The organism is Actinoplanes sp. L3-i22 (genome assembly GCF_019704555.1).
In the GTDB taxonomy this organism is placed as follows: domain Bacteria; phylum Actinomycetota; class Actinomycetes; order Mycobacteriales; family Micromonosporaceae; genus Actinoplanes.
On sequence record NZ_AP024745.1, the window covers coordinates 8,110,477 to 8,338,329 of the forward strand.

At 71.5% G+C, this 227,853-nt stretch carries 211 protein-coding genes and 1 pseudogene (2 of these 212 cut by a window edge); 98 read left to right on the top strand and 114 right to left on the bottom strand.

Features of this window, described 5'->3' with window-relative positions; genetic code table 11:
* From mmsA to L3i22_RS36485, 4 genes are all read right to left on the bottom strand, one after another.
* On the bottom strand, window positions 1–1,202 hold the 5' portion of the coding sequence (gene mmsA / locus L3i22_RS36470; protein WP_221322021.1) for a multiple monosaccharide ABC transporter ATP-binding protein. 334 nt of this gene lie to the left of the window's left edge; 1,202 of the gene's 1,536 nt are visible here — the first part of the coding sequence; the start codon lies at window positions 1,200–1,202; the stop codon falls past the left edge of the window.
* Window positions 1,203–1,271: 69 nt separating this feature from the next.
* On the bottom strand, window positions 1,272–2,396 hold the full coding sequence (gene chvE / locus L3i22_RS36475; protein WP_255657433.1) for a multiple monosaccharide ABC transporter substrate-binding protein: 1,125 nt from the start codon (window positions 2,394–2,396) through the stop codon (window positions 1,272–1,274).
* A gap of 27 nt (window positions 2,397–2,423) precedes the next feature.
* Complete coding sequence (gene araA / locus L3i22_RS36480; RefSeq protein WP_221322022.1) at window positions 2,424–3,911, bottom strand: L-arabinose isomerase; 1,488 nt, start codon at window positions 3,909–3,911, stop codon at window positions 2,424–2,426.
* A 355-nt stretch (window positions 3,912–4,266) separates the two neighbouring features.
* Window positions 4,267–5,250 (bottom strand): LacI family DNA-binding transcriptional regulator, encoded by a 984-nt coding sequence (locus tag L3i22_RS36485; RefSeq protein ID WP_221330333.1) that lies wholly within the window; start codon window positions 5,248–5,250, stop codon window positions 4,267–4,269.
* A gap of 172 nt (window positions 5,251–5,422) precedes the next feature.
* Between L3i22_RS36485 and L3i22_RS36490 the strand changes: the two genes are divergently transcribed.
* The gene (locus tag L3i22_RS36490; protein WP_221322023.1) at window positions 5,423–6,844 is read left to right on the top strand and encodes a DUF2252 domain-containing protein; all 1,422 of its coding nucleotides are present in this window, start codon (window positions 5,423–5,425) and stop codon (window positions 6,842–6,844) included.
* Between the two features lie 54 nt (window positions 6,845–6,898).
* On the top strand, window positions 6,899–7,321 hold the full coding sequence (locus tag L3i22_RS36495) for a PPOX class F420-dependent oxidoreductase (protein ID WP_221322024.1): 423 nt from the start codon (window positions 6,899–6,901) through the stop codon (window positions 7,319–7,321).
* On the opposite strand, the gene mptB is transcribed toward L3i22_RS36495, so the two are convergent.
* Window positions 7,216–8,763 carry a polyprenol phosphomannose-dependent alpha 1,6 mannosyltransferase MptB gene (gene mptB, locus L3i22_RS36500; RefSeq protein ID WP_255657434.1) on the bottom strand — a complete coding sequence of 516 codons (1,548 nt, stop codon included), beginning with the start codon at window positions 8,761–8,763 and terminating at the stop codon, window positions 7,216–7,218. The two genes, L3i22_RS36495 and mptB, sit on opposite strands and share 106 nt — an antisense overlap.
* A gap of 242 nt (window positions 8,764–9,005) precedes the next feature.
* Entirely contained in the window at window positions 9,006–10,160 is a 1,155-nt protein-coding gene (locus L3i22_RS36505; protein WP_221322026.1) for a glycosyltransferase family 1 protein, read from the bottom strand.
* Between the two features lie 330 nt (window positions 10,161–10,490).
* Here L3i22_RS36505 and L3i22_RS36510 point away from each other — a divergent pair, with 330 nt between their 5' ends.
* The 4 genes from L3i22_RS36510 to L3i22_RS36525 all read left to right on the top strand — a co-directional run bounded on the left by L3i22_RS36510 (window position 10,491) and on the right by L3i22_RS36525 (window position 18,694).
* Window positions 10,491–11,006, top strand: a complete 516-nt coding sequence (locus tag L3i22_RS36510; protein ID WP_221322027.1) for a hypothetical protein — start codon at window positions 10,491–10,493, stop codon at window positions 11,004–11,006.
* Complete coding sequence (locus L3i22_RS36515) at window positions 10,993–11,406, top strand: DUF6292 family protein (RefSeq protein WP_221322028.1); 414 nt, start codon at window positions 10,993–10,995, stop codon at window positions 11,404–11,406. The genes L3i22_RS36510 and L3i22_RS36515 overlap by 14 nt, the downstream gene beginning before the upstream one ends.
* Window positions 11,407–11,576: 170 nt before the next feature.
* Window positions 11,577–12,014, top strand: coding sequence for a hypothetical protein (locus L3i22_RS36520; RefSeq protein WP_255657435.1), 438 nt, complete (start codon window positions 11,577–11,579; stop codon window positions 12,012–12,014).
* Between the two features lie 902 nt (window positions 12,015–12,916).
* Window positions 12,917–18,694, top strand: a complete 5,778-nt coding sequence (locus tag L3i22_RS36525; protein ID WP_221322029.1) for a hypothetical protein — start codon at window positions 12,917–12,919, stop codon at window positions 18,692–18,694.
* Here the strand turns inward: L3i22_RS36525 and L3i22_RS36530 are convergent.
* The 7 genes and pseudogenes from L3i22_RS36530 to L3i22_RS36560 form a co-directional block, all read right to left on the bottom strand.
* Window positions 18,678–19,703 (bottom strand): GGDEF domain-containing protein, encoded by a 1,026-nt coding sequence (locus tag L3i22_RS36530; protein ID WP_221322030.1) that lies wholly within the window; start codon window positions 19,701–19,703, stop codon window positions 18,678–18,680. The two genes, L3i22_RS36525 and L3i22_RS36530, sit on opposite strands and share 17 nt — an antisense overlap.
* Window positions 19,704–19,758: 55 nt before the next feature.
* Window positions 19,759–20,619: a DMT family transporter gene (locus L3i22_RS36535; RefSeq protein ID WP_221322031.1), complete on the bottom strand. Its 861-nt coding sequence runs from the start codon at window positions 20,617–20,619 to the stop codon at window positions 19,759–19,761.
* A 4-nt stretch (window positions 20,620–20,623) separates the two neighbouring features.
* Window positions 20,624–21,808 (bottom strand): ABC transporter permease, encoded by a 1,185-nt coding sequence (locus tag L3i22_RS36540; RefSeq protein WP_221322032.1) that lies wholly within the window; start codon window positions 21,806–21,808, stop codon window positions 20,624–20,626.
* Window positions 21,808–22,479: pseudogene (locus L3i22_RS36545) on the bottom strand (ABC transporter ATP-binding protein); the annotation flags it as partial. The gene L3i22_RS36540 and the pseudogene L3i22_RS36545, both read right to left, overlap by 1 nt.
* Window positions 22,476–23,795, bottom strand: coding sequence for an efflux RND transporter periplasmic adaptor subunit (locus L3i22_RS36550; RefSeq protein WP_221322034.1), 1,320 nt, complete (start codon window positions 23,793–23,795; stop codon window positions 22,476–22,478). The gene L3i22_RS36550 and the pseudogene L3i22_RS36545, both read right to left, overlap by 4 nt.
* A gap of 78 nt (window positions 23,796–23,873) precedes the next feature.
* Window positions 23,874–24,620: a L,D-transpeptidase family protein gene (locus L3i22_RS36555; RefSeq protein WP_370644269.1), complete on the bottom strand. Its 747-nt coding sequence runs from the start codon at window positions 24,618–24,620 to the stop codon at window positions 23,874–23,876.
* Between the two features lie 175 nt (window positions 24,621–24,795).
* Complete coding sequence (locus L3i22_RS36560) at window positions 24,796–25,602, bottom strand: CAP domain-containing protein (protein ID WP_221322035.1); 807 nt, start codon at window positions 25,600–25,602, stop codon at window positions 24,796–24,798.
* 301 nt (window positions 25,603–25,903) lie between these two features.
* Here L3i22_RS36560 and L3i22_RS36565 point away from each other — a divergent pair, with 301 nt between their 5' ends.
* From L3i22_RS36565 to L3i22_RS36600, 8 genes are all read left to right on the top strand, one after another.
* Window positions 25,904–27,244, top strand: a complete 1,341-nt coding sequence (locus L3i22_RS36565) for an acyltransferase (protein ID WP_221322036.1) — start codon at window positions 25,904–25,906, stop codon at window positions 27,242–27,244.
* Window positions 27,245–27,385: 141 nt separating this feature from the next.
* The gene (locus L3i22_RS36570; RefSeq protein WP_221322037.1) at window positions 27,386–27,859 is read left to right on the top strand and encodes a chemotaxis protein CheW; all 474 of its coding nucleotides are present in this window, start codon (window positions 27,386–27,388) and stop codon (window positions 27,857–27,859) included.
* Window positions 27,856–29,235: a protein-glutamate O-methyltransferase CheR gene (locus tag L3i22_RS36575; protein ID WP_221322038.1), complete on the top strand. Its 1,380-nt coding sequence runs from the start codon at window positions 27,856–27,858 to the stop codon at window positions 29,233–29,235. The genes L3i22_RS36570 and L3i22_RS36575 overlap by 4 nt, the downstream gene beginning before the upstream one ends.
* Complete coding sequence (locus L3i22_RS36580; protein WP_221322039.1) at window positions 29,232–29,765, top strand: chemotaxis protein CheW; 534 nt, start codon at window positions 29,232–29,234, stop codon at window positions 29,763–29,765. The genes L3i22_RS36575 and L3i22_RS36580 overlap by 4 nt, the downstream gene beginning before the upstream one ends.
* Complete coding sequence (locus tag L3i22_RS36585) at window positions 29,765–31,228, top strand: methyl-accepting chemotaxis protein (RefSeq protein WP_255657437.1); 1,464 nt, start codon at window positions 29,765–29,767, stop codon at window positions 31,226–31,228. Before L3i22_RS36580 ends, L3i22_RS36585 begins: the two co-directional genes overlap by 1 nt.
* Window position 31,229: 1 nt before the next feature.
* A complete protein-coding gene (locus L3i22_RS36590) occupies window positions 31,230–33,302 on the top strand; it encodes a response regulator (RefSeq protein ID WP_221322041.1) in 2,073 nt (690 codons plus the stop codon).
* Complete coding sequence (cheB, locus tag L3i22_RS36595) at window positions 33,299–34,366, top strand: chemotaxis-specific protein-glutamate methyltransferase CheB (RefSeq protein ID WP_221322042.1); 1,068 nt, start codon at window positions 33,299–33,301, stop codon at window positions 34,364–34,366. The genes L3i22_RS36590 and cheB overlap by 4 nt, the downstream gene beginning before the upstream one ends.
* Entirely contained in the window at window positions 34,363–36,360 is a 1,998-nt protein-coding gene (locus L3i22_RS36600; RefSeq protein WP_221322043.1) for a response regulator, read from the top strand. The genes cheB and L3i22_RS36600 overlap by 4 nt, the downstream gene beginning before the upstream one ends.
* A 9-nt stretch (window positions 36,361–36,369) precedes the next feature.
* Here L3i22_RS36600 and L3i22_RS36605 read toward each other — a convergent pair whose 3' ends face one another.
* From L3i22_RS36605 to L3i22_RS36615, 3 genes are read right to left on the bottom strand one after another with little or no spacing between them, the layout of a single operon-like run.
* Window positions 36,370–38,676 carry an N-acetylmuramoyl-L-alanine amidase gene (locus tag L3i22_RS36605; protein ID WP_221322044.1) on the bottom strand — a complete coding sequence of 769 codons (2,307 nt, stop codon included), beginning with the start codon at window positions 38,674–38,676 and terminating at the stop codon, window positions 36,370–36,372.
* A gap of 58 nt (window positions 38,677–38,734) precedes the next feature.
* Window positions 38,735–41,242, bottom strand: a complete 2,508-nt coding sequence (locus L3i22_RS36610) for an FtsX-like permease family protein (protein WP_221322045.1) — start codon at window positions 41,240–41,242, stop codon at window positions 38,735–38,737.
* Window positions 41,239–42,006, bottom strand: a complete 768-nt coding sequence (locus L3i22_RS36615) for an ABC transporter ATP-binding protein (RefSeq protein ID WP_221322046.1) — start codon at window positions 42,004–42,006, stop codon at window positions 41,239–41,241. Before L3i22_RS36615 ends, L3i22_RS36610 begins: the two co-directional genes overlap by 4 nt.
* Window positions 42,007–42,156: 150 nt before the next feature.
* On the opposite strand from L3i22_RS36615, the gene L3i22_RS36620 reads away from it, so the two are divergent.
* Window positions 42,157–43,293 (top strand): sensor histidine kinase, encoded by a 1,137-nt coding sequence (locus tag L3i22_RS36620; RefSeq protein ID WP_221322047.1) that lies wholly within the window; start codon window positions 42,157–42,159, stop codon window positions 43,291–43,293.
* Window positions 43,294–43,323: 30 nt separating this feature from the next.
* Window positions 43,324–43,962, top strand: a complete 639-nt coding sequence (locus L3i22_RS36625; RefSeq protein WP_221322048.1) for a response regulator transcription factor — start codon at window positions 43,324–43,326, stop codon at window positions 43,960–43,962.
* A gap of 529 nt (window positions 43,963–44,491) precedes the next feature.
* Here L3i22_RS36625 and L3i22_RS36630 read toward each other — a convergent pair.
* Window positions 44,492–45,379, bottom strand: a complete 888-nt coding sequence (locus L3i22_RS36630) for a DMT family transporter (RefSeq protein ID WP_221322049.1) — start codon at window positions 45,377–45,379, stop codon at window positions 44,492–44,494.
* A 71-nt stretch (window positions 45,380–45,450) separates the two neighbouring features.
* Between L3i22_RS36630 and L3i22_RS36635 the strand changes: the two genes are divergently transcribed.
* A complete protein-coding gene (locus tag L3i22_RS36635) occupies window positions 45,451–46,377 on the top strand; it encodes a LysR family transcriptional regulator (RefSeq protein ID WP_221322050.1) in 927 nt (308 codons plus the stop codon).
* Between the two features lie 32 nt (window positions 46,378–46,409).
* Here L3i22_RS36635 and L3i22_RS36640 read toward each other — a convergent pair whose 3' ends face one another.
* The gene (locus L3i22_RS36640; RefSeq protein ID WP_221322051.1) at window positions 46,410–46,934 is read right to left on the bottom strand and encodes a GNAT family N-acetyltransferase; all 525 of its coding nucleotides are present in this window, start codon (window positions 46,932–46,934) and stop codon (window positions 46,410–46,412) included.
* Here L3i22_RS36640 and L3i22_RS36645 point away from each other — a divergent pair.
* The 6 genes from L3i22_RS36645 to L3i22_RS36670 all read left to right on the top strand — a co-directional run bounded on the left by L3i22_RS36645 (window position 46,907) and on the right by L3i22_RS36670 (window position 52,122).
* Window positions 46,907–48,031, top strand: coding sequence for a hypothetical protein (locus L3i22_RS36645; RefSeq protein ID WP_221322052.1), 1,125 nt, complete (start codon window positions 46,907–46,909; stop codon window positions 48,029–48,031). The genes L3i22_RS36640 and L3i22_RS36645 overlap by 28 nt on opposite strands.
* Complete coding sequence (locus L3i22_RS36650) at window positions 48,028–48,390, top strand: hypothetical protein (protein ID WP_221322053.1); 363 nt, start codon at window positions 48,028–48,030, stop codon at window positions 48,388–48,390. Before L3i22_RS36645 ends, L3i22_RS36650 begins: the two co-directional genes overlap by 4 nt.
* A complete protein-coding gene (locus L3i22_RS36655; protein ID WP_221322054.1) occupies window positions 48,384–48,608 on the top strand; it encodes a hypothetical protein in 225 nt (74 codons plus the stop codon). The genes L3i22_RS36650 and L3i22_RS36655 overlap by 7 nt, the downstream gene beginning before the upstream one ends.
* The gene (locus tag L3i22_RS36660; protein WP_221322055.1) at window positions 48,574–49,281 is read left to right on the top strand and encodes a hypothetical protein; all 708 of its coding nucleotides are present in this window, start codon (window positions 48,574–48,576) and stop codon (window positions 49,279–49,281) included. Before L3i22_RS36655 ends, L3i22_RS36660 begins: the two co-directional genes overlap by 35 nt.
* Window positions 49,282–49,400: 119 nt before the next feature.
* Entirely contained in the window at window positions 49,401–51,398 is a 1,998-nt protein-coding gene (locus L3i22_RS36665; RefSeq protein ID WP_221322056.1) for a hypothetical protein, read from the top strand.
* Entirely contained in the window at window positions 51,391–52,122 is a 732-nt protein-coding gene (locus L3i22_RS36670; RefSeq protein ID WP_221322057.1) for a hypothetical protein, read from the top strand. Before L3i22_RS36665 ends, L3i22_RS36670 begins: the two co-directional genes overlap by 8 nt.
* Here the strand turns inward: L3i22_RS36670 and L3i22_RS36675 are convergent.
* Complete coding sequence (locus L3i22_RS36675) at window positions 52,119–52,715, bottom strand: DUF305 domain-containing protein (RefSeq protein ID WP_255657438.1); 597 nt, start codon at window positions 52,713–52,715, stop codon at window positions 52,119–52,121. The two genes, L3i22_RS36670 and L3i22_RS36675, sit on opposite strands and share 4 nt — an antisense overlap.
* Window positions 52,716–52,717: 2 nt before the next feature.
* Window positions 52,718–53,470, bottom strand: a complete 753-nt coding sequence (locus tag L3i22_RS36680) for a lytic polysaccharide monooxygenase (RefSeq protein WP_221322058.1) — start codon at window positions 53,468–53,470, stop codon at window positions 52,718–52,720.
* Between the two features lie 188 nt (window positions 53,471–53,658).
* On the opposite strand from L3i22_RS36680, the gene L3i22_RS53950 reads away from it, so the two are divergent.
* Window positions 53,659–53,802, top strand: a complete 144-nt coding sequence (locus L3i22_RS53950) for an aldo/keto reductase (RefSeq protein WP_255657439.1) — start codon at window positions 53,659–53,661, stop codon at window positions 53,800–53,802.
* A gap of 12 nt (window positions 53,803–53,814) precedes the next feature.
* Here L3i22_RS53950 and L3i22_RS36690 read toward each other — a convergent pair whose 3' ends face one another.
* Together L3i22_RS36690 and L3i22_RS36695 are read right to left on the bottom strand one after the other, a co-directional pair.
* Window positions 53,815–54,453, bottom strand: coding sequence for an SMI1/KNR4 family protein (locus L3i22_RS36690; protein ID WP_221322059.1), 639 nt, complete (start codon window positions 54,451–54,453; stop codon window positions 53,815–53,817).
* Between the two features lie 16 nt (window positions 54,454–54,469).
* A complete protein-coding gene (locus L3i22_RS36695; RefSeq protein ID WP_221322060.1) occupies window positions 54,470–55,915 on the bottom strand; it encodes an XRE family transcriptional regulator in 1,446 nt (481 codons plus the stop codon).
* Window positions 55,916–56,042: 127 nt separating this feature from the next.
* On the opposite strand from L3i22_RS36695, the gene aceA reads away from it, so the two are divergent.
* Window positions 56,043–57,326 (top strand): isocitrate lyase, encoded by a 1,284-nt coding sequence (gene aceA / locus L3i22_RS36700; protein WP_221322061.1) that lies wholly within the window; start codon window positions 56,043–56,045, stop codon window positions 57,324–57,326.
* A gap of 29 nt (window positions 57,327–57,355) precedes the next feature.
* Window positions 57,356–58,978: a malate synthase A gene (gene aceB, locus L3i22_RS36705; protein WP_221322062.1), complete on the top strand. Its 1,623-nt coding sequence runs from the start codon at window positions 57,356–57,358 to the stop codon at window positions 58,976–58,978.
* A 200-nt stretch (window positions 58,979–59,178) separates the two neighbouring features.
* Here aceB and L3i22_RS36710 read toward each other — a convergent pair whose 3' ends face one another.
* On the bottom strand, window positions 59,179–59,886 hold the full coding sequence (locus L3i22_RS36710; protein WP_370644270.1) for a VOC family protein: 708 nt from the start codon (window positions 59,884–59,886) through the stop codon (window positions 59,179–59,181).
* A 157-nt stretch (window positions 59,887–60,043) separates the two neighbouring features.
* Between L3i22_RS36710 and L3i22_RS36715 the strand changes: the two genes are divergently transcribed.
* Entirely contained in the window at window positions 60,044–61,426 is a 1,383-nt protein-coding gene (locus L3i22_RS36715) for a sulfatase-like hydrolase/transferase (protein ID WP_221322063.1), read from the top strand.
* On the opposite strand, the gene L3i22_RS36720 is transcribed toward L3i22_RS36715, so the two are convergent.
* The 3 genes from L3i22_RS36720 to L3i22_RS36730 form a co-directional block, all read right to left on the bottom strand.
* The gene (locus tag L3i22_RS36720) at window positions 61,423–61,803 is read right to left on the bottom strand and encodes a RidA family protein (protein WP_221322064.1); all 381 of its coding nucleotides are present in this window, start codon (window positions 61,801–61,803) and stop codon (window positions 61,423–61,425) included. The two genes, L3i22_RS36715 and L3i22_RS36720, sit on opposite strands and share 4 nt — an antisense overlap.
* Window positions 61,746–62,474 (bottom strand): phosphatase PAP2 family protein, encoded by a 729-nt coding sequence (locus L3i22_RS36725; RefSeq protein WP_255657440.1) that lies wholly within the window; start codon window positions 62,472–62,474, stop codon window positions 61,746–61,748. The genes L3i22_RS36720 and L3i22_RS36725 overlap by 58 nt, the downstream gene beginning before the upstream one ends.
* An 88-nt stretch (window positions 62,475–62,562) precedes the next feature.
* Window positions 62,563–63,195: an FMN-dependent NADH-azoreductase gene (locus tag L3i22_RS36730; protein WP_221322065.1), complete on the bottom strand. Its 633-nt coding sequence runs from the start codon at window positions 63,193–63,195 to the stop codon at window positions 62,563–62,565.
* A gap of 142 nt (window positions 63,196–63,337) precedes the next feature.
* Here L3i22_RS36730 and L3i22_RS36735 point away from each other — a divergent pair, with 142 nt between their 5' ends.
* Window positions 63,338–63,835 (top strand): MarR family winged helix-turn-helix transcriptional regulator, encoded by a 498-nt coding sequence (locus L3i22_RS36735; RefSeq protein ID WP_221322066.1) that lies wholly within the window; start codon window positions 63,338–63,340, stop codon window positions 63,833–63,835.
* Here L3i22_RS36735 and L3i22_RS36740 read toward each other — a convergent pair.
* Window positions 63,832–65,535: a methyl-accepting chemotaxis protein gene (locus L3i22_RS36740; RefSeq protein ID WP_221322067.1), complete on the bottom strand. Its 1,704-nt coding sequence runs from the start codon at window positions 65,533–65,535 to the stop codon at window positions 63,832–63,834. The genes L3i22_RS36735 and L3i22_RS36740 overlap by 4 nt on opposite strands.
* 40 nt (window positions 65,536–65,575) lie before the next feature.
* Between L3i22_RS36740 and L3i22_RS36745 the strand changes: the two genes are divergently transcribed.
* The 3 genes from L3i22_RS36745 to L3i22_RS36755 are packed head-to-tail and all read left to right on the top strand — an operon-like array spanning window position 65,576 to window position 71,692.
* Window positions 65,576–67,189, top strand: a complete 1,614-nt coding sequence (locus tag L3i22_RS36745) for an isovaleryl-CoA dehydrogenase (protein ID WP_221322068.1) — start codon at window positions 65,576–65,578, stop codon at window positions 67,187–67,189.
* Window positions 67,190–67,219: 30 nt separating this feature from the next.
* Window positions 67,220–69,448 carry a bifunctional diguanylate cyclase/phosphodiesterase gene (locus L3i22_RS36750; RefSeq protein ID WP_255657441.1) on the top strand — a complete coding sequence of 743 codons (2,229 nt, stop codon included), beginning with the start codon at window positions 67,220–67,222 and terminating at the stop codon, window positions 69,446–69,448.
* A 36-nt stretch (window positions 69,449–69,484) separates the two neighbouring features.
* A complete protein-coding gene (locus tag L3i22_RS36755; RefSeq protein ID WP_221322069.1) occupies window positions 69,485–71,692 on the top strand; it encodes an ATP-dependent endonuclease in 2,208 nt (735 codons plus the stop codon).
* 10 nt (window positions 71,693–71,702) lie between these two features.
* Here L3i22_RS36755 and L3i22_RS36760 read toward each other — a convergent pair whose 3' ends face one another.
* The gene (locus L3i22_RS36760; protein ID WP_221322070.1) at window positions 71,703–73,148 is read right to left on the bottom strand and encodes a 26S protease regulatory subunit; all 1,446 of its coding nucleotides are present in this window, start codon (window positions 73,146–73,148) and stop codon (window positions 71,703–71,705) included.
* A 201-nt stretch (window positions 73,149–73,349) separates the two neighbouring features.
* On the opposite strand from L3i22_RS36760, the gene L3i22_RS36765 reads away from it, so the two are divergent.
* Together L3i22_RS36765 and L3i22_RS36770 are read left to right on the top strand one after the other, a co-directional pair.
* The gene (locus L3i22_RS36765; RefSeq protein ID WP_255657442.1) at window positions 73,350–74,840 is read left to right on the top strand and encodes a M20/M25/M40 family metallo-hydrolase; all 1,491 of its coding nucleotides are present in this window, start codon (window positions 73,350–73,352) and stop codon (window positions 74,838–74,840) included.
* A 105-nt stretch (window positions 74,841–74,945) separates the two neighbouring features.
* Window positions 74,946–75,761 carry a class I SAM-dependent methyltransferase gene (locus L3i22_RS36770; RefSeq protein WP_221322072.1) on the top strand — a complete coding sequence of 272 codons (816 nt, stop codon included), beginning with the start codon at window positions 74,946–74,948 and terminating at the stop codon, window positions 75,759–75,761.
* Here the strand turns inward: L3i22_RS36770 and L3i22_RS36775 are convergent.
* Both L3i22_RS36775 and L3i22_RS36780 read right to left on the bottom strand, forming a co-directional pair.
* Window positions 75,733–76,290 carry a hypothetical protein gene (locus L3i22_RS36775; protein WP_221322073.1) on the bottom strand — a complete coding sequence of 186 codons (558 nt, stop codon included), beginning with the start codon at window positions 76,288–76,290 and terminating at the stop codon, window positions 75,733–75,735. The genes L3i22_RS36770 and L3i22_RS36775 overlap by 29 nt on opposite strands.
* A gap of 98 nt (window positions 76,291–76,388) precedes the next feature.
* On the bottom strand, window positions 76,389–77,315 hold the full coding sequence (locus L3i22_RS36780) for a hypothetical protein (RefSeq protein ID WP_221322074.1): 927 nt from the start codon (window positions 77,313–77,315) through the stop codon (window positions 76,389–76,391).
* Window positions 77,316–77,368: 53 nt separating this feature from the next.
* Here L3i22_RS36780 and L3i22_RS36785 point away from each other — a divergent pair, with 53 nt between their 5' ends.
* Entirely contained in the window at window positions 77,369–77,770 is a 402-nt protein-coding gene (locus L3i22_RS36785; RefSeq protein ID WP_221322075.1) for an SRPBCC family protein, read from the top strand.
* A 3-nt stretch (window positions 77,771–77,773) separates the two neighbouring features.
* Here the strand turns inward: L3i22_RS36785 and L3i22_RS36790 are convergent, their stop codons facing one another.
* Both L3i22_RS36790 and L3i22_RS36795 read right to left on the bottom strand, forming a co-directional pair.
* A complete protein-coding gene (locus tag L3i22_RS36790; RefSeq protein WP_221322076.1) occupies window positions 77,774–78,307 on the bottom strand; it encodes a GNAT family N-acetyltransferase in 534 nt (177 codons plus the stop codon).
* Window positions 78,308–78,334: 27 nt separating this feature from the next.
* Complete coding sequence (locus tag L3i22_RS36795) at window positions 78,335–79,267, bottom strand: hypothetical protein (RefSeq protein ID WP_221322077.1); 933 nt, start codon at window positions 79,265–79,267, stop codon at window positions 78,335–78,337.
* A 261-nt stretch (window positions 79,268–79,528) separates the two neighbouring features.
* Here L3i22_RS36795 and L3i22_RS36800 point away from each other — a divergent pair, with 261 nt between their 5' ends.
* From L3i22_RS36800 to L3i22_RS36840, 9 genes are all read left to right on the top strand, one after another.
* Window positions 79,529–80,656 (top strand): ABC transporter substrate-binding protein, encoded by a 1,128-nt coding sequence (locus L3i22_RS36800; RefSeq protein ID WP_255657443.1) that lies wholly within the window; start codon window positions 79,529–79,531, stop codon window positions 80,654–80,656.
* A complete protein-coding gene (locus tag L3i22_RS36805; RefSeq protein ID WP_221322078.1) occupies window positions 80,649–81,551 on the top strand; it encodes an ABC transporter permease subunit in 903 nt (300 codons plus the stop codon). Before L3i22_RS36800 ends, L3i22_RS36805 begins: the two co-directional genes overlap by 8 nt.
* Window positions 81,539–82,330, top strand: a complete 792-nt coding sequence (locus tag L3i22_RS36810) for an ABC transporter permease (protein ID WP_255657445.1) — start codon at window positions 81,539–81,541, stop codon at window positions 82,328–82,330. Before L3i22_RS36805 ends, L3i22_RS36810 begins: the two co-directional genes overlap by 13 nt.
* Window positions 82,327–83,343 carry an ABC transporter ATP-binding protein gene (locus tag L3i22_RS36815; RefSeq protein WP_221322079.1) on the top strand — a complete coding sequence of 339 codons (1,017 nt, stop codon included), beginning with the start codon at window positions 82,327–82,329 and terminating at the stop codon, window positions 83,341–83,343. The genes L3i22_RS36810 and L3i22_RS36815 overlap by 4 nt, the downstream gene beginning before the upstream one ends.
* A 48-nt stretch (window positions 83,344–83,391) precedes the next feature.
* On the top strand, window positions 83,392–83,838 hold the full coding sequence (locus L3i22_RS36820; RefSeq protein WP_221322080.1) for a hypothetical protein: 447 nt from the start codon (window positions 83,392–83,394) through the stop codon (window positions 83,836–83,838).
* A gap of 97 nt (window positions 83,839–83,935) precedes the next feature.
* Window positions 83,936–85,384: a cellulase family glycosylhydrolase gene (locus tag L3i22_RS36825; RefSeq protein ID WP_221322081.1), complete on the top strand. Its 1,449-nt coding sequence runs from the start codon at window positions 83,936–83,938 to the stop codon at window positions 85,382–85,384.
* A 321-nt stretch (window positions 85,385–85,705) separates the two neighbouring features.
* The gene (locus tag L3i22_RS36830; RefSeq protein ID WP_221322082.1) at window positions 85,706–86,068 is read left to right on the top strand and encodes a helix-turn-helix transcriptional regulator; all 363 of its coding nucleotides are present in this window, start codon (window positions 85,706–85,708) and stop codon (window positions 86,066–86,068) included.
* Window positions 86,061–86,702 (top strand): SRPBCC family protein, encoded by a 642-nt coding sequence (locus L3i22_RS36835; RefSeq protein WP_221322083.1) that lies wholly within the window; start codon window positions 86,061–86,063, stop codon window positions 86,700–86,702. Before L3i22_RS36830 ends, L3i22_RS36835 begins: the two co-directional genes overlap by 8 nt.
* Window positions 86,703–86,939: 237 nt before the next feature.
* Window positions 86,940–87,287, top strand: a complete 348-nt coding sequence (locus L3i22_RS36840) for an MmcQ/YjbR family DNA-binding protein (protein ID WP_221322084.1) — start codon at window positions 86,940–86,942, stop codon at window positions 87,285–87,287.
* Between the two features lie 623 nt (window positions 87,288–87,910).
* On the opposite strand, the gene L3i22_RS36845 is transcribed toward L3i22_RS36840, so the two are convergent.
* Window positions 87,911–88,504, bottom strand: coding sequence for a TetR/AcrR family transcriptional regulator (locus L3i22_RS36845; protein WP_221322085.1), 594 nt, complete (start codon window positions 88,502–88,504; stop codon window positions 87,911–87,913).
* Window positions 88,505–88,588: 84 nt separating this feature from the next.
* Here L3i22_RS36845 and L3i22_RS36850 point away from each other — a divergent pair, with 84 nt between their 5' ends.
* Entirely contained in the window at window positions 88,589–89,716 is a 1,128-nt protein-coding gene (locus tag L3i22_RS36850; RefSeq protein ID WP_221322086.1) for an MBL fold metallo-hydrolase, read from the top strand.
* 199 nt (window positions 89,717–89,915) lie between these two features.
* On the opposite strand, the gene L3i22_RS36855 is transcribed toward L3i22_RS36850, so the two are convergent.
* On the bottom strand, window positions 89,916–90,956 hold the full coding sequence (locus tag L3i22_RS36855; RefSeq protein ID WP_370644271.1) for an ABC transporter substrate-binding protein: 1,041 nt from the start codon (window positions 90,954–90,956) through the stop codon (window positions 89,916–89,918).
* A 110-nt stretch (window positions 90,957–91,066) separates the two neighbouring features.
* Here L3i22_RS36855 and L3i22_RS36860 point away from each other — a divergent pair, with 110 nt between their 5' ends.
* From L3i22_RS36860 to L3i22_RS36875, 4 genes are read left to right on the top strand one after another with little or no spacing between them, the layout of a single operon-like run.
* Entirely contained in the window at window positions 91,067–92,080 is a 1,014-nt protein-coding gene (locus tag L3i22_RS36860) for a FecCD family ABC transporter permease (protein ID WP_370644558.1), read from the top strand.
* A complete protein-coding gene (locus L3i22_RS36865; protein ID WP_255657446.1) occupies window positions 92,080–93,069 on the top strand; it encodes an iron chelate uptake ABC transporter family permease subunit in 990 nt (329 codons plus the stop codon). The genes L3i22_RS36860 and L3i22_RS36865 overlap by 1 nt, the downstream gene beginning before the upstream one ends.
* Before the next feature lie 28 nt (window positions 93,070–93,097).
* Window positions 93,098–93,916 (top strand): ABC transporter ATP-binding protein, encoded by an 819-nt coding sequence (locus L3i22_RS36870; protein WP_221322089.1) that lies wholly within the window; start codon window positions 93,098–93,100, stop codon window positions 93,914–93,916.
* Between the two features lie 47 nt (window positions 93,917–93,963).
* Window positions 93,964–95,562 (top strand): methyl-accepting chemotaxis protein, encoded by a 1,599-nt coding sequence (locus tag L3i22_RS36875; RefSeq protein WP_221322090.1) that lies wholly within the window; start codon window positions 93,964–93,966, stop codon window positions 95,560–95,562.
* Window positions 95,563–95,713: 151 nt separating this feature from the next.
* Here L3i22_RS36875 and L3i22_RS36880 read toward each other — a convergent pair whose 3' ends face one another.
* The 5 genes from L3i22_RS36880 to L3i22_RS36900 all read right to left on the bottom strand — a co-directional run bounded on the left by L3i22_RS36880 (window position 95,714) and on the right by L3i22_RS36900 (window position 102,073).
* Window positions 95,714–96,775 (bottom strand): Ldh family oxidoreductase, encoded by a 1,062-nt coding sequence (locus tag L3i22_RS36880; protein ID WP_221322091.1) that lies wholly within the window; start codon window positions 96,773–96,775, stop codon window positions 95,714–95,716.
* An 11-nt stretch (window positions 96,776–96,786) separates the two neighbouring features.
* Window positions 96,787–98,466: a thiamine pyrophosphate-dependent enzyme gene (locus L3i22_RS36885; RefSeq protein ID WP_221322092.1), complete on the bottom strand. Its 1,680-nt coding sequence runs from the start codon at window positions 98,464–98,466 to the stop codon at window positions 96,787–96,789.
* A gap of 1 nt (window position 98,467) precedes the next feature.
* Complete coding sequence (locus tag L3i22_RS36890) at window positions 98,468–99,343, bottom strand: amidohydrolase (RefSeq protein ID WP_221322093.1); 876 nt, start codon at window positions 99,341–99,343, stop codon at window positions 98,468–98,470.
* Window positions 99,344–99,437: 94 nt separating this feature from the next.
* Window positions 99,438–100,631 carry an L-2-hydroxyglutarate oxidase gene (gene lhgO / locus L3i22_RS36895; RefSeq protein WP_221322094.1) on the bottom strand — a complete coding sequence of 398 codons (1,194 nt, stop codon included), beginning with the start codon at window positions 100,629–100,631 and terminating at the stop codon, window positions 99,438–99,440.
* Window positions 100,632–100,663: 32 nt separating this feature from the next.
* Complete coding sequence (locus L3i22_RS36900) at window positions 100,664–102,073, bottom strand: aldehyde dehydrogenase (RefSeq protein ID WP_255657447.1); 1,410 nt, start codon at window positions 102,071–102,073, stop codon at window positions 100,664–100,666.
* Window positions 102,074–102,221: 148 nt separating this feature from the next.
* Between L3i22_RS36900 and L3i22_RS36905 the strand changes: the two genes are divergently transcribed.
* Window positions 102,222–102,500, top strand: coding sequence for a putative quinol monooxygenase (locus tag L3i22_RS36905; protein WP_221322095.1), 279 nt, complete (start codon window positions 102,222–102,224; stop codon window positions 102,498–102,500).
* 40 nt (window positions 102,501–102,540) lie between these two features.
* On the opposite strand, the gene L3i22_RS36910 is transcribed toward L3i22_RS36905, so the two are convergent.
* From L3i22_RS36910 to L3i22_RS36965, 12 genes are all read right to left on the bottom strand, one after another.
* Complete coding sequence (locus L3i22_RS36910; RefSeq protein WP_221322096.1) at window positions 102,541–103,506, bottom strand: hypothetical protein; 966 nt, start codon at window positions 103,504–103,506, stop codon at window positions 102,541–102,543.
* Complete coding sequence (locus L3i22_RS36915; protein ID WP_221322097.1) at window positions 103,499–103,957, bottom strand: heme-binding protein; 459 nt, start codon at window positions 103,955–103,957, stop codon at window positions 103,499–103,501. The genes L3i22_RS36910 and L3i22_RS36915 overlap by 8 nt, the downstream gene beginning before the upstream one ends.
* Entirely contained in the window at window positions 103,954–104,724 is a 771-nt protein-coding gene (locus tag L3i22_RS36920; RefSeq protein ID WP_221322098.1) for an alpha/beta fold hydrolase, read from the bottom strand. The genes L3i22_RS36915 and L3i22_RS36920 overlap by 4 nt, the downstream gene beginning before the upstream one ends.
* Window positions 104,724–105,095 carry a VOC family protein gene (locus L3i22_RS36925; RefSeq protein WP_221322099.1) on the bottom strand — a complete coding sequence of 124 codons (372 nt, stop codon included), beginning with the start codon at window positions 105,093–105,095 and terminating at the stop codon, window positions 104,724–104,726. The genes L3i22_RS36920 and L3i22_RS36925 overlap by 1 nt, the downstream gene beginning before the upstream one ends.
* Window positions 105,095–105,865: a fumarylacetoacetate hydrolase family protein gene (locus L3i22_RS36930; protein ID WP_370644272.1), complete on the bottom strand. Its 771-nt coding sequence runs from the start codon at window positions 105,863–105,865 to the stop codon at window positions 105,095–105,097. Before L3i22_RS36930 ends, L3i22_RS36925 begins: the two co-directional genes overlap by 1 nt.
* Before the next feature lie 2 nt (window positions 105,866–105,867).
* Complete coding sequence (locus tag L3i22_RS36935; protein WP_221322101.1) at window positions 105,868–107,292, bottom strand: NAD-dependent succinate-semialdehyde dehydrogenase; 1,425 nt, start codon at window positions 107,290–107,292, stop codon at window positions 105,868–105,870.
* The gene (locus tag L3i22_RS36940; RefSeq protein ID WP_221322102.1) at window positions 107,289–108,185 is read right to left on the bottom strand and encodes a VOC family protein; all 897 of its coding nucleotides are present in this window, start codon (window positions 108,183–108,185) and stop codon (window positions 107,289–107,291) included. Before L3i22_RS36940 ends, L3i22_RS36935 begins: the two co-directional genes overlap by 4 nt.
* Before the next feature lie 79 nt (window positions 108,186–108,264).
* Window positions 108,265–109,185, bottom strand: a complete 921-nt coding sequence (locus L3i22_RS36945) for a LysR family transcriptional regulator (protein ID WP_221322103.1) — start codon at window positions 109,183–109,185, stop codon at window positions 108,265–108,267.
* A gap of 61 nt (window positions 109,186–109,246) precedes the next feature.
* A complete protein-coding gene (locus tag L3i22_RS36950; RefSeq protein ID WP_221322104.1) occupies window positions 109,247–110,191 on the bottom strand; it encodes a sugar ABC transporter substrate-binding protein in 945 nt (314 codons plus the stop codon).
* 54 nt (window positions 110,192–110,245) lie between these two features.
* A complete protein-coding gene (locus tag L3i22_RS36955; protein WP_221322105.1) occupies window positions 110,246–111,217 on the bottom strand; it encodes an ABC transporter permease in 972 nt (323 codons plus the stop codon).
* Window positions 111,214–112,701: a sugar ABC transporter ATP-binding protein gene (locus L3i22_RS36960; RefSeq protein ID WP_221322106.1), complete on the bottom strand. Its 1,488-nt coding sequence runs from the start codon at window positions 112,699–112,701 to the stop codon at window positions 111,214–111,216. The genes L3i22_RS36955 and L3i22_RS36960 overlap by 4 nt, the downstream gene beginning before the upstream one ends.
* Window positions 112,698–113,270, bottom strand: coding sequence for a carboxymuconolactone decarboxylase family protein (locus L3i22_RS36965; RefSeq protein ID WP_221322107.1), 573 nt, complete (start codon window positions 113,268–113,270; stop codon window positions 112,698–112,700). Before L3i22_RS36965 ends, L3i22_RS36960 begins: the two co-directional genes overlap by 4 nt.
* A 150-nt stretch (window positions 113,271–113,420) precedes the next feature.
* On the opposite strand from L3i22_RS36965, the gene L3i22_RS36970 reads away from it, so the two are divergent.
* Window positions 113,421–113,831 (top strand): cupin domain-containing protein, encoded by a 411-nt coding sequence (locus tag L3i22_RS36970; RefSeq protein ID WP_221322108.1) that lies wholly within the window; start codon window positions 113,421–113,423, stop codon window positions 113,829–113,831.
* A gap of 232 nt (window positions 113,832–114,063) precedes the next feature.
* On the opposite strand, the gene L3i22_RS36975 is transcribed toward L3i22_RS36970, so the two are convergent.
* Window positions 114,064–115,050 carry a PrpF domain-containing protein gene (locus L3i22_RS36975; RefSeq protein ID WP_221322109.1) on the bottom strand — a complete coding sequence of 329 codons (987 nt, stop codon included), beginning with the start codon at window positions 115,048–115,050 and terminating at the stop codon, window positions 114,064–114,066.
* A 180-nt stretch (window positions 115,051–115,230) separates the two neighbouring features.
* On the opposite strand from L3i22_RS36975, the gene L3i22_RS36980 reads away from it, so the two are divergent.
* Window positions 115,231–115,920 carry a GntR family transcriptional regulator gene (locus tag L3i22_RS36980; protein WP_221322110.1) on the top strand — a complete coding sequence of 230 codons (690 nt, stop codon included), beginning with the start codon at window positions 115,231–115,233 and terminating at the stop codon, window positions 115,918–115,920.
* Window positions 115,921–116,079: 159 nt separating this feature from the next.
* On the opposite strand, the gene L3i22_RS36985 is transcribed toward L3i22_RS36980, so the two are convergent.
* From L3i22_RS36985 to L3i22_RS37000, 4 genes are read right to left on the bottom strand one after another with little or no spacing between them, the layout of a single operon-like run.
* Window positions 116,080–117,522: a HAMP domain-containing sensor histidine kinase gene (locus L3i22_RS36985; RefSeq protein ID WP_255657448.1), complete on the bottom strand. Its 1,443-nt coding sequence runs from the start codon at window positions 117,520–117,522 to the stop codon at window positions 116,080–116,082.
* Window positions 117,519–118,220, bottom strand: coding sequence for a response regulator transcription factor (locus L3i22_RS36990; RefSeq protein ID WP_221322111.1), 702 nt, complete (start codon window positions 118,218–118,220; stop codon window positions 117,519–117,521). The genes L3i22_RS36985 and L3i22_RS36990 overlap by 4 nt, the downstream gene beginning before the upstream one ends.
* Window positions 118,221–118,249: 29 nt before the next feature.
* On the bottom strand, window positions 118,250–118,690 hold the full coding sequence (locus L3i22_RS36995; protein ID WP_221322112.1) for an FMN-binding protein: 441 nt from the start codon (window positions 118,688–118,690) through the stop codon (window positions 118,250–118,252).
* A gap of 10 nt (window positions 118,691–118,700) precedes the next feature.
* Window positions 118,701–120,068: a ferric reductase-like transmembrane domain-containing protein gene (locus tag L3i22_RS37000; protein WP_221322113.1), complete on the bottom strand. Its 1,368-nt coding sequence runs from the start codon at window positions 120,066–120,068 to the stop codon at window positions 118,701–118,703.
* A 164-nt stretch (window positions 120,069–120,232) separates the two neighbouring features.
* Between L3i22_RS37000 and L3i22_RS37005 the strand changes: the two genes are divergently transcribed.
* Genes L3i22_RS37005 through L3i22_RS37015 form a run of 3 tightly spaced genes read left to right on the top strand, consistent with a single transcriptional unit; the run spans window position 120,233 to window position 123,304 of the window.
* On the top strand, window positions 120,233–120,802 hold the full coding sequence (locus L3i22_RS37005; protein WP_221322114.1) for a DUF4956 domain-containing protein: 570 nt from the start codon (window positions 120,233–120,235) through the stop codon (window positions 120,800–120,802).
* Entirely contained in the window at window positions 120,799–121,530 is a 732-nt protein-coding gene (locus tag L3i22_RS37010; RefSeq protein ID WP_221322115.1) for a polyphosphate polymerase domain-containing protein, read from the top strand. The genes L3i22_RS37005 and L3i22_RS37010 overlap by 4 nt, the downstream gene beginning before the upstream one ends.
* Window positions 121,517–123,304: a carbohydrate-binding domain-containing protein gene (locus L3i22_RS37015; protein ID WP_221322116.1), complete on the top strand. Its 1,788-nt coding sequence runs from the start codon at window positions 121,517–121,519 to the stop codon at window positions 123,302–123,304. Before L3i22_RS37010 ends, L3i22_RS37015 begins: the two co-directional genes overlap by 14 nt.
* Window positions 123,305–123,363: 59 nt before the next feature.
* On the opposite strand, the gene L3i22_RS37020 is transcribed toward L3i22_RS37015, so the two are convergent.
* Together L3i22_RS37020 and L3i22_RS37025 are read right to left on the bottom strand one after the other, a co-directional pair.
* Entirely contained in the window at window positions 123,364–124,470 is a 1,107-nt protein-coding gene (locus L3i22_RS37020; RefSeq protein ID WP_221322117.1) for an LCP family protein, read from the bottom strand.
* A gap of 181 nt (window positions 124,471–124,651) precedes the next feature.
* Complete coding sequence (locus L3i22_RS37025; protein ID WP_221322118.1) at window positions 124,652–125,260, bottom strand: MBL fold metallo-hydrolase; 609 nt, start codon at window positions 125,258–125,260, stop codon at window positions 124,652–124,654.
* Between the two features lie 433 nt (window positions 125,261–125,693).
* Here L3i22_RS37025 and L3i22_RS37030 point away from each other — a divergent pair, with 433 nt between their 5' ends.
* A complete protein-coding gene (locus tag L3i22_RS37030; RefSeq protein ID WP_255657449.1) occupies window positions 125,694–126,641 on the top strand; it encodes a phosphodiester glycosidase family protein in 948 nt (315 codons plus the stop codon).
* 3 nt (window positions 126,642–126,644) lie between these two features.
* Complete coding sequence (locus L3i22_RS37035; RefSeq protein ID WP_221322119.1) at window positions 126,645–127,829, top strand: bifunctional glycosyltransferase family 2/GtrA family protein; 1,185 nt, start codon at window positions 126,645–126,647, stop codon at window positions 127,827–127,829.
* Here the strand turns inward: L3i22_RS37035 and L3i22_RS37040 are convergent.
* Complete coding sequence (locus L3i22_RS37040) at window positions 127,783–129,231, bottom strand: MFS transporter (RefSeq protein WP_221322120.1); 1,449 nt, start codon at window positions 129,229–129,231, stop codon at window positions 127,783–127,785. The genes L3i22_RS37035 and L3i22_RS37040 overlap by 47 nt on opposite strands.
* 91 nt (window positions 129,232–129,322) lie before the next feature.
* Between L3i22_RS37040 and L3i22_RS37045 the strand changes: the two genes are divergently transcribed.
* Window positions 129,323–129,952 (top strand): TetR/AcrR family transcriptional regulator, encoded by a 630-nt coding sequence (locus tag L3i22_RS37045; RefSeq protein ID WP_221322121.1) that lies wholly within the window; start codon window positions 129,323–129,325, stop codon window positions 129,950–129,952.
* Between the two features lie 104 nt (window positions 129,953–130,056).
* Here L3i22_RS37045 and L3i22_RS37050 read toward each other — a convergent pair whose 3' ends face one another.
* From L3i22_RS37050 to L3i22_RS37060, 3 genes are read right to left on the bottom strand one after another with little or no spacing between them, the layout of a single operon-like run.
* Window positions 130,057–131,166, bottom strand: coding sequence for a 5-methyltetrahydropteroyltriglutamate--homocysteine S-methyltransferase (locus L3i22_RS37050; protein ID WP_255657450.1), 1,110 nt, complete (start codon window positions 131,164–131,166; stop codon window positions 130,057–130,059).
* 22 nt (window positions 131,167–131,188) lie between these two features.
* Window positions 131,189–131,677, bottom strand: coding sequence for an SRPBCC domain-containing protein (locus L3i22_RS37055; protein WP_221322122.1), 489 nt, complete (start codon window positions 131,675–131,677; stop codon window positions 131,189–131,191).
* Window positions 131,674–132,003: a helix-turn-helix transcriptional regulator gene (locus L3i22_RS37060; RefSeq protein WP_221322123.1), complete on the bottom strand. Its 330-nt coding sequence runs from the start codon at window positions 132,001–132,003 to the stop codon at window positions 131,674–131,676. The genes L3i22_RS37055 and L3i22_RS37060 overlap by 4 nt, the downstream gene beginning before the upstream one ends.
* 57 nt (window positions 132,004–132,060) lie before the next feature.
* Here L3i22_RS37060 and L3i22_RS37065 point away from each other — a divergent pair, with 57 nt between their 5' ends.
* A complete protein-coding gene (locus L3i22_RS37065) occupies window positions 132,061–132,915 on the top strand; it encodes a DUF1028 domain-containing protein (RefSeq protein ID WP_221322124.1) in 855 nt (284 codons plus the stop codon).
* A gap of 62 nt (window positions 132,916–132,977) precedes the next feature.
* Window positions 132,978–133,592 carry a hypothetical protein gene (locus L3i22_RS37070; protein WP_221322125.1) on the top strand — a complete coding sequence of 205 codons (615 nt, stop codon included), beginning with the start codon at window positions 132,978–132,980 and terminating at the stop codon, window positions 133,590–133,592.
* Between the two features lie 306 nt (window positions 133,593–133,898).
* Here the strand turns inward: L3i22_RS37070 and L3i22_RS37075 are convergent, their stop codons facing one another.
* Together L3i22_RS37075 and L3i22_RS37080 are read right to left on the bottom strand one after the other, a co-directional pair.
* Window positions 133,899–134,552 carry a response regulator transcription factor gene (locus L3i22_RS37075; protein WP_221322126.1) on the bottom strand — a complete coding sequence of 218 codons (654 nt, stop codon included), beginning with the start codon at window positions 134,550–134,552 and terminating at the stop codon, window positions 133,899–133,901.
* Window positions 134,553–134,823: 271 nt separating this feature from the next.
* A complete protein-coding gene (locus tag L3i22_RS37080; protein ID WP_221322127.1) occupies window positions 134,824–136,116 on the bottom strand; it encodes a sensor histidine kinase in 1,293 nt (430 codons plus the stop codon).
* Between the two features lie 104 nt (window positions 136,117–136,220).
* Between L3i22_RS37080 and L3i22_RS37085 the strand changes: the two genes are divergently transcribed.
* On the top strand, window positions 136,221–136,982 hold the full coding sequence (locus L3i22_RS37085) for an ABC transporter ATP-binding protein (RefSeq protein WP_370644273.1): 762 nt from the start codon (window positions 136,221–136,223) through the stop codon (window positions 136,980–136,982).
* Window positions 136,979–139,435, top strand: a complete 2,457-nt coding sequence (locus L3i22_RS37090) for an FtsX-like permease family protein (RefSeq protein WP_221322129.1) — start codon at window positions 136,979–136,981, stop codon at window positions 139,433–139,435. The genes L3i22_RS37085 and L3i22_RS37090 overlap by 4 nt, the downstream gene beginning before the upstream one ends.
* A gap of 433 nt (window positions 139,436–139,868) precedes the next feature.
* Here L3i22_RS37090 and L3i22_RS37095 read toward each other — a convergent pair whose 3' ends face one another.
* The gene (locus tag L3i22_RS37095; protein WP_221322130.1) at window positions 139,869–141,071 is read right to left on the bottom strand and encodes an EAL and HDOD domain-containing protein; all 1,203 of its coding nucleotides are present in this window, start codon (window positions 141,069–141,071) and stop codon (window positions 139,869–139,871) included.
* A gap of 236 nt (window positions 141,072–141,307) precedes the next feature.
* Between L3i22_RS37095 and L3i22_RS37100 the strand changes: the two genes are divergently transcribed.
* From L3i22_RS37100 to L3i22_RS37135, 8 genes are all read left to right on the top strand, one after another.
* Window positions 141,308–142,861, top strand: coding sequence for a long-chain fatty acid--CoA ligase (locus tag L3i22_RS37100; protein WP_221322131.1), 1,554 nt, complete (start codon window positions 141,308–141,310; stop codon window positions 142,859–142,861).
* Between the two features lie 269 nt (window positions 142,862–143,130).
* The gene (locus L3i22_RS37105) at window positions 143,131–144,438 is read left to right on the top strand and encodes a hypothetical protein (RefSeq protein ID WP_221322132.1); all 1,308 of its coding nucleotides are present in this window, start codon (window positions 143,131–143,133) and stop codon (window positions 144,436–144,438) included.
* On the top strand, window positions 144,438–145,415 hold the full coding sequence (locus L3i22_RS37110) for a glutamate ABC transporter substrate-binding protein (protein WP_255657452.1): 978 nt from the start codon (window positions 144,438–144,440) through the stop codon (window positions 145,413–145,415). The genes L3i22_RS37105 and L3i22_RS37110 overlap by 1 nt, the downstream gene beginning before the upstream one ends.
* On the top strand, window positions 145,412–146,593 hold the full coding sequence (locus L3i22_RS37115; protein ID WP_221322133.1) for a hypothetical protein: 1,182 nt from the start codon (window positions 145,412–145,414) through the stop codon (window positions 146,591–146,593). Before L3i22_RS37110 ends, L3i22_RS37115 begins: the two co-directional genes overlap by 4 nt.
* On the top strand, window positions 146,590–148,962 hold the full coding sequence (locus tag L3i22_RS37120) for a serine/threonine-protein kinase (RefSeq protein WP_221322134.1): 2,373 nt from the start codon (window positions 146,590–146,592) through the stop codon (window positions 148,960–148,962). Before L3i22_RS37115 ends, L3i22_RS37120 begins: the two co-directional genes overlap by 4 nt.
* A gap of 37 nt (window positions 148,963–148,999) precedes the next feature.
* A complete protein-coding gene (locus L3i22_RS37125) occupies window positions 149,000–150,367 on the top strand; it encodes a PP2C family serine/threonine-protein phosphatase (protein WP_221322135.1) in 1,368 nt (455 codons plus the stop codon).
* A 10-nt stretch (window positions 150,368–150,377) separates the two neighbouring features.
* Entirely contained in the window at window positions 150,378–151,643 is a 1,266-nt protein-coding gene (locus tag L3i22_RS37130; RefSeq protein ID WP_221322136.1) for a VWA domain-containing protein, read from the top strand.
* Complete coding sequence (locus tag L3i22_RS37135) at window positions 151,640–152,284, top strand: FHA domain-containing protein (protein ID WP_221322137.1); 645 nt, start codon at window positions 151,640–151,642, stop codon at window positions 152,282–152,284. The genes L3i22_RS37130 and L3i22_RS37135 overlap by 4 nt, the downstream gene beginning before the upstream one ends.
* On the opposite strand, the gene L3i22_RS37140 is transcribed toward L3i22_RS37135, so the two are convergent.
* Window positions 152,265–152,789 carry a snapalysin family zinc-dependent metalloprotease gene (locus L3i22_RS37140; protein WP_221322138.1) on the bottom strand — a complete coding sequence of 175 codons (525 nt, stop codon included), beginning with the start codon at window positions 152,787–152,789 and terminating at the stop codon, window positions 152,265–152,267. The genes L3i22_RS37135 and L3i22_RS37140 overlap by 20 nt on opposite strands.
* A 102-nt stretch (window positions 152,790–152,891) precedes the next feature.
* On the opposite strand from L3i22_RS37140, the gene L3i22_RS37145 reads away from it, so the two are divergent.
* From L3i22_RS37145 to L3i22_RS37155, 3 genes are all read left to right on the top strand, one after another.
* Window positions 152,892–155,123 carry a helix-turn-helix domain-containing protein gene (locus tag L3i22_RS37145; protein ID WP_255657453.1) on the top strand — a complete coding sequence of 744 codons (2,232 nt, stop codon included), beginning with the start codon at window positions 152,892–152,894 and terminating at the stop codon, window positions 155,121–155,123.
* A 118-nt stretch (window positions 155,124–155,241) separates the two neighbouring features.
* Window positions 155,242–156,072 (top strand): alpha/beta fold hydrolase, encoded by an 831-nt coding sequence (locus L3i22_RS37150; RefSeq protein WP_255657454.1) that lies wholly within the window; start codon window positions 155,242–155,244, stop codon window positions 156,070–156,072.
* 228 nt (window positions 156,073–156,300) lie between these two features.
* Window positions 156,301–157,515: an MFS transporter gene (locus L3i22_RS37155; RefSeq protein ID WP_255657455.1), complete on the top strand. Its 1,215-nt coding sequence runs from the start codon at window positions 156,301–156,303 to the stop codon at window positions 157,513–157,515.
* A gap of 131 nt (window positions 157,516–157,646) precedes the next feature.
* Here L3i22_RS37155 and L3i22_RS37160 read toward each other — a convergent pair whose 3' ends face one another.
* Genes L3i22_RS37160 through L3i22_RS37170 form a run of 3 tightly spaced genes read right to left on the bottom strand, consistent with a single transcriptional unit; the run spans window position 157,647 to window position 161,060 of the window.
* Window positions 157,647–158,939, bottom strand: a complete 1,293-nt coding sequence (locus L3i22_RS37160) for a HupE/UreJ family protein (protein ID WP_221322142.1) — start codon at window positions 158,937–158,939, stop codon at window positions 157,647–157,649.
* The gene (locus tag L3i22_RS37165; RefSeq protein ID WP_255657456.1) at window positions 158,936–160,204 is read right to left on the bottom strand and encodes a DUF3500 domain-containing protein; all 1,269 of its coding nucleotides are present in this window, start codon (window positions 160,202–160,204) and stop codon (window positions 158,936–158,938) included. The genes L3i22_RS37160 and L3i22_RS37165 overlap by 4 nt, the downstream gene beginning before the upstream one ends.
* 58 nt (window positions 160,205–160,262) lie before the next feature.
* Window positions 160,263–161,060, bottom strand: coding sequence for an inositol monophosphatase family protein (locus tag L3i22_RS37170; protein ID WP_221322143.1), 798 nt, complete (start codon window positions 161,058–161,060; stop codon window positions 160,263–160,265).
* Window positions 161,061–161,146: 86 nt separating this feature from the next.
* Here L3i22_RS37170 and L3i22_RS37175 point away from each other — a divergent pair, with 86 nt between their 5' ends.
* From L3i22_RS37175 to L3i22_RS37185, 3 genes are read left to right on the top strand one after another with little or no spacing between them, the layout of a single operon-like run.
* Window positions 161,147–161,788: a TetR/AcrR family transcriptional regulator gene (locus tag L3i22_RS37175; RefSeq protein WP_221322144.1), complete on the top strand. Its 642-nt coding sequence runs from the start codon at window positions 161,147–161,149 to the stop codon at window positions 161,786–161,788.
* A complete protein-coding gene (locus L3i22_RS37180) occupies window positions 161,785–163,533 on the top strand; it encodes a long-chain fatty acid--CoA ligase (protein ID WP_221322145.1) in 1,749 nt (582 codons plus the stop codon). Before L3i22_RS37175 ends, L3i22_RS37180 begins: the two co-directional genes overlap by 4 nt.
* Window positions 163,534–163,542: 9 nt before the next feature.
* A complete protein-coding gene (locus tag L3i22_RS37185; RefSeq protein WP_221322146.1) occupies window positions 163,543–163,920 on the top strand; it encodes a VOC family protein in 378 nt (125 codons plus the stop codon).
* Between the two features lie 7 nt (window positions 163,921–163,927).
* Here the strand turns inward: L3i22_RS37185 and L3i22_RS37190 are convergent, their stop codons facing one another.
* From L3i22_RS37190 to L3i22_RS37210, 5 genes are all read right to left on the bottom strand, one after another.
* On the bottom strand, window positions 163,928–165,826 hold the full coding sequence (locus tag L3i22_RS37190; protein WP_221322147.1) for an alpha amylase C-terminal domain-containing protein: 1,899 nt from the start codon (window positions 165,824–165,826) through the stop codon (window positions 163,928–163,930).
* A 162-nt stretch (window positions 165,827–165,988) separates the two neighbouring features.
* A complete protein-coding gene (locus L3i22_RS37195) occupies window positions 165,989–166,342 on the bottom strand; it encodes an STAS domain-containing protein (RefSeq protein WP_221322148.1) in 354 nt (117 codons plus the stop codon).
* Window positions 166,332–167,171, bottom strand: a complete 840-nt coding sequence (locus L3i22_RS37200) for an ATP-binding protein (protein ID WP_221322149.1) — start codon at window positions 167,169–167,171, stop codon at window positions 166,332–166,334. The genes L3i22_RS37195 and L3i22_RS37200 overlap by 11 nt, the downstream gene beginning before the upstream one ends.
* Before the next feature lie 233 nt (window positions 167,172–167,404).
* Entirely contained in the window at window positions 167,405–168,121 is a 717-nt protein-coding gene (locus tag L3i22_RS37205; protein ID WP_221322150.1) for a HEAT repeat domain-containing protein, read from the bottom strand.
* Entirely contained in the window at window positions 168,118–170,880 is a 2,763-nt protein-coding gene (locus L3i22_RS37210) for an RNA helicase (RefSeq protein WP_221322151.1), read from the bottom strand. Before L3i22_RS37210 ends, L3i22_RS37205 begins: the two co-directional genes overlap by 4 nt.
* A gap of 86 nt (window positions 170,881–170,966) precedes the next feature.
* On the opposite strand from L3i22_RS37210, the gene L3i22_RS37215 reads away from it, so the two are divergent.
* Window positions 170,967–171,692 carry an HAD family hydrolase gene (locus tag L3i22_RS37215; protein ID WP_255657457.1) on the top strand — a complete coding sequence of 242 codons (726 nt, stop codon included), beginning with the start codon at window positions 170,967–170,969 and terminating at the stop codon, window positions 171,690–171,692.
* Here L3i22_RS37215 and L3i22_RS37220 read toward each other — a convergent pair whose 3' ends face one another.
* From L3i22_RS37220 to L3i22_RS37250, 7 genes are all read right to left on the bottom strand, one after another.
* Entirely contained in the window at window positions 171,693–171,887 is a 195-nt protein-coding gene (locus L3i22_RS37220) for a hypothetical protein (RefSeq protein ID WP_221322152.1), read from the bottom strand. It lies immediately after the preceding gene.
* A gap of 48 nt (window positions 171,888–171,935) precedes the next feature.
* Complete coding sequence (locus L3i22_RS37225; RefSeq protein ID WP_221322153.1) at window positions 171,936–172,835, bottom strand: diacylglycerol kinase family protein; 900 nt, start codon at window positions 172,833–172,835, stop codon at window positions 171,936–171,938.
* Between the two features lie 50 nt (window positions 172,836–172,885).
* On the bottom strand, window positions 172,886–173,854 hold the full coding sequence (gene tatC / locus L3i22_RS37230) for a twin-arginine translocase subunit TatC (protein ID WP_255657458.1): 969 nt from the start codon (window positions 173,852–173,854) through the stop codon (window positions 172,886–172,888).
* A 9-nt stretch (window positions 173,855–173,863) separates the two neighbouring features.
* Entirely contained in the window at window positions 173,864–174,223 is a 360-nt protein-coding gene (tatA, locus tag L3i22_RS37235) for a Sec-independent protein translocase subunit TatA (RefSeq protein ID WP_221322154.1), read from the bottom strand.
* A gap of 136 nt (window positions 174,224–174,359) precedes the next feature.
* Window positions 174,360–174,602, bottom strand: a complete 243-nt coding sequence (locus tag L3i22_RS37240) for a hypothetical protein (protein WP_221330352.1) — start codon at window positions 174,600–174,602, stop codon at window positions 174,360–174,362.
* Window positions 174,603–174,618: 16 nt separating this feature from the next.
* Complete coding sequence (locus L3i22_RS37245; RefSeq protein WP_221322155.1) at window positions 174,619–175,602, bottom strand: YafY family protein; 984 nt, start codon at window positions 175,600–175,602, stop codon at window positions 174,619–174,621.
* A complete protein-coding gene (locus L3i22_RS37250; RefSeq protein ID WP_221322156.1) occupies window positions 175,599–176,594 on the bottom strand; it encodes a YafY family protein in 996 nt (331 codons plus the stop codon). The genes L3i22_RS37245 and L3i22_RS37250 overlap by 4 nt, the downstream gene beginning before the upstream one ends.
* 69 nt (window positions 176,595–176,663) lie before the next feature.
* On the opposite strand from L3i22_RS37250, the gene L3i22_RS37255 reads away from it, so the two are divergent.
* Both L3i22_RS37255 and L3i22_RS37260 read left to right on the top strand, forming a co-directional pair.
* Window positions 176,664–177,671 carry a cation diffusion facilitator family transporter gene (locus L3i22_RS37255; RefSeq protein ID WP_255657459.1) on the top strand — a complete coding sequence of 336 codons (1,008 nt, stop codon included), beginning with the start codon at window positions 176,664–176,666 and terminating at the stop codon, window positions 177,669–177,671.
* A 10-nt stretch (window positions 177,672–177,681) separates the two neighbouring features.
* Complete coding sequence (locus L3i22_RS37260; RefSeq protein ID WP_221322158.1) at window positions 177,682–178,749, top strand: DUF3866 family protein; 1,068 nt, start codon at window positions 177,682–177,684, stop codon at window positions 178,747–178,749.
* Here L3i22_RS37260 and L3i22_RS37265 read toward each other — a convergent pair.
* Entirely contained in the window at window positions 178,746–180,185 is a 1,440-nt protein-coding gene (locus L3i22_RS37265; RefSeq protein WP_255657460.1) for a GGDEF domain-containing protein, read from the bottom strand. The two genes, L3i22_RS37260 and L3i22_RS37265, sit on opposite strands and share 4 nt — an antisense overlap.
* Window positions 180,186–180,221: 36 nt before the next feature.
* On the bottom strand, window positions 180,222–180,872 hold the full coding sequence (locus L3i22_RS37270; protein ID WP_221322159.1) for an O-methyltransferase: 651 nt from the start codon (window positions 180,870–180,872) through the stop codon (window positions 180,222–180,224).
* Between the two features lie 53 nt (window positions 180,873–180,925).
* On the opposite strand from L3i22_RS37270, the gene L3i22_RS37275 reads away from it, so the two are divergent.
* A complete protein-coding gene (locus L3i22_RS37275) occupies window positions 180,926–181,222 on the top strand; it encodes a hypothetical protein (RefSeq protein ID WP_221322160.1) in 297 nt (98 codons plus the stop codon).
* Between the two features lie 422 nt (window positions 181,223–181,644).
* On the opposite strand, the gene L3i22_RS37280 is transcribed toward L3i22_RS37275, so the two are convergent.
* The 8 genes from L3i22_RS37280 to arc all read right to left on the bottom strand — a co-directional run bounded on the left by L3i22_RS37280 (window position 181,645) and on the right by arc (window position 190,240).
* Window positions 181,645–181,839, bottom strand: a complete 195-nt coding sequence (locus L3i22_RS37280; protein WP_221322161.1) for a hypothetical protein — start codon at window positions 181,837–181,839, stop codon at window positions 181,645–181,647.
* A gap of 25 nt (window positions 181,840–181,864) precedes the next feature.
* The gene (gene pafA, locus L3i22_RS37285) at window positions 181,865–183,223 is read right to left on the bottom strand and encodes a Pup--protein ligase (RefSeq protein WP_221322162.1); all 1,359 of its coding nucleotides are present in this window, start codon (window positions 183,221–183,223) and stop codon (window positions 181,865–181,867) included.
* A gap of 166 nt (window positions 183,224–183,389) precedes the next feature.
* Complete coding sequence (gene prcA / locus L3i22_RS37290; RefSeq protein ID WP_221322163.1) at window positions 183,390–184,184, bottom strand: proteasome subunit alpha; 795 nt, start codon at window positions 184,182–184,184, stop codon at window positions 183,390–183,392.
* 32 nt (window positions 184,185–184,216) lie between these two features.
* On the bottom strand, window positions 184,217–185,059 hold the full coding sequence (gene prcB, locus L3i22_RS37295; protein WP_221322164.1) for a proteasome subunit beta: 843 nt from the start codon (window positions 185,057–185,059) through the stop codon (window positions 184,217–184,219).
* A gap of 197 nt (window positions 185,060–185,256) precedes the next feature.
* Window positions 185,257–185,472 carry a ubiquitin-like protein Pup gene (locus tag L3i22_RS37300; RefSeq protein WP_221322165.1) on the bottom strand — a complete coding sequence of 72 codons (216 nt, stop codon included), beginning with the start codon at window positions 185,470–185,472 and terminating at the stop codon, window positions 185,257–185,259.
* Between the two features lie 98 nt (window positions 185,473–185,570).
* The gene (dop, locus tag L3i22_RS37305; protein WP_370644274.1) at window positions 185,571–187,088 is read right to left on the bottom strand and encodes a depupylase/deamidase Dop; all 1,518 of its coding nucleotides are present in this window, start codon (window positions 187,086–187,088) and stop codon (window positions 185,571–185,573) included.
* Between the two features lie 47 nt (window positions 187,089–187,135).
* Window positions 187,136–188,398 (bottom strand): acyltransferase, encoded by a 1,263-nt coding sequence (locus L3i22_RS37310; RefSeq protein ID WP_221322166.1) that lies wholly within the window; start codon window positions 188,396–188,398, stop codon window positions 187,136–187,138.
* A 60-nt stretch (window positions 188,399–188,458) separates the two neighbouring features.
* Window positions 188,459–190,240, bottom strand: coding sequence for a proteasome ATPase (gene arc, locus L3i22_RS37315; RefSeq protein ID WP_221322167.1), 1,782 nt, complete (start codon window positions 190,238–190,240; stop codon window positions 188,459–188,461).
* 174 nt (window positions 190,241–190,414) lie between these two features.
* Between arc and L3i22_RS37320 the strand changes: the two genes are divergently transcribed.
* Window positions 190,415–190,705, top strand: coding sequence for a ferredoxin (locus tag L3i22_RS37320; protein WP_221322168.1), 291 nt, complete (start codon window positions 190,415–190,417; stop codon window positions 190,703–190,705).
* A 7-nt stretch (window positions 190,706–190,712) separates the two neighbouring features.
* Here the strand turns inward: L3i22_RS37320 and L3i22_RS37325 are convergent, their stop codons facing one another.
* The 3 genes from L3i22_RS37325 to L3i22_RS37335 form a co-directional block, all read right to left on the bottom strand.
* The gene (locus tag L3i22_RS37325) at window positions 190,713–191,303 is read right to left on the bottom strand and encodes a hypothetical protein (protein WP_221322169.1); all 591 of its coding nucleotides are present in this window, start codon (window positions 191,301–191,303) and stop codon (window positions 190,713–190,715) included.
* 64 nt (window positions 191,304–191,367) lie between these two features.
* Window positions 191,368–192,321: a tRNA (adenine-N1)-methyltransferase gene (locus L3i22_RS37330; protein WP_221322170.1), complete on the bottom strand. Its 954-nt coding sequence runs from the start codon at window positions 192,319–192,321 to the stop codon at window positions 191,368–191,370.
* Window positions 192,322–192,342: 21 nt separating this feature from the next.
* Window positions 192,343–193,494 (bottom strand): site-2 protease family protein, encoded by a 1,152-nt coding sequence (locus L3i22_RS37335; RefSeq protein ID WP_221322171.1) that lies wholly within the window; start codon window positions 193,492–193,494, stop codon window positions 192,343–192,345.
* Window positions 193,495–193,594: 100 nt separating this feature from the next.
* On the opposite strand from L3i22_RS37335, the gene L3i22_RS37340 reads away from it, so the two are divergent.
* The 4 genes from L3i22_RS37340 to L3i22_RS37355 all read left to right on the top strand — a co-directional run bounded on the left by L3i22_RS37340 (window position 193,595) and on the right by L3i22_RS37355 (window position 197,909).
* A complete protein-coding gene (locus L3i22_RS37340) occupies window positions 193,595–194,827 on the top strand; it encodes a PD-(D/E)XK nuclease family protein (RefSeq protein ID WP_370644275.1) in 1,233 nt (410 codons plus the stop codon).
* Window positions 194,828–195,151: 324 nt separating this feature from the next.
* On the top strand, window positions 195,152–195,832 hold the full coding sequence (locus L3i22_RS37345) for a response regulator transcription factor (protein ID WP_255657461.1): 681 nt from the start codon (window positions 195,152–195,154) through the stop codon (window positions 195,830–195,832).
* A 316-nt stretch (window positions 195,833–196,148) separates the two neighbouring features.
* A complete protein-coding gene (locus L3i22_RS37350) occupies window positions 196,149–196,655 on the top strand; it encodes a hypothetical protein (RefSeq protein WP_255657462.1) in 507 nt (168 codons plus the stop codon).
* 309 nt (window positions 196,656–196,964) lie between these two features.
* Complete coding sequence (locus L3i22_RS37355) at window positions 196,965–197,909, top strand: DUF4097 family beta strand repeat-containing protein (RefSeq protein WP_221322172.1); 945 nt, start codon at window positions 196,965–196,967, stop codon at window positions 197,907–197,909.
* A 355-nt stretch (window positions 197,910–198,264) separates the two neighbouring features.
* Here L3i22_RS37355 and L3i22_RS37360 read toward each other — a convergent pair whose 3' ends face one another.
* Both L3i22_RS37360 and L3i22_RS37365 read right to left on the bottom strand, forming a co-directional pair.
* On the bottom strand, window positions 198,265–198,897 hold the full coding sequence (locus tag L3i22_RS37360; protein ID WP_370644276.1) for an HAD family hydrolase: 633 nt from the start codon (window positions 198,895–198,897) through the stop codon (window positions 198,265–198,267).
* A gap of 97 nt (window positions 198,898–198,994) precedes the next feature.
* Window positions 198,995–199,693, bottom strand: a complete 699-nt coding sequence (locus L3i22_RS37365; protein WP_221322174.1) for a neutral zinc metallopeptidase — start codon at window positions 199,691–199,693, stop codon at window positions 198,995–198,997.
* A gap of 224 nt (window positions 199,694–199,917) precedes the next feature.
* Here L3i22_RS37365 and L3i22_RS37370 point away from each other — a divergent pair, with 224 nt between their 5' ends.
* Both L3i22_RS37370 and L3i22_RS37375 read left to right on the top strand, forming a co-directional pair.
* Window positions 199,918–200,685 carry an ABC transporter ATP-binding protein gene (locus tag L3i22_RS37370; RefSeq protein ID WP_255657463.1) on the top strand — a complete coding sequence of 256 codons (768 nt, stop codon included), beginning with the start codon at window positions 199,918–199,920 and terminating at the stop codon, window positions 200,683–200,685.
* Window positions 200,685–203,219, top strand: coding sequence for an ABC transporter permease (locus tag L3i22_RS37375; RefSeq protein WP_221322176.1), 2,535 nt, complete (start codon window positions 200,685–200,687; stop codon window positions 203,217–203,219). Before L3i22_RS37370 ends, L3i22_RS37375 begins: the two co-directional genes overlap by 1 nt.
* 297 nt (window positions 203,220–203,516) lie before the next feature.
* Here L3i22_RS37375 and L3i22_RS37380 read toward each other — a convergent pair whose 3' ends face one another.
* The 3 genes from L3i22_RS37380 to L3i22_RS37390 are packed head-to-tail and all read right to left on the bottom strand — an operon-like array spanning window position 203,517 to window position 204,899.
* A complete protein-coding gene (locus L3i22_RS37380) occupies window positions 203,517–203,960 on the bottom strand; it encodes an SRPBCC domain-containing protein (RefSeq protein WP_221322177.1) in 444 nt (147 codons plus the stop codon).
* Entirely contained in the window at window positions 203,957–204,286 is a 330-nt protein-coding gene (locus tag L3i22_RS37385; RefSeq protein ID WP_221322178.1) for a helix-turn-helix transcriptional regulator, read from the bottom strand. Before L3i22_RS37385 ends, L3i22_RS37380 begins: the two co-directional genes overlap by 4 nt.
* Before the next feature lie 58 nt (window positions 204,287–204,344).
* Window positions 204,345–204,899, bottom strand: coding sequence for a hypothetical protein (locus L3i22_RS37390; RefSeq protein ID WP_255657464.1), 555 nt, complete (start codon window positions 204,897–204,899; stop codon window positions 204,345–204,347).
* 115 nt (window positions 204,900–205,014) lie between these two features.
* Here L3i22_RS37390 and L3i22_RS37395 point away from each other — a divergent pair, with 115 nt between their 5' ends.
* Complete coding sequence (locus L3i22_RS37395) at window positions 205,015–205,884, top strand: PAC2 family protein (protein WP_221322179.1); 870 nt, start codon at window positions 205,015–205,017, stop codon at window positions 205,882–205,884.
* A 3-nt stretch (window positions 205,885–205,887) separates the two neighbouring features.
* Here the strand turns inward: L3i22_RS37395 and L3i22_RS37400 are convergent, their stop codons facing one another.
* The 4 genes from L3i22_RS37400 to L3i22_RS37415 form a co-directional block, all read right to left on the bottom strand.
* The gene (locus L3i22_RS37400) at window positions 205,888–206,088 is read right to left on the bottom strand and encodes a DUF397 domain-containing protein (protein WP_221322180.1); all 201 of its coding nucleotides are present in this window, start codon (window positions 206,086–206,088) and stop codon (window positions 205,888–205,890) included.
* A 77-nt stretch (window positions 206,089–206,165) separates the two neighbouring features.
* A complete protein-coding gene (locus tag L3i22_RS37405; RefSeq protein WP_221322181.1) occupies window positions 206,166–206,411 on the bottom strand; it encodes a DUF397 domain-containing protein in 246 nt (81 codons plus the stop codon).
* A gap of 23 nt (window positions 206,412–206,434) precedes the next feature.
* The gene (locus tag L3i22_RS37410) at window positions 206,435–207,382 is read right to left on the bottom strand and encodes a helix-turn-helix transcriptional regulator (RefSeq protein ID WP_221322182.1); all 948 of its coding nucleotides are present in this window, start codon (window positions 207,380–207,382) and stop codon (window positions 206,435–206,437) included.
* A gap of 178 nt (window positions 207,383–207,560) precedes the next feature.
* A complete protein-coding gene (locus L3i22_RS37415; RefSeq protein WP_221322183.1) occupies window positions 207,561–207,977 on the bottom strand; it encodes a DUF6232 family protein in 417 nt (138 codons plus the stop codon).
* 873 nt (window positions 207,978–208,850) lie between these two features.
* Between L3i22_RS37415 and L3i22_RS37420 the strand changes: the two genes are divergently transcribed.
* On the top strand, window positions 208,851–209,642 hold the full coding sequence (locus L3i22_RS37420) for a GntR family transcriptional regulator (RefSeq protein WP_221322184.1): 792 nt from the start codon (window positions 208,851–208,853) through the stop codon (window positions 209,640–209,642).
* A 200-nt stretch (window positions 209,643–209,842) separates the two neighbouring features.
* On the opposite strand, the gene L3i22_RS37425 is transcribed toward L3i22_RS37420, so the two are convergent.
* Window positions 209,843–211,246: an alpha/beta fold hydrolase gene (locus tag L3i22_RS37425; protein WP_221322185.1), complete on the bottom strand. Its 1,404-nt coding sequence runs from the start codon at window positions 211,244–211,246 to the stop codon at window positions 209,843–209,845.
* 112 nt (window positions 211,247–211,358) lie between these two features.
* On the opposite strand from L3i22_RS37425, the gene L3i22_RS37430 reads away from it, so the two are divergent.
* The 3 genes from L3i22_RS37430 to L3i22_RS37440 are packed head-to-tail and all read left to right on the top strand — an operon-like array spanning window position 211,359 to window position 213,686.
* Window positions 211,359–212,516 (top strand): sensor histidine kinase, encoded by a 1,158-nt coding sequence (locus L3i22_RS37430; RefSeq protein WP_221322186.1) that lies wholly within the window; start codon window positions 211,359–211,361, stop codon window positions 212,514–212,516.
* Window positions 212,504–213,187: a response regulator transcription factor gene (locus L3i22_RS37435; protein WP_221322187.1), complete on the top strand. Its 684-nt coding sequence runs from the start codon at window positions 212,504–212,506 to the stop codon at window positions 213,185–213,187. Before L3i22_RS37430 ends, L3i22_RS37435 begins: the two co-directional genes overlap by 13 nt.
* Before the next feature lie 43 nt (window positions 213,188–213,230).
* On the top strand, window positions 213,231–213,686 hold the full coding sequence (locus L3i22_RS37440) for a hypothetical protein (RefSeq protein ID WP_221322188.1): 456 nt from the start codon (window positions 213,231–213,233) through the stop codon (window positions 213,684–213,686).
* Window positions 213,687–213,925: 239 nt separating this feature from the next.
* Here L3i22_RS37440 and L3i22_RS37445 read toward each other — a convergent pair whose 3' ends face one another.
* A complete protein-coding gene (locus L3i22_RS37445; protein WP_221322189.1) occupies window positions 213,926–214,498 on the bottom strand; it encodes a TetR/AcrR family transcriptional regulator in 573 nt (190 codons plus the stop codon).
* A gap of 63 nt (window positions 214,499–214,561) precedes the next feature.
* On the opposite strand from L3i22_RS37445, the gene L3i22_RS37450 reads away from it, so the two are divergent.
* Window positions 214,562–215,335, top strand: coding sequence for a GNAT family N-acetyltransferase (locus tag L3i22_RS37450; protein ID WP_221322190.1), 774 nt, complete (start codon window positions 214,562–214,564; stop codon window positions 215,333–215,335).
* A 90-nt stretch (window positions 215,336–215,425) separates the two neighbouring features.
* Here the strand turns inward: L3i22_RS37450 and L3i22_RS37455 are convergent, their stop codons facing one another.
* From L3i22_RS37455 to L3i22_RS37485, 7 genes are all read right to left on the bottom strand, one after another.
* The gene (locus L3i22_RS37455; protein ID WP_221322191.1) at window positions 215,426–215,755 is read right to left on the bottom strand and encodes a cupin domain-containing protein; all 330 of its coding nucleotides are present in this window, start codon (window positions 215,753–215,755) and stop codon (window positions 215,426–215,428) included.
* Between the two features lie 417 nt (window positions 215,756–216,172).
* On the bottom strand, window positions 216,173–216,544 hold the full coding sequence (locus L3i22_RS37460; RefSeq protein ID WP_221322192.1) for a hypothetical protein: 372 nt from the start codon (window positions 216,542–216,544) through the stop codon (window positions 216,173–216,175).
* 338 nt (window positions 216,545–216,882) lie between these two features.
* Entirely contained in the window at window positions 216,883–218,121 is a 1,239-nt protein-coding gene (gene mshC, locus L3i22_RS37465) for a cysteine--1-D-myo-inosityl 2-amino-2-deoxy-alpha-D-glucopyranoside ligase (RefSeq protein WP_221322193.1), read from the bottom strand.
* Between the two features lie 91 nt (window positions 218,122–218,212).
* Complete coding sequence (locus L3i22_RS37470) at window positions 218,213–219,028, bottom strand: SCO1664 family protein (protein WP_221322194.1); 816 nt, start codon at window positions 219,026–219,028, stop codon at window positions 218,213–218,215.
* Window positions 219,025–219,618: a DUF3090 domain-containing protein gene (locus tag L3i22_RS37475; protein ID WP_221322195.1), complete on the bottom strand. Its 594-nt coding sequence runs from the start codon at window positions 219,616–219,618 to the stop codon at window positions 219,025–219,027. Before L3i22_RS37475 ends, L3i22_RS37470 begins: the two co-directional genes overlap by 4 nt.
* Before the next feature lie 109 nt (window positions 219,619–219,727).
* Window positions 219,728–220,420, bottom strand: a complete 693-nt coding sequence (locus L3i22_RS37480; protein WP_221322196.1) for a histidine phosphatase family protein — start codon at window positions 220,418–220,420, stop codon at window positions 219,728–219,730.
* Window positions 220,420–221,472 (bottom strand): LLM class F420-dependent oxidoreductase, encoded by a 1,053-nt coding sequence (locus L3i22_RS37485; protein WP_221322197.1) that lies wholly within the window; start codon window positions 221,470–221,472, stop codon window positions 220,420–220,422. The genes L3i22_RS37480 and L3i22_RS37485 overlap by 1 nt, the downstream gene beginning before the upstream one ends.
* Window positions 221,473–221,609: 137 nt before the next feature.
* Between L3i22_RS37485 and L3i22_RS37490 the strand changes: the two genes are divergently transcribed.
* The 4 genes from L3i22_RS37490 to L3i22_RS37505 all read left to right on the top strand — a co-directional run bounded on the left by L3i22_RS37490 (window position 221,610) and on the right by L3i22_RS37505 (window position 224,658).
* Entirely contained in the window at window positions 221,610–222,605 is a 996-nt protein-coding gene (locus tag L3i22_RS37490) for an aldo/keto reductase (RefSeq protein WP_221322198.1), read from the top strand.
* 4 nt (window positions 222,606–222,609) lie between these two features.
* Window positions 222,610–223,752: a sensor histidine kinase gene (locus tag L3i22_RS37495; RefSeq protein WP_221322199.1), complete on the top strand. Its 1,143-nt coding sequence runs from the start codon at window positions 222,610–222,612 to the stop codon at window positions 223,750–223,752.
* Complete coding sequence (locus tag L3i22_RS37500) at window positions 223,749–224,390, top strand: response regulator transcription factor (protein WP_221322200.1); 642 nt, start codon at window positions 223,749–223,751, stop codon at window positions 224,388–224,390. The genes L3i22_RS37495 and L3i22_RS37500 overlap by 4 nt, the downstream gene beginning before the upstream one ends.
* A 76-nt stretch (window positions 224,391–224,466) precedes the next feature.
* On the top strand, window positions 224,467–224,658 hold the full coding sequence (locus tag L3i22_RS37505; RefSeq protein WP_221322201.1) for a DUF5703 family protein: 192 nt from the start codon (window positions 224,467–224,469) through the stop codon (window positions 224,656–224,658).
* Window positions 224,659–224,841: 183 nt separating this feature from the next.
* On the opposite strand, the gene L3i22_RS37510 is transcribed toward L3i22_RS37505, so the two are convergent.
* Both L3i22_RS37510 and L3i22_RS37515 read right to left on the bottom strand, forming a co-directional pair.
* Window positions 224,842–225,507 (bottom strand): hypothetical protein, encoded by a 666-nt coding sequence (locus L3i22_RS37510; RefSeq protein WP_221322202.1) that lies wholly within the window; start codon window positions 225,505–225,507, stop codon window positions 224,842–224,844.
* Between the two features lie 22 nt (window positions 225,508–225,529).
* Entirely contained in the window at window positions 225,530–226,837 is a 1,308-nt protein-coding gene (locus tag L3i22_RS37515) for a M20/M25/M40 family metallo-hydrolase (protein ID WP_221322203.1), read from the bottom strand.
* 185 nt (window positions 226,838–227,022) lie between these two features.
* Between L3i22_RS37515 and L3i22_RS37520 the strand changes: the two genes are divergently transcribed.
* Window positions 227,023–227,463 (top strand): hemerythrin domain-containing protein, encoded by a 441-nt coding sequence (locus L3i22_RS37520; protein WP_370644559.1) that lies wholly within the window; start codon window positions 227,023–227,025, stop codon window positions 227,461–227,463.
* Between the two features lie 88 nt (window positions 227,464–227,551).
* Window positions 227,552–227,853, top strand: partial view of a LysR family transcriptional regulator gene (locus L3i22_RS37525; RefSeq protein ID WP_221322205.1) — the start only. It continues 673 nt past the right edge of the window; the window shows 302 of its 975 coding nt (coding positions 1–302); it begins with the start codon at window positions 227,552–227,554; its stop codon lies beyond the right edge, outside the window.

Below are 227,853 nucleotides of genomic sequence, written 5' to 3' on the forward strand. Positions count from 1 at the left end.
TCGACGGTCGGCGCCTTGATGTTCATGCTCGCCCGGTACTCGTTGGCGACCTTGAATTCCTCGTTGCCGTCGACCCAGCCGCCCTTGGCGAGCTTGCTCAGCCCGGCCGCGGAGACGTTCCGCTTGATGTCCTCGATGAGGTTCAGGCCGTACCGCTTGCGGTCCTCGGTCGCGTACGCGATGCCGTGGTCGATCGCCTCCCGCACGGTCCGGGCGTGGATCTCCTTGCCGTCCTTGTACAGCCGGCCGGAGATGTTCACCCCGTACGACCGCCCGAAGACGCTCATCGCCAGCTCGGTGCGGCCCGCGCCCATCAGGCCGGCCAGCCCGACGATCTCGCCGCGGCGCAGCGTCAGGTTGGCCTTGCGGACCAGGGCCCGGTCGGTCTGGGTCGGGCTGTAGACCGTCCAGTCCTCGATCCGCAGCACTTCCTCGCCGATCGTCGGCGTGTGCTCCGGGTAGCGGTGCTCCAGGTCCCGGCCGACCATACCGGAGATGATCTTGTCCTCGGTGAGGTTCTCGATCTCGTTGGTCCAGATGGTCTTCCCGTCGCGCAGAATGGTGACGCGATCGGAGATTCCCATCACCTCATTCAGCTTGTGCGAGATGATGACGCAGGTGATGCCCTGGTCCCGCAGGCCTCGGAGCAGGTTGAGCAGGTGCGCCGAGTCGTCGTCGTTGAGCGCGGCGGTCGGCTCGTCGAGGATGAGCAGCTTCACGTCCTTGGAGAGCGCCTTCGCGATCTCCACCAGCTGCTGCTTGCCGACGCCGAGCTCGACCACCGGCGTGACAGCCTTCTCCTGCAAACCGACACGGCGCAGCAGCTCGTCGGCCGCCGCGTTCGTCTCGTTCCAGTTGATCCAGCCGCGCTTGCTGCGCTCATTGCCGAGAAAGATGTTCTCCGCGATCGAGAGGTTCGAGGCGAGCGCCAACTCCTGGTGGATGATGACGATGCCCCGGTGCTCGCTGTCGCGGATACCGGAGAAGTTGCAGGGCTCGCCCTCGAACTGGATGTCGCCCTCGTAGGTGCCGTGCGGGTAGACCCCGGACAGCACCTTCATCAGGGTCGACTTGCCGGCCCCGTTCTCCCCGCAGATGGCGTGGATCTCGCCTCTGCTCACCTCGATGTCGACATCCTGCAGCGCCTTGACGCCCGGGAACGTCTTGGTTATGCCGCTCATCCGCAGGATCGTGTCGGTCATGAAGACCCTCCTATGGGCCGATGAAGTCCGCGCCCCGCCCGCGGAGGCGGGCGGGGCGCGGAGATCAAATCACTTCAGCTGGTCAGCGGTGTAGTAACCACCGTCGACGATGACCTTCTGGTAGTTGTCCTTGTCGACGATGACCGACTGCAGCAGCTGGGCCGGGACGACCTTCTTGCCGTTGTCGTAGTCGGTGGTGTTGTTCGTCTGCGGGGTCTGGCCCTTGAGCAGCGCGTCGGCCATCTCGCCGGTGACCTTCGCCAGCTGACGGGTGTCCTTGTAGATGGTGCTGTACTGCTCACCCTTGATGATCGACTTGACCGAGGCGAGCTCGGCGTCCTGACCGGTGACGGTCGGGTACTTGCCGCCGGTGCCGTAACCGGCCGACTTCAGCGCGGAGAGGATACCGATCGAGATGCCGTCGTACGGGGAGAGCACGCCGTCGACCTTGGCGCCACCCTTGTACGTCGAGGTGAGGATGTTCTCCATGCGCTTCTGGGCCGTCTCCGGGTCCCAGCGCAGCGTCGCGACGGTCTTGAAGTCCTTCTGGGTGGACTTGACGACCAGCGTGCCGTCCTTGATGTACGGGTCGAGGATGCTCATCGCGCCGTTGAAGAAGAACGTCGCGTTGTTGTCGTCCGGCGAACCGGCGAACAGCTCGATGTTCAGCGGGCCCTTGGCGTCACCCTTGCTGCCGTCGGCCTTGAGCACGCCCAGGCCGGTCAGCAGCGAGGTGGCCTGCTGCACGCCGACCTTGAAGTTGTCGAACGTCGTGTAGTAATCGACGTTCGCGTTGTCGCGGATCAGCCGGTCGTACGCGATGACCGGGATGTTGGCGGCCTTCGCGTTGTCCAGCTGGGTGGAGAGCGCGGTGCCGTCGATCGACGCGATGATCAGCAGCTTGGCGCCCTTGGTGATCTGGGAGTCCAGCTGCTGGGTCTGCGTCGGGATGTCGTTCTCGGCGTACTGCAGGTCGACCTTGTAACCGAGGCCCTCGAGCTGCGACTTCAGGTTGTCGCCGTCGTGGATCCAGCGCTCCGAGGACTTGGTCGGCATGGTGATGCCGATCAGGGCGCCCGCGTTGTCGGTGCCGGACGCGGCCTTGTCCGTGGTCTTCTCACTCGAGCCACAGGCGGCCATGGTGGTAACCAGCGTGGCGGCACTCAGGGCCGCCAGGAGCCGGGTGTATTTCACGGTTGGTTCTCCTCTTTGAGAGCGGTGTTACAGGGGGCGGGCCAGGCGGAAGTACGCCTGGTTCCACCGCACCCGATCGGCGAAGTCGTCGGTCGTGGTGCGGTCATCGATGAGCAGGAGCTCGGTCTGGGCCATCGTCGCGAAGTCGCGGAGGACCTCGGCCCCGACGGCCTGGGAGAGGACGGTGTGGTGCGGTCCTCCGGCGGTGAGCCAGCACTCGGCCGACGTCGACAGCGACGGCGCAGGCTTCCACACCGCACGGGCAACTGGCAAGTTGGGCAGCGGCTCGTCCGGCGGGACCACCTCGATCACGTTCGCCACCAGGCGGAACCGGTCACCGAGGTCGGCCAGGCCGACCACCACGCCCGGGCCGGGAGCGGCGTCGAAGACCAGGCGGACCGGGTCTTCCCGGCCGCCGATGCCCAGCGGGTGGATCTCGACCCGCGGCCGCGAGGACGCGATGGTCGGGCAGACCTCGAGCATATGCGCCCCGAGGATCTTCGGCTCACCCGGACCGAAGTGGTAGGTGTAGTCCTCCATGAACGAGGTGCCGCGGTCGTCGCCGGCGCCCATCGCCTTCACGGTGGCCAGCAGGGCGGAGGTCTTCCAGTCGCCCTCGCCGCCGAAGCCGTAGCCGTCGGCCATCAGGCGCTGCACGGCCAGGCCGGGCAGCTGCCGGAGCCCGCCGAGGTCCTCGAAGTTCGTGGTGAAGGCGCCGAAGCCGCCCTCGGTGAGGAACTGCCGCAGGCCGGCCTCGATCCGGGCGCCGTAGCGCAGCGAGTCGTGCCGCTCGCCGCCCTTGGCCAGCTCGGGGGCCAGCTCGTAGAGCTCGGCGTACTCCCCGACCAGGTCGTCGATCGCCTTCTCGTCGACCGCGTCGACGACCGCGACCAGGTCGTTCACCCCGTACGTGTTGACCGAGACGCCGAACCGCAGCTCGGCCTCGACCTTGTCGCCCTCGGTCACGGCCACGTCGCGCATGTTGTCGCCGAAGCGGGCCAGCCGCAGGGTGCGCAGGCGCTGCAGGCCGGCCGCGGCCTTCGCCCAGCCGTTGATCCGGGACACCACCGACGGGTCGGACACGTGCCCGGCGACCGTCTTGCGCGGCACCCCGAGGCGCGCCTGGATGAACCCGAACTCCCGGTCGCCGTGCGCGGCCTGGTTGAGGTTCATGAAGTCCATGTCGATGGACTCCCAGGGCAGCGAGCTGTTGTGCTGGGTGTGCAGGTGCAGCAGCGGCTTGCGGAGCGCGTCCAGGCCGGAGATCCACATCTTGGCCGGCGAGAACGTGTGCATCCAGGTGATCACACCGATCACGTCGGGATGCGCGTTCGCCTCCAGCATCACCTGCTTGATCGCGCCCGAGTCGGTCAGCACCGGGCGGGTGACCAGCTCGGCCCCGAGCCCGGCCGCCAGGGTGCGCTGGATCTCAGCGGACTGGTCGGCCACCTGCTGGAGCGTCTCCGGCCCGTACAGGTGCTGGCTGCCGGTCAGAAACCAGATCTGCGGTTTCATCGTGTTTCCTTCGGTGTCGATGTGGTGCTGTGCTCGTCAGCGGTCCCGGTAAGGCGTCACTGGTAGTAATCGTGCAGCACCGGGCGCTCGGCGAAGAGCCGGTCGTAGATCTTGGCCGCTTACGGGTGTCGTCGAGCGTCGCGACACGGGACCACTCAAGGTCCCGCGGTTCCCGCCGATGGCAGGGGTCGCGGTCGGCCCGACGGACATGGGGTTTACCTCCACAGGGGGAGCCAGGTGGTGGCGACGGCCACACCCCGGCGGGAGAAACCCAGTGTTATCGCTAACAAATGCGCTGTCAACGGCTCTTGGCAACAACAAAGTAACGGCCGCTTAACCGAGCCCTGCGAGGGTCTCAGGAGGGCGGCGCGACGCTCTCACGCACCACCAAGTGTGCCGGAACGATCACCGTGTCCGGGGCCCCGGGCTCACTTTTCATCTGGCTCAGCAACAACGTCAGGGCGGCCCGGGCCACGTCGCCGAAGGCCTGACGCACCGTGGTCAGCGGCGGAATGAAGTAGGCCGACTCCGGAACGTCGTCGAAACCGATCACGCTGACGTCGTGCGGCACCCGCCGGCCGCGCTCGTGCAGCGCCCGCAGCACGCCCAGGGCCAGGTGGTCGTTGGCCGCGAAGACCGCGGTGACCTCGGGCATCCGGGCCAGCATCTGACCGGCGCGATAGCCCTCGCCGGCCGACCAGTCCGCGCTGAGCAGCGGCGGCACCTCACGGCCGGCCTCCTGCAGGGTCTGCCGCCAGCCCTGGATGCGCCCGGCCGAGTCGAACCACTCGGTCGGCCCGGAGACGTGCCAGACCGTCTCGTGGCCGGCCTCCAGCAGGTGCCGGACCGCGGCCCGGGCGCCGGCCACCTGGTCGACGGTGACCAGCGAGCGGCCGGCCGCCGGGTCGCCGTCGATGAAGACCACCGGCACGTCGGCCGGGATCTCGGCGAGGGCCTCGGTGGCCGAGGCGACCTGGGCGATCACCACCAGGCCGGCGACCCGCTGATCGAGGTGCCGGTCGACGACCGCGCTGATCGAGTCGCGGTCCAGCTCGCGGACGCTGCCGACGCTGACCGCGAAGCCGGCGTCCGCCGCGGCCTGCTCGAACTCGGTCAGCATCGAGGCCGGGCCGTAGAGCATGCTGTTGCGCGCGACCACGCCGATCAGCTGGGACCGGCCGGTGACCAGGGCGCGGGCCGCCCGGTTCGGCCGGTAGCCGAGCTCGGCGATCGCGGCCCGGACCCGCAGGCGGGTCTGCTCCTTGACGTTCGGATGGTCGTTCAGGACGCGCGAGACGGTCTGGTGGGAAACACCGGCCAGTCGCGCCACGTCGGTCATCGCCGGGGAACGGGATCCCTTGGTCTCCACTTGCGCACCTCGCCAGGTCCGGATCTGATGGAGCGTAGCGGCAGGCCGCGTGTCTCCCGTTGTGGGAAATGTTATCGATAACAATGCCCGCGCCGCGAGCCCCGCGGCGAGGGTTGCCTCAAGCCCCGTACTCTCGGCAGCGATGGACGTGACACCCATGATCAGCAGCCCCGTCGTCGCCGGCCCGGCGGACGACGAGGGTTTCACGTCCCTGCGCCGGCCCGCCCGGCCGCGCGCCGAACGATACGAGATCGGTCGCTCCCTGCGCGAGCGGTCCCCCCGTTCCGACATGGCGCTCTGGCAGCCGGGTCCGGATCGGCCCGATCCGGTGCAGCAGGTGATCGCGTCGCACGCGGGCCGGCTGCCCTGGCTCGTCCCGGTCCGGATCGGCCGCATGATCGCCAGTCCGTACACGTTCCTCCGCGGCACCGCCGGCCTGATGGCCGACGACTTCGCCGCCCTCCCGCACACCGGCATCACCCCGGTGATCTGCGGCGACGCCCACCTCGGCAACTTCGGCTTCTACGCCTCGCCGGAGCGCGAGCTGGTCTTCGACCTCAACGACTTCGACGAGGCGCACCCCGGCCCGTGGGAGTGGGACCTGCGCCGCCTGGTGGTCAGCGTCTACGTGGCCGGCCGGGTCAACGGCTTCCGGGAGAGCGCCTGCGCCGACGCCGTGCAGCACTGCGTCGAGGCGTACCGCGAGCAGATCGCCCAGCTGGCCGACCGTCCGCTGCTGGCCCGCTCGTTCGACCAGCTCAACGTCGACGCGATGCGCGGCGCCGCGACCAAGGCCAGCTTCCGGGACGAGATCGAGCGGGCCGCCCGGCGGGCCCGGCGGCGCACCAGCGACCGGGCGCTGCCCCGCTTCACCGAGCGGCGCGACGGCACCCGGCGGCTGGTCGAGGAGCCGCCGGTGATCACCCGCCCGGCCGACGGCGACCGGGAGCTGCTCGAGGAGGCCCTGGACGGGTACCTGAACACGCTCAAGCCGCACTGGGCCCGGATCCTGGGTGGGTACCGGGTGGTCGACGTCGCGCACAAGGTGGTCGGCGTGGGGTCGGTCGGGCTCCGGGCGTACGTCGCGCTCTGCGAGGGCTCGGACCCGGAGGACGTGGTGTTCCTGCAGCTCAAGCAGGCCCGCCGGTCGGTCATCGCGAAGCACCAGCACGGCGCCCTGGCCTGGCACCGGCACCAGGGCCAGCGGGTGGTGGAGTACCAGCAGGCCCTGCAGACGGTCAGCGACCCGCTGCTCGGCTGGGCCACCGTCGGCGACCATCAGTACTACGTGCGCCAGTTCCGCGACATGAAGGGCGCGATCGTCGTCGAGGACATCAACGCCGGCGCGCTCGCCGACTACGCCGGCATCTGCGGCTACCTGCTGGCCAAGTCGCACGCCCGGACGAGCGGGGCGTCGATGATCGCGGGATACTGCGGCGGCAGCGACAAGCTCGACGACTCGCTGGCCCGCTTCTCCCGGCACTACGCCGACCAGGTGGAGAAGGATCACGCGGCGCTGGTGGCCGCGGTCCGGCGCGGCCAGCTGACCGCCGAGTCGGCCTGAAGAACTTTCACCCGAGATCCCGTAACCGGGCGTGTCTGAAACGGAGAACCCCGCGTGAGCGGCATCGTCCCCCTGGAGTCCGCCGCCCTGCGCGAGTTCTGGACCGAGCGGCACCTCTGCACCCTGACCACCCTGCGCGCCGACGGCTCCCCGCACGTGGTCGCGGTCGGCGCCACCCTCGACCCGCTGACCGGGATCGCCCGGGTGATCGCCTCGGGCGGCTCGGCGAAGGTCCGCCACGTCCGGCTGGGCCAGCAGCGGGTCGCGATCTGCCAGTTCGACGGGCCGCGCTGGAGCACCGTCGAGGGCCTGGCCGTGGTCCGCGACGACCCGGAGTCGGTCGCGGACGCCGAGCGCCGGTACGCCGGGCGTTACCGGACGCCGCGTCCCAACCCGGCCCGGGTGGTCATCGAGGTGACCATCTCCCGGGTGCTCGGCTCCGCCTCCCTGATGCCCTCGCCGGCCACCAGCGCCTGAAACTCGCGCTCGCGGGCCCGGCGCCGGCGCAGGTACCGCACGCCCAGATAGATCAGGTAGAGGGTGACCAGCGGGGCGCCCGGGAACTTCAGCGAGCGGACCAGGCCGGAGCCGTCCGGCAGCACCGAGAACGACGCCACGATGGTGATCACCATGACCACCTTGGTCCGGAAGCCGGTCGCCGCCAGCAGGGTCAGCGGCCACAGCGTGTACCAGGGCAGGAACACCGGGGCCAGGGCCACCGTGGCGACGATCGCCGCGGCCGCGCCGAACAGCGCGGCCTTGCCCGGATCGGTACGGTCGCGCAGCGCCCGGATCCAGATCGCCACCAGCGCGGCGGCGAGCACGGCGTAGGCGATCGCGCGGACCACCGGGACGGCGTCGAAATCCGGATCGAAGAGCTGCCCGACGTACGTGATGGTCATCCCGACCGCGGTCGGCATCGAGCTGAACTGGACCAGCTCGCCGCTGTCCCGCATGCCGGCGATCCAGCCGTAGTCGAGCCCGCCCGCCGCGGTGATCCCGGCCAGGGTGGCCGCGGCCGCGCCGACCACGCTCAGCGTGCCGATCAGCAGCCCGCGCGGGTCGATCCCGCGCTTGCGGACCAGCGCGGCGGCGACGATCAGCACCGCGAACGGGATGGCGATCAGCGCGGTGGCCTTGACCGCCACCGCGCCGCCGAGCAGCACGCCGCCGCCGAGCATCGCGGCCGGGTGCTTCGGGAACCGGGTGACCAGGGCCAGCCCGGCCACCATCAGGCCGAGCATCGCGGCGTCGTTGTGCGGGCCGCCGATCAGGTGCGCGCCGATCAGCGGACCGGCCAGCGCCAGCCATAGCGCCCGGGCCGGCGGCACCCCGCACCGCCGGGCCAGCACCGGGAGGCCGGCCGCCATCGCCAGCACGCCGACCAGCGCGACCAGCCGGAACAGCACCAGCGGCAGGACCAGGGAGCCGATCTGCGGCGGCAGCGCGTCGACGATCCCCGGGGCCGGCGGCAGGGCGTGCCCGGCGGCCACGATCGCGGCGGCGAGCAGGATGAACAGCGGACCGTACGGCGCCACGGTGTCCCGCCAGATCGGCGGCACCGCGCCGACCCAGGTGCAGGGCAGCGTCTCGGCGGTGGCGGTGTACGGACTCAGCCCGTGCGTGAACAGCTCGCCCTGGCAGCTGTACGAGTAGAAGTCACGGCTCCCGACCGGCGGCAGGAACAGGAACGGGATGGTCCAGAGCGCGATCGTCCCGAGCACCCACCGCGGGCGATGATCGCGATCGCGGCCGGTCCACCACGCGTACCCCATAAGCCCCGTGCCCACCACCCAGAGTGAGGTGACCGCGAGGTTGTGGTTGCCCTTGGTGGGCAACGCCCCGCCCATCAGCCCGGCGACGAGAAGCAGGATGGAACCACCGAAACCGACCCAGCGCAGGGCCCGGGAACTCAACACCGGCAGATGGTCGCGGCACCGGATGAGCAGAAGGCCGAGCCTGGGCGAACGGGAGCTGTCCAACAGGCGATGCGGCGATCCGGTTCGGTCAATGTTCATCCTGGCCTCATGCCCCCGTCAGCGGCTCCGTCCGGATCGAGTCCGACGAATGGAGACTGCCATGACGTGGCAAGCAGGGCCAGCGCGAGCGTCGCGGGGTGTCCCGACGACGCCGAGACACCCCGCAAACCAGGCTTTTCGCTTCAGGCCGCTGCCGCTCGCGGCCGATTGAGCTCCGGTACGGCGGGAAGCGTCCCGCCCAGCACCTCCGCGTAGTGACCGAGCAACTGGTCGCCGACCGCCGCCCAGCTCCGGCCGCCGATCGCGGCCCGCCCGGCGGCCCCCATCCGGCGCCGCAGCATCGGGTCACCGGCGAGCCGGGCGACCGCGTCGGTGAACCCGGCCGACTCGTGCGGCGGCACCAGGAAGCCGGTCTGCCCGTCGCGCACCAGGTCGCACGGGCCGCCCTTGGCCGGCGCCACCACCGGGACGCCGCTGGCCATCGCCTCCTGCACGGTCTGACCGAACGTCTCGAACGGCCCGGTGTGCGCGAAGATGTCCAGGCTGGCGTAGATCCGGGCGAGCTGGCTGCCGTGCCGCGCGCCGAGGAACGTGGCGTGCGGCAGCGCCTTGCGCAACTGCGCCTCGGCCGGCCCGTTCCCGACGATCACCAGGCGCACGTTCGGCAGCTTCGACACCCCGGCGAGCAGGTCGACCTCCTTCTCCACCGCGAGCCGGCCGACGAAGCCGACCAGCACCTCGCCGTCCTTGCACAGCGCGCGGCGGACCCCGGCGCTGCGCCGGCTCGGCTGGAAGCGGACGTCGTCGACCCCGCGGCGCCACAGGTGGACCCGTTCGACGCCGTTGCGGCGCAGCGCGTCCATCGACTCGGTGGACGGCGCGAGGGTGCGCGAGGCGCCGTTGTGCAACCGCCGGATCCACTGCCAGGACAGCTGCTCGGCGACGCCCAGGTTCCGGACCCGGGCGTACGCCGCCACGTCGGTCTGGAAGACCGCGACCGTGGGCAGCCCGAGCGAGGTCGCCGCGCTCCGCCCCCAGGCGCCCAGGAAGAACGGGCTGGCCAGATGGACGACGTCGGCGTGGTGCTCCCGGATCGCCGCGCGCAGCGCGGGAACCGGCAGGCCGAGCCGGATCTGCGGATATCCGGGCATGGGGATCGACGGGATCCGCACGACCGGGTACGGCAGCGTGAGGGGCATCGGCCCCGGTGCGGGCACCGGCGCGATGACGATCGGTTGGTGGCCGGTGCGGACGAGGTGCTCCGCGGTCCGTACCACCGAGTGGGCGACGCCGTTGACGTCCGGCATGAATGACTCTGTGATCAGCGCGATGCGCATGCCCCTAGGGGAAGGTCGAGCCCGGACCAGCGGGCAACGGGCCCATGTCGCGCGGTTTAAGTGTGGCTGACATCACTGATGTTCGTCTCTACGTTGCTTGCGCGTAGCTGGGAGGTTCCTGAGTGCTCTCGAGAGGCGGGTGCGGACCGCTGGAAGATCCACCTCGGCCGGTCCGGTCGCGTGCAGCCGGGCCTCGATCCCGCCGCTCTCGCTCACCGGATTCCATGGCCGCGGCTTTTTCTGCGGATTTGCCGGGAAGATGCTGTGAATCGGACAGACGGGCTCGGCCGGAGCTTTACTTGCGGAACCGTCGATCGTCATGATCCTCCGGTGACGCCGACGCCCGGAACCTTGCGCCTGTTGGCCACGCTGGGTGCCGTGCCGGAGTTGGAGCCACGCGCCGACAACTCGTTCCCACCCGTGGTGACCTGGGACGACGGGCCGTGCGGGTGGACCGCGGCGAAAGCCCTGGCGGCCGGCGGGTTCACCGTGGGTGAGCACTTCTGGGGCGGGGCGCTCGCCGACGTACCGGACCTCGAGCCCTGCGTCTTCCAGCGGGTGCTGCGGCCCCGGACGGCGGCGCTGCTCTACCTGCACGCGCCCGAGCCGGACACCGCCGACGGCGACGCCACGCTGGCGGCCCGGGTGTTCGCCACCGACCTGCCCGGCGCGGGCCACCTGCCGGACGGGCCGGCCGGCGAACTCGCGGTGCACCTGCTGCTCGGCGAGGTGGAGGGCTGCGACTTCGCCGGGGACGCGGTCTTCGCGACGATGGGGGCGGCGGTGCGGCGTACGTTCGGGGGCCGTCCCGGGCTGTTCGAGATCGCCCACCGTGTGGTCATCTGAGCGGATGACGCTCGGCGGTTACCTGCGCGCGGTCGCGGCCGGCCTGGAGGACGCCGGGCTGCCGGTGGCGGACTGGCGGGCCGATCCCGGCGAGGGGTGGATCCCGTTCGACCGGCGGCGGCCGTCGATCGTCGCCTGGGAGCACGACCAGGCCGGGCTGACCTGGTCGGAGTCCGACGGCTGGGCGCTGCTGCTGGTCAACTCGCCGGGGCGCCGGCGCACGGTCCCGCTGGCGGTCCCGCTGCTCGCCGCACCGGCGTCGATCGCGCTCGCCGTGGCCACCTGGGCCGGGGTTCCCCTCCCACCGAACCGCCCCACCCCGAACCCCGACGCCGTGCCGGACTTCGATGGGCCGGCCGGCACGCAGCAGTTCGCGCGGGCCCTCGCCCGCTACGCCTGACCCCGCCAGGCCCTCGCCCTGTCAGGCCCTCGCTCGCTCCGCCTGGCCCCGCATCGCCGAAGATTGCCGGCGGTGGATGCGCCTTCGATGCGCAGCAGTCGCACAAAGTGGCGTTGACGGGGTGCCGACGGCGGCGGAAGGTCGAAGGAGACATCCGCACGGAGTGTGCCGTGACCCTTTTCGACGCCAGTCGCATCGCCCTGATCATCGCCACGCCGCCGCTGGTCATCGTCGCCGCCCAGCGGGCGCCGGGCTGGTGGCGCGCGCTCGCCGACCGGCTGGAGGAACGGCGGCCGGTCGAGCCGCAGCCCTACGGTCTGCCGATCGAGCAACTCGCCGCCGACCTGCGCCGGCTGCTGCGGCTGCACGGCGAACTGACGGTCTCCGCCCGGCCGGCGCTGTGCGCGCACCGGGTGTGGGCGGTGGAGGCGGCGATCGGCGCGCGAGCAATCGAGGCGGCCGTGGCGCTGGGCGTGCCACACCCCCGGCCGGACGGGGCTGGTTTGCTCACCCGTACCCAATTGTCGGGTTTGCTCACCGACCTGGCCGCAGCCGGGCTGGTCCTCCCGGCCCGGGCCTGCCCCTTCACCCCGGACGGCCGAATCTGACCGCCAGCCGAACACCGCAAGCGCCGCAACCAGCTTGAGCCACGACGCGCGGCGCGGGCTCGGGAGGGCGGGGAAACAAGAACGGCGGCGGGATTGCTCCCGCCGCCGTCTCTCGTCCCGGCCAGCTGCGCCCTGATCCGCCAAGCGCCCGGGAAGTCGGGGGGCGGTTTCCCGGGCGGGTCGTTCATGGGCGCTGGACAGCGGCCGCCAATAACTGGGGGGCGACGGCCGCTCGGCCGGGGAGTTCCTAGGTGCATCCCCGCCGCGGACGCCATCGGCCGCGGCAGGGCGGCCGCTCCGCCGGGAACCGGTGTCCCGCGGGGGTCCGGCCCCTCGGGACCCGGTCCTTCGTGGACCTGGCCGCTCACCAACCGTGCCAGGCCGACCCCCCAAGATCCGCGAAACGCAAGGGTGTCCTTCGCCACGTTCCGTCACCTGATCAGGGTCACCCGCAAGCTTCTTGCCTTCCTGAAATGGACCTTAAGAATTGCTTAATTCGATCAGGGCCCGGTAACCGGAAAGCAATCACCCGGGTTGATGGGAAGGCGTTCCGGTGCGCCCCCTGGACCCCTCCCGGAAACCCGGCATAGTGACTGCTCACAACATTGAACCGGGAGCCGTCGGCCGACGTACTCCTGGTAGACCGAGTACACCCGGCGGGCTGCGGCGCCGGGGCGGTCACCGGTCGCGGCACGTACGCGCGTCCGGGCCGGGGGACCCGCAGGGCGGTGGCGCACCTGGCAAATCCGTGGTTAACCTTCCACATCCACCACGTGGCGGCGGTTGATCCGGGTGTGCGAGGGGCGGGCACCGGGGCGCGCGGAGGTGGTCCAGGTGAGGACGGTGGCACAGATGCGGCGACGGGGCGGTGGGACATTCCCCAGCCGTAACGGAGCCGCGTCATGAGCTTCGAGGACGACGAGTACTGGGACGAGGAGTACAACGAATACTCCTTCATGCCGAAGTACGCGGTCATGCAGGAGCGCCATTTCGAGAAACGGGATGCGCCCGATCCGGTCATTCCCACCCGGCGTCCCACCGAGGGTGACGAATTGGCCGCGCGGCGTGCGCGGCGCAATCCCGACAAACCGGCGACCCCGTTCGACAACCAGCGCCCGAGCTGGCTGAACGACCCGAACTTCGTGCCGATCGACACGTCCGTCGAGAACCTGTCCGACGGCTACTTCGACGACATCGACTTCAACCGTCCCGAGCTCGGGATGGACTTCGACAAGCCGGACTTCCCGATCGTGGACCCGGGGATGCTGCAGAACCCGGAGCGCCAGCGGCGCCGGCCGGGCGACGACGGTGGTCGCCCGGCCCGGCCGGCCGAGCGGTACGGACCGCGGCAGACCGACGACTTCACCGGCGACCGTGAGCGAGGCCGCGGCCGGGACGAGCGACGTGCCCCCGACGACCGCCGCGCGCCCGACGAGCGGCGCATCGCGGCCGAGCGGCGCGCTTCGGATGACCCGCGTGCGCTCGACGGACGCCCCCTGGACGGGCGGCGGGACGACCCGCGCGCTCTGGACGGGCACCGGGACGACTCGCGTGGCCGCCGGCCCGCGGAGCGCTGGGACGACGACCGGCGCGGCGCACGGCGTGCGGACGAGCGCTGGGACGGCGCGGAGCCGCGCCGCCGCCCCGCCGAGAGCGGCCCGGAGCGACGCCGGCCCGAGGACGAGATCGGCCAGCGCCGGGGCACCGGCCCGGTCGAGCGCCCCGCCGCCCGGCGCGACCCCGCCGACGAGCAGATTCGCCCGATCGACCGCCCCGCTGCCCGCCGCGACCCCGCCGACGAGCAGGTCCGCCCGGTCGAGCGCCCGGCTGCCCGGCGCGAGCCCGGCGACGAGCAGGGGCGCCCGGCTGCCCGGCGCGAGCCCGGCGACGAGCAGGGCCGCTGGCAGGAGGACGACTTCGGGCCGATCCGGCCGCCGGGCGGTCGCCGTCCGCGGCGGGACGAGGAGGAGCCGCGCCGTGGTCCGGCCCGGCGCCCCGCCGCCTCGTCCGGGCGGGCGCAGATCCCGGCCGCCGGCGACGAGCGGTTCGACGGACGTGGCCGGCCGCTCGACGAGTTCGACGACTTCGGCCGGGGACGGCCGGACCAGCGCGGCCGCGAGGACGAGCTGGTGCGCACCGGCGCGGCCCGCGACTGGGACGACGAGCCCGTCGACCTGCAGGCCCGCGACTGGGAGAACGCCGTCCCGGCGAACGCGGACTGGGACGGCAGCACCGTGGACCCCGACCTCACCGCCGCGGACGAGGGCCGTTCCGCTCGGCGGGACGAGCGTTCCAAGGCGCGGGACGAGGGCACCGAGCCGCTCGTGCTCGACGGCGAGTACTACGAGACGCCGGACGAGACCACCCCGCCCGAGACGCCCGGTCGCAAGCCCCGTGTGCTGCGGCGCGCGGATCCGCCCGCGCCCCCGAAGGTGGTCAGCCGGGCCGCGCCGTCCGCCGCGCCGCGCGTCATCAAGAGCGAGCCGCCGGCCGCGCCGCGGGTTGTGGCCGCTCCGCAGCCGACCGCTCCGGCGCGGGTGATCGGCGCGGGCGCGCCGCAGGTTCCGGCCGCCTCGGCCTCGCCGACTCCGTCGGCATCGGTTCCACCGGCAGCTTCCGGGCCGCAGGTGGCTGGGGTTTCCCCCGATTCCGGTACGGCGAAAGAACCGCCCCCGAACGCAAGCGGCCCGTCGACAGGCACGCAGCCGACCGGCCCCGCCACGGGCGCTCGGCAGGCTCCCGGCGTCCCGGGCGGTCCCGGCGCTCCCGGTGTCGCGTCCCGTCCCGGCGGTCCCGGTGTTGCCGGCGGTCCCGGTGTTGCGGGCCGCCCCGGTGTTCCTGGCGGTCCCGGCGCGCCTGGTGGTCCGCACACGCGGGCTGACTCGCAGGCTCCCGCGGGTCCGCAGATGCCCGGTGCGCCCGGAATTTCGCAGATGCCCGGTGCCCCGCAGCGGCCGGTCGCTCCGGCGGCAGACGCCGGTCGTGCCGGAGCGGTGTCCGGTTCTGATCGGCCGGGCGCTCCGATGGCCGGCGAGCAGGGCATGGCCGCGCAGTCCGGCGACCCGCAGCAGGCCGGCAATCCCTGGCCGGGCGGGCAGCCGAACGTTCCGCAGCAGCGTGCCGGTCGCAGCCCCCGGACCGCCCACGTGTTCCTCGCCGACGGCGACGGCCCGTGGGCGATCGTCCCGGACGACGTCCCGCCGATGCCGACGCCCACCCACCCTTCCGGTCGCCCGCAGGCCCCGCCCCGCGGCCCGATCCCGGTCGACGCACGCACCCCCATGCCCGTGGACCCGCGCGGACCCATGCCCGTCGACGCACGCAGCCCCATGCCACTGGACCCGCGCGGTCCGATGCCCGTCGACGCACGCAGCCCCATGCCACTGGACCCGCGCGGTCCGATGCCCGTCGACGCACGCAGCCCCATGCCACTGGACCCGCGCGGTCCGATGCCCGTCGACGCTCGTGGGCCGATGCCGGTGGACCCGCGCGGCCCGGTTCCGGCCGATCGGCCGGGGATGTCGGGGCCCGGCGCTGGCCAGCAGCCGATTCAGCCCACCGGCCCGACGCCGCCGAAGGTCGGCCAGCCGGTCATGCCGCCGCCGGGCCTGGTCACGCCTCAGCCGGTGACGCCGTCCTCCGGGCCGGTAGTACCCAAGCCGGTCCAGCCGGTCATGCCGCCACCCGGACTGGTCACCCCCCAACCCGTCATGCCGCCACCCGGACTGGTCACCCCCCAACCCGTCATGCCGCCACCCGGACTGGTCACCCCCCAACCCGTCATGCCTCCGCCCGGGCTCGTCCCACCCGCCGCGCCCCAGGGCCAGCCGGTCGGCACGGGCTCGCAGCCCGGCCGGCCGGAGCAGGCACCGCCTCCGGCTGCCGCACGCTGGGCGCCGGGTCAGCCGATCGCCCCCGCACCGGCCGCCGGCGAAGTCCATGGCCCGCGACAGGTCTCCCCCGCGGCTCAGTGGGCACCCGTCCAGCCCGGAGCCGGCGTTCCCGCTGGTCAGTGGGATCCGCGCCAGACGCCAGAGGCTGCCCGGCAGTGGGAGTCCGCGCAGCCGGTATCCGGCCAGCCGCCACACCCGCAGCCCGACACCATGCAACCGGCCGCACCGTGGGGATCCGGCCGCCCGCCGGCCGCAGACCCGGCCCGCCCGGTCTCGGCACCCGCGAACCCGTGGGGACCCGGCCAGCCGCAGGCAGCCGACCCCGCACGCCCCGTCTCCGCACCCGCAAACCCGTGGGGACCCGGCCAGCCGCAGGCAGCCGACCCCGCACGCCCCGTCTCCGCACCCGCAAACCCGTGGGGACCTGGCCAGCCAAACGCAGCCGACCCCGCACGACCCGTCTCCGCACCCGCGAACCCGTGGGCACCCGGACAACCGCAGGCACCCGATGCCTCGCGGCCGGTTTCCGCGCCTGCGGCTCAGTGGGCTCCGGGCCAGCCCGGCAACGGCCCGGTGGCGCCTGTCTCCGTGCACCCGTCGTCGCCGCCCGCCCCGTGGGGACCGGCGGCACCGGCCGCCCCAGCGGCGGCGAACGGCCCGTGGGCGTCTCCTGCCGGGCAGCCCCCCGCCGCTACACAAGCTGGAGCGCTGCCGCTCAGCGAGCAGCCGACCCAGCCGATGCAGTCCCCCGGCAGGCAGCCCCAGTCCGGCCCCACCCACGCGGGACAACCCCAACCCGGACCCACACAGGCAGCGCCGACGCACCCTGGACCGGCGCAGGCCGGGCCCACGCACGCGGCACCGACGCACCCCGGACAAGCTCACGCGGCACCGGCACAACCCGGACCGGCGCACGCGGCACCGATGCAACCCGGACCGGCTCAGGGTGGGCTCGCCTACGCTGCGCAGATGCCGGGCGAGCGGCCGACGGACCAGGAACCCTGGGGTCCCCGAGCCGGGCACCGCGCCGCCGAAGGCCCGGGCCACTCGGCGGAAGGCATGGCCGGGCAACCGGCAGCCGCCGCGGGCGGGTTCCCGGGCAACGACGGACCTACCGGCGAACTGCCGCAGCTCGCGAGGCCGGAGGACGACAGCTGGGGTCCCCGCGCCGGGCATCGACCGGTCTCCCCCGCGCCGGGCCAGACCTCGCCAGGCCAGACCTCGCCAGGCCACACCTCGCCAGGTCAGCCCTCGGCCGGCCAGACCTCACCGGGCCAGCCCACCGCGGGACAGCCCGTGTCGGGACAACCTGCGCCGGGACAGCCGGTGTCGGGGAAGGCTTGGCTGCCGGCTCCGCGCCCGGGTACCGAACCGAGTGCTCCTGCGACCGGTGGCGGCCGGTCGCAGGACGGCCTCCCGGCGCCCGCTCAGGGCCCTGCGGCCGGCCAGAACCGCGTCCCGATCGGCCCGGGCAACCCGCCTGCCGCCCAGCACAGCGTGCCCGCCGGCCAGCACGGCACGGTGGATGCCGGCCAGCACGGCATGGTGGAAGCCGGCACGCCGAGGCCCGGCACACTGCCGGTCAGCGCTGTACCCGCCGCCGGCACGACTGTGCCCGGCAACAACCCGCCCGGTCAGGCCGGCAACGCGGCCGGGCAGGGCGGCAACGCGGCCGGGCAGGGCGGCGGCGGGGCCGGGAACGTGCCGCTGCAGCGGCTCTCCGTGGAGGACCTGGCGCAGGGGCTGGACGACGACGACCCGGCACCGTACATGGATCCGGACGGAACCCTGCACAACCTGAAGCCGATCGCCCGCCTGGCCGTCTCCGGCCCCGATCAGGAACCGCGCCGGTTCTCGGACCCGGCCTTCGGCAGCGGCTGGTTCGTCGCCAAGACCACGGACGACGAGCCCGACAAAACGCCCGCAAAAGACGAAACATCAGCGGCAAACCAGGATGATCCGGCTGCAACCACGAGCAAGCAGGACAACGAGCCCGAAACTGCAGCCGGGACGACCAACGCGGACGGAACGGAGGACGTCCGTACCGGGAAGGAATTCACCGATCTCGGCAAGCACCTCCCCCTCTCCGCGGCCGAACTGGACGCCATCCGCTGGCGCCTGGACGGCGGCACCCTCCGCGAGGTCGTCGACGACCGCGACGCCCTCCGCAACCTGGGCGAACGCCTGGACGGACCGCTCGCCGACGAGGCCGACAACGTCGTCAAGGCCGGCCTGCTGAGCGTCCGCGCCGAGGTCTACCGCCTCCTCGGCGAGTTGGGCATGGCCGCCGCCGCGAGCCGGCTGGCGCTGGCGCACGCCGAGTCCGCGCAGGACGAGCAGTCGATGGTGATCGCCCAGGCCGAGCTCGCGCACGTGCTGCGCCTGCGCGGCGACTGGATGGAGGCGGACCGGCTCTTCCAGCGGGCGGTCGACTCCGAGGTCTCCGCGGCGGTGCGCAGCGTGGTGCACGAGAACGCCGGCCGCAGCGCCTACGACCAGGGCCGGCACATGGAGGCGCTGGATCACTTCGCGCGGGCGATCCGGCTGGGAGCGTCCGACGACTCGGATCTCGTGGAGCGGGTCGGGGTGTGCCTCGAGGCGGTCTACATCCACGTTCTGCGGGACGGCTGGGGTCCGTACCCTCGTCGTCCTGAGGAAATCCTCGCGCCGCTCAGTGGCCGCAACGCGGAAGAGCCGGCGGAGAAGCCGGCGAAGCCGGATCCGAAGGAGCCGGACGCCTTCGACGAAGCAACCGCCGAACAACCGACAATCAAAAAACGGAACTGAGACGTACGGGCACGCGGGCCACCGAGGTCCGCCCCCGCCCGCCCGCCTTGGCCTCGTAGAGCGCCGCGTCCGCGACCCGCTGCAACTCCTCCGCGGTGAGCGCGTGGTCCGGCGCGACCGCGATCCCGATGCTCAGGTTCGGCGGCCCGCTCGGCAGCCCTTCGACGGCACGCAGGGCGGCCCGCGCCCGTTCCACGTACCGTGCCGGGTCGTCGCGCAGCAGCACCGCGAACTCGTCGCCGCCGAGCCGGGCCACCAGGTGCTGGGTGCCCTCCGCCGCGGCGCGCAGCGCGTCGGCGACCGCGCGCAGGGCGAGGTCGCCGGCGGCGTGTCCCCAGGTGTCGTTGATCTGTTTGAAGTGGTCCACGTCGATCAGGACCAGCCCGGCCGGCTCGCCGCTCCGGGTGGCGGCTCCGACGGCCCGGTGCAGCGCCTCGTCGAAGGCGCGCCGGTTCGCCGCCCCGGTCAGCGCGTCCGAGGTGGCCTGCTTCTGGAGGACCTCGCGGAGCCGGTCGTTGCGGTCGTTCAGGTTGATCACGACCCAGGCGGTCATGCCCACCGCCACGGTCATCGCGATCCAGTCGTTGAGCGCCTGGCCGGGCGGCGCGAAGCTGAACATCACCGCCGCGTGCCCGAGCGAGATGGCCGCCGCGGTGAGGTAGGCGCAGCGCCGGCTGAGGAACGTCGCGGCGTAGAGCAGCGGCCACAGGTAGAACAGCTGCGCGGCGGTGGTGGCGTCCTCGGTGGCGAAGTTCAGGCCGGTCACGACGGCGGTCGCGAGGAACGGCACGACCAGCCAGAACGTGCCGGGCAGCGCCTCCGGGCGGCGCCAGCAGACGATCCCGACCAGGAACAGCGCGACCGAGGTCACGGCGAGCGCGACCAGTTGCGGGACCGGGCCGCCGAGCTTCATCAGGACGCCGGTGACCAGGTTGTACGGGGCGCCGGCCAGCATCAGGTAGGCGACGGCACGGGCTGCGCCGCGCTGGTCGCGTAACTGATACGGCAAGTCGCCTCCTCCGGGTCCGTCTGCATTTCGGCGCGGCCCGGCGAGACCTGAGCGTTCAGACCGGTACGGCCTCGGGCGTCACCGGGGCGCGGCGGGCCAGCGTCACGCCCACGCTGGCGACCGTGACCAGGGCCAGCGCGACCAGTTCGACCGGGCCGAGCCGCTGGTCGAGCACGAGCAGCCCGGCCAGCGCGGCGGCGGCCGGTTCCAGGCTCATCAGGATGCCGAAGACCCGGGTGGGGATGCGGCGCAGGGCGGACAGTTCCAGGCCGTACGAGATGACCGAGGAGAGCAGCGCGACCGCAGCCGCGCCGAGCAGCAGGTGCGGGTGGCCGAGCACGGCGGACGCCCCGGACAGCCCGAACGGGGCGACCAGGATCGCGCCGATCGCCAGTGACACGGTCAGGCCGCCGGCGCCCGGGATCAGCGCGCCGACCCGGGCGCTGAACACGATGTACCCGGCCCAGCAGAGCCCGGCGGCCAGGGCCAGGAGCAGTCCGCCGACCGGGGCCGACCCGCCGGAGTGCAGGCCGAGCAGCAGCACCCCGGCGCCGGCCAGCGCGGCCCAGCACAGGTCGAGCAGGCGGCGGGTCTGCACCAGCGCGAGCAGCAGCGGGCCGAGGAACTCGACGGTGACCGCGGTGCCCAGCGGGACGGACCGGATCGCCAGGTAGAAGATCAGGTTCATGCTGCCCATGGAGAGGCCGAGCAGTGCCGCGGCCCGCCAGGCGGCCGGCGACCAGGTCCACACCCGGGGCCGGGTGAGCAGGCCGAGGAGCAGGGCGGCGATGGCCAGCCGCAGGAAGGTGACGCCGGCCGCACCGAGGTCGTCGAAGAGGGTACGGGCCACCGCGCTGCCGAACTGGACCGAGGCGATCGCGGCCAGGACGAGGATCGGCGCGGGTACGCGTCTCATGGGGTTACTCCGTTCGCAGGGCCACCACCGGATCCAGGCGGCCGGCCCGCTGGGCCGGGACGACGCCGAAGATAATGCCGACCGCGGCGGACACCCCGAACGCCAGGGCCATCGACCACCAGGTGAGCGCGGCCGGCACCGGGCTCAGCCCGTCCACCAGCAGGGCCGCGGTCGCGCCGAGCGCCATGCCGAGCACGCCGCCGGTGGTGGTCAGCAGCACCGCTTCCAGGAGGAACTGGACACTGATGTCGCGCGGCCGGGCGCCGACCGCCTTGCGCAGGCCGATCTCCTTGGTCCGCTCGCGCACCGAGACCAGCATGATGTTGGACACCCCGACCCCGCCGACGAGCAGGCTGATCCCGGCGATCGCGGCGAGCACCCCGGTCAGCACGCCCAGGATGTCGCCGAGCACGCCGAGGATCTGCTCCTGGGTGACCGCGCTGAAGTCGGTGTCCGGGTGCCGGTCGGTGAGCGTCGCGACCACGTCCTTGCCGAGCTGGTCGATGCGGTCCCGGTCGGGCGCCTTGATGGCCAGGCCGTCGATCCGGTCGGTGCCGAGGAGCCGCTGCGCGGCGGTGACCGGTACGTGCACCTCGTTGTCCCGGTCCACCCCGAGGCTCTGCCCGAGCGGCTCGAACGTGCCGATCACCCGGAACCGCACGCCGCCGATCGTCATCTGCCGCCCGATCGGGTCCCGGTCGCCGAACAGCGTCCGGGCCACGCCGGCGCCGAGCACCGCGACCCGCCGGCCGGTGCTGACGTCGGTGCGGGTCAGATAGGCGCCCCGGTCCAGCTTCCGGACGAAGACCGTCGGCGTGGTCTCCAGGACGCCCTGCATGCTGGCGAACCCGGACCGCGAGCCGGCCCGCACGGTCTCCCCGGACGCGATCGTCACGGCGACCCGGGACCGGTCGCCGACCACCCGGCTGACCGCGTCGGCGTCGTCGAGGGTCATCGGGGAGCTGGTCGGCGCGGCGCCGGCGGTCAGCTTCCCGGGCACCACGATCAGCAGGTTGCTGCCCAGCCCCTCGACCTGCCGTTCGATCTGCTGTTTCGTCCCGGTCCCGATCGCGACCAGGGCGACCACCGCGGCCACCCCGATCACCACGCCGAGCATGGTGAGCAGGCTCCGCAGCCGGTTGGCGCGCAGTGCGTCGAGCGCGACCCGCCAGGCCTCGGCGACCCTCATGCGACGATCAGCCCGTCCCGCATGACGATCTGCCGGTGGGCGCGCTCGGCCACCTCCCGGTCGTGGGTGACCAGGACGACCGCGACGCCGTCGGCGTTCAGCGACTCCAGCAGCGCGAGGATCGACTGTCCGGTCGCCGAGTCCAGGTTGCCGGTCGGCTCGTCGGCCAGCAGCAGCGACGGCCCGGTGACCAGGGCGCGGGCGATCGCGACCCGCTGCTGCTCGCCGCCGGAGAGCTGGTTGGGCCGGTGCGTGATCCGGTGGGCCAGGCCGACCCGTTCGAGCATCGCGGTCGCCCGGGCCCGGCGTTCCCGGCGGCCGATCCCCCGGTAGACCAGCGGCAATCCGACGTTGTCCTGCGCGGTCGTCCGGGCCAGCAGGTGGAACGACTGGAAGACGAAGCCGATCGTGGTGTTGCGGAGCTCGGCCAGCTCGTTCGGGGTGAGGCCGGCGACGTCCCGCCCGCCGATCAGCAGGGTGCCGCCGGTCGGCCGGTCCAGGCCGCCGAGCAGGTGCATCAGGGTCGATTTGCCGGAGCCGGAGGCGCCGACGATCGCCACGTAGTCGCCGGCCCCGACGGTCAGCGACACCCCGCGCAGCGCCGGCACCGAGAAGCCGTCGAGCTGGTAGGCGCGGGTCACGTCGGTGGCGACGACGGCCGGGTCGGTCACCGGGCCTCTTCGCCGGGCCGCACCCGGTCGGCGCCGGCCACCACGATCCGCTGACCGGCGGAAACCCCGGAGAGCACCTGTACGGTGTCCTCCCCCTGCACGCCCAGCCGAACCGGCACGGCCTGGTACTTCCCACCCAGCACGGCCCAGACCGTGTCCCGCCCGTCCGCGCTGACCACCGCCGACGCCGGCACGGTCACCGCGTCGTCGGCCTGGCGGACCCGCAGCCGGATCACCGCGCTCATCCCCGGCCGGGGCGTCGGCGCCGCCCCGCTCCCGTCGGTGTACTTCCCGGCGCCCAGGTCGAGCCGCACCCGGTAGGACACCCCGCCGCGCGCCGAGGTGGTCGGCAGCAGGTCCACCGACCGCACGGTCGCCGGGTAGGACGCCCCGGTCGCCGCGTCCAGCTCGACGTCCGCCTGGACCCCCGCCTTGACCAGCAGCACGTCCGTCTCGTCGACCTCGGCGGAGAGCCCGAGGTGGGCGATGTCGACGACGGTCAGCACCGGGGTCCCGGCGGTCACGTAGGCGCCCTTGAACACCGACGTGTCGACGCCCTCCGGGGTGGTGGTCTGCCCGGCGCCGCTCACCAGCGAGGACAGGTCGGCGGGCGCGGCCGCCGGGGCCGGGCCGCCGAACTGGACCACGCCGGCCACCGGCGCCTTGAGGGTCAGCGCGTCCACGGCCGCGTCGGCCAGCTCGTACGCCTGCTGGGCCTGCAGCCGTTGGGCGGCGGAGAGTGCGGCGACCGCCTGCCCGAGTGAGGAGACCCCGCGCTGCACGGCGCGGACCGCGGCGGCAGCCGCGGCCGACGCCGCCCGGTACTGCTCCCGCGCGGCGCCGACCTGCTCCTGCAGCGCCTTGCGCAGCGCCGGGTCGGTGATCTTGGCAGCCGCGTCGGTGGCCTGCTCGAACGCGTCGGTGGCCTGCTTGTCGGTGGTCCGGCGGACCTGGGTGAAGTCGCCGGACGGCACCCCGCCGCCCCCGGACGGGAGCCGGTCCAGCGCCTTGAGCGCGGCGTCGCGGCGCTGCCGCAGCTCGGGGGCGTCGACGACGGCGAGCACGTCGCCCTTGGCGACCCGGTCGCCGGGCTCGACGCGCAGGTCGTCGACGGTGCCGGCGGCGGGTGCGGTGACGGTGGCGGCGGTCCGGGCGGTGACCGCGCCGGGTGCCTCGACCACCTCGCCGACGGTGCCCACGGTCGCGGTGCCGAGGCGTACGCCGGTGTCGTCTTTCTGGCAGGAGGCAGCGGTCAGAAGCAGGAGCACCAGGGTTCCGCCGACGATCAGCGCACCCCGGGAGTGGGAGCGAGACACAGAGGACACTCTATGTCGGCGGACGCGGAACGGGCCGCCCCCGCAAGGGGACGGCCCGGACCTGCATCAATGGAACGATCAGGTACCGGGGCGACGCCCGAACACCTTCACGGTCGAACCGATCTTGCCGATGCTGTAGTACTTGGCGGCGTCCGCCTGGAGCAGGTTGACGCAGCCGTGCGAACCACGCCACATGTCGTGGATGTACGTGGTGGTCTGGTGGAACCCGCGGCCGCCGATGAAGCGCTGCCAGTAGGGCAGCCAGACCTTGTACGGGTCGGACCATTCCTTCTTCGTCCGCTTGTTGATCTTGAACGTGCCGGCCGGAGTCTCGTACCCGTCCATGCCGGTCCGGGTGACCGTCGGCTTGAGGTAGACCTTGCCGTCCTTCATCACGAAGGTCGTCTGGTGCGAGAGGTCGACGCAGAAGGTGATGCCGGTCTTCTTCGCCTTGCAGGACGCGGTGTTCGTCCAGGCGAGGCGCTGCGCCACCTTGTAGGTCGTCGGGCCGGCAAGTCCGGCGGCCGGCTGGATGCCGAACCGCTTCTGGAACTTGACGATCGCGGCACAGTCGGCGGCGGACTGCTTGCCGTCGACGGTGACCGTGCCGTAGCCGCCGATCTTCTTGATGTACGCCTCGACCTGCTTCTGGTACTTACCGGTGGCGCACGCCTTCGCGGCCGCCTTGGTGACCACCATGGTGGTCACCGGTGCGCTCTTCACAGCGGCGCCGGCACTCGCCGGCGTCAATGCGAACACGCCGAGACCGCCGCCCACCACGGCGGCCAGGACCGCTGTCGCGAGACGTGCGGTAACACGTTTCACTGCCAAATCACATCCTCCCCAGGAGTGTCGTTCGCACATCGAAGCACAACCGCCCCGCGAAAACGATCGAGGGAGGGACGGTGACATGAAACCGGGATGCCAGTCGGCATCCCGGTCGTCGGCTTGATGTGAATCCCGCTCCGGGGAGTTGTGATCCGGTTACCCGGCGGTTGCTTTACTTCGGGGTGGCGAAGTCCTGGACCCAGTACGGCGTCTTGTCACCGTCGATCGCCAGTCCCACACCGATCTGGTCGAGCTTGCAGTCGAGGATGTTCGAGCGGTGCTCGGGGCTGTTCATCCAGCCGTCCATCACCTCCCACGGGCTGTCCTGGCCACGGGCGATGTTCTCGCCGTACCAGCGCCACTGGTAACCGGTCTCGCTGACCCGCTCGCCGGCCTTGTCGCCGTTCGGGGACTCGTGCTGGAAGTAGTCGCGGCGGGCCATGTCGGCGGCGTGCCGGTTGGCCGCCTCGATCAGCCGCCGGTCGACCGAGACCGCCGGGCAGCCGGACTTCGCGCGGTAACGGTTGACCAGGGCGAGGATCTGCTGCTGGACCGGAGAGCCCGGGCTGGCGGAGACGCTCTGCGCGGTGACCGTGGTGTGCGAGGCGGCGATCGGGTCGGCGACGGCCGCGCCCTCGTAGCTCTTCTTCCGCGCCTCGGCCTTGATCCGGGTCGCCGAGGGCCGGGCCGACGGCGTCTCGGTGACCGGATCGGGCGCCGGCCGCCGAGTGGCCGGCGGAGTGCTGACATCAGGCGAAATTTCGGACACGGCCGCCGAGGGCGCGGCCACCGAGGGCCCGGCGTCCGAGGGCGCGGCGTCCACGACCGGCACCTCCGACACGGCCGGCACCGGCGCGCCGAAGATGTTGAGTCCCAGGAATTCGTCCGGTGGCTCCTGCGCCATCGCGCGTGTCGTGGCGACCCCACCCACGATCAGGGCGGCGGCCGCCACGCCGAGCACAACCAGAGGCTTACGCATAACGTGGTCGATCCCAATCCGTCGCGCGCCCCGCCTTCTGCCGGGGCGCTCCCGGGGAGGACCAACGTCACAGACGCGGGGCGGTCACTTCGCCGCCGGGTCCGCTCCGGGGCGCGGTTGTTTCGACAATCCTTGATGCGTACGGCGTGAGCAGCGCAAAGCCGTATCCCGCCAAAGCACACGCGTCGCACAATCGCACTCGATTCCGGCACACTTCCCGCTAACGGGGTAATCCGGGTAGGTGTTCTTGTAAGCCGCGCGGATGGCGTCAACGACACGCGGGCGTGGCTACGGTTCGTCGGTGCGCAACCGATACCTGGACCTGCTTCGTGCCGCGGCCATTCTCCGGGTGATCGTCTACCACCTCTTCGGCTGGTCCTGGCTGTCGATCGTGATGCCCGCGATGGGGGTGATGTTCGCGCTGGCCGGGTCGCTGACCGCGGCGTCGCTGGAGCGGCGGCCGGCGCCCCAGGTCGTGACGTCCCGGTTGCGGCGGCTGCTTCCGCCGCTGTGGCTGCTCGGGCTGCTCGCCGTCCCGACGATGATCGTGCTGGGCTGGGCCGGGGAGAAGGGTGGCGAGCACCCGCTCACGTGGTGGAAGGTCGCCTTCTGGATCCTGCCGCTCGGCGACCCACCGGGCAGCGAGCTCGGCGTCGACGCCTGGGAGCCACTCTGGTACATCCGGGCGTACGTCTGGTTCATCGTTCTTTCCCCGGTGATGTGGTTCGTCTGGAAGAAGCTCGGCCCGGCCTGCTGGCTGCTGGTGCTCGCGCCGTTCGTGGCGATCGCGCTGCTCGACAAGTCCGGCTTCGAGCTGCCCGAGACCGCCGACGTGGTGATGTGGGACTTCGTCACCTACGGGGCGTGCTGGGTGACCGGTTTCGCCCACCGGGACGGCCGGCTGCGCAAGCTCGCCCCGGCCACCGTGGTGTTCCTGGCCGCGATCCTGGCCGGCGCCGCGCTCTACTACCAGAACGGGCACCAGGGCGAGGACGCCTGGGACCTGAACGACGTCTCCGAGTCGCAGTCGCTGTACTCGCTCGCCTTCGTCCTGCTGTTCCTGCGCTGGCAGCCCAGCATGGCCTGGCTGCCGAAGCTCCGGCTGGCGGACCGCGCGGTGACGCTGCTCAACGCCCGCGCGGTGACCATCTACCTCTGGCACAACCTGGCCATCGCGGCGATCTGGCCGATCCTGACCTTCCTCACCGTGGACGACCTGGGCCACCTGGAGAAGCCGGTCACGCTGACCCTGACGCTCGCGCTCACCGCGGTGGCCGTGCTGCTGTTCGGCTGGGTCGAGGACGTCGCCGCCCAGCGCCGCCCGCAGCTCTGGCCGGACACCACCGCCCCGGTCCGGGCCGCCGGCCCGCCGAAGGCCGAGGCTCCGGAGCCCGGCTTCACCGGTCCGGTCCCGGCCGGCTGGCCCGAGGTGAACCGCGCGGGCGAGCCGCTGGCCGGCTGGGGCGCGGCCGGCCGCGACGGCGAACCGGTCGCCGGGCGGCAGCCGGCCGCCCGGCACCAGGCCGAGGTGGCCGGCGCGACCACCGAGAAGCTGGACCTGCCGGCCGGGCAGCGCCCCGGCAAGACCCCGAAGAAGGACGAGAACTCCCTGATCCCCACCTGGTGGGCCGCGAAGGAGTAGCGGACCCGAGACCCCGGCTCCGGTGGGTGGCGGGCGGCTGCCCGCCGGAGCCGGCCCGGGGTTGTTTGCCCCGGCGCAAAGGCATCGGTCAAAGCGAGCAAAGCTCGCGAAAGCGGAGAGATCGGTGACTAGCCTGGAGCCGTGGGGCAGCCAGGTGCTGGAGTGGTCGCGCTGGTCTTCCAGGCCGGCCCGCTCTTCTGTGCGCTCCCCCTCGCCGAGGTCATCGAGACGATGCGCCCGCTGCCGACCCGTCCGCTGGCCGGGACGCCGCACTACGTCCGGGGGCTGACCATCCTGCGCGGCGAACCGTCCCCGGTGATCGACGTGACCCGGCTGCTGACCGGGGTGACGTCCGAGATCGATCGGTACGTCGCGGTGCGGGCCGGCCGGGGCCCGGTGGCCTGCGCGACCGGGCCGGTGCTCAGCGTGCAGACCGTCCACGCCATGCCGCCGGAAGGGCCCAGCACCATGTTCACCGGCGCGTCCCGCTCGCTGGTCGCCGCGGTCGGCCGGTTCGGCACCGAGCCCCTCCTGCTCCTGCGCAGCATCCGGACCGTCCCGGACGAGGTCTGGGAGGCCGCCGCGCAGGAAGCCGGCACGGGAGTGCCGGCGTGAGGGCGGAGCTTCCGCTGGTGCGGTTCCGGGGGATCCTGGAGCACCGGCTCGGGTGGACGACGACCGACACCGAGGCGGTGCCGATCCTGCCGGTGCTCGCCGAGCGGGCCGCCGCCCGGCACCTGGCCGAGGACGAGTACCTGACCCGGCTGGCCGGCCAGGCCTGGCCGGAGGAGACCGCGGTGCTCGCCGAGCGGCTCAGCATCACCGAGACGTACTTCTTCCGGCACGGCGACCAGTTCCGCGCGCTCGGCGAGCGGGTGCTGCCGGAACGCCTCCGGGCCCGGTCCGGGCAGCGGGTGCTGCGGCTGCTCTCGGTCGGCTGCTCGTCCGGCGAGGAGCCGTACTCGCTGGCCATCGCGGCGCAGCGGGCCCGGCCGGCGCTGGACTGGATCGTCGCGGTGGTGGGCGTCGACGCGAACCCGGAGATGCTGCGGCGGGCCCGGCGCGCCGAGTACTCCGAGTGGTCGTTGCGGGAGACTCCCGAGGACGAACGGCGGCGGTGGTTCCGCCGTACGGCGAACGGGTTTGATGTCGTCCCGGAAATTCTCTCCTCGGTGCAGTTCGTCGAACACAACGTGGCCGGGCCGGAGGACCCGCGGATCTGGCAGCCCGGGCGGTACGACGTGATCTTCTGCCGCAACCTGCTGATGTACCTGACCAGGCCGGTGATGACGGTGCTGCTGGGCCGGATCACCGCCGCGCTCGCGCCGGGCGGCGCCCTGTTCCTCGGGCACACCGACACGCTCGGCAGCGATCCGGCCGGATTCGCCGTGGAGCACTTCGGCGACACCGTGTACTACCGGCGGACGGTCCCCGCGGCCGCGACCGCCGCACCCCAGCCGTCGCGTCCCGCGCACCCGCCGCGTCCGCCGCTCCCGGACCGGCCCGCGGCCGACGCCCACGCCCGGGCCCTGGAGCTGTTCCGGGACGAGCGGTTCGCCGCGGCGCTCGCCGTCGCGGAGCCCGGTGACCTGCTGCTGCGCGGGGTGCTGCTGGCCCAGCTCGGCCGGCTCGACGAGGCCCGGGCGATCGCCCGGCGGCTGATCGACGCCGGCGGCACCGACCCGGACGCCCACCAGTTGCTCGGCGCGTGTCACGAGGTGGACGAACCGGATCAGGCGCACGGGGAGTACCGGCTGGCGGCGTACCTCGATCCCGGGTTCGCCATGCCCCGGCTGCGGATGGGCCTGCTGGCCCGGCGCCGCGGCGACGGCGGCAACGCGGCGGCCGACCTGGCCGCGGCGCTGGAGCTGCTGGCCCGCGAGTCCGAGGAGCGGATCACGATGTTCGGCGGCGGGTTCGGGCGGCTCACGCTGAGCTCGCTGTGCCGGTCCGAGCTGGACGCGGCGACGGCGCGGGGGACCCGGCGATGACCGAAAGCATCCAGACCCGGGTCGATCGGCTGCGGGCCGATTTCGATCGCTCCTTCGCGGTGCCGTTGCGGACCCTGGACGACGACGCGGTGGAGCTGCTCGCGGTCGGGGTGGGTGGCCGGGCGTACGCGATGCGGCTGTCCCAGACCTCCGGGCTCTACCCGGACCGGCCGGTGACACCGCTGCCCACCTCGGTCCCGGCGCTGCGCGGCCTGGCCGGGTTCGCCGGCGTGGTGGTCCCGGTCTACGACCTGGCCGCCCTGCTCGGGCATCCGATCGCCGACGAGCCGCGCTGGCTGGTGCTGGCCGGCGGCACGCCACCGCTGGCGCTCGCCTTCCACCAGCTCGACCACCACGTCCGGGTACCGGCCGGCGACGTGGTGGACGCGTCCGGCTCGACTCCGGTCCGGGGCTGCCTGCGGGGCATGGTCCGGCTGCCGGACGGCGACCGGCCGATCATCGACGTACCGGCCACCCGCGCCCTGGCCCACCGCATGGCCGGGCATGAACTCACGGAGGGAACCCCATGATGGAGGGGCACACATTCGGCCGGAAGATGGGTGCCGGGGTCGCGATCACCGGTCTCCTGACGCTGGTCTCGGTGACCGTCGCCGTGGTCTGCATGCTGTTCGTGGTGCACGCCAAGGACCGGGTGATCTCGGCGGCCACCTATCAGCTGACCGGCGCGGTCAATCTCAACGGGCTGATGGACAAGCGGCTCAGCGACTACCGGGCCTACATGCTCTACGGCACCGCGGAGTTCTCCGATGCCACCGCGCAGGACCGGACCGACTTCCACAACCAGCTCAGCAGTCTGCGGAGCAATCCCGACGCGACGGTCCGGGCCCTGCTGGACCGGGTGTCGGCCGCCGAGGAGAAGCACGCCGAGTGGGTCGACACGGTGATGGCCGAGCGGGAGCGCACCAAGGACCCGCTGGTCGCCGCGAAGCTCAACAGCACCTCGGCGGTGCCGCTGCGCAAGGAGGTCCAGGCCGCGCTCAACGACCTGACCACCCGGGTCCGGGCCGACGTGCTGGCCGACCGGAACCACTCGTCGCGGCAGGCGAACATCGCGATCGCGGTGATCGTGGTGCTGGGCGCGCTGACCGCCGGCAGCGCGGTGCTGGTGGCCTGGCGGCTGAGCCGGGACCTGCGCCGCGAGGTGGGCGCCGCGGTCGGGCACATCCAGAGCTCGTCGGCGGAGCTGGAGGCGGCCGCCCAGCAGCAGGCCAACGGCGGGCGGGACCAGGCCAGCGCGATGAACGAGATCACCACCACGATCAACGAGCTGCTGATCACGTCCCGGCAGATCGCCGACAGCGCCCAGCGCGTCTCCAAGATCGCCGAGGAGACCGAGTCGGCGGCCCGGGCCGGCGACTCCACCATCGACTCGACCCGGGCGTCGATCACCGCGATCCGTACCCAGGTCGACCAGATCGTCCAGCACATGCTGGCGCTGGGCGAGAAGTCGCAGCAGATCGGCGGGGTGGTCGACCTGGTCGCGGAGCTGGCCGAGCAGACCAACATCCTGGCCATCAACGCGACCATCGAGGCCAGCGGCGCCGGCGAGTGGGGCCGCCGGTTCGCGGTGGTGGCCGAGGAGATCCGCAAGCTGGCCGACCGGACCGCGGCGTCGGCGAAGGAGATCCGGCAGATGATCGAGGACGTCCGGGGCGCGGTGAACACCACCGTGATGGCGACCGAGATCGGCGCCAAGGCGGTGGACGCCGGGTCCCGGCAGTTCGACGACGCGACCAGCGCGTTCCGGGAGATCGCCCAGCTGGTGTCGACCACCAACGACGCGACCCGGGAGATCGAGCTCTCCACCAAGCAGCAGACCACCGCGGTCGAGCAGGTCAACGTGGCCGTCTCGGACACCGCCCGGGTGTCCCGGGAGACCGAGAGCAGCGCGGTGCAGACCAAGCAGACCGCGGCGCATCTGAGCAACCTCTCCGGCGAACTGCTGGAAATGGTCGGATCCCGGGGCCACTGAGATGCCGGAGAACCGGGATCCCCTGCGCTACTTCCGGGTCGAGGCGAAGGAGCTGGTCGAGGAGATCAGCTCCGGGGTGCTCGACCTGGACCAGCGGCCCGGCCCGGAGCCGGTGGCGAAGCTGCTGCGGGTGGCGCACACGCTCAAGGGCGCGGCCCGGGTGGTCCGGCAGAAGGACATCGCCGACCGGGCGCACGAGTTCGAGGAGATCCTGGTCCCGCACCGGGACGACCCGGCCGGGCTGGCCGAGTCCGACATGCGCGAGCTGCTGCGGCTCAACGACGTGATCAGCGCGCAGGTCGCCGCGCTGTCCCAGCCGCAACCCGCGCCCGCGCCGCCGGCGTCGTCGTCGGCTGCTGTTGCTGCTGAGGAGACACCGGTCCCGGCGCCGGACGAGGAGCACGAGCCGATCGCCCCGCGCTCCACCACCGAGGACCTCGACGACCTGCTGGACTCGATCGGGGAGGCGAACGCCCGGATGGCCCCGCTGCGCCTGGGCTGCCACACCCTGGAGCGCCTACACCGCGACGCCGAGACGCTCGCCGAGCAGATGCGCGGCGGCCGGACCTCGCCCGGCCTCACCCGGGCGACCGCCCAGCGGCTGGCCGGCGAGCTGGGCACCGCCGGGCGGCGGCTGATCGACGCGGTGGACCGGATCGAACGGGAGCTCGACGACGTCCGGGCCAAGGCGGAGGGCCTGCGCCTGGTGCCGGCCGGCAGCATCTTCACGGCGCTGCGCCGGGCGGTCCGGGACGCGGCCGACGGTGACGGCAAGAAGGTCCGGTTCGGCACCGTCGGCGCCGAGGTGAAGATGGGCTCGCACCTGCTCGGCCCGATCAGCGCCGCGTTCCTGCACGTGGTCCGCAACGCCGTGGTGCACGGGATCGAACCGGCCGCGGAACGGCTGACCGCGGGCAAGCCGGCCGAGGGGACGATCACCTTCGAGGTGGAGCGGCGCGGCCGGTTCGCGGCGTTCCGCTGCACCGACGACGGACGCGGGTTCGACGTGGCCGCGCTGCAGGCCAAGGCGCGGGCCCGGGGCTCGGTGGTGACCGGCGAGGCGGAGGTCCTCGAGCTGGTCATGCACGGCGGGCTGAGCACCTCGAAGGCGGTGACCGAGGTGTCCGGCCGGGCGATCGGGATGGACGTGGTCCGCGACATCGCCGCGCAGCTGCACGGCGAGGTGAAGATCCGCAGCACCGCCGGGGCCGGCGCGATCGTCGAGCTGATCGTGCCGCTCGCCCTGCTGAGCATGACCGGGCTGCTGGTCGAGGCGGGCGGCACGGTCGCGTCGCTGCCGCTGGACTCGGTACGGGCCTGCGTACGGCTGAGCGCCACCGAGGCGGCCACCGCGGCGGCCACCGGCAAACTCGTCTACCAGGACACCGCCGCGCCGTTCCGGCCGCTGGTGGAGACGCTCTACACCGGGCGGGCGGTGCCGGACTCGGCCGGCGCGGGCGCCGCCGTGATGCTGGAGGCCGGCGACGGCACCGTCGCGGTCGGCGTGGACCGGCTCTGCGGCACGCACGCCCTGGTCGCCCGGCCGCTGCCGGACCTGGCCCCGTCCACCCGGGCGATCGGCAGCGTCTCGGTGGACGCGGACGGCAACCCGCGCCTGGTGCTCGACCCGGACGGGCTGGCCGCCGAGATGCTGCGCGGCGACGCGGACGGCGGCCGGGCGGCGATCGCCACGATGGCGCCCCCGCTGCCGATCCTGGTCGTCGACGACTCGCTGACCACCCGGATGCTGGAGCGCAGCATCCTGGAGTCGGCCGGCTACCAGGTCGATCTGGCCGCCTCCGGCGAGGAGGGCCTGGAACGGGCCCGGTCCCGCCGGTACGGCCTGTTCCTCACCGACATCGACATGCCCGGCATCGACGGCTTCACGTTCGTCGAGCGGACCCGGGCCGATCCGGACCTGGCCGGGGTGCCGGCGATCCTGGTCAGCTCCCGGGCCAGCGCCGCCGACCGGGACCGCGGGATCCGGGCCGGGGCCAGCGCGTACGTCGTCAAGGGCGAGTTCGACCAGGAGCAGTTGCTCACCCACATCCGCGGGCTGGTGGTACGGGCATGATCCGGGTTCTGGTGGTCGAGGACTCCGCGACCATGCGCTACCACCTGCGCGAGGCCCTCACCGAGGACCCGGAGCTGCAGGTGGTCGGCGAGGCGGTGACCGGTGAGCAGGCCGTCGAGATGACCGGCCGGCTGCGCCCGGACGTGATCACGATGGACATGATGCTGCCCGGGATCAGCGGGCTGCAGGCGACCGAGCACATCATGGCCGAGCACCCGACGCCGATCCTGGTGGTCTCGTCGGCGGACCGGCAGGAGCTGTTCAGCACGTACAACGCGCTGGCCGCGGGCGCGGTGGACGTGATGGAGAAGCCGCGCGGCGACGAGTCGGACGCGGACTGGTCGCCCCGGCTGCGCCGGACGCTGCGGATGGTGTCCCGGATCCGGGTGATCACCCACCCGCGGGCGCGGCTGGACGGCCGGGCCAAGCCGGCCCCCGCGCCCACGCCGCCGGCCCCGGTCACTCCCCCGCACCCGAGCGCGATGGCGGTGGTCGCGATCGGCTCGTCGACCGGTGGCCCGGCCGCGCTCACCGAGCTGCTGCGCGAGCTGCCGGCGAACTTCCGGACCCCGGTGCTGTGCGTGCAGCACATCGCGGCCAGCGAGCAGTTCGCGGTGGCGTTCTCCGACTGGCTGGCCGGGCAGACCGGGCGCAACGTGCGCTACGCGCAGGACGGCGTCCCGGTGCGCTCGCTCGCCGGCCAGGTCCTGCTCGCCCCGCCGGACCGTCACGTGTACCTCCGGGACCACGTGATCCGGCTCTCCGACGGCCCGCCCCGGCACTCCTGCCGGCCCTCGGTCGACGTGCTGTTCGAGTCGGTCGCCGCCGAGTACGGCGCGATGGCGGCCGGCTGCCTGCTCACCGGCATGGGCCGGGACGGCGCGCTCGGGCTGCTGCAGATGCGCAAGCGGGGCGCGATCACGTTCGCCCAGGACGAGCACTCGTGCACGGTCTACGGCATGCCCCGGGAGGCGGCGCTGATCGGCGCGGCGATGCACATCCTGCCGCCGGCCCGGATCTCGGCCCGGCTGGCCGAGCTGCATCCCGCGGCGGTCCGCCGATGAGCCCGACCGTGCTGATCGTCGACGACAGCCTGACCGTGCGGATGGACCTGAACGACGCGTTCTCCGACGACGGGTTCACCACGATCCTGTGCGCGACCGGCGCGGAGGCCCGCAAGGCGTTCACCACCGCCGAGTTCGACGCGGCGATCCTGGACGTGCTGCTGCCCGACGCGGACGGCCTGGAGCTGCTCACCGAGCTGCGCGGCTCGGCCGGGCACGTGGGCGTGGTGACCATGCTGCTGTCGGTGGAGAGCGAGGTCGCCGACCGGCTGGCCGGGCTGCGGATCGGCGCGGACGAGTACGTGGGCAAGCCGTACGACGCCGGTTACGTGGTCGCCCGCACCCGGCAGCTGCTCGGCGAGCAGATCTCCGCCCGGACCGGCGACGGCAGCCCGACGATCCTGGTGATCGACGACAGCATGACGTTCCGCGAACAGCTGCGCGAGCTGCTGGAGCCGGAGGGGTACGCGGTGATCACCGCCAACGGCGGCGAGGAGGGCCTGCGGATGGCCGCCGACCGCCGCCCGCACGCGGTGATCGTGGACGGCGTGATGCCGGGCATCGACGGCGCCACGGTGATCCGCCGGATCCGGCTCGACCCGGCGCTGCGCGACACCCCGTGCCTGCTGATGACCGCGGCCGACGACTACGCCACCGAGATGCAGATGCTGGACGCCGGCGCCGACGCGTTCGTCCGCAAGCAGCAGGACCTGGCGGTGGTCCTGGCGAAGCTGGCCGCGGTGCTGCGGCAGTCCGCCGAGACGCTGCCGATCGAGGCGCTCGGCAGCCTGCACGGGCCGGGCAAGGTGTTCACGGTCAGCCCGGCCCGCGCCGACCTGGAGGACTGGGCGGACGCGCTGCGCGCCGACGGGTACGACATCGTCGCCTGCACCGGCGTCGCCGACGCCCTGGCCCTGCTCGCCGAGCAGACCGCCGACTGCATCGTGCTCGGCGTCGACGGCGACCTGCCGGCCGCCCGCGAGGCCTGTCACCGGATCCGCGAGGTGCCGCAGATCGGCGAGATCCCGCTGGTCATGACCGGGGTCGAGGACGCCATGCTGGACTGCCTGGCGGCCGGCGCCGACGACTACGTCCGCGCCGACGACGTCCCCGAGGGCCTGCGCGTGCACGTCCGCGCCCAGATCCGGCGCAAGCAGACGCACGACGAGTCGCGCCGGATCCGCGAGGAGCTGATGCGCCGCGAGCTGGACGCGGCCGAGGAGCGGGCGGCCCGGCAGCTGGCCGAGACCCGGGCGGCGCTGGTCGAGGAGCTGGAGTGGCGCAACCGGGAGCTGGAGGCGTTCTCCGGCTCGGTCTCCCACGACCTGCGCGGCCCGCTGCAGGTGATCAGCAGTTTCGCCGAGCACATGCTGGACGAGGCGGACGACGAGGAGCTCGGCGAGCAGACCCGGCACCGGATCACCCGGATCCACGCGGCCGCGCTGCGGATGGCCGACCTGGTCGAGTCGCTGCTGATCCTGGCCCGGGCCAGCCGCGGCGAGCTGCGCCGGACCACGTTCGACATGACCGCGACGGCCCGTCAGGTGTGCGCCGAGGTGGCCGGCCGGGATCCCGAGCACAAGGTGGAGTTCCAGGTCCAGGACGACATGTCGGCCGACGCCGACGAGGGCCTGGTCCGGGTGATCCTGGAGAACCTGATCAACAACGCGGTGAAGTTCACCCGCAAGGTCGAGCAACCGGTGATCATCGTCGGATGCGAGCAGGGCGATTATTTCGTACGGGACAATGGGGCCGGTTTTCCGGCGGGGAAGGCCGGCGAGCTGTTCCGTCCCTTCGCCCGCCTGCACGACGCCCGGGATTTCCCCGGCACCGGCATCGGCCTGACCACGGTGCACCGCGCGGTGGAACGCCACGGCGGCGAGATCCGGGCGGACGGCGAGGAGGGCCAGGGCGCGACCTTCCGCTTCACGCTGCCACCGACCGAGTCCCCGCCCGGCCCGGAGCGGCGCGGCCAGCCCCGCCGCTCCGGTTGACGGAAAGGATCAGCCGACGTACGCGAGGCCGTCCGAGACCACGGTCGGCCGCCCGCTGGTGCCGGCCACCACGACCACCACCGTGTGCTTCTTCGCGCTGAACGACTTCACCCACACGGCCTGCCGGTACTTCGTCGAGCTGGACCGGGTGTCGACCGTGGCGATCTTCTTGCCGTCCAGGTAGACGTCCGCCCTACCGGTCGCCGCCCCGCGGGAGAACAGCAGCGCGGCGGCCCGCCCGGTGAACGTGTAGGTCAGCTTGGTGTTCTTCTTCGTCGCCGAGAGCGCCTTGCCACCCAGATAGTTGCTCGACTTGCGGGTGGTCCAGGTCCCGGTCTTCTTGGCCGAGGTCTCGGCGAGCAGCGAGGTCTTGCGGGCCACGCTCACCGTCCGGAGGTTGCCCGGCACGTCCCGCGCGGTCAGCGTGAACGTCGTGCTCACGCCCGGCTTGACGCCGGTGTACCAGGCCGTCCCGGCGACCGGCAGGTTCGCCTTGGCCGGCTTGCTCGCGGTCACCGTGTAGACCTTGACGTTGTCGGTCGCCCGGTAGCCGACGGTCACCAGCGCCGAGGTGGCCGAGTAGGTGCCGGTGCGCAGCACCACGGTCGGCGTGGTCAGGCCGGGCGCGGTCACGTCGGCGATCACTTTGTAGGCCGCGGTCACCGCGGTGCCGCCGGCGACGTGCGTGGCCCGGACCTGGACGGTGTGCCCGCCCGGGGCCAGCGGGATCGCGCTGCCGCGAGCGGTGCCCGGCAGGGTGGTGGCGACCTTGCCGTCGACCAGCACGTCGAACCGGCCGATCTGGTCGGACGGGGTGGTCACCGTCCAGTCGAAGGTGACCGCGGTCCGCACGTAGAACACCCCGCCCATCGACAGGCCCCCGGCCAGCGACTTCCCGGCCAGCCCGGTGATCTGCTGGTTGGACCGTGCCCGGATGGTGTTCAGCTGCGCGTACAGGTTGGTGCCGGGGCACTCGGTCAGGTAGCCGCCGGACGCGCTCCGCTCGCCGTCCTTGTGCCCGGCGATCCGCGGGAACGTGACGCTGGAGTTGATCGGCCAGTACCGGTCGCCGACCCCCTCGGTCATCGCCGTGGAGCTGGCCGGGTTGTATCCGTAGGCGCCCAGCCGGGCCGCCGCGACCTGCGCGATCGTGGTCATCGCCGGGTCCGAGGGGGTGGCCGTGGTGTAGTCGCCGAGCAGCGCGATCCCGACCGAGGCGGTGTTGAAGCCGACCGTGTGCGCGCCGATGACCGCGTTCGTGACGCCGCCCTTGCGGCCCTCGAACAGGGTGCCGCACGGGTCGACCAGGAAGTTGTACCCCATGTCGGCCAGGCCCTTGACCTTGACGTCGTTGACCTGGATCCCGCGGACCACGGATGCCGACTGGGCGCAGGTGTAGGCGTTGCCGAAGCCGGTGTGGTGCACCCAGACCATCTTGGCCTGGCTGGCGACGTCGATGGAGTACTTGACCAGGCTCTCGTCGGCGCTCCAACCGGCCCGCGACACGTAGGCCGGCAGCTGGGCCTTGACCGGGACGGTCGAGCTCGGCACCGGCACCGCGGTGGTCCCGGTCGGCGCGACGGTCGTGGTCATCGTCGCGGCGGTGGTGACCGGCGGGACCGTGGCCGGCGGCGCCTCGGTCGTCTCCGCCGGCACCGGAACCGTGGTCGGGTCGGTCGGCAGGTCGCTGACCGGCGGGTTGGTCGGCTCGGTGGTCTCCTCGCCGGCCGGCGGCTCGGACGGGCTCTCGGTGACCGACGGGCTGGGGTCGACGGTCTCGCCGCCGCCCTGACCACCGGTCCTACCGCCCTTGGCGTCGGTGTCGATCAGGTTGACCTGGAGTTCGTCCGGCAGCTTCCCGGTCCCGGCGATCCGGGCCGCGACGCCGTCGGCGAGGCCGGTCCAGATCGGGTCGGTCGCGCCGTGCGCACGGGCCGCCTCGTCCGGCCGGTCCGCGGCGGCCTCGGCCACCCCGAGGGTCTGCCAGGTGGACCACCTACCGGTGGCGGCGCTGCGGGTGCGGACCTGGATGGCGCCCCGCGGCGCGTCGGCCGGGTCCGCCCAGGAGACGCTGACCATGCTGAACTTCCGGGTGGACCGCTGCGGGAGCTCGGACCGGCCGGCCAGGTCGAGCGAGTCGACCTCGGCGTGCAGCTCGGGCCGCACGGCGGCCGGGTCCGGCGGGACGGTCGAGATGGTGACCTCGGCGGCGGGCCGGTCACCCGGACCGGACGGCCAGGTCAGCGCCGCTGTTCCGCCGGCTGCGGCGAGCACGGCCAGGGCCGTGCCCGCCACGATGGACTGCCGCCGATTCATCCCCGTACCCCCGCATGATCTTGATTCCGGCGGCGGTGAGGGTACCTGAGAATTGTTCCTATTCGGTGCCGAGGGCGGTGACCGGGCTGACCCGTGCCGCCCGGCGGGCCGGGAGCACCCCGGCCAGCGCGGTCAGCGCCACCAGGATCAGGAACGCGGCGGCCAGCTGCCAGACCGGGACCGCGAGCGGCGCGTTCACGCCGATCGCCTGCAACGCCAGCCAGGCGTAGGGCACACCGAGCGCCAGGCCGAGGACCGCGCCGATCACGCCGTAGAGCGCGGACTCGGCGGTGAGCATGGCCCGCAGCCCGCCGCGGGACATCCCGATCGCCCGGAGCAGCCCGGACTCGCGGACCCGCTCGACCACCGACAGCGCGGTGGTGGCGCCGACGCCGACCACCGCGATCAGCACGGTCAGCCCGATCAGGCCGAGCGCGATGCCGAGCAGGATGGCCAGGTCCGAGTTGAGGTTGTCGCGCTGGTCGGCGAGCACCTCGACGCCGAAGTCGGTGTTGCCGCCGCTCGCCGCGCGCATCGCCCGCAGCGCCTCGGTCCGCGCGGTCGCGCCGTCGGCGGACGCGTCGGCGAGCATCCCGGAGTACCCGGCGCCCATCCCCATCGCGGTCAGGTCGGTCGGCGTGACCAGCAGGCCGGCGTGCAGCGGTGCGTCGTCGCCGAGCACCGCGACGATCGTCAGGCCGACCGTCTTCTTACCGTTGTGCACCTGCACGGTGTCGCCGAGCCCCAGGTTCGCCATCTCGGCCAGGTAGCGGGCGAGCACCGCGCCACCCGGCCGCAGGTCGCTCACCGAGCCGGCCCGGACGTCCAGGTCCCGCAGCCGGGGCAGCGCGGTCACGTCCAGGTCGGTGATCGGCACCTGGTCGAGCTGGGCGATCCTGGCGGTGGTCAGCCGCCGGTACGGCGTGACCCGGGTCAGCTCCTTACTCGCCTTGGCCCGGTCCACGAACCCGTTCGGCAGCGTGGTGCCCTCGCCGCCGACCATCTCGAAGTCGGCCGGGGCGGACGCGGCCAGCTCCCGGTTGCCGAGCGCCCGGATCGACGCCCCGCCGACCAGCACCCCGGCGACCAGGGTGACGCCGAGCGCGACCACCACCGACACCGCGGCGGCCCGGCGGGCGCTGCCGCCCACCCCGCCGACGGCGAGCCGGCCGACCGGTCCGAGCCGGCGCAGCGGCCAGCCGGCGACCGCGAGCACCGGCCGGACCAGCACCGGGCCGAGCGCGATCAGCGCGACGAAGGCCAGCGCGCCGGAGACCACCACGGCCAGCAGCATGGTCTGCGCGTCGTAGTTCTCCTCGTTCGGCCCGGGCAGGTTGGTGTACACGTAGAACGCCGCGGCCAGCGCGGCGGCCAGCGGCAGCAGCCCGGCGATCCAGCGCAGCACGCCGATCCCGGTGCGGGCGCCGGTCCCGGCCGCGGTCCGCAGCGCCTCCAGGGGCGCCACCCGGGAGGCGGAGATCGCCGGGGCCAGCACCGCGACCACCGAGATCACCACGGCCAGCAGCACCGTGCCGAGCGCGGGCAGCACCGGCAGACCGGGGCTGAGCACGGGCCAGCCGAACGCCCGGGCCGCGGCCGGCACGAGATGCCCGGCGGCGAGCGCGGCGAGCACCCCGGTCACGCCGGTGACCAGGCCGGTCAGCGCGCCCTCGGCGGCCAGGGCGCGGAACGTCGCGCCGCGGCCGGCGCCGACCGCCCGGAGCAGGGCGAGCTGCCGCATCCGCTGGGCGAAGACGATCCGGAACGTGCTGGCGGCGATCAGGCCGGCCGCCGCGACGGCGATCCCGACGAACATCCCGACCACCGCGAACAGCTGGTCGATCTGGCTCGCCGCGACGCGGGCCTCGGCCAGCCGGACGTCGGCCCCCGTGGCCACCTCCGGCCGGTCCTCCGGCTTCGCGCCGGCGAACAGCGCGGCCACCTGGTCCTGTACCGCCCCCGCGTCGGTGCCGGCGTCCACGTCCACGTCGACCTGCTGCACGTAGTGCTCGGTGACCAGCGGGAACAGGGTGGTCGCCGGGGCGTACGCGTCGTACCCGAAGTCCTCCGGCGCGGTCACCACCCCGACCACCGTGAGCGGCGTCTTCTTGCCGTTGCCGGTGTCGGCGGTCGCGGTCGCGCCCACGGTCAGGCCGAGCAGCTGGACCGTGCGCGGGGTGATCGCGATCTCGCCGGCCGCGGCCGGGTAGCGGCCCTCGGTGACCTTCACCAGCGCGAGCGGGCCGCTGCCCGGGTCGGCGGTCAGGTTCAGGTACTGCCCGCCCAGCTGGGCGCCGATGCCCATCCGCGCGGCGGTCCGGGAGACGCCCGGGATCGCGGTGATCGCGGCGAGCTGCTTGTCGTCGATGCTGCCGTTGCGGACGACCAGGTCGGCCGCCTCCGGGGTGCCGCTCAGACCGGCCAGGATGCTGCGCTCGGTGATCTGCTGGGCGAGCACGGTCGCGAAGACCACGAACGAGGCGACCAGGACGGCCAGGCCGGTCAGCAACAGGCGCGACGGCCGACGGGTGACGCCGGCCAACTGCGTACGCAAAATGGTGTTCATCGGGCCGCCGCCAGGGACTGGAGAGCGTCGGTGACCGACGCGATGTCGGGGTTGTGGATCTCCCCGGCGAGCCGGCCGTCGGCGAGCAGCACCACCCGGTCGGCGTAGGCCGCCGCCCCCGCGTCGTGGGTGACCATCACGATCGTCTGGCCGAGGTTGCGGGCCGAGTCGCGCAGCAGGCCGAGCACCTCGGCACCGGAACGCGAGTCCAGGTTGCCGGTCGGCTCGTCGGCGAAGAGCACCTCGGGGCGGGCGACCAGCGCGCGGGCCAGGGCGACCCGCTGCTGCTGGCCGCCGGAGAGCTCGCTGGGCAGATGCCCGAGCCGCCCGGCCAGCCCGAGCGTGGTGACCAGCCGGTCCAGCAGCTCGGCGTCCGGCTTCTTCCCGCCCAGGTCGAGCGGGAGCGTGATGTTGCGCTCGGCGGTCAGCTGCGGCAGCAGGTTGAACGACTGGAAGACGAAGCCGATCCGCTCCCGGCGCACCTTGGTGAGCACCTTGTCGGACTGCTTGGTCAGGTCGCTGCCGCCGAGCAGGACCTGCCCGGAGGTGGCGGTGTCCAGACCGGCGAGGCAGTGCATCAGGGTGGACTTGCCGGACCCGGACGGGCCCATGATCGCGGTGAACCGGGCGCGCTCGAAGCCGACCGTCACGCCGTCGAGAGCACGTACCGCGGTGTCGCCGGAGCCGTACACCTTCACCAGGTCGACGGCCGCGACCGCCGCCAGGGCGTCGTGGCCCGACTGTCGTGAGGACTGCGTCTGCATGGAAGCTCCAAGAAAGCGGTGAACCGGACGGACGGAATCCTGTTCGATCGACCCCGGTGCGCGCATCCGCTCACAGGCAGGCTTCAGGTTCGCCCGGGTCTAACTTTCGGCCGATGGTGACCGGTTCCCGGCCGCCTACGCTGGGTCACGATGAATCGCATTCTCGTGGGCGTCCTGCAGGTCGCCGGCCTGGCCGGGATGGCCGCGTTCGGGCTGATCGACATGAGCGCCGGCCTCACCTCCAGCCCGCTCCTCGGCGTGCAGGTGGCGCTGGCGATGGTGGTCGCCGCGGTCTGGCTGCCGCACTACCGGCCCGGGTCGACGCTGCTGCCGCTGGCCACGATCGGGGTCTCCGGCGTCTCCCTGCTGGTCACCGCGGGGCTGGCGCTGACCGATCCGTACGGCGGGGTGTGGGGCATCGCCGAGTCGGCCGGGCTGCTGGTCCTGCTGACCGTGGTGGCCCGCAACGCCCGGCCGGACTGGGCGGTGCTGGCCCTGGTCGCGGCCGGCGCGGCGGTCAGCGTGATGCCGCTGCGCGCCGGGCACACCACCATCTACGGCACGTTCTGCCTGATCCAGGCGCTGGCCGCGGCCGGCGCGATCGGCTTCGGCGTCACCCTGCGGACGATGTCCGGCAACCGGCAGCGGGCCCTCGACTCGGTCCGCGCCGAGCAGCGCGCCGAGTTCGCCCGCGACCTGCACGACTTCATCGCCCACCACGTGACCGGCATCGTCGTACAGGCCCAGGGCGCCCGGTTCATCGCCGAGCAGGACCCGAAGCGGGTGCTGCTGGCCCTGGAGCAGATCGAGCAGGCCGGCACCGAGACGATGGCGTCGATGCGCCGGATGGTCGGCGTGCTGCGCGACCCGGAGTCGAAGCCGGACGCCCCGCTCGCCCCGGTCGCCGGCGTCCCCGAGCTGTACCTGCTGACCGACCAGTTCACCGCGGCCGGCGGCCCGCCCGCGCGCCTGCACCTGGAGGGCGACCCGCACGGCCTGCCGGTCGAGGTGTCCACCTCGGTCTACCGGATCGTGATGGAGGCGCTGACCAACGCCCGCCAGCACGCCCCGCAGGCCACGGTCGTCGACGTCTGGGTCCGCCGGGCCCGGGACCAGCTGCTCCTGCGGGTCGCCAACGACGGCCCGGCGCCGCGCCCCTCGCTGGACCGGCCGGGGTACGGTCTGGTCGGCCTCACCGAGCGGGTCCGCGCGGCCGGCGGCCGGATCTCGTCCGGGCCGGGCGTCGACGGCGGCTGGGTCGTCGACGCGGTCTTCCCCCTGCCGTAGGACTTCCCACTGTCGTAGGAGCTACTCAGAGTGATACGCGTGCTTGTCGCGGACGACCAGGCGATGGTCCGCACCGGCTTCGGCATGATCATCGGCGCCCAGCCGGACATGGAGGTCGTCGGCGAGGCGGCCGACGGCGTCGAGGCGGTCGAGCTGGCCCGCCGCCTGCGCCCGGACGTCGCCCTGTTCGACATCCGGATGCCGCGGATGGACGGCCTCCAGGCGCTGCGCCTGCTCGCCGGCCCGGGCGTCACCGACCCGATCCGGGTGGTCGTGGTCACCACCTTCGACCTGGACGAATACGTCCATCAGGCGCTCCGCAACGGCGCGGCCGGCTTCCTGCTCAAGGACTCCGGCCCGGCCCTGCTGGTCGAGGCGGTCCGCGCCGCGGTCTCCGGCGACGCCCTGATCAGCCCGTCGATCACGGTCCGCCTGCTGGAACACCTCTCCCAGCCGGCCCCGAAGGGCGACGACGGCGGCCTCTCCCCACGCGAGCTCGAGGTGGTCCGGCTGATCGCCCGCGGCCGCACCAACGCGGAGATCGCCGCCGAACTGTTCATCTCGATCGGCACGGTCAAGACCCACCTGGGCAGCGTCCAGTCCAAGATCGGCGCCCGCAACCGCGTCGAGGTGGCCGCCTGGGCCTGGGAACGCCGCCTGGTCAGCTGACACCCTTCCGCTCCCCCGAAAAATCAAGATCAAATTCTTCATTGCCACGGCTGCGGCCAATAACTGATCGCCGCTCCCGCGGGGACCCTTCCGGGCCTCGCAAGGGCGCCGGGGCGCCCAAAACACGAGACCCACAAGGGCGACGTCCGCGGGTGGTTGCGCTCTACCCCAAGATCCAAACCCTGGGAGTCATCCCCACCGCCGGGCGGGTCTGCGGCTGGCGGTCAGGGGTGACTCAACTGCACTGAGGCACCCCCTGACTGCCAGCCGGTCGGCCGCGGCTGGCGGTCAGCGGTGCCTCGACCGGGCTGAGGCACCCCTGACCGCCAGCCGGGAGCTTGCGCGACGGCGGAGCGCGCCCACGGCGTACCTCCAAGGCAACCGCAATCGGCAACTCCCGCAAGGGGCGGCCGCAGCCGCGACCGACAGCGGGCGGTGCCTGGCAAGCAAAACAGCGAGCAGGCCGCCACCGTGACCGACCAGCGGGCGGCACGGGCCGGCAAGCCACCAGCACCCGCCGCCGCCAAGATCAAGCGGCGTTGACCAGCTCTTTTGCGGGCGCAGTGCGGACCGGGCGGGTAGAGAGCCAGCAACCGGCGACGATCAAGAGGAAGCCGGCGACCGTGCCGATGCCCACCGGCTCGCTCAGCAGCGCCACCCCGAGGACCGCCGCCACCACCGGGTTGACGTAGGTGACCAGCCCGGCCTTGTTCGACCCGGCCAGCGCGATCAACCGGTAGAAGGCCAGCATCGCGAGCGCCGTGCAGAGCACCCCGAGCCCGGCCAGCGCCAGCCACGCGTGCGCGCCGACCGAGCCCGCCGACGGCAGCCGGAACAGCGCGAACGGGATCAGGACCAGGGTGCTGATCCCGGTCGTCCCGGCGGTCAGCGCGTCCGGCGGCAGGTCGGACAGCCGCTGCTGGACGAGCTTCGTCGCGTAGGCGTAGCTGAGCGCGGCGAGCAGCACCATCCCGGCGCCGATCATGCCCCAGCGGTCGCCGGACACGTCCAGCCCGACCAGCACGACCACCCCGGCGAACCCGGCGACCAGGCCGGCGATCCGGATCCCGGTGATCGGCTCGGAGCCGGCCATCATCAGCGCGATGACGACCGGCTCGATCGCGATCAGGATGCCGGTCAGGGACGAGCTGATGTGCGTCTCGCCGTACGTGATCAGCAGGAACGGCCCGACGATGTGCACCGCCGCGAGCCCGGCCACCACGCCGAGGTGCCCGCGGAGCGCGCCCAGGGTGCCGCGGATCAGCGCGACCGGGATGAGGCAGGCCGCGCCGATGGCACACCGGCCGGCGACGACGAGCAGCGGCGAGAGGTCGTCGATAGCGATCTTGATGAGGAAGTACGGGATGCCCCAGAGCACGGACACCAGGATGAAGAGGAGCCAGGCACGACGATTCACAAGCACCACCCTGCTCCCGTACGGTAGTTAGCGGTAGTAGTGACTTGGTGACGACGTACTAAGGAAATCTAATGATCGACTCGCGTCGGTTGCAGGTGCTCTCCGAGGTCGCCCGGCACGGCAGCTTCAACCGGGCCGCCGCCGAGCTGCGGCTCACGCCGTCCGCGGTGAGTCAGCAGATCAGTGCGCTGGAGCGCGGCCTGGGCACGCCGGTGGTCCGGCGCAGCACCCGCGGGGTCGAGCTGACCGAGGCCGGCCTGGTCCTGATCGACGCCGCCGAGGCGATCAGCGCCGAGCTGGTCACCGCCCAGCGCGAGATCGACCGGCTGGCCACCGCCCGCACCGGCAAACTGACCGTCGCCACCTTCACCAGCGGCGGCCAGCGCCTGCTGCCGGCCGCGCTGACCCGGTTCACCGCCGCGTTCCCGGGCGTCGAGCTGACCGTGATCGAGTGCGAGCCGGAGGAGAGCCTGCCCCTGGTCCGTTCCGGGGCGGCCGAGCTGGCGCTGGCGTATTACTTCACCGGCCCGCCCCCGATCGTCGACGGCGACCGTTCCGGCCTGGTCTGGACCCCGGTCCTGGACGATCCGATGTATATCGTGATGCCCGCCGACCATCCGCTGGCCGGCTCGTCCTCGCTGGGGATCGGCGACCTGGGCGGCGAGCGCTGGGTGCACGGCTGCATCGGCCAGAGCGACATGATGGAGCACTACGCGGCGCTGGCCGGCGTCGAGCTGCGCGCCGCCTGCCGCGGGACGGACTACCAGTTCGCCCAGTCCCTGGTCCGCGCGGGCGTCGGCATCAGCTCGATTCCCGAGGTCGCCCTGACCAGCGACCCGGCCGGCCTGGTCGCGGTCCCGATGCGCCCGCCGGGCCCGTGCCGCTACATCGGCGTGGTGACCCCGAAGCGCCGGCCGTCCACCCTGGCCACCAGCCTGCTGGACACTCTGCAGGAGGCGATCCGCCGGCTCACTCCGAACCCGCTGACCCGCCGCTGAGGGCCTGCTCGTCCGTACGTCGAAATCGGGTTTTAAAGGGTTGTCCAGTAACGCTTGAGCGTGCCGATCTCGGTCTCGCGGATGTCCTCGAGGACGCCGCCGTGCTTCTCGATCGTGCGCGCGGACGCCTCGTTCGTGACGTTGCAGGTGATCAGGACCCGGTCCAGCCCCCGCCGGCGCGCCTCGACCAGCATCTCGCCGAGCGCGAACGACGCCAGCCCGCGCCGCCGCTCCGCGGGCCGCACGCTGTAGCCGATGTGCCCGCCGGCCCGCAGCAGGAAGTCGTTCAGCTCGTGCCGCAGCCCGATCGCCCCGAGGTACCGATCCCCCTCGACGATCCACCGGAACGTGCAGTGCACCCACCCCGCCGGCACCGGCAGCGCGTGGTCCTCCGCGCCGACCAACCCGTCCACCCAGGCGGCGAACCCCTCGGGCGTGTCCAGCTCGACGCCGGGCCGCAGCCCCGCCCCGTCCTGATGAACCCCGGCCCCGAACTCGTCGCGCGCCGCGAGCCAGCTCTCCCGCAGCCGTGCCGTCGGCACGATCAACTCAGGCATGCCGAAACCCTATCGCCCGACTGCCTCCCGGCGAGGTCCGCCAACCTCGGTCCAGCCATAGAACATACGGGTGCATCAATGGATTTGGCACCGCAACCTGGCTGGCGATCGCCGCCCGTTCCGCCGGCAGCGGCTCCGCCGAACTGGTCGAGCATTCCGTTCACGCGGCCATCCGCGGCGACGCCGACTGGTGGTCGCGGCACAATCCCGGGCAGTCCAGCGCGTTGGAGAAGAAGTGGGTCGACCCCGCCGCCGACCCCTTCCCGCTGGGGATCACCGAAAGCTTCAGCCCGAACGCGATCAAACATCTCCTCGACCGGATCCACGACAACGGCACGCTGGTCCCGGTCGAGGAGCCCTTCCGTGGCCGGCCCGTCGTCGGCATGGAGTGGGACGGCTGGTCAGCCCTGGTCACCACGGAATATCCGCAGACACTGGTCTGGTTCGGCGGCCCGATCACCAAATCCAGCCCGATCAAGCCGGCGTCCTGGACATCATCCGCACCCTCCACTGTCAAAACCATTTCGGCGTACGCGACGAACGCCGTCCCCCGGTATGCACTCGCCCCGGTTCCCCTGCCACAGGTGCCGTACGTCAGCGTCACCGTCAACGACGCTCCCGAGGATGCGGCGAATGCCGTCCAGCAGGCCGTCGCCAAGGTCCTCCCGCAAGCCGCCCAGCCCGGCGCCGGCCAGACTCCGGAAGAACCACCCGCCGAACAGTCGATGGTCGCGGAGGCGCCGATGACCTTCGCCAACCCGGCCCCGGCCATCCCCGGCCGCATCACCCGGATTCCGGTCAGCTACACCGCCGACCTGGTCAGCCCGGATCTGGCCGGCCCCTCGCAAGCGGTGATCGATCGGCTGCGCTCGCGCGGCATCGAGGTACCGGGAAACTCGAACCTGAACGACGTCGACGAGGTCCAGAAGGCGATCGCCTACCAAGCCCTGGACGTGATGTCCAGCCGGCCCGGCTTCCGCCCCGCCAAAGTGCTCGAGGTCGTAGAGAACGCATTCCGGGAAAATGCCGTACCTGAGCTGATGACCCTCACCCAGTCGGGTCGTCTGGACAATCCACAGGACCTTCCGGAAAGTTGAGCCAGCTCTCCTTCGAGATCGACCCCGATCCGGACGCACCCCAACCGGCGAACGGTACTATCGGTTTCCGGCGCGAGGTCCAGGTCGCCGCGATCACATTGCGTGCCGATCCTCAGGCCCGCGTGCTGCTCGACGGCACCAAAGAGATAGACGGTCGAAAGTACAAGGCCGACCTGCTGATCGAGCGCAAGAACTCGGGGCGGACCGAAACTGAAGCTTTTCAGATTAAAACGGTCAGCAGTGACAAACTGATCAGCAACTTGATCGATGCGTTGCGGCAGCTCAACGGTCGCAAAGGCCCGCGGCATCAACCGGGATTGCCGAGCAGGCTCCGCCGGACAGTAAACGGATCGTGCTGATCTACCTCGAGCCCGGCGCCGGCTGGGTACACGCCACCGACCGGGCCAGTCTGGAACGCAGGCTTTCCGGAAGTGGCCGGGCCGAGATACTGAAAGCCTGGTGCATGGATGACACGGCGGGGGCCGAGGAACTGCTCATCGTCAATCAGCTCGGCACGCATCGATGGACCAAGGAGCAGATGAATGCCCTCCTCAGAATCTCCGGAAATTGCGCCTGATGTGAACAACTGGAACTCGTGGAAGACCGACGAGATCTTCATCTGGAGTTCCCACATCCCGCGGATCACCGAGGGCGAGCGGGTCACCGCCTGGCAGGATGCCGTCCTCCGGGCCGGTGAGCGGCACGACATCCTGCGAATAGTCGCCAACGACTGGGGTTACCACCGCGTTCGGGACGGTTCCATCTTCGACTGGATCGCCGCCCACGGTGACGTCATCGAGTCGTACGGCACCTTTCCGACCGGCTTTCTCCTCGGCCGGTTCGCCTCCTACACCCCGGCATCCCGCATTGCCTTCGCCACCGCTGACGGCCGGACCGAGGGTTGGTTCACCGACGTCGCCGAACTGGCCCAAGCCGCCGGCCTGCCCCCACACGGCTGGATCCATCCGCCGATCGCCATCGAGCCGAGCTACTGGGACCATGACGACAGCTTCACCGTCAGCATCTCCACCGCCACCGACATCTGGTTCCCGCACAACTACAAAGGACATCGGACCGGCCCGCAACCCATCGACAACCGCATCGTCTCGGCGTGGAACGCTCCTCGCCTGAACGCCTTCCTCACCGAGGTCCACACCGCCTGCCAAGCGCTCGGCGGCACCTGGGAATGGACCAGAACCCCACCCGGCTTCTACGAAGTCGACCACCAAGGCCTCGTTCAGATCTATTGATCATCTACGCGGTTCGCGTCGGCCCGGACATGCCAGTCTCATCCTTAAGATCGAATAAATTGAATCATCTCTCGTTCTGAGCCAACCTCGGTCCGGCCACATCGGACACGGGGAGAACGATGATTCAGACGCACCAGTGGATGCCGCAGCCCTCGGCCCCGGTCCGGCCCGACAAACGCATCCTGGTGATCGCGGCCGCCCTGGCCATGATCTGCGCCGTAGCCCTCGCCCTGCTGATAACCCGCCGCAACGCCCCCGGCCCCGGCAATTCCCAGCAGGAAATCGTCACCGCCCTGCGCGACCAGCCCGCCACCACGGTCCAGGTGGGCTGGTTCGACCCGGCCGGCTCCTCGATCACCGGCGGCTTCACCGTCACCGCCGACGGCATCGCTTCCGGCAAGATCGCCGACCCGGTCTCCGGCACGGCCCACTACGCGGCAAGCCACGGCGACGTAGCCGTCCGAGGCGACGCCGCCTGGTGGTCCCGCCGAGCCCCGGACCAGGTCACCAGCGTCCAGAAACATTGGGTCACCCCGGCGACGAACCCGTTCCCGATGGACGTACCGGCCGCCCTCGGCCCGGCCGGACTCGCGGACACCGTCGAGCACATCCTCGCCGGCGGCACCCCGACCGCCACCGACGACACCTTCCGCGGCCGGCCAGTCACGGGCTTCGAGCGTGACGGCTGGACCGCCCTGCTGAGCGACCGGAAGATCGTCTGGCTCGGCGGCCCGGTCACCCGCACCGCCCCGATCAAACCGGTCGTCTCTTCCTTCAAGATCAAGACCGGTTTCCGGTACGCCCTCAGCCCCGTCGCCGTCCCCGAACCCCCTTACGTCAGCATCACCGTCCCACCCACCCCGGACGCCGGCGCCGCCGCCCGGTCCACCCGCGAGGCCGTCGCCAAGATCCTCCCGCCGGTGACCGAGGCGACCCCGGCAGCAGGTCAGGCCACCACCGCATCACCCGCACAGGCCGCCCTGATCCCGAAGCTGCCGGCCTTCGAGACCAGGATCAACGCCACCAACTGCTCGGGCGCCACCTGCTCCTGGACGGTGACGGTGACCAACGTCGGCGACGCCACGGGCGAGGCCTCGGTCCTCGCCACGGCCAGCCCCGGCATGCCCACCCGCACGATCCCGGTCGGCAAGCTCAAGCCGGGCCAGAGCCACACCACCCCGCCGATGACGTTCGCGAACCCGGCCCCGTCGATCCCCGGCAAGAACACCCAGGTCCCGCTCACCTTCACCGCGGACGTCTACAGCCCCCAGTTGAACGGCCCGTCCCCGGCCGCCGAGCAGCGCCTCCGGAACCGGAACCTGGACCCGGCCACGTCGAACACCCTGAGCGGACTCGACCCCACCCAGTACGCGACCGCCCTGAAAGCCCTGGACGTGATGTCCCGCCGGCCGGGCTTCAACCCGGCCCAGGTGATGAGCGGTGTAGAAAACGCCATCACCCAGGGCGCCCTCCCCGAACTCCAGGCCCTGATCAGCTCCGGCCGCCCGGAAAACCCCCAGGATCTTCCGCAGAAGCTGAAGAACCTGACTTTCGAAATCGACCCGGATCCAGCCGGCACGCAACCTGCCGCGGAACAAATCGGATACCGCCGAGAGATTCAATTCGCCGCCCAGACCATCCGGACCGACCCTACGGCGAGGGTGCTGCTGGATGGCGCCGAACGGGTCGGGGGCCGAAATTACAAGGTCGATGTCCTGATCCGTAAGAACGGCTCGCAACGTTCACGTGATGTCGCCATTCAAATAAAGACGGTAAGCAGCGACAGACTGGCCTCCAACCTCAAGACGGCTCTGAAGCAGCTCAACGGGAGGAGCGGCATCGATCCCGCGATCGGCGCGCCGGAAAGCGCTCCGCCCGGCAGTACTCGCGTGGCACTGATCTATCTGGAACCCGCCGCGTGGAGTATGCATGCCATGGGCCGCGCCGATCTGGAGTGGGTCCTGGGCCGGAGAAGCCGCAACGAGGTCTTGAAGGACTGGTGCTTCAATGGAAAAGCCCAGGCCGACGAGGTCGTCATCGTGAACCAGGCAGGGACTCATCGATGGACCAGGGATCAGATGAACACGCTGCTTCGCGTTGACGGCCTCTGTGCCTGAGTCGCTCGCCCGAGAAGGATTTACGGTTCCGGTGAACAACTGGAATGTCTTCAAGACCGACGAGGCCTTCGTCTGGAGGTCCGAGATGCCACCGGTTCCCACCGAGCGGCTCCTGGACTGGCAACGCATCGTGCTGGAGGCCGGCGACCGGCACGAGGTGATGCGGGTTCTCGACGCGCCGGATTGGGGCTATCAGCGGGATCGGGACGGGCCGGTGGTGGCCTGGCTGGAGCGGCACGGCGAGCGCATCGAGCCGATGGATTCCTACCCGGCCGGATTCCTTGTCGGCCATGGACAGGCGTACACATGTGCGGCGCGCCTGGCGTACCTCAACCGGGATGACATCGTCGAGGGCTGGTTCACCAACCTGGGCGAGGCCGCGCTGGCGGCGGGAGTCTTCTACCCGGGCGGAGGCTATCCACCGATCTCGGTGGACACGGCGCCGGCGTGGCGCGAGGAGGGCTTCACCGCCCACATCGCGACCGCAACCGACATCTGGTTCCCGCACAACATGATGGGGAGCCGAGGCGAACCGGCCGACAACCGCACCCTTTCCCGAATCAACGCGGCCCGGCTGAACGCCTTTCTCCGCGAGTTCCGCGACGCGTGCCGGGACCTGGGCGGGGACTGGTCCTGGACCCCGCACCGGCCCGGCACCTGGGAGGTCGACGACCAGGGCTTCGTCAGCGAAGGCAGCGAAGGCAGCGAAGGCAGCGAAGCCTAGGCGGCCAGCCGGAGCAGCCGCTGGATCTGGGCCTGCCGAGTCTCGACCATCTTCGCCGCCAGGCTCTTCGCCGGCGGATACGACCCGGACGCCGACTCCATCCGCAACGTCTCCATCCCGTTGTGCAGGTTCCCGAGCAGCAGACTCACCACGGTCCGGTCGAAGTCGGCGCCCCGCGTCGCTTCCAGGTCGGCGAAGTCGGACTCCCGAAGCGCATGCAACTCCCCGTGCCCGGCGTGCACCCCCGCCGACGGATCCGCGCTGACCGGTTTCGACCACCCGAGCAGCCACCTCTCCATCGTCCCGCTCTCGCCCTTCCACTGACCGCGCAGCTCCCCCGCGATCGCTTTGATCTCCGGGTTCCCGGCGCGCTCCACGGCGAGGCCGGCCAGCCGGTCCCCTTCGGTGATCTGGGTGATCCCCATCTGCAGGAACATCACGTCGACGTCGTTGACCTCGGCGGACGGAATCGGAGCCGGGGCGGCCGGGGGCGGAGCGGAGGACCCGCAGCCGGCCAGGAACAGGGCCGAGAGCAGCAGCAAGGCCGAAGCGGCCCGGCGAACCGGACCGCTCGGCATCATCGAGATCGACATCGTTACAGCGCGGTCCACAGAGCCGGCACGTTCGGCGGCTCCCACCCGGTCAGCGCGGTGTGCGGCTGCCGGCACTGGTACGACTTACCGGCATAGGTCACCTTGTCGCCCACCTTGTACGCGACCCCGGCCGCCCACGTCGTGGTCCCGGAGGTCGGGGGCGTGGTGGTCGGTGCCGTGGTCGGGGGTGTGGTGGTGGGTGCCGTGGTCGGCGTGGTGGTCGGCGGGGTCGTGGTGCCCCCGCCGCCGATGTTCAGGTCCACGCAGGAGTAGAACGCGTTGACCGTGTCCGCGATGTTCCACCGGGCGAGCACCGTCTGCCGCCCGGTGAACCCCTTCATGCTGACCGTGTGCGACTTGGTCGCCCCCGGCTGCGCCCCGCCGTCGTTGAACGACGCCAGAAGCGTGTTGCCGATGAAGTATTCCCAGGTCGCGGTCGAGTGCCGGGCGGTGAGCACCCAGTTGAAGGTGACCGTCTGACCGACCGAGGCCGCCGGCCAGCTCTTGCCGCTGTCGTTGAGCACAGTGAAACGGCTGCCGCCACCGTTGCACTGCGTGGACCCCTTCGGGGCTTCGACGCTCTGCGGTTCGTAGACGATGTCGCCGCAGCCGGTCACGGCACCGCTCGCGCAGTTGGCCTGACGGCTGGGCGGGGACGAGATATATCCGTGCGCGAAGGCCGGGCTGGCCGCCACGAACAGCGATCCGAGGACCGCCGCGACGGTCAGCGCGGGCAGGGTGAAACGACGTCTCATCAGGCGCTCCTTGCTGAGAACGGGGGACGACGTGTTCACCAACGTAAATGAATTCGACTTAACAGTAAACACTGTTAAGGAATCTTTAGGGCAATACCCAAAACCGCATTTTTCGTACGATCGTATGCGCGCACCTCGGAGGGCGAGCTGTTCGGCGCCGCACGGGCGCTCGGCCTGGGCGTGCTGCCGTGGAGCCGGCCGCGGTGTCCCTGGCCTGGGTCCGCCAGCAGGCCCCGGTCACCTCGACGATCGTCGGCGCCCGCACCGTCGCCCAGCTCACCGCCAACCTGGCCGCCCTGAAGGTGCCCCTCTCCCCCGCCCACCTGGCCTGACCAGACCGACCGTCACGCGTGGCCGGGCTCCATACCCGGCCGCACGTGATGCGCCGGCCGCAGAGGTTCCCCGTTGAGCTCGGTCTTCCCGGCCTGGTCCCACCAGATCTCGCCGTCAGCCGCGAAGTAGAGGTGCCAGACCCCGACAGCTCCCCCGGCCTCGAACGCATCCGCGACCACGGTCAGGTAGGCCCCGAGCGACGGATAGGCCGCACTGAAGTCCCCGCCGCTGCTGTTCGGCGCGAGCCCCAGCCTCCCCTGCCCCACCCCCGGCCGAGCGTCGACGACCTGAAGATCACCGTCGTACCCGCCGAACGGGAACCACTGCGGACTCCACCACGGTTCGTCGTTGGGCGAGTGCGTCTCGAACCCGTCGACGTCCTCGGCCACATCCATCCGGATCTCGTAGAACTCGACGATCTGATCGAGGCTCAGCGGCTCCTGCTCAGGGAAGAAGCACACCCATTCGGTGAGCCCGTCATGCCGCCGCAGCGATTCCACCAACTCGACCGGGAAGGTGACGCCGAGCCGCTCCTGCGCCGCCGTGATCGCCGCGGACCCGGCCGGGCCGGCGAGTTTCCCGAACGCACCGGGCGAGTGCTGCCGCAGCCAGTCCTCGATGCGTATCCACGCCTCTGTCACTGCTCCCACCAGCGCAGTCTAGATCTCAGGCGCGGCGCTCCAGGAAGTCGTACACGTCGCGGTTGTCGACGCCGGGGAAGGTGCCCGGCGGCAGCGCCGCCAGCAGGTGGGAGTGGACGCGCGCGGACGGCCAGGCGTTCCCGGCCCAGGCGTCGACCAGTTGGGCCGGCGGGCGGCGGCAGCAGTCCGGATCGGGGCAGGTCGAGACGGTACGCCCGGTCACGTCCCCGCCCCGGAACCAGCGCGCGTGCTCGTACGGCGTCCCCACCGTCACCGAGAACTCCCCGGACCGGGTCGACTCCACGTGCACGGTGCACCAGTACGTCCCGCCGGTGGTGTCGGTGAACTGGTAGAACGACGAGTACGGGTCCTCCGCCTCGAACACCGTCCGGGACGCCCACTTCCGGCAGACCGGCTGCCCCTCGATCGCCCCGGTCACGTCGGACGGGAAGCGCACGTTGTCGTTCTCGTACGCCTTGTAGACGATCCCGCTCTCGTGCACCCGCGCGAAGTGCACCGGGATCCCGAAGTGCTGGGTCGCCAGGTTGGTGAACCGGTGCGCCGCGGTCTCGTAGGACACCCCGAACGCGTCCCGGAAGTCGTCGATCGCGAGCGCCCGGTCGGCCTTCGCCTTGGCCAGGAAGTCGACGGCGAACTTCTCCGGCATGAGCAGCGCCGCCGCGAAGTAGTTCACCTCGACCCGCTGCCGCAGGAAGTCCCCGTAGTCGGCCGGGTCGTTGTGCCCGAGCACGAAGTGCCCGAGCGTCTGCAGCACCACGCCGCGCGGGTCGTGGCCCTTACCGCTGGCGACCTGCGGGAGATAAATTCGGCGGTTCTTCAGGTCGGTGACCGAGCGGGTGGAGCTCGGCAGGTCGTTCACGTAGTGCAGGCTGAACCCGACCTGGGCGGCGATGTCGAGGATCCCGCGCTGGGACAGCGGGCCGGTGGCATGCCGTACGGAAAGCAGGATCTTGTTTGCCGCGGTTTCGATCTCGGCGAAGTAGTTGTCGCGTTTCCGCATGTCAGCGCGGAGCTGCGCGTTGGCGCGCCGGGCCACCTCGGGGGTCGCGCTCTGCTCGGTCAGCACCCGGTTGAGCTCGCGGTGCAGCCCGATCAGTGACTCCAGCGCGTCGGCCGGGAGGCGCCGGCCGCCCTTGACCACGGGCAGGCCGAGCGCGGAATAAGCGGCGTTCTTCTGCAGGTGGGTCAGCTCGATCTCCTGCGCGGCCCGCCGGGACGGCGCCTCGGCCCGCAGCAGGTCCTGCATCGGCACCCCGAGGGCGGCCGCGATCGCCTGCAGGACCGAGAGCTTCGGCTCCCGCTTGCCATTCTCGATCAGGGAGAGCTGGGACGGCGCCCGGCCGACCGCCTCGCTGAGCTGGTCCAGCGTCAGGCCCCGGGTACGGCGCAAATGCCGCAGACGCTGGCCCAGGGTCACAAGATCGACAGAGTCGGAAGGTGAAGCGGTCACGGGTTTCACGTTAACAGAATTTTCGCGTTTCTTCTCCTCACAAAGGTCTTCTTAGGGGTTGGTGGGATCCGTGAGAGTGAAGTTCTTCCAAACGGAAGATGCGACAGGGCACGAAAGGGATTTTCCGATGACTGAGCTTGCCACCAGGGGCGGTACCGCTGCGGACCTCACTCAGGCGTGGGCCGGCGACCCTCGTTGGGCCGGCGTCAAGCGCGACTACACCGCGCAGGACGTCGTGCGACTGCGAGGCACTCTCCAGGAGCGGCACACGCTGGCCGAGCGCGGCGCGGAGCGGCTGTGGGAGTTGCTGCACACCGAGGACTACATCAACGCGCTCGGCGCGCTGACCGGCGGCCAGGCGACCCAGATGGTGCGCGCCGGCCTGAAGGCGATCTACCTGTCCGGCTGGCAGGTCGCGGCGGACGCGAACCTGTCCGGCCACACCTACCCGGACCAGTCGCTCTACCCGGCGAACTCGGTTCCCGCGGTGGTCCGGCGGATCAACAACGCGCTGCTGCGGGCCGACCAGATCGACACCTCGAACGGTAAGTACGAGCGTGACTGGTTCGCCCCGATCGTCGCCGACGCGGAGGCCGGCTTCGGTGGCCCGCTCAACGCGTTCGAGCTGATGAAGGCCATGATCGCGGCCGGCGCGGCGGGCGTGCACTGGGAGGACCAGCTCGCGTCCGAGAAGAAGTGCGGTCACCTGGGCGGCAAGGTGCTCATCCCGACCCAGCAGCACGTCCGCACGCTCAACGCGGCCCGCCTGGCGGCCGACGTGGCCGGCGTCCCGTCGCTGGTCATCGCCCGGACCGACGCCCTGGCCGCGGACCTGCTGACCTCGGACGTGGACGACCGGGACAAGCCGTTCGTCACCGGTGAGCGCACCGCCGAGGGCTTCTACCGGGTCACCCCGGGCGACGACGCGGCGATCGCCCGCGGCATCGCCTACGCCGACTACGCCGACATGCTCTGGGTCGAGACCGGTAAGCCGGACCTGGACTTCGCCCGCAAGTTCGCCGAGGCCGTGCACGCGGTGCACCCGGGCAAGCTGCTCTCCTACAACTGCTCGCCGTCGTTCAACTGGAAGAAGAACCTGGACGACGCCGACATCGCCCGCTTCCAGAAGGAGCTCGGGGCGATGGGCTACAAGTTCCAGTTCGTCACCCTGGCCGGCTTCCACGCGCTGAACCACTCGATGTTCGAGCTGGCCAAGGGCTACGCCGAGACCGGCATGACGGCGTACGTGAAGCTGCAGGAGGCCGAGTTCGCGGCCGAGTCCGACGGCTACACCGCGACCAAGCACCAGGCCGAGGTCGGCACCGGCTACTTCGACGCCGTCTCCACCGCCCTGAACCCCGAGTCGTCCACCACCGCCCTGTCCGGTTCCACCGAGGCCGAGCAGTTCTGATCTAACGAGTAGGGCAGGGAGATCTGATCATGGGTGCCGAAGAGATCACCATCACCGGAACCACCGCAGACCGATACTCCGAGATCCTGACCCCCGAGGCCATCGCGTTCGTGGTGGCGCTGGACCGGGAATTCGGCGCACGCCGGGTGCAGCTGCTGGAGCGCCGCCGGCGCCGCCGGGCCACCCGCACCACTGACCTGGACTTCCTGCCCTCCACCCAGCACGTCCGGGACGACCGGTCGTGGCAGGTCGCGCCCCCGCGGCCGGACCTGATGGACCGGCGCGTGGAGATCACCGGGCCGCCCGAGCGCAAGATGACCATCAACGCGCTCAACTCCGGCGCCAGGGTCTGGATGGCCGACTTCGAGGACTCGACGTCCCCCACCTGGGAGAACGTCATCCTCGGACAGGTCAACCTGAAGGACGCGCTGGACGGCACGCTGGGCTGGACCGCGCCGGACGGCCGGGACTACAAGGTCGGCGAGCGACTGCCGACCATCATGGTCCGTCCGCGCGGCTGGCACCTGCCGGAGTGTCACCTGCGGATCGGCGGCCGCGCGGTCTCCGCGTCGCTGTTCGACTTCGGTCTGTACCTGTTCCACTGCGGGCAGAAGCAGATCGACCGGGGCTCCGGCCCGTACTTCTACCTGCCGAAGCTGGAGTCGCACCTGGAGGCCCGCCTCTGGAACGACGTCTTCCTCTTCGCCCAGGAACTGCTCGGGATCCCGCGCGGCACGATCCGGGCCACGGTCCTGATCGAGACGATCAACGCGGCGTTCGAGATGGACGAGATCCTCTACGAGCTGCGCGAGCACTCGGCGGGTCTGAACGCCGGCCGCTGGGACTACCTGTTCAGCATGATCAAGAACCGGCCGGACGTGGTCCTGCCCGAGCGGTCCCAGGTCACCATGACCGCGCCGTTCATGCGGGCCTACACCGAGCTGCTGGTCAAGACGTGCCACCGGCGCGGCGCCCACGCGATCGGCGGGATGGCCGCGGTCGTCCCGAGCCGGGACCCGGTCGCCGCCAAGCGCGCGCTCAACCAGGTCCGCCAGGACAAGCGGCGCGAGGTCGGCGACGGCTTCGACGGCTCCTGGGTGGCGCACCCGGGCCTGGTCGAGACGTGTCGCGAGGTGTTCGACCAGTGGCTCGGCGACGAGCCGCACCAGATCGTCCGCAAGCGGGACGACGTGCGGGTCGGCGCCGCCGAGCTGCTCGACGTCAAGGCCAGCGAGATCTCGGTGAGCGAGGTGGCGCTGCGCACCAACGTCAGCGTCTCGCTCCGCTACATCGCCTCCTGGCTGGGCGGGCGCGGCGCCGTCGCGCTCGGCGGCCTGATGGAGGACGCCGCCACCGCCGAGATCTGCCGGGCCCAGCTCTGGCAGTGGATCTCGTCGGGGACGCCGACCGACTACGGCGTGCCGGTCACGGCCGCCATGGTCACCCGGATGCTCCGCGAGGAGCTGGACGTGCTCAGCGAGACCGGTGCGCTGGACGAGGAGATGGCCCGGCTCTTCGGCCAGGCCCGGATCCTGCTCACCGTCCTGCTCACGGAAAGAACGTGCCCGGAGTTCCTGACCCTGCCGGCATACCTTCGGCACCTGTCGGGAGGGTCGGCTCCGGTCACCGCTCAGGCTACTGTCGCGGCCTGACGCGGTGAGGTGAAGCCGGGGACAGCCCTCCGACCTGCCCCCGGCTTCACCGCAAGATCCAGATCAAATTCTTCATTGCCCATGCTGCGGCCGATAACTGATCGTCGCTCCCGCGGGGACCCTTCCGGGCCTCGCAGGGCGCGGGGCGCCCAAAACACGAGACCCTCCAGGGCGATGTCCGCGGGTGGTTGCGGAAACCCTCAGCCCCGCTCCTGCCATGTACAGAGGCACACTTTGTTGCCCTCCGGGTCGGCGAGCACCCAGAAGCTCGGCGCGTACTCGTCGGTGACCAGCGTCCCGCCGGCCGCCACCGCGGCGTCGATCCGCGGCCGCACCTCAGCCGGATCCACCCACACGTCGGGATGCCACCGCTGCCGCGGCTCCTCCGCACCGGACTCCTGGAACCAGATCAGCGGGAGGACCCCGGCCGAGTCCCGCACGTCGTCCCGCCCCTGGCGCTCCCCGGCGAACACCGCCGCCCAGAACCCGGCGATCCGATCCACCGCCGGCGTGTCCAGGGCCAGCTCCAGCCGCGCGAGCCCGGCCGCCGAGCAGCTCACCCCGGCCGCCGTCGCCAGCTCCGAGATCCGCAGCGCGAGCCGCAGGTCCCGCCCGGTCACCGCGCCCACGTCGTGGCTGCTGGTCCGCACGTCCACGAACCCGTAGCGCAGATCCAGGTCCGGGTGGTGATCCAACTCCTCGGCCACCGCCCCGATCGCGTTCACCAGCGCCAGCCCGGCCGCGAAGTCCCCGGTCCGCACCCGCGTCTGCAATCCACCCAGCAGGTACACCCAGCCCGCGGGCGCCTGCGCCACGATCTCCTGCCCAGTCAGCTTCGTCACCACCCCATGCTGCCGCACCCGGCCCGGCTCGGCCGGCGCGCCGCGCGACCCGACCGAGACGGCCACCGGGCTCACCGCGTACCGAATAGGCATTGCGACAACCGGGACCGGACCGCGGACCCGGACCACCGCGGGTCTCCCGCCAGTCAGCGGGACGGATCTTTACTCCTATCAATCCTATGGGTAATGTCGGCGCGCTGACGACGGATCCGTAGGAGTTGATGTGACGAACCGTGGCGCCACCCGGCGCGGAGTGTTCGGGGCGCTGGCCGGCGCCGCCGCCGTGACCGCGCTGCCCGCCGAGGCCCAGGCCGCCGAGACCGAGTTCCGGGCCGCCCCGGCGCACGGGAAGCCGGCGAAGCGGCCGAACATCCTGTTCATCCTCGCGGACGATCTGGGCTGGGCGGACCTGAGCAGCTACGGCTCGCCGGACATCAGGACGCCGAACCTGGACCGGCTGGCCCGCTCCGGCGTCCGGTTCACCCAGGCCTACTCGGCCGGCGCGGTCTGCTCGCCGACCCGCCTGGCGCTCTACACCGGCCGCTATCCCGGGCGGCTCGCCGGCGGCCTGCCCGAGCCGATCGCCGCGCCGAGCCCGACCGACGGCCTGCCGCCGGAGCACCCGACGCTGGGCTCACTGTTGAAGAAGGCCGGGTACACCACGGCGATGTTCGGCAAGTGGCACAACGGCTTCCTGCCCTGGTTCAGCCCGTTGAAGTCGGGCTGGGACGAGTTCTTCGGCAACTACTCCGGCGCCGTCGACTACTACTCGAAGATCACCGGCGGGGGCGTGGACCTGTTCGAGGGCGAGACCCGGGTCGCGTCCGACGAGTACTACACCGACACGCTCGCCGACCGCGCCGAGCGGTTCCTGCAGCGCGAGCACGACAAGCCGTGGCTGCTGAACCTGAACTTCACCAGCCCGCACTGGCCGTGGGAGGCGCCCGGCGACCGGGCGGTCAGCGCCGAGATCACCGCCCGGGTGCGGGCCGGCGACGCCACGGCGCTGTTCCACACCGACGGGGGCTCGCTCGAGACGTACACGAAGATGGTCGAGAATCTGGACGCGCGGATCGGGCAGGTGCTGACCGCGCTGCGCCGGACCGGCCAGGAGGAGAACACCCTGGTGATCTTCTCCAGCGACAACGGCGGCGAGCGGTTCTCCTACCAGTGGCCGCTCTCCGGGAACAAGGCCAGCCTGAACGAGGGCGGCATCCGGGTGCCGAACATCGTGCGCTGGCCGGCCCGGATCCGCGGCGGCCAGGTCAGCCACGAGCCGCTGATCACGCACGACTGGACGGCGACACTGCTGGAGATCGCCGGCGCCGAGCCGCACCCGGACTACCCGCTCGACGGCGCCAGCCTCGCCGGCTACCTGCTGCGCGGCGCGGACGCCCCGGACCGCGACCTGTTCTGGCGCACCCGGGCGGCCCGCGCCCTGCGTCGCGGCAAGTGGAAGTACCTGCGCTCCGGCGGGGCGGACCTGCTCTTCGACCTGGACGCCGACCCGCGCGAGCAGGCCAACCTGGCCGCCAAGCACCCCGAGCTGGTCACCGAGCTGCGCACCGCCTGGGAGGCGATCGCCGCCCCGCAGGTGCAGTACTAAAGCGCGGCGACCGCCTCGACCTCGATCAGGAACTCCGGGCGGAACAGGCCGGCGACCTTGATCAGGGTGCTGGTCGGCGGGGCGGCGACGTTCACGAACTCGTCCCGCACCGCCCGGACCGTCGGCAGCTCGTCGGTGTCCACCACGTAGAACGTCAGCTTCACCACGTCCGCCCAGGTCGCGCCGGCGGTCTCCAGCGCGGTCCCGAGGTTGCGGAACACCTGACGGGTCTGCTCCGCCCAGCCGGACGGCACCACGCCGTCCGGCCCGGCGGCCACCTGACCCGACGTCCACACCAGACGGCTGCCGGAGTTGATGGTCACGACGTTGCTGTACCCGTTGGGTGACTGCTCGCCGGGGAAGTCGAAGGGGACCATGACCCCACCTTAGAGATCCGCCACGGTACGTGGGGGGACAGCACCCCGCGCACCATCACGACCAGGCACAACGTCCCGTTCAGGAACGACGACAGCACGTCGCTCGGGTGGTGCATGCCCCGGTAGAGCCGGCCGAGCGCGACCGCGACCGGCATCAGCACCAGCAGCCAGCACAGCGCCTTCAGCCAGCCCGGGCGGGCCAGCGACACGAGCAGCACGGCCAGTCCGACGTAGAGGGCGAACGCCGCCGACGTGTGCCCGGACGGGAAGCTCGAGGTGGGCGGCGACGCGTCGAGGCGCTGCACGTCGGGGCGCGGCCGGTCGATGACCAGCGTGGTGAAGAAGAAGACCAGCGCCTGGGCGATCACCACGAGGCACAGGAAGATCGACTCCCGCCAGCGGTGCAGGACGAGCCGCAGCACCACCGCCATCACCGCGGTCACCGTGATGACCGACGACGTGTTCCCGATGAAGCTGAACACCCCGGACACCGAGGTCTCGTCGGGGGTGCGGTGCGTGGCGAAGTACCGGTTGACGCCGTCCTCCACGGTGAACGGCCAACTGTGCTGGAGCACGTGGGTGAAGAGCAGCCCCAGCCCGATCATCAGGACGAGAATCGCGGCGACCGGGAGAACGATCCGGGTGAACGCCTGCTTAACGAATGTGGACACGGCGGCTTTCTACCCGAACGCGCCGTGCTTGGAACACGCCCCCCGCGTTCCCGCCGCGTCGCACGGCGGGAACGCGCCGGGTGACGGCTCAGCGGGAGGCGTGCGCCCGGCCGGCCTCGGCGGCGGCCTGGTGGGCGGCCTCCTTCATCTCGTTCGCGGTCTCGGTGAAGGCGTCCAGCGCCGGGTTCACGCCGACCAGGGTGAACTCACGCTCGACCAGGATCAGGTCGGCGCCCCAGATGTCGCCGACGACACGGCGCAGGTAGTCGGTGTTGTGGTCCCAGCCCTCGCGCGGGGTGCCCGGGCCGTACGCGCCACCGCGGCTGGTGACGACGATGACCGGCTTGCCGTCGAGGTACTTCTCGCCGTTCTCACCGCCGGCCATGGCCAGGTCGAACCAGGCCTTGACGTGCTGGGAGACGCCGTAGTTGTAGAACGGCAGGGCCAGGATCGCGCCGTCCGCGTCGCGCAGCTCGCTGGCCAGCGCGCGGGCCAGGTCGACGGCCCGGTTCTGTTCGTCGCTGCGGTCGGCCTCGGGCACGTAGGCGGCCGAGATGGCCAGCTGCCACGCGTTCGACGGCAGCGGCTCGTTGCCGATGTGGCGGCGCACGATCTTGGTGTCCGGCGCGGTCTCGAGCCAGGCGGTCTCGGCGATGTCGGCGAGCGCGCTGCTCGCGGAGTTCGGGCCGAGGATGCTGGCGTCGATACGAAGAATGCTCATCGGTGCTGCTCCCGTAAGTTTTCGACTTGAACCGTCAACTCAAGGTAGGCCCCGATGACTTGAACCGTCAAGTCGAACGGGTTGAGGATTCACGTCGGATAGCTCACTCGGAAAGTGGACTGTTCCGGTTAAGGTTGTCGCCATGAAGACCGAGGAGCCCCGCTGGCTGAACGCGGACGAGTCAGCCACCTGGCTGGCGCTCTTCCGCATGGCCACCCGGCTCCCGGCCGCGCTCGACGCCGACCTCCAGCGCCACGCCGAGCTCTCGTTCTTCGAGTACCAGGTGCTCGCCGGCCTCTCCATGCAACCCGAGCGGCGGATGCGGATGAGCATCCTCGCCGAGTTCAGCGCGTCCTCGCTGTCCCGGCTCTCGCACACCGCCCGCCGGCTGGAGTCCAAGGGCTGGCTGCAGCGCACCCCCGACCCGACCGACGGCCGCTACACGCTGGCGATCCTCACCGACGCCGGCTGGGAGAAAGTGGTGGCCACCGCCCCCGGGCACGTCGCCGAGGTCCGCCGGGTGCTCTTCGACGCGCTCACCCAGGCGCAGTTCAAGCAGCTCCGGCAGATCAGCGACCGGGTCAACGACGCGATCGGCAACGACGACTGCGTCGGCGGGCACAACGCGCCGAACTGCTAGGAGCTAAGGTTCTCGATCTGGGTGATCGCGTTCTGCACCTGGTTCACCAGATCGCTGATCGAGTGCTGCTGACCGTCCGCGACCGAGCGCACCTGGCCGATCGCCGCCCGCACGCTGTCGATCGTGTCGGTCATGGTGGCCACCGCGCGGGACACCTCGGTCGCCGACGTGGTGAGCGCGCCCAGCGTGGCGGTGATCCGCTCGGTGCTCTCCGCGGTGTTGTCGGCCAGTTTCCGCACCTCGTCGGCGACCACGGCGAAGCCGAGACCCGCCTCGCCGGCCCGGGCCGCCTCGATGGTCGCGTTCAGCGCCAGCATCCGGGTCTCCCCCGCGATCGCGGCGATCAGCTTCACCATCTCGCTGGTCGCCGGCAGGCTGACGCTGAGCGCCTCGGCGGCCCGGTCGGCCTGGGTGGCGTGCTCGGCCATCTGCTCGGTGGCGCCGTGCGCGGCGGCCGCGCCCGCGTTGATGTCGTGCACCGAGCCGCGCACCGCGTCCACCTCGCGGACCGCGCCGCTGAGCTGGTGCCGGACGCTGCCGATGATCTCGTCCGACTCCTCCTGCGCCTGCTTGAGGGTCGCCTCGCGGTCACGTTCCTGGGCGGCGAGCTGCTCGGCCCGGTCCCGCTCCCGCCGGGTCTGGGACTCGGCCAGCTCGTGCTCGCCCCGCTCCAGCGCGGCCAGCATGTCGTTGATCGAGCCGGCCAGCTCGTCGAGGTCCGGGTGCTCCGACCGCGGCACGCGCAGCTGCAGGTCGCGGGACTTCACCACGCGTTCCATGACGCGCTGCAGCGGCCGGACGTGCGCGCCGATCCCGCCCCGGATGATCATCCCGGCGGCGAGCTTGAGCACCACCATGGCGAGCAGCAGGATGATCCCGATCAGCAGCAGGGTCTGCTGGGCGAGCGCCCGGATCGGCCGGTCGGCCAGCACCTCCAGGGTGACCGGGACGCCGTCGACGCCGACGATCGTGCCGTCGACGGCCACCTTGTCGCCGACCGCCGTGGTCGTCACGGCGATGTCGCCGTACCGGCCGGGCAGCGCCGGGTGGCGCTTGCCGTCGCGCGGGCCGGACCGCACGGTCATCCGGTCGCCGGTCAGCGCGGAGAGGTCGGCCAGCCCGGCCGCGTCCAGCGCGCGGAACAGCAGCAGCGCGCCGCCCGGACCGCCGGGGGCGCCCTGGTCCGGGTAGGCGATGAAGCCGCAGAACTCGGTCGGGGTGCCGGTCACGCTGGTCAGGCCGCAGGTCGCGTCCCCCGGGCCGGCGCCGGAGGTGAACAGGCCACGCAGGGTGGCCGGGTCGCGCAGGGCGGCGGGCAGAAGGCCGTACGCCGAATCGGCTATTGATCCTCCGACTTTGATCCGGCCGTTGCTGTCGACGCCGGCGACCGCGGTGATGCCGTAGCGCGGGCCGAGCACCTGCGCCGGCAGGTCGACCTCGAAGCGCTTCTGGTTGCCGTCCCGGATGTCGTCGCGGGAGCTGCTCCAGATCGAGTTGGTCATGCCGAAGTCGCCGAGGCGCTGGAAGTGCGCGCCGAGCGCGACCCGCATCTCCTCGGCCTCGCTGATGTTCTCGCGCTGCTCGAGGTTGTCGAAGGCCCGGATGGTGATCACCCAGAGCGGTGGCAGTGTGACCACCAGAATCAGGATGACCAGGCCGAACATCGGCAGTCGTCCCGGCACCCGCAACCAGCCCAGCACGTCCTTACGTTAGGTGGTTACCGGAGAGTAGGGTGCGGGCGTGACCCACGAGGTGCTCAATCAGCCGCCGCCGCTCGCCGATTTCGACGTCGCCGCCGACGCGGCGCTGACCTCGGCACTGGCCCGGGAGGGCGCCGGCTGGGCCGCCGGTGACCTGCACAAACTGGGCCTGCGGGCGGGCAGCGCGGAAACCCGGCGGTGGGCCGACGAGGCCGACCGGAACGAGCCGCGGCTGCTCACCCACGACCGGTACGGTCACCGGCTCGACGAGGTCGACTTCCACCCGTCCTGGCACGCCCTGATGGACGTCGCGGTCTCCGCGGGCCTGGCCGGCGCCGCGTGGTCCGACCCGCGACCGGGCGCGCACGTGGCCCGGGCGGCCGGCTTCTACGTCTGGACCCAGCCCGAGGCCGGGCACGGATGTCCGATTTCGATGACGTACGCGGTGATCCCGGCGCTGCGCGGCAACCCGTCGCTGGCCGCGGTCTACGAGCCGCTGCTGACCAGCCGCTCCTACGACCCCGGCCTGCGCACGCCGGGCACCAAGCGCGGCCTGCTCGCCGGGATGGGGATGACCGAGAAGCAGGGCGGCTCGGACGTCCGCGCGAATACGACAAGTGCCGTTTTCTCCCCCGAAACCGGGACGTGGCGTTTGACCGGGCACAAGTGGTTCACCAGCGCCCCAATGTGCGACCTGTTCCTGGTGCTCGCGCAGGCCCCGGGCGGGCTCTCCTGCTTCCTGGTCCCGCGCGTGCTGCCGGACGGCACCCGCAACACGTTCCGGATCCAGCGGCTCAAGGACAAGCTCGGCAACCGCAGCAACGCCTCCAGCGAGCCGGAGTTCGAGAACACCGTCGCCTGGCTGGTCGGCGGCGAGGGCCCGGGCGTGCGCACGATCATCGAGATGGTGTCGATGACCCGCCTGGACTGCGTGATCGGCTCCGCCGCCGGGATGCGCGCCGCCCTCGTGCAGGCCATCCACCACGCGAAACACCGGTCCGCGTTCGGCGGCCCGCTGATCGGCAAGCCGGCCATGCGCAACGTGCTCGCCGACCTCGCGGTCGAGTCCGAGGCGGCCACCGTGCTGGCCATGCGGCTGGCCGGATCGGTCGACCGGGCGGTCCGCGGCGACGCCGCCGAGCAGGCGTTCCGGCGGCTGGCGATCCCGATCGGCAAGTTCTGGGTCTGCAAGCGGCAGCCGGCCGTCGTCGGCGAGGCCCTCGAATGCCTGGGCGGCAACGGCTACGTCGAGGACTCCGGGCTGCCCCGGCTCTACCGGGACGCGCCGCTCAACTCGATCTGGGAGGGCTCCGGGAACGTGCAGGCCCTCGACGTGCTGCGCGCCCTGCAGCGGTCGCCGGAGAGCCTGGACGCGTTCTTCACCGAGGTCGGCGGCGCCGACCGGCGCCTGGACCGGGCGGTGCGCGAGCTACGCGCCCAACTCGCGGATCAGACCGAGGTCGAGGTACGGGCCCGGCGCCTCGTCGAGCGGATGGCGCTCGTGCTCCAGGGGTCGCTGCTGGTCCGGCACTCCACGGACGCGGTCGCCGACGCGTTCTGCGCCAGCCGTCTGGACGGCGACTGGGGCCACACGTTCGGGACACTGCCTGCCGGAACGGACACCGCGGCGATTGTCGAGCGCGCGGCGCCCTAAATTCCGGCCCTGTCGGACCGATGTCAGGGCGTGCGGAACAAGCGGATCCAGCTCTGGCTGGGGTGGCTCATCGTGGCGTCCATCGCCGCGCTGTGCTTCCCGCTGGTCCCGGACGACACGCTGCCGGCCAAGATCTACGTCAACACGGTCGGGGTCTCGTCGGTCCTGATGGCGTTCGTCGGGATCCTCCGGAACCGTCCGGAACACCGCGGGCCGTGGCTGCTGTTCGCGTTCGGGATGGCGCTGATGGTGTCCGGGGACATCACGTACGACGTCACCGAACTGCGCCTGGGTGAGTACCCGTACCCGTCCTGGGCCGACGCGATGTACCTCTGCGCGTACCCGTTCCTGCTGGTCCCCGGTATGGTCCGGCTCAGCCGCGGCAACCGGGACCGGGACCGTGGCGGCCTGATCGACGCGGCCGTGATCTCCACCGGGATCGGCCTGATCTACTGGGTGTTCGTGGTCGGCCCGACGCTCGCCGACGCGGGCACACCGATCCTGGAACGGTTCGTCACCATCGGCTACCCGCTCTGCGACGTGCTGCTGACCGCCGCGGCCGCCCGGATGTTCACCCGGCCGGAGAACCGCACCCCGAGCCTGCGGCTGCTCGGCCTCGGCTCCTGCCTGATGCTGAGCTGCGACCTGATCTACACGACCGCCTCCAGCACCGCCCAGTACACCGGCGGGTTCGTGGACTCGGGCTTCCTGATGGCGTACATCTGCTGGGCCGCCTCCGCCCTGCACCCGAGCATGCGGCAGCGCCCGCAGACCGGCATCGAACCGCACCGGGTCGGCGGCCGGCGCCTCGGCGTGCTCGCCGCCTGCACGCTGCTCGCGCCCGGACTGCTGTTCCTGCAGGGCGCCCGGGACGCCGAGTACATCGCGTGGGCCGGCATCGGCACCGGCGCGGTCGTGCTGTTCCTGCTGGTGCTCACGCGTACCTGGGGGTTCGTGAAGCAGGTGCAGCGGCAGGCCGGCAAGCTCGAGGACCTGGCCATGCACGACGAGCTGACCGGGCTGGCCAACCGGCGCGGCTTCGAACGCCGGCTCACCACCGCGCTCGCCGCCGGCGCCCCGCACGTGCTGCTGCTCGACCTGAACGGCTTCAAGGCGGTCAACGACCGGTTCGGCCACGCCGTCGGCGACGAGCTGCTGGTGGTGATCGCGCACCGGGTCGCCGACGCGCTGCCGGCCGGCGCGGTGGTGGCCCGGATGGGTGGCGACGAGTTCGCCGTGCTGCTCCCGGCCCGCTCGGCGGACGACTGCGACCAGCTGGCCGACCGGCTGCACACCACGATCCGGTTCCCGGTCCACGCCGGCGGGCACGACCTGCTGGTCGGCGCGAGCATCGGGATCGCCGACAGCGCCGGGATCATCGACCAGGGCGAGATGCTGCGCCGCGCGGACGTGGCGATGTACGCCGCCAAGGCGGCCGGCGGGCGGCGCCACCGCTGGTACGCCGCGGACCTCGACACCCAGGCCGGCGAGGAGGCCCGGCTCGGCGCCGACCTGCGGATCGCCCTCAACGAGGGCCAGTTCCACCTGGTCTACCAGCCGATCGTGGAGCTGCCGACCGGCGAGGTCCGGGCCGTGGAGAGCCTGATCCGCTGGCAGCACCCGGAGCGCGGCTACGTCAGCCCGATCGACTTCATCCCGGTCGCCGAGCGCAACGGGCTGATCATCGAGCTCGGGCAGTGGATCCTGCGGACCGCCTGCGAGCAGTACCGCACCTGGCAGGCCCGCGGCGCGGCGCCCCCGCACCTCGGGGTGAACGTGTCCGCCCGGCAGCTGGCCGAGCCCGGCTTCGTGGACTCGGTCGCGGCGATCCTGTCCGAGACCGGGATGAGCCCGCACGCCCTGGTCGTGGAGATCACCGAGACCACGGTGTTCGGCGGCGGGGTCGCCGTCCGGGCCGTGCACGAGTTGCACGAGCTGGGGATCGCGATCGCGCTCGACGACTTCGGGACCGGGCACTCGTCGCTCGGCATCCTCCAGGCCGTCCCGGTGAAGATCCTCAAGGTGGACAAGTCCTTCGTCGAGAACGTGACCGTCTCCGACCGGCACGCGGTGATCGCGTCGACGTTGATCCAGTTGACGTCGGGCCTCGGCCTGATCGCGGTGGCCGAGGGCGTCGAGACGGCCGAGCAGGCCGAGGCGCTGCACCGGCTCGGCTACCGGCGCGCCCAGGGCTACCACTTCGGCCGCCCGGTCCCCGACCCGTTCGCGCTGCTTGATCAATTGTCCGTTGTAGAGTGAGCGGCCCCGCTGCCGTCGCCGTCAATGGAGACATCCGTGAGAGTGCATCGCGTCGAGATCCGAAATTTCCGCGGCGCCGAATCGGCGGTTCTCGACAACACGGGCAACCTCAACGTCCTGATCGGCAAGAACAACTCCGGCAAGTCCACGTTCCTGGACGCGCTCGCCCTCTTCTTCGATTTCATGTCGCACGGCTCCCCAACCGCCCCGATCGCCCGTTCCCCTTCGAAGGGGATCCAGTTCGGCAAGGAATCCGATTTCCGTAATGCCGACGGCGCAGGAGAGACCAACATCGAGGTGGAGCTGCTCCTGACCGCGGAGGACGCGGAGCGACTGGCCGCGATCGACGAAAACCTGGTGGGCGTGCCCGCGGCAGCCTTGCTCAAGGTCGGCATGTCCGCGCCCGCCCCGAACTCGGGATTCGCCTACCTCACCCACATATCCATCAAAGACCCGCGCGCCGACGTCCCGTTCGAGTATTCCGTTCTGTCCATGACCGCTCCGGTCGCCGCCGAGATCTACCGGCGAGAGCAGGATCTCGAGAGAACCAACCGATTCGTCACGGAGGTTCGCGAAGCGGCGGAAGACATCAGACCGGACACCTTCAGCGCGCTCAAAAGGCAGACAAGCGGCGCCGCGGACCTCATCAGATCCGCCCTGCGCGACAGAAATCCGGCCGTACGGGGAGCGCTCACGCCTCTCCTCACCGAATTCAGCTCCTATGACCTTTTCCTGGCCGCCGTCGAGGGGCTGATCGAGGCAAGGCTCACCGAGTCGCACGAGGTTTACCAAACACCGCTGAGCAATCCCCTTGTGGTCCTCGGGGAGCGGACCACCGATGATCCCGATCGCGTCAAACCCGTCCTGGGGCTGATCGGCGGACTCCGCGTGCTCCATCTGCGGGACCGGCGCCGGCCGATCGACAAGGACGACGCGCGGCGCCTGCTGGAGTTGAAGACTCGCCGCAATCGCCGCTCCGGAGCGGGCGGCCGTCGGGGGCAGGACGTGCTGCGCACGATTCAGGACACGATTCGCACGATGGCCGGTGTGAACGTGGATGCCTTTGAAGGCGACCAGGGCGACCAGGCCGAGATCGATGCGGATGACGTTCTGGTGGAGATGAACGGGGCCGGTGTCCGGGAGGCGCTTCGGCTGGTGCTCGACGTGGAGCTGAAAGATCCCGACCTGATTCTCGTCGAAGAGCCTGAGGTGCACCTGCACCCGGCCCTCGAGGTGAGCATGTTCCAGTACCTGAAGGCCGTCAGCACCCGCGCGCAGATCTTCGTCAGCACCCACTCCACGAACTTCCTCGACAGTTCGGCGAGCGGCAACGTCTACCTGACCCGCCGCACGCCGTGGGTCACCGCGACCCCACTCGACTATCAGCAGGCCCAGGAGACGCTGCCGGGCGAGCTCGGGATCCGGCTGAGCTCGCTCTTCATGTACGACCGGCTGGTCTTCGTCGAGGGCGCGTCCGACGAAGAGGTGCTGCGGGCGCTCGCCGCCACGGCCGGGTTCAACCTGGGCCAGAGCAACGTCGGGTTCGTGCCGATGGGCAGCGCCCGCAACTTCACCCACTTCGCCAACGCGGGCACCATCGAGCTGCTGACGAAGCGCCAGGTCCGGGTGTCGTTCGTGCTGGACCGGGACGAGAACACGGACACCGAGGTGGACGCGCTCAAGGCCCGGCTCGCCGACCGCGCCGACGTCCACGTGCTGGCCCGGCGCGAGATCGAGAACTACCTGGCCGCGCCCCGGGCACTCGCCGCCTTCATCCGGGCGAAGCAGACCGGCAGGGACGCCGCCGAGGTGACCGTCCACGCCGTGGCCACGGCCCTCGTCGCCTGCGCGGACGAGTTGCACGACCTCGCCGTACGCAAGCGGGTTGCTCGTACCGTGTGCAAACCGGTCTTCCCGGACCGGGAAGCGGCCCTGGCCGAGGCCGGCGACCTGGACCAGTTCGCCCGGCGTCTCGTGGCGGAGCTGCGCGAGCAGGCGGCCGAGCTGCACGTCCGCCAGGCCGAGATCGCGGACCTGGTCGCGAAGGAGACGGACCGGGTGGATCAGGTGTGGGAGCGGGACAAACTCGCGATCGTGCCGGGTGACGAGCTGCTGGACGCGGTCTGCAAGCGGTTCGGGGTGCGCTACCGGAAGGGGCGGGACGCGGCGCGGCTGGCGCGCGAGCTGACGGCCGAGGAGATCCCCGGCGAGCTGCGCGCCCTTCTTCGTGGCCTGGTGAGCTGATCGGGTGTGCTCAGACGTGACCGCGCAGGTCGCGTACCGCGGATAGCAGTTCTTGCTGGGAGATCGGGTCGGCGGTGCCGGTGCGGGCCTCCTGCATCGCCTTGGTCATCTGGACGCGGCGCAGGACCTCCTTGATGTCGGCGCCGGTCATGCCGGTGCTCGCCACGCCGAGCGCGGCCAGGTCCAGGTCCGCGGCGAACATCCGGAAGCCGCCGCGCTCGTGCGCCGCCACCAGGCCCTCGATCATCTTGCGGAAGATCTCCGCGCGGCTCGCCTCGTCCGGCTTCGGGACGCTGATCTTGATGTCGAAGCGACCGGAACGGATCAGGGACTCGTCGACCCGGTGCGGGAAGTTCGTGGTGGCCACCACGATCACGTTCGGGTTCGCCTCGAACAGGTCGTTCATCTCCTGCTTGAAGATCCCGGCGACGGCGTTGAGCGCCTGGCTGGCCGCGTCCCCGCCGGCGCCGGCGTAGCTGACGATCGAGTCGAACTCGTCGAACAGCATCAGCGTCGGCACCCGGTACCGGCGGGCGTCGCGGAAGATCTGCTTGATGTTGCGCTCCGAGCCGCCGAGCCACTTGTCGAGGATCTCCGGGGTGCGGATCTCCCGGAAGTCGGCGCCGATCTCGTTCGCCAGCGCGCGGGACAGCATCGTCTTGCCGGTGCCGGGCGGCCCGTACATCAGGATGCCCTGCGGCCGCCGGGCGCCCCAGCGCGCCATCGCCTCCGGGTGCCGGAACGACACCGCGATCTGCCGCAGCTCGCCGACCAGGTCGGTGAGACCGCCGACCATGTCCAGGGTGACCTGCTGGGTGGTGACCGGGGCCGGCGGCGGGGTGGCCTCGCGGCTGAACACGAAGCGCCGGCCGCGCAGCGCGTCCGCCTCGGCCAGCTCGGCGACCGCCTGCAGGGTGAGCGTGACGAAGGCGCGCAGGTGGTTCGCGGTCACCTCGTCGCGCGGCACCTCGGAGCGCAGCCGGATCACGCCACCGTCCGCCTCGTGGAAGACCTCGGCCTGAAGGCCGACCCCGGCGTCCGCGTAGGCTCCCGGTCCGCGGTTCGCCGCCGGGCCGCTGGGCTTGTCCAGACCCAATTTCCGGTACGCCGCGGCAGCCGCCGAGCCGACCCCGTCGACGATCCGGGTGGCGACCGGATCCCCCTCGGCGATGCGCTTGGACAGGAGCACGCCGATCGGATCGCGCCCGAGCACCACCCGGCGCATCCGCTCGGTCGTCATCGGCTCGGCGCCGGCGTGGATCCGGGCGACGAACACGTGGGCCGGGCCGGTCGCGGAGTCCACGCTCGAGACGGTCACCTCGACCCGCTGGACCGGGGACGGCCAGTCGGCGTGGTGGACCAGATCGACCGGGTTGACCCGCGCGGCGGCCAGGATCGTGGACGCGTCCGCCAGCGTGACGGTGGCCCCGGCGTACTCAAAAATCTCGTCGTACATGGATTTCCTCCGCTTTCCGACTTTCCCCAGAGTGACACGACGACGCTTCCCCGCCACATTCATGTCGGTTAATCTGCGGACGCTGATCACCCTCGATGTCGTGGGCGCGGCCGGCGACACCGGCGGCTCACGGCCGTCGCAGTCGTCGAATGTGGAGGAAGAACGTTGCGGAAACGGACACTTGCCGTCCCACTCGCTGCCGTGCTGATCCTGTCGCTGGCCCCTCAGCCGGCGAACGCGGTGGACGAAATCAGCACGAAGAAATTGCGCGACGCGGTCACCGTGGCCGGGATCCTCGGTCACGAGCGCGTCCTGCAGCGGATCGCCACCCAGAACGGCGGGACCCGGGCGTCCGGCACGCCGGGCTTCGCGGCCAGCGCCGCGTACGTCACGAGCGTGCTGAAGCAGTCCGGTTACAAGGTCACCGAGCAGAAGTTCACCTTCCCGTTCTATCGGGAGCTCACCCCGGCGCAGCTCACCCGGGTCGCCCCGGCCGGGCCCGCCTACGCGACGGTCACCTACGACTACTCGGCCAGCGGTGACGTGACCGGCCAGGTCGTCCCGGCGCTGAACAACGTGCTGCCGCCGACCGCCACGCCCAGCTCGACGGCCGGTTGCGCCGCGGGTGACTTCGCGCCGGCGTCGGCGACCGCGCCGCAGATCGCGCTGATCCAGCGGGGTGGCTGCGACTTCGCGGTGAAGGCCGCGAACGCGGCGGCCGCCGGCTACGACGCGGCGATCATCTTCAACGAGGGGCAGGTCGGCCGGACCGAGCTGTTCCAGGGCACGCTCGGCGGGCCGGGCGCGATCCCGGTGGTCGGGCTGAGCTTCGCCGACGGCAGCGCGCTGGCCGCCGAGGCCGCGGCCGGCCCGGTGACCCTGCGGGTGCAGACCAGCACCGAGGTCAACCTCAACGCCTCCACCAGCAACATCATCGCCGACAGCCCGGGCGGGAACGCCGACAAGGTGCTGGTGGTCGGCGCGCACCTGGACTCGGTGGTCGCCGGGCCGGGCATCAACGACAACGGCAGCGGTACGGCGCAGAACCTGGAGATCGCCGTCCAGCTGGCCAAGCTGAAGATCAAGCCGCGGCAGAAGGTGCGGTTCGCGTTCTGGGGCGCCGAGGAGTCCGGGCTGCTCGGCTCCGAGCACTACGTGGCGACGCTGTCCGACACCGACCTCACGAAGATCTTCGCGAACCTGAACTTCGACATGACCGGCTCGCCGAACTACGTCCGGTTCGTCTACGACGGGGACGGCTCGGCCACCGGCGCGTCCGGCCCGTACGGCTCCGACCAGATCGAGGGGCTGTTCACCAAGTACTTCGCCAACCAGGGGCTGGCGACCGACCCGACCGCGTTCGACGGGCGCAGCGACTACGGCCCGTTCATCGAGGCCGGCATCCCGGCCGGTGGCCTGTTCAGCGGGGCCGAGGGCGAGAAGACCCCGGAACAGGCCGCGGTATACGGCGGGGTGGCCGGCGCGCCGTACGACTCCTGCTACCACCAGGCCTGCGACGACATCAACAACCTGAACCCGAAGGCGCTCTCCGAGCTGGGTGACGGCGCCGCGCACGCGGTGCTGACCCTGGCCCTGACCAAGACCGGCTTCTACCCGGACGGCAGCCTGCGCGCCGCCGCCCGGGCCGCCGCGCCGAAGCTCCCGTACCGGGGCGACCACCTGGTGCGCTGAGCCACGCACGGTCTCCGGCCCCCGCCCCACCCGGCGGGGGCCGGTTCACCGCCGTACCGTCGAAAATCGGTCGCCCGGCGGCGTCGCCGCGGCAAGGATTCCGGAATGGACCGGGTGACCGATGAGATCGTGACCTACTACCAGACCAGGTACGAGGAGGCCGGCCGGCTGGACCGGCGGCCGCAGGGCCGGCTGGAACGGATCCGGACCCTCGAGCTGCTGCGGGAGCTGCTGCCGGCCGCGCCCGCCCGGGTCCTCGACGTCGGCGGCGGCCCCGGCGCCTACGCCCGCGAGCTGATCACCGACGGTCACCACGTGCGGCTGGTCGACATCGTGCCGGACCACGTCGAGCAGGCCCGGGCCGGGGTGCCGCCGATCGACGCGGTCGTCGGGGACGCCCGCGAGCTGCCCGAGCCGGACGCGTCACACGACGCGACGCTGCTCCTCGGACCCCTCTACCACCTGCACGAACGCGCCGACCGGGTGCGCGCGATCGAGGAGGCGATCCGGGTGACCCGGCCCGGCGGGGCGATCGCGGTCGCGGCGATCAGCCGGTTCGCCGGCCCGATCGACTTCGTGTCGACCGCGCGGTTCGACGAGCGGATGCTCGCCGAGTCCCGCCGGCTGATCACCGACGGTGTCAACGACCCGTCGATCGGCTTCACCCACGCGTACTTCCACCGGGTCGCCGAGCTGCGCGACGAGTGCCGGGCGGCCGGCCTCGCGGACGTGGTGGTGCACGGCGTCGAGGGGCCCGCCTGGCCGGCGGCCGAGGCGGCGCGCTCCGGCCCGGATGCCGACGCGGTCTTCGACGCCGCGCTGGCGGTCGCCCGGGTCTACAGCTCCGAGCCCGAGCTGGTGGCGGTCAGCGCCCACCTGCTGGCGATCGGCGTCAGGTCCGGCCGCGACGACCGCGCCTGATCCCGCGGGACTCGGGGAGCGGCGCGACCAGGTGGTCCGGCCAGATCACCTTCACGGTGCCCTGGGCCTCCCACTCGACGGCCAGCTCGGTCAGCGTGCGGACGGCCTGGTCGACGTGGTCGTCGGTCCACGGGAACGGGCCGCTGCCGAGGCTCTGCCAGGCGCCGCGGACCAGCACCGTGGTCTGCTCGGGCGTGTCCTCCTCGACCGCGCGGTGCACCACGCCGGCCAGGAGTTCCGCCATGGTGAGCGTGTCGCGGTGCGCGTCGAGCAGGCGTTTGCTGCGGGCGGCCGCGTCGTGGCGGGGCTTGCCGCCGATCACCCGCATGTTCTCGAAGACCCCGCCGGCCGCGATCGCGCCGAAGACACCGCCGGGCATCTCCAGGGCGCGTTCGGTGGCGTAGTGCGCGAGGTCGTGGGGCACCCGGTGCTTACGGTCGTAGCCGGGCAGCAGGAGGGAGACGCCGTCGGCGCGGTGCACGGTGGCGACGGTCGATCCGGTGGGGCCGCGGACGAACACGACGTGCATGGCCGCATCTTCGCATCGAACCCATGAGTAGGAAATGGGTCTTCCGGTTGGCCGGCGGATGAACTCGAGACGGCCGGTGCGCGCCGGCCGTCCGCTGATCACTTCACATAGGTGACGGTGACGTTCGGGTCGGCCGCGTCGCCGGTGGTGTAGACGTACTTCTTCGCGGCCGAGTCGCCCAGCTGAGCCAGCAGCCACTGCGCCGACCAGCGCGCGATCGTCTCGACGCCGGCCGCCTGGCCGAGGGTCTGCGCCGAGGTGTCCGGGATCGCCCCGGCCGGGTTCTGCACGTCGGTGACGCCGTAGTGGTTGGTCCCGGCCACCTCGATGAACGCCTTCGGGGTGCCGGCGGTCAGGTTGTACGTGGTCCGGCCCTCGCCCGGGGCGGCGATCCCGTCCGCGGTGCCCTGGAGGTAGCCGACCGGCACGGTGTTGAGCACCGGCAGGACCAGCGACGTGCCGTACAGCGTGTTGTTGCCGCCGTAGGTGACGACCGCCTCCAGCTCGCTGGGCGCGGTGTTGGCGACGGCACAGAACGGGATCACGCACAGGCCGGTGCTGAGACTGAGCGCGGTGGCCGCCCCGAACGAGTGTCCGGCGAGGACCAGGGTGTGCTCGTCGATCCGCCCGTGCAGCGGGGAGGCCGTGTTGTCGTCCTCGGCCCCGGCCCAGTCGACCGTCCAGCCGGCCTGGGCGCCCTCCGGGTAGAGGCCGGTCACGCCGAACAGCGAGCGGGTGTGGTTGGGGACGGCGACGACGAAGCCGTACGAGGCGAGCGTCGAGGCGTAGGCGGCGTAGTACGACTTGTCGACGTTCGCGCCCTGCAGCAGCAGCGCCACCGGCAGGCGGGTGCCCTTGGCCGGGTAGTAGACGTCGGCGCTGTCGCCGTTGATCGTCGTGGGGTAGCTGGCGACGGCCGTGGTGGCGGCCTGGGCGGTTGCCGGCGCGAGAAGCGCTCCGGCGAGGGCGGTGACCGCGGCCACCGACACCCGTCGTTTCCAAGAACGGAACAGCGTCACATTCATGGATACGGATCATGTCCGTGAAGCCGGACGCCGTCAAGTGGCAGAATCAGGCGATGGCTACCGAATCCCGGCACGTGACCGAGCACATCGAGCGACCCGCCCGGGTGGTGTACGAGTACGCCGCCGACCCCGCCAACCTCGCGCACTGGGCCCACGGCGTGGGTACGTCGGCGCGCGCGGAGGACGGCCGCTGGTTCGTCGACGTGCCCGGTGGCGGCGGGACGGCCGAGGTGGTCTTCGTGCCGCGCAACGACCTGGGCGTGCTCGACCACGAGGTGCACCTGCCGGACGGCGGGATCGTCTACATCCCGATGCGGGTGGTCGCCGACGGGGAGCACGCCGAGGTGGTCTTCACCGTGCGCCGCGCCGCCGGGATGACCGACGACGAGTTCGACCGGGACGCCGCCGCGGTCGCCACCGACCTGGCCACGCTCAAGCGGCTCCTGGAGGCCTGACGGTCAGCCCAGTCGCTGTTCCAGGACCTGGCCGGGCCACTTCGCCCCGCCCTGGGGGACGGTGAACCGCTGGGTCGCGGTGAAACCCTGGCTCTCGTAGTAGCGGACCAGCGCCCGGTCGTCCCCGGCATAGCAGTCGACCCGCAGCAGGCCGGCGCCGGAGACCACGGCGAGGCGGCGCGCGTGCGCCAGCAGCTTGCGGCCGATCCCCCGGCCGGCCTGCGCGCGGTCGGTCACCAGCAGCACGATGTACAGCTCGTGCTCGGTCGCCGGGTCGACGTACGCCGGGGGCTGACCGACCCCGATCGCGCCGACCGCCGTGTCGCCGCGCACCGCCAGGTAGAGCCCGCCGTCCGCGGCGATGTCGTCGACGAGGGTGGTCAGCCGGCGGCTCGCGGAGAGCGGCTCGGTGCCCCACTGGCCGGACCGGCCGCGCGCGGTGAGCCACTCCACCGCGCCGTCGAGCAGCGCCATCACGGCCGGGACGTCGTCAGCGCTGCCCCGCCGGATGTCCGTCCACTCTGTACTGTCATCCATCTTTCCCATTGTGCCGCAGAGCACGGCTCAGGGGCAGTCGTCCGGAATGTCCAGTGAGTGGTCCGGCTTCGCCAGCGATTCCCGATCGATCCCGTCCTGGCGGCCGCCGCCACCCCTGGGGGTCGGCGCGAGCAGGCCCTTGTCCGCCGCGACGCAGTCGATCCAGGCGTGATACCCGTTCGCGGTGTGGACCCACATCCCCTGGTCCGCGGCACGCAGGTTCTTGGTCTTCGGAAAGTCCCAGACGATTTCGTCGTGCGCCACGGCCAGCGGCCGGTAGGCGAAGTCGCCCCGGAACGCGTAGACCCAGACGAAGTTGGTGGTCACCCGCAGGGTACGGATGTCGCCGCTCTCGATCACCGACTTGTAGGTGACCCGGCCGCTCACCCGGGGCCGGTTGTCCGGGTCGAGCTTGACCGCGGGGTCGATCCAGGTCGCGACGCTGCCGAATTCGTCGCTCTTGAACCACTTCGCGATCCCGGTGCGGTTCGTCGGCGCGAGCATGCCGAGGAACTTCTCCGGGTGATGGGCCACGGTCATCTCGGTGTCGAGGCGCGCGGCCGCCATCGCCGCCCGCACCCGGTCGAGCGCGGACCGCACCTCGCCCGCGTCGAACCCGGTCACCGCCTTGGCCTCGGGCAACGTGATGCCCTGCACGCCGATCGGGTACCGCGCGGCGGCGGTCCCCTCGAACGGATCGGTGGGCCGGGCACTGGCCGAGGTGGTCGCGGTGATCCCGTCGACCGCGACCGGAGCCGGGTCGCCCTGTTTGTCCCGCCACATCGACCGGAGCAGCGGGGCCATCGCGGCGATCAGGCCGGCCAGCACGACCGCCATGACGACGTAGCGGAGCTTCGACGCCAGCCCGCCGAGCCGGCGTGATCGCCGGACCTTCCGCTCGGTCTTCCGGGCCCAGTCCTCGAGCCCGGCGAGCGGGTCGTGGTCGTCATGATTGTTCATTTTTCTGTTTCCCCGTGTCACACGTCGATCACCGCGGGCAACAGTATGGACGTTCCTCTCTTGTAATAGAAGACCGCTTTCGATCATCAAATCGACGTGCGATGGTGCAGGGACCACCCCCGACGTGACGGAGGCCACCAAGGAGCGCGGGGCAGCGAAAATGTCGCTCGCCGGTCTCCTGACGTACGCCTGGCCTCCACCAAGCACTTTCATGATCCACCAGCGCGTGCCGGATGACGGCGCCGCAGAAGGAGGAACACAGTGCGCAAGCTCAATCGCTCGGTCGTCGTCGCGATGGCGGCCGTCACCATAACCGCGGTCACCGCCTGCTCGCCGCCGGAGAAGAAGTCCGAGGCCACCACCGACGGCGCGGTCAGCGCCGCCACCGCGGCCAGCGCGCAGGACCTGGGCGGCATGGACGCCCTGGTCGCCGCGGCCAAGAAGGAGGGTGCGCTGAACGTGATCGCGCTGCCCCCGACCTGGGCGAACTACGGCGAGATCATCAAGGCGTTCGGCGACAAGTACGGCATCAAGGTCAACTCCGCGCAGCCGGACGGCTCCAGCCAGGACGAGATCAACGCCGCCGACCAGCTCAAGGGCCAGGACACCGCGCCCGACGTGTTCGACCTCGGCGGCTCGGTGGCCACCGCGAACACCGCGAAGTTCGCCCCGTACAAGGTCGCCACGTGGAGCGACATCGCCGACGGCCAGAAGGAGGCCACCGGCCTCTACGTGAACGACTACGGCGGCTACATGTCGATCGGCTACGACAGCGCCAAGGTCCCGGCCCCGGCCGCCGTCGCCGACCTGCTCAAGCCCGAGTACAAGGGCAAGGTCGCGCTGAACGGCGACCCGACCCAGGCCGGCTCCGCGTTCGGCGCCGTCCAGGCCGTCTCGATCGCGCAGGGTGGCACCGTCGACGACATCACCAAGGCGCTCGACTTCTTCGGCCAGCTGAAGAAGGCCGGCAACTTCCTCCCGGTCGACCCGACCGACGCGACCATCCAGTCCGGCCAGACCCCGGTCGTCTTCGACTGGGACTACCTGAACGCCGCGCAGACCGCCAAGGTGCCGACCTGGAAGGTCGTCGTCCCGGCCAACGCGGTGCTCGGCTCGTACTACAACCAGGCGATCAGCAAGGGCGCCCCGCACCCGGCCGCCGCGCGCCTGTGGGAGGAGTTCCTCTACTCCGACGAGGGCCAGAACCTGTGGCTCAAGGGTGGCGCCCGCCCGGTCCGCGCCGACGCGATGACCAAGGCCGGCACGATCGACAAGACCGCGTTCGCCGCTCTGCCCGCCGTCTCCGGCACCCCGGTCTTCCCGACCGAGGAGCAGACCAAGAAGGCGAAGGACCAGCTGGCCGCGAGCTGGGCCAAGACTGTTGGCTGAGATCGCTGAAGCCGCTCCGCAGCGCGTGGCCGCCCGGCCGCGCCTGCGGGGCGCCGCGTCCCTGCTGGGCACCGTCCCGTTCTTCGCCTACGTGACGATCTTCCTGATCATCCCCACCCTGGTGGTGGCGATCGGGGCGTTCACCGGCGACGGTGGGCACGGCTTCACCCTGGACAACGTGCGCGCGCTGGCCGACGAGTACATCATCGCGGCCTTCGGCCGCAGTGTGCTGCTCTCCGCGCTCAGCGCACTCTTCGGCGCGGTGTTCGGTGGGCTGCTCGCGTACGCGGTGAGCACCGCCAAGCCCGGTGGCCTCCTGCGTCGCGTGGTCACGGCGCTCTCCGGCGTGCTCGCGCAGTTCGGCGGCGTGACCCTGGCCTTCGCGTTCCTGGCGACGATCGGGCTCTCCGGGTTCGTCACCGTCTGGCTCCAGGACCACACCGGGTTCTACATCTTCGAGAACGGCGTGTGGCTGTTCGAGCTGCCCGGTCTGGTGCTGATCTACACGTACTTCCAGATCCCGCTGATGGTGATCGTGTTCCTGCCCGCGCTGGACGGCATCCGTCCGCAGTGGCGCGAGGCGACCGAGAACCTCGGCGGCACCACCTGGCAGTACTGGACCCGGGTGGCCGGCCCGCTGCTCGCCCCGGCGTTCCTCGGTTCCGCGCTGCTGCTGTTCGCCAACGCCTTCTCCGCGTACGCGACGGCCGCCGCCCTGGTCAGCCAGGGCAGCCCGATCATCCCGCTGCAGATCCGCGGCGCGCTGACCAGCGAGGTCGTGCTCGGTCAGGCGAACCTCGGCAAGGCGATGGCGCTCGGCATGGTGGTCGTGGTCGCGATCGTCATGACGCTCTACTCCCTGCTCCAGAAAAGGACGTCGAAGTGGCTGGGGTGATCGCCCGCCGGGCCGGCAAGCAGCGCGCCTTCCGCTGGGTCGTGCTGATCCTGCTCGGGGTGTTCTTCGCGCTGCCGATGGCGGCCATGGTCGAGTTCAGTACGCGCACGCCGGGCACCTGGTCGCTGCTGGCGGACTGGTCGCGGCTGAACGAGACGTACCCGGCGCTGGCCGAGGGCATCATCGCGTCGCTGGAGCAGGCCGCGCTGACCGCGCTGCTGATGCTGGTGCTGCTGGTGCCGACCGCGATCTGGGTGCGGCTGCGGCTGCCCCGGCTCCGCCGGCTGGTCGAGTTCCTGTGCCTGCTGCCGCTGACCATCCCGGCGATCGTGCTGGTGGTCGGGCTGGCCCCGGTCTACGCGTGGGTCAACTACTTCGTCGGCGGGAACTCGCTGACGCTGGTCTTCGCGTACACCATCCTGGTCCTGCCCTACGCCTACCGGGCGATCGACGCCGGCCTGTCCGCGATCGACGTGAACACGCTCGCCGAGGCCGCCCGTGGTCTCGGGGCCGGCTGGTTCACCGTGATGTGGCGGGTGGTGCTGCCGAACATCCGCTCGGCGGTGCTGTCCGCGGCGTTCCTGACCGTGGCGCTGGTGCTCGGCGAGTTCACCATCGCCTCGCTGCTGCACCGCACCAACCTGCAGGTCGCCATCGAGTTCCTGGGCAAGAGCAGCGCCACCATGTCGGTCGCGGTCTCGCTGACCGCGCTGCTGCTCGCGTTCGTGCTGCTCCTGCTGCTGTCTCTGGTCGGCTCCACTCGAAGGGTCAAGAAATGAGCGTCGCCGTCCACCTCAAGGGCCTTCGCCGTACGTTCGGTGCCGTGCACGCCCTCGACGACCTCGACCTGGAGATCGCGCCGGGCGAGCTGATCGCGCTGCTCGGCCCGTCCGGCTGCGGCAAGACCACCGCGCTGCGGGTGCTCGCCGGCCTGGAGGACGCGGACCAGGGACAGGTGCTGGTCGGCGGCAAGGACGTCACCCGGCTGCCGGCCAACAAGCGCGACATGGGCATGGTGTTCCAGGCGTACAGCCTGTTCCCGCACCTGACCGCGCTGCAGAACGTCGAGTTCGGGATGCGCCTGCGTGGGCGGAAGAAGCCGGCCGGGCGCGCGCAGGAGATGCTCGACCTGGTCGGGCTGAGCACGCACGCGAGCCGGTACGCCAGCCAGCTCTCCGGCGGCCAGCAGCAGCGGGTCGCGCTGGCCCGGGCGCTGGCCATCGAGCCGACCGTGCTGCTGCTCGACGAGCCGCTGTCCGCGCTGGACGCCAAGGTCCGGGTGCAGCTGCGCGACGAGATCCGCCGGATCCAGACCGAGGTCGGCACCACCACCCTGTTCGTCACCCACGACCAGGAGGAGGCGCTCGCCGTCGCCGATCGGGTCGGCGTGATGAAATCCGGGAAATTGGAGCAGCTCGCCGCCCCGGCAGAGGTCTATCTGCGCCCCTCGACGGCTTTCGTGGCCGATTTCGTCGGGCTCAGCAACCGGCTGCCCGGCACCGTCGAGGGCGACGTGATCGAGGTGCTCGGCGATCGGCTCCCGCTGGTCGCACCGCACGCCGGGGGCGCCGCGACGGCGTTGGTCCGGCCCGAGTCGGTGGGCGTCGTCCCTGATCCGGACGGGTCCGGCCGGGTGCTGACGGCCAGCTTCCTCGGCCCGACCAGCCGGGTCACGGTGACCGTCGGTGATCATCTCGTGGTCGCCCAGGTCGCCAGTGGTGAGCTGCCCGGACTGGCCCCGGGCACCGCGGTGCGCCTGGAGCTGCGTCCGGTTCCGGTTGCGACCGAATAAATCTACATAGGGCTTGACCCGCGCGTATCCACGTCTACCGTTCTGGTTATGGACGGCGAGGAGTTCATCCACACGGCCCTCGTCGTGGCGTTCACGGCGGACGCGGGTCACCCCCGCGGCCTGCAGCACGCCATTGACGAGATCTACCGGCTGTTGCACGAGGCCCCGGCGGGCCACCCCGATCTCGTCATCGGCTGGGGAGTTCTCTTCGACCTGCTCCAGGACCGGGCCGAGCGGTCCGGCGACCTGGGCGACTGGGACGCGCTGGTGCACGCGGCCGGGTGCATGGTGCTGGTCGCCGAGCCCGGCACCGAGCTGGCCGTGCGGGCCTGGCGGCGGCAGTGGCAGGCGCTGCTGCTGCGCCACCAGGTGACCCGGGAGCCGGCCGACCTGAAGGACGCCACCGTGGCCGCCGCGGCCCTCGCCGCGGCGGCCGCCGCCGTGCCCGCCCCGCCCCCGCAGCCGCGGTTGCGCCGGCTGTGGCGTTGCGATTGATCCGCGGGGCGCTGTTTACACGTATCTGAGGTCGGGTTACAGTCGTCACCCCCGCATGGGAGCGCTCCCATAGCCATCCCCCAAAGGTGACGAAGCGTTGAAGCGTAGCTTGAAACTCATCCTGGCCTCGGCGCTCGCCGTGGCCACCGTCTCCACAGTGGCGTTCTTCGCCCTGCCGGCCAGCGCGGAGGCCGCCTCGTTCACCGTGACGAACTCGTGGAGCTCGGGCTACCAGGGCGAGGTCACGGTCACCAACCCGGCATCCTCCAAGATCGACACCTGGACGGTGGAGCTGACGCTCCCGGCCGGGTCGACGGTCGGCCAGAGCTGGAACGCGACGCTCACCGCGACCGGGCAGACGTTCCGGTTCACCCCGGCCGGGTGGAACGCGACGATCGCCGGCGGCGCGGCGACCAGCTTCGGCTTCCTGGTGAACGGGACCGGGCGGCCGACGTCGTGCACGGTCAACGGGGAGTCCTGCACCGGCCTGACCGGGACGCCGTCAGCGACCGCGACCACCCCCAGCGCCGCACCGGCCACCACGTCGGCCTCCCCCGCGCCGTCGGTCACCAGCACCACCACCAGCGCCTCCCCGACGCCCACCTCGGCGGCGGGCACCACCCCGCTGGCGATCAACGGGCAGCTCAAGGTGTGCGGCACGAACCTCTGCAACGCGGCCGGCAAGAAGATCCAGCTGCGCGGGGTCAGCAGTCACGGCATCCACTGGTTCCCCAGCTGCTACACCGGCGCGGCACTCGACGCCCTCGCCACGGACTGGAACGCCGACCTGTTCCGGATCGCGATGTACGTCCAGGAGGGCGGCTACGAGTCCGACCCGAGCGGGCTCACCACCAAGGTGAACAGCCTGGTCGACATGGCCGACGACCGCGGGATGTACGCGTTGATCGACTTCCACGTCCTGAACCCCGGCGACCCGACGGTCAACCTGGCCCGGGCCAAGGAGTTCTTCGCCAAGGTGGCCGCCCGCAACGCGGCCAAGAAGAACGTGATCTACGAGATCGCCAACGAGCCCAACGGGGTCAGCTGGGCCACCATCAAGAGCTACGCCGAGCAGGTCATCCCGGTGATCCGGGCCAACGACCCGGACGGCGTCGTGATCGTCGGCACCCGCGGATGGTCGTCGCTGGGGGTCTCCGAGGGGTCGTCGTCGGCCGAGATCGTCGGCAACCCGGTGAACGCGTCGAACATCATGTACGCGTTCCACTTCTACGCGGCGTCGCACCAGGACAACTACCGGGCCGAGGTGACGACGGCGGCCGCCTCGCTGCCGCTGTTCGTCACCGAGTTCGGCACGGTCAGCGCCAGCGGGGACGGGGCGGTCGACACCGCGAGCACGAACGCCTGGCTCGACCTGCTCGACCGGTTGAAGATCAGTTACGCGAACTGGAACTTCGCCGACAAGAGTGAGGGCAGCTCGATCCTGAAGCCCGGCGCGTGCGCGGCCGGGACGTTCTCCGGCACGGGCGTGCTCACCGAGTCCGGCCAGCTGATCCGATCCCGGATCCGCACCGCCGACGACTTCTGATCGCCGATGGCCCGCCCTCCCCTGCGCGGGCCGTCGACTGCGGGCCGGGGCCCTACACCCCGGCCCGCTTCGGTTTTCCGGGTTTTCCACCGCAACCACCCGCGGACAGAAAAGGCCTACGCGGCTCGTGGTCCTTGGGTTTTCCGCAACCACCCGCGGACGTCGCCCTTTCGCTCCGAGCGTTCTGGGCGCCCCGCGCCCTGCTCGGATCGGAAGGGTCCCCGCGGGAGCGACGATCAGTTATCGGCCGCAGCGTAGGCAATATTCTTTATGGTTATTGAAGTTGCTCCTTATATAAGCCTCCTCTGATAGGATTCCTCCGTGCATGCGTTCGATGTGCTCGGCGATCCGGTCCGGCGCCGCATCCTGGAGCTGCTCGCCGAGGGTGAGCAGAGTTCCGGCGCCGTGACCGCGGTGATTCGCGCCGAGTTCGGCATCTCCCAGCCGGCGGTGTCGCAGCATCTGCGGGTGCTGCGCGACAACGGCTTCGCCACCGTCCGGCCGGACGGAGCACGGCGGCTCTACGCGGTCGACGACACCGCGCTGCGCCAGGCCGACGAGTGGCTGAGCCGGTTCCGCAGATTCTGGACGCCACACCTCGCCGCGATGGCCACCGAGGTGGCCCGCGGGAAAAGAATGCGGCGCCTGGCCGCATCCGACGATCTCAGGAGCACCGATGATTGACGCGACCGAGCAGGTCAACAGCGTCCGGCGCACCCTCGCCGGCACGACCCTCGAGGCCGGCGAGGCCCGGGTGCTGACCATCAGCCAGGTCTACGACACCGACCTCGACGACATGTGGGACGTGGTCACCGACCCGGCCCGGATCGAGCGCTGGTTCCTGCCGATCTCCGGCGAGCTACGCGAGGGCGGAAAATACCAGTTCGAGGGGAACGCCGGCGGCACGGTCACCGGCTGCGACAAGCCGAACTCGTTCACCGCGACCTGGGAGTTCGGCGGCGGGATCAGCTGGATCGAGGTGCGGCTCACGCCCGAGGGCGACGGGCGCACCCGATTCGCCCTGGCGCACACCGCGCTCGCCGACGACGGCGACGAGCACTGGAAGCAGTTCGGGCCCGGCGCCGTCGGCGTGGGCTGGGACTCCGGGCTGCTCGGCCTGGCCATGCACCTCTCCGCGCCGGACGCGCCGCGCGACAACGACGCGATCATGGCGTGGATGGTGTCCGAGGACGGGAAGCGCTTCATGAAGCTGAGCAGCGAGGCGTGGGCCGCGGCGGACGTCGCCTCCGGCGCCGATCCCGCCACGGCGGAGAAGCAGGCGGCGGCGACCTATGCGGCTTACACCGGGGCCGCTTGATTTCTTTCGGTACGGCGGTGGGCCCGGCCGGGTCGTGAGGTGACCGGGCCGGGCCGCGCCGTTCCGGTCGGCGGTCACGCCGCTGGGTCGGGGTCGGATCGCCGGCTGCACCGCGGGGCCGGGCCGCCGGTTGCGACGTCGGGTCATGTCGGGTCGCTGGGTTGTGCCGGGTCGCCGCTGCGGTGCCGGGCCGTGTCGTGGTTGCTTTCGTGGGCGGGATGCCGTATGCCGGGCGGTATGGACGGGGAGAAGCTGCGGCAACACTGTCTCGCGAAGCCCGGGGCCTGGCAGGACGAGCCCTGGGAGGGCGACGTCGTGGTCAAGGTCGGCCCGAAGATCTTCGCGTTCCTGGGGAGCACGGGCACGACGGTCGGGGTGAAGTGCGGCAAGGGGCGGGACCTGGCCGACGAGTGGGTGACCCGGTTTCCCGAGGACGCTTCGGCCAGCGCCTACATCGGGCGATACGGCTGGAACACGCTGCGCCTGGGAGGCCGGATCCCGGCGGACGAGATCCTGGAGGCGGTCGACGCGTCCTATGACGCGGTCGTGGCCGCCCTCCCGAAGAAGGACCGGCCGCGGGAGTAGTCCCCCGGGGGCAGATCATCCACCACAGACGGTCCAGTGGCGCCACTGCCGGCTTGCCTGGCGTCGCCGCCTGCTTGCCTGGCGCCGCCGCCTGCTTGCCTGGCGCCGCCGCCTGCTTGCCTGGCGCCGCTGCCCGCCGGTCGGTCACGGCTCCGGCCTGCTCGCTGTTTTGCTTGCCAGGCACCGCCCGCTCCTGGTCACGGCTGCGGCCGCCGCTAGCGGGAGTTGCCGCCTGCGGTGACTTCCGGGGGTACGCCGTGGGCCCGCTCCGCCGACGCCGCAAGCTCCCGGCTGGTGCTCAGGGCTGTCCCGGCGCGCTTGAACAGCCCTGAGCACCAGCCGAGCCGAGTGAGCTGGTGACCACGGCTGCCCAAGGCGCCCAGAACAGCCCTCACGACCAGCCGCGCCGAACGAGCTGGTGACCACGGCTGCCCAAGGCGTCCGGAACAGCCCTCACGACCAGCCGCGCGGGAGGAGCTGGTGACCACGGCTGCCGTGAGGATCGCTTGCGGTTCTGGGCGGCTGGAGCCGGGGTGGTGCCATGGGCGCCGGGCCGCGGCTCGTTCCAGGCGAAACGGATCCACCGCGCGCTGTGGACAACCGCCGCGGGGGCGCTCGAGTCCCTAGGCTCGGGTGGACGAGAGCACGAAGTCGACCAAGGCCGTGGCGTAGTGATCAGCGCCCGCGGCCACCTGATCGCGCAGGTGGGGAGGGGTAGCCAGCACATGATTCAGGACGCCGCCGCAGACGCAGTCCAGCAGCAGGGTCACGCTCGTGTCGGGCCGCAGCTCGCCCCGGTCGATGGCCCGGCGGACGATCGCGCGGGCCGCCAGGACCTGGGACTCCTGTAACCGCTGCAGGTGGTCGCGGACCTCGGGCACCCGCTGGGCGTCGACCCGGAGCTGGAGCGCGGCGCGGCCGGCCTCGCCGAGGTAGGAGCGCTGGATCTGCCGGGCCAGGCTGATCAGGTCGTCGCGGACCGCGCCCGTGTCGATGTCCTCGATGCCGTTCAGGCGGGCTGTCAGGGCGGCCGCGAGCAGGGCTTCCTTGTTCGGCCAGCGGAGGTAGACGGAGGCTTTGCCGACCGCGGCCCGGCGGGCGACCGAGTCGACGGTGAAGCGGTGCCAGCCGTTCTCGCCGAACACCTCGGCGGCGGCCCGGGTGATCCGTTCGTCGACGTCGGGGTCGCGGGGACGCCCTTGTGGGGTTGCTGACATCGGGCCGCCTTCCGTTGCCGCGTGGATGTCGATCAGTCTAGGGTCGGTTTCCTAGACAAGAGTCGTCTAGGAAGTGGGGTTCGGATGGCACCGGTGACCCGTGCGGCCGGCGACGCGATCGTCGTGACCGGTGTCGCGCAGCGTGAGGCCTGGAAGGCGCGCGTGCTGCCGCCGGTGGAGCACCTCACCGACGAGGCCGGGCGCCTGGCCGGCGGGATCTGGTCGGTGCCGGCGGAGCAACTCACCGACGGGGGCGGACACCCGGCAGGCGGGGGCGGGCGCCCGGCGGGTGGGATCTGGTCGGTGCCGGTGCCGATTCCGCGGAGTCCGTTGCGGTACACGCTGTCCTACCTGATTCCCGGGGATGACGGGCTGGTCGTCGTGGATCCGGGGTGGGACAGCGACGAGGGCTGGGCCGCGCTGCTCGACGGGCTGGCGGCGGCCGGGGCCGGGCCGGGGGATGTCACCGGCGTGGTCGTCACGCACGTGCACTCGGATCATCACGGGCTCTCCAAGCGGCTCCAGCAGGCCGGCGCCTGGGTGGCCATGCACCCGGCCGAGCGGGACGCGCTGGTCCCGACCGACTCCCCGGCCGACTGGCTGCGGGCGCATCACGTCCCGGAGGACGAGATCGCCGTGCTGGCCGGGACGATCGGGCAGCACCGGCTCGCCGCGCCCGCCCAGCCCGACCTGCTGCTGGAGGACGGCGACCCGGTGCCGCTCAAGGGGCGGAAGCTGCGTGTGGTGTGGACGCCGGGGCACACGCCCGGGCACATCTGCCTGGTCGACGCCGAGGCGGGGGTGCTGCTCACCGGGGATCATCTGCTGCCGCGGATCAGTCCGAACATCGGGCTTCAGCGGCCGGGTTCGTCGCCGCTGGAGTCGTTCCTGGAGTCGCTGGCGAAGGTGGCCGAGCACGACGGGCTGGACGCGCTGCCCGCTCATGAGTACCGGTTCCGTGGCATCGCGGCCCGCGCCCGTCAGCTGCGGGCGCACCACGAGCAGCGCTGCGAGGAGATCGTGGCGGTCGTCGAGAAGCTGGGCGCGCCGACGATCTGGCAGCTGGCCGAGCAACTGACCTGGTCACGGCCGTGGGCGGAGATCGGGACGATGCGGGTCGGCGCGGTGGCCGAGACCATGGCGCACGTCCGCTACCTGGCCGACCGGGGCGCGCTGCACTGGTCCGGTGACGCGGTAACCCGGGTTTTGTGAAGTAACCGTGCCCACCCTCGGACGTCGCCCTGGAGGGTCTCGCGTTCTGGGCGCCCCGCGCCCTGCGAGGCCCGTAAGGGTCCCCGCGGGAGCGACGATCTGTACCCCGGCGGACCGAGGAAATGAAGATTTTGATCATTCGCTCGAAACCGCGACCGCCGCCGGCGAATGGCACCGGCGGCGGTCGGGATGGCGCGGATCAGGCGAGCTTCTTGGACTTCTTGATCGCGGCGGTGAGCGACTCGAGCAGCGGCGCGGCGCCGTTCCAGGAGTAGATCGGGACGGCCTGCCACGGGAAGACCTGGTTGGCCTTGACCGCGGGCAGCGCGTTCCAGGCCGGCTTCGCGGTCAGGTCCTTCGGCTGCAGGGTCCCGGTGCGGGCGTCCAGGAAGATGATGTCGGCCTGGTACTTGTCGGCGTTCTCCCAGCTCAGGGACTCGTAGTAGTCCTGGCCCTTGACCTCGGGGAGGATCAGGTCGACGCCGAGCTCCTTGAAGTACATCAGGTCGGAGCTGACCGCCGCGCTGGAGACGTAGAAGATGTCCGCGGCGCCGGAGCCGAACAGGACCTTGATGCCGCCGGAGGCCTTCGCGGCGTCGGTCAGGTCCTGGGCGGCCTTCTCGAAGCGGGCCTTGGCCTCGGCGACCTTCGGCGCGGTCAGGTCGGCGCCCAGCGACTTGGCCAGCTCGGCGTAGCGCTCGATCGGCTTGTTCAGCGGGACGCGACCGACAGTGATCAGGGCGTTGTTCGGGGCGACGGCGAGGATCTTGTCCTTCGACTCGTCCGGGACGTACCACCACGAGCCCGGGTCGAACTGGTGGGTGACCAGCAGGTCCGGGGTGAGCGCGGCGTACTTCTCGACGGAGAACTCGCCCCACGCGTTGCCGATGATCTGGACCTTGTTGACGTCAAGCGAGCCGGCCTGTGCCTCGGCGGTGCCGTCGGCCTTCTTGGTCTCACCGAAGACGCCGACGATCTGGTCCTGGAGGCCCAGGTCGGCCAGGGCGGCGGCGGTGCCGGTGAAGGCGACGATCTTCGACGGGGCCTTGTCGGCCTTCAGCTCCTTGGGCTGGTCGTCGGTGAAGCTCCACGGGCCGGCGGCAGCGGCGGACGCGGCCGGCGCGGACGTGTCGTCGTCCTTACCGCCACACGCGCTCAGCACCGCGCCGGCAGCGACGGCGCCACCGGCCGCGAGCAGGCCACGACGGGACAGGGGCAGGGCGGAAAAAGACATGCTCACATCTTTCGCAGGACAACAACCCGGTCGTTCGAACGGGTGGATGGTTAGGCTAACCTAACGAGCCGAACGCGCGTCAACAGGATCCGCCGGAAGCGAACGGGAGCCCACCACTGTCCACCATCGACACCCTCGCTGAGCAGCGGGTTCGCACGGGCGCGGTCCGGGCGGCCGGATTGGTCGCCGCGCTGGCGGTGCTCGCCGTCGTGCTCGTGCTCGGCATCGGCTTCGGCGCGCGCTTCCTGTCCCCCGGCGAGGTCTGGGCCGGCCTGGTCGACAGCGGCTCGCCGTACTACCGGATCGTCCACGAGATGCGGCTCCCCCGGACGCTGCTCGGCCTGCTCGTCGGCCTGGCACTGGGCCTGGCCGGCGCGATCATGCAGGCGCTGACCCGCAACCCGCTCGCCGACCCGGGCCTGCTCGGCATCAACGCCGGGGCGTCCGCCGCGGTGGCGACGTCCGCCGCGTTCTTCGGCGTGGCCACCTTCTCCGGGTACGTGTGGTTCGCGCTCGCCGGTTCGGCCGCCGTCACCGCGCTGGTCTACGCGGTCGGCGGCGGGCGCGCGGCGACACCGGCCCGCCTCGCCCTGGCCGGCGCGGCCCTCAACGCGGCGCTCTACTCGTACGTCAGCGCGGTGCTGCTCGCGAACACCGCCTCGATCCAGAAGGTTCGCTTCTGGACGGTCGGCTCACTGGCCAGTGCGGACTTCGACACGCTCGGGAAGCTCACCCCGTTCATCGCGGCCGGCGTCCTGCTCGCGCTGGCGACGGCCCGGCCGCTGAACGCGCTGTCGCTCGGCGACGACGCGGCCCGCGCGCTCGGCGCCCGGCCCGGCGTGATCCGGGCCATGGTGATCGTCGCGGTCACCCTGCTCTGCGGGGCGGCGACCGCGGCGTGCGGCCCGATCGTCTTCGTCGGCCTGCTCATCCCGCACCTGGTCCGCCCGATCACCGGGCCCGACCTGCGCTGGATGCTGCCGTACACGGCGGTGCTCGCCCCGGTCCTGCTGGTCGGCGCGGACGTGCTCGGCCGGGTTGTCGGCAGCCCCGGCGAGCTGCAGGTCGGCGTGGTCACCGCGGTGCTCGGCGGTCCCCTCTTCCTCTACCTGGTGCGAGTCGCGAAATGATGACCGTCCGACCCCGCGCCGTCGTCATCGGCGTCGCCGCGCTGCTCGCCATGGCCGCGACGGCCGTGCTCACCCTGGGCACCGGCGACTTCCCGATCGCCCCCGCCGACGTGATCCGGACCCTGGCCGGCCAGGGCACCGCCGCGCAGGCGTTCATCGTCAACGAGCTGCGCCTGCCCCGGGTGATCACCGCGATCCTGGTCGGGATGGCCCTCGCGGCCGGTGGCGCGGTCTTCCAGTCGATCACCCGCAACCCGCTGGGCAGCCCGGACGTGCTCGGCATCACCAGCGGCGCGGGGGCCGCGGCGCTGGCCGTGGTGGTCCTGGGCGGCAGCAGCACCCAGCTCTCCCTCGCCGCGGTGGCCGGCGGCATCGCCACCGCCCTGCTGATCCAGCTGATCGGCGGCCGGCGGGGGCTGCAGGGCTACCGGTTCATCCTGATCGGCGTCGGGATGACCGCGATCCTCAACGGGATCATGGGCTGGCTGCTGACCAAGGGCGTCCAGATGGAGAACGCCCGGGCGATGCTCTGGCTCACCGGCAGCTTCGACGGGCGGGGCTGGGAGGACGCGTTGCCGCTGCTCGGCGTGCTGATCGTGACCATCCCGATCCTCGCCGTCGGCTGCGGCCCGGGCCTGCGGATGCTGGAGATGGGCGACGACCTCGCGGCCGGGCTGGGCGTCCCGGTCCGGCGGCTGCGCAACGGCACGCTGCTGATCGCCTCGCTGGTGGTGGCGTGCGCGACGGCCGCGGCCGGGCCGGTCAACTTCGTCGCGCTGATCGCCCCGAACATCGCCCGGCGGCTGACCCGCGCGCCCGGCCCGAACCTGCTGCCGTCGATGGCGATCGGCGCGCTGCTCGCGGTCGGCGCCGACTGGCTGGCCATGCACTCCGGGTATCCGCTGCCGGTCGGGGTGGTCACCGGCGCGCTGGGCGGCGGCTATCTCGTGTGGCTGCTGGTCAGCGAGCGCAAGGCGGGTCGAATCTGATGATCAACTTTAGGTGTGGGGTGCGGAGATGAGCCGACTGAGCGGGACCGGGATGACCCTGGCGTACGACAAGCGGGTCATCGCGGAGGAGCTGAGCGTCGAGATCCCGGACGGCTCGTTCACCGTGATCATCGGCCCGAACGCGTGCGGCAAGTCGACCCTGCTGCGCGCGCTGTCCCGGCTGCTCAAGCCGACCGTCGGGACGGTCCTGCTGGACGGGACGGACGTGCACTCGCTGCCGACCCGGACCGTCGCGAAGACCCTCGGCCTGCTCCCCCAGTCGTCCACCGCGCCGGACGGGATCAGCGTCGCCGAGCTGGTCGCCCGCGGCCGCTACCCGCACCAGGGCCTGCTGCGCCGCTGGTCGGCCGAGGACGAGCGGGTGGTCACCGAGTCGATGGCCGCGACCGGGGTCGGCGACCTGGCCGACCGCAACGTCGACGAGCTCTCCGGCGGGCAGCGCCAGCGCGTCTGGATCGCCATGGCGCTGGCCCAGCAGACCCCGTTGCTGCTGCTCGACGAGCCGACCACGTACCTGGACATCGCGCACCAGATCGAGGTCCTCGACCTCTGCGCCGAGCTGCACGAGCGCCAGGGCCGGACGCTTGTCGCGGTGCTGCACGACCTGAACCACGCCGCCCGCTACGCCACCCACCTGATCGCCATGCGGGACGGGAAGGTCGCGAAATCCGGACAGCCGGGCGAGGTGCTCACCGCGGCGCTCGTCGAGGACGTCTTCGGACTTCCGTGCCGAGTCATCGACGACCCGGAGACCGGCACCCCTCTGGTCGTTCCCGCCGCACGCAAGCGCATCCAGGCGGAAACCTCAGCAAACGCAGAAGTCTGACGAAAAGGGGGATGCAGTCCCCTTTTTCCGGGCTTATGGGAGCAACCATGTCCATCGAACCCGTGCCGAACGGCAACGTGCTGGCCCGCTGGTTCAGCGACCTCCGGGTGCGCACCAAGATCCTCGCGTCGGTGCTGCTCATCGCGGTGGTCGTCACCGGCGCCTGCGTGCTCGCGGTGGTGCGGATGGGCGACATGGACGAACGCATGGCCGGCGTCCGCAACCAGAACATGACGAACATCGACCTGCTCGGCAGGATCCGGGGCGCGCAGGCCGAGATCGCCCACTTCGCCGCGATGTCCGGCTCGTCGTCGACGGCGGCCGAGCGGGCGACCGCGGGGCAGGGCACGGCCAAGGCGGTCCAGGCGCTCGACGAGACGCTCAAGCAGTACGACGCGCAGCCGAAGAGCGCCGAGGCGGCCACCGTCACCGAGAAGCTGCTCGACTTCGTCGCCACGTTCGAGCAGGCGCTGACCGACGCCCAGTCCGGCAAACCGGTCCAGCCGTCGGTCTTCAACACCTCGGTCGGCGGCATGTCGGAGACCGTCGGCGAACTGTCCCGGGTCGAGAACACCGGCGCGCTCGCGGCGCTCGACCAGGCGCACGCCAACTACGTCTCGGCCCGCCGGGACGTGATGATCACGCTCGGCCTGGCGCTGCTCGCCGGCATCGGGTTCGCGCTGCTCATCTCCGGTTCGATCACCCGCCGCCTGCACCCGGTGGCCGAGGCGATGGAGGCGATGGCGGCCGGCAACCTGAACCTGAGCGTCCCCGCGTCCGGCCGCGACGAGATCGGCGCGATGGCCCGCGCGGTCAACAAGGCCACCACCTCGGTGCGGGACACGGTCACCGCACTCGCCGAGGGCGCCCAGCTGCTCGCCCACAGCTCCCAGGAGCTGGCCCGGGTCAACGACCAGACGGTGGCCGGCTCCCGGGCGGTCACCGACCAGGCCGAGGCGGCGAACGGCTCGGCCGCCGAGGTCTCGTTCAACCTGCAGACCGTCGCCACCGGCGCGGACGAGATGGCCCAGGCGATCCAGGAGATCTCGCAGAGCGCCACCGCCAGCGCCGGCGTCACCATGGAAGCGGTCGAGGTCGTCGCGCAGACCACCCAGACGGTCAGCAAGCTCGGCGCCAGCTCCCAGGAGATCGGCGCCGTGGTCAAGGTGATCACCTCGATCGCCGAGCAGACGAACCTGCTCGCCCTGAACGCGACGATCGAGGCGGCCCGGGCCGGCGAGTCCGGCAAGGGCTTCGCGGTCGTCGCCGGCGAGGTCAAGGAGCTCGCGCAGGAGACCGCGAAGGCGACCGAGGACATCTCGCAGCGGGTGCAGGCGATCCAGTCCGACACCGAGAGCGCGGTCGCCGCGATCGTCCGGATCGGCGAGGTGATCGAGAAGATCAACCAGTTCCAGACCACGATCGCGTCGGCCGTCGAGGAGCAGACCGCGACGACCGCCGAGATGAACCGCAACGTGGCCACCGCGGCGGCCGGGGCGTCGGAGATCGCCCGCAACATCAACGGCGTCTCCAGCGCGGCCGAGCAGAGCACGATGACGGTGGCGGCGGGCCAGCGGGCCGCCGCCGAGCTGGCCACCCTCGCCTCCGACATGAACCAGCTGGTCAGCCGCTTCACCTACCGCTGAGTGAATTCCCCGACGAACCTTCAAGATCAAATTCTTTATTGCCTCGGCTGCGGCCGATAACTGATCGTCGCTCCCGCGGGGACCCTTCCGGGCCTCGCAGGGCGCGGGGCGCCCAGAACGCGAGACCCTCCAGGGCGACGTCCGCCGTTGGTCACGGTTTCAAAGACCCGGTCGGCTGGGGGACGCCGAGCTTCTCCGCGGCCACCTGGAGTTCTGACCAGACTTTCGCGGCCACCGGGATGCCCTTGGCAGCGCGGGACTCGGCGACCGCCGCACTGTTCTCGCCCGGGTAACGGATCTCCGTGTCCTCGTCGGCCCGGGCAAGACTCTTCAGCGTGTCCAGCGTGGCGCCGACGGCTGGACCGAAGTCCGAGGACGAGCCGAAGGCGGCCGGGTCCAGGGCGAGGATCAGCGCGTTCTGACGGTGCACCCGGCCCTGCGGGTCGTCCGAGTGGAACGAGCTGAGGATCGGCGCGCCGACCAGGACGCTGGTGAGCAGCTCGAAGACCAGCGACATGCCGGCGCCCTTGACGCCGCCGAGCGGGAGCGGGAGCTTCGCCAAGTTCGGGTCGGTGGTCGGCACGCCGTCGGCGGTGGCCGCGGTGCCCGGCGGAAGCTCCTTCCCGGCGTTGCGGAACTGGGCGATCTTGCCGAGGGCGATGCCGGCGGTGGCCATGTCGAGCAGGGCCGGGGCGTGGCCGGGCGCCGGGACGGCGATCGACAGCGGGCTGGTGGCCACCGCCGCGCCCTTGACCCCGGGGTAGGCCATGTTCGGCATCCCGGCGACGAACGCGATCCCGATCAGCCCCCGCGCGGCGATCGTCGAGGTGTAGTAGCCGATCGCTCCGGTGTGGACGGTCTGCCGGACCCCGACGATGCCGGCCCCGCTGGTGCGGGCGCGGGCGACCGCCTCGTCCGCCGCCGCGCTCAGCGCGACCGGCCCCGGCGCACGGTCGGCGTCCAGCACGGCGACCGCCGCGGTGGTCGACGTGAAGCTCAACGAGGGAGCGCGGTTGGCCTCCCCCGAGTCGAGCAGTTCCAGGTAGCGCGGCACCCGGGAGGCGCCGTGCGAGTCGACCCCGCGCAGGCTGGCCCAGGTGAGGACGTCGGCGGTCACCGCGGCGTGCTCCGCGCCGAGGCCGGCCGCGATGAACAGGGCGGTGGTGAAGGAGCGCAGGTCGTCGGCGGGGACGAGCAACTTGGGTGCGGGCATGGGGGAAGGTCCTAACGGGAGACGCGGACGTTGACGATCGCGGTGGTGCCGCCGCGGACGGCCTTGACCGCCCGATCCAGCGCGGGCCGCAGCTCGGCCGGGGCGGCGACGGTCTCGCCGTGCATGCCGAACGGTTCCGCGAACGCGGCCAGGTCGGGCTGGTCGGTCAGGTCGTTGCCGAGGAACTCACCGGTCTCCACGGCCGCGCCCTGCGGGTAGAAGCGCAGGTGGTTCAGCTTCATCGACCGGTACTCGGCGTTGTTGAAGACCACGATCAGCAGCGGCAACCCGTTGGCCCGGGCGGCCTGCAGCGACTGGACGATCGGGTTGTAGAGGAACGCGCCGTCCCCGATGGTCAGCGCGACCGTCCGGTCCGGCAGAGCCAGCTTCACGCCGAGCGCGACGGCGAGCCCCTGGCCGAGGCCACCCTGCACGTAGAAGTACGCGTCGGGCCGGGTCGCCCGCAGGTGCCGCTGGACGACGCGGCTGTGCGTGATCGTCTCGTCGACCACCACCCCCTCGCCGCCCAGAACCGCACGCAACTCGGCGGCCAGCAGAACGGGGTCGATCACCGGGGCGGCGGCGGCCCGGGCCTCGGCAGCGGCGACGGAGGCGACCTCGGCGTCGTGGCGGGACGGGTCCGATGGCCGTACCGGAAAGCCTTGTTCTTTGAATCTGACCGCGAGCTCGCGCAGGGTCGCCGCGACGCCGCCCTCGAGGTAGTGATCGGCGTTGAGGACCTGGTAGGCGATGTGCGGCCGCTGCGGCTGCTCGTCGATCACGACGATCCTGGCGAGGGCCGGCCGGCGCGACGGCGGGTAGAACGGCGCGCGGCAGTTGAGCAGCACGATCACGTCGGCGGTGTCGACGAACGGCTCGATCTCGCCGCCGGCGTGCAGCTCGTGGTCGCGCGGGAAGTTCACGCAGACCGCGGAGTTCGGCTCGACGACCGGGATGCGCAGCGCCTCGGCGAACTCGACCAGCGCTTCCAGGCCGCCGGGCTCGCGACCGGTCGTCTCGGTGATGATCACCGGGTTCGCAGCCGACGCCAGCAGGTCCAGAACCGCCTGGATGTCCTCGGCCGTGCTGACCGTGTTGCCGTGCGGCACGACCGGCTTCGGGTCCGGAGCATCCCACGGGTCGAGCAGCACTTCGAGCGGGATGTTGAGGTAGACCGGGCCGGCCGGCGACTTGGCCGCCAGCTCGGCCCCACGGGTGATCATGGTGGGCAGCGTGTGGACGCTGGCCGCCTGCGAGGACCACTTGGTGAACGGCGCGGCCATCAGGTGCGGACCGCCGACCACCGACAGGTTGCGGTACCACTGGCCGCCCGGGTCCGGCCCCGGACCGTCGCCGTAGGTGATCGACTCGGACGAGGCGACCACCATCGGCGCGCCGGCCAGCAGCGCGCCGTGGATCGCCATCGAGCCCTGCAGCAGGCCCGGCCCGGCGTGCAGGAGCACGCCCTGGGCGCGGCGGGTGACCAGGGCGTACCCGGTCGCCATGCCGACCGCCACGGTCTCATGGAGCAGGTCGAGGTACGACGGGCAGGGCAGTCCGTCCCGGTGGCGGCGGGCCAGCGACTCCCACACCGGGGCCCATTCGGACCCCGGTGAGGAGAAGATGTAGTCCGCCCCGACCGCGTTGAACGCGCTGACGACCGCGTCGCCGCCATCGGAGTGCGAAGCCATGTCAGTTCCCGGTCGAGGTCGGCGTGATCGGCCAGCCGAGGACCTCGCAGATGCCCCGGCCCATGATCCACTCAAGCTCTTCGGCGGTGAAGTCGTAGTGCTTGGTGAACTGCTCGATGGTCTCCACGTAGCTGAGGCCGTGGCCCAGCAGACGGGTGATGTCGGTGCCCCAGAAGCAGCGCTCCGGGCCCATCTTGTCCACCATCTCACGGACGTACTTCTCGATGTTCAGGTTCGGGAACGGCTGCGTCGAGTAGCCGGGCAGCGCCGAGACCTTCACGTAGATGTTCGGGTACTTGTGCAGGTCGGCGGTCTCCGACACCCAGTAGCCGATGGCGTCGTCGACGCACCGGGCCATGATCCCCATGTGGTCGATGATCAGCTTCAGGCCGGGGTGCTTCCCGGCGATCGCGCCCAGCTCGGCCTTCCAGATCGGCGCGTGCACCATGGTCGGGATGTTCAGCTCCTCGGCCAGCGGCCAGTACCAGTCGTTGGTGCCGTCGATCATCCAGTTGCGGTCGATCGGGCGGTGGAACGTCAGCCGGGTGCCCTTGATGTACGGGTTCTGCGCGAAGTCCCGCAGCATCGCCGTCCCCTCGGCCGGCTTGTTCTGCGGGATCCGCGCCATGATCCCGAACCGGTCCGGGTACGCCTCGCACGCTTCGAGGGCGTAGTCGATGCGGTCGCCCTCCCAGGACGGCGGGAGGATCAGCGCGCGGTTGACGCCGGCCTCGTCCATCAGCGCGAGGCACTCCTCGTACGAGAAGGGGTCCTCCCGGTGTCCGTTCAGCCGGATCCGTTCGCGGGCTCCCGGAACCCAGGGGCGGTCCGGGGTCTCTTCCTTCCAGATGTGCACCTGGGAGTCGACGACGAACATATGAGTTTCCTTTCGATCCGGTTGTGAAAGACGCTAGGGAAGAAATCGCGTGGTGCGGAGTCCGTAGCGTGCAATCGGTTCTTGCATGAATGCGTCAGTCGAAAACCGCGCCGACCACGTGCTCGGCGATCGCCAGGGATGACGTCGCCGCTGGTGAGGGCGCATTCCGGACGGCCGTGATCGCACCCAGCCGGTGAATGCGGAAGTCGTCGACGAGGCTGCCGTCGCGGTCGAGGGCCTGGGCCCGCACGCCCGCTCCGGCCCGCACGACATCAGCCGCGCCGATCTCCGGGACGTACTGCATCGCCTCGGCCATGTATCGGCTCTTGGAGAGCGAGCCGCGGACCTCTTTGACCCCGGTGCGCCAGTGCTGTTTCGCCATCCGCCAGGCACCCGGCCACGCGGCGAGCGCGGCGAGGTCCGGAACGGAGAAGTTCGAGCGTTTGTAGCCTTCCTTCGCGGTGGCCAGCACCGCGTTCGGGCCGACCTCCACGATCCCGGTCACGCGGCGGGTGAAATGCACGCCGAGGAATGGGTACCGCGGGTCCGGAACCGGGTAGATCATGCCGCGGACCATGTCCGCTTTATCGGCTTTTACGCGCATGTATTCGCCCCGGAACGGGATGATGATCGGCTCCTGCTGATCGCCGGCCAGCCTGGCCACCCGGTCCGAATGGATCCCGGCACAGATGATCAACCGGTCCACGACCAGCCGGTTCTCCCCCGAGGTGACCTCGGTGCGGCCGGCCTGCGCGCTGATCCCGTCGACCGGCCAGTTGAAGCGGACCTCGCCCCCGGCGGCAACGATGTCGTCGGCGAAGGCCCGCGCGATGCCCGGGAAATCGGTGATCGCGGTTTCCGGGGAATGCAGCGCGGCGAGGCCGGCGGCGTGCGGTTCGATCTCGCGGATCCCTGCGGGATCAACACGACGCAATCCGGGTACGTCGTTCTCCCGCGCCCGTTTCTCCAGATTGTCGAGCCGCCCCAACTCGTCGGCCCGCACCGCGACGACGAGTTTGCCGCACTCGTCGTAGGCGATCTTCCGCTCCTGGCAGTACTCCTTGAGCAGCGACCGCCCGCGCGTGCACAACCGCGCCTTCAAACTGCCCGGCGGGTAGTAGATGCCGGCGTGCACCACCCCGGAGTTGTGCCCGGTCTGGTGCAGCGCGACGTCGTTCTCCTTCTCCAGCACCACGATCCTGGTCCCGGGCCGCCGGAGGGTGATCTCCCGCCCGATCGCCAGCCCGACGATGCCGGCGCCCACGATCCCGATGGTCTCGTCAGCCATCAATGTCCTGCCTCTTTCGATAGGTCGCGCGTTCAGCCGAAGTGGACGGCGAACGTCTTGACCTTGGTATAGAACCGCAACGCCTCGGCGCCCTGCTCCTTGAAAGCTGAGCCGGAGTCCCGGAAGCCACCGAACGGCTGATGCACGTCCCAGCCACTCGTCGTGGTGTTGACGGCGATCTGTCCACAATCGGCCTCGGCGATGAACCGATTCGCCGCCGCGAGGCTGTCGGTGAAAATCGCCGCGGCGAGCCCGAACCGGGAGTCGTTCACCGCCTCGATCGCCTCTTCCAGACCATCGATCCGGCGTACGACGACGACCGGTCCGAAAACCTCATCCCGCCAGATGTCCATGTCGGGAGTGACGTCGGTGAGCACGGTCGGCTCGACCCAACAGCCCGGTCCGGGCACCTCCGCGCCGCCCAGCTCGACCCGGGCGCCCTGCTTGACCGCGCCCGCGAGATGCGCGAGCACGCTGCCCTGATGTGCCTTGCTGACCAGCGGTCCGGTGGTCAGCTCGGCGACCCTCGCGCGCAGCAGGGGTAGGAACTCGTCGTAGACCGCCCGGTCGACCAGCACCCGGCTGGTCGCCGTGCAGCGCTGCCCGGCCTGCCCGAACGACGCCGCGACGACCCCGGTGGCCGCCTTCGCCAGGTTCGCGTCGGCGAGGACCACCGACGCGTTCTTGCCGCCCATCTCCGACTGGAACCGCACGCCGCGCGCGGCGAACCGCACCCGCAGCGCCTCGCCGACCTCGTTGCCGCCGGTGAACGTGACCGCCGCGATCCGCGGATCATCCAGAAGGGCATCAGAGATTTCCGACGTACGGCCGGTGACCACGTTGACCACGCCGGCCGGCACGCCCGCGTCGTGCAGTGCCCGGGCCAGGTGCAGCGCCGACGTCGGCGTCTCGGTGGCCGGCTTGAGCACGACGGCGTTGCCGGCCGCCAGCGCCGGGGCCAGCTTGCGGGCCGGGGTGATCATCGGGTCGTTCCACGGGGCGATCGCCAGCACCACGCCGAGCGGTTCGCGCTGGTAGCCGGCCCGGGTGTCCGGGCGGGCGTCGTGGATCAGCGAGCCGTACTCCGCCCGGCCGGCCGCCGCGTAGTACTCGAAGAAGTCGGCCACCTTCTCCGCCTCGCCGCGCGCCTCGGCCGGGGTCTTGCCGTTCTCCCGGGTGATCGCCTCGGCGATCTCGGCGGCCCGCACCCGCAGCAGCACCGACGCCTTCGCCAGGATCTTCGAGCGCTCGATCGCCGAGGTGGCCCGCCAGACCTTGAATCCGGCCTGCGCGGCCGCGTAGATCTCGATGACCTGCGCGGCGGTGAGCGCCGGGACCCGGACGAAGGGCGCCCGCACGTCGCTCGGGTCGAACACGTCGACCCAGCTGTCCGAGCCGACCCAGTGGCCGCCGGCCAGCGTCTCCATCGTGCGAACGGACATCTTGCACTCCTCGGATCGGGTCGGTAGGCGAATGTTAGGAACCGTCGAGCGGGCCGGACCATGCGTTGCGGCGGATGCATTGGTTGCGCCCGGCGCACCGATTTCTTTGCTGGAATCGGCGCACCGACAAACTGTGTGGAGGAAGCTCGTGGCATACGCCGTCATCGCGCACTACCGGTGCGAGCCGTCGGACGCGTCGCTGATCCGGAAGGCACTGCTGAAGATGCGCGAGCACACCCGGGCGGAGCCCGGGAATCTCGAGTACGTGGTGCACACCGCCGAGGACGGGTTCGTGCTCTACGAGGTCTACCTGGACCGGGCCGGATTCGACGCGCACGCGGCGAGTGAGCATTTCGCCGAGTACATCGTGGGGACCGTGCGGCCCTTGCTGACCGATCGTCAGGTCACGTTCGCCGAGGTCATCTAGTTCCTCTTCCGGGGCCGGCCGGTCCGGCCCCGGAGCAGAGTCAGAGCTCGTTGCCCCAGCACATCCGGGCGATGGTCTCGACGTGGATCAGCTTGCGCCACTGGTCCTCGACGCCGATCGTGGTGCCGCCGGCGGTCGGGGAGAAGCCGGCGCTCGGGCTGACCGCCACGTCCTCCAGGTCGCGGATGTCGCCGGCGACGTCCATCCGGTCCATGATCGTGTCGATGTCCTCCAGTTCGGCGCTCGTCGGGTCGACGATGCCGAGGCAGACGTCCTTCTCCGCCGGGACGGCCCGGAGCAGGGCGACCTCACCCGGGGTGCCCTTGTCGAACGGGAGACTCCATCGGTCGACGGGGACGCCGGCGAACAGCTTCTCGGCGACAGCAGCGTCGACCTCCGCTTCAGCCGAGAAAATGGGACATATCCCGATTCGTACGTTGAAAGGCTTGTCTTTGAGGGTGACCGCGAGCGAGTCGATCTCGATGGCCTCGTCGAGGTCGAAGGGCTGCCCGGTGAGCGCGGCCGCATACCCCGGGTTGTCGATCTGGAGGTAGCGGACCCCGCGGGCGATGATCGCCTCGATCTCGTCGTTGATGATCTTCGCGAGGGCCAGGCCCAGCTCACGGGTGCTCCCCCAGGCGCCGCCGGGCGTGTAGAGCTTCGCCGCGAGGTAGGCCGGCGACGGCAGCGTGGCCTTGGCCGGGATCTGGGTCAGCGCGGTGAGCGCGGAAGCGTCCTCGGCGACCAGCGACCGGTGCGGCTTCAGCTCACCGCGGTCGAACCCGTCGACCGCGTCGAGGACCGCGCTGCGGAAGTCGGCCCGCCGGAACTCGCCGTCGGTGACCACGGTCAGGCTCAGTCGGCGCTGCCGGCGCACGGCCTCGGCGATCGCCGCGTCCTCGATCGCGCGCAGGCCGGGTGCGTTCACGGCCCGGGCGGCGAGCAGCTCGGGCGGCCGGACCAGGCTGCCGTGGTGGTCGATGCGGAACTTGAAGGTGTCAGCCACGGTTCTCCCCCCGGTTTCTGCCCCACGCTGCGAAGGTCAACTCGTAGCCGAGCTCGGTCAGCACTTCCTCACAGGCCTTCTGGTCCTCGGCGGGCGTGCCGCCGGAGACGCCGAGACCGCCGAGGATCTCGCCGTCCCGCTTGATCGTCACGCCGCCCTCGGTCGCCACGATCGGGTGCGCGGCCATCGTGGACAGCTGCGCGAAGAACCCCGGGTTGCTGTTCGCCCAGTCGTAGAGCATGTTGGTCGGCCGCTCCATGATCGCCGAGCTGTACGCCTTGGCGATCGCGATGCTCGGGGTCAGCGCGCGGGCGCCGTCCGAGCGCTTGACCGAGATCAGGTGGCCACCGGCGTCGACGATCGCGACGCTGAGCGCCTTGCCCAGCTCGGCGCCACGCGCCAGGGTTCCGGTCAGGATCTCTTCCGCTTCCGCGAGAGTCAGTCTGGTCATGCGAGGGCCTCCCGGATCTCGGCGACGGCGGCGTTGTAGAGGTCGGGCGACTCCCAGTACATCGAGTGCGGGGCGCCCGGCACGATCGCCAGGTGCGAGCCCTTGACCAGCTCGTGTGCCCGCTTGACGGTGGCGACGCTGAGCACCGCGTCGGTCTCGCCGGCCAGGAACCAGAGCTGCACGCCCGAGGCGACGATCTCCTCGATGGTCGGCCCGCCGGTCGACAGGTTGCGCAGGTCGGCCATCTTGGCCACGTTGAACGTGCCCATCTGCTGGAACAGGAACGTCTTCGCGGGCTGCTCGGCCTGGAACTTCCTGCTCATCAGCCGGTCGATCACCGGCAGTTTGACCGCTTCGGCCCGGTCGGCGGCGACCAGCTCGGACAACTCCGGGTGGTCGAGCCCGCCGAGCGAGTGGCCGAGCGCGACGCCGGCCACCCGGTCCGGACGCTGGAGCGCGGCGCGCAGCGCGGCCACCGAGCCGATCGACTGGCCGACCAGCAGCACGTCACGCAGGTCCTCGGCGTCGAGGACGGCGATCAGGTCACCGGGGAAGTCCTGCCCGTCGAACTCCGGCATCGAGGAGTCGGACCGGCCGAAGCCGCGCAGGTCGACGGTGACCACGGTGTAGCGGTCGCGCAGCGCGGTGACCTGCTGCCACCAGGCCGCGTGGTGCCCGCCGGAGCCGTGCACGAAGAGGATCGCGGGCCCGGCGCCGTGGCGCTCGTAGTAGATCCTGGCCCCGTCGGGGGCGGCGGCGAACGGCATCAGGCGGGCCGCTTTCCGTGGAAGACGAGCTCGATCATGGTGTGGTCCGGGTCGTGGATGTAGCAGAACTTCGACTGGTTCTCCGGCCGCTCGATCGGCCGGGTGTGCCGGATGCCGAGGTCGGCGAGGTGCTTCAGGAAGCCGTCCCAGTCCTCCACCTCGATGGCGAAGTGGTACGGCGCCATCCGGTCCATCTCCTCGACCGGCGTGAAGTGCAGGTCGAAGTTGCCCCGGGTCATCAGCACCACCTTGGTGTTGCTCTTCGGCGTGATCGCCTTGAGCCCGAAGACCTTGGAATACCACTCCTTGGTGCGCTCGGGATCGGTGGTCGGGAAGTTCACGTGGTGGATGTACTTCGGAGCGTTGCTCATCAGGGGTGCCTCTCTTCCAGGACAGGATTCGACAACGTGCCGATGCCGCTGATCTCGATCTCCACGGTTCGGCCCGGTTCCAGCTGGACGTTGCTGTCGGCGCCCATCCAGAGCACGTCGCCGGGGTGCATGGTGAGGTACTTGGTTGCCTCGACGATGAAGTCGAACGGGTCGAAGAGCATGTCGCCGGTGGCGAACCTGGCCCGCACCCCGCCGTCGACCCGGACCGTGGTGGTCTGCGCCAGCGGGTCGACGTCGGTCTCGATCCACGGGCCCATCGGCTTGAACGTGTCGCTGTTCTTGCTGCGCCAGAACGTGCGGTCGGCGTGCTGCCACTCGCGGGCGGAGACGTCGTTGCCGATGGTCCAGCCGAAGATCGACTCCTGCGCTTCCGACCGGCTCGCGCGGCGCAGGGTCCGGCCGATGACCGCGACGACCTCGCCCTCGGCCTCGAAGCGGCCGGTCACCTCGGCCGGCTTGACGATCGGCTGGTGGTGGCCGGTCAGGGCGTTGTTCGCCCGGTAGCCGACCTCGGGCCGGTCGGGCGCCTTCGCCCCGTAGTGTTCGACGTGCGACCGGTAGTTGAAGCCGACCGCGTAGAAGACGCCGGGGATCACCGGGGGCAGGAAGTCGACGTCGGCCAGCGGCAGCCGCCGGCCAAGGCGTAGCGGCTCTGTTTCAATCGGCGAAATGTCCATAATGTGAGCCAGGCCATCGGCGATCTCGGCCCAGACCGGACGACCGTCGACCCTGATGCGGCTGTATCTCATCCTCAGTCCACCAGCAGGTGTGAGACGCGCTTGGTGACCAGGTAGGCGTCCAGCCCCTCGGGCCCGCCCTCCCGGCCGTACCCGCTGGACTTCACCCCGCCGGACGGCGCCTCGTGGACCGACCCACCACAGTGGTTGATCGACAGGATGCCGGCCTCGAAACCCCGGATCAGCTTCTCCGCGGTCTTCGACGACCGGGTGAAGCCGTAGGCGGCGAGCCCGTAGGGCAGGGAGTTCGCGATCCGGAGCGCGTCGTCGAGATCGTCGAACGCGACGATCGGCGCGATCGGCCCGAACGGCTCCTCGACCATCACCCGCGCGTCGGCCGGCACGTCGGTCAGCACGGTCGGCGCGAAGAAGAAGCCGGGCCGGTCCAGCCGCCCGCCGCCGGTCCGCACCGAGGCCCCGCGACTGACCGCGTCGGCCACCAGCTCCTCCATCGCCTTGAGCCGGCGCGGGTTCGCGAGCGGGCCCATCGTGACGCCCTCGGCGAGCCCGTCGCCGACCACGACCCGGCCCGCGGCCTCGACGAACGCCGCGACGAACGCGTCGTGCAGCGACGAGTGGACCAGGAAGCGACTGGGCGCCGTGCAGACCTGACCGGCGTTGACGAACTTGGCGAACGCGGCCTTGCGCGCGGCCTGGACCGGGTCGGCGTCCGCGGCGACGATCACCGGGGCGTGGCCGCCGAGCTCCATCAGGGACGGTTTCATCGCGGCGCCGGCCTGCGCGGCGAGCAGCTTGCCGACCGGGATCGAGCCGGTGAACGCGACCAGGCGGATCCGCGGGTCGGCGATCAGGTGCTTGGACACCTCGGCCGGCTCGCCGAAGACCAGGTTGAGCACGCCGGCCGGGAGTCCCGCGTCGGCGAAGCAGCGGACCAGCTCGACGGCGGTGCCGGGGGTCTCCTCGGACGCCTTGATCACGATCGAGCAGCCGGCCGCGAGGGCGCCGGCCATCTTGCGCATCGGGGAGCCGGCCGGGAAGTTCCACGGGGTGAACGCGGCGACCGGGCCGATCGGCTCCTGCCGCACGCTCAGCACCGTGTCGTCGGCCGAGGGGATGATCCGGCCGTACGCGCGGCGGGCGTCCTCGGCGTCCCAGCGCAGCGCGCCGGCCACGCGCAGGGCCTCGCCGCGCGCTTCCGCGAAGGGTTTGCCCTGTTCCAGGGTCATCACCCGGCCGACGTGGTCGGCCCTGTCGGTGAGCAGCGCGGCCGCCTTGAGCAGGATCGCGGTGCGCTCGGCGATCGGGGTGGCCGTCCAGACGGCGAAGCCCCGCTCGGCCGCGTCGAGAGCCTGGTCGAGATGTTCCGTCGTGGCCAGCGCGACCCGTCCGATGACCTCCTCGGTCGCGGGGTTGAGCACCGGCGCGGTGTCTTCCGTGGCGACCCAGGCGCCATCGATATAGAGGGACAAATCCGTCATGAGGTCTCCCGGGAGCTGCGCAGGGTCCAGATGTGGTGCGGCGGCGCGGTCTCGTGCACGCGGGTCCCGTACGTGTCGTCGATCCGGTCCATGTCCGCGGCCAACTCCACCCGCCCGCCGCAGGGGGCGTGGACGAAGCGGAAGACGTTCGAGCCGACCGTGTGCCGGCCGAGCTTGCGCGCCTCCTGCCAGCCCTTCTCGATCATGTGGTTGCCGCCCTCGATCACGTCGTCGAAGCCGGCCACCTCGTACGAGACGTGGTTGATCCCGGCTTTGTCCGGCCGGTGGCAGAGCAGGAAGTTGTGCTGGTCGGCGTCGCCCTCGACGCGCATGAACGTGCCCATCGGCTGGACCACGTCGGTCGGGATGAACTCCAGCCCGTCGACGTAGAACGCGACGGCCTCCTCCTGACCGGCCTTGGGAATGTTCAGCGCGACGTGGCACATCCGGATCGGGCGGACCCGGCCGACCGGGCCGAGGGCTTCGTTCACCCTGGTCACCGCGCCGCTGGTGTTCGCCTTGCGCGGCGCGGAAGGGACATAGTCCGAAATATCGGCAAGAGTCAGGCCGACACCGAACCCGGTCCGGTCCACAGCGCGGAAGACGCCGTCCTCGCCTGGCGAAGCGCCGACTCTGGCCGCCAGCCGCGCCAGCTCTTCAACCGTGTCGACGCCCCAGACGATCTCTCGCGCGGTCGGCCCCTTCTCGACCGCCGGCGGCAGATCGGAACGGTCGCCGGCGTGCAGCACCAGCGTCTGGCCGATCCGGGTGCGGAACACCGCGGTCGTCTCGTCCTGCGATTCCAGCGCGAGGCCGAAATCGTCGAAGAATCGAACGTTCGTGGCGAGATCGTCGACGGTGTAAATCACCGACTCGATGCGCTGGACTCCCACCGTCGCCTGCCTTTCCGATCAGTCATTTCCGATCCTAGGAGCGCATTCCGCCGCCCGACCCCGCGAAATTCGCAACCCTTCATTGCGAAGGCTGCTCGAAGACGGGGAGCGGATTCTCGGCGAACCATTTCGTCAGGAAGCCCAGGAACACCTCGACCTTGCGGGGCACCTGCGCGGACGGGCCGTAGATCGCGTACAGCGAACGGCTGGGCACCGGCAGCTCGGGCAGCAGCACCCGGAGCCGCCCGTCCACCAGCTCGTCGTACGCGGAGCGGCTGGGCAGCAGCGCGATGCCGCGCCCGTGCACGGCCGCCTTCAGCAGCGCGATGTACGAGTTCGACTGGAACGCGATGTTCCGGATCTTGTGCAGCGTGCTGGCGTGCCCGTGCCCGATCCGCCAGACCGGATCGTTGACGTGCACCAGGCAGTCGTGATCGCCCAGATCGTTCGGGTCGGTCAGCGATCCGTGCTTCTCCACGTATCCCGGCGACGCGCAGAGCACGAACGGCAGCGACGCGATCCGCTTCAGCCGGACACTGGAGTCCCGCAGGTCACGGGTGTGGAACGCGACGTCGAAGCCGGAGTCGAGGAAGTCGTACGTGCGGTCGGACATGCCGCCGAGCTCGTACCGCACGGCGATCCGCGGATGGCTCACCGCGAACTCGGCGATCGCGTCCCCGAGGTCCATCCCGCCGATCCACTTGGGACAGATGATCGAGAGCGGACCCTCGGGGCGGTCGTGCGCCTCGGCGATCTTCGCGTCCTCGGCGTCGATCTCGTCGAGGATCCGTTGCGCGAACTCGCTGTACCGGACGCCCGGCTCGGTCAGGCTGACCGAGCGCGCGGTCCGGTTCACCAGGTGCACGCCGAGTTGTTTCTCCAGGTCGGCGACGTGCCGGGAGATCAGCGAGCCGGACGTGCCGAGCTGCTTGGCGGCGCCGCTGAAACTGCCGACCTTCGCGACCGTCACGAAACTGCGCATGACCAGAATGCGATCCATGGATCCTCCTGCAGATCCGTGGCGGAGCGGGGCCCCGCTCCACCACGCTCGAAACGAACCGTCAGTCCTTCAGGCAGTACTGCGGCGCCTTGTCCAGGTTGTCCTTGGTGATGAGCTCGATGGGCACGTTCGCGATTTTCTCCGTGCCGCTGCCCGGCTTCAGCAGGGCGAGCGAGTTCTTCACGGCCAGCTGGCCCATCACCGTGGCCGAGTTGGCGACCGTGGCGGCGAACTTGCCGTCCTTGACCGCGGCCAGACCGTCGTCGGTGCCGTTCGCGGTGACGATCTTGACGGTCTTGCCGGCCGCCTGGAACGCCTGGTACGCGCCGAACGCCATGTCCTCGTTCGCGACGAAGGCGTACTTGAGGTTCGGGTGCGCCTGGATCATGTTCTCCGCGACGTCCTGGGCCTTCTGCCGGTTGAACATGCCCGGCTGGTTGGCCACCACGGTCAGGTTCACCGGCAGCGCGTCCTTGAACCCGGCGACCATCTGGTCGGAGGCCGCACCCGGGGCGCCGGCGATGATGCCGACCTCGGCGGCGGTGTTGCCGGCGTCCGTCGAGACCCAGCCGGCGTCCAGCTTGCCGAGGCCCTTCAGGTCGACCACGACCGCGCCCAGGATGTCGGTGGTGTCGTCGGTGAGCACCGAGGTCAGGAAGATCGGGATGTGCGCCGCCTTGGCCTTGGCGACGTCGTTCTTCAGCGCGTCCGAGTTCACCGTCTGGACGATCATCGCGTCGACGTTGCGGGAGATCATGTCCTCGATGTTGCTGAGCTCGGCGGCCGGGTCCTGCTTCGAGTTGGCCGAGACGACCTTGGCGCCGCTCGTCGCGGCCTGACTGTTGATCGCCTTCTCCAGGCAGGTATGGAACTCGGTGGTCGCGCCGTTCACGAAGCCGAGAGTGACCGTGTCGCCGCTCCCACTGGCGGCCTCGCCCTTGTCGCAGGCGGCCACGGAGGTCAGGCAGAGCGCCGCTATCGCCGTACCATAAATCAGTTTTTTCATGTTATATCTCCCTTTCGAAGGATGCGAGGGGTGAGCGAAGCCTGTGCGGAAAGGTCAGTGGCGCCGGCGCTGCAGGAGGTTCGCGATCGCGGCGATCAGCAGCACCGCGCCGACCGAGATCTGCTGGTAGTACGACGAGATCTGGAGCAGGTTCAGCACGTTGGCGACCACGCCGAGCAGCAGCACGCCCAGCACCGTGCCGACCACCGTGCCGCGCCCACCGGCCAGCGACGTGCCGCCGATGACCACCGCGGCGACCGCGGTGAGTTGCAGTTGCAGGCCACCCGTGCCGGGGCTGCTGGCGGCCAGCCGGGAGAGCAGCATGATCCCGGCGAGCCCGGCGAGCGCGCCGGCGAGACCATAGAGAAGAAGCTTGTCGCGTACGACGTTGATCCCGCTCAGCCGAGCCACGTCCTCGTTGCCGCCGATCGCGAACGCGTCCCGCCCGAACGTGGTGTACCGCATCACCAGCGCGGTCAGCACCAGCACCAGCGCCGCCACGAAGACCAGGTTGGGCAGGCCGAACGTGCGGCCGTTGCCGAGCGCGAACAGGTGCCCGCCGATCGAGACGCTCATCCCGTTGATCACCAGCAGCGCCACCCCGTCCAGCAGCGTCGCGGTGGCCAGCGTCGCGACGAACGGCGCCACCCCGGTGAACGTCACCACCGCACCGTTGACCAGGCCGATCACGACGGCCAGGGCGATCGAGACGAGCAGGGTCAGCCCGGTGCCGTAGCCGTGGGCCAGCATCTGCGCGGCGACCGCGGTGGTCACCGCGACGTTGCCGCCCATCGAGAAGTCCATCCCGCCGGCGGTCATCAGCAGGGTCAGGCCGGCCGCGATCACCGCCACGACGCTGACCTGGCGGAGCACGTTGAGCAGGTTGTTCGAGCTGAGGAACGAGTCGGTCTGGACGCTGGCGTAGATCACGATCAGCGCGAGGACGAACAGCAGGCCGAGGTGCTGGGTCCCGCGGATCTTGGAGACTTTCGTCGCTTTCGGGCGGGCGATGGTCGACGCGGTCACAGGGCTCCTCCCAACGTGGCGGCGATCAGGTCGTCCCGGGTGATGGCGTCCACCCGGTACTCGGCGACGCGGCGCCCGCCGCGGACCACCACGACCCGGTCGGCGAGGCGCATCACCTCCTCGGCGGACGAGGACGCGAGCAGGACGGCGACGCCCTCGGCGGCGAGCGCGTCGACCAGGGTGTGGATCTCGGCCATCGCCGCCACGTCGACGCCGTTCGTCGGGTCCTCCAGCAGCACCGCGGCCGGGGCGGTGCCCAGCCACTTGGCGAGCAGCACCTTCTGCTGGTTGCCGCCGGAGAGATGCTCGACCGGCGGGTTGCGGGCCAGCGAGACGACGCGGTAGTTGTCGCGCAGCGGGGCGGCGCGCTTCGCCAGCAGGCCCCAGCGGTGCAGCTTGCGGCGGTCGAGGCGATCCTGGGCGAGCAGGACGTTCTCGTCGATGGTCAGGCCCGGGATCAGCCCCAGTCTGCGGCGGTCTCCGGTGACGCAGCGCAGCCCGCTCGCGAGGCTCCGCCCGATTTTCCCGGATTTAACGGCTTTTCCGGCGACAGCGACCTCGCCGCCGCCTGCCCGCCGCCGCCCGGAGAGCAGATCGAACAACCGCGACTGCGCGTCCCCGGCCGGCCCCAGCACCGCGACGATCTCGCCCCGGCCCACCTCGATGTCGAAGTTGTCCAGAAACCGCCCGTCAGACAACTGCGAAATGCGAAGACCGATTTCCGACGGTACGGCGTTCCGCACCGGCCGAGCCGACACCACGTCCCGCCCGACCATGTCCCGGACCAGGCCCCGCTCGTCGGTCTCCTTGCCCAGCCCGGTCCAGGTGACCTGCCCGTCGCGCAGCACGGTGATCCGGTCGGCGAGCGCGAGCACCTCGGAGATGTGGTGCGAGATGAACACCACCGCCACCCCGCTGTCCCGCAGCCGGATCACCAGGTCGCGGATCTGCTGGGCGGCCTCCGGCCCGAGGCACGCGGTCGGCTCGTCGAGGATCAGCACTCTGCCGCCCCGGCGAACCTCGCGGGCCACCTCCACCATGGTCTGCTCGGCCACGGTCAGGTCGCCGGCGACCGCGTCCCCGTCGATGTCCAGCCCGAGCGCCTGCAGCGCCCGCTGGGCGGTCTCCCGGACCGTCCGCCAGCGGACCACCGAGCCGCCGGCCGGCAGGTCGCCGAGCATGATGTTCTCCGCGACGGTCAGCGTCATGACCAGCTCGCGGCGCTGCGGGACGATCGAGACGCCGAGCCTGCGGGCCTGCCGCGGGTTCCGGGGCGTGCCCCCGCCGATCTCGCAGGTGCCCTCGTCCGGGGTGAGGACCCCGCTGATGATCTGCACCAGCGTGGACTTGCCGGCGCCGTTCATGCCCATCAGGGCGTGCACCTCGCCCGGGAAGAAGTCGGCCGAGACGCGGGTGAGGGCCGCGGCGCCGCCGAAGCTCTTGGTCACCTCCCGGACGGTCAGGACCGGGGTCTCGGCGGTCATGCCTCGACCCGGGCGTATCCGCGGATGTCCGGGAACGGCGGCTCCCGGTCGGCCTGCAGGTCGACCTCGAACGCGTTCAGGCACATCGCCAGCATGCTGAAGTTGCCGAGCGAGCCGACCGTGTCGACCAGCCCCTGATCCCCGAAGTACGTCCGCGCCGCCGCGAACGTCCCGGCCGAGACGAAGTGGTTCTCCAGCAGCTCCACGCAGAACCGGTGGAACACGGCGTCCTCGGGCCGGTCGAACGACGGTTCCGTCCGCTCGGCGATCGCGCGGACCGCCTCGTACGGAATCCCTTCTTGAACGGCTTTTTCGAAGTGCGCGTTCCAGGAGTACTGGGCGTCGAAATGGCGGGCCGCGATCAGCAGCGACAACTCCCGCAGGCGCAGCGGCAGGCTCGAGTCGAAACGGAGGAACGCGCCGAGCGACTCCACCCGGTCACAGAGCTCGGGGCTCTGCAGCCAGACACGGAACGGGCCGCGGACGGCGCCCCGGCGGCCGGCGATCCGATCGGCCACCTCCCGCTGCCGTGGCGACATCTCATCCGGGGAAATAACGGGAAGTCTCATCGACGACTAGCCCCTCTTTTGCTTGTGATCCCGAACACTCGGGCTGGGTGTTTCGCAAGAACGTAACAACGCGGTGTTAGGGCCTCACACGTCGTCGAGTGCAAGGTAAGGCTGCATCTCGCGTGGCCCGCCCGGGCCTACAGTCGGGCGATGACCGTGATCATCAAGTCCGCGCTCGTCCCGGTGCTCGACCGCGGCGGGGCCGTCGCCACCACGCCGCTGATCACCACCGCGTCGGCCGGCGGCGAGAACCGGATCACCAGCGGGATCAGCGTCTACCCGGTCGGGACCGGGGCGCCGATGCACTCGCACAACTGCGACGAGCACGTGACGGTCCTGGACGGCGCCGCGGAGGTGGTGGTCGAGGGCTCGGTGACGCGGCTCGGCCGGTACGACACGACGTACATCCCGGCGCCGATCCCGCACCTGTTCCGCAACGTCGGCGACACGCCCCTGCGGATCCTCTGGGTCTACAGCTCCGGGCACGTCACCAGGACGTTCACCGCGACCGGCGTGACGGTCGAGCACCTCTCGCCGCAGGACCAGATGGTCGAGGACTGACATCCCGGACCTCACCTCCGCCCGGCGGCCCCACGGCGCCGCGTCGACCCAGATGTGGCCCGGCCGAGGTGCCGCCCGCCGGGCGTAACCGGCACGTTACGAATAGTCGCCATTAATGTCAACAAAATTGGCGATAGAAATCAGTCGGTGCTCTGACCTGCGCCTTTCACCCTTTTTGCGGCCCGGCCGACGTCACCCGAACGCCGGGCCCGCCAGCGGCAGCCGGCCCGCGTCATCCGAAGGCGAGGCCCGTCAGCAGGAGGCGGGCCGTGCTGACGATCGCCGACCGCCCCATCCGGATCGCGCCGGCCCGCCCGGTCACCTCGGCCTGCACGTCGAGGAACCCGCCCGGATGCTCAAGCCGCAGCACGTCCCGCGGCACATCGGCCCCCGCCGGACGCCGGGCCCGGGCCGCCACGCTGCCGAGCAGACCCGCCGCGGCCGCCAGGCTCATCGCCGGGAACGCCCCGATCGACGGGTCCACCCGATCCTGGCCGACCACCCGCACGCACAGGCCGCCGCCCGCGACCGGCGGCGCGACCAGGCAGATCGCCGGCACGTCCCGGTCCGTCACGTCGCCGAGCCCGAGCATCGCCCCGGCCTTCAGGCGCAGCGTCCCGAGCCGGGCGCGCAGCCGTTCGTCGTACTCCAGCCGGGCCGGCGTCTCGTACCCGCTGACGCCCAGTGCCGCCGCCGGGATCACCACCACCGGCGCGCCGTTGCCGATCAGGGTGGCCGGCACCCCGCCCAGGTCGTCGACCACCCGGCCGGTCGGCAGCAGGACGGAATCCGCACCATGCGCGAACTCGATCAGCACCCGCGCCCCGGTGCCGGGCACGCCGCTGATCGCGGTGTCCCCCGCGTACTCGGCCCGCCCGCCCCGCACCGGCACGTAAACGGTCGCGGTCCGGGAATCGCCCTCGAGGATCATCCGGACCCGGACCGGCACGACACCGGTCCGCGCCGCCACCAGATCCCGCTCCACCGCGAACGCGCCCACCCCGGCGAGCAGCTCCACCCACCCGTCAGCACCGCGCACCACCAGGCAATCCACGTCCGCGTCAGGGTCCTCGGAGCACCCGGCCACCGCCACCCGCCCGACCCCCAGCCCGTCAAGCAGCTCCCCCGGGTCCGCCGGCAGGTCCCCGGCCAGGAAGTACGCACACTTCGCCGCCCCGCCGCGCATCACCAGCACCGGCACCCCAGATGCGACCAGCATGTCGTCTCCCCTCGACCAGGCAACCCCCGCAGTGTTACCCCTAGAGGTGATTGTTGACAATCTTGTAAGCGCTGGGCAGGCTCCCGGACATCGATCCACCCCGGAGCTGCGCGAATCGGCGGCGTTCGGGCATGATGAGGGGTCCGGCACCGGCATCGACCAGGAAGACGACGACTACAGATGGCGTCTGAGCACGACACCGATCGGCGAGCGGGGCGCGTGGCCGCCCCCACCACGGCGGCCCAGGCCCGCGACACGCTGCGCGACGCCATCCTCCGCGGGGAATATCTGCCCGGCGAGCGCCTGGTCGAGGCGCAGTTGTGCGAGCGTCTGCAGGCGAGCCGCTTCAACGTCCGCGCCGCGCTGCAGGACCTGGCCGCCGAGGGCCTGGTCGAGGTGCAGCGCAACCGCGGGGCCCAGGTCCGCAAGGTGTCGATGGCCGAGGCCGTCGAGATCACCGAGGTCCGCATGGTCGTCGAGGGCCTGATCGCGGCCCGCGCCGCCGAGCGCGTCGCCCCGGAGCAGGCCACCGAGCTCGACGAGATCGGCGTCCTGATGCGCCGCGCCGTCGAGGCGGGTGAGTACCGGCGGTACAGCGACCTCAACGTCCGCCTGCACGCCCTGATCCGCGTCATCGCCGGCCACCAGACCGCCGACCGCATCGTCGAGACCCTCCGCGGCCAGCTGGTCCGGCATCAGTACATGTTGTCCCTGCTCCCGGGCCGCCCGCAGACCTCGCTGCCGCAGCACGAGCGGATCATCGCCGCCATCCGCGACCACGACGGCAAGGCCGCCGAGGCCGCCATGCGCGACCACATCGCCAGCGTCATCGAGGCGTTGCGCTCCATGGACTACTTGGGCCCGGCCTGACCATCTCCGCGTTCTTCAAGATCAAATTCAAGGGCTTTTTGTCCTACGCTGCGGCCAATAACTGATCGTCGCTCCCGCGGGGACCCTTCCGGGCCTCGCAGGGCGCGGGGCGCCCAAAAACGCGAGGCCCTACAGGGCGATGTCCGAGGGTGGTTGCGGTCAACCCGCAAAAACCGGTAGCCGGATCGCCACCACGGTTCCGCCCTCGTCCGCGGGGGCGGCCGTGACCGTCCCCCCGTGCTGCGTCGCGGTCTGCGCGACGATCGCCAGGCCCAGCCCAGAGCCGGGCATCGAGCGCGCCGCGGTGGCCCGGTAGAAGCGGTCGAACACGTGCGGCAGGTCCTCGGAGTCGATCCCCGGACCACTGTCGGTCACCGTGAGCGTGGCCAGGTCCGGCTCCGCGGCGGCGACCAGCCGGACCCGGACCACGGCACCCGGCGGGCTCCACTTCGCCGCGTTGTCCAGCACGTTCACCACCATCCGCTCCAGCTCGCCGGACCGGCCCGACACGGTGACCGGCTCCAGCTCCGCGTCGTACGTCAGCCCCGGCGCCCGGATCCGCACCCGGGCCACCGCCGCACCCACCACCTCGGCGAAGTCGACCGGCTCGATCGCCTCCCGGGTCGCCTCCTCACGGGACAGCTCGACCAGCTCGGTGGTGAGCGTCGCCAGCTCGCGCACCTGCGCGTCCAGGTCGGCGAGCAGCTTGGCACGCTCCTCGGGCGGCAGCCGGTGCGCCAATTCGGGCCGGCGCTCCAGCTCCAGCAGCAGCTCCACATTGGTCCGGATGCTGGTCAACGGCGTCCGCAACTCGTGCCCGGCGTCCTCCACCAGGGTCCGCTGGGCGCGGCGGGACGCGTCGATCGCGGCGAGCATCGCGTTCACCGACCGGCCCAGCCGGGCGATCTCGTCGACCCCCTGCACCTCGATCGGATGGTCCAGGTCCTGGGTGACGGCGACCGCCTCGACCGACGACGTGAGCCGGTCGACCGGGGCCAGCCCGGCCTTGGCGACCGTACGCCCGAGGAACGCCGCACCCGCGATCCCGGCCGCGCAGCCGAGCGCGAGCAGCGCCGCGAACGCCCCGAGCACCCGGGAGCTGGCGTCCTGGTCCACGCCGACCTGCACCGCGCCGCCCCCGGTCAGCGGGAGGGTGAGCATCACGTACGAGTCCGGCCCGAGCGTGATCTTCTCCTGCACCGCCTGCTGGAGGTTCCCGGCGGCGATCTGCTTGGCGGTGTCGGTGACCGGCAGCGTGGTCCGGCTGCCACCGGACGCGGCGCCGCTCGCGTCGAGGATCTGCCAGCACGGCCCGATCTCCCGCCCGTGGTTGCCCGGCCCGCCCTTGCCCCACCCCGGGTGGTCGCCGCCGCCCCGGGTCCGGGAGGACTCGGTGGCCAGCCACTGGGCCGGGTTCGCCGCGATCGACGCGGCGTCGCTGCTCAGCTCGGTGGTGACCTGGTGCCGCTGGATCTCCCGGACGGCGATCCAGGCGCCGGCCGCGACGAGCAGGACGGCCGCCCCGACCGCGCCGGTGACCAGCAGCGACAGGCGGGCGTGCAGGGTGCGGGCCCGCCACCAGCGCCCGGGAAGCAGGTTCACAGCGGCTCCTCACGCAGCACGAATCCGACGCCGCGCACGGTGTGCAGCAGCCGCGGCTCGCCTTCGGACTCCAGCTTGCGCCGCAGGTAGCCCAGGTAGACGTGCAGGCTGTTGGACTGCTCGCCGAAGTCGTAGCCCCAGACCTGCTCGAACAGGGCGGCCCGGGTCAGCACCTGGCGCGGGTGCCGGAGGAACGCCTCGAGGATGTCGAACTCGGTCCGCGTCAGCTTCAACGGCCGCTCGCCGCGCTGCGCCTCCCGGGTGCGGGGATTGAGTCGTACGTCGGAAAAGATCAGCCACTCGGTCTCCACCGGCGTGCCGGCGGCCGGCGCGGTCAGCGCCGACCGGCGCAGCAGCGCCCGCATCCGGGCCAGCAGCTCCTGCAGCGCGAACGGCTTGATCAGGTAGTCGTCGGCGCCGGCGTCGAGCCCGGCGACCCGGTCGCCGACGCTGTCCCGGGCGGTGAGCATCAGCACCGGCAGCAGGACGCCGTCGGCGCGCAGCCGCCGGCAGGCCTCCAGCCCGTCCATCCGCGGCATGCTGACGTCGAGGATCAGCGCGTCCGGCTCGCCGGCCCGGACCGCGTCGAGGGCCTGCAGCCCGTCGCCGGCGATCTCCACCTGGTACCCCTCGAACCGAAGCGTGCGCGCGAGCGAGTCACGCACCGCCGCGTCGTCCTCCACCACCAGGATCCGCATGCCCTCCACCCTGCCAGCACCCCCCGCGGTCAGGAGAGGTGGGCGGCGTCGAGCGCGGACTGCAGCGACTGCAGGTACCCGCCGCTGGTGACGGTCGCGCCGGAGACGGTGTCGATGTCCGCGCTCTGCGCGGCCAGGGTCTCCTGCACCAGGGTCGGCAGCGCGGAGGCGTTGATCTCCTGGTCCCGGCCGTTCTCGCTGGGGTAGACCGGCACCGTGACCGCGGTGATCTTGCCGTCCGCCACGGTGATCGCCACCTGCACGTCGCCCCACCGGGTCGACGCGCTGTCCCCGGTGTAGGTCTTGCCACCGGAGGCGCCGGAAGCGCCGGAAGCGCCGGTGGCGCCGCCGGTGCCCGTGGCGACCGCCGCCGTGCTGGCCGCGGCCGGGCTGTTCGTGCTGGTGCGGTAACTGAAGAGCAGCACCAGCACGGCGACGGTGGAGAGCATCCACAGGGTGATGCGACGCATCAGAGTCCTTTCACCAGGAGAAGAGTTCGGTGTGCAGCCGGTCGGCACGCACCCCGGCGGCCAGCGCCGCGTCGCGGGCCGACCCGGTCCAGGCCTCCGGCCCGCAGAGGTACACGTGGGCGTCCGCGATCCGCGGCTCGATCCGCCGGAGCGGGTCCGGCTGTCCGGCCAGGTCCCCGGGCAGCCAGGACGACCGGTCGCCGCGCGGCCCGAGCAGCGTCACCAGCCGCACCCCGCGGTGGGTGGCGAACCACTCCAGCTCGTCCCGGAAGGCCAGCTCGGCCTCGCTGCGGGCGCGGTAGATCAGCGTCGCCTCGCCAGGCAGGTAGGGCAGCTCGCCGAGCAGCGACAGCAGCGGCGTGACGCCGATCCCGCAGGCCATCAGCACGACCGGCCCGCCGGTGTAGCTCTCCCCGGTCAGCTTCCCGTACGGCCCCTCGACCAGCACCTTCGTACCGGGGCGCAACCGGGCGACCCGCGAGCTGCCGTCCCCCAGGTCCTTCACGGTGATCCGGAGCTGGTCCCCGTACGGCGTGGCCGACAACGAGTACGGATTCGCCCGCGTCCACCCCGCCCCGTCCAGGAACCGCCACTGGAAGAACTGCCCGGCCCGGGCCGGCAGCTCGCCCAGCCGCTCCCCGGTCAGGTAGACCGAGGTCAGCCCCGGCCCCTCCGGAACCACCCGGGTGACGACCAGCCGGTGCCGCCAGTTGCGCCAGGCCGGCACGCCGATCCGGTACGCCAGCACGGCCCCGGCCGAGACCAGGTAGAGCGTCCACCAGTACATCCGGGACCACGCCGAGCCGACGAAGTCCGTCCCGGTCCAGATCTGGTGCGGCAGCGCCAGTCCCACCCCGAGGTACGCGTAGAGGTGCAGCAGGTGCCACGACTCGTACCGCAGTTTCCGCCGCGCCGCCCGGATCGACGTCCCCACCACCAGGACCAGCAGCAGCGTCCCGGCCGTGGCCAGCAACATCCCCGGGTACGTCCAGATCATGTCCCACAGCTCGGCGAACACGTTCGCGTGCGCCGCCGCCGCGTACCCCAGGGTGATCGTCACGATGTGCGCGACCATCAGCCAGAACGAGGTGAACCCGGTCCACCGGTGCCAGCGCGCCAGCCGGTCCTGCCCGAAGGCCCGTTCGACCAGCGGGATCCGGGCCATCAGCAGCACCTGGAGCAGCAGCAGGTCGGACGCGATCAGCCCGGTGAGCCGGCCGGCCGAGGAGAACCCGAACTGCTGCAGGCCACCGTTGCCCACCCAGAGCGCCACGACGATCAGCAGGCTGATCCCGGCCGCGACGCCGCCGGCGTCGGCGTACCAGCGCGGGGTGGCGCGTCTCGGGGTGACGTGAACGGGCACGGCGGTCGTGGTCATGTCCCCAAGAATCGGCATCCCGACTAAGACCCGGAGCAGTGGAAACGTAAGGGTTCGCTAAGAGCCCCGCTCTCCCAGAACCAGGACAGACGACGCACAGGTCGCACTCAGGCTGACCACCCTCAATGGGAAACACCACATGAACACAGCCTGAAGGAAACCTTGTGAACGCACTCCTGGCCGCAGCCGCGGACCTCTTCGCGATCGCCGTCCTCACGTTCGGCGTCTACTTCCCCCGGCACCATCGCCGCGACCTGGTCGCCGCGTTCCTCGGCGTGAACATCGGCGTGCTGGCCGTCGCCACCGTGCTCGGCCAGGAGAACGTCGGCGCCGGCCTGGGTCTCGGCCTGTTCGGCGTGCTGTCGATCATCCGGCTGCGCTCGGACGAGATCGCCCAGCACGAGGTCTCCTACTACTTCGCGGCGCTCGCGCTCGGCCTGCTCACCGGCCTCGGCGGGCTGGACGTGCTGACCGTGTCGCTGATGGCGCTGATCGTTGCCGCGCTCTGGATCGGCGACCACCCGGGCCTGTTCAAGAGCTACCGCGCGCAGACGGTCCGGCTGGACACCGCGCACACCGACGAGACCGCGCTGCGCGCCCATCTGGAGCGGGTCCTCGGCGGCACCGTGGTGAACCTGTCGATCAAGCAGGTCGACCTGGTCAACGACAGCACGCTGGTCGAGGTCCGGTACCGCGCCCCGGCCGCGCGCACCGAGCGGATGCCGGTCGGATGATCGCCGCGATCTCGCTGGACCGGCTGGTCGCCGCGGCCGAGCTGCTCACCCGCGTCGACCGGAAATACCTGCTCCCGGCGGCACTGCTGCCTACGGTGCTGGCGCGGCTGCCGCACGACACCCGGGCGCTGGAGATCGACGGGCGGCGCGACTTCGCGTACCGCTCGCTGTACTTCGACACCGACCGCCTGGACTGCTATCTCGGCGCGGCGCACCGGCGCCGCCGCCGCTTCAAGGTGCGGATCCGCAGCTACCTCGACTCCGGCACGGACTTCCTCGAGGTCAAGACCCGCGGTTCCCGCGGCGAGACGATCAAAAACCGGCTTGTGTACGACGCGAGCCCGGCCCTGTTGAAGCAGGTCCTGGTCACCGCCGGAGTCACCGCCGACGAGCACGCGTTCCGTCCGGTCCTGTCCACCGACTACCGCCGGCAGACGCTGTACCTCCCGTCGACCGGCAGCCGGGTGACCGTCGACCGCGAGCTGACCTGGTCGCTGCCGGACGGCCCCGAGGTGCGCGTCCCGGACCACCTGATCGTCGAGACCAAGTCGGCCGGCGCCGCGTCCGAGATGGATCGCGTCCTCTGGGCGCTGGGCCACCGCCCGTGCTCGCTCTCCAAGTACGCGACCGGGCTGGCCGCGCTGCGCCCCGAGCTCCCGGCGAACCGCTGGCACCCCGTTCTCAAGCGCCATTTTTCCCCGCAAAGGACTGCTCATGAGACTGCGTAAGAGATTCGTCGCCGCCGTCAGCTCGGCCGCGCTGGCCGCCGTTCTCCTCGCCGGCTGTTCGAGCGGCGCCACCGAGACCGCGACCGCGGCCACCACCGTCGCCGCCACCTCGGTCGACGGCACCCAGAGCGCGAAGACCGTGCTCGCCGCCAACAAGCAGGCCACCGCGGCCGGCGACGTCGCCACCGACGGCGCCACGACCATCACGCTCGCCGGCACGTCGGCGAGCAGCTCGTCCGACGCTGTGAAGATCGACGGCTCGACGGTCACCATCACGGCGGCCGGCACCTACCGGATCACCGGCACGCTCAGCGACGGCCAGATCGTCGTGACCGCGCCCGACGCCACCGTCACCCTGATCCTCGACAACGCGTCGATCACCAGCTCGACCACCGCCGCGATCGCCGCGACGGACGTGGACTCGCTGGTCGTGGACCTGGCCGACGGGACCACCAACACGCTCGCCGACGCGGCCACCTACGCCGACGACGCCGACGTGAACGCCGCCCTGTTCAGCGCCGGCGACCTGACCCTGACCGGCTCCGGGTCACTGACCGTGACCGGGAACGGCAACGACGGCATCACCAGCAAGGACGGCCTGGTCATCGCGTCCGGGACGATCACCGTCAAGGCCAAGGACGACGGCATCCGCGGCAAGGACTACGTGGTGGTCGACGGGGGGACAATCACGGTCACCGCGGGCGGCGACGGCCTGAAGGCCGACAACGACGAGGACGCCGATTCCGGGTACGTCGCGATCACCGCCGGCGCCGTGGCGCTGACCACCACCGGGGACGGCGTCGACGCCGCCACCGACCTCGTCGTCACCGGCGGCGACCTGGTCGTCAAGGCCGGCGGCGGGCACACCGTCAAGCCGTCCGGCGACACGTCCGCGAAGGGCCTGAAGTCCGGCGTGATCACCGTCCTGGAGGGCGGCACGGTCACCGTCGACGCCTCCGACGACGCGATCCACAGCGACGGCGCGGTCCACCTGAACGGCGCGACGGTGAGCGTGGCCAGCGGCGACGACGGGGTGCACGCCGAGGGCCAGCAGATCATCGACGGCGGCACGGTCGAGGTGACGTCGTCGAACGAGGGCCTGGAGGGGGCCGACATCGTGCTCAACGACGGCACGGTGCACGTGGTCTCCAGCGACGACGGCGTCAACGGCGCCGGCGGCTCGTCCACCGGCTCCCAGCAGGGCGGCGGCGGTGGCGGCGAGCAGGTCGGCCCGTACAAGATCACGATCAACGGCGGGACGCTGGTCATCGACGCCGGCGGCGACGGGCTGGACTCCAACGGGACCGCGGAGATCACCGGCGGGACGGTGGTGGTCAACGGCCCGGAGGGCAACGGGAACGGCGCGCTCGACGTCAACGGCACGTTCACGATCAGCGGCGGGACGCTGCTCGCGGCGGGCAGTGCCGGCATGGTCGTCTCGCCGGGGACCGACTCGGCGCAGGGCTGGCTCTCGGCGACGCTGGACAGCGCGGTCGCGGCCGGGACCACGATCCAGGTCGTGGACAGCGACGGAACGGTCGTGGCCAGCTATGTGACGAGCAAGTCCATTCAGAACGTGGTGTTCTCCAGCTCGAAGATCACGAGCGGGAAGACCTACACGATCTACACCGGTGGGACGGCGAGCGGGACCAGCACCGGCGGGCTCGCGGCCGCCGGGGCGCTCGGCTCGGCGACCAAGGTCGCCACGGTCACCGCCGACCAGGCCGCCGCGGGCAGCGGCTTCGGCGGCGGAGGCGGGCGCGGGCCGCGCTGACCCCGGCCGCCCCGGGCCTGGTCAGTGCTCGACGCTGACCAGGGCCTCCCCGGGTGTGGTCAGTGATCGACGCTGACCACACCCGGGTGCGCGGTCAGGAACGGGCCGATCCGGTCCTGATCCACCGCGGCGAAGAACGGGCCGACCGTACCGGGAAGCTTCTCGCCCTTGTAGATTCCGCCCTCGAACAGCGCCGATCCGGGCAGGCCCAGGCCGGTCATCTGCCGGATCCGCAGTACCGCGAGCGTCTGCGCCCAGTCGGCGATGCCGTGGTTGTTGCCCACGAACGTCAGCGAGGTCCCGAGCGCACCGGTCAGCCGCACCAGCCGGCCGGGATCGGTGACGACCTTGCGCTTCAGCTTCTTCGCCAGCGCCGTCACGAACTGCCGCTGGTGCCGCTGCCGGTCGTAGTCGGAGTGCGGCAGGCCGTACCGCTGCCGCACATAGTCGAGCGCCTCCCAGCCGGTGAAGTGCACCGGTTTGTCGCTCCGGGGGTACGTCTTCTGCGCTCCGACGTACGGCCGATGGCAGTTGTCGTGTCCCGGGCACTGCGGCAGCCGGTCGCGGGACGAGCCGTCCGGTTTGCGATGCTCGGAGACGACGTTCTGATCGACGGCGACGCTGATCCCGCCGATCGCCTCGACCAGCTCGGTGAACCCGCCGAAGTTGAGCACCGCCCCGGCGTCGAACCGCTTGATCCCGGTCACCCCGCCGATCGTCCGGGAGAGCAGCTCATAGCCCTGCTCGGGGTTGTACTTCCGCTCGCCGATCCGGCTGCCCAGCGCCATCGCGGCGTTGATCTTGGTCCGCTGGGCCGGGCTGCCGGACTTCGGGAACGCCGGGATCGTCACGACCAGGTCGCGCGGGATCGAGATCAGGTAGGCGGCGCTCCGGTCGGCCGGCACGTGCGCCACGATGATCGAGTCGGCCAGCGGCGCGGTGTGGTCGTCCCGCGGGTCGATGCCGACCAGCAGAATGTTCAGCGGCCCGCTGATCGTCGTCAAGTTCAGCGGCCCGCGGATCGTCGTCATGTTCAGCGGCCCGCGGATCGTCGTCATGTTCAGCGGCCCGCGGATCGTCGTCGCCGCGACCGCGACGCCCGGTGCCGCCAGGACACACGCGAGGGCGGCCCCGCACCACGCCCACCGCTTCTTCACCCTCGTCATCAGCGGATCGTGGCACGCGGAACGGACATCCCGCACTTTATCCGCTTATATCTCGATCAAGCGAGGGAGCGCCAACCCAACGCCTGCCGGCCAGGCGCCGCGCTGGCCAGGCGCCGGCGAACCACGCTGTGCCGGTCAGGCGCCGCACTGGCCAGACGCCGGGCGAACCACGCCGTGCCGGTCAGGCGCCCAGAGCGTCGCGCTCCGCGCCGATCGTGGTGTCGTCGCCGTGCCCGGTGTGCACGACGGTCTCGCCGGGCAGCGCGAACAGCCTCGCCCGGATCGACGCCACGATCAGGTCCGAGTCCGAGAACGATCGGCCGGTCGCCCCCGGCCCACCCTGGAACAGCGTATCCCCGGTGAACACCGCACCCAGCTCCGGCGCGTACAACGAGACCGCGCCGGGCGCGTGCCCCGGCGTGTGCAGGACGGTCAGCGCACCCCCGCCCACCTCGATCCGGTCCCCGTCCGCGAGGTCCTCGTCCCAGCTCACGCTGTCACCGTGGGTGAGTTCCCAGAGCGGCCGCTCGGCCGGGTGCAGCAGGATCGGCGCCCCGGTCCGCTCCCGCAGGGCCGGCGCGACCCGCACGTGATCGTCGTGCGCGTGGGTGCAGACGATCGCGGTGACCCGCCGCTCCCCCACGATCGCCAGGATCGCGTCCACGTCGTGCGGCGCGTCGATCACCACGCACTCGGCGTCGTCCCCGACCACCCACACGTTGTTGTCGACGTCGAACGTCTGGCCGTCGAGGCTGAAGGTCCCGCTCACCACACCGTGATCCACGCGCATACCCGCGATTCTGCCCTCCCCGCTCCCCGCCGCCCGAGTCAGGGCCGGGCCGCCACCCACGCGCGCCACCACCCACCGCACGCCACCACCCACCGCACGCCACCACCCACCGCACGCCACCACCCACCGCACGCCACCACCCACCGCACGCCGCCACCCACCGCACGCCGCCACCCACCGCACGCCACCACCCACCGCACGCCACCACCCACCGCACGCCACCACCCACCGCACGCCACCACCCACCGCGCGGCCACCACCCACCGCGCGCCACCACCCACCGCGCGGCCACCACCCACCGCACGCCACCACCCACCGCACGCCACCACCGGCGCTTCGCGGCGTGGTGACGCCGCGGGCCCGGGCCCGGCCGACAGAGGGTGGACGGCCGCAGCACAGATCCGGCACAAGAACCGCGGCTTACATCGTGGTCGTGAGCACTGACAACGCACCGAAACGCAAGCTTTCGCGGCGCGGCTTCCTGGCCGGTGGGCTGGGTGCGCTGGCCGCCGCCGGCGGGGCCGGCGCCTGGGCGCTGGACCGCTACGTCATCGACCACGTCGAGGTGTCCAGCGCCTCGGCCCTGACCGCGGCGAACGTCGTCGCCGCCGAGGCCGCGAGCGACGGGACCGCCACCGCGACCTCCTACACCAGCGACACCGCGACGGTCTCGATCGAGACCGTCGCGACCGGCTCGGGCAGCGACAAGATCACCTACTTCGTCGCGGACGTCACGGTCGGCAACGCGACGATCGTGCGGTCCGCGTTCGCGAACGACCAGTTCGGCGAGAACATCATCGCGAATCCGTCGACGATCGCGAAGAGCCTCGACGCGGTGCTGGCGATCAACGGCGACTACTACGGGTTCCGGGACACCGGGATCGTGATCCGCAACGGGGTGAAGTTCCGGGACTCCGGGGCGCGGCAGGGGCTCGCGTTCTACGCCGACGGGACCGCGAAACTGTACGACGAGACCGCGACGACCGCGGACGCGCTGATCGCCGCGGGCGTCTGGAACACGTTGTCGTTCGGGCCGGGACTCGTCGAGAACGGCAAGGTGCTCACCGGCATCGACCAGGTCGAGGTGGACACCAACTTCGGCAACCATTCCATTCAAGGGCAACAACCGCGTACCGGCGTCGGCCTGATCGCCGCGAACCACCTGCTCTGGATCGTCGCGGACGGGCGCAGCAGCGGATACAGCCGGGGCGTCACGATGACCGAGTTCGCCCAGATCTTCGCGGACCGGGGCGCGCAGCTCGCGTACAACATCGACGGCGGCGGCTCGTCCGCGATGGTGTTCCGGGGGAATCTGGTCAACAACCCGCTCGGCAAGGGCCAGGAGCGCGGGACCAGCGACATCCTCTACGTGGCGGGCTGAGCGATGCTGGTGCTGATCCCCGCCTACCAGCCCGATCACCGGCTCGCCGGGCTGGTCCGCGCCCTCGATCATCATCACGTGCTGGTCGTGGACGACGGGAGCGGCTCGGCGTACGCCGAATTCTTTGAAGAAGCCCGGATCGCCGGCGCCGAAGTCATCCACCTGGACCACAACCGGGGTAAGGGTTTCGCCCTGCGCACCGGATTCGCGCACGCCTCGGCGCGCTACCCGGGGCACGACGTGGTCTGCGCGGACAGCGACGGGCAGCACCGGCCGGCCGACATCGAGGCGGTCGCCGCCCGGGTCGGTGTCACCGACGCGGCGATGGTGCTCGGGGTCCGCGCGTTCACCGGGCCGGTGCCGGCCCGCAGCCGGTTCGGCAACACCGCCACCCGCGTGCTGTTCCGGCTGGTCACCGGGCTGACGGTGACCGACACGCAGACCGGGCTGCGCGGCTATCCGGCGTGGATGCTCGACTTCCTGACCGGCGTGCCCGGGGATCGGTTCGAGTACGAGCTGCGGCTGCTGCTGCGCGCGGCCCGGCAGCGGCTGCGGGTCGAGGAGGTCCGGATCGCGACCGTCTACCTGGACGGGAACCGGTCGTCGCACTTCCGGCCGCTGCGCGACTCGGCGCGGATCTACGGCCCGCTGCTCGCGTTCGCGGCGTCGTCGCTGCTGGCGTTCGCGGTGGACGCCGGCCTGCTGGCGATCCTGGTGACCGTTACCGGTCAGCTGGCGCTGTCCGCGGTGCTGGCCCGGACGGTCAGCGCGACGCTGAACTACTCGGTGAACCGGGCGGTGGTCTTCGACCGGGTGCCGCACCGGCGGGCGGCGCCGCGCTACGCCGGGCTCGCGCTGCTCTCGCTGAGCGCGAACGTGCTGCTCCTGAGTCGGCTCAGCGACGTGCTGGGGTCGCTCGTCGCCGCCAAGCTGGTCACCGAGGTGACCCTGTTCGCGGCCGGCTTCGCGATCCAGCGGGCGTTCGTCTTCGGGCGCCGGAGAGCAGGCGATGCGGCGTTCGTCTTCGGCCACCGCGGAACGGGCGATGCGGCCGGCGCTTGGCCGCCGGCCGCATCAGTTCCCGAAGGGTTCGACCGTACCCGCTCCAGTGGTTCCCCGAAGCGGCCGCCTTACACCGGGGTCACTCCGGGAGAGCGGCGTCGGCCGTCGCCGAGTGCTTCGGGATGACCAGGGCCAGCAGCGCGGCCAGGATCGCGGCGCCCGCGCAGAGCCCGAAGAGCAACTGGTACGCGCCGAGCGTGGGCAGCTCGTGGCCGCCCAGGTCCAGCGTCTTCGCGGCCAGGACCGCGCCGCCGATGGCGCTGGCGAGCGAGCTGCCGACGCTGCGGAACAGCGCGTTCAGGCCGTTCGCGGCGGCCAGCTCGGACAACGGGGTGGCGTGCGAGATCAGGCCCGGCATGGCGGCGTACGCGATGCCCGTGCCGGCGCCGGCGATCGTCGCGCCGAGGATGACCTCCCACAGGCTGTCGGTCAGGAAGATCCGGGAGGCGAACCCGACCGCGATGATCAGCGAGCCGATGATCAGGGCGGTGCGCGGGGCCAGCTTCGCGGAGACCGGGGAGAGTAGCAGCATGATGATGCCGCCGGGCAGCATGCACAGGCCGCCGACCAGGATCGACTTGCCGAAGCCGTACCCGGTGACGGTCGGCATCTGCACGTAGGTCGCGGTGCCGATCAGCGTCGCGAACAGCGCGAAGCCGACGAACAGCGACGCGATGTTGGTCAGCAGCAGCGCCGGGCGGGCCGTCGTGCGCACGTCCACCAGCGGGGACTTGAGCTTCAGCTCGACCACCACGAAGACCACCAGCAGCACCGCCGCGGCGACCAGCAGGCCGATGGTCAGCGGGTCGCTCCAGCCCCACTTCGAGCCCTGGGCCAGCGGGAGCAGCAGCGACAGCATGGCCGCGCCGAGCAGGACCGTGCCGATGTAGTCCATCTTGCCCTTGCCGGCCGTCGCCGGGTTCGGCACCAGCTTGACGATGCCCGGGATGACCAGGATGCCGCCGACCACGCAGATCCAGAACAGGACGTGGTAGTCCGCGTACTCCGCGATCAGGCCGGAGAGCGGCAGGCCGAGCGCGCCGCCGACCCCGAGCATCGCGCTGATCAGGGCGATGCCGGCGCCGGAGTGCTCGCGGGGCAGGGTCACGCCGACCAGGCTGATGCTCAGCGGGACGGTGGCGACCGAGAGGCCGACGATCGCCCGGCCGACGATCATCGGGGTGAGCGAGTCGGACAGCGCGCAGACCAGCGAGCCGATGATCAGGGCGCCGAGCGAGACCAGCACCATCCGCTTGGTGCCGTACAGGTCGCCGAGCCGGCCGAACGCGGGCACCGCGACCGCGCCGACCAGCAGGGTCGAGGTGAGCAGCCAGGCGATGCCGTCGCTGCTGGCGTTGAGGTCCACGCCCAGCTCGGACATCACCGGGACGAGCAGGGACTGGGTGAGCGACACCATCAGCGCGGCGGTGCCGATCACCAGCAGGACGATGATCTGCTTACCGGTCCAGGAGGATTTCGGCTTCGCGCCGGACTCCTGCGACTGCGCCACAGCGGCGGCTTGGGACATGAGGGCTCCTTCAACTTCGTGGCAGACTGTGCCACGAGGCAGAGCGTGCCACGAGATGGTTGCCGGCAGGCAACGCGGGAGAATGTGTGAGATGGGGATCACCAGCCTTCGGGACCGGAAGCGTGAACAGAGCCGGATCGCCACCGTGCGGGCGGCCTGGCAGCTGTTCATCGAGCGCGGCTACGACAACGTCACGGTGGGCGACATCTGCGCCAAGGCGGAGATCGCGCCGCGCACGTTCCACCGGTATTTCGCCAGCAAGGAGGACGTGGTCGCGGAGCCGGTCCGGCAGATGACCACGATCGTCACCGAGTACCTGTCCGCCGGCGCGCCGGACGGGGCGGACGATCGCGCGGTGATGCGCGGGGCGATGATCCGGGTGGCCGAGTTCGTGGTGGAGCGGCGGGAGCTGCTGGTCGCCCTGCGCACGGTGGCCCAGCAGTCGGCGCACCTCCAGGTGTCCGCGGTGGTGGTCCGGACCGACAGCGACCCGAACATCGCGGCGCTGCTCGCGGCGCGGACCCCCGGCGCCGACCCGGGTGACTGGCGGCGCCGGCTGCTGGTCGGGTGCGTCACCCAGGCGTTCCGGATCTGGTACGAGGACTTCCTGCCCGGCGACCTCCCCGACCCGATGTCCCACCTCACCGAGATCATGGACGCCGCGGTCACCGGGTTTTCGGGTCCTTTGAAACCGCAACCACCCACGGACGTCGCCCTGTAGGGCCTCGCGTTCTGGGCGCCCCGCGCCCTGCGAGGACCGGAAGGGTCCCCGCGGGAGCGACGATCAGTTATCGGCCGCAGCCGAGGCAATAAAGAATTTGCTTCTTATCCCCAGATCTCTTCGGCGGTTTCGACGATCAGGCGGAGTTTGGCGATTTCCTCGTCGTAGGTGAGGGCGTTGCCTTCGACGGTCGAGGAGAAGCCGCATTGCGGGGAGAGGCAGAGCTGGTCGAGCGGCACGTATTTCGCGGCCTCGTCGATGCGGCGTTTCAGGGTGTCCTTCGATTCGAGCGCGCCGCGTTTCGTGGTGACCAGCCCGAGCACGACCATCTTGCCGGGCGGGACGAAGCGCAGCGGGGCGAATCCGCCGGACCGCTCGTCGTCGAACTCGAGGAAGAAGCCGTCGACGGCGAGCTCACTGAAAAGCGCCTCGGCGACGAAGTCGTAACCGCCCTCGGCCGCCCAGGAGGATCGGAAGTTTCCGCGGCACATGTGCGTGGTGACGCGCAGCTCCGCCGGGCGATCGACGATCGCGGCATTGATCTGGCGGATGTAGCGCAGATGCTGATGTTCCGCGTCGTCGCCGCGTTCGGTGAGCTGACGGCGCTGGTCCGGGTCGTTGAGGTAGGCCAGGCTGGTGTCGTCCAGCTGCAGATAACGACAGCCCTGCGCGGCGACCCGGCGGACCTGTTCGGCATAGGCGGCGCTGAGATCGGCCCAGAACTGCTCCTCGTCCGGATAGACCGCCGGATCGATGGCCGCCCGGCCGCCCCGATAATGCACCATGCTCGGCGACGGAATGGTCAGCTTGGCGGTGATTCCCTCGCCGACGTTCTCCTGAAGAAAGGCCAGGTCGTCGCCGAAAATGGTCTCGGTGAGACGGATCGGCGCGTCGACGGCGAGGGCCGCCGACTCGAAGTCCAGTTCCCCGTCCGCATTCCGGAAATGGACCTGGATCTTCTCGTCGGTCGGCCGGATCCCGCCGAGGCGGTAGATGAAGTCCATGTGCCAGGCGGTACGGCGGAATTCGCCGTCGGTCGCCGAGCGCAGGCCGACGTCGCGCTGGGCCCGGATCACGTCCCGGATCGCGTCGTCCTCGATCGCGCGCAGCTCGCCGGCGGTGATCTCGCCGGTGGCGCGCCTGGCACGGGCATCGAGCAGGTGGGGCGGGCGGAGCAGACTCCCGACATGATCCGCCCGGAACGGTGGCGTCATCCCCCCACTCAACACCCTCCGGTCAGCTGTTGGAAAGGATCTGATCGATCTGGCCGAGGGCCAGGCGCATGCCCTCCTGCATGCCCATCTTCAGCTGCCGTTCCAGCGTGTCCACGTCCGGGAAGTGGCTGACCACGGTCATCCGGGTCGTCCCGCCGGTCTCGTCGAGGGTGACGACGGCGTGCATCGGCCGGTCGGCGTCGATCGGCTCGCCGTCGGCGTTCGCGAACCCGTCGTCGAACTCCAACCGGTACGGCGCCTCGATCGCGGTGATCGTCCACCAGCCGTGCGCCCTGGTGCCGTCCGGCCCGGTCATGTAATAGCGCGCGGCGCCGGTCGGCACGAACTCGTGGCGGACGAACGTGGCCGGCCAGGTCGGCGGGCCCCACCAGCGCTCCAGCTTGCGCGGGTCGGCCCAGACCGTCCAGACCTTCTCGGCCGGGGCGTCGAACTCGGTGACGAACGTGAGGGTCAGCTCCTCGAGGTTCGTGGTCGTGTCGGTCACGGTCATGACTCCTCCTCCAGAATCGCGGTGATCCGGCCGGCTCGGTCCCGCCAGATCCGTTCGTAGCTGTTCATCAGGCCACCGATCACGCCGCGCAGCGCGTCCGGATCGCCGTGCACGATCTGCTCCCGGCCCCGCCGCTCCTTGGTGACGAGCCCGGCCTGCTCCAGCACCGCGACGTGTTTCTGCACCGCGGCGAAGCTCATCGGATAGAGCCGGGCCAGCGCGGAGACGGACATCCCGGACCGGAACACGCGCGACAGGATGTCGCGCCGGGTGGCGTCGGCGAGCGCGTGGAAGACCCGGTCCTCCCGCTCCTCACCTACAACCATGTGGTTGTACGTTAGTCGGCCAGTCCCTAGATCACAACATCCGATAGCGTGCCGCTCATGACGTTCTCGATCGTGGGCCGGTCCGCGGACGGCAAGGCCCTGGGCGTGGCGGTGGCCAGCAAGTTCCTCGGCGTCGGCGCGGCGGTGCCGGCCGCGCTCGCCGACGTGGGCGCGCTGGCGACGCAGTCGTACGCGAACCTCGCCTACCGTCCGCAGGGCCTCGCCCTGCTCGCCTCCGGGGTGCCGGCCGACTTCACCGTGCGGGCGCTGACCGCCGGCGACGACGGCCCGGTCGGCCACCGGCAGGTCGGCGTGGTCGCCGCGACCGGCGACGGGGCCACGTTCACCGGCGACGACTGCCACCCGTGGGCCGGCGGGACGGCCGGCGACGGATACGCGATCCAGGGCAACATGCTGGCCGGAGCCGCCGTCGTCACCGACATGGCGACCGCGTGGCTGGGCTCCACGACCGAGGCACGGCTGGCCTATCGCCTGGTGGCGGCGCTGCGCGCCGGAGATCAGGCGGGCGGCGATCGCCGTGGGCGGCAGAGCGCGGCGTTGCTGGTGGTCGCCAAGGGCCTGGGGTACGGCGGCACCAGCGACGTCCTCGTCGACCTGCGCGTCGACGACCACTCGGACCCGGTCACCGAGCTGGCCCGGCTGCTCACCATGCACTCGCTGTATTTCGAGCGGCCCGATCCCGCCCTGCTGATGCCCCTGCACGGTCCGCTCGCCGACGAGGTGCGGACGCGGCTCACCGAGCTCGGCGAGCGGGACGCCGACCTCGACGCGGCGCTCGCGTCCTGGGCCGGGATCGAGAACCTGGAGATGCGGATCGTGCCCGGTGCCATCGATCCGCTGGTCCTGGCACATTTACGGGTCGCGAATATTTCCGGCAAACAGCACATCTAAGTCTTTCCGTCCTGGAATGATCATTTACGGGGACGTAAGTGTCAGGGGACGGTGGGACATCAATGGCATTCGAGGAGCGCGCCACCGCGCCGGTGATGAGCCGGCGCAGCATCATCACGCTGGATTTTCCGGGAGCGGTGCCGGCCATCTGCCAGCTCCGTCCGGCGGATCCGGCCACTTCCGGTCCGCCGACCGCTTCCGGTTCTTCCACATCGGAAAACCGGTTCGTCGTACGGCGTGAGCTGGCGCCCGCCGACGCGGGCGTGCCGATGATGCTCCGCGTGCGGGTACTGGACGCGGTCGACCGGCCACTGCCGGGCGCCGTCCTGGAGATCTCGCACCGGGCGCCGGGGCCCGCGGATCCCGTGCTGAGCGGGGCTCAGGTGACCGATCCGCACGGGTACGCCGAGTTCAAGACGGTGTTCCCGGGCTGGTCCGCATCCGAGCCGGCCGGCATCGACCTGACCCTGTACCTGGCCGGCTCGCGGGACTGCGGACGGCTCCACTTCACCGGCCAGGTGATCACGCAGGTGGCGGGCCTGGCTTGGTACCGCGAAAACCCGCGCCCGATCGCACCGCCCGAGGCACCCGCCGGTTTCCCGCAGGTGGTCCCGCGAGACCGCTACGACCTGACCGCCGGCCTGCTCGCCACAATAAGCGCCGTCACCGACCGCTGACCCAAACACCACCACGCCACAGCCACCACCGTCGCACCGCCACCGCACCGCCACCGCCTCGGCCGCCGCACCGCCACCACCGCCGCACCGCCACCGCCGCCGCACCGCCACCGCCACCACGCCTTCGCCGCCACCGCCTCGGCCGCCGCGCCACGGCTTCGCCGCCACCGCCTCGGCCGCCGCGCCACGGCTTCGCCGCCACCGCCTCGGCCGCCGCGCCACGGCTTCGCCGCCACCGCCTCGGCCGCCGCGCCACGCCTTCGCCGCCAAGCCGCCACACCTTGGCCACCAGCGCCACAGTCCTCCTCAGCCACGCAGATAGGCCAGAACCGCCCGGACCCGCCGATGATCATCGGAGTCGGGCGGCAGGTCGAGCTTGGTCAGCAGGCTGTTGATGTGCTTGGCCACCGCCGCCTCGGACACCCTCAGCCCACGGGCGATCCCGGTGTTCGACCGCCCCTCCGCCATCAACCCGAGAACCTCACGCTCCCGCGCAGTCAGCCGATTCAGCGGATCCCGCCGCCGATTCAGCAACTGCCGAACCACCTCCGGATCCACCACCGTCCGCCCGCCGGCCACCGCGACAAGCGCCTCGACGAAATCGGTGACCTCCCCGATCCGTTCCTTCAGCAGATAGCCGACCCCCGCGCCCGGCCCGGAGTCGAGCAGCTCCGACGCATAGGTCTGCTCCACGTACTGACTGAGCACCAGCACCGGAAGCTCCGGATCCTCGGCCCGCAGCGCGATCGCCGCCTGCAGCCCCTCGTCACTGAACCCCGGCGGCATCCGCACATCGGTCACCACCACGTCCGGCTTGTGCTCGGCCACGGCCACCCGCAGCTCATCGGCATCCCCCACCGCGGCCACCACCTCATGCCCGAACTTCCGAAGCATCCCAGCCACGCCTTCCCGAACAATCACCCCATCCTCAGCGATCACCACCCGCAGCCCGCCGCTCACGTCCACACCCCCAACTCCCAGCCCCACCACTCAAACCCACACCGCAGCCCACCGCTCAAACCCACACCGCAGCGCACCGCTCAAACCCACACCGCAGCGCACCGCTCAAACCCACACCCACAGCCCGCCGCTCAAACCCACGCCCCAACCCTCAGCCCCACCACCCAAACCACACCGCAGCCCACCGCTCAGCCCACACCCCAACTTCCAGCCCCACCGCTAAGCCCGCACCCCAACTTGCCCGTGAGCTGCGCACGGACGATGCGGGCGCTCATGCGCGTGTTTCCGCAGGCCGGCCGGTGCGGGCGGCTGGCGGGGAGCGATCGGCTGGTGGGACGGGGATCTCGACACGCAGGACGGTGGGGCCGCCGGCCGGACTGGCGACCGCTACCGTGCCGTCGAGGACCGCAGCGCGGTCGGCCAGGCCGACGAGGCCGGAGCCACCGGCCGGTTTGGCGCCGCCGCGGCCGTCGTCGCGGATCTCGAGGATCAGGCGGCCCTGGTCGACGGTGCCGGAGACGCTGGCGCTGGTGGCGCCGCTGTGTTTCGTCACGTTGGCCAGCGCCTCGACGATCACGAAGTAGGCGGTGATCTCCAGCGCCGCCGGCAATCGGCCGGGCAGCGAGAACTGCAGGTCCACCGGCAGCGGCGTGATCGACGCGACCTCGCCGGCGGCCGCGGCCAGGCCCCGGTCGGTCAGCACCTTGGGATGCACGCCGCGGATCAACTCCCGGATCTCGGTCAGCGCCTGCTTCGCCAGGGTCTGCGCCTCCACCAGGTATTTCTCGGCCGGACTGCCCGCCGGCAGCTCCAGCCGGGCCATGCCGAGCTGGATGTTCATCGCCACCATCCGCTGCTGGGCGCCGTCGTGCAGATCCCGCTCGATCCGCCGGCGCTCCAGCTCGAACGCGTCGACCAGGCGGGCCCGGGACCGGGTCACCTCGATCAGCCGCTCGTCGGCGTCGTGCGCGCGCGGAGCCAGGATCGCGCGGGCCATCGCGGCTCGCGCCCCGGCCCAGGCGGTCACCGGCCAAGCCAGGATCAACGTCAGCGGCACCCCGGCCGCGGCCAGGGCGAGCCGGGCGGACATCGGCTCGTCGACCATGTAGAACGGTGCTCCGAAGGTGGTCAGCACCTCGTAGAAGACCGCGCCGACGACCAGCGAGTCCATCCAACACAGCAAACTGGCCAGGAGCGTCGCGTAACCCAGCTCGCGCCAGGTGGCCTGCTCGCGCAGGCGGACGGCCAGCCAGCCCCGCACACCGGGCCGGGTCACCGGCCGATGCGGGTCGGGCAGCTCGTCCAGGTCGACCAGGCGCATGCGGCGCCGCTCCATCCGGGCGACCACGACGCCGGAGAGGATCGTCGCCACATAGCACGCCAGCCCGATCGCCACGATCGACAGCAGGGCGCCGACCAGGATCAGGGCGACCACGCCGAGGACGGTGGCGAACCCGAGCAGGGCACCGCCACTGAGATAGACAAGGGAACGCCACGGCCAGGCCGAGCGCAGGAACTCGGTCGGCCGGAGGGTGAGCGCTTCGAGCGCGTTGCGGACCGGCATGTGGGGCACGGTACCGCCGCGATTCGCCGCCGTCGGTAGTGCTGGCGTTACCTTCGATCCTCACCCCTGCGTGAATGTGCCGGGCCGCGCGAACCGGTTGGCTGATGCCCATGACGACGACGCGAGCAGACACAGCCGCCGTGGAGATCCGCGGGGTCACCAAACGGTATGGCCAGGCCGAGAACGCGGTCACCGCGCTCGACGAGGTGGACGCGCGGTTCGCTCCGGGCACGTTCACGGCCGTGATGGGCCCGTCCGGCTCGGGGAAGTCCACGCTGCTGCACTGCGCGGCCGGGCTCGACCGGGTGACGAGCGGTGAGGTGCTGATCGACGGCGTGCCCATCGGGGGTCTGGGCGAGCGTGCCCTCACCCGGCTCCGCCGCAGCCGGGTGGGGTTCGTCTTCCAGGCGTTCAACCTGGTGCCGGCCCTGACCGCGGCGCAGAACGTGGTGCTGCCGCTGCGCCTGGCCGGCCGTAAACCACAGCCCGGCGAGGTGGCGGCGATGCTGGCCGAGGTCGGTCTCGCCGAGCGTGCCGGGCATCGGCCCACGGAGCTGTCCGGTGGCCAGCAGCAGCGGGTGGCGATCGCGCGTGCGCTCGTCACCCGGCCCGCGGTGATCTTCGCGGACGAGCCGACCGGCGCGCTGGACGCGCGCTCCGGGGCCGAGGTGCTGCGCCTGCTGCGCAGCGCGGTCGACCGGCACCGCCAGACCATCGTGATGGTCACCCACGATCCGGTGGCCGCCGCGCACGCCGACCGGGTGCTGTTCCTGGCCGACGGCCGGGTGGTGGACGATCTGCCCGGTCCGGTCGGGGCGGAGAAGATCGCGGTGCACACCGCGCGGCTCGAGGAGTCGGCCCGATGATGGCGTGGGCGATGGTCCGGCACCGGTTCGCGAGCTTCGCCGGCACGTTCGTGGCGATCGCGCTGGGCGTGGCCGTGGTGGCCGGCTCGGTGACGCTGTATCTCTCCTCGCAGCCCCGGCCGCCCGAGCGGTACCGAGCCGCCCCGGTGACCGTGCAGGCGCCGTCGGTGGGCACGAACGACTACGGCGAGCCGGAGATCCGCTCGTGGACGCCGGCCGAGCTGACCGACCTGTCCGCACGGCTGCGCCAGGATCCGCGGATCACGAACGCGATTCCTGATCCGTTCTTCTACGTCCAGGAACAGGGCACCGACGCCGACCGGATGGCACAACTGGCCGGGCACTCCTGGTCCTCGGCAGCACTCGGCGCCTACCGGCTGACCAGCGGAAACGCGCCGGCGAAGCGGGGCGAGGTGGTCGTCGGCACGTCACCGGCCGACGCCACCACCGCGCACGTCGGCGCGGGCGACACAGCAGCCGTGCAGGCCGGTCCGAGCAGCACGGCGGCCTCGCACGTCGGCGCGGGCGGCACGACAGCTGAGGACGTCGGGGCGGGCGGCACGACGGCTGAGGACGTTGGGCCGGGCAGCACGATCCAGGTGCTGACCGCGGCTGGGCCGGAGACGTGGCGGGTCACGGGCACTACCGACGGTCCCGGCTACTACGTGACGGAGCGTGACGCGCTGGCGCGGGCTTCCGGCGTACGGGCAATGGGTTTGATCGTGGCCGGCGACCGAGCGCAAGTGGCGGACGCGGCGCAAGCCCTGATCGGCGTGGCCGGGACGGTCCTCGCCGGGGCGGACCGCGCCGCCCTCGAGCCGGCGATGGTGACCCGGACCCGGTGGATCGGCGCGCAGCTGCTGATCGCGATGGTCACGCTGGGCACCTTCGCGACCGTATTCGTGGTCGCCTCGACGTGTGCGCTGACGGCCGCTCAACGGCGGCGCGAGCTGGGCCTGCTGCGGGCGGCCGGCGCGACGCCGGGTCAGGTGCGCCGGATGATGTACGCGGAGACGACGCTCATCGCGCTGCTGGCCGGCCTGGTCGGCGCGCCGCTGGGGACAGCGCTCGCGCCGTTGCTGGCCGGCCCGATGGTCGACCTCGATCTCGAGCCACCCGGTTTCGAGGCGACCTGGCAGCCGATCGCGGTGGGTGGGGCGGTTCTGCTCGGCCTGGTCGTGGCGCTGGCCGGGGTGGCCGTGGCGGCGCGCCGGGCAAGCAAGGTTCCGCCACTGGCGGCGCTGCGCGACGCGGCCGCCGAGACCCGCTCGATGACGCCGTCGCGCTGGGTGTTCGGTCTGCTCAGTGTCGCGCTGGGCGCGGCGCTGCTGGCCGCGATGCCGTCGATGGCGACGGACAGCAAGACGACCGCCGGGATGGGCGCCGCCATGCTGTGGCTGACCGCGGCGGCGCTGCTCACCCCGGTGGTGATCGGGCCGCTGGTGCGGTTGGCGACCGGGCCGTGGCGAGGCTCGGCGACCGGGATGGTGGTGCGGGAGGGCACGCTGACCGGGGTCCGCCGGGTTGCCTCGACGGCCGCTCCGGTGCTGGTGACGGTCGGTATGACGGTGCTGCTCACCGGCATGGTGGCGACGATCGACGAGGCGACCGGGATCGACGAGACGGCGAAGATTCCGGCGGCCACCGTGCTGGCTCCGGACGGTGCGCCTGGGCTCGGTGAGGCCGCCGTCCGCGCTCAGACCGGGAGCTCGCGGCTCGACACCCGGGTGCTGATCGCGCACGGCACGGCGACCACCGGTGAGGATGCGGCCGGCATCGATGGCGCGCCCGTGACGCTCACCCCGGAGGCGGCCAAGGAGTTGGGGGCTTCCGCCGGGTCGGCGATCAGCCTGCGGTGGGCGGACGGCGCGGTCAGCTCACTGGCGGTCCGGAAGATCGACGCGGCGGCCGCAGCGGCCGTGGTGCTCCCCCGTGACCTGGTTCGGCAGCACGATCCGGACGCCCTGACCAGCATGGTCGTGCTGACCGGCGAACCGCGGCCGGTCGCCGGGGCCCGGGTGCTGTCGGCTCGGGAGTACGCACAGGAGGAGGTCGATGAGGAGGGTGATCTGGTGGATCTGTTCCTGTGGGTGCTGATCGGGCTGACCGCCGGGTACACGGCGATCGCGGTGTCGAACACGCTGCTGATGGCCACCGCCGCACGACGGCCGGAGTTCCGGTCGCTGCGTCTGGCCGGGGCCGGGCTCGGGCAGGTCCTGCGCATCACCACGGCCGAGGCGTTGCTCGCTGCGGTCGTCGGCGCGCTGCTGGGCGGTTCGGTGGGCTGGTTCTCGCTGACCGGTGTTCACGCCGCCGTCGAGGACGAGTTGGGTAGCAAGGTGGCCCTGATCGTTCCGTGGGGCGCGGCGCTCGCGGTCGCAGCGCTGTGTGCCCTGCTCGCGGTCGCCTCCACCGCAGTGCCCGTGCTGCGACGAACCGGCCTCGCCCGATAGAGCCGGACTCGCCGGGTCGCGGCCGAGGAGCCGACCTCCGGCGATGCCGGATCCGGGCCCGGCCGCAACCCGAGCAGCGTGGGCAGCGGGCTCGGCCGGCCAGGTGCCACGCAGTGCCGGTGTGCGCGGATGGGCCGGTGCGACGCGCCCGGCGCCCGTGGCACGACACGGGCGCGGCGCGGCCTGGCCGGGCGCGGCGCGGCCTGGCCGGGCGGGGCGTGGCCGCGGCACGGCCTGGCCGGGCCCCAGCGTGGCCGAGCCGCCGGGCCGGGCGTTGCGAGCCGAGGCGGGCCGGGCCGCGTCGGGCTGTGTGCGGGCGCGGCGCGGCCTGGTCTGGTTGGGCGGGACGCGGCCTGACTCGGCGCGGCGGGGCTGGCCGGGCGAGCGGGTCGGTTGGGCGGTTGGGCGGTTGGGCGGTTGGGCGGTTGGTTGGCTAGCGGCGGCGTTTGGGGTTGAAGCGGTGGGCGGCGGTTAGGGTTCGGGTGGACCAGCGCATGGCGTCCAGGGCTGGGACGGCCAGGTCCTCTGAGCCGGGTTCGCCGGATTCGTAGGCTCGGACCGCGTTCAGGACCTGGCCGAGGCGACCGGTGCCGTGGGTCAGGGCGTCGGAGACGTCGGCGGTCAACGGGAGTTGTTCGCCCATGGCGGCCGGGGTGAAGCCCATCAGGCGGGCCATGCCGATGACCAGGCCGGCCACGAAGGCGGCGCCCGGGTCGGCGTGGAAGCGCGGGGCCAGGTTCTCGCACAGGCGGGCCTGGGTCAGCGCGGTGAGCAGTTGCCCCTCCGGGGCCTCGGCCACGTCGTCGACCACCATCAGGGTGGCCCAGCGGCGGATCCGGGTCAGGCCGACCAGCATGACGGCCTGGCGGACCGAGGAGATCCGGCTGACCACGCCGGCCGCGACCGAGTTGCTGACCCGGAGTACGCGCAGGGCCAGGGCCGGGTCGCTGACGATGATCGAGGTGATCTTCTCGAGCTGGACGTCCGGGGACATCAGGGCCGCGACGAGTTCGAGACGGCGCAGACGGGACGGCGACAGGCTGGGCGTGCTCAGCACCTGGGGACGGCTCAGGGCGTACCCCTGGCGCAGTTCCATGCCGTAACGGTCCGCGATGGCGACCTCGACCTCGGTCTCCAGGCGTTCGGCGACCAGTTGGAGACCCGGGAACTTGCGGCAGGCGGCGACGATCTCGTCGAGCCGGCTCAGGTCGCCGTCCAGCAGGTCGAGCTTGACGTAGGAGGCCAGCCCGAGCAGTTGCTCGTGGCCGGAGCCCCAGACGAAGTCGTCCAGGGCGATCTTGTAGCCGGCTTCGGCCAGCGCGGTGATCCCTTCGATCACCTCGTCGTCCACCGCGACCGTCTCCAACACCTCCAGCACCACCTGTTCGGGGCCGAACGGCAACGGCAGCCGTCCGGTCACGAACTCACGGGTGAGGTTGATGAAGCACGGCCGATCACCGGCCACCTCGGCGATTCCGAACTCGGTGAATGCGTTGATCATCACCGTGCTGGTCGCGTAGGTGTCCTGGCGGCCGGACGCCACATCGTTCATCCGGCCACGGAAGAGCAGCTCGAAGGCGACGATCGAGCCTTGAGCGTCGAAGATCGGCTGACGGCCGACGTGTACTGCTTCCATCACCGGAATTCCCACGTCGGGGCCATCGGCACAAAAACCGGCGACCTGACGAATCCGGGCACGGAAACAATGCCGAAACGGATGTTCCCCCTCAGGACCCACTCGTGTTGGGATGAGACCGCGGTCACAAACGACGCCGGCAAAGCACGACCCCGGCAAGCACGACTCAGGCGTAAGCACGACTCAGGCATAAGAGCTACTCAGGCATAAGCACCACCCCGAAGGGATTCCACCGGATGCTCAACCTCTCCGTTCTCCTGGAGGACAGCGCCCGCCGCCACCCCGAGCGCGCCGCCGTGGTGCTCGGCCCGCAACGCCTCAGCTACGCCCAGGTCGAGGCGGCCGCCAACCAGGTGGCGAACATGCTGGTGGCCCGCGGCATCCAGCCCGGCGACAAGGTGGCGCTCTCCTGCCCGAACCTGCCGTACTTCCCGGTGATCTACTACGGGATCCTCAAGGCCGGCGCGGTCGTGGTCCCGCTGAACGTGCTGCTCAAGGGCCGGGAGATCACGTACCACCTGAACGACTCGGAGGCGAAGGCGTACTTCTGCTTCCAGGGCACGCCCGAGCTGCCGATGGGCGCCGAGGGCCACGCCGGCTTCACCGGCGCCCCGGGCTGCGAGCAGTTCTTCCTGGTCACCGCGGACCCGGCAGCCGCCTCGCCGATCGAGGGGGCGGAGACGCTCGGGCAGGCCCTGGCCGGGCACGGGCCGGTCTTCGAGACCGTGCTGCGCGCCGAGACCGACGCCGCGGTGATCCTGTACACCAGCGGCACGACCGGGCAGGCCAAGGGCGCCGAGCTGTCCCACTCCAACCTGGTGCTGAACGCGCTGACCTGCAACCGGCTCTTCAGCTCGCAGCCGGCCACCGACACGCATCTGCTGGTGCTGCCGCTGTTCCACTCGTTCGGCTCGACGGTGAACATGAACGCCGGCTTCTCGGTCGCGGCCACCCTGGTGCTGCTGCCGCGCTTCGAGGCGAACGCCGCCGTGCAGCTGCTGCAGAGCGAGAACGTGACGTTCTTCGCCGGCGTCCCGACGATGTACTGGGGTCTGCTGAACGCGCTCAGCACGAACGAGGACATCGACGTGGAGCGGATCGCCCGCAACATGCGGGTGGCCGTCTCCGGTGGTTCCAGCCTGCCGGTCGAGATCATCAAAGCGGTCAAGGAGCGCTTCGGGGTCACCATTCTCGAGGGGTACGGCCTGTCCGAGACGTCCCCGGTCGCCACGTTCAGCGACCCGGACGGTGAGCCCCGCCCGGGTTCGATCGGCATCCCGATCTGGGGTGTCGAGGTGAAGCTGATCGACCCGGAGTGGAACACGGTCGGCGGCGTCGACGAGGTCGGCGAGGTCGCGGTGCGCGGGCACAACATCATGAACGGCTACTACAACCGGCCGGAGGCGACCGCCGAGGTGATGCGGAACGGCTGGTTCCGCACCGGTGACCTGGCCCGCCGGGACAAGGACGGCTTCTACTACATCGTCGACCGGGCCAAGGACATGATCATCCGGGGCGGCTTCAACGTGTACCCGCGGGAGATCGAAGAGGTGCTGATCACCCATGACGCGGTCTCGCTCGCCGCGGTGATCGGGGTGCCGCACGCCAGTCACGGCGAGGAGGTCAAGGCGTTCGTGATCCTCCACCCGGGCGCCACGGTGACCGAGGACGAGCTGGTGGCGTGGGGCCGGGAGCAGATGGCCTCGTACAAGTACCCGCGGATCGTGAAGATCGTCGAGTCGCTGCCGATGACCGCGACCGGCAAGCTGCTCAAGCGCGAACTGAGCTGACCAGCAGGCAACGTAGCGAAAACGGCGCCCGGCGGGATACCCGCCGGGCGCCGCTGCTCCATACACTCGCGGGCAACACGAGCAGCGAGCAACGAGCAACGAGCAACGAGCAGCGAGCAGCGCGGCGAAAGAGCGAGCAAGGCAAGACCCCCCAGCAACCCGGCAGAGCAATACGCGACGGGGCGCCCCACCACCGAGCCGGACCGATGATCGCTTGCATCGGTGACGCACAGTGGACGGGCAGGCACCCCGGCGTACAGGAGGCAAGCGTGACCACAGCCCTGGCGCAACGGACCCCGCCGACCACGGCCTACCGCCCGCCGTCCAGTGGTGTCGTACGCCGGGTCACCGCCCTGCGCCACACCTCCCCCGGCCGCCTGCAGCTGATCCTCGCCGCCCTGCTGACCCTGGGCCTGCTCACCGGCCTGGTCACCGCCCTGACCGCGCACGCCGCGAGCGCCGGCACCGCCAATCTCGGCGACCGCGCCCAGCCGCTGCTGGTCGAGGCCGAGTCGATCTATTCGGCGCTGGCCGAGGCGGACACCACGGCCGCGCAGGCGTTCCTGGCCGGCGGGCTGGAGCCGACCAAGCTGACCGATCGCTACAACGACGACCTGGCCCGGGCCGGCACGTCGCTGACCAGCGCGGCCCGCCTGGTGCCGGACGGCAGCGAGGCGAGCCGCGCGGTCGAGGCGCTCGCCACCGGCATCGCGAAGTACTCGGCGCTGGTCGCGACCGCCCGGGCGAACAACCGCCAGGGCCTCCCGCTCGGCGCGTCGTACCTGTCGGCCGCCTCCCAGCTGAACCGGGGGACGTTGCAGCCGCAGGCGCAGGCGCTGTTCAAGATCGCCACCGACGAGATCGACTCGGGCTACGACGCGGCCCGCAGCTCGTGGTGGCTGATCCTGCTGCTGGTGCTGGTCGTGTCGCTGGGGGTCGCGCTGCTCTGGAGCCAGGGTTACCTGAGCCGCACCACGCACCGCACGTTCAACGTCCCGCTGGTCGCCGCGACCGGCCTGTTCGCGCTGCTGGCGCTGATGACCGTGACGCTCTTCGCGAACCAGCGCCACCATCTGAGCGACGCCGCCGTGCAGGGTTCCCGGCCGGTCGAGGCGCTGGCCCAGATCCGGATCCTGGTGCTGACCGAGCGGGCCGACGAGGCGCTGACGCTGGCCGCGCACGGCTCGGACGACAAGGAGGCGGACTTCACCCGGGCCAGCCAGTCGGTCGACTTCGAGGATGTCCGGCTGGCCGACGCGCGGGCGTTCGCCGAGCAGGCCGACGACCAGCACCAGGCCTATCTCGCGATCCACGCCCAGGTGCGCAAGCTGGACCAGGACGGGGACTACGACGGCGCGGTCGCGAAGGCGATCAGCGACGACGCGACCACGAAGTTCGCCGCGCTGACGACGACGCTGGACAGCGCGATCGACGACCGTAAGGGCGCGTTCACCCAGGAGATCGGCGACGCCGGCGACTGGCTGGACCTGCTGACCGTGCTGGGCCCGCTGCTCGCGCTGGGCGCCTGCGCCCTCGCCGCCGTCGGCATCCGCGCCCGCCTGGAGGAGTACCGGTGATGATGCGAACCCGTCTGGCCCCGATCGCGGTCGTGGTGGCCCTGCTGTTCGGCGCGGCCGGCTGCGCCGGTGACTCGTCGCCGCGCTACGACGCGGCCAGTCCCACCCCCAAGCCCGGCGCGAGCGCGGGCGGCGCGGATTCGTCCGGCACCTCGAAGCCAGCGGTGCCGAGCTGCAACCCCCGGGCCAGCCTGCGCCCGACCGGCGCACTGCCGGCGCCGGGCCAGATGCCGGCCGGCACCTGGATGGCCGAGATCAAGAAGCGGGGCCGGGTGATCCTCGGCACCAGCCAGGACACGTTGTTGTTCAGCTCCCGCAATCCGTTCAACGGCAAGGTCGAGGGGTTTGACGTGGACATGGGCCGGATGGTGGCCCAGGCGATCTTCGGCGACCCGAACAAACTACAGATCAAGGTCATTGGGTACGACCAACGCGTCAACGCCGTGCTCAAGGGCGACGTGGACCTGGTCGCCGACACGATGACGGTGAACTGCGCCCGCAAGGTGGACGTCGACTTCTCCTCGATCTACTACGACGCCGGGCAGAAGGTGCTGGTCAAGAAGGACTCGACGGCCAAGAGCATCGAGGAGATGGGCGGCAAGCGGATCTGCGCGGCGACCGGCTCGACGTCGTACGACAACATCGGCAAGGTGAACAGCAACCCGCCGCCGATCGCGGTCGCGAAGCCGAGTTTCGGGGACTGCCTGGTCGCGTTCCAGCAGAACGAGGTGGACGCCATCTCCACCGACGACACCATCCTGGCCGGGATGGAGGCCCAGGACCCGTATGCGAAGGTGATCGGCAACCGAATCACCCAGGAGCCGTACGGGATGGCGATCAGCAAGCAGCACCCGGAGTTCACCCGGTTCGTCAACGCGGTGCTGGAGAAGTCCCGGCAGGACGGGACCTGGGCGAAGACCTACGAGCGGTGGCTGGGCGGCAAGGCCCCGCAGCCACCGGCGGCGCAGTACCAATGACGGCTCCTTCGGTAGCCCCCGCCGACGCCGAACTGGCCCGCCTCGAGACCGCGGTGGAGGCCATGTCGCGCAACCTCGTCGAGCTCGACCAGCTCCCGGCCCGGCACGACCTGGACAGCACCACCCTGACCGGCCGCACCGCCACCGAGTGGGCGGACGCGAGCGTCGCGATGGGCACGCTCTGGGACGGCTTCCGGATGCTGTCCGAGTCGATCGCGCGGGCCCAGTCGCTGCGCACGCAGCGGCGGCTCAGCGACAGCGACCGGGCGAAGTTCGTGCACGAGGTGCTCGGCCCGTCGATCCTGCTCTCCACCACCACCGTGCCGCTGGCCCAGCGCGGGCTGCTCGGCGCCGGCCAGATCACCACGACCTGCTCGCCGGCCGAGTTGCTGGCCGCGATGGAGCGCTCGTTCACGGTCGCGATCGACGTCGCGACCCGGGCCGCGGACGCCTGGCAGCGGCTGCTCCCGGCGGCCGGCGACGTGGCGGCGTCGCTGAAGCGGGCGCGGGACGCGGGCGCCCCGGCCGCGCTGCTGAACCAGGCCGACCGGCTGCTCGGTGACCTGACCGGCACGCTGGCCGGCGACCCGCTCGGCGCGGACCCGTCGGTCCTGGCCCGGGTACGGGAGCTGATCGCGCGGGCCGACGCGGAGCGCACCTCGGCGATCGAGCTGCGGGACTCGCTCAACCGGCGGCTGTCCGCGGCCCGCGCCACGGCCGACGAGCTGGACCAGGCGGAACGCGCCGCGCGGGAGGCCCGTGACCGGGTCGACGGCCGGTTCCCGCCGGCGCAGGTCGCCGCGGTCCGCCCGCTGAGCCTGCGTCCCGATCTGGCCGCGGTCGAGGCGCTCGCGGCGGCCGGGCAGTGGGCGCTGATCAGCCCGCGGCTGGCCAAGTGGTCCCGGGAGGCGCGGGAGCGGCTGGCCGCGCTCGCCGTGGTCCGCACCCACAACGAGCGGCTGCTCGCCGATCGGGACGAGTTGCGCGGCCGGCTCAGCGCCTACCAGGCGAAGGCGTTGCGGCACGGGCTGGGCGAGCACGCCCGGCTGTCCCCGCTCGCCGACCGGGCCCGCACTCTGCTGCACACCGCGCCGTGCGAGCTGGAGCAGGCCCGCACGGCCGTCAACGCGTATCAGGAACTGCTCACCGCCACGATCGCGAGGGATGCCCGGTCATGAAATGCCAGCGGAACTGTCCCGGGACCATCGAAGACGGCTACTGCGACACCTGCGGGCTCGCCCCGGCCAAAACCGAGCAACCAGCCAAAACCGAACAATCGGCGCAAATCGCCCAGACGGCCAGCGCGCCGCAAATCGCGCAAAAGCCCACCGGCAAGTGCCGTCGCGACGGCTGCGACGGCACCATCGAGGACGGCTACTGCGACACCTGCGGCCTGGCCCCGGTGGACAAAGCTCCGCAGAACACCCCGAAGAGCCAGCCCCAGGTCCCGAAGCAACGAACCGAGACCCAGAGCTCGTCCCGCACCACCGGCACCGGCGCGCTGTCCACCCGTACCGGGGGAAGTCGCCGCGGCAGCGGCCGCACGGGCTCGAGCCGCCGCTTCGGCAGCGGCCTGGTCGAGATCGCCCCGATCGCCAAGGTCGACCCGGCCAGCACCCTGATGGCGAACCCCGAGGTCCCGGAGTCCAAGCGCTACTGCGCCAAGTGCAACAACCCGGTCGGCCGCTCGCGCGGGGACCGCCCGGGCCGCACCTCCGGCTTCTGCCCGCACTGCGGCGAGAGCTTCAACTTCACCCCGAAGCTGGTCAAGGGCGACGTCGTCGGCGGGCAGTACGAGGTGGCCGGCGCCCTGGCCCACGGCGGTCTGGGCTGGGTCTACCTGGCCGTCGACCTGAACGTGTCGAGGCGCTGGGTGGTGATGAAGGGCCTGCTCAACTCCAGCGACGAGGACGCCCTGGCGGCGGCGCTGGCCGAGCAGCGGTTCCTGGCCGAGGTCGAGCACCCGAACATCGTCAAGATCTACAACTTCGTCGAGCACGACGGCGCCGGCTACATCGTGATGGAGTACGTCGGCGGCAAGTCGCTCAAGGACATGCTCAAGCAGCGCCGGGACGCCAACGGCGGGGACGCCGACCCGCTGCCGCTGGACCAGGCCCTGGAATTCCTGATCGAGATCATGCCGGCCTTCGCCTACCTGCACGAGCGGGGCCTGATCTTCTGCGACTTCAAGCCGGACAACGTGATCCAGTCCGGTGACCAGATGAAGCTGATCGACCTCGGCGGCGTCGTGCACATCGACGACCAGGAGGCGGCGATCTACGGCACGGTCGGCTTCCAGGCCCCGGAGATGGCCACCGACGGCCCGTCGATCGCCTCCGACCTGTACACGATCGGCCGCACCCTGGCCGTGCTGACCACCGACTTCCGCGGCTACCAGAGCACGTTCAAGGAGACCCTGCCGGACCGCGACTCGTTCGAGGTCTACCAGCAGCACGAGGCGTTCTACCGGCTGGTCGACCGGGCCACCCGCCCGCACCCGGACGACCGGTTCGTGGACTCGGCCGAGATGCAGGAGCAGATGCTCGGCGTGCTCCGCCAGGTCGTCGCGGCGCAGGGCGCCCCGAAGCCGGCCGCCTCCAAGGTGTTCACCGGCGAGCTGCGCACCGATCTGAAGTCGGACGCGCCGCGCTGGCAGGACCTGCCGACCCCGCTGATCGACCTGACCGACCCGGCGGCCGGCTTCCTCGCCTCGATCACCGTGACCGATCCGGCCGAGGTGCTGGCCCTGCTCAAGCACGCCCCGCAGGAGACCACCGAGGTGCGGCTGCGGGCGATGCGGGCGGAGATCGACCTGGCCGCGCGGCACGGCTTCTTCGGCGACGCGCAGCAGGCCCGCGAGCGGTTCGCCGCGGTCGACGGCCAGGACTGGCGGCTGGCCTGGTACGACGGCCTGCTCGCGCTGGCGAACCAGGACTGGGCGGCGGCGCTGTCCCGGTTCGACGCGGTCTGGGCGGCGCTGCCGGGCGAGCTCGCGCCGCAGCTGGCGATGGGTTTCGCCGAGGAGCTGGCCGGGCAGCACAAGACCGCGGCCGGCTACTACGACGTGGTCAGCCGCACCGATCCGGCCTACACCACGGCGGCGGCCGGGCTGGCCCGCTGCCGGCTCGCGAACGGCGACCGGGCCGGCGCGGTGGAGGCCTACCAGCGGGTGCCGGGCACCTCCTCGGCCTACGCGATCTCCCAGGTCGGCGCGGTGCGGGCGTTGGTCCGCGCGCATCCGGTGGCCCAGGTCGACGTGAAGTCGCTGGCCGACGCGGCGGCGCTGATCGAACGGCTCGAGGTGGAGCGGGCGCAGCTCGCCGAGCTCCGCGCCGAGCTGCTGGAGCAGGCGCTGACGTCGCTGCGCGGCGGTTTCAAGATTCCGGCGGCGGTGCTCGGGGGTGCCAAGACCGGCGACACCGGGGAGAAGGACGTGCGGTTCGCGCTGGAGGACGCCTATCGCGAGATGGCCCGCGCCGCGCACGGATCGGACAAGATCCGCCTGGTCGACCTGGCGAACGCGGCCCGGCCGCGCACGCGCACCTGAGAAGCACCTGATGGCACCGCCGGAGAGAGAAGGCAAGTTGATTCTGACCGAGTGCGACTCCTGTGCTGAGGGGCGCGCCTCCGGCGCTTCGTTCTGCGAGGCCTGCGGTCGCCTGCTGAACGAGACGGCCGTCGGCGAAGCCGCGAATTCAGCAACCGCCGGCGAAGCCGCCGACAAACCCGCGGGTGACGGTCCGCTGTCCGGTGCCGGTCCGTCCTCCGGCGAGGCCGCTTCGATTGACGGTACGGACGCAGCCCCCGCCCGCCGGACCGGCCGGGACTGCCCGAACTGCGGTGCCACCGGCGCCGTCGACACGGACGGCTACTGCGAGGAGTGCGGCCTGCTCGCCGGGCGCCCGCGCGACCACACCGAGGCGGACGGTGACGTGGTCGCGGCCGCGGTCAGCGACCGGGGCCGGCGTCACCACCGCAACGAGGACGCGATGTGGCTGGCGGTCGGGGCGGACGCGGCCGACATCGTGGTCTGCGACGGCGTCTCGTCGTCGTTCGACCCGGACGTGGCCTCGGAGATCGCCGCGAAGACGGCCGGCGAGCTGCTCGCCCGGGCCCCGCACCCGGCCGACCCGACCCCACGGGACGAGACCGCCGACGCCGGCGGGACGAGCGACGCGACCGGGGTCGACGCGGCCACCGCCGTACCGTCGCAATCGGACGAACCGGAAGCAAAGGACCAGCCGGAAGCGATCGGCGGACCGGAAGCGACGGTGGATCTCGCGGCGGAGCCGCCGGACCCGGCACTGCCGATCGCCGAGGTGGTCGGCATGGCGATCCAGGGCGCCGGCCAGTCGGTGGCCACCCTGGTCGACGGCGGCGACCCGCGCCGCCGGGCCTCGAACCCGGCGTGCACGATCGTCGCCGCCGCGGTCCGCGGGCCGCACGTCGGCTTCGGCTGGGTCGGCGACAGCCGCGCCTACTGGGTGACCGCCGCCGGTCCGGCCGAGCAGCTCACCGAGGACGACTCGTGGGCCCGGCACGTGATCGCGATGGGCGCCGACCCGCGGGTCGCGATGAACGACCCGAAGGCGCACGCGATCACCGCCTGGCTGGGCGCGGACGCCGGGCCGATCCTGCCGCACATCGGCGCGTTCACCGCGCGCACCCCCGGTCACCTGGTGCTCTGCAGCGACGGGCTGTGGAACTACCTGACCGATCCGGCCGACTTCGGCGACGCGGTGCGGTCGGCGCTGAAGCTGGCGACCGGCCCGCGGCCGCTGCTCGAGGCGGCGCGCGCGCTGGTGACGTACGCGAACTCGGCCGGCGGCGCCGACAACATCACGGTGGCCATCGTGCCGGTCCACCCCCTGCCCGAGGCGGACGCCGAAAGCGACGCCGAGACCCAGCCCATCAAGTCCGCGACCAGCGACAACGAGCCCAGCGAAGCATAAGGAGTCTTCTGTGTCCTACAGCGCCGAGGCTTTCCAGAACGAGTATCTCGCCATGGGGGCGAGCGAGGTGAACGCGATCGTCACGGTCACCTCGTCGGGTGGTGAGGGTGGTCGCCGGACCGCCGAGGCCACCGAGATCATCATCGTGGACGCGTCCGGATCGATGCAGGCCGAGGGCCGGATGGCGAACGCCCGCCAGGCCGCCAAGGCCGCGGTGAACGCGATCGACGACGGCGTCCGGTTCGCCATCATCGCCGGCGTGAGCACCGCCCAGCAGCTCTATCCGGACCCGGGTCAGCTCGCCGTCTCGTCGACGCTGTCGCGGGCCGACGCGGTGCGCGCCATCGACCGGCTGCAGGCCAGCGGCGGCACCGCGATGGGCGCCTGGCTGCTGCTCGCCGCCCAGCTGTTCGAGCAGCGCCCGGGCGACATCAAGCACTGCATCCTGCTCACCGACGGCGACAACGGCGAGCGGTTCGGCTACCTGGACAGCGTCCTGCAGCAGATCGCCGGCCGGTTCCGGGTCGACGCCCGCGGGGTCGGCGTCAACTGGAAGGTGGCCGAGGTCCGCAAGATCACCGACACGATGCTGGGCACGGTCGACATCGTGGCCCGCCCGGAGGGGCTGATCTTCGCGTTCGAGCAGATGATCACCGAAGCGATGGGCAAGACCAGCGCCGACGTGCAGCTCAAGGTCTGGACGCCGGTGAACGCCAAGGTCCGCTTCGTCAAGCAGGTCGAGCCGCAGGTGCAGGACCTGACCGGCAAGCGGGTCGAGGACGGGCCACGCGCGGCGCGCTACCCACTGGGCTCGTGGGGCCAGGAGAGCCGCGACTACCACGTCTGCGTCGACGTGCCGGCCGGCAAGTCCGGCGACGAGATGCTGGCCGCCCGGATCTCGGTGGTCGAGGGCGACACGGTGCACGCGCAGAGCCTGGTCCGGGCGGTCTGGACCGAGGACACCGCGCTGTCCACCCGGATCAACCGGCAGGTCGCGCACTACACCGGGCAGGCCGAGCTGGCCGACGCGATCCAGGAGGGCATCGTCGCCCGCGAGGCCGGCGACGAGCGGACCGCGACGATCAAGTTCGGCCGGGCCGCGCAGCTCGCCCACGCCAGCGGCAACAAGGCGACCGAGGAGCTGCTCGCCAAGGTGGTCGAGATCGAGGACGCGGCGACCGGCACGGTCCGGCTGCGGCGCAAGGTCAACGCGGCCGACGAGATGGCCCTGGACACCCAGAGCACCAAGACGGTCCGGGTCGGGCGGTCCCAGTGAGCTCGTTCACCTGCCCGAACGGGCATGCCTCGACCGAGGCGGACTACTGCGACACGTGCGGGGCGCGGATCGGCGGGGCGGCGGACGCCCCGGCTCCCACGCTCGTCGACACGCCGCCGGTCCCCAAGGGCGAGGAGTGCCCGCACTGCGGCACCCCGCGCGCCGGGTCCGCCCGGTTCTGCGAGGACTGCGGGTACGACCACACGACCGGCAAGATGCCGCAGCTCACCGAGGTGCTGCCGGTGGTCGAGGAGCCGGCCGGGGAGTGGACCGCGACGCTGTTCGCGGACGCGGCGTACTTCGCGCTGAACGAGGTCGAGGGCGTGACGTTCCCGGCCGACACCGGCGAGCGGATCGTCACGCTGGTCCCGCCGCAGGTCCGGATCGGGCGCGGGAGCACCACGAAGGGCACCAGCCCGGAGATCGACCTGGCCGACACCGACCCGGGCACCTCGCACAACCACGCGCTGCTCACCCTGAACATCGACGGCGAGTGGCTGGTCACCGACCTGGGGTCGACCAACGGGACGTACATAAACGACGAGGACCAGCCGCTGACCGCGGGGCAGTCCCGTGCCCTCAAGGACGGCGACCAGGTCCACGTCGGGGTCTGGACCACGCTTACGCTGCACGCTCCGTGAACGTGAAGTAGCCGGCCGGCACCGCTACCGAGGTGCCGAACAGCCGGTTGACGGTGGCCGCCTCGGTGCTGCTCGGATTCGCGTTCGTGCAGCTCACCGGGGCGCTGCTGCCGGACATCAGATCGCTGCACAGGCCGGTGCGGCGGTCCGGCAGGCCGAGGATGTGGCCGAACTCGTGCGCGGCGATCCGCGGCTTGTAGTAGCCGTCGTTCACCGCTTCCCGGCCCATGTACCAGTAGCCGTTGCCCAGCGAGGACGTGTAGGTGCGCGGCCAGCCGTTGTCGGCGTACACCCGGATGTTGGGGGTTTTCCCGGCCGGCACGGGTTCCAGGCGGACGTTGGTGACCTTGCTGTTCCAGATCTGCGCGCCCTGGTTGACCACGGCGACGAACTCCTGTGCCTGACTGGCGTCGTAGTAGAGCACCCGGGCCGCGGCGTGCGCCGGAGTGGCCCAGGCCAGCGCGAACACGAACACCAGGACGGCGGCGACTCGTTTCATCAGCATGCCCCGACCCTACGAAAGACAACGATCGATATCGATATATGGAGCCATACCGATCGCCTCCGGTGAGTCGCGTGATGTCCGCCGCTGCGCGGTCGCGTCCGGATGTGTTTGGGTGTGCCGGTGTCGGAGTTCGGTAGCAGGTTGAGGGACTTACGACGGGCCGCGGGACTGACCATGGAACAGCTCGCCGAGGCGTCCGGGGTGAGCGCCCGCGCGATCAGCGACATGGAGCGTGGGCACAGCCGGGCCCCGCAGGCGCGGACCCTGGTCGCGCTCACCGACGTCCTCGGCCCGGGCCTCGAGGACACCGCCCGCCAGCAGCGCGGCCAGTCGGCCGGCCGGCCCCGGCTGTGCGAGCTGCCCCGCGCGATCAACGACTTCGTCGGCCGCGCCGACGAGCTGGACCGGCTGCGCCGGCACGCCCTCGCCGGGCTCGGCCCGGCCCCGGTCGCCGTCGTGCACGGGCAGCCCGGGCTGGGCAAGACCGCGCTCGCCGTACGGCTCGCCGACCAGCTCCGCGACCGCTACACCGACGGCGTCCTCTACCTCGACCTGCGCGGCACCGACGCGGAGCCGATGGCGGTCGGCGACGCGCTGGTCCGGCTGCTGCGCGCCCTCGAGGTCAGCTCCCGGCGGATCAGCGAGACCGACGACGAACGCTCCAGCCAGCTGCGCGCGGTCCTCGGCGAGCGCCGTTGCCTGCTCGTCCTGGACAACGCCGGCAGCGAGGCCCAGGTCCGGCCGCTGCTCCCGGCCGAGGGCGGCAGCCTGGCCGTGGTCACCAGCCGCCGGGTGCTGAGCGGGCTGGACGGGGTGGAGCGGATCGCGCTGGCCCCGCTCGCCCCGCACGAGTCGGCCGCGTTCCTGCGGGCGATCGCGGTGCAGGCCGCCGACCCGCGCGCGGCCGCCGAGGTGGAGGCGGTGGCCCGGTTCTGCGGGCACCTGCCGCTCGCCCTGCGGATCGCCGGCACCCGGCTGGCCACCCGCCCGGCCTGGACGGTCGAGCACCTGGTCACCCGGCTCGCCGACGCCGACCGGCGGCTGGCCAACCTGACCACCGGCGACCTCGGGGTGGCCACCGCGTTCGCGCTCTCGCACGCGCAGCTCACCAAGCCGGCCCGCGAGCTGTTCCGGCGGCTCGCGCACGTGCCCGGCGTGGACTTCGCGGCCACCCTGGGCGCGGTGCTCACCGGCGCCCACCCCGACGACGTCGCGGACGGCCTGGACGAGCTGGTCGACCTGGGGCTGCTGCAGCAGTCCGGGCCGGACCGGTACCGGTTCCACGACCTGATCCGGCTGTTCGCCGAGGAGCGGCTGCGGATCGAGGAGCCGGCCGGCACCCGGGCCGCGACCGCGAAGAAGATGAGCGACTGGCTGCTGGAGACCGCGGTCGTCGCCGGCCGCTGGTTCGAGCCGGGCTACGGCTGCCTCCCGGAGACCTGGGCCGGCTCGATCCCGCTGGCCACCGCCGAGGAGGCGGACGCCTGGCTGCAGGCCGAGCGGCGCAACTGGCTGGGCGCCCTGAACGCGGCGTTCCGCGGCGGGCAGTACCAGCTGGTCGTGGACGTCGCCGAGGCGATGCACTGGTACTCGGACAAGTACGTCCGGGCCGGCTACTGGTACGACGTCTACGCCCTCTCCGCCGCCGCCGCCGCGAAACTGCCGGACCGGCGGCAGGAGGTCACCCACATCAACTACTTCTCCTGGGCGGCCACCCAGTGCGCCCGCCGCCCGGACGAGGGCGCCCGGATCGCGATGGACGCCCACCGGGTCGCCGTCGAGCTGGGCGACGTCAAGGAGCAGGCCTGGGCGCTGCGCTACGCCGGCGACGCGTGGCGGCACGCCGGCGTCCCGGACAAGGCGTACCCGGTGTACCTGCGCGCCGCCGACCTCGCCGACTCGGTCGACGACCACGACGGCTACGTGATGCTGCGCTCCGGGATCGGCCGCGCCCTCAACGAGCTGGGCCGCACCGAGGAGGCGATCGCCGAGTGCACCGAGGCGCTGCGCGAGATCGAGGCGCGGCCGGTCGCGCACCGGCCGGAGCTGGGCGCCCGGATCAACGCGCGTCTCACCCGGGCCGAGGCGCTGACCATGCTGGGCCGCTGGACCGAGGCGCTGCGCGAGGCCGAGCGGGTGCTGCCGGACACCGACGAGTTCGGCTACCCCGGCTACCGGGCCGAGGCGCACCTGATCATCGGCCGGGCCCGGCTCGCGCTGGGCTCCCGGGAGGCGGCCCGCCCGTCCGTCCGGATCGCGAACGAGCTGCTGGAGGACTTCCAGCACAGCCGCCTGCAGGAGCTGGCCCGGGCGGCCCTGGAGGTGCTGGCCTGACACCGCCCGTACGCAGGAATGGTTCTGCGTATTGTTCTGCGTGGTCCGGAGGCGGCGGCTTTGATTGCATGGGAGTACGGCCGCGCCGCCCGGCGCGCGGCTCCCCGAGAGGATCCCCATGAGCTTCGTGACCACCTCCGACGGCACCAACATCTACTTCAAGGACTGGGGCACCGGCCGCCCCGTCGTGCTGAGCCACGGCTGGCCGCTGAACGCGGACAGCTGGGAGGCGCAGCAGCTGTTCCTGGCGCAGAACGGCTACCGGGTGATCGCGCACGACCGTCGTGGGCACGGCCGCTCGGACCAGACCTGGACCGGCAACGAGATGGACACCTACGCCGCCGACCTGGCCGCCGTGATCGAGCACCTCGACCTGCGCGACGTCACCCTGATCGGCTTCTCCACCGGTGGCGGCGAGATCTCCCGCTACATCGGCAACTACGGCACCGCCCGCGTCGCGCAGGCCGTGCTCGTCTCCTCGGTGCCGCCGCTGATGCTCAAGACCGAGGACAACCCGGGCGGCCTGCCGATCGAGGTGTTCGACGGCATCCGCGAGGGCTCGCTCAAGGACCGCGGCCAGCTCTACCAGGACTTCGCGGCCGGCCCGTTCTTCGGCGCCAACCACGGCATCGAGGTCTCGCAGGCCGCCAAGGACGCGTTCTGGCAGCAGGGCCTGACCGGCGGGCACCACAACACGTACGAGAGCATCGCCGCGTTCTCGGCCACCGACTTCCGCGGTGACCTGGCCAAGTTCGACGTCCCGACGCTGGTCATCCACGGCGACGACGACCAGGTCGTGCCGTTCGAGGTGGGTGGCAAGGCGTCCGCCGCGCTGGTCAAGGGCGCCGAGCTGAAGGTGTACGCCGGTGCCCCGCACGGCATCACCGAGACGCACAAGGTGCAGCTGGGCGAGGACCTGCTGGCGTTCCTGAACACCTACGCCGCCTGACCGTTATTCGGGCGCGCGTCTGCCGGGGCGGCGTTAGGCTGCCCCGGCACGTTCGTCTATGCAAAAGGGGTTGAGCATGCGCCTCCACCTGGACACGGTCGCCGCTTCGCCGCGAGGGCGCGCCGTCTGACGTCGTAAGGCGCCTCCTCGCCGCGGGCGGTCCTCGCTGACCGTCGATCCTTGGCTTGAGGAGCCCCTTTGCATGCCCTTTTCACCCCCTTCGCTCGGTTGTGGACCGCTACCGCGATCTCCAATCTCGGCGACGGGGTCACCATGGTGGCCGGCCCGTTGCTGCTCGCCACCGTCAGCGACGATCCCGCGCTGATCGCCGGCGGCGCGTTCGCCGCCCAACTCCCCTGGCTGCTGTTCTCGCTGATCAGCGGCGCGTTCGTGGACCGGCTCGACCGGCGCCGCCTGGTCGTGGTGGTCAACCTGCTGCGCGGCGGCGTCCTCGGCGGGCTCGCCGTGGTGATCGCTTCCGGACACGTGTCGGTGCCGTTGATCTACCTGGCGTCGTTCCTGCTCGGCGTCGGTGAGACGCTCGCCGACACCGCTTACGGGGCGCTGCTGCCGGCCACGGTCGCGCCGGCGGATCTGGAACGGGCCAACGCCCGGCTGGGCGCCACGTTCACGATCGCCAACCAGTTCGTGGCGAAACCGTTCGGCGCCTGGCTCTACGGCGTCGCGGCGGCGGTGCCGTTCGGGCTCGACGCGGTGTCGTTCGTGGTCGCGGCGGTGCTGATCGCCGGAATCGCCGGGCCACCCGGCGAGGCACCCGAAACGTCCGATAAATCCCGGCACAAGGCCGTTCCGCTTCGCATGGAGATCGCCGAGGGGCTGCGCTGGCTGTGGCGGCATCGGCTGCTGCGCGTCCTCGCGGTCGCGATGGGCGTCGCGAACATCGCGTTCTGCGCGGCGTTCGCGGTCTTCATCCTTTATGCCCGGGAACGCCTGGGCCTGACCGATGTCGGCTACGGCTTCCTGCTCACCACGTTCGCCGTGGGCGGTCTGGCCGGCGCCGGGTTCGCGGCCCGCCTGGCCCGCCGCTTCGGCACCGCGACGGTCCTGCGGGCCGGCCTGATCGTCGAGGTCGGCACGCATCTCACCCTCGCGCTCACGACGAACCCGGTGCTCGCCGGCGGGGTCATCGTGATCTTCGGGGTGCACACCATGGTCTGGGGCGTGCTGGTCTCGGCCATCCGGCAGCGGACCGTTCCTGATCAGCTGCGCGGCCGGGTCGGCAGCGTCTTCGGCCTCCTGGAGACCGGCGGCGCCGCGCTCGGCTGGCTGCTCGGCGCGGTGCTCACCCAGCTCTGGGCGGTCACCACGCCGTTCTGGATCGCGGCGTTCGCGATGGTCGCGGTCACTGCCGCGGCCTGGCGTCCGCTCGCCGAGGCAACCCCTGCTTCGGTACGGAGTGAGCCCACGCCCCGCACGTCATAGGAGCGCGGGTCCCAGGAACCACCGAAGCGCTCCTGGGACCCGCACTCCTGGGCGGCGCTCCTGGGACGGACGGTCCTAGGAAGCGTTCCCGAGACGGACGGTCCTAGGAAGCGCTCCTGGGACGGGCGGTCCTAGGCAGCGCTGCTGGTGGCGGGTTGCCGCCTCACCACCAGCAGCGCCCAGGCCCCGGACAGCACCGCGACCAGCACCAGCCCGGTAACCAGCAGCACGGTGTGCCCGCCGATCCGGTCCGCCGTCGCCGCCACCGGGTTCGGCCGGCCCAGCCGATCCGCGAGCCACCCGGCCGACGCGACCGCGGCCACCCCCGCCCCGGTCAGCCGCAGCACCGGCTGCACCGGCAGCCGCGCCGCCACGATCAGCACCGGCAGCGCCAGCCCGACCAGCAGCAGCTGCACCACCTCGATCCCGAGGTTGAACCCGAGCAGGCTGATCGCGAGCTGCCCGGTGGAGAGCCCCATCTCGGCGAGCGTGAACGAGAACGCCAGCCCGTGCCCGAGCCCGAACAGGCACGCGACCAGGGCTTCCCGCTCCGGGAAGAGCGGCCGGACGGCGTGCAGCGCGCCGATCAGGATGCTGGCCGCGATGAACGCCTCGACCGGCCAGGCCGGCAGACTCACCCGGCCCAGCGCGGACGCCGCCAGCGCGATCGAGTGCCCGACGGTGAACGCGCAGGTCACGGCACCGATCCGGCGGGCCGCGCGACCGGCTCCGACGTACCCTCGCCAGCGTTTTCGGTGTGTCCGGAGCGCCACCGGGAGCAGTAGGACGAGCAGGAACAGCAGATGGTCGGTGCCCTCGGCGATGTGCCGTCCGCCGAGCCGGAACATCGCCAGGAAGCCGCGCCACGCGCTGCCGCCACCGAGGTCCACGGTGAGATCAGGAACGGTCATCGTCCGGGTGTCGACGGCGATCACACCGACCTGCCCGGCCGCCGACTCCCCAACCTTTCCGGCGGCCCAGTCCTCGCGGACCGAGACCAGCACGGTGTGCGTGATCACCTGGTGGATGACCGCGTCGTAGCCCAGCCGGAAGTGCCGGACGTCGCCGCCGGGCGGCGGGGTCAGCGTCGCGGTTGCCAGCAGCTCCCGGTACGGCCCGGTCCCGGTCTGCTCGGCGGCCCCGAGCCGGACCGCGCCGAGCGCGACCCGCCACGGCCGCCCGTCCAGCGCGGCCGGGTGCAGGTGCGCGGCCAGATAGTCGCGCACCCGCTCGGTCGAGCCCGGGTCGACGCCGCTGGCCAGCACGAAGTCCGCGGTCGCCGGGATCTGCAGGGACGCCGTGACCGACGACCCGTGCACGTCCAGGGTCACCACGCTGTGCGGCATCGGGTGCGCGGACGCCGGCGACGCCCCGGAGAGGAGCGCCACCAGCCCGGTCACCGCGAGGAGCCCGGCACGGATCATGAGAAGGTGAACTCGCCGCCGTAGTCGCGGGTGTGGTCCCGGTAGACGGTGTGGTAGTGGATCTGGTTCTGGATCACGACGCCGTTCTGGCAGACGAACTCGACCCAGACGCTGGGCCCGTCGACCCGGACGTAGTCGGCGTGGTTCGTCATCGTGGTGTGCCCGGACCAGCCGACGTAGGTCTTGTCGAGCTCCGACTCGTACGTGCTCATCAGCGTCGCCGAGGTCGCGTCGTCGGCGTTGACCACCCACGGCTTGATCGCGTTCAGGATCAGCTGCTTCTGGGCGGCGGTCAGGCCGCTCGCGACCAGGCCCTCCTTCGTCGCCGGGAACTTCCCGTCGGAGCCGGGGCCGAGCACGATGTCGGAGTACGTCGCGGCGATCTTCGCCTTGGTCTGCTCCGCGCTGCTCAGCCCGGCGAGCATGGCGACCATCGCGTTCTTCATGTCCAGCAGCGGCGCGTGCGTGGTGCCGTCGGTGTCGGTCCAGCTGGTCGGCTCGACGCCGACGTGGAACGGGGTCGCGCCCTCGACCTTGCCGTCCTTGAAGGTCAGGTTCACCGCGAGGTGGTGCCCGCCGAAGTGCAGCTGCCAGGTGCCGGTCACGCTGGGCGTGCCGAGGAACGCCAGGTAGTAGTTGCCGGAGTCGTAGCCGCCCAGCCCACCGCCCCCGCTGTCGGTGCCGCCGGAGGCGTCCGGGCCGCCGGACATCCCACCGGGACCGCCGGACATGCCGGCCGGCGGGCCACCCGAGCCGCCCGGCATCCCGCCGTCGGGACCGCCGGACATCCCACCGCCGGGGCCCGCGCTGCTCCCGCCGCTGGCCTGCACCCCGCCGAGGTAGCCGTCCGCCGCGAAGATCTGCAGGATCCGTTCGTAGCCGGTCCCGGTCCCGGTGCCGAGCGCGGTCATCAGCACGCTCTTGCCGGCCGCCACCTGCGCGTCGGTCAGGTCGCCGAACATCACGCCGGGCCGGCACGTCGAGCCGCACGGCAGGTTCGACCAGGCGACCGCCTTCGCCTGGGTGAACTCCAGCTGGGCGACCGTCTTCTCGTCGCTGCTCAGCGTGTCCAGGAACGCGGTGGACGCCTCGACGACCCCGGCGACGCTCTTCTCGTACGACTTGACGGTCGCCGACGCGACCGGCGTGGCCGTCTCGTCGGTCGCGTCGTCACCGCCGCAGGCCGCCGTCCCGCCGAGCAGCAGGACGGCGGCGCCGACGGCACCGAGCCAGCGATGACGCCGGCGGAGGGGCGAGGGGATCACGGATCACTCCATTCAAGGTGGAAGCAAATCCGGATCACGATACGACCGCTTTATCGGCCTAATGAGCGATTTGCGCGTTCTGCCCTCGAAGGATGCCGAGCGCCTCGTCGAGCAGTTCCGGACTGCTCGCGAAGACGAACGGCCCGCGGTCCGGCCCGGTCTGCCCGGCGAGCCCGCGGAACACCCCACCCGCCTCCGGGATGATCACCGAGCTGGCCGCGAAGTCCCAGATCTCCCCGCCGGTCTGCACCGCCACGTCCAGGTCGCCCTGGGCCACCAGCAGCGGCGGATGCACCGGCCACGGCCGCTCGTCGGCCACCGCGATCAGCGACGCGGCCACCTCGCGCCCCCAGTCGATCGGCACCACCCCCAGCCGCGCCTCGCCCATCCCGGCCGGCGCGCCCGCCACCCGGATCCGCTCCGCCTCGACGAGACGATCATTCAAGACCCGTCCCCGGTACGACCCCTGGCCGCGCTGTGCCCACCAGGCGACCCCCTGCGCCGGGACGACCTGCACGCCCGTCGTCACCACCCCGTCCACCTCCAGGGCGATCAGCACCAGCCACCGGTTGTCGCCCCGGACGAACAGCGCGGTCCCGTCGATCGGGTCGATGATCCACCGGCGGCCGTTCCCGGTCGCCGTCTCGCCGTGCTCCTCGCCGAGGATCGCGTCGCCCGGTCGCGCCGCGGTCAGCACCTCCCGGATCACGGTCTCCACCGCGCGGTCGGCGACGGTCACCACCGAGCCGTCCTTCTTCGTCTCCTGCGGCAGGTCGGCGATCACCGCGAAATGGCGGAGCGCCTCGGCGGCGCCGGTCAGTGCGGCCCGCTGGGCCAGTTCCAGATCCGTCTCCACACGACCATCCTGCCGGTTCGCGGCGGAGGACTTGTCGGGTGACGCCGGAACGGCGTGCGAAGGTTCGAGTAACAACGCGTACTCAGATGGGACCCCCGCCCGTGCCGGACCGGATCGCCAGCGGCGTCGTCTTCACGACCCCGGCCGCCCTGCCGCGCGGCCGGCACGAGCTGCCCCGCGAGCGGATCGTCGCCGCCCAGCGGGAGAAGATGCTGATCGCCGCGACCGAGCTGCTCGCCGGCGAGGGCTACCGGGGCTTCGGGGTGCGGGAGATCTGCGCCCGGGCGGCGGTGTCCCGGGCCGCGTTCTACGAGTGCTTCGCCGACAAGGACACCTGCGTCTACGCCGCGTACGACCGGTTCATCGAGGTGTTCCTGGCCCGGCTGACCACCGAGCCCGGGGACGGTGCGGTCGGCGGCTTCGTCACGTCGTACCTCCGCGTCCTGAACAGTGACCGGGTCGCGGCCCGGGCCTTCCAGGTGGAGATGGACGCCCTCGGGCGGCCGGCGCGGCAGCGCCGCCGCGAGGCGATCGAGCGGCTCGCGGTGACCGTTCGTGATCTGCGCGGTGACGCGGCCGGCGCGCCGCTGAGCGCCTACGTCGGCGCGATCTACGCCCTGCGGCAGATCGCGTCGGACGCGCTGGACAGCGGCGGCGAGCCGGACCTGACGGCCCTCGCGCCGGAGCTCTCGACCTGGCTGACCCGGATGGTGGAGGACCGACAATGACGCAGACGTGTACCGCGCCGGCCGCGGAGGAAGCGACCCTGGCGGCGCTCCAGGAGCACGAGCCGGCCTCGTTCGGGGCAATGTTCCTGCAGCGTGCGGCGGAGCAGCCGGACGCCGTCGCCTACCTGCGACCCGGGCCGGACGGCTGGCGGGAGCAGACCTGGGCGCAGACCGCGCGGGCGGTCACCGAGATCGCGGCCGGGCTGCTCGCGCTCGGGCTGCGGCCGGAGGACCGGGTCGCGATCGCCAGCGGCACCCGCGTCGAGTGGATCGAGGCGGACTTCGGCGTGATGTGCGCCGGCGGCGCGACCACCACCGTCTACCCATCCTCCTCGGCGGACGAGGTCGCGCACATCCTGACCGATTCCGGCAGCCGTTTCGCGATCGTCGAGGACCCCACACACCTTTCCAAGATCTTATTTCCCGGTACGCCGGTGGAACGCGCCGTGCTGATCAGCGGCGCCGACCCGCGCGCGATCACCCTCGCCGAACTGCGCGAACTGGGCTCGCCGGAGACCGTGGACGCGGCCGTGGCGGCGGTCCGGCCCGACGACCTCGCCACGCTGATCTACACCTCCGGCACCACCGGGCTGCCCAAGGGCGTGCGGGTCGCCCACCGCGCGTGGATCTACCAGGGCCTGGCGATCCGGGCGATGGGCATCGTGCGCCCCGACGACCTCGGCTACCTGTGGCTGCCGCTGTCGCACGCGTTCGGCAAGGCGCTGCTCAGCTGCCAGCTGTCGGTCGGCTTCGCCTTCGCGGTGGACGGGGACGTCGGCCGGATCGTGCGGCGGCTCGGCGAGGTCCGGCCGACGATCATGCCGGCCGTGCCGCGGATCTTCGAGAAGGTCTACGCGGCGGTGAGCGCGGCTACCGGCGTACAAAAGCTGCTGTTGAATTGGGCAGTTGGGGTGGCCTCGGAGCGCCGGTCCGGGCTGCGGTTCCGGATCGCCGACCGGCTCGTGCTGGCGAAGGTCCGCGCCCGGTTCGGCGGACGGATGCGGTTCTTCATCTCCGGCGCGGCCGCCCTCTCCCCGGACATCGCCCGCTGGTTCGGCGCGATCGGGCTGCCGATCGCGGAGGGCTACGGGCTCACCGAGTCCTGCGCGACGACGATCTTCAACCGGCCGGACCGCCCGGAGTACGGCACGGTCGGCATGCCGCTGCCGGGAACCGCCGTCCGGATCGCCGGCGACGGCGAGATCCTCCTGCGCGGGCCCGGCCTGATGCAGGGCTACCACGGGCTCGACTCGTCCGCGGTCCTGGTCGACGGGTGGCTGCACACCGGCGACATCGGCGAGATCACGCCGGCCGGGTCGCTGCGGATCACCGACCGCAAGAAAGACCTGATCAAGACGTCGAACGGGAAGTACGTGGCGCCGCAGACCTTGGAGTCGCGGTTCAAGGCGATCTGCCCGCTGGCCGGTCAGCTCGTCGTGCACGGCGAGAAGCGCAAGTACATCACCGCGCTGATCGACCTCGATCCGGACGAGGCCGCGAAGTTCGCCGCGGCGCACGGCCTGGACAGCGGCTCGGTCGCCCGGTCGGACGTGCTGCGGGCGGAGTTGCAGGACTGCGTCGACCGGCTCAACGGCACGCTCAACTCGTGGGAGACCGTGAAGAAATTCGCCGTCCTCGATCAGCCGCTGAGCGTCGAGAACGGCGAGCTGACCGCGTCCCTGAAGCTGCGCCGGCGGGTGATCGAGGAGCGTTACCGGGCGGTGCTCGACGGGCTTTACGCCTAAAGTCGGATCATGCATCGAAGCCGGTTGTTCGGAGTGCTGATCGATACCCCGGCCGCGGAGGCCGAGGCGGCCGTGGGGTTCTGGACCGCGGCGCTGGGCGGGCCGACCCGCCGGTCGCCGGACGAGCCGGAGTACACCGGGATCGAGGGGGTCACCGGGCTCGCCATGGTCGTCCAGTCGGTCGACGATCAGCCGCGCTACCACGTGGACATCGAGACCGACGACGTCGCGGCGGAGACCGAGCGGCTGCTGGCGGCGGGCGCGACGCTCGTCACGGACCACGGCGGGCACAAGATCCTGCGGGCGCCGGGCGGGCATCTGCTCTGCGTCGTCCCGGTGCAGAGCCCCGCCCAGCTGTTCGCCACCGACTCCAGAGTCTGGCCGTAGTCCCCGGTTACCGACGGCGGAAGACCAGCAGGGCGTTCGCCGGGATGGTCATGGTCGCGGAATGGTCCAGGCCGTGCAGCGGCGGCCCGTCGGCGACCACGGCCCCGGCGTTCCCGGCCACCTCCGGGTTGGGGAAATTGTCGTAGTAGTCGCTGTTGAAGTCCTCACTCCACCAGCCCGCCCGCGGGAACCCGAGCCGATAGTCCCGCAGCGTCGACTCGCTGAAGCTCGCCACCACCACGACGTCCGCGCCGACCCCCGGCACCCAGCGGTGGACCGCGATCACCCGGTTCTCCTCGTCCACCGAGAAGACGTTCACCCCGGACGAGCGCAGCGCCGGCAGCGCGCGGCGCAGATGGATCAGATCCCGGCTGAACCGCAGGAAGTCGACCATGTGCCGGTCCGCGCCGAGCGCCCCGTCCCACCAGACCAGCCGGTCGGTGCGGCCGGGGCTGTCCGACCAGAGCTTGTCCTCGAGGAACTCCTGGCCCATGAAGATCAGTGGGACGCCGGGGGCCGTCAACAGGATCCCGTTCGCGACCCGGGAGCGGCTGCGGGCGTACCAGGACCGCGGGTTCGATCCGTCGGCCAGCCGGGCGATCCGCGGCGCGCGATGGTCGTCCATGTCCAGGACCAGATCGTGGTTCTCCAGGCAGTTGTACGCCCAGCCCGGCGACCGGAGCCCGGCGGCGATCCGGCCCACACCCCAGCCCCGGTCGGCCACCACCGCCCGCACCCCGTCCCGCAGCGTGTCCGAGTAGGCCAGGTCGAAGCCCATCCCGACCGGCGGCGGCTCGACCGCGAGCCGCGGGATCTCGCCCCAGTACTCGGCGACCAGGGCCGCGGCCGGGAAGTCCGCGCGCAGCGTGCCGGTCAGCTCCTGACAGAAGCCCCAGCCGCCCTTCGCGTCGATCACGCTCACCTCGTCGAACCGCAGCCCGTCGGCGTGGTAGTCGCGCAGGAACATCCGGGCGTTCGCGGTCAGGTACTCCCGCACCGGCTGCCGGTCGAACGCGAAGACCCGGCCGCCGGCCCAGCCCTCCGCCGAGAAGTACGGATTGTTGTACGGCCCCGGGTTCGCCGGCAGGTCGACGTAGTCCAGGCTCTGCGGGTCGAGCCCACCGCCGGCGTGGTTGTAGACGACGTCGAAGAGCACCGCGACGCCGTACCGATGGCAGATGTCGACGAACGCCTTCACCTGGTTCGCCTGCCCGGCCAGCTGCTCGAACTTGAGCGGCGACGGGAGCAGCTCGTTCACCGCGTCCAGGTACGGCGGCAGCGCCTCCGGGGCGACGCAGTAGTCCATCTCCGGGGAGAACAGGTCGGTGCCGTTGTAGCCCAGACTCCACTCCCCCTGGAACTCCACCACCGGCAGCGGCTGCACCGCGGTCACCCCGAGCGCGGCCAGGTAGGGCACCCGCTGGACGGCGTCGAGCAGCTTCGCCGTCCGGTGCGGGCGGCGGTCCCGGCCCCGCGCGTCCGCCGCCGAGAAGACGCCGACGTGGAACTGGTAGACGATCAGGTCGGCCCGGTCCGGCGGGGTCCAGTCCTGGTCGTGCCAGGGGTAGGAGGTGTCGTCGACGACCAGGGCGTCGCACTCCGGGTAGCCGTACAGCTCCAGCTCACGGGCCTGCGGGTCGCGCTTGAAGCCCTCGTCGCCGGCGCCGACGACGTAGAAGCGGTACTTCGTGCCGGGCTCGACGCCGGGGAAGAACCCGGTCCAGTCGCCGGTCGCCGGGTCCCGCAGCAGCTCGTCGTCGGGGTCGGGGAGGTAGGTGAAGACACCGTCGAGGGCGACGTACACCCGTTGCGCGGCCGGCGCCCAGAACCGGAACGCCACGCCACCGTCCACCAGGGTCGCACCGCGCGGCAGCCCGGCGGTGACATGTTCCTGCGAAGCCACCATCCCCACACGTTAGGGGCCGCGCCGAAAAACGGCCGTCAGGTCCCCGACTGCCCGGCCACCGCAATGCCAGGAAAAGAGCAAAAAGCCGATTTGGTACGTCGGGAGCCGCCGGTCGCCGACATCATGGCGTTGCCGGGGCGGCCGGCGTCGGGGCGGCCGGCGTCAGTCCAGGCTGAACAGGTCGGCGGCCCGGGTCGCGCTCAGCAGCCAGCGCAGGTGCGGCTGCGGGTTGCGCAGGTGACAGGTCGCGTCCCGGGCCCCGGCCACGCACCGCGCCGCCACCAGCATCCGCAGCCCGGCCGCGTCGCAGAAGTCCACCTCGGCCAGGTCGATGTGGATCTGCCGGACCGGGGCGGCCAGCCCGAGCACGTCGTAGACCCGGGTCAGGTCGTAGAGCTGGGTCTGCAGCGCGGTCACCGACATCGCGTCCAGGCTGCCCTGCAGCCGGATGATCAACCGGTCGCCGGTGCGGGCGCCGGCGATCGCCGTGCCCTCGAAGGTGGGATCAGTGGTCATATGACGGAACCTCCGGCCGGTTGCGCAGGATCGCCCATACCAGTTTCCCGCCCCGCGCGGGAAGTGCACCCCACGCCGATGCCGCCGCCCCCACGATCCGCAGCCCCAGGCCCCGGGTGGTGAGCGACGGCCCGAGTGGGCCCGGCTCCGGGTCACGCACCTGTGGCAGTGCCGGATCGCCGTCGAAGACGGCCAGGTGCAGGCCGGCCGTCGCGCCCTCGCCGCGCGGGGACACCACCATCTCGATGTCGGTGCCGGCGTGCTCGGCCGCGTTCACCACCAGCTCGGAGGCGACCAGCCGGGCGGGTTGCAGCAGGTGTGCCAGGTCCCAGTCCAGGCAGGCGTCGCTGACCAGGGACCGGGCCAGGGCCGCGGCGGCCGGGTCCGGCGGCAGGGCCAGATGCATCCGGTCGACGAGCGGGCGGCGGTGCGCCAGCGCGGACCGGGCCTGGTGGACCGACGCGTACATGACCAGCCAGTCCCGGGCGCCGAGCTGCCGCAGCCGGCGGGCCAGCGGGACCGGCGCCGGCAGGCACACCCCGATCGCGATCGGGGGCTGCATCGCGGCGCCCTGCGCGCACAGGGTGAGCCAGAGCGGCGCGCTGACCGCGCTCGGATCGTCCAGCCGGTGCAGGTCGACGATCATGCCGGCCGGGTGCTCGGCCAGGCATTTGTCCAGCACCGTCCGGGCGCGCCAGGACAGTGGGCGGTCCCAGGGCCCGTACAGGGTCACCTCGATGACCGCGGTGTCCTGATCGATGACGGCCAGCACCGAATCGTCCAGAGCGTCTCCGGTCCACCCGATCAGATGCGGTGAGTCGGAGGCCATGTCCCCTTCCTTCCGGTGGGCGCGATCAGCGACATCTGTCACTGTCGTCCGCTATTCTTGAATCGTCCCAAAGACACCGTCAATGCAGATTCACCATGCGTCGATGATCGCTCCGGGCCACCGCCACCGCCCGAGTCCCCGCCGCGGCCCGACGCGAAGCCGCGACGAGCGCCGCCCCCAGGCCCGGCCGCGGCCCGACGCGAAGCCGCCACCAGGAACCACGCTCAGGAACCTCAGTCGGGCAGGTCGTCCTCGTCCCGCCACTCGGGCAGCCGGGACCGCAGCGCGCGGGCCGCCGGCCCCCGATACCTCGTGTCTAACACCTCGGCGAGGATCTCGAGCACCTCCGGGTCCGGATGCTCGGCGACGAACGCGAAGTCGGCCACCTCACCCCGGCCCTTGAGCTGCCACAATGCCGCGGTCACAGCCCAGACGTCGGCGGACCGCAGCTCCTCGAGCAGTTCCGGGTACGGTGTCCGGCGCCCGTCCTCGTCGAACCGCCGCCGCAGCCGGGCGGCGCCGTACTCCCCCCGGCTCAGGCAGCCCGGACAGGCGCAGGGCCGCTGCCCGTGGGCGGCCGGCAGGTACCGCCACCCGGTCAGCCGCGGCGCCGGCCGGATCGTGCGCACCTCGGCGGAGGTGACCTTGCGCGGGACGACCACCTCGTACCCCGAAGGGTCTTCCATGGTCCGCAGCCTGGCCACCGCCTCGGCCGCGGTGACCGCCTCCCGGGGTTTGCCGTAGTGTCCGACCTCGACCGGCTCGGCGTCCGGCAGCACGAAGGTGACCGCGACGAACTCGCGCACCCCGCGCCGGCGCAGCTCCCGCGCCCACTGATAGGTCAGCGTGTGCGAGGGCAGCACCGGGAAGCAGAAGACCGGGGCGCCGAGCCCGGAGCGGCGGACCTTGGCGGTCAGCCGCGCCGGGGTCAGATGGACGAAGCGGCTCACATGCCGCTGTGGTACGCCAGGACACCGCGGTTCACCGCGGTGATCGCCTTACGGGCGGTCTCCTTGACGCTGGGCGACGCCGCCGACGCCTCCCGGATCTGGCCGAGCAGGTCGAGCACCTGCCGCGCCCACCGGACGAAGTCCCCGGCCGGCATGTCCGCGTCGTAGTTGTGCCCGCTCGCCAGGACCTTGGCCAGCGGCTCGCCGCGCGCCCACCGGACCATCGGCCAGACGAAGCCCGGATCGGGCTCGCGGGTCAGGGTCAGGCCGTGCTCGCTCTCGTCGGCCGCGATCTCGCCCCACAGCTTGGCGCAGGCGTCAACGGCCGCACTGATCGGGCCCTTCGGCACCGAGGCGCGGTCCTCCCCCTCGCGGCGGGACTCGTAGAGCACCATCGAGACCGCGGCGGCCAGCTCGTCCGGTGCCAGCCCGTCCCACACGCCCTGCCGGAGGCACTCGGCGACCAGCAGGTCCGCCTCGGACCAGATCCGGCCGAGCATCCGGCCGGACTCGGTGACCTCGCCGTCCGACGACAGGTAGCCCCGGGCCGCCAGCACCGCGCAGACCTGGTCGAACGTGCGGGCCAGCGAACCGGTGCGCCCGGACACCTTGTCCCGCAGCGCGTCGGTGTCGCGCTGCAGCCGGTGCCGCCGCTCGGCGAAGCGGGCATGATCCTCCCGCTCCGGGCAGGCGTGGCAGGGGTGCTGCCGCATCTGCACCTTGAGCAGGGCGATCTCGGCGTCCTCCCCCGGAGCGGCCTTGCTCCGGCCGCCACGGCGACGGTCCGGATGCCGGTCCAGCCCGGTCGCGCTGACCTCGGCGGCCAGGTCGCGGCGGGCGCCCGGGGAGCGGTGGTTGAAGTTCTTCGGGACGCGGACCCGGGTCAGCACCTCGACCTCGCCGCCGAAGTCGGCCGGGCTGACCCGGCCGGCCCAGCGGTCCTGGGTGAGCACCAGCGGGCGGGGCTCGCCGAACCCGCTGGCGGCCGGCTCGAGGACGACGGCCAGGCCGGCGCGACGGCCCTGCGGGACCCGGATCACGTCGCCGAGGCGGAGCCGGGCCAGCGAGTCGTTGGCGGCCGAGCGGCGCTGGTTGACCCCCTGCCGGGCCATCGACTTCTCCCGGTCGGCGATCGCGATGCGAATCCCGAAATACTCGTCGAAGTCGCCGTGGTGGCAGGCGCCGTCGTCACCGTACGTCTGCATGGTCTCGACGTTGCGCTGGACCTGGCGGGCCAGCCCGACCACCGACCGGTCCGCCTGGAACTGGGCGAAGGACGACTCCAGCAGCGCGCGGGACTTCTCCGCGCCGACCGAGCCGACCAGGTTGACCGCCATGTTGTACGACGGCCGGAACGACGACCGCAACGGATAGGTCCGCGTGGAGGCCAGGCCGGCCACGTGCCGCGGGTCCACCTCGGGGCTCCAGAGCACCACGGCGTGGCCCTCGACGTCGATGCCGCGGCGGCCGGCGCGGCCGGTCAGCTGCGTGTACTCCCCCGGGGTCAGGTCGACGTGGGCCTCGCCGTTGAACTTGACCAGGCGCTCCAGCACCACGCAGCGGGCCGGCATGTTGATCCCCAGCGCCAGCGTCTCGGTCGCGAAGACCGCCTTGACCAGGCCGTTGACGAAGCACTCCTCGACCGCCTCCTTGAAGGCGGGGAGCATGCCGGCGTGGTGCGCGGCGACGCCCCGCTCCAGGCCGTCGAGCCACTCCCAGTAACCCAGCACCGACAGGTCCTCGGCGGGAATGTTCGCCACCTTGGCCTGGGCGATCCGGCGGATCTCGGCGCGCTCCTCCGGGTCGGTGAGCCGCAGGCCGGCGCCGAGGCACTGCTGGACGGCGGCGTCACAGCCGGCGCGACTGAAGATGAACAGGATCGCCGGCAGCAGCCCGGTCCGCTCCAGCCGGTCGACCACCTCGGCGCGCGGCGGCGGCTGCCAGCGCTTGCTCCGGCCGCCGCGCCCGTTGTTCCACCCGCCGGTGCTGGCGCCCATCTCCAGGCGGCGCTCCATCTCCCGGGAGTAGCGCAGCAGCTCGGGGTGGACGTCGTGCTTCTTCGCCGCGTCGGCGTCGTGGAACAGGTCGAACATCCGCCGGCCGACCAGCATGTGCTGCCAGAGCGGGACCGGCCGGTGCTCGCTGACCACCACCTCGGTCTCGCCGCGGACAGTGACCAGCCAGTCGGCGAACTCCTCGTAGTTGCTCACCGTGGCGGAGAGCGAGACCAGCGTCACCGAGGACGGGAGGTGGATGATCACCTCTTCCCAGACCGCGCCGCGGAACCGGTCGGCCAGGTAGTGCACCTCGTCCATCACCACATAGGCGAGGTTCTTCAGCTGGGTGGAGCCCGAGTAGAGCATGTTGCGGAGCACCTCGGTGGTCATCACGACCACGGGCGCGTCCGCGTTGATCACGTTGTCACCGGTGAGCAGGCCGACCTTGTCGGCACCGTACCGAGCGACGAGATCGTGGAACTTCTGGTTGGAGAGCGCCTTGATCGGCGTCGTGTAGAAGCACTTGCGCTCCCCCGAGCGCAACGCCAGGTGCACCGCGAACTCGCCGACCACGGTCTTGCCGGCGCCGGTCGGGGCGCAGACGAGGACGCCGTTGCCGCGCTCCAGCACCTCGCAGGCCGAACGCTGGAAATCGTCCAGGTCGAAGCCCACGTCGAGCATGAAGTCGTCGAGCGCCGGGAACTCGGCGACCCGCGCCGCCCGCCGCTGTGATTCCGCATACCGTTCGGCGGGACTAGTCATGAACACCAGGCTAGTGCGCGGGTATGACAATTTGCGACACGGTAGTGGCCGTCAGGAAGCAAACCGGGCATCGGTAAGGTGCACGAGTGCCGCAGACCACCGAACCTCCCCAGTCCGCGCGGCCCGTGGAAGCCGTGTTGTTCGACTTCCACGGCACTCTGGCCCAGGTGGAGGACCCGCTGACCTGGGTTCTGGCCGCCGCCGCGGCCTGCGGCGCCGAGCTCGACCGGGGGAAGGCCACGATCCTGGCCGACCGCCTGGTCACCGCCGGCCGGGCCGGGGGCCCGCTGCCGCACCGGGTGCCGCCGCAGTTGGCCGAGCACTGGGCCGACCGGGATCTCTACGAGCACAGTCACCGGGCCGCGTACACCGGGCTGGCGTCGACGGTGCACACCGACGTCGAGGGGCTGGCCGACGCGCTCTACGAGCGGTTGCTGGGGCCCGACGGCTGGGTGCCGTATTCGGACACCGAGCCCACGCTGCGCAAACTGCACGACGCCGGGATCAAGGTCGCCGTGGTCAGCAACATCGGGTTCGACATCCGGCCGCACTTCGCCCACTGGGGGCTGGACGGGCTGGTCGACGCGTTCGCGCTGAGCTACGAGGTGGGCCGGACGAAACCGGACCCGGCGATCTTCCTGCGCGCCTGCGGCATGATCGGTGCTGATCCGGAACGGACGCTGATGGTGGGTGACTCGGCCGCGGACGCGGGTGCGGTCAAGGCCGGCTGCGCCGCCCTCGTCCTGCCGGCCGCCGAGCCGGGCCGCCACAACGGGCTGGGCGCCACGCTCGCCCTCACCGGCAGCGTCTAGTCACATGTAGCGGTCGAGGACCGTGCCCCGGCGGACGCTCTTGCCGGCCGCGGTCGGCGCGGTGCCCGACTTCTCGGCGCCGTCCGGGTTGCTGGTGGCCGCGTCCGCGATCGCCTTGAACGCCTGGCGGGCGTTGCCGAAGACCGAGGTCGCCAGGGAGGACATCGAGGACGTGTTCGCTGAGACCGTGTTCATCGCCATGCCCTCAGATTCGGACCGTTCCCGCGGGAACTGACCCCGGAGTCAGAGGAGCAACCGGATCGCACCCGGCACAACTTTCAAGTCGAGCGGCAGCGGGCCGAGCCGCTCCCCGTCCGCGTAGCCGATGATCCCCTCGGCATGGACCCGCACCCGCCGGGCGCGCAGCACGTGGACCCGCGGATCGGTGACGTGCGTGCCCAGGCGCAGGCGCGGTTTGAGCCGGGCCAGCCCGCCACGCCCGAGCCCACCGGCCCAGATCACGTCGAGCAGCCCGTCGGCCGGGTCGGCGTCGGGCAGGATCCGCATCCCGCCGCCGTAGCTGGCCGCGTTCCCGACGGCGACGATCTCGGCCGCGACGGTCCGCGTCTCGCCGTCGATCTCCAGCGTGTAGACCCGCTCCCGGAGCCGGGCCAGCTCCAGCGCGATCGCGAGATCGTACCGGCGCGGGCCGCGGGGCCGGACCATCCGGTTGGCGCGCTCGTTGACCAGGGCGTCGAACCCGGCGGCGAGCACGGCACAGAACCAGCGCTCCCGCCCGGCGGCGTCCGCCGCCAGCACGGCGTCGAACCGGTGGTCCCGGTCCGCGGCCAGGGCCGCGGTGATCCCGGCTGCGGCTTCGAGCGGATCCGGGGGTACGCCCACCGCGCTCGCGAAGTCGTTCCCGGTGCCCGCCGCGACCACCCCGAACCCGACCGGCCGCCCCGCCGCGGCCTGGAGCGCCCGGTGCACGGTCCCGTCCCCGCCGACCGCGACCAGCGCCACCGCCCCGTCCGCGACGGCCCGGTGACAGGCCTGCTCGGCGGCCACGCCGGTGTCGGCCGCCAGCAGCCGCACCGGATGCCCGGCCGCGCCGAGCGCCTGCAACACCCCGGGAAGCAAACCGCGGTGCCGGCCGCGCCCCGCGAGGGGGTTGGCCAGCACCGCGATGAAGTCGCTCGTCACAGCCGCAGACTGTAACCGGAGTCACAGCGGCGGCGTCAGCGGGCTGTCTATCAGGTCATGTCGTCGAATCGGCGCTCGATGGGTCGGGGACCGTCGACCGGGGTGGGGCCGTCGACCGGAACAGGGGCGGAGATCGGGTCGGAAGCGCCGACCGGGACCCGCTCCTCCTCGAGCGTGGAGATCTCGTCGTCGTCGAGACCCGCGTAGATCTCCTTGCCGACGCCCTTGCGCTTGTCGTTCAGGTACGCGACGCCGACCGCCACGAAGTACAGGAACGCCATGCAGGAGGCCAGCAGGGCCATGCCGAACGGACCCGGGTCCGGAGTGGCGACCGCGGCGAACGCGAAGCACAGGAACACCACGGCACGCCACCAGCTGAGCAGGCGCTTGGCCGTGACCACGCCGGTGAAGTTCAGCATCAGCAGGATCAGCGGGAACTCGAACGCCACCCCGAACAGCAGGATCATCGTGGTGACGAACCCGATGTACGCGGTGACCTCGAGCTGCTGGGAGCCCTGCAGGACGCCCGCGTCCATGATGAACTGCAGGCTGTGCTGGACCACGAAGTAGGCCAGGATCGCGCCGCCGGCGAACAGCGGGGCCGCGATGCCGACGAACACGTACGCCCACTTGCGCTCGTGGCGGTGCAGACCGGGCGCGATGAAGGCCCAGAGCTGGTACAGCCAGACCGGCGCGCCCAGGATCAGGCCCACCCACAGCGCGATCTTCAGCTTGATGATCAGGCCGTCGGTCGCGGCGAGCGTCAGGTACTTGCATTCCCGAACGCCGTGGACGTTCAGCACCCAGGACGTCTCGAGGTTGCAGTACGGCCCGCTGAGCAGGTCGAACACCCAGTCGGAGACGATGAACCCGACGATCAGGCCGACCACGACACCGATCGACGCGATGAAGAGCCGGTTCCGCAGCTCCCGGACGTGCTCGATGAGCGTCATCGAGCCGTCCGAGGCCTGCTCGAACTTGCTGGGCCCCTTGTTACGGCGCAGGCTCAGGGCTGCCATCGGCCCGGGTCAGCGGTCGTTGGTGCGCTGCACCGGGTCCACGTACGGCTGGGCCGGGGGCTGCTGCGGCTGCTGGTAGCCCGGCTGCGGCTGCTGCTGGTAACCCTGCGGCGGCTGCTGCTGGTAACCGGGCTGCTGGTAACCGGGCTGCGGCACGTCACCCTGCAGCGGCTGGCGCGAGTACTGCGCGTCGGCCTTCTCCGCCAGGTTTTCGTTGTTGTTGTCGTCGACGAGACCCTTGGTCTCGGCCTTGATGATCCGCAACGAGCGCCCGAGGGAACGCGCCGCGTCCGGCAGCCGCTTCGCGCCGAAGAGCAGCACGAGGACAACGACGAGCAAGATGATGTGCCATGGCTTGAGGGCGCCCATGGGGAGACTCCAGTCGGTCGGATCAGGTTGCGGGGTCCATCGTACGTGTCAATTCCGGCGATGTTGCACCCAGGAAGCTGCGAGATTCTGATGGATCCCGATTACATCCCGGACAACGGGCTATGAACGACGCAGTTCACTTGCCGAGGCCGGCTTTGATCTGTTCCACCTGCTCCTGAGCCTGCTCCGCACGCTGTTGCAGGCCCAGCACGGTCTGTTCCAGCTTGGCGGCGCCGGCCTGCAGGCGCATCGCCTCCTCCTGCCGGCGCTGCAGCCTTCCGGCCGCCCGGCGCAGGACGGACAACCGGCCGAGCAGCCGAACGGCGGCCGTGACCAGGACGATCAGCGCGATCGCCACGACGGCGATCCAGACCCACATCAGCACGGGCGCAACCCTATCGGCCGGTCGCCGGGTCCGCAGCGAGCGGCTGCGGCGCGGCGTACTGGTCGAGGGCCGCGTGGGCCGCGTCGCGGATCTGCTCGACCAGGTCCTGCGGGCCGACGACGGTCACGTCCGGGCGGCCGACCAGGAAGCGCCGCGCCCACACCAGGTCGGTGACCCGCATCGTGACCAGCCACTCCCCCGGCTCCTTGACCACCTGCTCGACCGGGTAGTACTCGGTGATCCAGCGGCCGCCACGGCCCACCCGCAGGGTGATCAGGGGCAGCTCCGGGCCGGGCCGGAAGACGCCGTCGCTGACGTCGTGCGGGACCGCCTCGGCCGGCGGCCGGGACGGCTCGTCGAGCTGGGTGAACGCGTCGATCCGGTCGATCCGGAACAGCCGGGTCCCCTCGGCGCGGCGGCACCACGCCTCCAGGTAGGCGAACGTGCCGACGGTCAGCATCCGCATCGGGTCGACGACCCGCTCGGTGGTCTCGTCCCGGGCGGCGGTGTAGTACGTCAGCCGCAGCGCGTTGCCGGAGTCCACCGCGGCCCGGACCTTGGTGAGTTTCTCCTGGTTGGCCGGGAGCTTCACGGCGACCGGGGCGTCGGCCAGGTCACCGGCCGCGCTCTCGATCTTCACCAGGGCCCGCTCGATCGAGTCCCGCGAGCCGATGCCGGGCGTCTCGGCGAGCATCCGCAGCGCCACCACCAGGGCGAGCGCCTCGTCCGGGTTGAGCCGCAGCGGCTTGTCGATGCCGGCGTCGTGGCTGATCGTCACCCGGTCGCCGTCGAACGCCATGTCGATCAGGTCGCCCGGCCCGTAGCCGGGCAGCCCGCACACCCAGAGCAGCTCCAGGTCCTCGCGCAGCTGCTTCTCGGTGACGTCCAGGTCGGCGGCGGCCTCGGCGATCAGGATGCCGGGGCGGGCCAGCAGGTACGGCACCAGGTTCAGCAGCCGTCCGAGCCGGTCGGCGGAGGTGCGCGGCGAGGTCACGACGCCACCGCCGGGGCGGCCGCGTCGTACCGGGCGGTGAGCTCCTTGAGGTGCTGGATGACCGCGTCCCGGAGCTCCGGGGGACCGTCCGCGCGGGCGTCCGGGCCGTACCCGGCGATCCGCGCGGCGAGCCAGTCCGGATCGCCGTACGAAATAATCAGTTTGTCGGTTTCCTCGCCGATGATCACCTCGCCGGCCAGGCGGCGCAGACCGGCGGCGCGCCCGTGCCGGACGGTGACCGTCGCGCGGCCGTTGCGGGCGATCGGCCCGGAGCTGTGCGCCACGTGCTTGATCAGGTCGACGTCGGCGGGCGGGGTGAACGCCTCCGGGCGGCCGACCGCGCGGACGTCGCCGACGATCCGGGAGAGCCGGAAGCAGCGCGCGGCGATGCGGTCCTTGTCGTGGCCGACCACGTACCACCGGCCGCGCCAGCAGACCACGCCCCACGGCTCCAGGCGGCGGGCGCTGGGCTCGTCGACCTCGGGCACCCGGTACTTGAAGCTGACCGCGCGGCGGTCGCGGGCGGCCGAGGTCAGCGGGCCGAACGCCGGGTCGACCGTGACCACCGGCTCCACCCCGAGGGTGGCCTGCGGATCCACCTCGACGCCGGCGGCGCGCAGCTTGGCCAGCCCGGACGACGCGGCGGCGGCCAGGCCGGCGTGCTGCCAGAGCCGGGCGGCGATGCCGACCGCGGCCGCCTCGTCCGGCTCGAGCAGGATGTCGGGCAGCGCGTACTCCCGCTGGGCGATGCGGTAGCCCGGTTCCTGGTCGAAGATGCTGGCGGTCCCGGTCTCCAGCGGAACGCCCAGCTCACGGAGCTCGGCCTTGTCCCGCTCGAACTTGCGCTGGAAGGCTTCGTGGTCCCGGGGATCCTCGGGGTCGTGCTCGTAACCGGGCACGGTCGCGGCGATCTGCGCGGCGGTCAGGAACCGTCGCGTGGACAGCAGGCAGATCACCAGGTTCACCAGGCGCTCGGTACGAGTGCGCGACACGACAGGAAACCTAGCAGCCCGGGTGTCCCGACCGTTATTCGTGACCGCCGGTGGGGAACGATGGCCGTCGTGACCATCGCGCCAGAACCCGAGACCGCACCCACCGGACTGCCCGACACCGGACCCCGCGCCGAGACCGACAGCGTCGGCACCGTCCTCCTGGCGCTGCTCGCGAACCTGGTCATCGCGGTGGCGAAGCTCTTCGCCGGCCTGCTCTCCGGCTCCGCGGCGATGCTCTCCGAGGCCGCCCACTCGTTCGCCGACACGATCACCGAGATCTTCCTCTACGTCGCGTTGCGCCGAGGAGGAAAACCGGCGGACGAGGAACACCCGTTCGGGTACGGCAAGGAGAGCTACGTCTGGGCGTTCATCGCCGCCCTGTTCACGTTCGTCGGCGGCGCCGGGTTCTCGATCTACCACGGCGTGGCGACGATCATCAGCGGCGCGGGGGCCGGGGAGTACCTGTGGTCGTACATCGTCCTCGCGGTCTCCTTCGTCGCCGAGGGCACCTCGTTCATGCGGGCCCGCCGCCAGGTCCACGACCAGTCCCGGCGCTGGAACATCACCGCCTCCCGGTTCCTCCGGCTCACCCCGGACACCACCGTCAAGGCGGTCTTCTTCGAGGACGCGGCCGCCCTGATCGGCCTGGTCGTCGCGGCCGCCGGGCTCGGCCTGACCCAGCTCACCGGCCAGGAGATCTGGGACGGCGCGGCCTCGATCGTGATCGGCCTGCTCCTGCTGGTGGTCGCGTTCGTGCTGGCCCGGGCGAACGTGACGCTGCTGGTCGGCCGGGCGGTGCCGCGCCGGATCCACAACCAGATCGCCGCCGACCTGCGGTCCATCCCGGTGGTCACCGGGGTGCCGACGCTGCTGACCATGCAGATCGGGCCGGGCGACATCCTGGTCGCGGCGAAGGTCGACTTCGACGACGAGGCGAACGGCAAGGAGATCGAGTCCGCCTCCGACGACGCCGAGCGGCGGCTGAAGGAGCGGTTCCCGGAGATCCGGTACGTGTTCCTCGACCCCACCCGCGGCGAGCCGGGACGCGATCACATCGACGGCGGCGTGGACCGATAGTGTCCGGTTCATGGTGCGGTGGCGGTCCGGGACGGTTCTGTCGGTGCGACGTGGCTGGCGCGGCGCCGTCGAGCTGGACGTCGAGACCGGCGACGGGCTGACCCGCGCGCTCGCCTACCCGGAGCTGGTCGGCTCCCCGGAGCCCGGCGACCGCGTGCTGCTGAACGTCGGCGCGCTCGTGATGGGCCTGGGCACGGGTGGGTACGCGCTGGTCGTGGCCCTGCCCGACCGGCTCCCCGCGGACCCGGCCGACGACGGCACCGACCGCGACTCCGGTCACCTGGTCAAGGCCCGCTACACGCCGCTGCAGGCGATCCTGCTCGGCGTCGACGAGGAGGCCTCGCCGCATCGAGAGGTGATGGCCGCCGCCGAGTCGCTGGACGGGATGCCGGTGGTCACCGCCGACCTGCACTCGGCGCTGCCGGCGATCCTGGCCGGGGTGCACGCCGACCGGCCGGCCGCCCGGGTGGCGTACGTGATGACCGACGGCGGGGCGCTGCCGGCCTGGTTCTCCCGCACCCTGGACGGGCTGGCCGGCTCGCTCGCCGGGACGGTCACCACCGGGCAGGCGTTCGGCGGCGACCTGGAGGCGAGCACGGTGCACACCGGGCTGCTCGCCGCCCGGCACGTGCTGCACGCCGACGTGACGATCGTGGCGCAGGGCCCGGGCAACCTGGGGACCGGCACCACCTGGGGGTTCTCCGGGGTGGCGCTGGGCGAGGCGATCAACGCGATCGGGGTGCTCGGCGGGCGGCCGATCGGGTCGCTGCGGATCTCCGACGGGGACGGGCGGGCGCGCCATCGCGGGGTGTCCCATCACAGTCTCACGGCGTACGGGAAAGTCGCTCTGACCAGGGCGGACCTGCCGGTGCCGCAGGGCCTCGAGGCGGGCCTGGCCGCGGATCTGGATTTTCTGAGCGACCGGCACCGGGTGGTCAGCGTCGCGGTCGACGGGCTCGACGAGGCGCTGCGGGCGAGCCCGGTGCCGCTGTCGACGATGGGCCGCAAGCTCGATCAGGACTACCAGTACTTCCTGGCGGCGGCCGCGGCCGGCCGGCACGCGGCGTCGCTCCTCTAGACGACAGCCGGCATCTCGATGCGGTTGCGGCCGCGCGCCTTCGCCGAGTAGAGCGCCTCGTCGGCCCGCTGCAGCAGCTCGTCCGAGGTCTCCTCGCCGTCCCAGACGGCCAGGCCGGCCGAGAACGTCTGGTCCTGCGGGGTCGCCGCGAGCATCCGGGTCAGCGCCGCGTAGCCGTGCGCCGCGTCCGCACCCGGCAGCAGCACCACGAACTCCTCGCCGCCGTAGCGGGCGATCAGGTCCACCTTCCGCAGCGTCCCGTGCCAGGCCGCGCTCGCCGCCTTCAGCAACCGGTCGCCGGCCGGGTGCCCGAAGCTGTCGTTGAAGCGCTTGAAGTGGTCCAGGTCGACGATCGCGACCGCGACCGGCTCGTGGTCGCGGCGGGCCCGTTCCAGGGCGCGGGGCAGCTCGTCGTTCCAGGCGCGCCGGTTCGGCAGACCGGTCAGCTCGTCCGAGCGGGCCAGCGCGCGGACCTGCCGGGCCTGCCGCTCCACCTCCCGGACCAGGCCCGCCATCCGGCCCACCACCAGCAGGAACAGGACGGTGGAGCAGAGCACGATGCTCCAGCCGTTGGTCACGTTCCCGCGGTGCACCTGGGCGGCGAGCAGGCCGGGCGCGATCAGCGAGGCGCCGGTCAGCAGCGCCAGCAGGCCGGGGCCGAGCCGGGCGACCCGCTGTTCGGCCGCCTGCGTCATCCGGGCCGCGCCCGGGTCCAGCGCGGCCATCCCGAACAACGAGAACGCCACCAGGAAGATCGACTCCAGGACGTGACCGAGCCACGGCAGCCGCTCCAGCCACACCGTGGCGCCACCCAGGTTGTCCAGCACCACCCAGGAGCTGTCGCCGATCAGCAGGCTGATCAGGGCGGCGGCGATGATCCAGAGCCCCGGTCCCCGGCTTCCGCCGCCGCGCAGCAGCCGGGTCATCATGGCGAGCAGGAGCAGGTCGCCAATCGGATAGGCCACCTGTGTGGCGTACGCCAGCCGGTCCATGCTGGTGCCGCGATGCGCCGGCTCGATCACGAAGACCCAGGCCAGCAGCCCGAACCCGATGGTGATCGTGGCCGCGTCGATCAGCGCCGTCCAGTTCCGCCACTCGTCCCGGCGCCGGATCAGCAGGGCGAGGGCGACCGCGCAGGCCGGGTAGAGCAGCAGCCAGAACCCGTCGGCCGGGCTCGGCAGCGCGACCCGGCCGCCCAGCACCTCGGTGATCTTGGCGACCAGGATGCCGGTGGCGTTGCTGAACACCCCGACGCCGAGGAACCACCAGGGCGCGCGGTCCCGGCGAGGCCGGCGGCTCGCGCCGACCAGTACCGCCGCCACGGCCGCCCAGCCGATCCCGACCTGCCAGCCGACCATCAGCCAGCCGGAGTCCGGCAGGAACTGGTACCCCACCAGCGCGATGGCCACCAGCGCGGCGAAGCGTCCCGTTGTCACCGATCCAGCAGACGCCCCTTCGGTTGCAGAAAAGGATCAATCCCGCTTGCGTACGAGAGTGACCCCGTCCCGCACCGGCAGCATCACCGACTCGACCCGGGCGTCGCGGACGATCCGGTCGTTGAGCTCCGCGATCGCCCGGTCGGCCGGATCGCTCGGGCTCAGCACCCGGCCCCCGCGCAGCACGTTGTCCAGCGCGAGCAGCCCACCCGGCCGCAACCGGGTGACCAGCTCCTCGTAGTACTGCGGGTAGCCGATCTTGTCGGCGTCGACGAACGCGAAGTCGATCACCGGGTCGGGGGCGAGCGCGCGCAGCGTCTCGATCGCCGGCGCGAGCCGCAGCTCGATCCGGTCCGCCAGGCCGGCCCGCGCCCAGTACTCCCGGGCGACCTTGGTCCACTCCGGAGACACGTCGCAGGCCAGCAGCCGGCCGCCGGGCTGCAGGCCGCGGGCGATACAGATCGACGAATAGCCGGTGAAGACGCCGAGCTCGACCGCGTACCGCACCCCGGTCAGCTTGACCAGCATGGTGAGCAGGGTGCCCTCGTCCGCGCCGACCTGCATGCCGGCGTACTCCGGCGGCAGCGAGGCCCGGGTCTCCGCGGCCAGCTCGCGCAGCAGATCGTCGACCGGCTCGCTGTGGGCCAGCAGGTATTCACCGATGCCCGGCCCCAGAATCTGCGTCATACCACGCAGCCTGCCCCAAACCCGGCGCGCACGCCAGGATTACGCTGCGCATCATGCTGCGCAGTCGCCTCGCCCGGATCCGCTCGCTCCAGGCAAACCTCTCCCTCTGGGCGGAGGACGATCCGCGCACGCAGGAGACCCGGCTGCGGCTGGCCCGGGTCTACCAGGACCATCAGGACGGGGACACGGATCGGGAGCGCTGGGACGAGCTCGCGGCCATCGAGATCGAGCGGGTCATCGAGAGCCGCACGCGCACACTCGGCCCGGACCACCCGGCGACGCTCGAGGCCCGGCGCCTGGCACCGCACGACCTCAACCGGAAGCCGGCGGAGGAGAACCCCCAGCCGTGACCGACCCGCGCGGCCCCGACCCCGCGCCCCGCGCCGGTCCGACCCACGCCGCGCTGCTCCGACCCATGCCGCGCCGGTCCGACCCACGCCGCGCTGCTCCGATCCGGCGCCGGCCGCACGGCCTCGGTCGGCCGTGAAGGCTCTCTCCGGGTCGGCGAGACAGCCCAGCACCAGCTGAGCGGGAGGCGCGGCTGAGCCGGGAGGCGCGGACCGGCTTGCGGGGTCCTTTGAAACCGCAACCACCCACGGACGTCGCCCTGGAGGGCCTCGCGTTCTGGGCGCCCCGGCGCCCTTGCGAGGCCCGGAAGGGTCCCCGCGGGAGCGGCGATCAGTTATTGGCCGCAGCCGAGGCAATGAAGATCTTGAAGTTGATCTCACGAATTTCCGGCGACCGGGCCCGTTCCGCGGTGATCCGCCGGCGGCTACTTCGTGATGATCAGATAGACCCAGCCGGCCAGGAACAGGGCGAGCAGCAGGGCCATTGCCCAGGTCGGCACGAGGTGGCGACCGTGGCGCGACTGCTGGATCTGGTTGCGGATCCGCTCGCGGCGGCGGTCATAGCGGCTCTTGCGGAAGCGCGCGTCGGGATCGGGCTGGCCGGGGTGGGACGATGTCATAGCCCGGCCAGCCTATCTCCCGGCGTCACATGCTCGCGATGAGCCTCTCCACACGCTCGTCGTAGGCGCGGAACGGGTCCTTGCAGAGGACGGTCCGCTGCGCCTGGTCGTTGAGCTTGAGGTGGACCCAGTCGACCGTGAAGTCGCGGCGCTTCTCCTGGGCGTGCTTGATGAACTCGCCGCGCAGGCGGGCCCGGGTGGTCTGCGGCGGGGTTTCCTTGGCCTCGTAGATCTGCAGGTCGTTGGCGATCCGGTCGACCTGCTTGCGCTTCTCCATCAGCGCGTAGAGGCCGCGGCCGCGGCGGACGTCGTGGTACGCCAGGTCCAGCTGGGCGATCCGCGGGTGCGACATCGGGATGTCGTGCTTGGCCTGGTACCGCTCGATCAGCTTGTACTTCGACACCCAGTCGATCTCGCGGGCGACCGGGTCCAGGTTCTCGCTCTCGATCGCGTCGAGGACCCGGCCCCAGAGCTCGACGACCCGCTTGGCGACCGGGTCGCCGCCGCGGCGCTCGACGAACTCGATGGCCTTCGACAGGTACTCCCGCTGGATGTCCAGCGCGGAGACCTCCTTGTTGTTCGCCAGGCGGATCTTGCGGCGGCCGGTGATGTCGTGGCTGACCTCGCGGATCGCCCGGATCGGGTTCTCCAGCGAGAGGTCGCGCATCACCACGCCGGCCTCGATCATGCGCAGCACGATGTCCGCGCTGCCGACCTTCAGCAGCGTGGTGACCTCGTTCATGTTCGAGTCGCCGACGATCACGTGCAGGCGCCGGTACCGCTCGGCGTCGGCGTGCGGCTCGTCGCGGGTGTTGATGATCGGGCGGCTGCGGGTGGTGGCGCTGGAGACGCCCTCCCAGATGTGCTCGGCACGCTGGGAGAGGCAGAAGACCGCGCCGCGCGGGGTCTGCAGCACCTTGCCGGCGCCGCAGATCAGTTGCCGGGTGACCAGGAACGGAATGAGCACATCGGCCAGGCGGCCGAACTCACCGTGGCGGCTGACCAGATAGTTCTCGTGGCAGCCGTAGGAGTTGCCGGCGGAGTCGGTGTTGTTCTTGAAGAGGTAGATCTCCCCCGCGATGCCCTCGTCGTGCAGACGCTTCTCCGCGTCGACGAGCAGGCCCTCGAGAATCCGCTCGCCGGCCCGGTCGTGGGCGACCAGGTCGGTGACGGAGTCACATTCGGGAGTCGCGTACTCCGGGTGGGAACCGACATCGAGGTAGAGCCGGGCGCCGTTACGAAGAAAGACGTTGCTGCTGCGTCCCCACGACACCACTCGGCGGAACAGGTAGCGGGCCACCTCGTCCGGCGACAGCCGCCGCTGTCCCCGATAGGTGCACGTGACTCCGTACTCGGTCTCGAGGCCGAAAATTCGCCGTTCCATGACAAGACACTAGCCGCATCCGGGGCGCATTGGCAGCCACCACGGGGCTCTAAGAATCAGGCTCGCCGTCGCTTGTGGTGCTCGCGGGAGCACTACCAGCAACGGAAACGGGCACGGCTCCAGGAGCCGTGCCCGTTTCCTTCGCACTTCGCCGCGGGGTGCGGCCCTACTCGGTGTCCTCCGAGGCGGCCGACTCGGTCGGCTTGGCGTCGGCCGGCGCCGGCGGGGCGGCGTCGGTCTCGCCGAGGTCGGCGTCCGCCACCTCTTCGTGGCCGAGCAGCGTCGTCAGCGTCGTGTCGGCGAGCCGGCGGAACGTGCGGCCGACCCGGCGGCGGTCCAGCACCGCGACCTCGAGCTGCTTCGCCCCGAGGGTGCGGGTCTGGCCGTTCTCCCCACCGACGCTGCCCAGCGCCTCGGCGGCCAGGCCGAGCGCGGTGTTCAGGTCGGCGTTGACGTCGTGCCGCTCGCGCAGCACGCCGGCGATCGCCTCGGCCTGGCCGCCCATGGCCATGAAGCCCGGCTCGTCCAGGGCCGAGCCGTCGTACATGATCCGGTAGAGCTCGTCCTGCTCCGGGGTGGCGCCGACCTGCGCGATGCAGATCTCCACCTCGTACGGCTTCTGCGTCTCCGAGAAGATCGCGCCGAGCGTCTGCGTGTACGCGTTCGCCAGCGCCCGCCCGGTCACGTCGCGCCGGTCGTAGGTCAGGCCGATCGTGTCGGCCATCCGCACGCCGGCCCGCCGCAGGCTCTCGAACTCGTTGTACCGCCCGACGGCGGCGAACGCGATCCGGTCGTAGATCTCGCTGATCTTGCGCAGGGTGGTGATGTTCTCGGCGACGAGCAGGATGCCGCCCTCGTACGACAGGACCACGGCCGAGCGGCCGCGGGCGATGCCCTTGCGGGCGTACTCCGAGCGGTCGCGCTGGACCTGCTCGGGCGATGCGTAGAACTGCATGGCCACGGGTGGCTACTCCTTCTCTCGGTAGGCGCGGATCAACCGCCCGGGTTCTCCATGCGTCCGGAGATGACCTGCTCGGCCACCATGGCGATGTCCGCGTCGCTGAGCCGATGAGTGCCGTTCACCGTCGCGGACATCACCACCGGGAAGATCTTGCGGGTGAGGTCGGGGCCGCCGGTCGCGGTGTCGTCGTCGGCCGCGTCGTAGAGCGCCTCGACGGCGAGCCGGACGGCGTCCTCGGTGCTCACGCCGATGCGGTACTTCTTCTTCAGCGCGGACTTGGCGAACAGCGAGCCGGAGCCGATCGCCTCGTAGCCGGTCTCCTCGTAGAGGCCGCCGGCCACGTCGAAGCTGAAGATCCGCCCGGCGTGCACGCCCTCGGCCGGGGCCAGGTCGAAGCCGGCGAAGAGCGGGACCACGGCCAGGCCCTGCATCGCCGCGCCCAGGTTGCCCCGGACCATCGCGGCCAGCCGGTTCGCCTTGCCGTCGAGCGAGAGCATGGCGCCCTCGGTCTTCTCGTAGTGCTCGAGCTCCACCTGGAACAGGCGGATCAGCTCGATGCCGATGCCGGCGGTGCCGGCGATGCCGATCAGGGAGTAGGCATCCGCGGGGTGGACCTTCTTGATGTCCCGGCTGGCGATCAGGTTCCCCATGGTCGCCCGGCGGTCACCGGCCATCACGACACCCTCGGCCGTCGCGATCGCGACGATCGTGGTGCCGTGCGGGGCGACGTCACCCGCGTGGAGGCCCGGAGGCAGCGGCCGCCGGCCCGGCAGCAGTTCGGGGTGCGCCGCGCTCAGGAACTGCGTGAAGGAGGACGTCCCCGTGTTGAGAAAGAAATCCGGAAGTCGCCCGGATGGATCAAAGCCCGTCGCCACGTGGTTCCTTTCAGATACGTGATCGCACCGGCGCGGAAGGGCCGCCGCTGCGGTTGATGCACCATATCCCGCACACCCATCCAGTGCGATGATCTTAGATTCTCGTGTTGCCGATTCTCCGGTGTCCCGATCCGCTATGAGAGCCGGGCGCCCGCGATGGGCGCCCGGAACACCGATTTAGAATCGGACAATTAGGTCTACTCGCCGCCTTTTTGCACGTACCCGCGAACGAACTCTTCCGCGTTCTCTTCCAGAACGGAGTCGATCTCGTCCAGCAGATCGTCGACGTCCTCGGTGATCTCCGCGTGCCGCTCGGCGACCTCCGGGTTGGCCTCGACGGTGACGTCCTCGACCTCCTGGTTGCTGGAGCTCCGGTCGCTCTGCGACTGACCACCTGTGTCTCGGGTTGCCATGGATGTCCCCCTTCTCAGCCCCCGAAGCTCTGCAACATCGGGTATGGAAAACCTACCTCGCCCCTGTGACGAAACACCCCGCCGCAACGGGTGTTTTATTACCGACTCGTGATCACCTCGAGCAGGTCCTTGGCGCTCTCACAGGTGTCGAACAGGGCGCCGACGTGCTTCTTCGTGCCGCGCTCCGGCTCCATCATCGGCACCCGCACGAGGGACTCCCGCCCGATATCGAAGATCACCGAATCCCAGCTGGCGGCGACCACTTCGGAGGCGTACTGCGCGAGGCAGCGGCCGCGGAAGTAGGCCCGGGTGTCCTCCGGCGGGTCGTACATCGCCCGCTGCACGTCGTCCGGCGCCAGCAGGGTCTTCATCGACCCCCGGGCGACCAGGCGGTGGTAGAGGCCCTTCTCCGGGCGGACGTCCGAGTACTGCAGGTCGACCAGCTGCAGCTTCGGCGAGGACCAGGTCAGGTTCTCCCGCTCGCGGTAGCCCTCGAGCAGCCGCAGCTTGGCCACCCAGTCCAGGGTGTCCGAGCAGAGCATCGGGTCGCGGCCGAGCTTGTCGAGCGCGTCCTCCCACCGGTCGAGCACGTCGGTGGTCTGCTCGTCGACGTCGGTGCCGTAGCGCTCCTCGACGAACGCCTTGGCCCGCTCGAAGTAGGCCCACTGCAGGTCGAGCGCGGTGAGCCGGCGGCCGTCGCGCAGCCGCATCAGGTGCTTCAGCGTCGGGTCGTGGCTGACCGACTTGAGCTCGCTGACCGGGTCGGCGATGCCGAGCTCGCCGGTGAACACCTTCTCCTCGATCATGTTGAGCACCAGCGAGGTGGTGCCCATCTTGAGGTAGGAGGCGATCTCGGACAGGTTCGCGTCCCCGATGATCACGTGCAGCCGGCGGTACTTGTCGGCGTCGGCGTGCGGCTCGTCGCGGGTGTTGATGATCGGCCGCTTGAGCGTGGTCTCCAGGCCGACCTCGACCTCGAAGAAGTCGGCGCGCGAGGAGAGCTGGAAGCCCGAGCCGCTGCCGTCCTGCCCCAGGCCGACCCGGCCGACGCCGGTGAAGATCTGCCGGGTGACGAAGAACGGCGTGAGGTGGGCGACGATGTCGGCGAACGGGGTCTGCCGGCGCATCAGGTAGTTCTCGTGCGACCCGTACGACGCGCCCTTGTTGTCGGTGTTGTTCTTGTACAGCTGGATGCGGTGCGCGCCGGGGATGGTGGCGGCCCGCCGGGACGCCTCGGCCATCACCCGTTCGCCCGCCTTGTCCCACTTCACCACGTCCAGCGGGTTGGTGCACTCGGGCGTGCTGTACTCCGGGTGGGCGTGGTCGACGTAGAGCCGTGCTCCGTTGGTCAGTATCACGTTGGCCAGGCCCAGGTCCTCGTCGGCCAGGGCCTCGGCCGGGTCGTACGCCGCGCCGGAGTAGGTGAACCCCCGGGCGTCGCGCAGCGGTGACTCCTCCTCGTAGTCCCAGCGGGCACGCTGTCCCCGGTTCAGCTCCGGGCGGGCACCGTAGGCGTTCACCACCTGGGAGGAGGTCACCATCGGGTTGGCTCCGGGCTGACCGGGCACCGAAATGCCGTACTCGACCTCGGTCCCCATAATCCGTCGAACGCTCATGCGACCACCCTGTCCGCCACGAAGCCAAGCCTGCTCATGCATCGAGCCTAGACGCTCTCACGTTGCTTTCCGAAGCTGCCCGTGCTCGGTGTGCCACCTTCCGTGGTGGAGTCGATCACCGGAGTGTCCGGCCCGAACCGCTCGTCGAGCCACTCCCGGACCCGCCGGCCGAGCCGCTGCCCGGGACGTTCCACGAGGTGGAAGCTCGCCCAGGCGGCCAGCAGCGTGCCCGCGACGAACGCCACGCCGATCGCCGCCGGGTGCCCGCGCAGCAGATGCGACGCCACCACGAGCACCGGCATGTGCAAGAGGTACACCGAGTAGCTGATCACGCCGAGCCAGGTCAGGAAGCCCGGAACGGCCCGGTGGCGGACCAGGAAGGCGGCGCCGAACGTGCCGGCGACGGCGGCCGCGGTCGTGCAGTCGCGCACCAGCTGGGTGCCGTTCAGCAGCCACTGGTTCCCGCCCACCACGGCCATGACCAGGGCCAGCACCGCTACCGCGGGCCGGGCGCCGAGCTGCCGGTGCTGGGCGCGGTAGACGACCGTGCCGGCGAACATCACCGCGATCAGCAGGATCGCGCCGCTGGACGAGCCGGCGGTGGCGTACCGGGTCGGCTGCCCGTTCAGCATCGGAAGAAAAACCATGCCGAGGCCGGCCAGGGCGGCAATTCGCACGGCCGTCCGATTTCCCCCGAGGTACGCCGTAAGGCTCCCGACAACCACAACGGCCAGCGCCACCGCGGTCGGGCGCGGCCCGGGGAACAGCCCGTTCGGCAGCTCCCGCCCGGCGATCAGCGCGATCAGCGCCAGCCCGGCCGCCCACCACGCGCTGTCCCGGTGCCGCCGCCACCCGAACAGCCCCGCCACGATCAGGTAGAACGTCATCTCGTAGGAGAGCGTCCAGAACGGACGTACCACGCCGCGCAGCCCGAGCAGGTCCGCGAGCATGGTGGCGTGCCCGAGCACCGACGCGGTCGTCTCGGTGTGGACGGTCCCGGGCAGCCGGTGCCAGCCGGCCGCGGCGAGCAGCAGCCCGGCCGCCGTGGCCAGCAGGAACGCCGGGTAGATGCGGAAGATCCGGCCGGCCCAGAACCGGCGCAGCGAGCCGTGCCGTTCCAGGGACATCGGGATGACGTAGCCGCTGACCAGGAAGAAGAGCAGGACGCCGTACCGGCCCAGGTCGAAGTGCCGGTAGACGGCCAGGTGCCGGTCGAGGCCGATCACGGTCGGGCTGAGGTGGAAGAGGGCGACCACCGCGGCGGCGAACCCGCGGAGCGCGTCGAGCCAGGTCAGGCGGGATCGGATCACACGGGGTAGAACGAGCACGAGGGTGACGGGGAAACCCCGCCACCCTCGCTCTACATCGCGTTACAGGTACTGACCGGTGTTCGACGCGGTCTCGATGGACCGGCCGGCCTCGGCGCCCTTGCCGCCGGAGACGAGCGTGCGGATGTAGACGATCCGCTCGCCCTTCTTGCCGGAGATCCGGGCCCAGTCATCCGGGTTGGTGGTGTTCGGCAGGTCCTCGTTCTCCCGGAACTCGTCGACGCAGCTGTCCAGCAGGTGCTGCAGTCGGAGCCCCTTCTTGCCCGAGGTGAGGAACTCCTTGATCGCCATCTTCTTGCCGCGGTCGACGATGTTCTGGATCATCGCGCCGGAGTTGAAGTCCTTGAAGTACAGGACCTCCTTGTCACCGTTGGCGTAGGTGACCTCGAGGAAGCGGTTCTCCTCGGTCTCCGTGTACATCCGCAGCACGACCGCCTCGATCATCGCGGCGACCGTCGCGTCCCGGTTGCCGCCGTGCTCGGTGAGGTCGTCCCCACTGAGCGGCAGCTCCGACAGGATGTACTTGGCGAAGATGTCCTTCGCGGCCTCGGCGTCCGGACGCTCGATCTTGATCTTCACATCGAGACGGCCGGGGCGCAGGATCGCCGGGTCGATCATGTCTTCCCGGTTCGACGCGCCGATGACGATCACGTTCTCCAGGCCCTCGACGCCGTCGATCTCGCTGAGGAGCTGGGGAACGATCGTGTTCTCCACGTCGGAGGAGACACCGGAGCCACGGGTCCGGAAGATCGAGTCCATCTCGTCGAAGAACACGATCACCGGAGTGCCCTCGCCGGCCTTCTCCCGGGCCCGCTGGAAGACCAGGCGGATGTGCCGCTCGGTCTCACCCACGTACTTGTTCAGCAGCTCCGGGCCCTTGATGTTGAGGAAGTAGCTGGTGTGCTTCTCCTCGCCACGTCGCTCGGCGATCTTCTTGGCCAGCGAGTTGGCCACCGCCTTGGCGATCAGGGTCTTGCCGCAGCCGGGCGGGCCGTAGAGCAGGATGCCCTTCGGCGGGCGCAACTGGTGCTCCCGGAACAGGTCGGCGTGCAGGAACGGCAGCTCCACCGCGTCGCGGATCTGCTCGATCTGGGAGTGCAGGCCACCGATGTCGGAGTAGTCGACGTCGGGCACCTCCTCCAGCACGAGCTCCTCGACCTCGCTCTTCGGGATCCGCTCGTAGGCGTAAGCCGAGCGGGGCTCGATCATGAGCGAGTCGCCGGCGCGCAACTTGGTGATCTCGAGCGAGTCGGCGAGGAACACGATGCGCTCCTCGTCGGCGTGCGACACCACCAGCGCCCTGTCGCGGGGGCCGCCGGACGGGTTGTCCAGCACCTCCTTGAGCAGGACGACCTCGCCGGTGCGCTCGAACCCGAACGCGTCGACGACGTTGAGCGCGTCGTTCAGCAGGACCTCCTGGCCCCGCTGGAGCTCTTCCACCGCGAGCGACGGCGAGACCGCCACCCGCAGCTTGCGGCCGCCGGTGAACACGTCCACCGTGCCGTCCTCGTGAGCGGACAGGAAAACGCCGTAGCCGCTGGGCGGCTGGGCGAGCCGGTCAATCTCTTCCTTGAGAGTGACGATCTGGGCGCGGGCTTCCTTGAGGGTCGCCACGAGCCGCTCGTTGTTCTCGGTCACTCGGGCCAGCTGCGCCTGCGTTGCCGCAAGCCGTTCCTCGAGCTGCCGGACGTGTCGGGGGCTCTCGGTCAACTTCCTCCGCACCAGAGCGAGTTCCTCTTGCAGGAACGCGACCTGGCTGGAGAGATCGTTGGCCTCTTTCTCCCATCGTGCGGCGCGGGAGTCCGCTTCGTCGCTACGTGCCACGTCCCACCTCCCCGGGGGGCTTGAACGTCCTGGCTCAACATTAGCTGCTGCGGGGCGGATTTCATCCCATGCAACACCCTCGTCACCGACTCTTGATCGATTGGTGCGACCGCCCATGAGCCGGTCGGACAGGGTTCGGGTACCGTCGGCGCCAACCAGTTGTGGGAGGTAGGGGTGTCGTCAGACACTGATGAGCTGCAGGTCTGGGTCGATCAGGACTTGTGCACCGGGGACGGACTCTGCGTGCAATACGCGCCGGATGTCTTCGAGTTGGACATCGACGGCCTGGCGTATGTGAAGGATAAATCGGGCGAGTTGCTCCAAAATCCGGGCGTACGCACCTACGTACCGAAAAATTTGGTCCTGGAAGTCATCGATTCCGCCAAGGAATGCCCGGGTGACTGTATCCACGTCGTGCGAACCGAGGATGACGTGGAAGTGGCCGGCCCGGACGCCGACGCTTAGCCAGGCCTCACAGGGTGGGGCGTCCCACCAGGGACGCCACCACCCGGGAGAATTCCTCCAGCCGGGCGATCTGACCCGGGCCGCCGTCGTCCAGCGTCTTGCCGAACCGCAGGGCGTCGTGGCGCAGCGGCGCGCGGCCCTCCTCCTCGGCCAGCCCGGGCGGCGGCACCGCGTCGTCCACCGAGCTGAGCAGCAGGTAGACGTCGATGCTGTCGACCCGGGCCTGCCCGGTGGTGGTCCGGGTGAGCCGCCGCCGGCAGCCCACCTCGGTGATCGTGGAGAGCGGCACCACCCGCAGCGACGAGGTCATCGACCCGACCGGGCCGTCCCCGGGCGCCACGTCCTCGCCGTGCCAGAGCACCAGCCGGCTGCCGTCGCAGACGACGACCTCCTGCCAGACCCCGTTCACCTCGTTGACGAAGCGTTCCAGGGTGAAGCAGAGCACCGAGGCCCCGCGCAGCACGCCGAACAGGGCCTCCAGGGCCACGTCGGGGTCGCGCAGGTACGCCCTGGCGGCGGAGTCCAGGTCCGGATAGGGCGACCAGTCCGGGAACACCGCCGGCATCTCGTTGCTACCGCCGAACGGTGGAGAACTCATCGCGCCCACTCCCCTTGCCCCCCATCGATGCCTGAAGGAAAACTACCGGACCGCACGGGTCCGGTCACTCCCCGGAGGTGTCCTCCCGATCCTCACGTTCGATCGCGGCGGCGAGCGCGGCCTGAGCGGCGCGCTTCAACTGGTACGCCTCGGCGCCCTTGCTGGGCTTGCGCCGGCGCACCGGCGCGGTGACCCCGGGCGCGAGCTTGCGCGAGGACACCAGGAACGCGGTGTGCGCGATCATCCGGTGGTCCGGGCGGACCGCCAGGCCGTCGGCGTGCCAGTCCCGGATCAGCGACTCCCAGGCCCGCGGCTCGGTCCAGCCGCCGCGCTCGCGCAGCGCCTCGACCAGCTCGGACAGCTGCGGGGTGGTCGCCACGTAGCCGATGAAGACGCCGCCCGGGATCAGCGACTTCTCCACCATGTCGAGGGCTTCCCACGGGGTCAGCATGTCCAGCACGATGCGGTCGAAACCATCGATCCCGTTGCCGGCCACGTCGCCCTCGTGCAGGTGCCAGGCCGGGTGCGGGCCGCCGAAGAACGCCTCGACGTTCTTCCGGGCGATCGCCGCGAAGTCCGGCCGCAGCTCGTAGCTGTGCACCTCGCCGGTCTCGCCGACCGCGCGCAGCAGCGAGCAGGTCAGCGCGCCCGAGCCGGCGCCCGCCTCGAGCACCTTGGCACCCGGGAAGACGTCGCCCATCGCGACGATCTGCGCCGCGTCCTTCGGGTAGATCACCTGCGCGCCGCGCGGCATGGACAGCACGTAGTCGCTGAGCAGCGGCCGCAGCGCCAGGTACTGGGTGCCGCTGGCCGCGGTGATCACGCTGCCGTCCGGCAGGCCGATGAGGGCGTCGTGCTCCAGCGCGCCGCGGTGGGTGTGGAACGCCTTGCCGGGCTCCAGCACGATCGTGTGCATCCGCCCCTTGGGGTCGGTGAGCTGGACACGGTCACCCACCCGGAACGGGCCGCCATGGGCCGGGACGTGCTCTTCGACAGCGGTGGCCGGAGTCGTGGTCACTAACTCTTCTCTCAGTTCTCGTCAGGTGCGTTGCGGCCGCCGCGGCTCGAGGACCGCGGCGACGTCGGCGACCCGCAGGACGCCGACAACATCCTCGCCTGCCGTCACCAGGTACTGCGCACCCGGGTGGGCCTGCAGCGCACGCACCACCTGCTCGCCGGTGAGGCTCACCGGCAGACTGGTCAGCCCGTCCCGGGAGCGGGACACGCTCTCCACGCTCACCCAGGGCCGCCGGTCGACCGGCACCCGCTCGGCGGCGACCGGATCGACCAGAGCGGTGAGGCTACCCCCCGAGTCGGCGACCGCCAGCACCACGTCCGGCCGGGGGTCCTCGGCCCGGCGCCGCTGCGCCTCGCCGAGCGGCGTGCCGGCCGGCACCTTCAGCAGCGGACGCGCCAGCTGACCGAGATCGATCAGCGGGAACCGGCCCGTCATCCGGCCCAGCCGGATCGACTGCCCGGCGCCGTGCCACAGCGTCAGCGTGACCAGCAGCACAAAAACCATGCCAAACAAGGTCAAAAGCCCGATTTGGTACGCCGCCAGCACCGCGACCGCCGTGCCGAACGCCAGCACCCGCCCCGCCCAGCCGGCCACCACGGTCGCCCGGTTCCGGTCCTTGAGCAGCGCCCACATCCCGGCGCGCAACGCCCGGCCACCGTCCAGCGGCAGCCCCGGGAGCACGTTGAAGACCGCCACCAGCACGTTGCTGACCGCCAGCTGGAACGCGATCTGCCCGGGCACGGTGTCCTCCGGCAGGACCAGCGCGGCGCCGGTGGCCACCCCGCCGAGCAGCAACGACACCAGCGGCCCGGCCAGCGACACCAGCGCGTCCACCCGCGGGGTCGGCGCGTCCCGCTCCATCTCGGTCCAGCCGCTCAGCAGCTCGAGAGTGATCCGGCGCACGCCGATCCCGTTGCGGCGGGCGATCACCGCGTGACCGAGTTCGTGCAGCAGCACCGAGCCGAGCAGACAGGCCACGAAACCCAGCCCGATCAGGTACGCCCAGGGCTGCTCCAGCCCGAGCTCAGCGCGCGCATAGTTGCCGTAAACGACCGTGACCAGCACCGCGAGCAGTAACATCGAGCCGTTCGCATGCACCGGGATGCCCAGCACATGCCCCACCGGCCGCCCACCACCCGGCGCCGGGGCGCTCCGCGTCGCGCTGTCCTCCATCCGCCTGATGCTACGGACCCGCCGCATTCCGCGTGGATCTTGATCGACGGGTGCGGGTGTCCCGGCGTTTTCGTCGTACCCCTGGCCTAGCCTGGCTGGCATGACGGCGTTCTCTCCCCCGCAGCCCCGCCCCGGTGCTCCGACCCCCGCGTCCCCCGCCACCTCCGCCGGGCGCCCCGGTCTGGGCGACCGGCCGGCCGGGCCGTCGCTGTCCCCCTCACGCGCCGCCGACTTCAAGACCTGTCCGCTGCTGTTCCGCTTCCGCACCATCGACAAGCTGCCCGAACAGGCCTCCGCCGACCAGGTCCGGGGCACGCTGGTGCACGCGGTGCTGGAGCGGCTGTTCGACCTGCCCGCCGGCGACCGGACCCCGGAGGCGGCGGCCGCCCTGGTCACCCCCGAGTGGGAACGCCTGGTCGGCAACGAGCCGGACCTTTCCGCCCTGTTCGCCGCGCCTCTCGCCGCCGGCGCGCCGCGGCCTTCCAAACCCCTTTCGGGTACGTCGTCGGCCCCCGCTGTGGGACACGCCACTGAACCCGTTCGTGACCCCTCGGCGGAGACCGCCGCCCCCGCCCCGGTGGTCACCCTCGCCGGTGACCTCGCGGCTTCGAGTGCGCTCGTTCCCGACCTCGCGGCTTCGGCTGCGCTCGTTCGTGATCCTGCGGCGGTGGCTGCCGAGATGGACGCCGCCGGGCAGATCGCGCTCGTCGACGCGCCGGCCGGGGCTGCCGAGGCGGCCCGGCTGGCCGCGTTCCTCACCAGCGCGCGGGACCTGCTCACCGGCTACTTCGCGGTCGAGGACCCGCAGCGCCTCGAGCCGGCCGAGCGCGAGACGCTGATCTCCACGATGATCGACGACGAGCTGCTGATCCGCGGCTACATCGACCGCCTCGACATCTCCCCCGCCGGCGACCTGCGCGTCGTCGACTACAAGACCGGCGGCGCCCCGCGCGAGGCGTTCGAGGGCCGCGCCCTGTTCCAGCTGAAGTTCTACGCCCTGGTCCTGTGGCGCACCCGGGGCGTGGTCCCGAGGGTCCTGCGCCTGCTCTATCTGAAGGACGCCGAGGTCCTCGACTACAGCCCGGACGCCGGCGAGCTGGAACGCTTCGAGCGCACCCTGATCGCCCTGTCCAACGCGGTCGAGCGAGCCAAGCGCGACCAGGACTTCCGCCCCAAGCCGAGCCGCCTCTGCGGTTGGTGCAACCACCAGGCCCTCTGCCCGGAGTTCGGCGGCACCCCACCCCCGTTCCCCACGTCCCCCACCGCCGGCACCCCCACCGACTCGGAACCCGACCGCCTCTCCACCCCGTCCCGGGACGGCGCCGTTGCCTGACCACCCGCCGCCGCCCACCGCAGCCCGGGCCGCACCGTCTCGCACCCCCGCGCCCTCGGGCCGGGCCGCGGCACTCCGCGAGCCGGCGCCCCCTGTCCGGGCCGCGCCTCCTCACGATCTCGCGCCCCCGGGCCGGGCCGCAGCACTCCGCACGCTCGCGCCCTTTGCCGGCCGGGCCGCGCCTCTTCACAGACCCGCACCCTCGGGCCAAGCGCTCGCGACCCTTGTCCGGGCCGGAGCGTGCCGCAGACCCGCGGCCGTTGTCCGGGCTGCGCCGTCGTCGGCAGGGCTGGGCGGGGAGCGGCTCGTTGGCCGGAGCGGGGTGTGGTGAGACCGATCCGGTTGTTGCTGGCGGATGCCTCGGCGTTGCAGCGGGCCGGGCTACGGTCAGTGCTGGGCGACTCGGCCGGCAGCGGAACGGAGCTGACCGTCGCTGGCGAGACCGGAGACGGCGGGGAAGCCGTCGAACTGGCCCGCCGCCTGCTCCCGGACGTCCTGATCGTGGACGCCGCGCTGCCCAGAATGGATGGCGCCGCGGTGGCCCGCGCGATCACCGCCGCCCGGCTGCCGGTCCGGGTACTCGTGATGACCGCCCGGGACAGCGACGACGAGCTCATCGAGATGATCGCCGCGGGCGCCGGCGGCTACCTGTGCAAGGACGCCCCGCAAGAGGAGCTGATCACCGCAATCCGCGCGGTAGCGGCCGGCGGCGCGGTGATCACCCCGCAGGTCCTGGCCCGAGCCCTCCCCCGCTTCATCGCAGCCGCCGCCAAACCGGACACCGGAGTCCCCGTCGACCTGACCACCCTCACCGGCCGGGAACGCGAAGTCCTGATCCACGTAGCCCGCGGCCACACCAACGCCGAGATCGCCGAGGCGCTGCAGGTCAGCGACACCACGGTGAAGACCCACGTCGGCCACATGCTGGCCAAGCTGCGCCTGCGCGACCGCACGCAGGCCGTAGTCCTGGCCTACGAAACCGGCCTGGTCAAACCCGGCAGCTGACCCCGCCGGCACACCCGCCACAGGCCCCCACCTCGCGGCACGAGCCTCCCCGTCACGGGGCCCCTCCTCACGGCAGAGCCCTCCCCACCGCAGAGCCCCGCCTCGCGACAGAGCCCACCCCGCGTAAAGGCCCCACCCACCAGGGGGCTGACCTCCACCGCCCATTGTCCCGGGAATCCGGAGATCGCGGGACGGGGCCTGTGGACAACTCCACGCTGTGGAAAACCCCTGCGGAGCCACATCAGAGGGATCCCCAGGTCAACCCTGGCGTCAATTTGGCCTTGCGTGACGTCACCCATGACGTCATAGTGGAGGCATGGACATGACGCCGTACCTCGAAGGGTTGCGTGCGGACCTTGCGGCCGCAGCCGCGCCCGGCGGCCCGGAGATCAGCCGGGCCGCGGAGCTCTTGAGCAATTCACTGGAGCCGTCCGCGCGGCTGGCGCTGCTCGAGGCGCTTTCCGACGCCGCCGCCGAGATCACCACCCGGCTTCACGACGCCACCGTCGAGGTGCGTCTGCGCGGGCGGGACGCGGATCTGGTCGTGACGCAGATCGCCGTGCCGGAGCCGGCCGTCGCGGCGCCGTCGCCTCCGCCGGCCGACGGCGGCGGCGATCTGGCCCGGCTCACCTTGCGCATGCCGGAGGCGCTGAAGACGCACGTCGAGCAGACGGCGGCGGCCGAGGGGGTCTCGGTCAACGCCTGGCTGGTGCGGGCGGTCATGTCCGCGGTCAGTCCGCGGCCGACTCCGCCCCCGCCGCCTCCGCCGCCGCCCGGCGGGACGTGGTCCGCGAAGCGGGTCACCGGCTACTTCCAGGCCTGACCCACAGCACCCGACCAGCGGCACCGCGCAGACCCAGCCCACTGCACCCAACCAGCGGCACCGCGCAGGCCCAGCCCACTGCACCCAACCAGCGGCACCGCGCAGGCCCAATCCACAGCACCCGACCAACCCGCACCACGCAGGCCCGATCCACAGCACCTGATCGGCCCGCGCCGCAGCCGGCCTCGCAACACGACCGGGCCGCGACCCGACCAAGCCGCTCACAGCAGCTGAGCTCAGTGGCTCACCCCATGGACCGATGTCCGACTTATCCGGAATTTGGGCCTGACTATTTCAGGAGGAATCATGATGTTCGAGTTTGATCGGGCCGAGCCGGTCACCGTCTCACTGCGGGCCGTCTCCGGCACCGTCGAGATCGAGGCCGGGGCCCACGAGACCATCCGCGTCGAGGTCATGCCGCTCGACGACAACCCCGCCGCGCAGCAGGCCGCCGAGAACACCCGGGTCGTCCTCGACGGCGACACCCTGGTCGTGGCGGTGCCGACACCCGAGCGCTGGCGGATGCGCCGCAGCCCGGCCCTGCGCATCACCGTCCAGGTCCCCGAGGGCAGCAGCCTGACCGGGGAGAGCGCGGCCGCCGAGGTCCGGGCCGCCGGCCGCTACCGGGACGTGCACCTCAAGCTCGCCTCGGCCGCCGGGCACATCGCGGACGTGCGCGGCGACCTGCACCTCGGCGCGGCCAGCGGCGACCTGTCGGCCGACCGGGTCGGCGGCTCCGCGTCCGTGAAGAGCGCCTCCGGCAAGATCAGCCTGGGTGACGTCGCCGGTGACGTCACGGCCGCGACCGCGAGTGGCGACATCCGGATCGCCTCCGGCGGCGGGTCGCTGGATGCCGGCACCGCGAGCGGTTCGGTCACCGTCGGTTCGCTTTCCCAAGGCAAAGCCCGCGTCCGTACGGCATCAGGCAACGTCACCCTCGGTGTAGCCCCCGGCACCGGCCTCTGGCTGGATCTGAACACCGTGGGCGGCCAGAGCGTCACCGACCTGACGTCGCACGGCGACACCGCACCGGCCGCCACCACCCTGGAGATCCGGGTCCGCACGGCCAGCGGCGACATCCGGATCCACCGGGCGGTCGACCCGGGCACCGGCCCGCGGCCGCACAGCTCCTGGTCCCCGGGCTCGAACATCGTGGTGACCGGTACGCGGAACCCGGAGGAGCCGCCCGTGGACGGCACCGGCTCGGGGGACGTCACGCACGGGAGCGGCGGGTCAGGCCCGCTGGCCGCCTGATGTCCGGGATGGCGGTGGCCCGCCGTCTCCTGCCGGCCCTGGGCCGCCCGTTCCTCTCACTCCGCGCCCCGCACGATCCGGCAACGCGGGCCCACCCCGAGCCGAGCCCCGCCACCGAACCACCCACCACCGGCGGGGCCACGCACCGGGCCGCAGGCGCACCGGCCGGCTGAACCGAGCCGAGCACCCAGAGGACAAAGAGCGCAAGCCGACGAATTCACCGCTTCCAGCCACTAACAGACCCCGTGGCGGGCCGACGCACTGCGAACGCCCCGGAACCGACCGCGATGGGGAACGACGTACCGGAGAGCGACCGCAACCAGCCGCTCACCCGCCGTACCAAAGCAAAAATCGCCTAGCGCAACGCGCCCAGAAAGCCCAGGTCGACGCCGACCAGCGAAGATCGCAAACAGATGCCTTCGTACGGGGGCAACGCCACGTCGGACGGCACCGCGAGCACCCGGGCCCCGGCGGCGACCGCGCTGGCCACGCCGCTGGGCGAGTCCTCGATCGCCACGCAGTCGACGATCGGCACGCCGAGCAGGCCGGCGGCGGTCAGGTACGGCTCCGGGTCGGGCTTGGGCGCGCCGACCTCGTCACCGCAGACCACGACGTCGAAGTTCTCCGTGCCGAGGGTCTTCAGCGCGATGTCGGCGAGGCGCCGCCCGGTCGAGGTGACCAGCGCGGTCGGCACCCCGGCGGCCCGGACCTCGAGGAGCAGCTCCCGCGCGCCGGGCCGCCACTCCAGGCCGTCGGCGAAGAGCTCGGCGACGCGCTCGCTGAGCCAGGCGACGTCGGGCGCGGAGTCCCGGTCGGGCTGGCCCAGGTCCTCGCGGAAGATCGCCATGCTCACCGGCATGCTGGTGCCGACCATGGCGAGCCGGGCGTCGGCGGAGAGGACGCCGCCGGCGCGGACGGCGAGGTCCTCCAGCGCGACGCCCCACAACTTCTCGCTGTCGACGAGGGTGCCGTCCATGTCGAAGAGCACCGCGGCCGGTCGTGTCGCGCTCAGCAGAATCTCCCCAGGTCAGTACGGTCGGAACACGATCCTCCCGCGCCACCGGGGCGCCGGCCGAGCCAATGTCTCAGAGGTCACAGGCCTTGAGCGAGTCCTGGTACCCGTTGGCGAACGCGTTGATCCGCTGGTCGGCCGTGCCGTGCGAGCCCTCGGCGAACCACGGCTGGCCGGGGTCGTCGCCGACCGACTCGAGGCCGCGGGCCAGTTCGTCGGTGTCGCCCTTGTCCAGGGTGAGCTGCCGGGCGCGCGCCGAGTCGCCGATGAACGCGCCGGCCATGCAGTCGGCCTGCAGCTCCTGCTGGATGGTGAACTCCTTCTGGATGCCGAGCCGGGCCTGGATGCCGTGCGCGTACTCGTGGCCGAGCAGGTAGTAGATGAACGCGTCGCCGATCTGCCCGAAGACCCCGAAGGCCCAGTTCACGTCGTACGCGATGAAGTCCCCCGCCGAGCAGTAGGCGGCGTTGTTGCGCGGCAGCGGGTCCCGCCCGCAGTCCACTTCACCTTCCCGCTCGTACGGGATGACCTCGCGCACCGGCTGGAACCGCTGGCCCTGCCGCTTGAACACCTGTCCCCAGTACTGCTCGGCGACGGTCTGCGCGGACTTGATGTCGGAGGCGAACTCCTCCGGGGTGTCGGTGCCGTCCGGCCCGTCGGAGCCGGTGGCGGTGGCGGCCGGCGTCGGGTCGGTCGGCTCGTCCGGTCCGGGCAGCTGCCCGCACCCCGCGAGCAGCAGTACTGTCAGGAAAGCGGCGAGTCGGGCACGCATGACGGTCCTCCTGAGGGGCCGGGAGTTCCACCGTAGACGGCATCGGCGACCGACTCATTGCCCTCTATCACTCAGGGGCAACCCTGACGATGCCTAAGTGGCCTCCCCCAGCGAAATCTCAGCGTTCAGCTACTCCACAGGACGGACGCCGGGCGCCGTTCGCGCCGACACACTGGGCTGGCCTGCCGGAGCACCGGCAGACCATCTTCAGGGGGAGACGAACGGTGACTGCGACGAATGCCGGCGGGTCGGTGGCGGCACGCGCGGACGAGATCTGGAAGGTCTACGGCACCGGCGAGGCCCGGGTGACCGCGCTGGCCGGGGTGACCGCCGAGTTCGGGCGGGGCCGTTTCACGGCGATCATGGGCCCGTCCGGCAGCGGCAAGTCGACGCTGATGCACTGCCTCGCCGGGCTGGACACGGTCGACAAGGGCACCGCGCACATCGGCGGCACCGAGATCAGCAACCTCGGCGACAAGGCGCTGACCCGGCTGCGGCGGGACCGGATCGGCTTCATCTTCCAGCAGTTCAACCTGCTGCCCACGCTGAGCGCCGCGGAGAACATCCGGCTGCCGCTGGACATCGCCGGCCGCAAGGCGGATCCGCAGTGGTGGGACGTCGTGATCGACACGGTCGGCCTGCGGGACCGCCTCTCGCACCGGCCCAGCCAGCTCTCCGGCGGCCAGCAGCAGCGGGTGGCGTGTGCCCGCGCGCTGATCGGCCGGCCCGACGTGATCTTCGCGGACGAGCCGACCGGCAACCTGGACTCGCGGGCCGGCGCCGAGGTGCTCGGCTTCCTGCGGTCCTCGGTGCGCGAGCACGACCAGACCATCGTCATGGTCACCCACGACCCGGTCGCGGCGAGCTACGCCGACCGGGTGATCTTCCTGGCCGACGGCCGGGTCGTCGACGAGTTGCCGAACCCGACCGCGGAGACCGTGCTCGACACCATGAAGCGCCTGGACAAGCACGGCGATCCGGTGATGCTCTGATGCTGCGCGCGACACTCAAGAGCCTGCTCGCCCGTAAGCTCCGGCTGATCCTTTCCGGTCTGGCGGTGGTGCTGGGCGTGATGTTCGTGTCCGGCTCGTTCGTGGTCACCGACACGCTCAACCGCACCTTCGACTCGATCTTCGCCGACGCCTTCGGCGCCACCGACGTCTCGGTCAGCGCCAAACCCAAGATCGAAGTGTCCGAGATGGAGGGCGAGGAGGTCGCCACGCCGCTTCCGGCCGCGGCGGTCGACAAGATCAAAACAATTTCCGGCGTACGGGCGGCAACCGGCCGCGTCGACGTCGACGGCGCCCGGGTGATCGGCTCCGACGGCAAGGTGCTCACCTCGCAGGGGCCGCCCCGCCTCGGCGAGAACTGGACCGGCACGGACAGCCTGATGGAGCTCCGCTCCGGCCGCGGCCCGACGGCGGCCGGCGAGATCGCCGTCAACGCGAACACCGCGCAGCTGGCCGGGCTGAAGCTCGGCGACACCGTCAGCGTGCTCACCCTGCAGCCGAAGCAGCAGTTCACGCTGGTCGGCATCTGGGGCTACACCGGCGGGCGGGACAGCATCGGCGGCGTGCAGGAGGTCGCCTTCACCACGCCGGTCGCGCAGCAGCTGATGCTCGGCCAGGCCGGCACGTTCTCGTCGGTGACCGTCGAGGCCGCCGACGGCGTGACCCCGGCGCAGCTGCGGGACCGGGTGGCCGCCGCGCTCGGCGCGGACTACCAGGTCAAGACCGGTGAGCAGCTGGCGAAGGAGAGTGCCGACAGCATCCAGGAGGGCCTGGCGTTCTTCAACCAGATCCTGCTCGGCTTCGCCGGGGTGGCGCTGTTCGTCGGCATCTTCCTGATCCTCAACACCTTCTCGATCATCGTGGCCCAGCGGACCCGGGAACTGGCCCTGCTGCGCGCGATGGGCGCCAGCCGCCGCCAGGTGATCGGCTCGGTGCTGGTCGAGGCCGTGGCGATCGGCCTGGTCGCGGCGGTGCTCGGGCTGGCCGCCGGGGTCGGCGCGGGCGCCGGGCTGGCCGCGCTGTTCGGCTCGTTCGCCGACCTGACGCTCGCCTCGATCGGAGTCCCGCTCTCCGCGGTGATCAGCGCGTTCGTGGTCGGCCTGGTGGTCACCGTGGTCGCCGCGGTGCTGCCCGCGCTGCGCGCCTCCCGGATCGCCCCGATCGCCGCGATGCAGGAGGTCAGCATCCCGGACCGGCCGCTCACCAAACTCAGCGTCTTCGGCGGGGTGGTCCTCGCGGCCGGCGGCGCGGCGCTGGGCACCGGGCTGTTCGCCAGCCTGAGCGGCAAGACCACACTGTGGCTGATCCTCGGCGGCGTGCTCGTCTCGTTCGTCGGCGTCGCGCTGCTCACCCCGCTGATCAGCAAGCCGGTGATCAGCCTGCTCGGGCGGCTCTTCTCGTGGTCGCTGCCGGGCCGGCTGGGCCGGCTCAACTCGGGCCGCAACCCGCGCCGGACGGCGATCACCGCGGCCGCGCTGATGGTCGGCATCGCGCTGGTCACCGGCGTGACCGTGATCATGGACTCGGCCAAGAGCAGCCTCAAGACCCAGGTCGCGGAGACGATCAAGGCGCAGATCCTGATCAGCGGGGATCAGACCGGGCCGCGGCCGCCGACGTACGACCCGGCGGTGATCGACAAGACCGCCGCGCTGCCGGGCGTGCGGGCCGCGGCCGGGCTGTGGAACGACATGGTGACGATCGACGGCAAGACGCAGTACGTCACCGCGTCCGCGGACCTGAGCGTGCTGGCCCAGGCCTACGGGACGACCGCGGCGCCGCTGACCGACAGCCAGATCGCGGTCGACCAGGCCGCGGCCGACGAGCAGCACTGGCAGGTGGGCCGGTCGGTGACGATCCAGGGGGCGCGGGGCGACCCGCACACGTACACCGTCAGCCAGATCTTCGCGAAGAACGCGCTGCCCGGGAACGTGATCCTGCCGAACGCGGCGATCAAGGACTTCGGGGTCACCCAGCCGAGCTTCGGTTTCGTCCGGCTCGACGACGGGGTCGCCGTCTCCTCGGTGCTGCCGCAGGTCAAGCAGCTGCTCGCGGACAGTCCCGAGGTGACGGCGACCGACTCGGCGACGTTCGCGAACGATCAGGCGGCGCAGTTCGACCAGGTGATCACGATGATCCAGATCCTGCTCGGGCTGGCCATCCTGATCGCGGTCCTCGGCGTGGTCAACACGCTCGCCCTCTCCGTGCTGGAGCGGACCCGGGAGCTGGGGCTGCTGCGGGCGGTCGGGCTCGGCCGGGCGCAGACCATGCGGATGATCACCGTGGAGGCGGTGGTGATCTCGGTCTTCGGGGCGCTGCTCGGCGTGGTGGTCGGGGCCGGCATGGGTACGGCGGTGACCCGCGCCCTGAAGAGCGACGGCATCACCGAGCTGGTCCTGCCGTGGGGCCGGATGGGCACCTACCTGGCCCTGGCCGCGGTGGTCGGCGTGGTGGCCGCGGTGGTCCCGGCGATCCGGGCGGCGCGGCTGAACGTGCTCGGCGCGATCGCCCACGACTGACCCGGGGTCGCCCGCCGCCGTGAGCGCCGGCTGTCCGGCTGGCGCTCACGGCTGTTCTTCGCGCGGAACACGACCGTGAGTGCCAGCCGGGTTTGCGGGAGCCGCGGGCGGGCCCGGAGTGGCCGCGGCCTGGCGGGCCCGCGCCGGGATTTCAGCCGGCGGCGCCGGAGCGGCCCGGTGACCGGCGGCGTCGCGACCCGGGATCGGGGGCCGGGCTGTGCTTCTGGGGGTTTGGCATGCCGTACCGCGAAATGGTGGAAGCGAAAGAGAACCGCCGGGGCGCGGCAGCGTCTTGCCTTATGCGCCGAGAAGTTTGTCGAGCTTGGTGAAGCTGGAACCCCAGCCTTCGCGAGCGCCGGTCTCCATCTCGGCCGGGAAGGGGCTCTGTGTCAGGACCAGGCGGGTGCGGCCGCCCTCTTCGTCGAAGAGTTCGATGCGCATGACGAGCTTGTCCGCGCCGAAGTCCGGGATGTGGCTGACGTCCTCCTCGCCGACCAGCAACTCGTTCTCGATCACCTCGGTGAACGTGGCGTTGACCGGCGACGACATCGACGGATCGGCATCGTTGACCATGGTGAAGACCTGCTTGCCACCGGGGCGCGCGTCGATCTCGACGCTGTCGCGCGGCACCGACCAGCCGACCGGGCCGAACCACTGCGCGATCTGGTCCGGGTCGGTGAACGCGCGGTAGACCAGGGCGCGGGGCGCGTCGAAGACGCGGGTGATGACGAGGTCGGTCATGGTTTCTCCTCCTGCAGGCGCTTGAGATGGGCGTCCAGGCGTGCGAAATTCTCGTCCCAGAACCGGCGGTAACGCTCCATCCACGCGGTGGCCTCGCGCAGCGGCCCGGCCTCGAGACGGCTGGAGCGCCACTGCGCGGATCGGCTGCGCGAGATGAGGCCGGCGTTCTCCAGGACCTTGAGGTGACGGGAGATCGCCGGGAGGCTGATGTCGAACGGCTCGGCGAGCTCGGTCACGGTCGCCTCGCCCTCGGCGAGCCGGGCCAGGATGGCACGTCGCGTCGGGTCGGCGAGCGCCGCGAAGATGACGCTGAGCCGGTCAGCCATTTAACCCTCCCGTTAATTAACGGAGCGGTTAAGACCGTAGCCTTCCGGCGCGCGGACGTCAAACCTTCGACGGAATCCGGCGGTGAAGTTCAGCCAGCAGGACATCCGGGCCGGGCGACATCAAACCCACATCGACGACGTACGACCGCTCCTCGCCCCGCCGGCGCGTCCGCGGCGCGAAGCCCGGGCCGTCGAGGACCTGCGCGTAATCGTCCCCGATCGGCGTCACCACCAGCTCGGTGAACGGCCCCCGGCCGTGCAGCCCCACCGACGCGATGCCGGACCAGGGCAGATGCACCGGCTTGCGCCCGGTCGCGGCGAAGTCGATGCCGTGCACCGAGGTGTGCAGCCAGCCCAGCCGCCGGTAGAGCACGAGCAGCACCACGGCGGACGCGATCATCGGCACGATCATCGCGATCTCCGCGTAGACCACGATGTCCTCCGGCCCCGGGCGGGCCCCGAACACCACCGCGAGGACCAGGTAGAACCCGAGGATCAGCACCCACGCGGCGGCCACCACCCAGAGCACGGTGACGAAGAACATCGCGCGCGGCTGGATGAAGCTCACGGTGTCGTCGGACGGGCCGAGCACCTGATCCACGTGACTGGTCACGCCGGAAATTATGCTCGGTTATGCACGGTTTCATGGCGAAAACCGCTCACGACCTGCGGAGGGCCACGGCGCGGCCACCCGGTACAGTTCCGGCCCCGCACGTAGGCTGTCAGACATGACTGAGTTCGACGGCCTACCGCTGCTCCGCTCGCCCGTGGCCATCGTCGCCTTCGAGGGCTGGAACGATGCTGCGGACGCTTCCACCGCGGCCGTGGAACACCTTGAGCAGGTCTGGGAAGCCCGCGAGGTGACCAGCATCGACCCCGAGGACTTCTACGACTTCCAGGTGAGCCGCCCCACCGTCACGATGGCCGAGGGCGAGACTCGCAAGATCGAATGGCCGACCACCCGGTTCATGGTGGCCAGCCCGCCCGGCAGCGACCGGGACGTGGTGCTGATCCGCGGCATCGAGCCGAGCATGCGGTGGCGCACCTTCTGCGAATCGGTGCTGGAGATCTGCCACAGCCTCGAGGTGACCAAGGTCGTGCTCCTCGGCGCGCTGCTGGCCGACGTGCCGTACACGCGGCCCCTGCCGATCAGCGGCAGCGCCTCGGACAGCTCCATCGCCGAGAAGTACAACGTCGTCCCGACCCGCTACGACGGGCCGACCGGCATCGTCGGGGTCCTGCAGGAAGCGGCCAGCCGCGCCGAGCTGGACGCGCTGTCGTTCTGGGTGCACGTGCCCCACTACGCGAACAACCCGCCCTGCCCCAAGGCCACCCTCGCGCTGCTCAGCCGCATCGAGGACGTGCTCGACCTGCCGGTGCCGATGGCCGACCTGGCCGAACAGGCCGACGAGTGGGAGAAGCGCGTCCGGGCAGCCGCCGAGCAGGACGCCGAGCTCGGCGAATACGTCCGCGAACTGGAGGAACGCGTCGGCGACGCGGGAATCCAGCCGCTCACCGGCGACGAGATCGCCAGCGAGTTCGAGAAGTACCTGCGCCGCCGTGGCGGCTCCGCCGGCCCGACCGCCGGCTCCTGGTAATCCCTACCGGGCGGAGTCGCCGGCATCACGGATGCCGGCGACCAGCCCGCGCCACTCGCCACGAGTGGCGACGATGACCTCATCGGGACGCTCGGTGTTGCGGATCAGCACGTCATCGCCGTCGAACGCGATCTCCAGGCAGGCGGAGGCCTCGCAGTAACTGCTCCGCCGCCAGACCAGGTCGCGTTCAGCGAACTCGTTCATCTCCGGGTACCTCCCCCAAAGCACGTGGCTACCCAGCGTACGATGCCGAACCCGCACTGTCACTTGAGCGGCCGGCGTCAGAGGTTACTGAAACGCCCTTCGGCAATGTCGTCCAGGAAAACATTCCAGCCGTCACGATCGAACTCCAGATGACGCTCGCCAGGATGCGCGTTGTTGCGCACCGCGATGGCGCTCTCCCCGACCGGCGCGGCCTCGAGGCACGCCGCCGTCTCGCAGAAACTGCTCTTGTACCACTCCATTGTGGCTTTCACCATGATCGGCTTCTCCTCCGAAGTGAGACGCCGCGCCACGACGAGCACCACACGCCACCGTCGTGACGCGAGCGCTAAGGTTCGCCGCGATCCACGCTGGACCGCAGCACCGCCGCTCGGGCGGTGATCAGTGACAGGCTGACCTCTTCGTCGAGGCTCCGCGTCCAGAGATCCTCGAAGTATTCGCGGAACTGTCGCACCGGTTTGGGATCGTCCTGGAGCTCGTCCTCGATCCAGCCTTCGCGATAGAGAACGGCATCGTCGTCGTCATCGCCCGCCGGGGCGTGATCCGCGTGTTCGCCATCGCCCGCCTCGCGTTCGCCCGCCTCGCGTTCGCCCGCCTCGCGTTCGCCCGCCTCGCGCTCGTTGAGGTCCACGAGGATGAAAGCGCCGACCATGGCGAGCACCGCACCCGCGGGAAGCGGAAGCACGCGGACCCGGACACCCGGCCGCTTCGCATCCTCCACCAGTGCCGCCATCTGCTCAGCGGCGATCTCCACCCCACCGAAGTCCCGGAGCAGCACCGATTCGTCGATGATCAGGTAGTACCGGGGACCGCCGGCGCGCTCGATGAGCTCCCGGCGACGCTGCGAGCGCACCTCCTGGCGCACTTTCCGCTGCTCGTCGGAGACGTTCCGCATGAAGGAGTCGAGGATGAACCCGGCCGTCCGGGGCGTCTGCAGAACCCCGGGAACCACGCCCGGCTGGAACACCCGGACCTCGGCCGCCTCGGCCTCGAACGCCATCAGTTTCAGCACCGCGGGAGTGACGTGCTCCCGGTACGCCGGCTTGGTCCACCAGCGCTGCCGGCGGGAGATCCGGGCGTCGTCGACCAGATCCTCGATCTCGTGCTGGGTGAACGAGCCGTAGAAGTCGAGCAGGGCTCGCAGGTCGGTGCCGGAGACCGTGACCTCGCCGGCCTCGATCCGCTGCATCTTGGAGAGACTCCAGTCCAGGTGCGCGGCCACATCGCTCTGACTCAGCGGCGGGTCGGCCGCCAGGCGGGCCTTGCGCAGCGCCACCCGCACCCGTCGGCGTGCGACGGCGGGTGACTCTCCCGGCCCGCTGGGCATGGCCTCCCCAAGCTGCTACGTGGCTGATAGCTGTGCGGCTGACAGACCTATTGCCGTCAGCCGCACGGACTCTACACCCCGAACCGGATCATCGTGTACGCAACACCCCGAAGTCGATCCCGCAAGATCACTTGCTGTCACCCCGGTAGTCCAGGGCACGGATCAGACCTCGCACTATCTGATCGAACTCCTGACGGTCGTCGGTTTCCACCAGAATCACCAACTCCCCTTCGTTCAACGCCAGCAACCGGTACTCGGAACGGGGCCGGACCCGCAGACACGCGCCGGCGCACACCACCAGGGCGAGCGTGACCACCCCGGCCAGCAGCATCGACGTGCGGCCCAGCATCGGGACCGCCCAGACCATGGTGAAGACGGCGGTGACACCCACCGCCCGGAAACGGTTGGCGCTGAGGTCCGGCCCCTCCTGGACGGCCTGGATCCGGCTCAGCTCCCGCAGCGTGAAGGCCTGCCGCTCGCGGCTCGGCACCTCGATCACCCGATGGGTGATCAGCGCACGCGGCCCTCGATAGAAGACCGGCATGACTCTCCCCTCCTCCCGGGGGTTGCAGGAGGGCGGGGAAGTGGCGAAAGATGGCTGTTGGCAAGGTCCTCCCCTCCCTGTGGGACGGAGGCCTCGGGCGGCACTCAGCGGGAACTGGGTGCCGCCTTTTTCGTTGGTGATCAGCCCCCATGACTCGCGGTTTCTGAGGTCAGTATGGGCCGAAAGGGACGTACACGCTAGACATCTATCTGCGGTGTAGCTGATAGCCCTATTCACTCATCTGGTCGGGTACCGCGCGGACCAGCGGATCCGTGCGCGGAACGGTCGTTCACGCCACTTGTTCGCAGGTCAACCGCCACACGACGGCAAGCCGGCCGACATGAGCCCGTCGACGCCCGAGGTCATCGCCCGGCTCCAGGCCGCCCGCGCCCCCGACCCCGCACGCATCGCGGCCCCCGGCCCTGCACGCATCGCGGCCCCCGGCCCTGCACGCATCGCGGCCCCCGGCCCTGCATGCACCCAGCGCCCCGGAATTACACCCATGAGCACGCCCGCACCAGGCGCCGCACGCGTGCAGCCCTCAGCAGCTCACTTCCCGACGCTTCTCACCTCGCCGACGCGGCTCGCCATGCCGAAACGCTCGCCGTCGCCACCGCTCCGCTCGCCGCCGGCGCTCCGCTCACCGCCATTCCGCTGGCCGCCCGCCCGCTCGGCGCCCGCCCCGCCCGCCTCCGTTCCGCTCGCCGCCCGCTCCTGCGCTGCGCCGCTCCGCTCACCGCCATTCCGCCCGCTCCCGCTCGTCACCGGCTGGCTCGGCGCGGCGGTTCGCTTCGGCGTGTCAGCGTGGCCGGGCGCGTTGCCTGGGGCATCCTAGGAACCTATCCATCTTGGGCCGAGCCCGCTGGAGGAACCGTGACGATCAATCCGGGCGCTGCCGAGTTTCCGCATCGGCAGATCGCGGGGCAGCTGCGGGAGCGCGTGCGTCGTGGGGAATGGCAACCGGGTGAGCGACTGCCGTCCATCCCGGCCATCGCCGAGATGTTCGGCGTCGCCAAGCAGACGGTGCAGCGGGCCGTCGATCAGCTGCGGGTCGAGGGCATCCTGATCACCAAGCCCGGCTCCGGTACCTACGTCCGTGGCACCCGCCGCCGCCTGAACCGCCTCTCGCGGGGCCGCTACGGCGCCCACCGCGGCTATCACGCCGACCTCGCCGCGCGTTACCGCCAGCAGCTCGTCGGCGTCGGCCGGGAGGCGGCGCCCCCCGAGGTGACCGACGCCTTCGGGGTGCGGGACGGCACCGAGATGCTGGTGCGGCGGCACATCGTGCGCACCGACGACGCGACCGTGGAGCTCGGCGCCTCCTGGTTCCGGGTGACCGACGCGAACGGGACGAGCCTGGAGCGGGCCGAGGCGTTCGGGCGGCCGCTCTACCAGGAGGCCGAAGAGGTGCTCGGACGCCGCTACACCAGCGCGACCGACACGATCACCGCCCGTCAGCCGAGCCGGGAGGAGGCGGAGATCCTGCAGATCCGCCCGGACACACCGGTGCTGCACCTGCTGCACGTCGCCTTCGACGAGACCCGGAAACCGATCGAGGTGGCTCAGGCAACCTGGCCCGGCCCGATGACGACGCTGACCGAGGAGTACCGGATCCCCGGCCCGACCCCGGAACCCGACCCGGATCCGGGCCTCACGCTGGCCTGACCGGCCCCAGACCGGCCCGGCCTGGGGTCCCGACCCAGCCGGCCCGGCCTGGGGTCCCGGCCCAGATCGAGGCTCGCGCTTGCGCCCCACCGGCCCCGAACGAACGGCTGGGGCTCGTGTTCGCCGACCTGATCGCCCGGCTGACGCCGGTGTCCGGCGCTCGCTCCCGGCCGGCCGGCCGGGAGCGGCCTCGGCAGCGCTCATCTGGAGCCGACCAGGCTGGTCAGGGTGGTGATGAAGAGGTCGGGCTCCTCGAACATCGCCCGGTGCCCGCCGCCCGGGATCGTCACGAGTTGCTTGACCGGCGCGCGCAGCCCGGCATACCACTCCTCGAAGAGCACGCTCAGGCCCCGCATCTCGTTGCCGCCCTGGACGAAGTAGGCCGGAATCGCCAGTTCCGGCACGTCGCGCCGCAGGTCGATGTCCTGCTCACGCGGGTACAGCGCGTCCCACGTGTCCATGATCGCGTTCAGGGTGTGCGCCTTCTGCAGCAGCGTGTACTCCGGGCCGTTGATCTCCAGGGGCGCGCTCCGCTGGGCATACGCCTCGGCCTCGTGCAGCGTGAACGTCTCGTACGGCCAGAAGTCCGGGTACGGCGGCCGGCCCTGTCTCTCCAGCGCCCGCACGACGTCGGGCTTCCCGTTCGTCCGCGCCCAGGCCAGGATGTCGTCGTAGAAGATCTGGTCGCTGGCCTCGACGTCGACGGCTTGGCCGGTACCGACATAGGCCGAGTATTTCTCCGGGTGCTGATGTGCCGCGAGCACGCCGAGCAGCGAGCCACCGGAGTGCGCCAGCAGGATGATCCTGTCGCGGTGGAAGCGGGACCGCAGGTAGTCGGTGACCGCCAGGATGTCCGCCACGGAGTCCTCCGGCGTCACCGTGGACGTCGGGTCCAGAGCCGCATACGACGCGCCGCCGCCCCGGCGGTCCAGGGTGGCCACCACGAAGTGCGACTCCAGGCCGGACAGGTGGGCGCGCATCGCGCCGGTCTCCGAGCCGCCGGGCGCGCCCGGGACGAACAGCAGCACCGGACCGGCCGGATCCCGGCCCCTGATCATCAGGCCGAGACGGTGACCATGGACGTCGACGTGGGTCAGCTCGGCGACGCCGCCGGGAATGCCGTCGGTGCGGGCCGGCACCGCGACCGCGGCGGCGACCAGCACCAACGCGAACGTCCAGGCTCCGGCCAGGATCCGGCCGCGGCGGCGCCGGAACCCGCACGCATATGCCGCGGCCAGTGCCATCGGGAACAGCGACAGCAGGCCGTGCACACCTCGCCCCGTGACCAGGGCGACCGCACCGAACAGGCTGGCGTGCGGCGGGTCGACCGATGGACCGGAGACGTGGGCGCGGACGAGCTCGAGGCTCACCCCGTACACAAGCGGGGTTGTGAAAATCGCCCAGCGGGAGCGCAGCAGCAAGCCCGCGCCGAAGCCCACGCCGGCGCTGATGGCGATCGACAGGAGCGCCTGTGTGTTCGTCAGGGGGCCGCGCGGTGTCCAGAGTGCGGCGGCGATGCCCCAGGTGGCGGCGATGAGGACGGCGGCGGTCAGGCGGGCCTTGGCCCGTGGCGGTGCGGCCGGGGTGATTTCGCGAATCGACATGCCGTCGAGGTTCGTCCATGAGGGAGGGTTCCCGCACCGGTCTTGAGAACTGTTTCTGACCCCTACTTTGGAAGGGTGCGGAGGCGTCCGGCCGCGACCTAGGCTCGGCCGCATGCTTCTCCATCTGCTGGTGCCCGAGCCCGGCAGCCCCCGGGCCGCGGTCCGGGACCGGCTGGCCGATGCCGTCGCGATTCTTCTCGCCCTCCTCTACGGGTCGGCGATGATGCTGGTCGGCGACGCGACGCGACCTGGCGCGGCGATCCCCTGGCCGGTCGATCTCGCGCTGGGTGTCGCCGGTGCCACCGCCCTTCTGGTCCGCCGGCGACATCCGCTTGCGGTCCTGGTGGCGCTGCTGCCGTTCGGGGCGATCTCGGTGACGGTGACCGGGCCGATCCTGGTGGCGCTGTTCACCGCCGCGATCCGGCTGCGGTTCCCGGTCGTGCTGCTGCTGGGCGCGGTCAACGTGGCGACCGGAGGCGTTTATTACCTGTTGCAGGAGCGGCCGGTCTACGACGTGTGGGTGGACTTCCTGGTCCGCGGCGTGATCACCGTGGCGGCGCTGGGCTGGGGCTCGTTCGTGCGGGCGTATCGGCGGCTCACCACCTCGCTGCGGGAGCACGCGGCACGGCTCGAGGCGGAGCAGGAGCTGCGGGAGGAGCAGGCCAGACTCGCCGAGCGGGCGCGGATCTCCCGGGAGATGCACGACGTGCTGGCGCATCGGATGTCGCTGATCAGCCTGCACGCGGGGGCACTGGAGGTGCGCGGCTCGCTGCCGCCGGTCGAGTTGTCGCTCGCCGCCGGCGCGATCCGGACCAGTGCGCATGAGGCGCTGGAGGAGCTGCGCGCGGTGGTCGGGGCGCCACGGGGGCGCCCCGAGCCGCCACAGCCCGGGCTCGCCGACGTGGACGACCTGGTGGCGAGCGTGCGGGCGGCCGGGATGACGGTCGGGTTCGACAGCGCGGTGCCGGTCGACGGGCCACCCGTGCCGCTGGGGCGGACGGCGTATCGGATCGTGCAGGAGGGCCTGACCAACGCGCGGAAGCACGGTTCGGAGGCGGCGGCGACGGTGCGCATGGAGGGCGCCGCCGGCCAGGGCCTGCGCATCACGATCATCAACCCCTTCCTGGGTACGAGGGAAAGCGCCCCGCCGGGCAGCGGGTTGGGCCTGGTCGGCATCGGGGAGCGGGTGGGCCTGGCCGGTGGCAGTTTCCGCTGTCGTGCGGAGCGTGGCGTCTTCCGGCTGGAGGCGGAGCTGCCATGGCCGGGTTGACGCTGAACGACGTCGAGCGCCCGGTTCGGCTGGCGATCGTGGACGATGACGCGCTGGTGCGGGCCGGGTTGCGGATCCTGGTGGGCGGTTCGCCGGATATCGAGGTGGTGGCCGAGGCGGGGGACGGTGACGAGGCGCTGCGGGTGGCCGAGGCGCACTGGCCGGACGTGATGCTGATGGACGTGCGGATGCCGCGGGTGGACGGGCTGGCCGCCACCCGGCGGATCCGGGAGCGGGCGAACGCGCCGCAGGTGATCGTGCTGACCACGTTCGACGCGGACGAGTACGTGCTGGAGGCGCTGCGCGGCGGGGCCAGTGGGTTCCTGCTCAAGGACACTCCGCCGCTGGAGATCCTGGCGGCCGTGCGGACGGTCGCCGCGGGGAAGGCGATCCTCTCCCCCACCGCGATCCGGCGCCTGATCGATCATGTCGCCGACCCGGCCACGGGCACCCGACGGGCTCGGGCGCAGGGCCGGCTGGCCGCTCTAACCGAGCGGGAGACCGAGGTCGCGGTGCTGGTCGGGCGGGGGTATTCGAACGCGGAGATCGCCACCGAACTGGGGATGAGCCTGCCGACGGCGAAGGGTCACGTGTCCCGGCTGCTGACCAAGTTGGACCTGAACAACCGGGTCCAGATCGCGCTGCTCGTCCATGACGCCGAGTTGCTGTGACCACCTAGGATTCTGATGATCATCTACGGGACGGGGAACGGGCATGCGGATTCTGGTCCGGGCCGGATTGGTCCTGCTGATCGCGCTGCATCTGCTCGTGACGATCGGGGGGCTGCTCGTCTTCGCGGCCGGGGGCGACCGCGCGTCGCTGCTGACCTGGACGCCGCTGGTGCTGAACCTGGCGGCCTGGGGTCTGCTGGCGTTCCGTCGTACCCGCGGGACCTGGGCGGCGTTCGCCGGGCATGCTCTGGCCGTGCTTCCGATGATCTGGATCTTCGCCGTCGCGGACAGCGGGCCGGACGCGAACATCGGCAAGGGGTTGATCGGGCTGTACCTGCTGGCCTGGGGGCTTCCGGGCTCGTTGCTGGGCCTTGCCTGGAACGCGACGACCTGGTTCTCCGCCCTGGCGGTCGTCACCCCGGTCCTCAACCTGGCGCTGCACGCCGGGTGGCTGATCCGGCGCCGCCGCCACGTCGGGTTGCAGCCCGTGGCGGCCTGACCGGCGGTCGCCCGCACCGGCCGGTAGTACAGCTCGGGGTCACCGCCCGAGGATTGCTGTTTGAGGTGGCGAGCTGCGGCGATCCGGCTGCTGGCTGCTGGTTTTGGCCGCGACTGCCGCGTGAGGTTGCGACCCGCCGAAGACTGAGCGGTCATTGCTTGCTTCGGCGGGGATTGCCGCGTGGGGTTGCGGGCTACGGCACTGTCTGCGGCGGTCGGCTTCGGCGGGGGCCGGCTGGGTCAAGCGTGCAGGTGCTGGTGCACGGCGGCGGTGGTGCGGGGGCGGTCGCCGGTGGCCAGGAGGTCGATCAGGGCGCCGCGGAGGACTGCGAGGGCGGCCGTGCGGCGGGCTACGCCGCCCGGGGTGTCGCGCTCGGACTCGGGCTGCGCGTCGGCGAGGACGTCGAGCCAGTCGGTGACCGTGGTGGCGGCGAACTCCGACCAGGGGCCGGTCGGGTCGACGAGGGAATGGGCGTACGCCTCGAGCCAGAGGACGAGGAGCGTGCGGTGAGCCGGGTCGCTCAGCCAGGACCAGATGCGCTCGCCGGCGGCCGACAGGCCGGAAGGCCGCGGGGTCTCCTCCCGGAGCCGGCGCATCAGGGCGAGTTCCTCCTCCCGGGCGCGGGCCAGCAAGGCTCGGACCAGGCCGTCCTTGCTGCCGAAGAGGAACAGCAGGACGCGCGGGCTGGACCCGATCTCCGCGGCGAGCGGGCGCAGCGACAGGTCGGTGAGGCCGTTGCGGCGCACGTAGGAGTACGCGAGCTCGAGCAGTTCGGTCCGGCGTGCCGAGGGTGCTGTCGTGGTGTCCGCCATCGGGTTAGTATCCGACTGAAACGAGTGTTTCAGTGATGGAGGTGGCGTGATGGAGGTGGCGTGATGGAGGTAACGATCCGGCGGCTCGGGCAGCCCGGGGACCTGGGGTGGGTGGTGCAGGCGCACGGCGAGATCTACGCCGAGGAGTACGGGTGGGACACCAGCTTCGAGACGATGGTCGTCCGGATCGTCGCCGACTACGCGGTCGCGCATGATCCGGGGCGTGAGGCGGCGTGGATCGCGGAGCGGGACGGGCAGCGGGTCGGGTGCGTGATGTGCGTGACCGGGGACGAGCCGGGAACCGCCGTGTTGCGGGTGTTGCTGGTGCATCCGTCGGCGCGCGGGATCGGGCTGGGTGGGCGGCTGGTCGACACCTGCATGGAGTTCGCGGTTGATGCCGGGTATGAGCGGATGCGGCTGTGGACGTCGGATCCGCTGATCACGGCGCGGCAGGTGTACCTGCGGCGTGGGTTCGAGTTGATCAAGGAGGAGCCGCAGCACACGTTCGGGGTGGATCTGGTCGGGCTGACATACCTGCGAGCTCGTCTCCGTCGGATGACGCGTGACGGCTGGCTGCGGACGGGCCAGACGCCGCGGGCCAGTCAGCGCGGTCTGCCGGCGTGGGCCGCGCGGGCCGGTCAGAGCGGGCTGGTCAGAGCGGGCTGGTCAGAGCGGGCTGGTCAGAGCGGGCTGGTCAGAGCGGGCTGGTCAGAGCGGGCTGGTCAGAGCGGGCTGGTCAGAGCGCGGTGGCCGGCGCGGGCCAGTCAGCACGACCCGGTAGCACGGCGCGGTCAACACGCGCCGGTAGCGCGGGATGGCCAGCGCGGGAGCGGCTAGCGCGGGCCCGTGGCATGGAGCGGTCAGCGCGGGGCGGCCAATGCGGGCCGGTGGCGTGGGCCGGTCAATGCGGGCCGGTGGCGTGGGTGGTCAAAGCGGGGTGGTGAACTCGATGGCGATTGCGGTCAGGCCGGACGCGGAGCGGGTGGTGTGGGATTCGCCGGCTGACCATTGGACGGTGTCGCCGACGGTGACTTCCTGCCAGAGGTCGGTGCCGGAGCGGACCTGGCCGCTTCCTGCGGTGATCAGTAGCAACTGCGGGACCGGGGCGGGATGGGTGCCGATCTCGCCGCCGGGTGCGACGCGGAGTGTGGTCACCGCGACCGAGTCCGAGCGGAACGTGGGGCGGGCGGTGACGCCGATGCTGTCGTGGGCGGTTACCGGGCGCAGGGTCTCCGGCAACGGCCTGATGATCTCCACACTGGACATTATCGCCGCGAGGAGGGCACGGGGCGATCGCTGGACCCGGCTCAGGCTGACATGCGCGGGGGCTTTGGAGCCGGACGCCGATGATCGCAAGTGAGCGTTAGGCCGCAGGGTGTGGGGCGCGGCGCGGATGCGGGCGCGAAAACGTGGAGCGCGGCGCGGGCAATAGCGCAGGGCGGCGCCCGCGGATCGTGCGGCGCGGACGCGAGTAAGGGCGCGGAGCTGGGGCCGGGTGATCGTGCGGCCGAGGGCCCGGGTGATGGTGACGGGGCGGGGCATGGCGCGGGGCGCGGGGCGCGGGGCGCGGGTGGAAAAAGCTCAGACCCGAGGAGCCGGATGGCGCCTCGGGCCTGTGGCTTGCTACCGCTCAGGCCCGTGGGGCTGGTGAGCGGTCACCGCAGATACAGCTGTTCAGCAACCGCCGAAGCCGAAGAGGCCGCCGCCGTTGCCGCCGCTGGCGATACCGTTCAGGTTGATCAGGCCGATCTGGGTGTTGCGCTGGGCGATCGACGTGTTGCAGTCGCCGCCGAAGCCGTTGCTGTAGCCGCCCGGGTAGCCGTAGCCGACCGGGTAGCCGTAGCCGACCGGCACCGGGTACCAGGTGTCACCGGCGACCGCGGCACTGTGGCCGTAGCCGGCGGAGTGACCCGACGCGTGGACGGAAGCGGCACTGGCGTTCTTCTTGCAGTGGCTGGCCGCGGCGGCGGCGGGGGCGGCCGCAAGGGCGACGCTCGCGCCGGTAGCCAGGAACAGACCGGCGAAGTACATAGCCGGACGACGCATGATGGTTCCTTTCGGACGTTGGTTTGACCTCCGAAAGCATGTCGCGGCGACGCCCATAATGCACGCATTTCCACCGAATAACACCGGTAGGCGCGTTCTTTCGGCGTATTGCCCACAGGCCGACTGACCAGGGTCTACGCTTCCGACCGGGGACCTGTATGCCCTTCCTGGATTGGGCGTGACGACCGCTGGGCGGCGCGAGGGGACCGGGCGGAAAGACCGCTGGGCAGCCCGAGGGAACAGGGCGGAAAGACCGCTGGGCGGCCCCGATGGGACCGCCCAGCAAAGAACAGAGCAAAAGAACAGAGCAACGAACAACGATCAAAAACAGCCAGACCTCAGAGACGTACGCCGAGCAGAGCGTCCACCGCCCGCGCCATCAGAGCCGGCGCCTCCGCGTCGTCCCCGGCCCCGGACAGGGTCGCCTCGACCCAGGCGTCCACGACCGCCAGCGCGGCCGGCGCGTCCAGGTCGTTGGTCAGCGCCTCCCGCACCGCGGCGACCAGCCCGGCTCCGGATGGGCCGGACGGGGCCGCCGCCGCCTCGCGCCAGCGGGACACCCGCTGCTCGCCGGCCTTGCGGACCTCGTCGGTCCACTCCCGGTCGGCCCGGTACTGCCCGGAGAGCAGGCCGAGCCGGACCGCCATCGGGTCGACGCCGTCGGCCCGCAGGCGGGAGACGAAGACCAGGTTGCCCTTGGACTTCGACATCTTCTCGCCGTCCAGCCCGATCATGCCGGCGTGCACGTAGTGGGCCGCGAACGGCGCCGCGCCGGTCAGCACCTCGGCGTGCGCCGCCGAGCACTCGTGGTGCGGGTAGAGCAGGTCGCTGCCGCCGCCCTGGACGTCGATCGTGTCACCGAGCAGGTTCAGCGCGATCGTGGCGCACTCGATGTGCCAGCCGGGCCGGCCCGGGCCGAGGTCGCCACCGTCCCACGTCGGCTCGCCCTCGCGGGCGCCGCGCCACAGCAGCGGGTCGAGCGGGTCGCGCTTGCCCTCGCGGGTGGGGTCGCCGCCGCGCTCGGCGGAGAGGGTGGTCATCTCCGCGCGGGACAGGTTCGACTCGTAGCCCCAGTTCGGCGCGGCGGTGATGTCGAAGTAGACGTCGCCGGTGCCGTCCTCCAGCCGGTACGCCGCACCACGGGCGACCAGCGAGGACACGTGCTCGGCGATCGACGGGATCGACTCGACGGCGCCGACGTAGTGCGCCGGCGGGATGATCCGCAGCGCCTCCATGTCCTCCCGGAACAGGGCCGTCTCGCGCATCGCGAGGACCACCCAGTCCTCCCCGTCCCGCGCCGCGCGCTCCAGCAGCGGGTCGTCGATGTCGGTCACGTTCTGCACGTAGTTCACCCCGTGACCGGCGTCCCGCCAGAGGCGGTTGACCAGGTCGAAGGCGATCATCGTGGCGGCGTGGCCGAGGTGGGTCGCGTCGTACGGCGTGATGCCGCACACGTACATCGTCGCGGTCTCCCCCGGCGTGACCGGATGCACCGACCGTCGCGCCGAGTCGTAGAGCTGCAGCGCAGGGGCGTCCCCCGGCAGGGTCGGCACGTCATGCCCGGTCCAAGCGTCCATGCTCGGAGCCTATCCAGCCCCCCGGAGTGTTCGCGCGGAGCGTGACCTAAACCTCTGGCCGGAGCGTGACCTGCGCCTCAGGCCGGAGCCTCTAGATCGGTGGCCAGGGAATGGCCGGCCAGTCCGCCGGCGGCTTGGGGAAACGCCCCGACCGCAACAGCCGTTTCACCCGCAGCCCGACATGCTGCACCTCGGTGATCGTCAGGTGCTCGTCGAGCGCCTCACCGAGCGCCCCGTCCAGCTCCGCCCGCAGCGACGTGAGCACGTCGACGGCCTCGCCGGGCAGCGGTTTCCCGGTCCAGCCCCACAGCACGGTGCGCAGCTTGTTCTCCACGTGGAAGCTGACGCCGTGGTCGACCCCGTGGATCGAGCCGGTCGCCGGGTAGAGCACGTGGCCGCCCTTGCGGTCGGCGTTGTTGATCACCGAGTCGAAGACCGCGAGCCGGGCCAGCCGGGGGTCGTCGGCGTGGGCCAGGGCGTACGCGTCCCCGTCGTCGTCGCGCGCCGCGGCGACCGGGAACCAGCCGGCCGGCACGTCGTAGGCCGGGACGAACCCGATCAGCCCCTCGGCCGCCGCCGGCTCGTCGATCCAGAGCTGCAGCGCGCCCGGGCCCATCGGACCGTCCCGCAGGATCGTCGGCGGGACCAGGCCCCAGCCGGTGGCCCGGGAGACCAGGTAGGCCGACACCTCGCGGCCGGCGAGCGTCCCGTCCGGGAAGTCCCACAGCGGGCGCTCGCCGCGGACCGGTTTGTACACACAGCGGCGGGTCACCCCGTTGTGGGTGATCTCGGCGCGCAGCGTGGTGTTGGACGCGTCGACCAGACGACCCTCGATCTCGATCCGGCCGCACGACAGCAGCTCGAGGGCGTCAGCCTCGGCGAGCACCTCGGTCGGCTCCGCCGTCACCGGTGGTAGCCGTTGTGCCGGGGACAGAGATGACCACCCGGGTCCAGCGGCTGGCCGCAGAGCGGGCACGGCGGCCGGCCGGCGGCCACCACGCGGCGGGCCCGGTCGATGAACGCGCGGGTCGCCTCGGGGGTCAGCCGGACCCGGAGCCGGTCGAGGTCGTCGTCGGGCTCGTCGTCCTCGTCGTCGTCATCGGTGTCGTCGTCGTCGGCGAGCGGGTCGCCGGAGAGCTCGACCTCGGCCTCACCGGCCTCGATCGCCTCGATCACCACGGTGGCGGTGTCGACGTCGAAGGCCAGGCCCAGGGTGCCGACCCGGAACTCCTCGTCGACCGGGGTGTCCAGCGGCTCGTTGTCGTGCACGGGCAGCAGCGGGACCTCCGGCAGGGTGACGCCGAACCGCTTGTTCGCCTCCTGCAGCAGCTCTTCCAGTTTCTCGGCGAGCAGAGACACCTGGACCTTCTCCAGGGCGACGCTGACCACCCGGCCGCCACCGCGTGCCTGGAGGAAGAACGTCCGGTCCCCGGGCTCGCCCACCGTCCCGGCGACGAACCGCTCAGGCGGCTCGAAGGCATGCACTTGGTGGGTCATGGAACCAACCCTATCCACCCCCGGCTGCCATCGCGCGGGTCGGAGAGCCGGGTTCGCCGAGGGCGCAATAGGGTGCACGCAGCGACTACGGCCCGATCACGGAGGGTCGTCAGACGCCGCCTCCGGCGCCGCCGCCGACGGCCGCATCGCTGCTCTCGGCCGCCTTGTCCCCATCAATTTTCTTCGGTACGAGGGAAGCCAGCTCCCCGGTGTCGTTGACCCGCACCAGGAACGGCCGGGTCGGGGTGTACCGGATCACGGTGATCGATGCCGGATCGGCGACGATCCGCTGGAACTGATCGAGGTGCAGCCCCATCGCGTCGGCCACGATGGCCTTGATCACATCGCCGTGGCTGCAGGCCAGCCAGATCGCCTCGGGCCCGTGCTCGGCGGTGACCTTCTCGTCCCAGGCACGGATCGCGGCGATCCCGCGCGCCGACATGGCCGCCATCGACTCACCGCCGGGGAACGTGACCGCGCTCGGGTGCTGCTGGACGACCGGCCAGAGCGGCTCCTTGGCCAGCTCCTTGAGCGGGCGGCCCTCCCACTCGCCGTACCCGCACTCGGTCAGCCCGTCGTCGAGCGTCGGGCCGACCCCGGGCAGGGCCAGCTCGACGGTCTGCCGGCAGCGGATCAGCGGGCTGGAGACGACCGCGGCGAGCGGGATCCCGCCCAGCCGGTCGGCGACCCGGGCGGCCTGGCCGCGGCCGGTCTCGTCGAGCTCCACCGGACGGCGGCCGGCCAGCTCGCCGGACGCGTTCGCGGTGGTCCGGCCGTGCCGCAGGAGGAGGACGGTGGCCACTAGCGGGCCACGCCGGACTCGTCGTACGCCTGGGCGACCAGGCGGAGCGTCGCCAGGCCGGACTCCAGGTCACCGACGTACGGGCTGATCGACAGGGTGCCGACGCCGGCCGCCGCGTACTCCTTGATCCGCTTGATGATCCGGGGCTTGTCGCCGACCATCGAGGTGCGCTCGATGAACTCCTGTGGCACCGCCTCGGCCGCCTCGGCGACCTGCTTGTCGAGGTACAGATCCTGGACCTTCTTGGCGGCGTCGGCGTATCCCATCCGTACGGCCAATTGGTTGTAGAAATTCTGCTCGCGGCTGCCCATGCCACCGATGTAGAGCGCGGCATACCACCGCACCACGTCGGCGCAGGCCGCGACGTCGTCACCGACCACCACCGGCACCACCGGGGCCACGTCGAAGCCGGTCAGCCCCTGGCCGTGCTTGGCCCGGCCGGCCGCGATGTGCCGCAGCTGGTCGTCGGCGGCGTCCGGCGCGAAGAAGACCGCCAGCCAGCCGTCCGCGATCTCACCGGCCAGCTCCAGGTTCTTCGGGCCGACCGCGGCCAGGTAGATCGGGAGGTCGGCGCGCGGTGGGTGGAAGCCCAGCTTGATCGCCTTGCCGGCGCCGCCGGCCAGCGGCAACTGGTAGTGCTCGCCGTCGTACTGCACCCGGTCGCGGCGCAGCGCCATCTTGACGATGTCCACATACTCCCTGGTCCGGGCGAGCGGCTTGGCGAACTTGACGCCGTGCCAGCCCTCCGAGACCTGCGGGCCGGAGACGCCCAGGCCGAGCCGGAACCGGCTGCCGGAGAGGGTGTCCAGGGTGGCCGCGGTCATCGCGGTCATCGCCGGGGTGCGCGCCGGGATCTGCAGCACCGCCGCGCCGATGTCGATCTTCTCCGTCTGGCCGGCGATCCAGGCCAGCATGCTGACCGTGTCCGACCCGTAGGCCTCGGCGGCCCAGACCACCGAGTAGCCGAGGCGATCCGCCTCCTGGGCCATGGCGAGGTGATCGGCGGGCGTGCTCCACGCCGTCTGGTAGCCGAGGCTGAGTCCGAGCCGCACTGCCCTGCCCTCCCGAGATCTTGAGACGTCCGGCACAAGCCTACTGATGGGAACCCGTCACGTTTCCGTCCGGTAACCGACGCACCCTGTCGAGCCGGAGGATTTCTTTGTTGACCAGGTCTGAATAAGGTTCACTCATGCACCAGCGACCGCTCGGCCGAAGCGGGCTAGCGGTCTCGCGGCTCGCGCTCGGCACCATGACCTGGGGACGGGACACCGACCCCGACGACGCGGCCGAGCAGATGAAGCTGTTCCTCGAAGCCGGCGGCACGCTGATCGACACCGCCGACGTGTACGGCAGCGGCGACGCCGAGGCGGTGATCGGCTCGCTGCTCGACCACCTGGTCCCGCGCGACGAGGTGGTGATCGCCACCAAGGCCGGGCTGACCCCGCACGGCTGGCGGGCCCGCGACGGCTCCCGCGGCAACCTGCTGCGCTCGCTGGACGCGTCGCTGCGCCGGCTCGGCACCGACTACGTCGACCTGTGGCAGGTGCACGGCTACGACGGGCAGACCCCGTTCGAGGAGACGCTGTCCGCTCTCGATCACGCGGTGAACAGCGGCAAGGTGCGCTACGTCGGGGTGTCCAACCTCGCCGCCTGGCAGACCGCGCGCGCCGCGACCTGGCAGTCGGCGTACCCGAACCGCGCCCCGATCGTCGCCGCCCAGATGGAGTACTCGCTGCTGGAACGCGGCATCGAGCGGGAGATGCTGCCGGCCGCGGCGGCGCTCGGCTTCGGCGTGCTGGCCTGGTCGCCGCTGGGCCGCGGGGTGCTGACCGGGAAGTACCGCAACGGCCGCCCGCTGGACTCGCGCGCCGCGTCCGAGCACTACGCGCCGTTCGTGCAGACCTATCTGGAGCCGCGCAGCTCCAGCATCGTCGAGGCGGTGGTGATCGCCGCCGGCGGGCTCGGCGTGTCGCCGCTGGAGGTGGCGCTCTCCTGGGTCCGCGACCGACCCGGCCTGGCCGCGGTGATCCTCGGCGCCCGCACCGCCGGCCAGTTGCAGGGCGCGCTGCGCAGCGAGGAGCTGACCCTGCCCGCCGAGATAGCGTTCGCGCTGGAGGACGTCTCGGCGATCGACGTCGGCTACCCGGAGCGCGAGGGCACCGGCGACCCGCACGGGGTGCTCTGAGCCGATGCTGCGCCTGCTGGTCGCCGCCGTCACCTACCGGCGCGCGGTGTTCCTGCTGCTCGGGGCGGTGCTGGCGCTGCCGTACACGCTCGGCCTGGGCCTGCTCGTCCGGGCGATCGCCGAGCACCCGGAGAACTGGGCGGGCAGCCTGCCGTTCGCCGGCCTCGTCACCGGGATCGCGCTGGTCCCGCCGTTCCTGGGCGGCACCCGGGAGCTGGAGATCGCGGCGGCCCGCTCGCTGCTCGGCGTCGAACTCCCCGGGCCGGTCCGCGGGCACCGCCTGGAGCGCGAGACCCGGCTGCGGGCGGCGCTCTGGTTCGGGTTGCACCTGCTCAGCGGCGTGGCGGTGGGGGCGGTGCTGTTCGCCGTCGTGCCGGTCGGCTTGGTCGCGCTGACCGGCGGGGAGCTGCTGATCCCGGGCACCGGCGGCGGGTGGTGGCTGCTCGCCGCGCCGGTGATCCTGGCCGGCGCGATCTACGCGGTCGCCGGGCTCGGCTCGCTCGCCGCGACGATGGCGCCGGTGCTGCTCGGCCCGTCGGCGCAGGAACGGGACCGGCGGCTGGCCGAGCGGGAGAGGCGGCTGGCCGAGCGCAACCGGCTGGCCCGGGAGTTGCACGACTCGGTCGGGCACGCGCTGACCGCGATGACGCTGCAGGCCGGGGCGGCCCGGGCGGTCTTCGAGGCCGATCCGGGGTTCGCGCTCACCGCGCTCGCCGCGATCGAGGAGACCGGGCGGGCGGCGGCCGGTGAGCTCGACACGGTCCTCGGCATCCTGCGGGACGAGGTGGCCGGGCCGACGCTCGACGCACTGGATCGGCTGCTGTCCGACCAGATAAACACCGAAATATCGCCCATAGACGTGCCGCCGCACGTCTCCCGGGAGGCGTACCGGATCGTGCAGGAGTCGCTGACCAACGCCGCGCGGCACGGCACCGGGCCGGTCACGCTGCGGATCCGGCAGGAGGGGGACCTGGTGATCGAGGTGATCAACCGGCGGAACGGGACGACCCGCCGGCGACCGACCGGCGGCGGGCACGGGATCGAGGGCATGCGGGAACGTGTGCGGCTGCTCGGCGGCACCCTCGAAGCCGGGCCGGACGGCGAGAACTGGCAGGTCACCGCGAGGCTCCCGGGGGCCGCCGGATGACCGGCGTGCTGATCGCGGACGACGACGCGCTGGTCCGCGCCGGGCTGCGGGCGATCCTCGGCGCCCAGCCCGACCTCACGGTCACCGGCGAGGTCGGGGACGGCAGCGAGGTGGTCCCGGCGGCGGTCCGGCGGCGGCCCGACGTCGTTCTGATGGACGTACGGATGCCCCGCCTCGACGGCATCCAGGCCACCCGTCTCCTGCTCGCCAGGTTCCCGGTGGACGCCCCGAAGGTGCTGGTCGTGACCACGTTCGCGAACGACGAGTACGTGTACGAGGCGCTCCGGGCCGGGGCCAGCGGCTTCCTGCTCAAGCGGTCCCGCCCGGAACAGATCGTGGAGGCGGTCCGGGTCGTCGCGCGCGGCGACTCGCTGCTGTTCCCGGCCGCGATCAAGAACCTGGTGGCGGCCTACGCCCGGCCGGACGGCGGGCTGGAACGCGCCGGGCTGACCGCGCGGGAGGCCGAGGTGCTGGCGCTGATGGCGGACGGGCTGTCCAACGCGGAGATCGCCGGGGAGCTGGTGCTCGGCGTCGAGACGATCAAGACGTACGTCGGGAACGTGCTGGCGAAGCTCGGGGTGCGCGATCGTACGCAGGCGGTGGTGGCCGCGTACCGATCAGGGTTCATCGCCCCCTGAGGAAAGGCTGTGACAAGGGTTTCGAACCGCGTGGAGGACTGGTGTCGGCCTCGCGCGCGGGAGCATATTAGATCGCATGGATTACGAATACGCGCCGCTCCGGTTGCCCTCGCACGTCGATCGTCTGACCGCGGCGGCGCAGCTCGCCATTGCGGCCGAGTTCTCCGGTTGGGAGCTCGCCCGGGTCCAGCTCTTCGCGGACGGCACGCGGAAGGTGATGCTCCGCCGCCGCGTCCAGCCCACGCCGCAACCCGGCCTGAGCTACTGAAAAGCCCGCACGGCCCAAGGCCGAGCGGGCTTTCTGCTTCACCGCTTCGACCGCGCCCACCACGCATGGCGCCCGTCGTTGTCGAGGGTGCCGAAATCGGCTAGCGAAGCGTGGTCGATTTCGGTGCCCTCGACAACGGCCCCAAGGGGCGCCATGCCGCCGAGCGGAGCGAGGCCATCAGGCTCAGTGGTTGTGGCCGGCGTGGTCGTCTTCCTCGTCCGGCAGGAAGGGGTGCTCGTCCAGGCGGCCGACCAGCTGGTCGGACTCGATCGGGGCGAACGGGCCGGAGCCGTCGGCGTCGTCGAACGCCTCCAGGTCCAGCGGCTCCGCGACCTCGGTCACCGTGAGCAGGCCGTCGAGCGGCTCCAGCTCCGGGACGTCGAGCGACGCGAGCGAGCCGTCGCCGGCCTGGAGCAGCTCCAGCACGGCCTCGCCGACCGACTCGACCGGGCCGACCTCCTCGTCCTCCGGCACCGAGCTGCGGCGCGCGTTCTCCGCGACCTTCAGCAGGGCGGAGACGCTGGGCACCCGGTAGTCGCGGCGCTGCCGGACCGAGATGACCTGCGGGTACGGGTCACCGGCGCCGGTGTCGCCCGCCTCGCCGGCGAGGAAGCGCTGGTCCGCCTCGTCCGGGTCGATCGACTCGACGTCCCACGGCGTGACCTCGCCGAAAGCGTCGAGCAGCTTCTCGTCGTACGCGAAGGAGGCGTTGTTGAGGTCGACATACGCCTGCCAGACGTCGTCGTCATCAATCCGGCCCGCGGCCGCCTTCACGGCCGTGAGGTGCGCCCGCGCTGCCTCTACCACCCGCTCGAGGGCGGCGTCGAGCTCCGCGTTCTGGTCACTCATCTGTCTGGGGGTCCTTCCGGATCTAACTGTTCCGAAGCAATCGGTCGAGAACACGCACGCCGAACTTTAGACCCTCGACGGGCACTCGCTCGTCGATGCCGTGGAACAGGGCGGCGAAGTTCAGGTCGGGGGGAAGTTGCAACGGGGCGAACCCGAAGCATCGGATGCCGAGAGTGCTGAACGCCTTCGCGTCGGTTCCCCCGGACATCAGGTACGGCACGGTACGCGCCCCGGGGTCCTCGGCTCGCAGCGCCGCGCCCATCGCCTCCACCAGCGGCCCGCCGAACTCGGTCTCCACGGCCGGCTGCTGGTGCACGTGCTCGATCTCCACGTCCGGTCCGATGATGTCACGCAGCTCGGCGAGGAACGACTCGGCCTGCCCGGGCAAGGTCCGGCAGTCGATGGTCGCGGACGCCCGGCCGGGGATCACGTTGTCCTTGTACCCGGCCTCGAGGCGGGTCGGGTTGGCGGTGTTGCGGATGGTCGCGCCGATCAGGTTGGCGATCGGGCCGAGCTTGGCGATCGCCAGCTCCGGGTCGTCCGGGTTCAGGTCGATCCGGAGGGCCTCGCTGATCTGCTCCAGGAAGGCCCGCACGGTCGGCGTGACGACGACCGGGAACCGGTGCCGGCCGACCGCCGAGACCGCCTCGGCGAGCGCGGTGACCGCGTTGTCGTCGTGGATGAACGAGCCGTGCCCGGGCCGGCCGGAGGCGTGCAGGCGCAGCCAGTCGAGGCCCTTCTCGGCGGTCTGCACCAGGTAGAGCCGCAGGTTGTCGTTGACCGTGTACGAGTACCCGCCGACCTCGCCGATCGCCTCGGTGGCGCCCTCGAACAGGTCCGCGTGGTTGTTCACCAGCCACTGCGAGCCGTACTCCATCCCGGCCTCCTCGTCGGCGGTGTACGCCAGCACGATGTCCCGGGGCGGGGTGTAGCCGGTGCGCTGCCAGTCGCGGACGACCGCGAGCACCATCGCGTCGAAATCCTTCATGTCGACCGCGCCGCGGCCCCACAGGTACCCGTCCTTGATCTCGCCGGAGAACGGGTCGACCGACCACTCGCGCTTGTCGGCCGGCACCACGTCCAGGTGGCCGTGCACCAGCAGGGCGCCGCGCGAGCGGTCCGCGCCGGGGATCCGGGCGACCAGGTTGGTGCGCTTGGGGGCCGACTCCAGGATGCGGGACTCGATGCCGGCGTCGGCGAGCTTCTCGGCGACGTACTCGGCGGCGAGCCGCTCCCCCACGGTGGTCCGCGGGTCTCCGGTGTTGGTCGTGTCGATGCGCAACAGGTCCTGGCAGAGGCCGACGACCTCGTCCGTGGCGGCGGTGTTCATCCGCCCTTCTTACCAGCTGGTTGTCAACGGTGTTTGGGGGGAACGGTTTAGCGGGTATCGCCGCGGTCATGTCTGATGTGAATCTTCCCCCGCTCCCCCCGGTCGGAGGCACCACTTCCGGGCGCAACGTCGTCGATGTCCTGAACGAGCAGCATCGGGAGATCATCGGCCTGCTCTCCACCGATATGTCGGATAAACAGTACTCAGTCCTTATTGCCACTTTGTCCCGTCATCTGTCGGCCGAGGAGCAGTACCTCTACCCGGCCGTCCGCACCGCCGTCCCGGACGGGGACCGGATCGCCGACCGGGAGCTGGCCGAGGACCGTGAGCTGCTCAAACTCATGCAGGACCGGTCCCGCGTGGAGGAGTTGACCACGGCCGTCCGCCGGCACGTCGAGGCCGACTCCGGCGAGCTGTTCCCGCTGCTCAACCAGATGGTGCCGATCGAGGACATGATCCGGCTGGGCAACCGCGTGGAGACCGCGCAGGAGGCCGCGCCGACCCGTCCGCACCTGTCCACGCCGGTCACGCCGCCGTGGAACAAGGTGGTGGATCCGCTCGTCGGGATGGTGGACAAGGTCCGTGATCTGGCGACGGCACGTACGACGTACGCGAAAGATCTGTGATTTTGCCCTTGATTGTGCCGTTACTTAACAACTTTGTCACGTGTGACAGGGCTAGCCTTCGATACGTTCCTAGTCCTAACGTCACGCTATGAACCTGGAGCTGCGGCATCTGAAGGTGGTCTGCGCCATCGCGGAGACCGGCAGCGTCACCAAGGCCGCGTCACAACTCGGCCTGGCCCAACCCGCGCTCACCGCCCAACTGCAGCGGATCGAGCGCACGCTCGGCGGCCCCCTGTTCGACCGGGACCGGCGCGGCGCCCGTCCCACGGCGCTCGGCGAGCTGGTGCTGTCCCGGGCCCGGGTGCTGCTGCCGGCGATGAAAGGCTTGCAGGACGAGGCGGCCCGGCTGGCGGCGGGCGGTTCCTCCACGATGAGCCGGTACCGGATGGG

Excerpts from the sequence above, each read along its gene's own strand:
- araA (WP_221322022.1), bottom strand. The coding sequence starts at position 3,911 with ATGAAACCGCAGATCTGGTTTCTGACCGGCAGCCAGCACCTGTACGGG.
- L3i22_RS36485 (WP_221330333.1), bottom strand. The coding sequence starts at position 5,250 with ATGACCGACGTGGCGCGACTGGCCGGTGTTTCCCACCAGACCGTCTCG.
- L3i22_RS36490 (WP_221322023.1), top strand. The coding sequence starts at position 5,423 with ATGGACGTGACACCCATGATCAGCAGCCCCGTCGTCGCCGGCCCGGCG.
- L3i22_RS36505 (WP_221322026.1), bottom strand. The coding sequence starts at position 10,160 with ATGCGCATCGCGCTGATCACAGAGTCATTCATGCCGGACGTCAACGGC.
- L3i22_RS36525 (WP_221322029.1), top strand. The coding sequence starts at position 12,917 with ATGAGCTTCGAGGACGACGAGTACTGGGACGAGGAGTACAACGAATAC.
- L3i22_RS36535 (WP_221322031.1), bottom strand. The coding sequence starts at position 20,619 with ATGAGACGCGTACCCGCGCCGATCCTCGTCCTGGCCGCGATCGCCTCG.
- L3i22_RS36540 (WP_221322032.1), bottom strand. The coding sequence starts at position 21,808 with ATGAGGGTCGCCGAGGCCTGGCGGGTCGCGCTCGACGCACTGCGCGCC.
- L3i22_RS36560 (WP_221322035.1), bottom strand. The coding sequence starts at position 25,602 with ATGCGTAAGCCTCTGGTTGTGCTCGGCGTGGCGGCCGCCGCCCTGATC.
- L3i22_RS36580 (WP_221322039.1), top strand. The coding sequence starts at position 29,232 with ATGACCGAAAGCATCCAGACCCGGGTCGATCGGCTGCGGGCCGATTTC.
- L3i22_RS36585 (WP_255657437.1), top strand. The coding sequence starts at position 29,765 with ATGGAGGGGCACACATTCGGCCGGAAGATGGGTGCCGGGGTCGCGATC.
- L3i22_RS36590 (WP_221322041.1), top strand. The coding sequence starts at position 31,230 with ATGCCGGAGAACCGGGATCCCCTGCGCTACTTCCGGGTCGAGGCGAAG.
- cheB (WP_221322042.1), top strand. The coding sequence starts at position 33,299 with ATGATCCGGGTTCTGGTGGTCGAGGACTCCGCGACCATGCGCTACCAC.
- L3i22_RS36600 (WP_221322043.1), top strand. The coding sequence starts at position 34,363 with ATGAGCCCGACCGTGCTGATCGTCGACGACAGCCTGACCGTGCGGATG.
- L3i22_RS36605 (WP_221322044.1), bottom strand. The coding sequence starts at position 38,676 with ATGAATCGGCGGCAGTCCATCGTGGCGGGCACGGCCCTGGCCGTGCTC.
- L3i22_RS36610 (WP_221322045.1), bottom strand. The coding sequence starts at position 41,242 with ATGAACACCATTTTGCGTACGCAGTTGGCCGGCGTCACCCGTCGGCCG.
- L3i22_RS36615 (WP_221322046.1), bottom strand. The coding sequence starts at position 42,006 with ATGCAGACGCAGTCCTCACGACAGTCGGGCCACGACGCCCTGGCGGCG.
- L3i22_RS36620 (WP_221322047.1), top strand. The coding sequence starts at position 42,157 with ATGAATCGCATTCTCGTGGGCGTCCTGCAGGTCGCCGGCCTGGCCGGG.
- L3i22_RS36635 (WP_221322050.1), top strand. The coding sequence starts at position 45,451 with ATGATCGACTCGCGTCGGTTGCAGGTGCTCTCCGAGGTCGCCCGGCAC.
- L3i22_RS36640 (WP_221322051.1), bottom strand. The coding sequence starts at position 46,934 with ATGCCTGAGTTGATCGTGCCGACGGCACGGCTGCGGGAGAGCTGGCTC.
- L3i22_RS36660 (WP_221322055.1), top strand. The coding sequence starts at position 48,574 with ATGCCCTCCTCAGAATCTCCGGAAATTGCGCCTGATGTGAACAACTGG.
- L3i22_RS36665 (WP_221322056.1), top strand. The coding sequence starts at position 49,401 with ATGATTCAGACGCACCAGTGGATGCCGCAGCCCTCGGCCCCGGTCCGG.
- L3i22_RS36675 (WP_255657438.1), bottom strand. The coding sequence starts at position 52,715 with ATGTCGATCTCGATGATGCCGAGCGGTCCGGTTCGCCGGGCCGCTTCG.
- L3i22_RS36680 (WP_221322058.1), bottom strand. The coding sequence starts at position 53,470 with ATGAGACGTCGTTTCACCCTGCCCGCGCTGACCGTCGCGGCGGTCCTC.
- aceA (WP_221322061.1), top strand. The coding sequence starts at position 56,043 with ATGACTGAGCTTGCCACCAGGGGCGGTACCGCTGCGGACCTCACTCAG.
- aceB (WP_221322062.1), top strand. The coding sequence starts at position 57,356 with ATGGGTGCCGAAGAGATCACCATCACCGGAACCACCGCAGACCGATAC.
- L3i22_RS36720 (WP_221322064.1), bottom strand. The coding sequence starts at position 61,803 with ATGGTCCCCTTCGACTTCCCCGGCGAGCAGTCACCCAACGGGTACAGC.
- L3i22_RS36730 (WP_221322065.1), bottom strand. The coding sequence starts at position 63,195 with ATGAGCATTCTTCGTATCGACGCCAGCATCCTCGGCCCGAACTCCGCG.
- L3i22_RS36735 (WP_221322066.1), top strand. The coding sequence starts at position 63,338 with ATGAAGACCGAGGAGCCCCGCTGGCTGAACGCGGACGAGTCAGCCACC.
- L3i22_RS36760 (WP_221322070.1), bottom strand. The coding sequence starts at position 73,148 with ATGTACGACGAGATTTTTGAGTACGCCGGGGCCACCGTCACGCTGGCG.
- L3i22_RS36770 (WP_221322072.1), top strand. The coding sequence starts at position 74,946 with ATGGACCGGGTGACCGATGAGATCGTGACCTACTACCAGACCAGGTAC.
- L3i22_RS36775 (WP_221322073.1), bottom strand. The coding sequence starts at position 76,290 with ATGCACGTCGTGTTCGTCCGCGGCCCCACCGGATCGACCGTCGCCACC.
- L3i22_RS36780 (WP_221322074.1), bottom strand. The coding sequence starts at position 77,315 with ATGAATGTGACGCTGTTCCGTTCTTGGAAACGACGGGTGTCGGTGGCC.
- L3i22_RS36785 (WP_221322075.1), top strand. The coding sequence starts at position 77,369 with ATGGCTACCGAATCCCGGCACGTGACCGAGCACATCGAGCGACCCGCC.
- L3i22_RS36790 (WP_221322076.1), bottom strand. The coding sequence starts at position 78,307 with ATGGATGACAGTACAGAGTGGACGGACATCCGGCGGGGCAGCGCTGAC.
- L3i22_RS36795 (WP_221322077.1), bottom strand. The coding sequence starts at position 79,267 with ATGAACAATCATGACGACCACGACCCGCTCGCCGGGCTCGAGGACTGG.
- L3i22_RS36815 (WP_221322079.1), top strand. The coding sequence starts at position 82,327 with ATGAGCGTCGCCGTCCACCTCAAGGGCCTTCGCCGTACGTTCGGTGCC.
- L3i22_RS36820 (WP_221322080.1), top strand. The coding sequence starts at position 83,392 with ATGGACGGCGAGGAGTTCATCCACACGGCCCTCGTCGTGGCGTTCACG.
- L3i22_RS36835 (WP_221322083.1), top strand. The coding sequence starts at position 86,061 with ATGATTGACGCGACCGAGCAGGTCAACAGCGTCCGGCGCACCCTCGCC.
- L3i22_RS36840 (WP_221322084.1), top strand. The coding sequence starts at position 86,940 with ATGGACGGGGAGAAGCTGCGGCAACACTGTCTCGCGAAGCCCGGGGCC.
- L3i22_RS36845 (WP_221322085.1), bottom strand. The coding sequence starts at position 88,504 with ATGTCAGCAACCCCACAAGGGCGTCCCCGCGACCCCGACGTCGACGAA.
- L3i22_RS36850 (WP_221322086.1), top strand. The coding sequence starts at position 88,589 with ATGGCACCGGTGACCCGTGCGGCCGGCGACGCGATCGTCGTGACCGGT.
- L3i22_RS36865 (WP_255657446.1), top strand. The coding sequence starts at position 92,080 with ATGACCGTCCGACCCCGCGCCGTCGTCATCGGCGTCGCCGCGCTGCTC.
- L3i22_RS36870 (WP_221322089.1), top strand. The coding sequence starts at position 93,098 with ATGAGCCGACTGAGCGGGACCGGGATGACCCTGGCGTACGACAAGCGG.
- L3i22_RS36875 (WP_221322090.1), top strand. The coding sequence starts at position 93,964 with ATGTCCATCGAACCCGTGCCGAACGGCAACGTGCTGGCCCGCTGGTTC.
- L3i22_RS36880 (WP_221322091.1), bottom strand. The coding sequence starts at position 96,775 with ATGCCCGCACCCAAGTTGCTCGTCCCCGCCGACGACCTGCGCTCCTTC.
- L3i22_RS36885 (WP_221322092.1), bottom strand. The coding sequence starts at position 98,466 with ATGGCTTCGCACTCCGATGGCGGCGACGCGGTCGTCAGCGCGTTCAAC.
- L3i22_RS36890 (WP_221322093.1), bottom strand. The coding sequence starts at position 99,343 with ATGTTCGTCGTCGACTCCCAGGTGCACATCTGGAAGGAAGAGACCCCG.
- lhgO (WP_221322094.1), bottom strand. The coding sequence starts at position 100,631 with ATGGCTGACGAGACCATCGGGATCGTGGGCGCCGGCATCGTCGGGCTG.
- L3i22_RS36900 (WP_255657447.1), bottom strand. The coding sequence starts at position 102,073 with ATGTCCGTTCGCACGATGGAGACGCTGGCCGGCGGCCACTGGGTCGGC.
- L3i22_RS36915 (WP_221322097.1), bottom strand. The coding sequence starts at position 103,957 with ATGACCAGACTGACTCTCGCGGAAGCGGAAGAGATCCTGACCGGAACC.
- L3i22_RS36920 (WP_221322098.1), bottom strand. The coding sequence starts at position 104,724 with ATGCCGTTCGCCGCCGCCCCCGACGGGGCCAGGATCTACTACGAGCGC.
- L3i22_RS36925 (WP_221322099.1), bottom strand. The coding sequence starts at position 105,095 with ATGAGCAACGCTCCGAAGTACATCCACCACGTGAACTTCCCGACCACC.
- L3i22_RS36930 (WP_370644272.1), bottom strand. The coding sequence starts at position 105,865 with ATGAGATACAGCCGCATCAGGGTCGACGGTCGTCCGGTCTGGGCCGAG.
- L3i22_RS36935 (WP_221322101.1), bottom strand. The coding sequence starts at position 107,292 with ATGACGGATTTGTCCCTCTATATCGATGGCGCCTGGGTCGCCACGGAA.
- L3i22_RS36945 (WP_221322103.1), bottom strand. The coding sequence starts at position 109,185 with ATGGATCGCATTCTGGTCATGCGCAGTTTCGTGACGGTCGCGAAGGTC.
- L3i22_RS36950 (WP_221322104.1), bottom strand. The coding sequence starts at position 110,191 with ATGAAAAAACTGATTTATGGTACGGCGATAGCGGCGCTCTGCCTGACC.
- L3i22_RS36960 (WP_221322106.1), bottom strand. The coding sequence starts at position 112,701 with ATGACCGCCGAGACCCCGGTCCTGACCGTCCGGGAGGTGACCAAGAGC.
- L3i22_RS36965 (WP_221322107.1), bottom strand. The coding sequence starts at position 113,270 with ATGAGACTTCCCGTTATTTCCCCGGATGAGATGTCGCCACGGCAGCGG.
- L3i22_RS36970 (WP_221322108.1), top strand. The coding sequence starts at position 113,421 with ATGACCGTGATCATCAAGTCCGCGCTCGTCCCGGTGCTCGACCGCGGC.
- L3i22_RS36975 (WP_221322109.1), bottom strand. The coding sequence starts at position 115,050 with ATGCTGGTCGCATCTGGGGTGCCGGTGCTGGTGATGCGCGGCGGGGCG.
- L3i22_RS36980 (WP_221322110.1), top strand. The coding sequence starts at position 115,231 with ATGGCGTCTGAGCACGACACCGATCGGCGAGCGGGGCGCGTGGCCGCC.
- L3i22_RS36990 (WP_221322111.1), bottom strand. The coding sequence starts at position 118,220 with ATGCGGATCCTGGTGGTGGAGGACGACGCGGCGGTGCGTGACTCGCTC.
- L3i22_RS36995 (WP_221322112.1), bottom strand. The coding sequence starts at position 118,690 with ATGCGTCGCATCACCCTGTGGATGCTCTCCACCGTCGCCGTGCTGGTG.
- L3i22_RS37000 (WP_221322113.1), bottom strand. The coding sequence starts at position 120,068 with ATGACCACGACCGCCGTGCCCGTTCACGTCACCCCGAGACGCGCCACC.
- L3i22_RS37010 (WP_221322115.1), top strand. The coding sequence starts at position 120,799 with ATGATCGCCGCGATCTCGCTGGACCGGCTGGTCGCCGCGGCCGAGCTG.
- L3i22_RS37015 (WP_221322116.1), top strand. The coding sequence starts at position 121,517 with ATGAGACTGCGTAAGAGATTCGTCGCCGCCGTCAGCTCGGCCGCGCTG.
- L3i22_RS37020 (WP_221322117.1), bottom strand. The coding sequence starts at position 124,470 with ATGACGAGGGTGAAGAAGCGGTGGGCGTGGTGCGGGGCCGCCCTCGCG.
- L3i22_RS37025 (WP_221322118.1), bottom strand. The coding sequence starts at position 125,260 with ATGCGCGTGGATCACGGTGTGGTGAGCGGGACCTTCAGCCTCGACGGC.
- L3i22_RS37035 (WP_221322119.1), top strand. The coding sequence starts at position 126,645 with ATGCTGGTGCTGATCCCCGCCTACCAGCCCGATCACCGGCTCGCCGGG.
- L3i22_RS37040 (WP_221322120.1), bottom strand. The coding sequence starts at position 129,231 with ATGTCCCAAGCCGCCGCTGTGGCGCAGTCGCAGGAGTCCGGCGCGAAG.
- L3i22_RS37045 (WP_221322121.1), top strand. The coding sequence starts at position 129,323 with ATGGGGATCACCAGCCTTCGGGACCGGAAGCGTGAACAGAGCCGGATC.
- L3i22_RS37050 (WP_255657450.1), bottom strand. The coding sequence starts at position 131,166 with ATGACGCCACCGTTCCGGGCGGATCATGTCGGGAGTCTGCTCCGCCCG.
- L3i22_RS37055 (WP_221322122.1), bottom strand. The coding sequence starts at position 131,677 with ATGACCGTGACCGACACGACCACGAACCTCGAGGAGCTGACCCTCACG.
- L3i22_RS37060 (WP_221322123.1), bottom strand. The coding sequence starts at position 132,003 with ATGGTTGTAGGTGAGGAGCGGGAGGACCGGGTCTTCCACGCGCTCGCC.
- L3i22_RS37065 (WP_221322124.1), top strand. The coding sequence starts at position 132,061 with ATGACGTTCTCGATCGTGGGCCGGTCCGCGGACGGCAAGGCCCTGGGC.
- L3i22_RS37070 (WP_221322125.1), top strand. The coding sequence starts at position 132,978 with ATGGCATTCGAGGAGCGCGCCACCGCGCCGGTGATGAGCCGGCGCAGC.
- L3i22_RS37080 (WP_221322127.1), bottom strand. The coding sequence starts at position 136,116 with ATGCCGGTCCGCAACGCGCTCGAAGCGCTCACCCTCCGGCCGACCGAG.
- L3i22_RS37085 (WP_370644273.1), top strand. The coding sequence starts at position 136,221 with ATGCCCATGACGACGACGCGAGCAGACACAGCCGCCGTGGAGATCCGC.
- L3i22_RS37090 (WP_221322129.1), top strand. The coding sequence starts at position 136,979 with ATGATGGCGTGGGCGATGGTCCGGCACCGGTTCGCGAGCTTCGCCGGC.
- L3i22_RS37095 (WP_221322130.1), bottom strand. The coding sequence starts at position 141,071 with ATGGAAGCAGTACACGTCGGCCGTCAGCCGATCTTCGACGCTCAAGGC.
- L3i22_RS37100 (WP_221322131.1), top strand. The coding sequence starts at position 141,308 with ATGCTCAACCTCTCCGTTCTCCTGGAGGACAGCGCCCGCCGCCACCCC.
- L3i22_RS37110 (WP_255657452.1), top strand. The coding sequence starts at position 144,438 with ATGATGCGAACCCGTCTGGCCCCGATCGCGGTCGTGGTGGCCCTGCTG.
- L3i22_RS37115 (WP_221322133.1), top strand. The coding sequence starts at position 145,412 with ATGACGGCTCCTTCGGTAGCCCCCGCCGACGCCGAACTGGCCCGCCTC.
- L3i22_RS37120 (WP_221322134.1), top strand. The coding sequence starts at position 146,590 with ATGAAATGCCAGCGGAACTGTCCCGGGACCATCGAAGACGGCTACTGC.
- L3i22_RS37140 (WP_221322138.1), bottom strand. The coding sequence starts at position 152,789 with ATGCTGATGAAACGAGTCGCCGCCGTCCTGGTGTTCGTGTTCGCGCTG.
- L3i22_RS37145 (WP_255657453.1), top strand. The coding sequence starts at position 152,892 with ATGTGTTTGGGTGTGCCGGTGTCGGAGTTCGGTAGCAGGTTGAGGGAC.
- L3i22_RS37150 (WP_255657454.1), top strand. The coding sequence starts at position 155,242 with ATGAGCTTCGTGACCACCTCCGACGGCACCAACATCTACTTCAAGGAC.
- L3i22_RS37160 (WP_221322142.1), bottom strand. The coding sequence starts at position 158,939 with ATGATCCGTGCCGGGCTCCTCGCGGTGACCGGGCTGGTGGCGCTCCTC.
- L3i22_RS37175 (WP_221322144.1), top strand. The coding sequence starts at position 161,147 with ATGGGACCCCCGCCCGTGCCGGACCGGATCGCCAGCGGCGTCGTCTTC.
- L3i22_RS37180 (WP_221322145.1), top strand. The coding sequence starts at position 161,785 with ATGACGCAGACGTGTACCGCGCCGGCCGCGGAGGAAGCGACCCTGGCG.
- L3i22_RS37185 (WP_221322146.1), top strand. The coding sequence starts at position 163,543 with ATGCATCGAAGCCGGTTGTTCGGAGTGCTGATCGATACCCCGGCCGCG.
- L3i22_RS37190 (WP_221322147.1), bottom strand. The coding sequence starts at position 165,826 with ATGGTGGCTTCGCAGGAACATGTCACCGCCGGGCTGCCGCGCGGTGCG.
- L3i22_RS37195 (WP_221322148.1), bottom strand. The coding sequence starts at position 166,342 with ATGACCACTGATCCCACCTTCGAGGGCACGGCGATCGCCGGCGCCCGC.
- L3i22_RS37200 (WP_221322149.1), bottom strand. The coding sequence starts at position 167,171 with ATGGCCTCCGACTCACCGCATCTGATCGGGTGGACCGGAGACGCTCTG.
- L3i22_RS37210 (WP_221322151.1), bottom strand. The coding sequence starts at position 170,880 with ATGACTAGTCCCGCCGAACGGTATGCGGAATCACAGCGGCGGGCGGCG.
- L3i22_RS37220 (WP_221322152.1), bottom strand. The coding sequence starts at position 171,887 with ATGAACACGGTCTCAGCGAACACGTCCTCGATGTCCTCCCTGGCGACC.
- tatC (WP_255657458.1), bottom strand. The coding sequence starts at position 173,854 with ATGGCAGCCCTGAGCCTGCGCCGTAACAAGGGGCCCAGCAAGTTCGAG.
- tatA (WP_221322154.1), bottom strand. The coding sequence starts at position 174,223 with ATGGGCGCCCTCAAGCCATGGCACATCATCTTGCTCGTCGTTGTCCTC.
- L3i22_RS37240 (WP_221330352.1), bottom strand. The coding sequence starts at position 174,602 with ATGTGGGTCTGGATCGCCGTCGTGGCGATCGCGCTGATCGTCCTGGTC.
- L3i22_RS37260 (WP_221322158.1), top strand. The coding sequence starts at position 177,682 with ATGGTGCGGTGGCGGTCCGGGACGGTTCTGTCGGTGCGACGTGGCTGG.
- L3i22_RS37270 (WP_221322159.1), bottom strand. The coding sequence starts at position 180,872 with ATGACGCAGATTCTGGGGCCGGGCATCGGTGAATACCTGCTGGCCCAC.
- L3i22_RS37275 (WP_221322160.1), top strand. The coding sequence starts at position 180,926 with ATGCTGCGCAGTCGCCTCGCCCGGATCCGCTCGCTCCAGGCAAACCTC.
- L3i22_RS37280 (WP_221322161.1), bottom strand. The coding sequence starts at position 181,839 with ATGACATCGTCCCACCCCGGCCAGCCCGATCCCGACGCGCGCTTCCGC.
- pafA (WP_221322162.1), bottom strand. The coding sequence starts at position 183,223 with ATGGAACGGCGAATTTTCGGCCTCGAGACCGAGTACGGAGTCACGTGC.
- L3i22_RS37300 (WP_221322165.1), bottom strand. The coding sequence starts at position 185,472 with ATGGCAACCCGAGACACAGGTGGTCAGTCGCAGAGCGACCGGAGCTCC.
- dop (WP_370644274.1), bottom strand. The coding sequence starts at position 187,088 with ATGAGCGTTCGACGGATTATGGGGACCGAGGTCGAGTACGGCATTTCG.
- L3i22_RS37325 (WP_221322169.1), bottom strand. The coding sequence starts at position 191,303 with ATGAGTTCTCCACCGTTCGGCGGTAGCAACGAGATGCCGGCGGTGTTC.
- L3i22_RS37335 (WP_221322171.1), bottom strand. The coding sequence starts at position 193,494 with ATGGAGGACAGCGCGACGCGGAGCGCCCCGGCGCCGGGTGGTGGGCGG.
- L3i22_RS37340 (WP_370644275.1), top strand. The coding sequence starts at position 193,595 with ATGACGGCGTTCTCTCCCCCGCAGCCCCGCCCCGGTGCTCCGACCCCC.
- L3i22_RS37350 (WP_255657462.1), top strand. The coding sequence starts at position 196,149 with ATGGACATGACGCCGTACCTCGAAGGGTTGCGTGCGGACCTTGCGGCC.
- L3i22_RS37355 (WP_221322172.1), top strand. The coding sequence starts at position 196,965 with ATGTTCGAGTTTGATCGGGCCGAGCCGGTCACCGTCTCACTGCGGGCC.
- L3i22_RS37365 (WP_221322174.1), bottom strand. The coding sequence starts at position 199,693 with ATGCGTGCCCGACTCGCCGCTTTCCTGACAGTACTGCTGCTCGCGGGG.
- L3i22_RS37375 (WP_221322176.1), top strand. The coding sequence starts at position 200,685 with ATGCTGCGCGCGACACTCAAGAGCCTGCTCGCCCGTAAGCTCCGGCTG.
- L3i22_RS37380 (WP_221322177.1), bottom strand. The coding sequence starts at position 203,960 with ATGACCGACCTCGTCATCACCCGCGTCTTCGACGCGCCCCGCGCCCTG.
- L3i22_RS37385 (WP_221322178.1), bottom strand. The coding sequence starts at position 204,286 with ATGGCTGACCGGCTCAGCGTCATCTTCGCGGCGCTCGCCGACCCGACG.
- L3i22_RS37395 (WP_221322179.1), top strand. The coding sequence starts at position 205,015 with ATGACTGAGTTCGACGGCCTACCGCTGCTCCGCTCGCCCGTGGCCATC.
- L3i22_RS37400 (WP_221322180.1), bottom strand. The coding sequence starts at position 206,088 with ATGAACGAGTTCGCTGAACGCGACCTGGTCTGGCGGCGGAGCAGTTAC.
- L3i22_RS37415 (WP_221322183.1), bottom strand. The coding sequence starts at position 207,977 with ATGCCGGTCTTCTATCGAGGGCCGCGTGCGCTGATCACCCATCGGGTG.
- L3i22_RS37425 (WP_221322185.1), bottom strand. The coding sequence starts at position 211,246 with ATGTCGATTCGCGAAATCACCCCGGCCGCACCGCCACGGGCCAAGGCC.
- L3i22_RS37430 (WP_221322186.1), top strand. The coding sequence starts at position 211,359 with ATGCTTCTCCATCTGCTGGTGCCCGAGCCCGGCAGCCCCCGGGCCGCG.
- L3i22_RS37435 (WP_221322187.1), top strand. The coding sequence starts at position 212,504 with ATGGCCGGGTTGACGCTGAACGACGTCGAGCGCCCGGTTCGGCTGGCG.
- L3i22_RS37440 (WP_221322188.1), top strand. The coding sequence starts at position 213,231 with ATGCGGATTCTGGTCCGGGCCGGATTGGTCCTGCTGATCGCGCTGCAT.
- L3i22_RS37445 (WP_221322189.1), bottom strand. The coding sequence starts at position 214,498 with ATGGCGGACACCACGACAGCACCCTCGGCACGCCGGACCGAACTGCTC.
- L3i22_RS37450 (WP_221322190.1), top strand. The coding sequence starts at position 214,562 with ATGGAGGTAACGATCCGGCGGCTCGGGCAGCCCGGGGACCTGGGGTGG.
- L3i22_RS37460 (WP_221322192.1), bottom strand. The coding sequence starts at position 216,544 with ATGCGTCGTCCGGCTATGTACTTCGCCGGTCTGTTCCTGGCTACCGGC.
- mshC (WP_221322193.1), bottom strand. The coding sequence starts at position 218,121 with ATGGACGCTTGGACCGGGCATGACGTGCCGACCCTGCCGGGGGACGCC.
- L3i22_RS37475 (WP_221322195.1), bottom strand. The coding sequence starts at position 219,618 with ATGACCCACCAAGTGCATGCCTTCGAGCCGCCTGAGCGGTTCGTCGCC.
- L3i22_RS37490 (WP_221322198.1), top strand. The coding sequence starts at position 221,610 with ATGCACCAGCGACCGCTCGGCCGAAGCGGGCTAGCGGTCTCGCGGCTC.
- L3i22_RS37495 (WP_221322199.1), top strand. The coding sequence starts at position 222,610 with ATGCTGCGCCTGCTGGTCGCCGCCGTCACCTACCGGCGCGCGGTGTTC.
- L3i22_RS37500 (WP_221322200.1), top strand. The coding sequence starts at position 223,749 with ATGACCGGCGTGCTGATCGCGGACGACGACGCGCTGGTCCGCGCCGGG.
- L3i22_RS37505 (WP_221322201.1), top strand. The coding sequence starts at position 224,467 with ATGGATTACGAATACGCGCCGCTCCGGTTGCCCTCGCACGTCGATCGT.
- L3i22_RS37510 (WP_221322202.1), bottom strand. The coding sequence starts at position 225,507 with ATGAGTGACCAGAACGCGGAGCTCGACGCCGCCCTCGAGCGGGTGGTA.
- L3i22_RS37515 (WP_221322203.1), bottom strand. The coding sequence starts at position 226,837 with ATGAACACCGCCGCCACGGACGAGGTCGTCGGCCTCTGCCAGGACCTG.
- L3i22_RS37520 (WP_370644559.1), top strand. The coding sequence starts at position 227,023 with ATGTCGGATAAACAGTACTCAGTCCTTATTGCCACTTTGTCCCGTCAT.